Here is a 230,686-nt window from a genome sequence, read left to right on the forward strand (position 1 = left end):
TGAAACTAAGCGCATTGAGCGCGGCATTGCCGTTCGCCGTGATTTTGCTGCCAGAGGCGGACGTCAGCGCATCGCTGAGGTTAAGCGTCAGATCGCCTGCGCTCTGGATTGCACCGTTGTTGGCAAGGTGGGTGGCGTTCAGCAGGATCTGCTGTCCCTGCCAGCTGCCGTTGTTGGTGATGACATCACCGGCAATGTTCAGCGTGCCCTGCGTCAGCAGCTGACCGCCAGCATTGTTGATTAATTCCCGTGTGGGCTGCGACTGTAGCGCCAGCATGCGGAAAACGCGGGTCTGCGCCGGACCGATAGTCAGTGATTGCAGACCAATCAGACTGCCCTGATTAGTCACGCTGGCCGGGGTAATTGCGAGCGTTTCGCCCTGCACGCTGCCACTGTTATTCAACGCACCGCCACTCAGCGTCATCGCCTTATCCGCCAGCAGCGAGCCGCTGTTGTTCAGGTTCTGCGCGCTGACCTGTGCCGCGCCCTGCGACAATATTTCACCGCTGTTGCGCAGCTCACCCGCAACGTCAGCTGACACACCTGTGGTGCCCAGCAGCGAGCCCTGATTCTGCCAGCGGCCTGCGTTGATTTGCGCGTTGTCACCCTGGATTGCGCCCGCCGTGTTGAGGTCGGCAGCGTTCAGCAGCAGGTCACCGCCGGTCAGCGTTTTGCCGCCAGTTGCCTGTGTTAAAGCGCCGCTCGACTGTGCATCCAGCGAGGATGTTCCCTGCCATAGGCCACTGTTGCTGAGGCTGCTGCCGCGTAACACCAGACGATCGGCCAGCACTTTACCGCTGTTTTGCAGGTTACCCGCAGTCAGGCTGGCGTTGCCGCCCGCAGTCAGGCTACCACGGTTATCCAGCAGCCCGTCAGATTGACCTTTGAGTGAGTCAATACCGTAAACGGTGCCACTGTTGCTCAGCGAGCCAAACTGATAGTCAATACTTTGGCCCTGCCACACACCGGCGTTGTCACCGGTTGCACCTTTGAGCGCAACAATACCGTTGCTCAGTAGCTGTCCCGCGCCCAGGTTACTGAACTGCCTGAAATCCGCGCTGAGTCCATTGTCACCCTGGAGCAGGCTTTGATTCTTCAGCACATCACCTGACGCATTCAACTGCTGTGCCGCAATCGAACCGCCATTGTTCAGCTCGCTGGCATGAATATGCGCCTGGCGCTGCGCAAGCAAAACACCCTGCCCGCCGTTGTTCAGTGTGCCGCTCAGGTCTGCATTCAGATTGGTTGCGGTGATGCGGCCGCTGTTGTTCAGGTCACGTCCGTTAATGCTGAAGTCATCAGCCACCTGAAGCAGGCCCGCATTGGTCAACTTTACCGGGGAAAGCGTCAGCGAACCGCCGCTGATAAGCTGACCGCGGGTGGCGTTAGTGATATCCGCGCTGTTCAGTAAGAGCGCGCTGTTGCCCTGCAACAGCCCGGCGTTGGTCAGCAGCGGTGCGGTGATGCTGATGCGGTTGGCCGCCAGCGTACCGCTGTTAGTGATGTCGTGGCTGATGAGGGCAAAATCGTTCTGGCTCAGCAGCGTGCCGCGGTTATCCAGTGCCCCGCTCAGGGTGCCAAGGAACTGCGTGGTCGCCTGGGCGCTGCCGGCGTTCTGCCAGCTTTGCAGCCGCATATCAAGCGTGTCGGCCTGAACGCTGCCCTGATTATCCAGGCTGTCAGCATGAGCAATTAGCGTGCCGGCACTCAGTAACTGGCCGCTGGTTTTATTACTGAGCTTATCGCCCATCACGGTCAGTGCATCACTGCCCTGAATCAGCCCGCTGTTAACTAAGTCTCCCTGAAGGGTGAGCGCCTGCGCCAGCAGCCAGCCGCTGTTATCAACGGAATCTGTTTTAAGCTGTAAGCTGTGCTGACCAAGGATTTTGCCACTGTTATCAAGCGTTGCAGCGTTAATTACGCCATCACTCGCACTCAACGCGTTGCCGCTGTTATGCCAGTTGTCTGCCGTTACCGCCAGTTGCTGTCCCTGCAGTTGGCCACGGTTAGTGAGCGTGTCTGCTGAGACTGTCAGTTTGCCGTCACTCAGTAACGTACCACTGCTGGTTATCGCCTTGCCGCTAGCCTGCAGGGATTGTTTACCCTGCAACGTGCCGCTGTTGTTCAGCGTGCTGGCATCAACATGGGTTGTTGCTGCGGCGATTTGACCGTCATTGGTCAGCGTATCGTTTTGAAGATTGAGGGTGTTATCAGCGAGCAGCAGACCACCCTGCTGATTATTCAGCTGCGCATTTGAGGCAAAAAGGCTGGCAGCGTTGATTTCGCCGCTGTTGGTGAGCGCGTCGCCACTCAGCGTCAGCCCTGCCTTGCTGGTGATGAGCCCGTTGTTACTCAACTGCGGCAGATTGAGTGCAAAGCTGTTGTCCGAACTCAGGGTGCCGCCCGCCAGATTATTCAGGCGGTTGCCGCTGTAGGTCAGCGCTTTGCTGCCCTGAATCAGCCCGCTGTTATCAGTTTGCAAACTGCTGAGTGAGAGCACGGGCGCTGACAATACGCCCTGATTCAGCATGCTGTCGCTGCTGAGGTTTAGATTCTCTGCGCCAGATATGGCCGCGCCCTTACCATTCTGCAGACTGCTTGTAGTGATGCCGGTGGTGTTAGCGGCCAGCATGCCGCGATTATCAAGTTGTTTTGCCGTGATGGTTAAGTTGTTTCCAGCAGTCAACTGGCCGCTGTTGCTGAGCCGATCCTGCGCCTGCAATCTGATATCGTTGCCGGCTTTCGCGACGGCATTGCTGTCCGTAACAACGGTTGCGCCACTGAGCTGAACATCACGTCCTACCGTGATGCTGGTGCCATTAGTGGTGAGATTTCCTTTCGCCGTGATGCTGACTCCGGCGTCGCTGACCAGCGTGCCTTTGTTGAGCGTTGCATCCTGCTTTGCACTGAGCGTGACCTGTCCGGAAGCTTTGTTTTCGCCACCGAGCGTCACTGCTTCAGCATTCGCCGTCAGCGCACCGCTGCTCAGGCTGTTATTCAGCGTCAGTTTGCCGCTGGCATCGAGCTGAATATCACCCTGTTTCGCCACCAGGTTACCGAGGTTAACGCCCACGCCCTTTTCGCTCGACACCAGATGAATACGATTGGCATACATGCCGCCAAGCGCGCCGGTATCGACCGCTACCGACGGTGCCGCGCCCTCACCGGCAATCGGCGTTACCGAACCATCCGCACCGACCCGATTAGCTCCCACCGTCACCGACAGATCTTTCGCGTGGATCCCGGCGTTGATCTCCGTTGCGCGCGCGACAATCGACACGGCATCGGCATTGCTGCCGTCCAGTCCCTGACCTTCGACAATCACCGATCCTTTCGTTACCTCCAGCGCCGCCAGATTGCCATTTGCATCCAGCTGCGGTTTACCGGTGGTCAGCGTGACGTTTGGCGTATTGATAAAGCCGCAGCCGTTACAGGTGATGCCATACGGGTTGGCGACCATCACATTAGCGGCTTTGCCCGCCACTTCGGTGTAGCCCTGCAATTGTGAGCGGTTGGCACCAACGACTTCGTTGATGATTGCCTGTGCTTCGTGACCGGCTTTCAGATTGGGGTTGTTCTGGACCAGGCCGCCAAGCTGCGTCTGGGTAAGCTGGCCGGTGGCGTTATTGAGGATCAGCCCTTCCTTACCGACGTTATACTGCTGGTACTGGTTGTGCGAAATCCCGGCGCCGTTGGGCGTCGCGATATTCACTACCGGCACGCCGTTGCCGGCGGCATCCATTTTCGTACCTGGCGTGACGGGCGTGATTTGTGCCGCCATCGCCGGCAGCATCGGCTGCACCGCCAGCAGATAGCAGATGACATAGCTCAGCGCGCGACGGGCGAGGGAAACGGGTTGACGATCGTCCATAATCTTTGCCTCTTAGAAAACCAGCCCGACGCGGGCGTAAATGCTGACGTGATCCGGCTGCATATGGCCGGGATAGCTAAGCGGAATGCCGACGGTGTACTGGGTATAAAAATTGCGGCCGCGCGTACTAAGGCCTAACGCGCTGCCCCACAAGGTGCCGGTGGATTCGCGGTTCTGCGCGTCACTCTTAAGCCAGCCGCCGTCGATGGCAGCCAGCGCGCTGACGTCGCCCAAAACCGGCAGCGTGAACAGGCTGTAGCTCAGTTCGTTGCGCAGATAGCCACCGGCATCACCGGAGAGATACTGCTCCTTAAAACCGCGCACCGAGCTTTCGCCACCCAGCGTCAGGCGTTCGCTGCCATAGAGTCGATCGGGCGACCACTGACCGTAAACGCTACTCAACAGCCATAGATTGTCAGCCAGCGGGCGCTGGAAGCTGCCACTGATGCTCCACTTGCGGAACTGCGCTTTCGGCAAATCGCCGGTTTTGCCCGCGTCATCTTCGGCATCGAACCACGGCATGCCGCGCGTGAACGTCGGGTTGAGCGTAGCGACGCCGCCAAGGATTTTCTGCGTGTGGTTGAGTCCCAGTTGCGCGCTGGTGATTTTGCGACTGCTACTCTGCAACAAGGTATTGTTGAGATAGTTGTGGCTGGAATAGTGATTCAGGCCGAGCTGGACGCCGGTTTTGATATCGCCGTTGCGAAACAGCACCCATGAACCGTTAAGCCGGTGCGACACGTTGTCGCCGTTGCTCAGCCAGGTGAAGCCGTTGTTGACGAAGCTGCTGTGATAGTTGCTCCAGCTGTAGCTGTAGTCGAGCAGTCCGTAGCCGTAAGGTACGCTGACGCCCGCCTGCAGGCTCTGCGCGTCACGCCACTGGCTGAAAGCGCTACTGCGTGCGCCGCTGATAAACCAGCGGTCGGCCAGTCCCAGCAGATTATTGCCCGTCAGCGAGGCGTTAAGCTGACCAACCCCGGTGCTTTTCTGTCCGCTGTTATCAAAACCCAGCGATGCGCTGAGCGGGAATTCCGGCGTCGCCGTAAGGTTGACCACGGAATAACCGGTTTTAGGCGACGGCTGTATTTCAATCTGTACCGGCGTTGTGCGCACGCGGTTAATCTGCTCCATGCCCTGCTCAATATCGCGCAGATTGAGTATCTTTCCTTCAAGGCCCGGAAACGCCATCTGTAGTGAACGCGGATGCTGGTCGTCGAGACGAATGGCGTCCAGCTTCCCTTCCAGCACCGGTATAATTAATTCGCCCTGCGATAAATCCTGTTCAATTAAAAAAGCCCGACTGGTTATATAGCCTCTTTGCATATACCAGTCAGAAATAGCGTGTACCAGCGAATTAATTTCGGTTAAGTTCAGGCAGCGTTGAATATAAGGTTCGGCCAGTGATTGCTGCTGACTGGCAGACATTAGCGTGGCGTTGCGAATAGCGATATGCTGCACCGGAAAGCAGGGGCCAGCCTGACCAGAATCCGCTGCTGGCGTGCTCTGCGGCACTGTAGCACTCCACAGCGCATCTCGCTGCTGCTGGTCATTTTGCAAACGTTTTTGTTGCTGATTCTGAATATAATCGCGGTCGCCCGGATTTAACGGTGCCGCAAATGCAGAAGTTGTGATCATACCGACGCCCAGCGCCAGTGACATCCATGTTTTTGCCATCATAATAAGACTTAAGCGAAATTAATTGTAAGTTTTGTGTAAGCACTTTTGTGCAGAATATCACCTTAACAATCAGAAAGTTCCTGGCTATTTATAAAAAAATTAATTTCCTGTTTATTCTATTTTATGAATTATGAAGTTTCTTCCTAACAAAAATAGTCAGTTACTCCATCACTTTACCTGATACTGTTCCCCCTCCAGGTCATGCATATTGAATGAAATGATGAGGGAAATGCATATACAGAATGAGGATCTCCACTGCATTGATTAGCAGTCTGCGGGTAAAGTGGTTGCGGCGAACCCTAATCAGAGCATAAGCGCCTGCATTTGATTGTTACATTATAACATACTTTAGGCCCACCAATGGTTGAACTGATCCCCAAATCCATCCTCTTACTTATGGCTGTCAATTTACAGGCAAGTGATTAGTTTTCATTATAATAACGAGGAATACATGTTTACAAAGGGTTGGGTTAAGCAGTTTTATATACCGGTGTTTATTTCGCTCTATATCGGCGTACTTCTTAATATTCCGATTTTCATCCGTCGCTATACGCAACTGCAGTTTGATAATACCCTTTCATTAATGACTGAGGTCATGGCTGCATTTTTTTTGGTCATGCTGTTAACGTTGTTAACCTCATTAACCGGAAAATATCTATCGCGCGTATTAATGACCATGCTGGTGATATTCTCCAGCGCCGCCAGTTATTACATGATTTTCTTTAATATTGATATTGGTTATGGCATTATCGCCGCCGTTTTGGCCACCGATTCATTAGACCTTTCTAAGGAATCAGTTGGTTGGCACTTTATGCTATGGATGGTGATCATTAACATCGTCCCACTATGGCTTATCTGGCGCGGAATGCGCGGCAATCCAGTGACAAATATCAGTAAAAAGCGTTACTGGTCTTATAAAACTATCGCCATTGTTATTGCCGCATTAGGTTGCTGGTTGCCGTTGAATTTAATGGGCAAGGTGCAGGATGAACAGGATAAGAAAAATAATCGCATGATGGCCAGCTATGGTGGCATTGTTGCGGGTACTTATTCGCCGTCTAACTGGCTATCGGGCGTTGGCTTGCTGGCTTATAGTTCGTTCAGCCAGGCTGAAGATAACCGTAATCTTTACGATCCTGCTGAGCACTTTAAATACGTTCCACCGAAAAATGCGGATAACTTGTATATCGTGTTTGTGATTGGTGAAAGTGCCCGCCGCGATCACATGGGTTTATACGGTTACGATCGCGATAACACGCCTTATCTCGATCACGAAAAAAACCTGGTTCACTTGCAGGGCTATTCCTGTGATACCTCAACCAAGCTCTCGCTGCGCTGTATGTTTGTCAGAGAAGGCGGCGCCTCAGAAGCCCCGCAGCGTACGTTGAAAGAGATGAATGTCTTCACAGTGATGAAGAAGCAGGGATTCTCGGAAGATCTCTATTCGATGCAGAGCGAAGCCTGGTTCTATAACAAAGTCATGGCTGACAGTTATTCAATGCGCGAATCTATTCAGGCGGAGAAGCGGAATGTCGGTAAGCCGGTGGATGATATGGCACTGATTAATGAATTGCAGGACTCTATTCAGCGCCATCCGCAGGGTAAACACATTGTGATTCTTCATACCAAAGGCTCACACTATATGTATACCGAGCGCTATCCACGGGCGTTTGCGCGTTATAAGCCGGAGTGTCAGGGCATTGATGATGCCTGCAGCACCGAGGAGATGATTAATTCCTATGATAATAGTCTTTTATATACCGATTATTTTCTTAAGCAGACTTTCGACAGCCTGAAGGATAAAAATGCCATCGTATTTTATGCATCGGATCATGGGGAATCAATTTCCGATAATCTGCATTTCCACGGCACACCACGCGATCATGCACCGATGGCGCAGCGAACGGTGCCGATTATGGTTTGGGCATCAGATACGTTTTTAAGTGACAGTAATAACAAAGCGTCATTTGCCAAACTTCAGCAACTGCAGAATGACAAAACGCCGGTATTCCACGAGAAGTTATTCGACTCGATATTAGGTTGTTCTGGCTTTACCTCACCTGATGGCGGGATTAATTCGCTCAGGAACTGGTGCGCGCATTAAGGCACAATCCAGGCGGCAGTTTTACGTCCATTAATAATGGATGTTTAACTGCTGCTACTTTTATTTGAGTACGATGACCGCATAGCGACAACGTTGTTCTGAGTCATTCCTGAAAATACAGTCAGCAGGATCGCCCAGTTCCAGACAATCGCCAGTCTGCATTTCGAAGATTTTTTCACCTTCTTGAAAACGTAATTCGCCCTCTAAAATCCAGATAAGCTGACGGCGCGACAGATAGGAAATGACCGGCATCGGCACGCTAACACCGGGCGGCAATTCGATGCTGACAAGATCGAGCGGTATCTGCCCCTGCGACACGTGGCGTCGTATGTATCCCGTTTCAGGGTCCTGCCAAACCGGCTGCTCATGCTGTTTCAGTAATGTTCCCGTTTGAACTTCGCTCAACGCGATCAGTTGCGACATGCTCATATCAAACGAACCCGCCAAACGTGCCAGCAACGTTGCTGTAGGACTGCTTTCGCCCCGTTCAATTTTATGGATCATTGCCCGAGATACGCCTGATTGCTCAGCCAATTCAGTCAGCGACCAGCTGCGTTTTTCCCTTTCAGCCTTCACTTTTTTGCCAATGCGCGCGTTTAAATCATCTTCTTTAGTGGATTTTTCGTCTGACATAGTGGATATATAAGATAGTGTACGAAGTGTCTACTTTAGTGGCATAACAGCGAGGTGTCTATGGTGAGCATACGTTCGGCAGTTGAAAAAGATACAGCGGTAATCACTGATATTTATAACGATGCGGTGCTAAACAGCACTGCTATCTGGAATGATCAATCGGTCGATATTGCTAACCGAATCAAATGGTTGTCAGATCGGCAAACGGCGGGATTTCCGGTTCTGGTTGCCGTTGATGAGCAGGATAATGCGCTCGGCTACGCTTCCTATGGTGACTGGCGCCCCTGGGATGGATACCGCTACACGGTTGAACATTCGGTCTATGTCCATAAAGCGTCACAGGGAAAAGGCATTGGTGCGGCATTAATGCAGTCACTTATCACGCATGCGACCGAGCAAGGTAAGCACGTGATGGTGGCGGGCATTGAGTCTGAAAACACACCTTCAATCGCGTTACATCGCAAGTTAGGATTTACCGATGCCGGACAGATTAGCCAGGTAGGAACGAAATTTGGCCGCTGGCTGGATCTAACATTTATGCAACTGCGGCTGGATAGCAGGGACAAACCTTAATTGACGATGACCAGGCTGGAGCAAAGGCCCAAAATGGAGGATATATGACGCCAGAAATCAAAACGGAACGATTAATCCTGAAGCCACTTGAAAGCGGCGATGGGCAGGCGATGCAAATTGCTTTCCCTCGCTGGGAGATCGTGCGTTATCTCAATGCTGCCGTGCCGTGGCCTTATCCTAAAGGTGCCTCGCAAGATTACGTGGATAACGTGGTGTTGCCCGCTGTCAACGAAGGTCGATGCTGGTGCTGGAGCATCAGACGCCAGGATAAACCTGAGGAATTAATTGGGCTGATCGAATTGCGCGATGAAGAAAATGATAACCGCGGATTCTGGCTGGTACCTGAGTGGCAGCAACGCGGATTCATGAGTGAAGCCTGCAACGCCGTGAACGACTTCTGGTTTAGAACGCTGGGCCGCGAAGTATTACGCGTGCCAAAAGCGGCGGTGAATACCGGCTCGGTGATGATCTCACGTAAATCTGGCATGCGTCTGATAAAAACCGGTAAAAAAGAGTATGTCGCGGGTGTTCTCGATTACGAATTATGGGAGTTAACCCGCGAAGAGTGGCTCGCAAGAGAAATAAACTGATGAAACCATGATTTCATATATTCCCAGGTGCGCATTGATGCGCACCCTACCTTGATTTGACGCGGTTTTTCGCAGGGTCGCCATTTATGGCGTAATGCTCGTCAGTTAAGCAGCGCATTGGCTCGGTAACTTGGTCGCCATGAATGGTGACCCTACAGCCGTTACAGCGACATTGATTAATAAATAGGCATTGATGCTCCAGCGTGGGTGTTGAGGCGACATCCCAGTCCGCTGAGCGAGTGAAGGATTCCAGGGCGCGCCGCAGGGATGCGGCGAGAGGCGGCGCTGAGCAGGAGCGAATCGCCGCCGGTCCGTCAGGAAGCGTGAATGAGTGAAGGCACCGCGCAGCGGCGGGCTGGCGCAGGGCCCGGGAGTGCAGAGGGCGCGGCCAGGCGTCCTCTGCTCGGTCGCCGCACGGCATAGCTGAAAGTGCCCCAGCCGATGGCGAACGAAAGTGGCTTGGTGCTTAACTGATCGGCATTACGCCATTTATGGCGACCGATTTATTACACATACCCCATCATCCGCAGCATCGACTGCGCCTGATTCATCGCCTCTGCGCGGTGCGTCACGCCCAATTTTTGGTAAAGATTGCGAATATGCGTTTTGATCGTGGTGGCAGCGACATCCAGCTCGCCAGCAATCTGATCGTTGCTGTATCCCGAATAGATCAGCCCCAAAACCTGCCATTCGCGTTGGGTTAGCGGGCTGGTGCGGATCAGCTCCGGCACATCGGGATGATTAATCAGGCGGCTAACAAAGCCTTCGTCAAAATGGGCAAACTTATGGCGATGATATTTATTAATCTCGCTGAGGATCCGTCTGGCGCGATGATTATCGAGTTCATCCAGGGTGTTGAGCTGAATAAGTTGCCGCAGCTGCTGCGCCATCGCTTCACCTTCAATCACAAAATGGCTGACGAAACCCGTGCTGCGCGCCAGTTTCAGCGCTTCGGTCAGTGCCTGTTGGGCTTCCGCTTTGCGTTGGGTTTGCCAGTAAATCTGATTTAACAGCAGCAGATTGCGGTTGATATCGCTCATCAGGTTGAGCGCACGGGCATTGTCATTCAGTTCATCCAGCACCACTTCGGCCTGGCTCATATTCCCCAGCAGAATTTGCGCACGGGCGACATTGCGCCACTGCCCTTGCAGGAAGTGGTTATTGGCAAACTCAGGCTTCGCGGTCTGACGCATCCAGCTGCTGGCGCTTTGGCTGTCGCCGGTCATCTGCCAAAAAATTACCCGTACCTTATCAGCATTGGCGATCCAGTCGCTGTGCAGCGATCCGTTGTTGAGCAAATTCTCCAGCCGACTTAGGTGGCTGCGGGCATTATCGAGATTGCCGCGCGCCAGCGAGCACTGCACCAGCAAACCGAGGCACTGAATCTGCTGCTGTGGCTGATAGCCTTTTAGCACTTTCATCCCTTCGCGCGCCGCCTGTTCCGCTTCGTCGAGTCGGCCCCACGCCCACAATAGTTGAGCGCGAATACGCAGCAGGAATTCATGCATGGGAAACTGCGTCAGATGCTGCTCTTTGACCAATACAAATGCCCGCTCCTGCATCTCATAAGCGGACTGGAGAAATCCCTGCGCGAAGAGAATTTCACTCTGCTGAATCAGGCTCCACAGCGCGTAATTCCACGCTTCTTCACGACGCGCCATCTGCTCGGTCTGGCGCATCAGCTTCAACGAACTGCTGAGCTCGCCTTTGCAGTGCATCACTTCGCCCAATACCGAAGTGGCCACGATGCAACTGTATTGTCGGCTTTCGGGAAGCGCTGTGAGCGCCAGCAACGCCAGCCGCTCAGCTTCTTCGGCATTACCGTCGTTAATCGAAACCTGCGCCAGCAGCGCATTGAATTCGCCGCGCAGCACATCATCAATCTCTTCGCTACAGGAGTGTTCAAAACGCGTGAGCAAACTGCTCACTTCGGAGAAACGGTGCTGACTTTGCATCAGCCACGCCTGCAACAGCAGCAGCTTCGGATTCTCCAGCAGAATCTCCCACGGTAGCGCTTTGAGAGAGTTTTCCAGCAGCGTGAGTTCGCTCTGATTAAACAGCGTCCAGGCGTATTGCAGCAGTACGTCGCGCAGCATCAACGCATCACCGGCGGCCAGCGCGTGATGGATCGCTTCGCCGGGGAAACCCAGTCGCATCCAGCTTTCAGCCGCCGCACGATGCAGCGCAGGTAATTCCGCCGCCAGTTCCCACTGACAGCGCTGACGCAAAAAACTGCCAAACAGCGGATGATAGCTAAACCACTCGCCCGAGTTATCCATGCGCTGTAAAAACAGCCCCTGACGCTCAATCTCTTCCAGCCGCATTTGCCCCTGTTCTTCACCCGTTACGCAGGCAATCAGCGTGTCATTCATAGAACGCAGCAGCGCACTTTTCAGCAGAAAATTGCGCGTGGCGCTGTCCACGTTGTTCAGCACTTCCTCCACCAGATAATCGGCAAGATGGCTAGCGTTAATACCGGAAAGTCGGCGTGCCGAATCCTGGGCGGAGCTGGCGCCCTGACGCGTCGAGAGCGCAATCAGCTGCAACGCAGTCGCCCAGCCCGCCACGTCGTCACACAGGCGACCGCTCTCTTCGGATGCCAGTGGCGTGGTCAGGCGGCAATCAAAAAACTGCTTGGCTTCATGATGGGTAAACGCCAGCTGCTGGCTGCCTAATTCAATCAGTTGTTCACGCACGCGCAGATTAGCAATGCCAAGTTGCGGCAGATTACGCGACAGTAAAATGAGCGTCACATTTTCGGGTTGGTTGCGTAAGAAGAAACGCATGGCGTCATGAATAACGGGATTAGTGATGTGATGGTAATCATCAATGATGAGCCAGGTCGGTTGCTGCCACGCCGCCAGCTCACTGAATAACTGGGCGAACAACGCATTCAGATTGATATATTGCCGTTTCTGCGCCAACGCTTCGCTGGAGGCGCAACCGCCCTGCGTCGCCTGTTGAAGGGCCGCAATTAAGTAATCAACGAAGCGTTCAGGCTGATTGTCGCCCTCATCCAGTGAATACCAGCCCAGATTGGCTTTTCCCGCCGCCCACTGTGATATCAGCGTGGTTTTGCCATATCCGGCCGGGCTGGTCACCAATACCAAACGGTAATTGCCTGCCGCGCCGAGTTTTTGCATCAGGCGCTCGCGCGCAACCGTGTTCTCAAGGCGTACAGGTCGGCTGAGTTTGGAGGGTATTAACATCAGTGAACGCTTCTCCCTAAACGTGGCGCATCATTATTTTACGCTTCGTAATTAATCGTCACATACGTTCAGATATTCGTTTACCTATTGCAAGCGAACCCATTAAGCAAACTTAACAAAAGCGAGGGTTATCACATTCTTGTCACGCTTTCAGATTTACCTCAGCCTCTCCTCCCCGCTCATCCTCCCCGCTGAATTTGGTGCGGGAGGAGGAGCGTGTAATGGCTGACGCGCAGAATGAAGCACATTCACCTCCGCCGTTACAGGACTGATTATGAAATTTGATCGCACCCGTTTTAAACACGCACTAACTCGACAATGGCAACGGTTTGGTCTGCACGATGCAAAAGAGATGACGCCAGACCAATGGTGGCAGGCGTTAAGCGGCGCACTGGCCGATATGCTGGCGGAGATGCCTGCGCCGGCGTCAGTCACGCCGCAGCGTCACGTTAACTACATCTCGATGGAGTTTCTGATTGGTCGACTGACTGGCAACAATCTGCTCAATCTTGGCTGGTATGACGACGTGAACGCGGCGCTGGCCGAGTGGAATATTACGCTAAGCGACGTGGAAGCGTGTGAAACCGATCCGGCGTTGGGCAATGGCGGCTTGGGTCGACTTGCTGCCTGTTTTCTCGATTCGATGGCGACGGTTGGACAACCCGCCACCGGCTACGGACTCAATTATCAGTACGGTCTGTTTCGCCAGCACTTCGTAGATGGCGCGCAGCAAGAGATGCCGGACAACTGGCAGCGCGACAGCTATCCATGGTTCAATCACAATGCCGCGTTAACCGTGCAGGTGCATCTCGGCGGCAAAGTCATCACGCAAAATGGCGTGCCGCGCTGGGAGCCTGCGGTGCAAATTCTGGGTGAAGCCTGGGATCTGCCGGTGGTGGGTTATCAGAATGGCGTAACCCAACCGCTGCGTCTGTGGCAGGCGAAACATGCGCAGCCGTTTGATCTGCAGCGCTTCAATCGCGGTGATTTCCTGCGTGCCGAGCAGCCGGGCATTGAGGCAGAAAAACTTACCAAAGTGCTCTACCCCAATGACAATCACGACAACGGTAAAAAGCTGCGTCTGATGCAGCAATATTTCCAGTGCGCCTGCTCGCTGGCGGACATTCTTCGCCGTCACCAACGCGCCGGGCGCAGCATAGCATCCTTGCCGGATCACGAGGTCATTCAGCTAAACGATACCCATCCAACGCTGGCGATCCCTGAGCTGATGCGCCTGCTGCTGGATGAACACGCGATGAGCTGGGACGAGGCGTGGCGTATTACCCAGCGCACCTTTGCGTATACCAATCACACCTTAATGCCTGAAGCGCTGGAGTGCTGGGATATACGTATGGTGCGTGCCCTGTTGCCGCGCCATATGCTGATCATCAACCAACTTAATGCCCAGTTGAAGAAGCAGGTTGAGGCACGCTGGCCAGGCGATGAAGCCACTTGGGCGAAACTGGCGCTGATGCACAACAACCAGCTGCGCATGGCCAATCTCTGTGTCACCAGCGGGTTTGCAGTGAACGGTGTCGCGGCGCTGCATTCACAGCTGGTGGTGAAAGATCTCTTCCCGGAATATCACGCGCTGTGGCCAGAAAAATTCCATAATGTCACCAACGGCATCACGCCGCGCCGCTGGATAAACCAGTGCAATCCGGCGCTGGCGACATTGATCACCAAAACCCTCACTCAGCCGTGGCTCACCGATCTCGATCAGCTAAAGGCATTAGAAACCTACGCCGATCACGCCGCATTCCAGGCCCAATACCGCGCCATCAAGCAACAGAACAAGATCGCGCTGACGCAATGGATCGCAGAACGCACCGGCATCAAAGTGAATCCTGAAGCGATGTTTGATGTGCAGATTAAGCGTCTGCACGAGTACAAGCGTCAGCATCTCGCGCTGCTGCACATTATCGCCCTGTGGCAAACGCTGGTGAGCGATCCGCAGGCCAACCTGACGCCGCGCGTGGTGCTGTTTGGTGCCAAAGCCGCGCCGGGTTATGTGCTGGCCAAAAACATCATCTACGCGATTAACAAAGTGGCGGCTATCGTCAACAACGATCCCCGCGTTGGCGATCGCCTCAAAGTGGTGTTTGTGCCTGATTACAACGTTTCGGTTGCGGAGCGGCTGATCCCGGCAGCGGATCTGTCGGAGCAGATTTCTACCGCCGGTAAAGAGGCATCCGGCACCGGCAACATGAAGCTGGCACTCAACGGGGCGTTGACCATCGGCACGCTGGATGGCGCTAATGTGGAGATCGCCGAGCAAGTTGGGCCCGATAATATCTTTATCTTTGGTCATACCGTCGATCAGGTCAGCGCGTTGAAAGCGGAAGGCTACTCGCCTGACGCATGGCGCAAAAAAGATGCGCAGCTGGATCGGGTATTGAAAGCGTTAGAAGACGGCACCTTCAGCGACGGCGACGTCACTGCGTTCGAACCGCTGCTGCACAGCCTGAGCGCCAAAGGCGGCGATCCTTATCTGGTGCTGGCCGATTTTCGCCACTACCTCAATGCGCAGGCGCAGGCAGAAACCTTGTGGGCCGATCAGCCTGGCTGGACGCGCGCCGCCATTCTCAACACCGCACGCTGTGGCATGTTCAGCGCTGACCGCGCCATCCGTGACTACCAGCAACGCATCTGGCAGGCCACGCGATGAACAGCACTCTCACGCCAACCGCAGACATCGCCAGCGAATACATCGACGCCCACGGCCAGCTGCAATCGGTCTCTGCCATTACCCGCCAGCGTTTGCTGGCGGCCATGCATCCGCCAAAAATGAACGCCTCGCCGCTGCCGCCGGTGCACATCGTGCAAGGAGAAGACGCTGAGATTGTGCTGCCTGCGCCCGGTATTGAAGGCGAATGGCAGCTGATTGCGGAACAGGGAGAAACCTGGAAAGGCCATTGTCTTGCCGATCAGCCGATCCGTTTGCTTGCGCTGCCTTTCGGTTATCACCAGCTGACCTTTATCGCGCATCAGCAGGCGTTTCACAGCCGGATTATTGTCGCGCCGGTTCGCTGTTACGAGCCGCTAGCCATCCAGCAAGGGCAATCGCTGTGGGGCGCCTGTATTCAGCTGTATACGTTGCGATCGGCTACTAACTGGGGAATCGGCGATTTCAGTGATTTAAAGCAGATGCTGGTCGCGGTCGCACAGCGTGGCGGTGCCTGCATTGGGTTGAATCCGCTGCATGCACTGTTCCCGGCGACCCCGGAAAGCGCCAGCCCGTACAGCCCGTCATCGCGGCGCTGGCTCAATATGCTGTATATCGACGTCGCCGCCGTTGAGGATTTTACGCTGAGTGAAGATGCGCAGCGCTGGTGGCAGGCGGACAGTACGCTGCAAGCATTACAGGCGGCGCGGAACGCTGAGTGGGTTGATTACTCAGCGGTCACCCGACTTAAACTGGAGGCGCTGCGTCTAGCCTGGCAACACTTCAGGCAGCGCAGTGCGGAGGATCATCAGGTTGCGGCCTTTGAAGCCTTTATGCAGCAAGGCGGTGAAAGTTTGCTGCATCAGGGCGTTTTCGATGCGCTGCACGCCGCGCAGATCGCCGAAGACGATCGGCGCTACGACTGGACAACCTGGTCTGCGGAGTTGCAATCTCCCGACAGCGCGGCGGTGCGGGCATTCCGCATCGAGCACACTGATGAAGTGCGCTTTTATCTGTGGCTGCAATGGCTGGCCGCTCGCCAGTTCGCTGACTGCTGGGCAGTGTGCCGGCAGCATGAAATGCCGATTGGCTTATACCGCGATTTAGCAGTGGGCGTGGCGCAGGGCGGCGCAGAAACCTGGAGCGATCGCGAGCTTTACTGCTTGCAGGCCAGCGTCGGCGCGCCGCCGGATATTCTCGGCCCGCTGGGGCAGAACTGGGGATTGCCGCCGATGGATCCGCAGATTATGCAGGCCCGCGCCTACGAGCCATGGATTGCGCTGCTGCGCGCCAACATGCACGACTGCGGCGCATTGCGGATCGATCACGTGATGGCGCTGCTGCGGCTGTGGTGGATCCCGCAGGGTGAAAGCGCGGCGGAAGGGGCTTATGTCCATTATCCCATTGACGATCTGCTGGCGATTCTGGCGCTGGAGAGTCAGCGTCATCACTGCATGGTGATTGGGGAAGATTTGGGTACGGTGCCAGAGAAGATTATCGGCAAGCTCCAACAAGCCGGCGTTTACTCCTACAAAGTGCTTTATTTTGAGCAGACGTCAAACGTGGCCTTTCGCGCCCCTTCCCGCTGGCCACGTCAGGCGATGGCGGTCGCCACCACCCACGATATGCCAACCCTGCGCGGCTGGTGGCAAAGCGACGATTTACGTCTGGGCAGCGCGCTAGGACTCTATCCTGACAAGCAGATTCTCGCCGGGCTCAATAAGTCACGCCTGGCAGCACGGCGCGCGCTGTTTAAGAGCTTGCAACGCAGCGGCTGTCTAGCCGAACAGGCCGAACCACAGGTGATGGATCGGGCGCTAAATGCCGCGATGCAGCGCTATCTGGCCGACAGCAACAGTGCGCTGCTTGGCCTGCAACCTGAGGAGTGGCTGGATATGGCTTCCCCGGTGAATATTCCCGGTACCACCAGCCAATATCCCAACTGGCGGCGCAAACTCAGCGCCTCGCTGGAGGAGATGTTTGCAGACCCGCAGATCAACGCGTTGCTGGCGGATATCGATCAACGGCGGCGGACGGTGAAATGAATGTTCGCCATGGAAGGCGAACTTCACCCGTAACGGCGCAATTCATTGCGCGATAAATCGCGCCGCTACGAACTGTGCGGTGTTTAGCTTGCAATAAAAAAGGTGCGCCGAAGCGCACCAGATGGGACAAATCAGCAGTGTCGGGGCGCTTTACCCCTTGCCTTTAACACTGCTGATAAACACTTGTCTGGCCGATGTGGAGCCTAAACGCTCTGCTTCATCCAGCAGCTTCAATGCCTTATCGATATTGCCCTTCTCAACCGCTTCGCGGATGTTCTGATTAAAGTAACCTTCGGTATCCGTCATGATCGGCTCACGTTTGGCCTCCGGCGCGGGGGCTGCGCGATAGGTGGTCGCCGCAACCGGCTGCGTATTGCCCACCGTTACCGGTGCAGGACTTGATGATCCAAACAGCGGCCCAACCAGAATTGATGAACCTGAACTGGTTTTCACTTTGAGTTTCAGCGTGCCGTCGCGGCTGTGCTGCGCAATCGGATCGGGAATATCCGGCACCGCATTGCCGGTGCCTCGGGCGTAGGCTTTAGCCGGATCCAGTAATGTGGTGGTTTCGGTCAAATCCTTCTCGGTGGTAAACACCAGCAGATAGATCTTTTGCTGACCCAGCGCAGGCGTCAGTTTCATCACGCCTTCCAGCCGATCCGCCGCCATCACGCCCGGCTGCTGATAGGTGAAAAAGCGTGCCGGAAACCAGGCCGCCGGGCGCATGTTCTCATCCAGCACCAGCACATTAGGCGCGAACACCTGATTTTGTTTCACTTCACTGCTCAGCGTAATGGTGAGTTCACCGATATTGGCTGGCAAGCTGTAGGCCGCCACCGAACCCGTTACGCCCGCAGCGTTCAACCTGGTGTGGCTCTCACTCAGCGTGGTGACCTGGGTGCGCGAGGTATCCACCGGCAGCCAGCTCAGCGTTTGCAGGCTGGCGGCAGGAAATGTGGGCGCGGCAGAGAGATCCTGTGGTACCAGATTGACATCCGCGATCGCCGGTAGACTTTGGCCGGCGAACAACGCGGCGCTCAGACAGAGCGCAAAAACTGTTTTTTTCATTATCATGGTAAAACCTCAAAAGGCTGTCAGGCTGCGGCGCGAACCAGGCAATGGCGCGCCGCGCCGAAAAGAGTTTGTCTCGATCAGGACTGACGCGGGAGCATTACCACCAAATCTCCATCTGCGCCCCGAATGTCACCTCATCATTGTTGCCACGGCTGTTCGTTAAGATGCCGTTGCCGCTGCTGTCGTTAGAGGCAAAGGAGGTCAAATCACCTGCGCTGTCTTTGCTGTAGCCCCACTTCTCATCCCACTTGGCGTAGGTGGCGAACAGACGCAGTGCCGGACGCGACCAAATGCTGTCGCCCGCCTGCCACTGTTGCGCAAGGGTCACTTTGTATTGGCCGTTGCGTTCGTTCACCTGCTGCGATTTCACGTTGTCGTAGCCCACTTCAAGCAGCGTGCTCATGATCGGCGTCCATTTGTACATGGGGCGCACGCCCACGGTGTACCACTCGGTACCTCGGTTGTTATCGAGATCGGTATTTTGGTACATGGCGACATACATCAGATCCCAGCGATCGGCGAGGGTAATTGCGCCGTGATCGAGGACGCGATACATGCTGCCGCTGTTGTTAATGTTGGTGCCCTGCGGCAGCCCTTTGCCCTGAGAAGTCAGTGCGTCGGTGGCGTACTGCAGCACAAATTTGTTGTAGCCTTTCATCATGCTCTGCGTATGTTCGGCGGTGAACATCCAGCCATCTTTAGACGCATCATCTTCCAGGCGATAGCCATCACGCGCATTGGCACGGCCATAATCGACGCCCAGCTCCAGCACGCCGTTCGGGTTCGTTTCCAAACCACCCAGACGCACGTCAAACACGTCGTTTGCGGTGCTGGTCGCGTAATCACGAATCTGATCGCTGGAGAAGGTGTAAGAGCCGCCTGCTTCAGAGGAGCGTGTGGCCGCAAAAGAGAGTTTACCGAAACCGAGATCAACATCTTCCAGACCTGCACCGGGACCGGAAATATCCCAGTAGTAGAAGTCGATCATATGGACGTCATGGCGCTGATAGAAACGCTTACCGGCCCAGATAGTGGATCCCGGCAACGCATCAATCAGGTTTTTACCTTTCACGTTGGCTTCGCGGAACGCGGGAGAAGTGGCTTCCCAGTCATTCTGCTGGGAAACCGAATAGGCGACGTTGGTATCAAAATAGAAGCTTTTATCACCCTCTTTCCATACTTCCTGGCCCAGCTTTAGTTCAGCGTAGGTTTCACATTCGTTGCCCAGACGGTATTTACTTTGAGCACCGGTGGCCTGAAAACATTGCTGTTCCCCACCACTGCCGGTCCAGCCAATGCCGGAACGGGCATAGCCAGTAAAATCGACTGCCATTGACGGGGCAGCGAGTGTACCTGCCGCGATAGCAACCGCGATAGGGAGTTTGCGCAGAGTTAACATTTTCTATCTCCTGAGGTCATTGCTTTTATTGTTTTGCAGGGCTAAACACCGGGCTCCTGATGTAACCTGCGACAGGCGCTGCCATCTTCACGGAAAAGATGGCAACGCTCCGGCGGCAGGCCGATGCCCATCAGGGCGCCCTCTTCTACCAGCACGACGTCCTCCTGGCGGTACACCAGGCTTTGACGAATAGCGGGAATCTGGAGGTGAATTTGCGTTTCGTGTCCCAACTGCTCAACTACCGTCACCTCGCCTTCAAGGGTGACATCGGCGATATCGCTGGAGAGCAGGTGTTCAGGACGAATACCCAGCGACATGTTGCTGCCCACCTGCACACCCGCGCTGTCGACCGGCAGCCACACCAGCTGAGTGTTGGGTAAGCGCACCTGAACCTGATCGATGGCGGTGGCGGTGACTTTCACCGGTAAGAAGTTCATGCGCGGTGAGCCGATAAAACCGGCGACGAAACGATTGGCGGGATAGTGATAAAGCTCGAGCGGCTTGCCGACCTGGGCAACGTGTCCGCCATCCAGCACCACGATCTTATCGGCCAGCGTCATTGCTTCGGTCTGATCGTGGGTGACGTAAATCATGGTGCGCTTCAGGCGCTTATGTAGACGTGAGATCTCAATACGCATCTGCACGCGCAGTGCCGCGTCGAGGTTAGAAAGCGGTTCATCGAGTAAAAACACCCGCGGTTCTGCCACCAGCGTGCGACCAATCGCCACGCGCTGACGCTGACCGCCCGACAGCGCTTTGGGACGGCGATCCAGCAGATGCGCCAGTTGCAATACTTCCGCCACCTGATTGACCCGCTGTTGGATCTCCGCTTTACGCGTGCCCGCCAGCTTCAGGCCGAATGACATGTTCTCAGCCACCGAAAGATGGGGATACAGCGCGTAGGACTGAAACACCATGCCGATACCGCGCTCGGCGGGCGGTACCTCATTCATGCGTTTGTCACCAATAAACAGATCGCCGCTGGTGATGGTTTCCAGACCGGCAATCATGCGCAGCAGCGTCGACTTCCCGCAGCCCGAAGGTCCGACAAACACCACGAACTCTCCTTCTGCGATCTCAAGGCTGATGTTTTTCGACACCTCGGTTTCACCCCAAACCTTAGAGACACTGCGCAACGTAACGCTCGACATGATGCTTTCCTCTCAGCTTGCTAATCCTTGTCCGCAAATCCACGGACAGACCCCGGCGACCACTATGGGCAAGGACGTAAGCGTCAACATCCTCCACCGCAGGGCGTCAGCGTGGGGGAGGAGGCGGGAGGAGGAGAACGTGCAGACGCAGGTGACCCAACGCGGCAGGCAACCATTTTTGTGACGTATCACGCAGAGCAGCACGGCGATTCTGTGCGCCAGTCCGTAATAACCGGGTGGTTTTGCAACACAGATCACAACTGATAGCGCGCAGGCGTAGAGCCGGGGAGGATGAGAAGCGGCGGCAGATACTCACAATGTGGCAGGTAAAACGATTTCCGTTTCCGCTAACAGGATGGAGTTATGACAATGAAAACCGGTGCACGCATTCTTGCCCTTTCCGCCCTGACGGCCGTGCTGTTTTCAGCTTCTGCCGTTGCCAAAATTGAAGAGGGAAAGCTGGTCATCTGGATCAACGGCGATAAGGGCTACAACGGCCTGGCTGAAGTGGGTAAAAAGTTTGAGCAGGAAACCGGCATCAAGGTGACGGTTGAGCATCCGGACAAAATGGAAGAGAAGTATCCGCAGGTCGCCGCCACTGGCGACGGCCCGGATATCATCTTCTGGGCGCACGACCGCTTCGGTGGTTATGCGCAGTCAGGCTTGTTAGCGGAGATTTCGCCGGACGCGCGCTTCCAGGAGAAAATCTTCCCCTTCACCTGGGACGCGGTGCGCTTTAACGGCAAGCTGATCGGTTATCCAATCTCCGTTGAATCCTTATCGCTTATCTACAACAAAGATCTGCTGCCTGAACCGCCAAAAACCTGGGAAGAGATCGCCGCGCTGGATAAGAAAATGCGCGCGCAGGGCAAGAGCGCCATGATGTTTAACCTGCAGGAGCCGTACTTCACCTGGCCGCTGCTGGCGGCGGGCGGCGCTTATGCCTTTAAGCTCACCGATGGCCGCTACGACGTGAAAGATACCGGCGTGGATAACGCTGGCGCCAAAGCGGGCATGACCTTCCTGGTTGACCAGGTAAAGGCCAAAACGCTGAATGCTGATACCGATTACTCCATCGCCGAAGCCGCCTTTAACAAGGGGCAAACCGCCATGACCATCAACGGGCCGTGGGCGTGGAGCAACATCGACAAGAGCAAAATCAATTACGGCGTCACGCTGCTGCCAACGCTGCATGGCAAAAACGCCAAAACCTTCGTCGGCGTGCTGAGTGCCGGCATCAATGCCGCCAGCCCAAACAAAGAGCTGGCCAAAGAGTTCCTGGAGAATTACCTGCTGACCGATGCCGGTCTTGATGCGGTCAACAAAGACAAACCGCTTGGCGCGGTGGCGCTGAAATCATTCCAGCAGACGCTGGAGAAGGATGAACGTATCGCCGCCACCATGACCAACGCGCGCAACGGCGACATCATGCCGAACATTCCGCAGATGGCCGCCTTCTGGTACGCGATGCGCACGGCCACGCTGAATGCGTTGAGTGGACGTCAAAGCGTCGATGCGGCGCTGAAAGATGCGCAGGCACGACTCAACAAGTAATCCTCTCTACCAGAGCCGGCGCAATCCGGCTCGTTACTGGCTGTTAAGGAAAACCGCATCATGTCAGGAAAACCGAAAACAGCACGGTTCAGCGCCGTGCTGAAGGCTCTTTTTCTCGGTATCTGCTGTCTGCTGGTCGGCTATCTGCTCGTGCTGATGTATGCAAAAGGTGAATATCTGTTTGCGTTGGTGACGCTGATTATCAGCGCCGTCGGCATCTGGATTTATGCCCATCGTCGCGCTTATGCCTGGCGCTATGTCTATCCCGGCCTTGCGGGCATGGCGCTGTTCGTCCTGTTTCCCCTCGCCTGTACCGTGGCGATTGCCTTTACCAACTACAGCAGCACCAACCAGCTGACGCTGGAACGCGCGCAACAGGTGTTGCTGAGCCGTCAGTATCAGGATGGATCGGCGCTTAATTTCTCGCTGATCCCGGCGGGCGATCGCTGGCAGCTGGTACTGACCGAAGCCGCCAACGGGCAAACCTTCGTCTCACCGGCGTTCGCCTTTGGCGGCGCGCAACAGCTGAAACTGGCCAGCGCCCCGCCGCCGCCGGGCGAACGCGCCACGCTGCGCATCGTCACCACCCATCGTCAGGCGCTGAACCAGATTCAGGCCGAGCTGCCAGATGGTCGTCAGGTGGTGATGAGTTCACTGCGGCAGTTCTCTGGCACGCGCCCGCTGTATGTGCTGCAACCTAATGGCGATCTAAAAAATCAGCAAAACGGCGTACTGTATCAGGCCAATCGCGAAAGCGGTTTCTATCAGAACGCCAGCGGCGAAGCGCTGAGTCCGGGCTTTACGGTGAATAGCGGCTGGAAGAATTTCATTCGCGTGTTTACTGATGAAGGGATTCAAAAACCGTTTCTGGCGATCTTTGGCTGGACGCTGCTGTTTTCCTTCGTGACGGTGGTGCTCACCGTGGCGGTTGGCATGGTGTTGGCTTGCTTAGTGCAGTGGGAAGCGCTGAAAGGCAAAGCGGTGTATCGCGTGATGCTGATTTTGCCGTATGCCGTGCCTGCGTTTATCTCGATTTTGATCTTCAAAGGCTTATTCAATCAGAGCTTCGGTGAAATCAACGTGATGTTGAAAGCGCTGTTCGGCTTCCAACCCGCGTGGTTTAGCGATCCGACGCTGGCGCGCACCATGCTGGTGATTGTCAATACCTGGCTCGGTTATCCCTACATGATGATCCTCTGCATGGGACTGTTGAAAGCCATTCCGGACGATCTTTATGAAGCCTCGGCGATGGACGGCGCCGGGCCCATGCAGAATTTCTTCCTGATTACCCTGCCGCTGCTGTTAAAGCCGCTGATGCCGCTAATGATCGCCAGTTTCGCCTTTAATTTTAATAACTTTGTGCTGGTGCAGCTGCTTACCAACGGCGGACCGGATCGTATCGGCACCACCACGCCAGCGGGCTACACCGATTTACTGGTGAATTACACCTGGCGTATTGCGTTTGAAGGCGGCGGCGGGCAGGACTTTGGCCTGGCGGCAGCAATCGCCACGCTGATCTTCCTGCTGGTGGGCGCGCTGGCGGTGATCAATCTGAAAGCCGTGCGGATGAAATTCGATTAAGGAGGCGTTATGGCTATGGTGCAACCCAAGTCGCAAAAGCTGCGTCTGTTGATGACGCATCTGCTGCTGCTGATGTTTATTGCGGGAATTCTGTTTCCGCTGCTGATGGTCTTTGCCATCTCACTGCGCGCCGGTAACTTTGCCACCGGCTCGCTGATCCCAGAGCAGATTTCCTGGGAACACTGGCAATTGGCGTTAGGTTTCAGCGTGGAGCACGCCGACGGGCGCGTCACACCGCCGCCGTTCCCGGTGGTGCTGTGGCTGTGGAACTCGGTGAAGATCGCCGCCATCAGCGCCATCGGTATTGTGGCGCTCTCCACCACCTGCGCGTATGCCTTTGCCCGCATGCGGTTTGCCGGACGCGCCACGCTGTTAAAAGGCATGCTGGTTTTCCAGATGTTCCCTGCCGTACTGTCGCTGGTGGCGCTGTATGCACTGTTTGATCGCCTGGGACAATACCTGCCGTTTATCGGCCTCAACACCCACGGCGGCGTGATCTTTGCCTACCTTGGCGGCATTGCCCTGCACGTTTGGACCATTAAAGGCTATTTCGAAACCATCGATGGATCGCTGGAAGAAGCCGCCGCGCTGGATGGCGCCACGCCGTGGCAGGCATTCCGCCTGGTGTTGTTACCGCTGTCGGTACCTATTCTGGCGGTGGTATTTATTCTGGCGTTTATCGCTGCCGTCACCGAAGTGCCGGTTGCGTCGCTGCTGTTGCGCGATGTGAACAGCTACACGCTGGCGGTTGGCATGCAGCAATATCTGAACCCGCAGAACTATTTGTGGGGCGATTTTGCCGCGGCGGCGGTGTTGTCTGCGATTCCAATTACGCTGGTGTTCCTGCTGGCACAACGCTGGCTGGTCAGCGGCCTGACGGCCGGCGGCGTAAAAGGCTAACCCGGTTATTATCCTCCTTCCTCAATGTTCACTGCAGTTGAGGTTTTTGGCGGCCTGAGGGCCGCTTTTTTTATTTGGCGGGGATTATCAAAAGACCTTCTGTCACCATAGACAAAATGAATGCAATCGCGTCAAAAAGGTTATGGTTCCTGAGTAATAAAGGTCGCGACTACATTCTTAAGCAATAGGTATAACTGGCTGAAAATGAAAGTAGCGCTCATGCGACGCTGTGTTTGGAATTGATCGAATGCTTCAATTGGGCTGACATTTTCCAGATTACTAAAGTTGAGACTGGCAAATAATGCGTTAAGTTCATCCTTAGACCTTGAATAAGGCCAGCCGATTTTGAAAACCAAACTCCATGTTGTTAACCCTTCCGTTTTGAATATTGCGTAAGGTTAATTGTTGCAATTTTTATCGACTTAAGGCGGTAATAAGATAGTCATCAGGTTTTAGCCAACAGTAAATATATCGCGGTGCGAGAGTGGATGAATGAAATTATTTAGAACTTTACTGCCCAAGCATAGTTGAATACAGATCGTAATTTTCCTCATCAAAGCACACCAAATTGACGCGCTCGATGTGGGGGTTGTCACGTAAACACTGGTTAATCACACCCAATGCGATCTCAGCCGCCGATGCCTTAGGAAATCTGTATATGCCGGTGCTGATATTGGGAAACGAAACGGTTTGGATGCCATATTCATCGATCAGCTTAAAACAGCTCAGATAGGCATTTTTTAACAGCGTTTCTTCGTCATGTTGCCCGTCATGCCAGTGTGGTCCAACGGTGTGAATCACATATTTTGCCGGCAAATCACCCGCCGTGGTGATCACTGCATCTCCGACTTTACAGCCACCTTGTCGATTCCTGATTTTCTGGCATTCAGCCAAAATCGCTGGCCCGCCTGCCCGATGGATGGCGCCATCAACTCCGCCTCCACCCAGCAACGAGGTATTAGCGGCGTTCACAATAGCGTCTGCCGAAACTTTGGTTATGTCATCTTTGAGCAATACTATTTTGTTCATGTTAGTTCTCCTCCTCAGCGTTAGCAGTGTTAGCCAAAAGCTATGCGATCATCCTCTCATTCCATCCATCCTTACACACAATGTTGCCGTCCACGTACAGCATTTATCAAACCAATTAACAATTAATCTTTTTCCTTCATTGCCCCCGCCCAGAAATCATCAATAATTTGCTCAATATTTTCCGCTGTTTCGCTATTTGACTGACGCACTATTGCATCGATTATTTTTTCTTTATCTAACCTTTGCAGTTCTGACTGTGATTCAACACCACTGATCGCTGCGATATCTGCGCCAAGTAAATACGCTCCCATGCGGATAACATCCCACTCCATTTCCTCACCTCTGACAGGAAGTTCGTAAATACGATCTTCTTCTATCAGGCCATATTCACTAAGGATTTTGTACAGATCCGCTGCGTCTTTACCATTTTCAGCACCGCGATCGCGCCACGCAAACAGCTTGAGCAAAGCAAGGCCGGGTAATGAGCAAAATGGAATAAGCTCTCCATCAGATAGCTCAACCAATACCGATTCGCTGAAGGCTTCTTCAAAACCATCGACAGACATAATTATCGTACGATCGGGTGGCCAGGCAATTTGGTTGCCCTCTGAAATACCACCAAATGGAATAATATCTAGCTCGATACCATTCATAACCATACGGTGGGGATTTCTGTTAATCGATTGTGCTCCGGCGTCGTTGAAAGCCTGTTTCAATGCGTCAAATCTATCCCAGCCCGCCACAAATACGGCAAAATCGACATCGCGTGTTCGACGTCCAATGCTTCTTCCATATACGTTATGAATGAGGATTTCTCGTGCAGTAGCCCCCGCGATGAAATAGGCAATACTTTGCTCAGCGCAGATTTTATTAATACTACGCAGCAGTGCTTCAGTAACTGAAAAGAGTGGCTTCGTTAAGGTTAAGATATTTTTCATTTATGATCCTTGCGACTTCCCTCTTCCTGTCATCACCGCTTTCCAGCAGATCAGCCAGGCATAGCATAGCTCGCGCGCGTGAAGTCAGATGATAACGTCCCCAGAAACCGGCAATAAGCTGGAAATCCCCTTCACGAGAAGGTTTTAGCGCGAGTTCTTTACGACGCTGCAGCAACGAATGTGGGGTGTAAACAATTGCTGAGGTGGGCACCAGATAGCCGTTGCTGAGGTTTGCAGCTGCCAACTCTCCTCCTGCAATTTCATCGTCAATCAAAGCAAGGTATTCTGGTTTCTCCGGCATAGCCAGCTTCAGCTGATCAAGTTTGGGCTTTAACGAGCGAGGATAGTCATCTATCCACATTGCACAGAGTTCATCTACGCCGATGAGCCGCCTGCCATTTTTAGTCTTGCGAAAATAACGTTGACGCTCAAGATATTCGAAGGCTTTGCTTACCATACCCAAAGAGATGCCCGCCATTTCAGCCAGTGCACGGTAGGGTTGGTCGATAACGCTGGGGTCTGACAGCAAGATAAACAGCAGCTTCATGACTCCTACCGGGAATCTTCCGCCTGAGGTCACGGATTTTTTTTCTTGTTTGCCCTCAATCAGCATAAAAAATCCTGGTAACTGAATGCTTGCATTGCCGGCGGTATCGATGAAATTGATGTCATTTTGCATACAGTAAGCAGCAAGTGACTGACTGAGCTGATTGCAGATAAGCAGTACTGGGCGTTCCCGCTGCAAGCTTTCGATATGGGCTTTCACCCGCTTAAGCGTCTCCATACGATGGATATGCTTAACCTCAAGGGTGAAGTTTATACTTTCATCATGCGGCGCAAAGAGTATGGCCGAGCCAGCCGAAGGCAAGACGTGTGGAGCGAGGTCGTACTCCAGACGAAGTCCGGTCGGCAGGCAGCGGATTGCATCAGAAATCAGTTGTTCCATCTTCATTTGTTCACACTTTTGTTTCGTTCATGATTCATGAACAGAATAATTATATGAACAAAGATAACAAACTACAACATTTCCTTAGCCACAAACACCGCGCCATCTGCGTGCGAATCGTCATCATCAATCTCACTCAACGTCATCAACCCAATCGTTTTCTCAATCACCAGTAATACCAGCAGCGCGTAGCTGATAAAGATCACCGAAATCGCATTCACCGTCGGATCAAAAGTCTGATCGATGTAATGAGCTCCCAACTATTCGATTGTCACCGCTGGCATGTTCCCGGTGAACAATGCGCAAAAAGGCAACTCAGTTTTACCCTGAATGGCGACCCCACGGGTTAATTCATCACTAATCCGCCATCGACGTATAACGTTTGCCCGGTAACAAATTCGCTCCAGTCGGAGGCCAGAAACAGTACCGGGCCGGTGACATCTTCCGGGCGCGCAATGCGGTGCAGCGGCGTTTGCGTGGTGAGGAGATCGCGCACCGCTTCACGCGTTGCCTGGCTGGCATCGGTGGGATAAACCAGGCCGGGCGCGACGCAGTTAACACGAATGCCCAGCGGCCCCAGTTCCGTCGCCAGCGTACGGCTAAAACCGGTCAACGCGGCTTTAGCCGTGATGTAATCGTGATACGGCACTGAGGGACGCGCCACCAGATCGCTGGTCAGATTAACGATGCTGCCGCGCACTCGCGTACGCATTAAAGGCAGCGCCGCCTGGCAAACGTTATAAGCGGCTTTAACCGAGCCATCGAACTGCGACTGATATCCTGACCACGCGGTTTCCCAGAAACGCGGACGATTCTCGGTGTCGAAAACGTAAGGCGCAAAGGCATTGTTGATCACCGCATCGAGTCGGCCGGTCGTGTTGACGATTTGCTCCATCATTGCGTAGACCTGCGGCTCAGACGTGACATCTGCGGCAATCGCCAGCGCGTCTCCGCCCAGTGCGCGACACGCCTCAACCACGCTTTTAGCCGCCGCAGCATTACGCAGATAGTTCACCATCACAAACGCGCCTTCTGCGGCGAACGCTTTAGCAATTGCCGCACCAATACCTCGGCTGGCGCCTGTCACTAAAACTGTCTGGTTGGAGAATTTCATGTTTTGCTCCAGTAGAAATAAGATCTTATATCGTCACGCGCAATATACTGCACCGCTACGGTGCGGGGCCACGTTAGTCCGCATAGGGGGCGTAATGTTCGGCGGCCGTTTCTGCGCCCTGCTCAATTTCCGTGATGGTCACCAGATCGAGCAAACTAAAACGCCCGTCGTGATGCCAGCCCGCTTCCGGCGAGGTCATATTGCCAAACCCGGCGATGCGGGTGACGCCCACTTGCCCGAGCAGAGCGGAGATGCGGAACAACGCCTGCGGCGCGGCCGCTACGCCGGCGGTTTGCAGAAAATGCCGCTGCGGCGCCAGCAAATCGATCACCTCATTCAGCGCATCAACTGACACCACTTTTAACGTGCGCCCAAGGGCGCCAGGCAATAACGCTTCCGCGTGATCAACGCTCACCACCGCCCAACTCTCTGTCGCATCGCCATACAGCGTGCGATCGCCACGCAGTGCGCGAATCTCCTCGCCATTACGCCACGCGGCAATACTGTTCGTCTCTTCGCTAGCCAGCGGACGGCGGGGATGTTTATGCGCCAGTGCGGCAAGTTCATGGGCGATATAGCTGGCGAACTCATTTGGCGACACCTTACCGCCGCGTTCAACAAACAGCATCTGCGGCGAGTAGCAACCCGCCTGGTCGTAACGCATCACGTCGTGAGCCACGCGACGCGCCAGTTCAGCGCCCTGCCGTGAATTCAGCGCTGAATTCGCCACTAGCCCAAAGCTGATTTTGTGGCCGTGTGGCAGAAAGCGGGTGGTGACAGGCAAACGCTGTTGGATCGCCGCCAGCGTTGAGTTTCCGCCATAAGCCACCACCGCATCGGGCTGGCGCAGCCACGTTGGCTCGGTTTGCGCATCGCCACCTTTCCACCACACTACTGCGATGCACTCGCCCAGTTTTGGGTCGATTTCCGCCAGCAATTGCGCGAACCAGCTCGCCATCAGTGGCTCATTGCCCGGCAGTTTGCCAATGGTGCCCGCTTTGACCAGCAGACCGCAGATCAAACTCCACAGCGGCAAACCGGGCACATTACCCGCCCAGATGTGCATCAATAGCTGCGGGCCAAATGCCCGCGCGAAACCGCCTTTAGGGCGCGGTTGGAAATCGTCGAGCATTTGAGGATCGGCGAAATCTTCCGCCAGAAAGCGTTTCAGCTGCGGCTGGCGGAAAGTTTTCAGGTAGCCGGTGAGGCCAAGGCGCACCATTTCGGCATCGTAACCGGTGATAATCGGCAGCAGCTTTTCAGCCTTGATACGTAACGGATGCTGGCGATCAAGTAGTCGCACTACCGCTTGATCAACGACGGCAATGATCTGCGCGACGCTTAGCTGGCAGAGGTAGGCGCGGGCGTTGGCGCGGATGCGCGCAGAAAGAGCGTTTATCTGCTCATCATTGAGTTGCGGAACGCAAACCTCAAGATTTTCGCCGTGATGGCTGAAATTCAGCGTGTGCCACTGCACGTCATCAATGGAAAGGCCCGGCAGATGACCGGCAATTTCTTTCACAGCGGAGCCCGCGCGCCGGCGAGAAACGCATCCATGGTCAATGAACAGCCTTTGGCATCAGCACCGGTCGCGCGTCCCAGCAGATGAAATCCGCCAGGCACGATCGCACCGGCATCTTCCGTTAACAGGGCGGAAACCGAGTTGAAATGCGCCAGATCGTGATGCACCAGCACGCCAATCTCGCCCTCCGGCACATCATCACCGGTAAGCGGATTGACCACACGCGTGCGGATCCAGTGCGGTCCTGATTTCACCGGCGGGCAGTGTTCATTCCCCGAGTCGTAGAATTGCGTGCTGATTTCGGTCATACCGTACATGTTGATGCAGTGTTGGCGCGGAATGCCGAATGCGGCGGCGAGCGATGCGTAGAATTCTTCCGCGCCCATTTCGCGTGACTGGCCCTTAAACCCGCCGGTATCCAGAATGCGACTGCCTGCAGGCAGCGAGAAGCGCCGCTGCTGGCGCTGCATTTCATCGAGCAGATGCACGAAGCTGTAGCTTGCACCCAGCAGCGCATACGGCTCGCCGCGAGCTTCGGTCTGCTCCAGCGCGTTGAACAGAAGTTCGGTTTCGAGACCCTGCTCGCCCACCATCACTGCACTGTCTGGCGTACCACATTCCTGTAGCGCCACATCGAGATAGGTAGCCAGCGAGGAGTTCGGCATCACCACCGGGTCCGGGAACAAAATGCCCATGCGGATACGTGCTCTGCCTGCCATAAAGCGGCGGCGGAAGTTGAGCAGCATTGAATGTTTCCACACTTCCAGCGTTGGGTGGTAGCTGCGCCCTTTTACCGTGCCGGTAGTGCCGCTGGTCATAAAAATGGCTGCCATTTCGTCGACGGGTCGGCAGCTGAGGGTCAAATCTTTAAAGGCGGTAATCGGAATGGCGGGAATATTGCGCCAGCTTTTCACCGTCAGGGGCGTGCGGCCACGCTGGATGGCGAAGCGGCGATAAGGTGGGTTATGGGTGAACTGGTAGGCGAAGATTTCAAGGGCCAGCTGGTTGAAATCGTCGTCTGAGGCATCTTCGCGCTGCAGGAATGCCAGCAGAGCCTGGATGATTTGGGTTTCGTTCATGTGCATAGCCACCTTTGCGATTGCGCAGAGACTCCCAGGCATCGCCTGAAGAGCGCGAACTGTCCGCTACAAAGCACAAAGAGGGAATCAGGGCGTACTGTCGCCCTGCGGTTCCGCATCCCTACGCCGGTATTAGCCGGATCAGGTTCGGAGGGTCACTACGTTGCCAGCGCAGACACGCCAGCCGGTAGAATCTCAGCCCCTTAACAGAGCACCCCTTGGAACAAGCCGCAGTCTAGGGTGGCGCCCGAGGATGTGTCAACCCTGTTAAATGTGGTGGCGTTTTACGCAGTCATTCCCACCTGCCCGGCATTAATCGCGCCGTGTCTTATACTTTTCCTATACGTTTTTATGGAGGTGAAGTATGGCTGGCGGTTGGTCGGAAGACGGTGCGGTTCACAAACAAATTGATGCCACGGTTGATGATGCGGTAGCCCGCGCCCGCGAAAATCTCGGTCACGGCGAAAGCGCCGAGTTTTGCGATGAGTGCGGTGAACCGATCCCGGAAGCGCGTCGCGCGGCGTTAGCGGGCGTGCGTTATTGCGTGAACTGTCAAAGCAAGATGGATAAAAAACAGGCGGCGAACAGCGGTTACAATCGTCGCGGAAGTAAGGATAGCCAGTTGCGTTAATACCACGCTTTCTGGCTGTTTCGGAAAAATGTTCTAAGCTATTTAGGTAGTTAAAACTTATTCCACTGAAAGGAACTCATCAAGATGAAAAAAACAGTATTAGCAACCGCATTTCTTGGCACCTTTATGGCAATGACATTGTCAGCGTGTTCTTCTAATCAGGCCATTAAGACTACCGACGGACGCACTATCGTGACGTCTGGCAAGCCGCAAATCGACAGCGACACGGGCCTTGTTTCCTACAAGGATGCGCAAACGGGTAAAACTGAGCAGATCAATCGCGACAAGATTACCAACATGAGCGAACTGGATAATTAATATCCTTATAACTGTCTGGAGAGACTAATGAAAAAATCAATTTTGCTTTCTATTACTGCAGTGATTGCCCTGTCCGCACTAACCGGATGTACGCGTACTTCCTACGCTATCCACACCAATGATGGTCGCACCATCGTAACTGATGGCAAACCACAGGATGCGGAAACCGGCCTGCTGGGTTATGTCGATGCCAATGGCGTGAAGCAGCAAATGAATAAGAGTGACGTGAAAGAGATTTCAGAAATTCCTAAGAAATAATCTGACTGAATCCGCACCGCTGAAAGAGATTGTCCTTCCAGCGGTGCGGATTTAACGCCCTGCTATGTCTGCTTTAGCCAGCGTTGCGCTGCAGTCCATCGATATACCTTTTACTCTCCCTCAGCACCTCAACAATGCGTTCAAGTTCCACTGGCGCGCCACTGCGTACCGGCATGCTGTTAGCCAGCCGATGCATGCGCAGCGGAATTTCTAACGTACAAGGAATATCTCTCTCAGCCAATGCGTTAAGTAACGGTTGATAATCCAGCAAACCCTGACCGATGGGTGGAAAGTAAAACTCTGCGCCCTGCTTAAACACATCTTTAATGTGGCAATGCCGCATCTGCGGCAGCAACTGCATCATTTGCTTTATCGCATCAGCTTCGGGTCGCAGCGACACCATGTTGCCGGCATCGCCATTAAAGGCTACCGCCGCGCTACCCACCTCTTGCAGCAGTTGTTCACCCTTGTCTGCCAGCGCAAAGGCATCATAATTCGTGTCACCGCCATTTTCGATCAGTAAGCAACACCCCGCCTGCTCAAGATGCGGCGCGATCTGCCGTAGATGACTCACCAATACCGCATAATCCTCACGCTTTGCCGTGCAGGCATTGAGCAGCTTGACGCCAATCGCCTGAGCAAAACCAATGCGCGTTTGCAGGAATTCGACCGCTTCTGGTCGTGCGAGGTTAAAGGTGCAACCCAGCGCCAGCGTTTTCAACTGATGCTTGTTCAGCAAGGTAAGAATGCGTTGCGCATTCTCCGGGCTAAACAAGCTGTCATCAAGATCGCCAACATAGCCTTGGTTATAGGCCAACTCAACGTAGTCGTAACCAAGTTCGCGAATGATACCGAAGGCGAGGTCCATATCGTGCCCGTCGAAAATCGCGGTGTTAACACCGAGTTTGAGGGGATGAGGCATAGCACGCTTTCTCCTTATATCGCTGCACCCCGACAACATATTGGGGTGCTGAAGCCATCTTAAGCGGCGCTGGTTGCCATACGCACTAGCAAGCGGAAGGCATTCTCAAACGCCGATGGCGTGGCAAGATTTTGCCCATATAAGTTGTATGCGGTGCCGTGATTGGCGGTCGCGATCGGAATCGGCAGTCCGCCCTGCACGGTGATGCCGCGCTCGAAGCCAAGCATTTTTAACGCGGTGGCGAACTGATCGTGGTACATCGAAACCACAGCATCCAGTTGCTGTGTTTCTACCGCTTTGTAAGTGGTATCGGCCGGGTAAGGGCCATAAACATCAATACCTTGCTCTTTGGCCTTCGCCATCGCCGGTTTAATGATGGTTTGTTCCTCATCACCAAACAGACCATTCTCACCGCCATGTGGATTCAGGGCCTGCACGGCAATTTTCGGCTTAGCAATGCCCGCCTGACGCAGCGTGCGATCCATCAGCGCAATGGTATCGACGACGCCTTCAACACTCAGGTTCTTCACGATATCGCGGAAGGGAATATGCGAGGTGGCGCGTCCTGCCCAGAGGTTATCCACCACATTCACCTCACAGCAGAAACTGTCCCACTTCAGTAATTCAGCGAACCAGTGTAATTCATCGCGGTGCTGCAGCCCGCCCATATGCATCGCTTGCTTATTCAACGGCGCAAAACAGACGCCTTGGGTTATGCCCTGCTGTGTCAGTTCCACCGCGCGCGCCAGCGTTTCCAGGATATACACGCCGCTCTGCTCGCTGGCATTGCCATAGTCAAAAGGCGTACGCGTAGACCAGTCATGATTGAGCAGTAACGGTTTACCCAACGTGAACGTGATGTCTGCGGTATCAGTGATTTCGTCATAATCGAAACGCTGGCCAGCAATGGCCATGCCTTTTTCCAACTCCTGACGGTCGGCAATGATAATGACGTTAGCCAACTCACGTAGCGCTGACTGCGATAGCACTTTCGCCACCAGTTCAGGGCCAATACCTGCTGGATCGCCCAGCACCAGTGCAACAGAAGGTTTTTTCATCAGGATTTCCTCAGTGATAAGCATTATTTGCGGGCTGTACTTCACCGCGTGAAGGGGAATCTTCAGATAACGGAATGTCTGGGCGCATAAAGAAGGTGAGCACGATGCCGACCATTAACAGCACAACCGAGCCATAAAACGGCAGACTCCAGTTGCCCGTTCTATCAATGATGATGCCAAACAGAATCGGTGAAATGATGCCCGCTACTGCGGAACCCGCATTCACCAGGCCGCTGGCCACGCCAACGTACTTGGGCGTGATCTCCATCGGTACCGCCCAGATGGGGCCAATGGTCAGTTCGAGGCAGAAGAAAGCCAAGCCGAGACAGGCGGTGATCACAGTCATGTTGGTTGAGCTGATTACCGGAATGAGCAGCAATCCGGCGGTCAGGAAGCTGAAAATAATTACGTTACGTCGCGCCGCCACTACATTGCCGGTACGTTTCAGAATTTTGTCACTCACGATGCCGCCGACCGTATTTCCCACCACACCGGAGAGAAACACTGCCGAGGTAAAGAGCGCGGATGATTTCAGATCCATGCCACGACCATTCATGAAGAACGTGGGAAGCCAGGTAAAGAACAGCCAGCCTGTCCAGCCGTAGCAGAAATAGACGCCCATGGTTGGCCCGATCCGCTTAATTAACGCTTTCCAGGGCGTGGGCGCTTTGACTTTGTCTGTCATGTAGGCGTCGAGTTTTGGCAGGATCTTGCGCTCCTCCTCGCTCATATCGGCAATGTGATGCGGGTTGTCGCGAAAGCCCGCAATCCAGAAACCGAGCCATACGGCGGTGATCACGCCCAACGCAATGAAGGAAAAACGCCACGAGTGCATTAACACCAGCAACGCGACCAGCGAGGGCGTGACGGCATTACCAAAGCGGGAGAATGAGTGAGTGATACCTTGCACGAAGCCACGTTTCTCGCTGGAGAACCAGAATGTCATGGCGCGTGCTTGTGACGGCAATGCCGCGCCTTCACCTACGCCAAGCAGCATGCGTGACAGGAACAGCGACGCGAATCCCCCGGCAAAACCGGTACAAAGGGTCGCGACCACCCAGATGCTGCCGCAGATAATGATGGTTTTGCGTGCGCCGAAACGGTCAACAAACCAGCCACCGATAATCTGGAACACTAAATAGGTGTAAGCGAAGGCAGAGAAAATGAGCCCGAGATCGGTGTTATTGAGGCCAAGATCCTGCTTAATCAGCCCTGCCGCCGTCGAAAGGTTGACGCGATCGACGTACATCAGAAATGACAGGGCGCAGAAAAGCGCCAGCACTTTCGTACTGTATCGGTTTTTCATGGATGAACCTTTTAGGTTTAGTTCAGAGTTTGTAAACGGCGCTTTGCGCAAATGAACGAGCGCTGTTCATTTGTTTATTTTATCGCTTATTTTTTGCCTGCTCATTGTGAGCGGCATCACAATAAGCCTGCTAAGTAATTTTTAGCGCTCAAGGTGTGATCGTCCTCTCAGCAATGACCTGTGGCAGTGAACATATGCACAATCAACCACTAAGCGGATAACAAAAGCTCATTTGATTCGAATTACGATCTGTTCCTGCAGCGTACATATGCGCAGTGAAAGGAACTGTTGGCGGGCTGTATGAGTTCAGGTATTCATGCTGAGATGAGGGGGTTTGGCGACTGCTGCACGTCAGGTAGCGGCGCGATTTATCGCGCCATAAAGGGCGCGGCTACAATACGTGTCGCTTTTCATCTCTCCGCTTTATTCAGCAACGTAGATAAGATAGATAGCCAGATGCACCATGGCGCAAACGCTAATAACCACCAGCAATGTCAGCACACCTTTGTCAGGATTCATCATGTGTGGTCCCTAAAAAGCGTACGTCACTGCGACGGTTCCGGTTAGCTGGTTATGCCTGAATACGATTGGGCTGTCTGCCGCGTGATCGTCTAGCCACGTATAACCCGCGCTCAGCGCGCCGCCCCAGTGCTGAGTAAACTGATGACTCCACGTCAGGTCAGTTTCTACCCCATAAAATCCGGCTGCAGGAGAGTAAGTCGCATAGCCACTCTTAGCGCTTTGACGCGCATTAACGCCGTACCAGGTTTGCATGTAGCGCGCGTCACCAAACAGCGCGGAAGTCTGCAATGAAAGGCTATCTTCTTGGTTCTGAAGCGGAATCATCGTTAGCGAGGTGCGATAATTGACTCCCTGACTGTCTGTCAGCGGCAGCACGGCTTTTGCTTCAAGAATCAGCCACGGGGAGACCGCCCAACCGGCCGCAATACCGGTATTCAATGTGGCATTGATTGTACCCATGCCCCGTAACGTGTCAGCGCCATCGCGCCAGTCCGAATCCTTGTCCGTCCTGCCCATGCCATATCCCAGCGTATGCTCCAGATACAGGCCGCTGTCGCTCTGCAGATCGTAACCCAGGCCCTTTTGCGCATCGAAGAAAAATGCGCCCTTTCTGGCCTGCAGCATCGGCACCGCTTGCCAGCGTTGCTTATCTGCGCCGCTGTATTGCGGCGTGGTCTGCGCACCCAATCCCAACATCACCCCATCCTGCGATGTGCTGTCATCTGCACGCGTGCTGGCACTGAAACTGGCCACGAGTAAACAGCCACTGTACAGCGCCTTTTTTCTGGTTATCATCGTGTCACCTCAGTTACCCATCTGTTTTTAGCCCCTTGCCCGGGCGTTGCGTCACGGATTGCAGTATCCCGAAGCTTTATCAATAAAGTGCCAGGGAATTATGAAGAAACGGTCAAGGTGAGCCATGAACAACAGACGAGTATTGGTTATTGAGGATGATGCAGACGCAGCAGATGTGCTAGAGGCTTATCTGCTGCGTGAAGGCTATGCGGTGCAGATTGCCCCTAACGGCCTCAGCGGTCTGGAGCATGTTGATAGGTGGAAGCCCGATCTGATTCTGCTCGACATCATGCTGCCTGGCATGAACGGAATCGAAGTGCTGGCAGCCGTGCGACGCCGTGGTGATACGCCGGTGATCATGATTACCGCGATGGCGGACACGCCCGACAGAATTAGCGCTCTGCGTTACGGCGCGGATGATTACGTGGTGAAACCCTATCATCCGGGTGAAGTCGTCGCGCGCGTGCAGGCGGTACTGCGCCGCAGTCGCGCACCCTTCGCTGAGGATGAGGTGCTGCGCTGGCAGGCACTTGAAGTCAACACGGCGGCAATGACCGCACTGGTCGCGCAACCAAATAAGCGGCCAACACGCGTTGAGCTGACGCCGACAGAATTTTCCCTGCTGGTTACCCTAATGCGGGCGCCAGTGCGCGCACTTAGCCGTCAATATCTGATCGAAACCTGTATACCTGAGAGTGAGGCGCTGGAAAGAGTAATCGATACCCACGTCTACAATCTGCGTAAGAAGCTCGAAAGCGCGGGTTTGTCAGAGATATTACTCAACGTGCGTGGCGTGGGTTATAGGTTCAGGCAGCCATGAACAAGTCACCTCCTCAAACGCTGTGGCGCTGGATTTGCGTGCGTATTTTGACACTGGCTATCATCACGGTGATTGCCGTCGCGGGGATTATGTTTCTGCGCTTTGCGCTGCAAAATCTGTGGATCATTCACCATATGCCACCGGAAATGCGCCAGGAATTTCTGACGCTGCGAGCGCATCCGCAAACCAATCTGCCGCGCTTTCATGAAATCGTTGATGAACGCTGGGGCGTACGCTACTCCGATCCTTCGGTCGGCGCCGCTGACTGGCTGATGGTGATCATACTGATTTTTATCATTACGCCGTTTGTTGCTTTCACCGTTTTGCGCTACGCCCGTCCGCTGGCGCTGCAGTTTAGCCACCTGAAGAAAACCGCTGATCGGGTATCCGAAGGGCAGTTTGGCTCCTCCGCCACCATCGTCAACAGTGCCCCGGCGGAGCTGTTGCACTTCGCACACGACTTTAATCGCATGAGCCAGCAGCTGGCGCTGTATGATCGCGAACTCCGCGCCTCACATGTGGCGCTGGCACACGAATTACGATCGCCGCTAACGGCCGCCATTGGGCGGTTACAAGGTCTGCTTGATGGCGTGTTTCAGCCCGAACCGCAGCAGCTGGAAATGATCATGAAGCAGCTGCGCCACATGAGCCGACTTATTGATGAGCTTCACCTGCTGTCGCTGGCCGATGCCGGGCAACTCAATCTGGATTTGCAGGTGATAAATCCCGGTGAACTGGCGCGGGAGCGCGTGGCCTGGATGCGACCGCAAGCCGAGGCAAATGGCATGATCATCAGCGTGGCCGCAGACAGCACGCTCACCTGCCGCGCCGATTCCTTCAGGTTGGGCCAGGTTTTTAGCGTGTTGATTGAAAACGCCCTGCGCTATGGCAAACCTGCGGGCCAGTTGCAGATTACCGCCCGCGCGGTGCCGGGTGGCTGCAGTATTGAGTTCAGGGATGATGTCGCGCCAGAATTGCCCCATATCGGCGGTAATCGACTCCAACTGGCGACCAACAATTAAGTGTTCCAATGCGCGTATCGCCGCACAGCAAATTTCATTACCGCGTCCAATGGTGAAGGTGAGACCGTGGCCGCTGATCGCCACATTATCCGTTTCAATAATGACGTAAGCGGCTGAATAATCTGGGTCTGGATTCATCGCATCTGAACCATCGAGATGTTCGGAGGTCGGAAAACGGATATCTTCTACGCGCAGTGCGGTAAGCCTGGTCATTCTTCGCTGCCCTCGGTGATTTGACGCTGCTCGCCAAGCCCGGCGATGCCTAACCTGATGACCTGCCCCGGACGTAAATAGACCGGCGGTTTCTGCCCCATGCCGACGCCCGGCGGTGTGCCGGTAGAGATGATGTCGCCCGGCTGCAAACTCATAAAACGGCTAAGGTAACTAATGATGTGCGCAACCGAAAAGACCATGGTGCGGGTATTACCGTTTTGATAGCGCTTGCCATCAACCTCCAGCCACAGATCGAGTTGCTGCGGATCGGCGATTTCATCCGCGGTCACCAGCCAGGGGCCAATTGGGCCAAAGGTGTCGCAGCCTTTGCCTTTGTCCCATGTGCCGCCGCGTTCAATCTGGTATTCACGTTCTGAGACGTCGTTAACCACGCAATAGCCCGCGACATGTGACAGCGCATCCTCTTCGGCGATATAGCTGCCGCCTTTGCCGATTACCACGCCCAGTTCCACTTCCCAGTCGGTTTTTACCGAGCCACGAGGAATGCGCACCGCGTCATTTGGCCCGACGATCGCGCTGGTCCATTTGCCAAACACCACCGGCTCTTGCGGAATTTCAGCACCGGTCTCTGCGGCGTGATCGGCATAGTTCAGGCCGATACAGATAAACTTGCCAACACGTCCAACACAGGCACCAATGCGCGGCTGTCCACTGATTTTGGGCAATTCGCTGAGTGGCAGCTGGCGTAGCCTCTCCAACTCGGAGGGCAGCAGTGCATCGCCTGCGATGTCATCGATAAAATGCGACAAATCGCGCAGTTCGCCCTGTTCATCCACCATTGCCGGACGCTCTTTACCCGGCTCGCCCACACGTAATAATTTCATTCTTCCCCTCCTGTTAGTTACTCCAGCCGCCATCGATGATCTGTGCGGTACCGGTGGTATATGCGCTGGCATCGGACGCCAGATAGGCCGCCAGATAAGCGATCTCCTCGGTGGTACCGATACGCCCAATAGGCTGACGCGCAACAAAGGCGCGATAAACTTCCGCTTCGCTGCGACCTTCTGCCTCAGCCTGCGCGGCAATGCGCTGGCGCAGCGAAGGCGAATCGATGGTGCCGGGGCAGATGGCGTTGCAACGGATCCCTTCACCTATGTAATCCGCCGCTACCGAGCGCGTCAGACCAATTACCGCGGCCTTGGTGGCGCTATAGGCAAAGCGATTGACCACGCCTTTTACGCTTGATGCCACAGATGACATGTTGATAATCGATCCCTGCTGCTGTTGCAGCATCGCGGGAAGAAACGCCTGAATCATGCGAAACATTGCCGTGACGTTAAGATCGAGCGCGAACTGCCACTCCTTTTCGCTGCACGCCAGCAGGCTGCCGCTATGCACAACACCTGCACAGTTGAAAAGCACATCAAGCGTGCCCAGCTCCTGCGCCGCCGCGCTAATCGCCTGACGATCGGTAACATCCAGTTGATAAGCGCGGATACCGGGTAAATTTTGTAGCGCTGTAAGGTTTATATCGCTGGCGATAACATCTGCGCCCTGCTGAGCAAAGTAGCGCGCACTGGCCAACCCGATGCCCTGCCCGGCGGCGGTGATTAACACGCGTTTTCCGGATAAATTCATTGCATTTCCTCTGGTCCAAAGATCTAATGGTCAGGCCATTAAAAGTAAGTTTTTACCGCTTGAGTTAGCAAAATAACCCTGGCTACTTTTTCGCTGACGCATTACGTTTTATTGACAATTGCGTAACATTGACAAGTGCCCTGATGATTATTTGTGCATCTGATCACTTAAAATATTTAAACAGGTAGCAGTGCGATGCCGATAAAAAAGATGGAAAACCCCAGGCTTTACAGACAAATAGCTGATCAACTGATCAAGTTGATCGACAACAACGAATTTCCTCCCGGCAGTCGCTTGCCAGCGGAACGTGAATTGGCCGAGCAGCTGCAGGTAAGTCGTGCATCAGTGCGTGAAGCGTTGATCGCACTGGAAGTCATTGGGCTGGTGGATGTTAAAGTCGGCAACGGTGTGATTGTAAAAGCGCGTTCCAGTACGCAGGAGCCGGTAATGGTGCAGGCCGGACGCGATCAGTGGATGGAACCGGACGATGAACTGGGTATCAACCTGGATTTTTCCACCGAGTTGCCGCCATTCTCCTTGCTGCAAGCGCGCCGCCTGATCGAGCCAGAGGCCGCAGCGCTAGCCGCGGTGCATGCCAGTGAACAGGAACTGGCGCTGATCCGCGCGGCGTACCAACAAAACTGCGAGGATAACCGCGCGCAATCGCGTACCCATCCCGGCGACCGCCTGTTCCATATCCGCATTGCCCAGGCGAGCGGCAACCCTGCCTATGGCTTTATCATCGGCCACCTGCTCGGTCATCGCTATGGCAGCATGTTCCGCATGTTACAGGCGCACTATACGCCCAGCGATATGCCGTCGGATTCGGAATCTGAGCACATGGCGATTCTCTCGGCGCTTGAAAAACGTGATGGTAAGGCAGCGAGAAGCGCGATGAAGAAACATATCGACCGGGTAATTGCGACATTTGAGCGGGTGCAGGAGTGAAAATGTTTGAATTGAAAACAGAAGAAACGGGAGAGTTTTAGCGTTGATGTCCGCTTGGTGCCAAAAGCGGACGTTGTAAACGACTGCTATGTTGAATATCTGAAGCCGCCATCGATGAGATCTTATGGTAAATCGAGTGTTGTCATGTGCTTGGTGGGTTGTTTATCAAAAATGACTAAGAGAGTCTCTTTGGTAATAACAATCAGGGTGGCGACTGTGAAGATAACGAAGATTGACCACATACACGTATACGTCGAGAACATTGAACCGGCAGAACGCTGGTACCAAGAGGTTCTTGGCTTTTCCCGCGACGACTCGCTGTACTTCTGGTTTGAGCAGGGAGGGCCGCTAGTTATCAGAAATAACGGCGCATCACTTTCCCTGTTTCTCAGGAAAAATCAGCATCCCGGTCATACGGTGGCTTTCGCGGTAGAAGCGGCTGCGTTTTTCAGTCTTGTGCCTGCTCTCAACGCTAAAAGCATCCCGTTTACCGTATGCGATCACGATGTATCTATGTCCGTGTACTTTAAAGATCTTAGCGATAATAAGATTGAGCTGACCAGCTATGAATATCTTCAGGCAAAGCTGCTATTGGAGAACGTTGTATAGCTTTCTCCCTTAACTGAAGTCGGAGCGCAACAGGGGTGTTATGGTAAGTCAGGTTAAGAAAGGGAGATGTTTATGGTATTGCAGCACATGAGGATAGCCAGACCTGTCAGCGCACTCAGCAAAAGCTGTGAATTGTACTGTAACGGGCTTGGGTTAGAAAAAATCGGCGGTTTTACTGACCACGATGGATTCAGCGGATATATGTTAGGACTGAACGGCTTATCCTGGCACCTTGAGTTTACCCAGTACCATGATCATCCGGTGATACCTTCGCCCTCAAATGAAGATCTTCTGGTTCTGTACATTCCTGAAAAAGATAGCTGGCGAATTACCTGTGAAAATATGGATGCTGCTGGCTTTACCAGGGTTAAATCATTCAATCCTTACTGGGACCGCAATGGCGTTACCTTCGAGGACATAGATGGATACAGGGTTGTTATTCAAAACATGCACTGGGGAGAGTGCTGAGATTATTTTTCGGCCGAGTTGTTATGTTTAATGTGGCAGAACTACCCTGTCGTAATAACTTTGACGTCCGCTTTTTGCTCATAGCGGACCATCCCCTCCAGCGACCACTTAGTGTCAGCAAGAAAGCTGCTAACAACATTTATTTTGAACCAATGGAGAGCAGGCCGCATTTTCTTTGCCCTATTTAAATGTTCCAACATCCAGAATAGATAAATTTCACACCTGTTTTCGATTAACATTACCCTTTATTTCAGTCCCAGTTTGACTGCCAGCCGATGAAGATTACCCGGATCCAATTCCAGTTTTCTAGCCGCCTTAGCCCACACCCGATCGCAGCTTTCATAGGCCTGTTTAATGTAGCCGTACTGAAATTCACGCGTCGCCTCGTTGAGGTTCATCACTGGCGAGATTAGCAACGTTTTGATCGGCTCTGCCTGAACGGTCCCGCTATCCTGCAGTTGAAAATGTTGCGGAAGCAGAATGACTTCGCCGTTGCGTGATTCGGTCTGCGCGATGATTACGGCACGATATATGGCATGTTCCAGCTCGCGCACATTTCCCGGCCAGCTTGCGGCTTGCAGCATAGCGCGGCAGCCAGCACTTAACGCAACGCTCAACAGGCCAAATTTCACCCGACACTTTTCACAGAAATAGCCCGCCAGCAGCACGATATCGTCACGACGTTCATTCAGCGACGGAACGAACAGCGGGAAGACGCTAAGGCGATGATAAAGATCAGCCCTGAATTTACCATCGGTCACCGCCTTGCGCATATCGAGGTTAGTTGCGGCGATAATGCGCACATCAACGGTAAGCGGCTTATCTTCGCCCACCCGCTGCAGGTCGCCGTACTGCAGCACGCGTAGCAGCTTGGCCTGCAGCGAAAGCGGCAACTCTCCAATCTCATCAAGAAACAGCGTCCCTTTATCCGCCAATTCGAATTTGCCCGGCCGATCGTGAATGGCGCCGGTGAACGCCCCTTTGATGTGGCCAAACAGCTCGCTCTCCGCCACGCTTTCCGGTAGGGCTGCACAATTCAGATAAACCAGCGGCCGCGCTGCGCGATGAGAATGTTGGTGAAGGGCCTGAGCAACCAACTCTTTACCGGTGCCGGTTTCGCCCATGATCAACACGCTGAGATCTGAGGGAGCAACCACCCCAATCTGTTGTTTGAGGTGGGTTAACGCCGTCGAATCACCAATGATCTCCACCTCTTCACTCTCTTCACGTCGGTGTGGTGGCGGTGTAAAGGATGAGGCGGGTTTTTCTAAACGTTCCATTAGCAAGGCATTATTCAGCGCACCCGCCGTCAGGCTCGCCAGCACTCGTAACTCTTCATCGCTGTAATCATCAAATTGAGTGGCGTTAATGCCATCTAGCGTTAGGGCGCCGATCAGCGTTTGCCCGACAAAAAGTGGCATACCGACGCAGGCGTGGACGTGTAAATCGCCTTGGTCGGGAATCAATCCATCATAGGGATCGGGTAAATCACTGTCGGCGGGAAAGCGCACCACATCGCCAGCCCGCGCGATGGCCTCAAGCCGTGGATGAGCATCAAGATTGAATCGCCGCCCCATCACATCCGGTGCCAGACCCGCGGTGGCCAGCGGACGAAACTGCTGATTCTCGTAACGTAATAGCGCGGTAGCGTCACAGTTTAGCGCGCCGTGGATGCAGTTAATCATCCGCATAAACCGGTCGCGGCCATGCACTCCATTTTGGATATCAACAGCCAGTGCCGCCAGCGTCTGAACAGAAAGAGTCATATTGTCACCTGCACATGAATTGTCTCAAAGACAAGCAAAGACATTGTATTTAACACAACATAAAATTATCCATTTGATTAAAATCAACGTGTTATGTAATGGCACGGAATATGCCTTATCAGATTAGATAATGTAGCTCAGGAGTATCACCGTGTCAGAACAACTAAACAGTCAGGCGCTTAGCGCACAGCAAATTGCATCGGCCGCTGATGCCCTGCGTTGGGCAGCATTTGGTAGTGGCAGCCGCGGGCTAGTGTTCACGTATCGACAAACGTCCCCGGAACGCCTGCATTTTGAAACCGAATATGCCGGACGAAAAGCATGGGTCGATTTGGATATCCCTTACACCCCTCTTTCACTCATCGTCGCTGGTGCGCTGCTGTTGCAACAGCTGAATACTTATGTCGGATAACACCATGAATCATTTAAATGAAGTCATCAGAACGGTTGATGACACCATTCGCAATAATGTCATTCACGATATGAATGGGCTGCTGTGCGAACTCAGCGACGACCATCAGCTCACTCGCGAAGAGCGCTTCACCCAACAGCAGCGTCTGCGCGTGGCGGTTTTTAAACACAGTAGCGAGAAAGAAGAACTCGCCGAGCAGCGCCGTAACTGGCTCACGCAGGGCGGCATCATCTGTTAACAGGAGGCCCAACATGGCTCATATCATCCCTCAACATTTTGCACACACTCGCTCAACGCCTTTCTGGGATAGAAAGAGTGTGCCGCAAGCGCTCTTGACCCATCACAACACGAAAAAAGGCGTTTATGGCAGGCTTTCAGTTATGCGCGGTGCAGTGAAATATTATGGTTTTGCTGGTGAACACCAGACAGCACACGAAATGGAAATCACCATTATCGCCGGGCAGTTTGGCATCAGCCCACCGCAGTACTGGCACCATATTGAGTTATTAAGTGATGACACTTATTTCAATATTGATTTTTTTGCTGACCCAGACGTTGCTTTAGAGGGCAACGGATTTGAGCGCGAAGTTCATATTCCAGAATCGTCCAGGTAAAAACATTACTGACCCGCTGCGGCGGGTTTTTTTATGCCTGATGCATTGTCATTAATACATCCACATGTCAGTTACACAACATTATTTATTGTATTTTAAACAAATCAAAATCTGTAATTATGTATAAATCAATGAGATAAATTTTGGCACGTCTGATGCAATAACGAGTGTGAAACCACTTTACGCTAACAGGGCATCAAATGAATATTCACGTAAAAAACAACATTTTTTGGGTCGGCAAACGTGACTGGGAAGTTGAGCACTTTCACGGCAAAGAGTACAAGATGCAGCGGGGCACCAGCTATAACAGCTATCTTATTCGCGAAGCCAGGAACGTCCTGATCGATACGGTTGATCTGAAATTCCGTACTGATTTTGTTAAGAATCTGGCAGAAGAAATCGATCTGAAAAAAATCGATGCCATCGTAATTAACCATGCAGAAGAAGACCATTCAGGCGCACTCGCCGAACTGCTGGCGCTGATTCCAAACACGCCGATTTACTGCACCGCTAACGGCGTTGATTCCATCAATGGTCATCACCACCATCCCGAATGGAATTTTAACGTGGTTAAAACCGGTGATTCGCTCGATCTCGGCAACGGCAAAAAACTGATCTTTGTTGAAACCCCGATGTTGCACTGGCCAGACAGCATGATGACTTACATGACAGAGGACGCCGTGCTGTTCAGTAATGATGCCTTCGGCCAGCATTACTGCGATGAACATCTGTTTAACGATGAAGTTGACCAACATGAACTGTTTGATCAATGCCAGCGCTATTTCTCCAATATCCTGACGCCTTTTGCGCGTCTGGTTACCCCAAAAATCAATGAGATACTCGGCTTTAATCTGCCGGTCAGCATGATTGCGACTTCGCATGGCGTGGTGTGGCGCGATAAACCCACCCAGATTGTAGAGCTGTACCTGCAATGGGCTGCGGATTATCAGGAAGATCGCATCACCCTGTTCTACGACGCCATGTCTAATAACACCCGCATGATGGCGGATGCGATCGCCGAAGGTATCCGCGAAACCGATCCGCGCGTTGCCGTGAAGGTTTACAACGTCTCCACCCACGACAAAAACGAAATCATCACCTCCTGCTTCCGTTCCAAGGGCATTTTGGTCGGTTCCTCCACCATGAACAATGTGATGATGCCGAAGGTGGCGGGTATGCTGGAAGAGATTACCGGCCTGAAATTCCGCAATAAACGCGCCTCCGCGTTCGGTTCTTATGGCTGGACCGGCGGAGCGGTGGATCGCGTTGCCACTCGCCTGCAGGATGCCGGTTTTGATATGACGATTGCGCTCAAAACCAAGTGGCGTCCTGACCTCTCCGCGCTGGAAGAGTGCCGCGAGCATGGCCGCAAAATCGCCCGTGAATGGGCGCTCTCGCCGCTGCCGGTAGCCATCGTCGCAGCGAATACCACCGCTGCGGTTATGGCAGCTTCCACATCCATAAACCAGGATGGCGTCGGTGTGGTAGAAGCGGGTGAGGACATCGGACAGAAAATGATTTGTACGGTTTGTCAGTGGGTTTATGACCCGGCCGAGGGCGAACCAAACCAGGATGTCCTACCCGGAACCGCATGGGAAGCCGTGCCAGACGATTTCTTATGCCCTGGATGCGCGCTGGGTAAATCCGTGTTTGATCCTTACGAGGGCTGAGTCCATGTCAGCAGACATTGTGATTGTTGGCTCAGGCTTCGCCGCCCGCCAGCTGGTCAAAAACATCCGGCATCTGGATAAACATGTGCCGATTCGCATCATTGCGGCCGATAGCTGTGATGAATACAACAAGCCCGAACTCAGTCATGTTTTCAGTATGGGTTATCGCGCTGAGGCACTCACTCGACAAACCGCAGCGGAGTGGGCGGAAAACCAGAACATCATGCTGCATCCTTTTACCACGGTTTCGCGCATTGATACGGCAGCAAAGGTTATCAGAACTCCCGCTGGCGATTACGTCTATGGCAAACTGGTGCTTGCTACTGGTGCCGAGGCCATCGTTCCGGCGATAGAGGGCAGTGATCTGATCTTCACGCTGAACAGTCAGCAGGAATACCGCCGCTATGACAACGCGCTGATAGATGCGCATCGAATATTGATGGTCGGCGGGGGTCTCATCGGCACAGAACTCGCGATGGATTTTAACCGTGCAGGTAAAGCAGTAACGGTAATAGACCGCAGTAACGGCCTTCTATCGGCGCTGTTACCGCTGGAAATCAGTGCTCGTCTGCAAAACCGTTTGATGAACAACGGGGTAGAGTTTCTCTTCAGGCATGAACTCACCAAAATCTCACGGCATGATGATTTACTGGAGGCAACGTTCAGTAACGGACAGCGGAGGATTTTTAACGCCGTGGTCTGTGCCATTGGCTTACGCCCTAATCTTACGCTGGCGCAGAGTGCGGGAATCGAAACACGTCGTGGAATTGTGGTTGATGACACTCTCGTCACCTCGGCTACCGATGTCTACGCCCTGGGTGATTGTGCAGAGATTCAGGGAAAACTGATGCCCTATCTGCAGCCCGCTACCCTTGCGGCAATGACACTGGCTAAAAACCTTATCGGTCACGACGCCAAACTGATGCTGCCAGCCATGTTGATTAAGGTTAAAACGCCGGATATGCCGCTTCACCTGGCGGGCGATCCCGCGAACGCAGCTTATCACTGGGATATGGCGTTATCCCCGTCAGGCATTATTGCTCAAGGCCGTGATGAAGACGGGGCATTACGGGCATTTGTTGTCAGCGAAGAGCATATGAAGCTGGCATTCAGTATGTTGAAGGACATCAAACTGTCGGGCACATCTTAACCCAAGCATGTTATTAACAGACGATCGGACGCATTTAGGTTCGCTAATTGAAGCGGCGATGGTCCTTGCATCAACCAGGCCGGTAATCCACCGGCCATTGCTTCCAACTCAATATTAAAGGATGTGGCACAATGAATATGCCTGAAGCCCCAGCAGTAACCAATATTACCTTGCATAACCCCTCCTCTTGCACATGCGGGAGAATTATTTGGTTAACCATGCACTGTGATTCCTTCGCCATGAATATGGGAACATGTGACGTTGATGCACGCATTGATGCAAGTATTGGAATGATTTCTCAGCGTAAAATGTTCCCACCTGAAATGCTCAAGGAGGCCGTTGCGGCGATATTTTGGGAAATGTGGAATGCGTGGAAGCCAGCAGAAGGCATAAAGGTTATGGCTGAATAATAAACAACACCTAAGCCGCATTTTTAATAATTTTCGATCAGTGCCAGTAGTGGACATCGATGAATGTTACCGTGGATTGAACGCCGCGAAATTTCTCTCAGTATTGGCGTTATCAAAAAACAGACTGTGCCTTGCCGTTGTTCAGGCCTTCCGCCGTTATGCCTCTGACAAAACCAGTAATCTGAACAATCGTTGTATAATGCGCGTCCCTTGCTTCACAGCTTTTAGGGGCTGGCGGGTGCATCCTTGCACGTCACGCCTTTTTATCATCCATGGTTCGGTGGGTTCTTGTGCTCAACACGGCCATTCAGAGAATGATGAATTGTCGGTCATTCAATCCCTGGCTTTAGCTGTTGTAAAACTTACTCATCAGCTTCGGTTAAGCCAGCAAATATCCAACAAGAACTCCACTACCAGGGCTGACGACCATGGCTGCCAAAAAAACCACCCGTCGGCCCATCTGATTCCGTTAATGCCATTTTTATGGCCGTAATGGCTCCCTCATCTGGCGTCAGAAAACCCGTATTGCCATTTAAATCGGTCTGCACATGGCCGGGTTCAACGGCATTGACTTTAATACCCATAGGTTCGAGTTCTTTCGCGAATGAAACGGTAACAGCGTTCAGAGCAACCTTTGAAGAGGTGTAACCTAGCAGGTTTACGCTTGAATATATTGAAGTCGGATCGGTAATTAGCGTTAAGGATCCTACGCCGCTGCCCATCATGACAATCCGCGCATTGCTGGACGCTTTAAGCAGAGGTAGGAAAGCCTGTGTTACCCGAATCGGGCCAAATAGATTAACTTCATACACCGCTTTCAGATCCTCAATACTGACCTGGCTTGGGGGGATATTAATATCATTGATGATGCCGGCATTATTAATAAGGACATCAAGTGATGCGACTTTACGCGAGAGTTCATTAACGGCATTGGCCACGCTTGCTTCATTCGAGACATCCAGTTCAAGTAATCTGACGTCAAGACCTTCCTGGATTAAGCGTTCAACGGCTTCTTCACCCCGCCTGCGGTCGCGCGCGCCCATCCAGACGGTCATACCTGCCCTTGCCAGACCTTTGACGATTGCAAAACCAATACCTTTATTGCCTCCGGTAACGAGAGCGTTCTTTTTAGTGTCCACTACGCCTCCTCAGCCTGTGAACGGGCGGCAGAGTTGCCAACATGGAACTGAAGATTACCCATCAAGCGCGGAACAACGTTGCGGGATGTAAAGCGCCACTGGCCGTCATGTTTCTCAAAACTGTCGAAATAGCGCCCAGTACAAATTGGCTGCAATGAAAATCCATCCAACTCCTGATGAACGGTGAAATAGCTGATGCTCGTTGCTGTATCACCGGCCGGCGAGATGTCTATCAGTGCATTTGAAACGTTATGCGACGTCCGGGGCGTTCCGTCTTCATGGCGCTGAACGCCATGGATCAGAAATTGTTCAACCTCTTCGCGGCCCTGTGCAGTATCACTTAAAACGATAAATTCGGAATGCTTGAACAACTCAGCGTTTTCAGCAAATTTCCCATCATCCAGATTGTGGACATAGATAGCCAGCAAACGCTGGATTTGTAATTCATCGATATAATTTTGAATATTTTCAACTTTGTTAAAGTTAGTCATGATTAGAACTCCTCAGGATAGGATTAAATTCCACATTCTTTTAAAAGCGAACGGGTATAATTAACTTTATTTGATAACAGACTCAGAAAGCGTGAAAATGACAACTTCAGCCCAGCAGTGCAGCAAATGTATTGCTCACATTAAATGATGAAGAACGTCACTCGGCAGATGAGATATAATTGTTAGCCTCTTCGCTACATTAAAAATATTAGATCTGCGATGCACCGCCATCAGAAAATATTTCCGCGCCATTGATATAGGCGGCATCCTCACTGGCAAGGAAAGCAACCGCTTTTGCAATTTCGCTTATCTTCCCAATGCGCCCGATTGGGCTGCGGTCTCTTAACGATTGCAAAATTACGTCCACAGGCTGTGGCAGGAAGTCGCGTAAAGACTGCGTATCAACCGGGCCCGGACTGAGAACATTTATGCGAACGCCTGAACCTTTAATATCCAGTATCCAGCTACGTACCATTGCGCGTAATGCGGCCTTGGTACCGCCATAAATACTCATCCCCTCCCCGGGATTAATTGAGGCCGTCGATCCTGTAATAACAATGCTGCTACCGGGTTTCATCAGCGGTAAGGCTTTCTGCACGGTAAATGTAATACCTCTTACGTTGGTGGTGAACTGACGATCAAACTTCTCAGGAGTAATTTGCCCGAGTGGTTCAATTTCTCCCATGCCTGCATTAGCGATTAAAATATCAATACGACCAAATCGGGATTTAATCTGCTCATAAAAGGTATCCAGATCGGGGAGGCTTGAAACATCCAGCTGAACCTGACTCGCATCAGGGCCTAAAGTACTGACTGCCGACTCAAGTTTATTTTTATTTCGGCCAGTAATGATTACGGTTGCACCGCGTGCGGCAAGCTCTTGCGCGATACCCAGACCGATGCCGGATGACGCACCGGTTACAACTGCGATTTTGTTCTGGAATGACTGAGGCATGGTGATGTTTCCTTTCTGGTAGTGATTGATCATGTAGTGATCACTACATAGAAAGAGATTCATTCACAAGCTTTATTTTAATGGATATTTATAAATCCATTAAATTCAATCATATAAATTTAACCTTTGATGCTTTGTCATTTAGCGTTTACTATATAAATAGTATTCAGGAGGTGAGATGACGCAGGTAAACAGGCAGCGACGCCCTGCTTTTAATCGCGAGGCTGGTGTGGCCATCGCACAGGCGCTATTTCATGAACATGGCTATGACGCAGTGAGCATTGCTGACCTGACTCAGGCGTTGAACATTAAGCCACCCAGTTTTTATGCTGCGTATGGCAGTAAGGTGGGTTTATATGAGAGGACACTGGAACGTTACGCACAGGAGAGCGCGCTTCCTCTACATAAACTTTTATCACCCGGGAAATCTGTTGCGGAAGGTGTGGAAGCTTTGCTTACAGCAGCAGCCAGACAATACGGGCGTCATACACATCAGCGTGGTTGTTTGGTTACTGAGGGCATGCGCGCTGATGATAAAGATGCCCGGGAAGTCGCCTGTAAGATAGCTCAGCCAGGAACTACAGCCATTCATAACTGGCTTATGGCTAAGTGTCCTCAATCAGCTGAATGCCTTACAGACTTTATTGTGGTGACACTGAAAGGTTTATCTTCTGCGGCCTATCAGGGCATGTCTCAACGCAGACTAATAGCAACAGCAAAAATGTCTTCTCAGGTTGTTTCTGCACATGCTAAATAGTATTGAGCTTTTGGGTCGCATAAATTAATCCGTTCGTTCAAAAGGCTCTATTATAATTTTAAAATTACATTTCCCCTGATTATTCATCACCTATAGTGGTAAGGGGATAACTTATAAATCGTTATTGAAAAAAGAGCGCCTCTTTTTCTCTCACAGCCGCCTTGAAGACCGTACGTAATGCCCGCTGAGCCAACAACGGACATTACAAATGATTAGGCTATGCTGAATATATTGCGTGCTGACCTGATGTGCAGCAGCAGCATCTATTGATTTAAAAATGACTCTACCGTGTGGGAAAACCGTTCTGGCTGATCCAGCATAATAAAGTGAAAACTGTTATCGATCCGTGTGAAATGGATATCTGGCGCAGAAGCATAGGCCTGACGGTACATCGCATCCACGCTGGCGGCAGGAATCCCGAATAAGGTGTCATACGCGTACACGACCTCAATCGGCGCGTTAATGCGGCCAAGCTCGGGCCGCAGATCGGTAATCATTAATTCATACACGGCATCCGCCACTGTTTTGCGATCAGAATTAATCCCCGCAGTCACCAAAGCTGGCCTCACCGCCACGGTCTTAGCCAGACGGGCTATGGATGCTTTCTGAAACTCTACCATTTGCTCCGGCGACTGCCCCAATAGCCAATCCCGCGTAGCAGTAGCATGTGGGACAGCAGTATCGCGGGTCGCCGCAGGGTCAATCATCAGCGTATAGAACGGCAAAGCATCAACGATCATCAAACGACCGACCAGGTCGGGATGGCGGGCCGCCAGCATTATTGCTATTTCTCCCCCAAGAGAATGGCCTATGACCACCGGTGCGTTGATGTGCTGGGTTTGGATGTAATCAGCGATGGCGTCAACTGCCGGCGCGATGACCTTCCCGTCAGGGTTGGAAATGGCAGGCGTACTTGCAAAGCCCGCAAGTTCTATAAGATGAATGCGGTGGCTCTTATGTAAACCTGATGCTAAATAGGCCCAAACTTCGCGAGACGACGCCAGCCCCGGAATTAATATGGCATCCGGTCCTGCCCCATGCGTCTGTACAGAGATACGCTGCGAGTTTGGATGCTCTGAAGGTATGGACACAGGCTGTGTTGAGGATGCTGATACTAAGACTGACATCAGTAAAAGTGTTCCTCCGATCGCGGCGCGAATATTTGGGGTCGGCATGAGTTTAGCCCTTGTTATTTAATCCCTAATGAATCGGGGCAAGCTGACAGAAAGGTTTTTCATAAAAGATAAAATCATTAAGGGATGGATACAAAGACTTTGGCATGTGCAAGGTACAGTTCCGCGCTGCCAGAATAAACGCTAGTTGGCTTTTCACTCATAGAGGAGCTGCCTTGCAATGTCCGCATCATACCAAAAGCGGATGTTAACAAGGGGATGTCATAATTATCTGTTAATAGCTCATCCTCCTTTGCGTAGTCCTTTAAGTAGCGACTGCGTCGCACCAGAAGCGTTTCCGGATAACGAACACACCAACCCAAATTCCCGGTATATAGACGGTGTCAACGGCACCACGCACAGGCCGCGCAGTTCCTCCGGCAGGGCTGATTCAGGTACAAGGGCGACTCCCATGCCTTCACCGACCAGCTTACAGGCGCTGATCCAATCGCGTACTGTCACGCGTATGTCAGAGAGTTGCAAGCCTGCCTTTTCCATCAGGCTTTTTCCATTAACCACACATCCGCCTGTCGCCAAAATAAAGGGCTGGTCTGCAAGCTCCTCAAGCGTAATGCCATAAGTCCTTGCATGACGAGCCTGAAGATTACTGCCATGCATTACCGCCACCCAGGCATCCTGTCCTAATACAACCTCTGCACGACCGGGTACGGGATTCATTACCACGCCCAGTTCAACGGTGTCTGCTGCCAGCCACTCCTCTACTTCCTCATCCGTACCTTCAAGGATTACCACTTCAATACCTGGATGCAGGCGCTTAAAGTTCCGCAGCAGTCCGGGCAACAATGTGGAAGTCACGGATGGAAAACTGGCCAGCCGAATGCGCCCGCTAGTTAACCCCCGGCTCTCGTCAGCCAGCACGCGGATTGCGTTTAGCTGCGCAAGCATGTTTCTTGCGTGTTCGATAACCGGCTCACCCAGCGCGGTGACACCGATATAGCGTCGCTCACGCGTAAATAACGGGAATCCCAGTGAAGCCTCTAATTGGGCAATAGCCTGGCTGGCACCAGACTGGGTCATTCCTATCTCCACGGCGGCGCGCGAGATATTACAGGTATCCGCCACAGCCACTATTAGTCGCCAATGTAAGAGATTCATCATGATTATCAGTAGCTCAGCTAATAGTAGTTTTTTATATCATTAATTTTACAGGGTGATGCTCGTAAATTACAGTGCGTTCAGGATCGCGCAGGACGTTGCCTGACGGCTTTTCAATTGAAACGGAGAAAAAATGAAACTCTACTACGCCCCGGATACCTGTTCGTTGTCACCACACATTGTGCTGCGCGAACTGGAGCTAGAATTTGAATTAGTCAAAGTAGACAACAGAAGCAAGCTCACCACTGACGGACGCGATTTCCGGACCATTAACCCTAAGGGGTATGTGGCTGCACTTGAACTGGATGATGGGCAGATACTGACTGAAGGTCCGGCCATTGTGCAGTACCTTGCTGATATTAAACCGGAGAAGGGTCTGGCACCGCGAGCAGACACCTGGGCTCGGGTGCGTCTGCAGGAATGGCTGAACTTTATCACCACTGAAATACACGCCGGTTCGGCACCGTTGTTCAACCGCATGCTATCTGAAGACATCAAAGCAATTTTTCGTGAGAAGTTATTCCGTCAGTTCGATTTCCTCCAGAGGACTCTCAGCGAAACAACCTACCTGACGGGTCCTTCCTTTAGTGTTGCTGATGCTTACCTCTTCACTGTGCTGGGTTGGTGTAGATTGTTCTCCATCGAGCTGAATCGCTGGCCGGCGTTATCGGCGTATAGGGACATTATCAATGCGCGTCCTGCTGTGCAGGCCGCATTACTAGCTGAAGCGCAATAAGGTCGTCAGCCACTCAATGTTGGAGTGGCTGCAAACTGGAAATACGGCTTCTCGCTCAAAGCGGACATTATTTAGCGTCGGTATTGTGCCAAAAGCGGACGTTGGCACTTTATTCAATATACTGGCTGAAGCGTAAGAGGTAGCCATCTGGATCCTGTACGAGAAACTCCCTTTGGCAGGCCGTCGTTTCTCCTATGTTATAGTGTTTGTCGCGTAGCTCCCTGTACAACTTGAAGCCATTGGCCCGGACACGAGCAAGCACCGACTCGACATCTTCTACTTCTATCTGAAAATTAATGCCGCGACCCAGCGGTCTGACGAGTTCAGCCGTATTCCATCCTTCCGGATTATATTTCTCAAGCATCAGTTGTGCTTCGCCGAGACTGACGTAGGCAAAATCTGGCTCATTACGCCTTATCATGATGTTGAAACCAAGCACGTCAACATAGAAGTGCAGGGAGACAGTAAAATCCATTACGGTCAGTTCGGGAACCATGCGATTCCAGTAGGGTGCTTTCAGCTCAGTCATTGCTCAACTCCATTTTTTAACTGACGTAGCATATATCAGATGGCTTGAAGAAGGTTCAAGTCCATGAACTCAGCGACACAAATGTCAGATGCATTGTGTTAATGTCAGTTGTTCGCTCAAAGCAGACCTAATTTGCAACAACACTAATCATTCCCAATCAGCCACAGTCGTCAGGCCCAAAGCGCCGCTTCTGTGAGTTCGATGAAAGCTTAACGGCTCTACTTACAGCAAACGTAAGCAGATTACTGAAGATTGTCTTGAAGCCAGCGACGAGTGCCCTCAACATCATACGCCTTTGCTCCGTAACCGCTTGCAAGCAGTGAATCTGGAAGGAATTCATCATATTTTTCCAGGTACTTCTCCGGAACGTCTGCGGCGAGTTCAGCCTCGGTGGGCAGGCCCGAGTTCATCATAAGTTTAAGCGCGTGCCTGACCGATGCCACGCTTGCGTCTTCAGCCTCAATCACACCGGCAAATGAACTGACTTTAAAGCCGAATCGCACGAGCAATGCTGTGATCGTATTGACGACTTTGTCCCCCATCCAGGGGAGCACGCAACAGTGCGGTCCCAAGGTGATAAAGTGAGCATCCTGCAGTTGGTAACGCCGAAAGTAGTTAAGGCCCTCTTTAAAGAGCGATCTTGCGGCGGCATCGGCATAGTCCACCCTCTGGTCACCAATCGCTATGCGGTAATCCCTTTCCCTGTATATCGCAAGCATTTCCTGGCGAACAACATCGTGCACAGACATGCCTCCACCGCTGAACAGCGGTGGCTGGCCACCTTTGGTTGATTCGACGTAAATGACCTTTTTCTCTGCATCAATTTCGGTCACCTTCCAGCGAAGCCCACCAAAGATGATGTGCTGCCCTGGCAAAAGGGGTGAGTCTACCGGAAGTGTGCCAAGAATCCGGCTGCCTGTGACTATGCGAAACTCTTCCGGCGTATTGAATACGGCATAAAACGTATAGTGGTTGGTAAGTTTCTCGCCCTCAGCGCCTACAACGACCTCTCCGCTCGCCAGCTGCGTGAGCAGCCCGCATGCACCCATGTGTTTGAGCAGTATTTTGAAAGCGGATAAATCGATATTCCGGAACGGACCTTTTTGACAGAGCTGTAACCAGAGCTGATCCGCCCGAACCCCACCCCACTGCGCGGTGATAGCGAGGATTTGATGCAGCAGCGTCGAGTAATGTTTCTGAGAAGTATCCGCTGGTTCGAACCATTGCTGCGAGATAGTGAGTCTAATCATTGCCATCGATTGAACCAGCTGCAGCCTCAGGTGGTCTATCATGCCACTTGTTGGTGTGAGTTCGCGTTCTGTAATGAGCATTCGCAGTACCGACGGAGTTCCACGCCGCCCTGAACGGCCCATGCGCTGACGCAGGCTTGAGACAGAGTGAGGAGGGGTAACCTGAATAACTGACTGCACCTTACCGATGTCGATACCCAATTCCAGCGTCATGGTACAAATAGCTGTAGTGGGCAAATCTCCTCGCTGTAATCGTTTTTCCAGCGTCTCGCGAAGTTCTCTGGCGAGAGAGCCGTGGTGGGGAAAGAACTCATTGGGGACGACCTTTTCCTCGCACATGTCGCTAAGCGTGGCAGCAATGCTCTCCGTACGCTTTCGGCTGTTGGCGAAGACCAGATGAGAATCACCACGGCAGAGCCTGAAGATGTCCGCACATACGCGCTCTTCAGCCGGCGCCTTTATCTCTTCGCCCTTGATGTTAACCGGCTCCAGATAGCCTTTAACCTGCACCTGAAGCATGGCCGAACTGCTGTTGTCCGTTATCGTTATGCACTCCAGCTGCCTGTCCGGGCGCAACTGTTCAGGCACTTTCTCCAGTTCGCCAAGTGTGGCGCTCAGCGCGACCCGGGGAACCGGATTATCGTGGCGACCGAGCACATGTTCAATTCTGTTCAGCAGAGACAATAGCTGCATGCCGCGATCTGTGCCAATGAATGCGTGAAACTCGTCAATGACCACATAGGCAACGGATGAAAATGCCTGCTTAAGCCAGCCCGATGAGTTAATGAGCAAAGACTCAAGCGACTCAGGCGTAATGAGAAGGATGCCGGAAGGATTGGCCCGGGCTTTCTGTTTTTTACTCTGAGGAACATCGCCGTGCCAGGGCGTCACCTTCATACCAAGCGCCTCGCCCAGACTTTCCAGACGACGATGCTGGTCGTTGATCAGCGCTTTAAGCGGGCTGATATAGACGATGCCAAACCCGCCGGTAACATCAGCCGTTGCAGAGCAGGCTGGCAGAAAAAACGCCTCTGTTTTACCCGCAGCTGTACCGGCACTGATCAGCACGTCGCGGTCACCTGCCAGGACGGCAGGAATTGAGCTCTCCTGCAGGGGTCTTAAAGCCGTCCAGCCCTGCCGGTAGACCCATTTCTGAACCCGGGGATCGAGGCTGTCATAAGCGCGACTCATAACCTGAAGCTGGCCAGGCCGTCATTATCTTCTTCGTCGTCAGAAACGGCGTCATCCATGTCGCTTGGTCTGTCATCCTCGATAGCAACGCCTGAGATTAACGACTGCCAGTTCATCGAACGGTTTTGCTCCAGAATGGCCAGCATATCCAGAAACCCCTTGATAGTATTGCGGGGGGTCCGGAAGTAAGCATCCCCGATAGTGTTACTGCAGTGGTGAAGAAAACCCGTGAGCGCATCATCCGAAACGAGATATTTATCCGTATCCCCACCAGCGTATACGTCACGGAGATTTTTTAGCAGAATATAGAGCTCTTCAGGCGTCAGGCTTGCGAGATGCAGTGCTGGAGAGGAGTAATCAATGACGCCAGAACGGTGTGCAAAGCGATTTTCAGCCAAGCGGGACTGAAGCGCTTCATAACTGTAAAGGCCCTTGCGCGGGTCAAACAGGAATTCGGGCGTGCCACCGAGGATAAACCCAAGGTTTTCAGCGGAGCCCTGCAGGCAGTCATTCAGGATCCGCAGGATTTGCTCATAATTTGCCGTTCTCGCCTGCGTATTGTTCAGCTTATAGAGATTCACCATCTCATCCAGGCTGACCAGAAGTCCGGCATAGCCCGCCTGGCGTACGAAGAGACTCATCAGCTTAAGCGCATCATAGAATGAGGCGTCTGAAATAATAGTACGGACGTCCAGATCGTTTCGGGCATCTATTTTCGTGGTGTATTCACCCCGCAGCCAGCGAATGGCATTGGATTTCAGCGCCTCATTATCCTGTTCATGCCCGCGCCAGAAAGCCTCGATGACTTTCGCAAAGTCATACCCACCCACCATTTCAGTCAGCGCTTCCAGACGTCTGTGGATCACCGCAGAAACGGCAGAGCTGTCTGCATCCGCCTCTTTTCGCGCCTCCGTAACGAAACGCTCCACGACGCTCAGAAGCGCATTACCATCCGGCTTATTCCGGGTGGACATATTTTTCATCAGCTCAGAGTAAAGATTACGCGCCTGTCCTCCCGATGAATGGATACGTCTGTCCGGGGAGAGGTCGGCGCTGACAGTGACCAGTTTTTTCTCCAGAGCAATAGATCTCACAACGCTCAGAAAGAAGGTTTTTCCCGAACCATATTCGCCGATGATCAGTCTGAAACTCGCGCCACCATCGGCGACTCTCTCAATATCCTGGTGGAGCGCCTTAATTTCATTTATGCGTCCAACCTGAATATGCTGGATGCCGATTCTTGGCGTCACGCCTGATTTCAGTGACTGAATAATGGCATCACGCTCTTTGGTTCTTATACGTGCTTCGGACATTTACACTTCCTCTAATTCTTCGGCAATTTCAAGGTCAACCCAGATATCATCTTCTGCATCGTCCAGTACTGGCGCATCGACCATTGCAAACGACCAGTCATTAATCACTTCAAGCGCTCCGCCCAGCATCAGGCCAAACTGCCCACAGAGATCGGTCGCTTCTTTGCGGGACCACTGTTCTTTTTCTCTCAGCTTTTCGTAAAGCTGACTATGAGCGAGGTCCAGTACTGCCGTCTGTGGCTCTGGAGGGGGTGCGCCCTCGCGCGGCTCTAATTCGTCTTCCGTAAAAATCGTGCTGAGTAGTTTGCGCACGTCATCCGTAGCCGATTCATGTCGGGCCAGCACCCTGGCATCAAGGGTAAACTCCTGTGGAGCAGGAGTTTTATGTGTGAAGACCTGTGCTGAGGGCTGTTCGTTCGTCGAATGCTGATGGATGATGCCGGATAGCGTGGAGGGATCGAGTCCCAGCCCCGAATAAATTTTTTCCAGCTGTTTGATTTCAGCGGCCTCGATGCGTCCATCTGAACAGGCCACGCTCACGATAAACTGGCCGACGGCTGCCTTTTCAGCAGGATTCAGCAACGCCAGCCTGTTTTTCATTCCCGTCATATTAGCCGGCGTGTGAAGCTGCCAGCTCAGATAGGCATGCAGGGAGCGCCTTTCATCTTCGTTAAAGTCCGGATTATGATCGATAGCGTTTTCCAGCACGGTCCGTTCTGACTGCTCTATGTTGTTATCGATCATGGCCACAATCGCCCCCAGCCGCAGCATCATGACGGCTGAAGTGAATGCCGGTGTCGGAGAGATGCGGTGTCCGTCTCCTGCTGCATATAACACCAGCACACCGCCGACTTCAGACTTCACATGGTGATAAAACGGATCAGGTGCCATCCGATATCCCATTTTTGCGGCAAAGGCCTGCATCAGATCGATTTCTTTTTTATTTAACTTTGGCGGGATACCCGCCCCCATATGCTCCCAGAAATCGGCAACCGAGGTTAAACCTGCTTGACCCGCAATGACGCCATCAGCCCAGTTCCTGAATGCACTTAATACTTTGCCTGCGCTTTCGTTGATGATTTCTGCTGGCAGTAACATAATCGCTGCAGTGTCGTTTTCAGAAGTATCTTTCCTGCCCAGATAACGACTGTAAGCATCCAGGTCTTCTGTACACACCTCTGCCAGTGTCACAATTTTCTGAATGGGACCTTTTAAGGAACTTGGATCAGGGAGATCGGCAACCGGAAGACGTACACCGCGCAGGCTTGGGCTGGCGGGCGCGTAATCAAGCCGCAGTCGTGTTTTGTTCGGCTTAACGACCATCCCGTCCCCAAATTTGAGGGTGTATCGCCGCTTGAAAAGCATCGCAAACTCTCTCGCACAACGACGGGCAGGGATACGTATCGCGTATTCCGCATGATGTGTCACCCACGTAAGCGCCAGATCGGCTGACACGGGTATTCCTGCTTCTACCGCTTGTGCAAGTGAGAGCTTAAACATCATGCCGTTACTCAATCCAGCCTCGTTGCCAGAAGCGGTATGGAGTTCAGTCTCCGGCCGCAAGATAGACATGGCTTCCAGCAACTGCGATGAGTAGTGGCGGAAGGAGCGGTTTTCAAAGAATACCGACCTCAGCCGCTCAACCTCAGAAAACAGCGAGCTAAATTCAGCATCGGATATATTTTCATCTCTGCTGTCCACAAGGGCCCTTCTCTCCAACCCATAGAGGTAGATAAACACATATCCTACAGGGCATGATGCATCACATCGGTCACTTGCCAGCCAACTGAGATATGCGCCGCGAGACTCTGGAGTAAGGGAGCAATATTGCGGCCAGTAACCCAGAGAACCGTCTTCGTAATCATAGGAAACATGCTGAGTCTTTAGCGTGGCATCAATCAGTGATGCTTCACTCCCATCATTATAATTTCCACTGAGGCTTTGCCCCGGAGGCTTCATCCGCTGGCCGAAATACAGGAACCCGCCAGCAATGACGAGCCCACCTACAGAGATCTCATTACCCGGCAGTATCCACTGAGCGAGAACGCCGCTTTTCTTGGAACTAGCCTGTCGTGGAGCGGCAGAGATCCGGTACTCCACAGTCCGTCCCGTTGTCAGCGTAAATGTTGCAAGCGCATCGTCGTCACTGTCATCGTTTACCACATTATCTCCACTGTTTTTGTTACCCGTTTTCCTCGTTCTGGGAGACTCTTTTTCGGCTTTATAGGAATTTGAATTGCCTGATTTGTGTTTTTTCTTTTTGAAAAACAATAAATAAATCAGATAAATTGCCGCTATGAATATCCATAATTCCATGAGCAATAACCTTTGTCTTAATTTGGTAATGAGTTATGACGCAAGTAGATTAATATTAAAATAATACTTTTATATCCACAGGGATAACACTAAATCCTTCACCCACCTAAGTCACTAATATTTATTAAAAAATACTTAAATGCATAAGCGAAGCCAGTATGATTTACTGTAACCAAACTAATCTGGGAGCAACCATCGTTGTGAGGGGGCAAAATCTTTCTGGACTCCAGCTCCTGAGATGCAGCAGGATTTTTGTGGGTGTCACGGTGAGGAAATTCGAATTGCTATCTTCCGCCGTCCGTTCTCAGCAGAAATTAGGTTTCATGTGCTTGTTGGCTGTGTGCATGAAAAGACTTTGCCAGGTGAAGACTTCACGAGAGTCTCTTAGCAAAACCTCCGTCTGCTAAAAAACCTATTACGTCCGCTTTTCGCTCATAGCGGACATTAGCGCCATGTCAGTCTGCTCTGTGCCAGAAGCGACGTTAACAATGCATGAAGGTACTCTCAAATATTATGGTAAATGTAGTGACGTCAGGTGCTTTGCTTATTGTTTATCAGAAATGCTTCAGCGAGTATTTCTGATAACAAAGTCCACGAAGCTGCATGATGAAAATAGACCTAATAGATCATATACATGTATATGTTGAAGATATTGAGCAGGCCGAGCGGTGGTATGATGAGGTGCTTGGATTTCCACGGGATCGTACGCTTCACTTTTGGTTTGAACAGAGTGGACCGCTGTTCATAAAGAATAACAGGACAGCACTTTCCCTTTTCCTGAGAAAGTCCCAGTGTCCCGGGCATACGATTGCTTTCGGAGTGGGAGCTCCTGGTTTTATCGAGTTAATACCGGCCCTTCAAAAGAATAATATCCCTTTCACCGTCTCTGACCATGATGTATCGATGTCTGTATACTTTAACGATCTCAGTAATAACAAGATCGAATTCACGTCTTACGATTACATTCAGGCAAAGCAGATAATAGAGAGCTTAACTTAACGTTGCCTCTGTCGATTTCGGAAATTTCAGCGCTGTTTCATCTGGACAATCTGATAGTTAACAAAACGTCCAGGAAAGTGAATATTCGCTCCTCGCTCAAATGGGACCCTGACTAGCAGCTATTTGTTCTGTGCCAGTAGAGGAAAATAAGATGTCACCTCAGGTAATCGTCCGGTATCTTAGTTAGTGTCCGCTCTGTACCCAAAGCGGACATTGCTAAAATCGGGGTGTACTAATCTGCGGGGAGCAGATCGATTACATTCACTGCCAATGAATGATGCAGACATACCTCATGCCATAAGATTAGAAATAACTCAATTCTTTTAGACACTAATTTCGATTCCAAAAATAATTATTATATTATTCAGCATTTTTATTAACTGATTAAAAATAAGCGATTTTTAGCTAACACGATAAGGGACTTTTCTGATGATTGTATCATTTTATAATTGAGGCAGGCCTTTCAAAAAAGTCCTTCTTAAACATTATCAATCTTCTTCCTCGTCCTGAATCGGAACGATGAGGAGATCTGTTGTTAAAACATTGACCAGAGGCCGGGCTGAAGAAAGCAGTTTTCCCCAGAAGTCATGGTGATGGCCACAAACCACCAGATCGATGTGATATTTTTCCACAGCATCGGACAAAATCTGTGGAAGTTCCCCTCTCAAATTTAATCTGTGAGCAACAGGGTAATTAGCTGATTCCGACAGGGTTTTAAGGGCATTTTCGATCTCGAGTAAAGCGCTTTCATCTGTAAGGCCAAGATTGGACTCTAAAATACCTGTGTAGAAAGTATTAGAACTGATATAAGCATGGACTAAAGATAGTTTACTTTTGTAAGGTCGAGCGATATTTACGGCTTTACGGACCAAAATCCTGCTCTGTGGAGAAAGATCGACTGCAACTAAAATATGGTTATAAGTCATGATTGAATTCCTCTTAATGATAAATTTAAAGCTTTATCACCAATAAGTTTGAATACAAAGGGTAATTTCTCTAAGCAACACCCCACTCGCATGCAGTTCAGGCATCGGTCCGTCGCAGTATTTGACATTCAAATTTTTAAACATGTGATCTACTATGCCAAAGAAATAATAGTTATATTATTCATATCCATAGACAACGCTTAAGTAGAGATTTGAATATTAACTCGCTTCGCTTTTCTGACTTGCACTATGGAACTAAAACTTCAACCGACAAGGTTTCTTTATACAATTCGCCATTGCTATGCAATTTTCCTATATGCCCCGCTTCAACCAATACAGCTTCCAGCATCATTTTAGCGGCACTATCGCCATGATTCGTGGTTAATAAGTTAACTTGCTTGTGTATAAACTCATTGCTCAAGTTGCTACGCAGGCACTCCTGTAGCATAAGCGATGCCCACCGCCTTACTTCTGATTGAGTTAACATAATAACCTCCAGATAAGCAACCATGCTAAAATCATACGCCTGTAATTATCTTTAAAATTGATCAAAATCAATTTGTGTGACACGGTGTTAAGTTTATTAAATTCTCAATAGTGACAAATCAAACTTTTAAGATCTCATTACCCGCATACCTTGGGGAGAAATTTAAACGTCATTTAAGTTTGCATAGTCGCTTCGATTTAAATTGCGAAAAAAGACAAGCCAATGATTAGTAGAAAATTAAGCAATCCTGATGACAATATTCCCTATCACTCAACTTATAAATGTCGCTATTAAAGATGCGATATGATTCGGTTATGAAATCATTTATGGCATTCTCCATAAGATAACCATTGCTGCGAGTAAATTCGTGATTCGTCATTTCACTAAATACTATTTTTGACCACCTAATCTTCGTTTGGTTGATTTAGCTATCACCTTCCCCTACGCAGTAAAAATGAAAGCTTCAGCGAGAACGTGATGATTGAGTATTGCGTTAATAGCTTGCACTTTAGATAAGTTCTTTAACACGCCAACCTGAAGCTTTACTTAACGGATAGGCCGAAAGCTTGTCCCTTACCCCTGCCCCGGCGAAGCGGTAGACGCTGACCTGCTTCCGGTATCTTTTACGACTGGGGATACCCTGACCCGATAGGCAATAATCATTGCCGCAGCCAGCATTATGCATCCGGCGATGATGAATACTCCGGTGATACCGCTTAAGCCATAAACCAGTCCCCCTATAGCGGCACCGATGGCAATTGAGGATTGAACGGCGGCTACCACCATTCCTCCTGCACTTTCAGCCTCATCGGGTAGAGCACGCGCTACCCAACTGGACCACGCTACCGGCACGCCGCCAAATGCAAAACCCCACAACATAACCAGCAGAGTAAGTCCTGTGAGTGATACCGGCAGGGTTAACATAGCGAGTGCAGCCACCCCTACTAACGTGGGCATCACGATCAGCGTCAGGCGCAAGCTTCGTTCCATCAGCCATCCTGCCGCTAACGTTCCGAAAAAATTAGCAAGTCCAAATCCCAGCAAAATTAGCGCAAGTGTTTCACTTCCAACATGCGCGAGCGTTTCAAGCGCCGGACGTATGTAGGTAAAAAGCGCATACTGCCCGGTGTGTGCAAGCACGCAACCCAGCATCCCCACGCCAACGCCTGGCCGCTGCAGAAGAGAATAAACCGATGCTGTTTTGCCCCGGACAACCGGCGTCATACCGGGAAGCGTGAACCACTGAAAAATCAATGTGATGGCCCCTACTCCAGCGGCGACAAAAAAGGCGCTACGCCAGCCAAAAAGGCCGCCAATGTAGCTTCCCAGAGGAACAGCCACTACGGTGCCTAACGCGATCCCACTAAAAATAATCGACAGTGCGCGCGGTACTAACTTCTCTGGCACCAGTCGCATCGCCACCGCCGCCGCCATGCTCCAGAATCCACCGAGAGCGATCCCCAGCAAGACGCGCATTGCCAGCAACATCACGATGCCTGTAGATAGCGCCACCAGCACATTTGAAACGATCATCAAGACCGTAAAACTCAATAATAAGGTGCGCCGATTGAGCGCACGCGTTAGGCGTGGGACCATTAACCCGGCAAATAATGCAATTAACGCCGTAATGGTGACGGCCTGACCTGTAAGCGATTCTGACACCTGGAAATCCTGCGCCATCGGCGTGAGTAAACTCGCCGGCAGGTATTCTGCGGTTAGCAAGCCAAATACGCCCATGGTTAACGAAAACACGGCCCGCCAGGCAGGCCTGAATGGTTCATCACGGTTCAAGACTTCCTCGTGCGCATTCACACAGACTTCGTTTGTCATTACCGTTTTTCCTTCTTAATAGCTTTAAAAGCCGAAGTCTATGCAGGCTGGCGTGGATGATCTATGCTCTAAAACCCTCAATTTTTAACCCAAAACCCGAATATGAACACAACGAATCCCTTTGCCCTGTCGTCTGAACTCATCAGTGAACTGCTTGCAGGTCTGCGGCTTCATGGCGTGCAGTATCGGCGGATACAGACTGGCAATACATTCGGTTTGCACTTTGCCAGCCGGCCGGGTCATGCTTATTTACACTATGTTGCCGTAGGAGATGTGCTGCTTAAAACCACAGGTGGCAATTGTCTTACGCTTTCTGCGGGTGAAGCGGTCTTTATTCCACACGGCATAGAGCATCAGCTGTTGTCGGCAACCACCGTTGACGTGATGAATATCGATGATTTAGAGACAGCACCACTGGATGATAATGTGAGTGGACTGGATAGCTGTCCCAGTACTCAGGAGACGCCAAGTGCGGTGATGTTTTTTGGTTGTATGGAAATCAATTTAGGCAGCATGCAACGACTCGCAGGGGCGATGCCCGAAATTATGCTAGCCGATGCACAGGGCACTCACTGGCCTGGACTCATGCATATACTCGATGCGATGAAACGCGAGATATGCTCCGGACGCGTGGGTTATGCCGGTATTCTTGCCAGTCTGGCCGATGTCGTTGCCGCGATGTTTATCAGAGGTTGGGTGGAAAACGGTTGTGATAATAGCCCGGGACTGGCCGCTGCCCTGCGCGATCCGCGTTTGGCCCGCGCCATTCTGGCCATTCATCGCGAACCGGCTCGGGATTGGAGTGTGGCAGATCTCGCCGCTGAATCGCATATCTCCCGATCCGCATTCGCGGAGAGGTTTCAGGCAACAATCGGTATACCTCCCCTGCGCTATGCAACGGAAGTGCGTATGCAACTGGCTATCCGCTGGCTGTCGTCAGAAAAAATCACCATTGACGCTGCCTCACAACGCTTAGGTTACTCCTCGCAAGCTGCCTTCAGTCGGGCATTTAAACGCGTGACAGGCAAGTCTCCCGGTACACTGCGTATGCCAAACTGAGGCAGTTTAGGTCGTAATGCTTGTCAGTTAAGAGATGAAAACCCCAACTACCTGGCGCACACCTTGTAGCGGCGCAATTTATTGCGCGATAAATCGCGCCGCTACGGAATGTACGGTAATTAATTCGGGGCTTAACTGATCGGCATTAGGCAGTTTAGGTCGGGATTTTATTCAGCGAATAGAGTGATATTTAATATTGGGCATCATTATGAAAACAACTCAATTTACATTCGCTGTCTAACACATCGCATGACCTACCCTACTTTTAATTTCTGCACAAAATCACGAATTTATTAAATTGAGCAAATGCATCACGCTTCTGGAGGGATTATTGCGTCGCCAGGCAAAAGCGATATCGGTGAACAGAGTGTTATTCTCTATTTCACAAAACGCGATACCCGGGTTATTCACACAGCATAGGGATGCGGGTACCAGCGCGATTCCGCACCCTGCTCCCACCATGCCGAGAGAAGACGTGATTTGTGGCGCCTGAATAAATCGGGTCGTGGAGAACCCCGCACGCAGACACGTGCTGGCGATCAGCTCATAGAGACTGGGAGCGACGTCACGCGGAAACATAATCAATGTTTCATCCACCAGTTGTGATAGCGCAATGGTGTGCAGATGGCTATATGCATGACCCGCAGGTAACGCAACCATCATTCTTTCAGTAGCGATGACCTTCAGGTTGAAGGCTTTGCTGCTTTCACAGGGTAGGCGAATAAATGCCGCATCCAGCAATCCATCTCGCAAATCCTGCATTAGCAAAGCCATATTCTCTTCCCGCGTGTTGAGCTCCATTGCCGGATAACGCGTTTTAAAACGGTGGATAAGATCAAACACCGGTGCACCGAAAGCGACTGAACTGGCGAACCCCAGCGACATCTGCCCGCTTATACCTCGCGCCATGCCTCGAGCTTTCTCAAGCGCATGGTCAGCCAGCTGCACAATCTCTGTGGCATCATTCAGGAATGCCCTCCCCGCGTCGGTAAGCTCAACACCGCGTGTCAGACGTTTCAGTAAAGGTGTCCCGATCTCGTGTTCCAGCCGCTGAATTTGCTGGCTCAGCGGTGGCTGAGAAATCCCCAGCATCTCCGCGGCACGGGTGAAATGTAGCGTCTCCGCGACGGCTACAAAATAACGCAGATGGCGAAGTTCCATATCAAATACGTCTCAAAGTTAACAGGTTTCGCTATTGGATTCCGTAAGCCAAAAAGCCCACCATGATATTAACACGGCTTAACTATTGGTTTGCGAGGTAGCAAATGTGTAATTTTGTATCTGACTGTTCATGCGGGGAACAGTTGAAAGAGACCGTCTTAAAACTCAATGATGATTCACCAGAAAAGGTTATCTATCAGACCTCCCTCATGAGCGCACTGCTGAGTGGTGTTTATGACGGATCCACCACGGTTTCCGACTTATTAAACAAAGGCGATTTTGGTTTGGGTACCTTCAACCAGCTTGATGGCGAACTCATTGCCTTCGACAGTAAAGTCTATCAACTACGCTCCGATGGCAGCGCCAATCCTGCCAAACCCGAGCAACAAACACCGTTTGCTGTAATGACCTTTTTCAAACCTGAATATCATCACCGCTTCAGCGGAACCGCGACGCGAGAAGAGGTTCACCGGGTTATCGACAGCAAAATCACTTCAGACAATCAGTTCTGCGCCATGCGCATCAGTGGCCGCTTCCAGGCCGTTCAGACACGTACCGTTCCCAGTCAGTGCCGCCCTTATCGCTCAATGCCTGAGGTGCTGGGCGATCAGCCAACCTTTGCATTCAAAGAGACTCAGGGTGAATTGATTGGCTTCCGGACACCGCAGTACATGCAGGGGATCAACGTGGCCGGTTATCACGAGCACTTTATTACTGATGACCGGCAAGGCGGCGGGCACATCCTCAACTATGTGCTCAAGGAGGGAACGCTGACTTTCGGTGCGATTAGCAAGCTGGTCATTGATCTCCCTCGGGATAGCGAATTCCTTCAGGCAGAGCTCAATCCCCAAAATCTTGATGAGGCCATTCGGGCCGTCGAAAGCTAACCGCAGAGGTCACTATGAAAACGTTAAAAACCAACACACTCTGGAACAGCGGCGCGGATTTAGTTGTCGCACAGCTTGAAGCTCAGGGTGTAAATCACGTGTTTGGCATCCCCGGAGCCAAGATTGATAAAGTGTTTGATTCGCTGGTGGATTCACCCATTCAGCTCATCCCTGTCAGGCATGAAGCGAATGCCGCCTTTATGGCCGCGGCGGTAGGCCGACTCACAGGGCATGCAGGTGTTGCACTCGTGACCTCCGGACCCGGCTGTTCAAACCTGGTGACCGGCATGGCAACCGCCACCAGCGAAGGCGACCCGGTGGTGGCAATTGGCGGAGCGGTAAAACGATCGGACAGTGCCAAACAGGTTCACCAAAGTCTGGATACCGTCTCGATGTTTCGCCCGGTCACAAAATATGCTGTTGAGGTCACTTCTCCCTCAGCGCTGACTGAATGTGTCTCAAATGCATTTCGTCATGCTGAAAACGGACGCGGCGGCGGCACATTTATCAGCCTGCCACAGGATATTGTCGATCAGCCTGTGTCCGGCAGCCCTTTGCAAAGCAATGGGCACATAAAGCTGGGCGCCGCTCCCGATGCCCTGATTGAGGCTGTCAGCCAGGAAATCACTCGGGCAAAAAATCCGGTCATCCTGCTGGGACTGATGGCCAGTCAGCCAGAAAACAGTGCCGCAATCCATGAATTACTGTCGAAAAGCCAGATCCCGGTAACCAGTACTTACCAGGCCGCAGGTGCAGTCAGACAGGAAAACTTCTCACGGTTTGCCGGACGAGTTGGATTATTTAATAACCAGGCCGGAGACCGTCTATTACAGCAGGCAGACCTGATCATCACTATCGGTTACAGCCCGGTTGAGTATGAGCCGGCCATGTGGAACAGCGGCAAAGCAATCCTGGTACATATTGATGTGCTGCCGGCTGATACGGATAACCTTTACCTGCCCGACGCAGAACTGGTAGGCGACATTGCACAGACCGTAAGCAAGATTGCCACCCGCATCACCTCGCCGCTTCAGCTCAGTTCCACCGCAGCCTCTGTGCTGGAAGATCGGCAGCAGCAACGGCAATTATTGGCAATACAAGGCGCCAGCTTGAATCAGTTTGCGTTGCATCCACTGCGCATCGTGCGGGCGATGCAGGACATCATTAACGCTGACATCAGCCTTACTGTTGACATGGGAAGCTTTCACATCTGGATAGCGCGTTATCTGTATAGCTTCCGCGCGCGCCAAATCATGATCTCCAATGGCCAACAGACCATGGGTGTCGCCCTGCCCTGGGCTATCGGTGCATGGTTAGTCGATCCCTCGCGCAAAATTGTATCGGTCTCCGGGGACGGCGGATTCTTGCAATCAAGCATGGAACTGGAAACTGCCGTCAGGCTCAAGGCCAATATTCTGCACATCATCTGGGTCGATAACGCCTACAACATGGTCGCCATGCAGGAAGAGAAAAAGTATCAGCGCATTTCAGGTGTCAATTTTGGCCCGGTTGACTTCAAAGCCTATGCCGAAGCGTTCGGCGCTGCCGGCTTCTCAGTAAACAGTGCCGCGGACCTGGAGCCAACGTTGCGCCGCGCCATGGATGTCAGCGGCCCGGCAGTGGTCGCTATCCCGGTCGACTACAGCGATAACCCGCTTCTGATGAGCCAACTACACCTCAGTCAGCTTCTCTAAATAACTATGAAGGATGTCATTATGAAAAACAGCGTCGCATTTGTGACCGGCGCCGGTCAGGGCATTGGCGCAGCCATTGCCTTTCGCCTGGCAAAAGACGGCTTTGCCGTTGCCATCGCGGATTTCAACCTTGAAACAGCGCAGCATGTCGCTGATGAGATTGTCCGCTCGGGGGGAAAAGCTTTGGCGCTGCAGGTTGATGTCACCCAACGCGACAAGGTATTTCACGCTGTTGACGAGGCACGCCATGCGCTGGGCGATTTTAATGTGATCGTGAACAATGCCGGTATTGCGCCATCAACACCTATCAGCGATATCACCGAAGAGCTGGTTGATAAGGTTTATAACGTCAACGTCAAGGGGGTGATTTGGGGCATGCAGGCGGCGATCAGCGCTTTCGCCGCTGAGAACCACGGCGGCAAAATCATTAATGCCTGTTCTCAGGCAGGACATGTAGGCAATCCGGAACTTGCCGTATACAGTTCCAGTAAGTTTGCCGTTCGCGGGCTTACGCAGACAGCGGCAAAGGATCTTGCGCCTAAAGGCATTACGGTTAATGCTTTCTGTCCCGGCATTGTGAAAACGCCCATGTGGGAATCCATCGACAGACAAATTTCGGAAGCGGCAGGTAAACCCGCCGGATTTGCTACGGAGGAGTTTGCCAAGCGGATTACTCTGGGCCGCCTATCTGAGCCGGAAGATGTGGCTGCCTGCGTTGCATTTCTGGCGGGACCCGACTCCGATTATATGACCGGGCAATCGCTATTAATCGATGGCGGTATGGTATTCAACTGATTTCAAAATCCTGCTTACCCGCACAACAATGTGGGTAAGCTATTAGCCATGAGCATTTACCGATAAATCTCATTCCGTTGTATATAAAGCAATTCCGGCAAAATAGGATGTACGCCTTAATAACTTCACATTGTAGGGAAGCATCGTTGCTTTCTTCGCTGATGCAATATGATCTGTATCCGTTCAGGTAAACGTTTTTATTTCTTTTTTAGTCCGGCTCAAAACCCCTATATATCTTACTGAGTCGATCCCTAAACACCACGGGATCGTGCTCCAGACGTATGCGTGCGACTGACTGTATAGAACGCGCTGTAATGGTTTTTCTGTCGCTGATGATATGCAAAATATGGGCTTTCAGCTGGGAAACGATAGCGCTTCGCAGTGCATTTTTGTCGCTGAGCGAGCCTACCGTCAGCTCTGACATGAGGTTCAGGGGACAGCGGATAAGCCAGCCGGCATTTTCCGGATTGATCTCCGGCAGTGCCCGGACGTTAGTTGTAATCACCGGGCAGCCGCAGGCTTGCATTTCCAGAACGGAAAAGCCGTATGTCTCCTGCCAGGTTGGCAGCAGCCCGACGTCAGAGGTCTTAATCAGCGCCAGAACCGCCTCGTTGGTCAGCGATGTATGGTGCCGAAATAGCGGGCATTCACGTAGCGTGCTCTCCACGCCTCCCCGAAAAACGGCGTCGTCCTGGAATGCCTGGTGGGCCACGTTATGCGTCTTGTCTGTATCGCCCACTATATTGACGCGCACGTCGTTCACGCTTATCAGGTTTTCCCTTAACAACTGGCTAAAGGCCAGCACAATTTCTGCCCCTCCTTTGCGATAGAACTCCTTGCCCACGAAGGTAAACGTCAGTGGGCCTCTCTGAACTGCAGCATTTTTTTCCTGTAGTACCGGCTGCGGGGGATGCAGCACGTGCAGTTTTGGCGCGATGAAGGTCTGCTCTCTGGGGAAATGCTCCAGCAGCCGCAGCTGGATCTGCCTTGTGGCTTCGGAGATAGCGATGATGCCTTTACAGCGTGCAGAGCAGACATGCCGGAGTTCCCGTGCCAGCTCGGGATTGTCAAACTTCAGTATTCCCCTGACGGGCAGAACACGGGGCAATTCGGTTTCAAAGGTCGCTACCCACTCGCCCGGCCCCGAAGAGACTTCGTTAAAAAGGTGGATAATGTCCGCTTCAACTGAAGACATCAGGGGCAGCGGCCGGAAAATAAAGAGTTTATTTTTGTGCAGCACGCGCTGCCTTATGAGGTTGATCCAGGTCCAGATGTTTCGGGGTCGATAATCCAGGTAATGATGTGAAGGGTCTGTAATGATATTTCTCTTTTCTGGGTAGCCGTTCCCCCCCACGATAATCTTCATTATTCCCCCTGCTGGCGAGTATGAGAAAAATAAGTCCCATGAATAATTAAAAAAACCGGCAATTGATAATGTTCAGCAAGTACGTGCGCGTTTTATCGGTGGTTATTGTTTGCAGAAAAGACCTAAAGTCGTCATGGCCATCAATACTGTTCAGATCAACTGCGCAGCACCCATTTTGGAACAAGCAACACAGCGGGAGAACAGAACCTGGATTGCTGCGGTCTTTACTGATCAGGTGAATGCAGCACCAGACTCGCGCAAAATAGGCCGTGCGCAGACGCCTCCCGACATGGGTAATTATGCACAGGCACGGAAGTAAAATGCGTGTATCTGCCGGGATTTAATACCTTTCCGGAAAACGTCGGCAGAGAAAGTGCCACTGCTAATTAAAAATTCGGGTTGCCATTCGTAGGTTGGGTAATATGGCAAATCGTTAATCATCGATATTGGCAAACTTTTCTTAGCAATAGCTGGGGGCAACGGTTAACCGCCTGCTAATTTTTTTTGATCCCTGATTGGAGTGCCTGATATCCCACAAGGCCATCATTCACAGCAAGGGATCGAGTACGCGAAAAGCTGATATCGGAGTCGACATGATCGGGTTTGCCGGCGTTCTTGCGGTTACTATAAATGCATCAAGAGAACATGCTGAGTGCTCCCGTCTAAAAAACGAATCTTATCGCCTAATCACATCATCTGGTGAAAAAACACCACTAATGAATGGAATCATTATTCGCAAATGCCTGTCACTAATCTGATTAATAAAAAAGACCTTCACTAATTTTATTCTAACAGCCACACTATTAACCAAATAAATTTAGGGTGATTCATTAACAACACTAACACCATCAACACAGCCATGTATGTGAGAAACGTTAAATGTACTCTAACTCAATATGGATCATGTTAGAAAAGTCAGTCAATATCATTGGACTAATATATATCAATGCACTGATGGCAAAATACATTGGCCCTGAAGATTTTGGTAAAATAAACATTTCAACTTCCCTTTTTATCTTTGTACAAACGCTATCGTGGTTTGGTGGTCAGAATATTATTTTCAAACGCATGAGTGAAAACACAAAGTCTGGCATCGCACTGGCGATGCACACGCAAAACCAACGGCGAGTGTTCTTTTTACTTTCATCAGGTTCAGTTTTACTCTATCTCTATTTTTTCACTGATTCAATTGTGTTTTTATTTGGTGTGGCTAACTGCATTGCTACATACTATATTGTGATGGACTTCTTTTCTATCTACAACAACACTCAGTTAAAATCAAAAATTAATACAATAACTAATGTAATTGGTTTATCTACCGCCCTATTGATTCGATTCTGTATTTCACATTTCAAGCTGCCAGTATATTACTTCACTATCCCCATCATCGTCATCCCTCTCATACCCTATATTATGCGTCTCATCTATTTTCGCTACACTACCCAAATTAAAGAAAATAGTAAGGATGTGAGGATATATAACCGATACATGCTATTCACTGGGGGGGCTTTGATTTTATCAGGTCTATCTGCAGACATATACACTCAGATATCGAGCATTTTTCTGGCAAACATCCTTTCTTACTCAAACTTAGGCGTTTATAGCGTCGCGTTAACCATAGGAGGTGCCTGGTCATTTATTGTGCTGGCATTAATAACAAGCTTCTTCTCAAGAATATACAGTGAAAAAGATCAAATCACCGTTGAGTTACTCCTGCTTAAAATTAATCGACTCGTAATCCTGTTTTCACTTATTGCTTTAGGTGGGTTCTATATTTTTGGCGATTTTTTTATTCATATACTTTATGGTGACAAGTATATGGATTCGGTCAACATCATCCCTATAATTATTATTGGCACTATGTTCTCATCATTAGGGACTATTTGTTATCGCTATATGATAAAAGAGTCTGGATATAGTTACCTGGCTAAAAAAATGGTTTTATGTTGCATCTTAACAATACCGTTATCCTGGTTAATGATTAATGCCTTCGGGATTAACGGTGCCGCTTACTGTTTTTTGACGGTTGAGATTTTATCTTGCACGTTGCTCAATTACTTCTTCAAAAATAAAACGATTATCAAAATGCACCTTAACATTTTCAAACTGAGATAATTTTAATGAAAATGATAAAACACACAGTTAAATCAGCTTTAAAAATCAGTGCTTACATGTACCCTGAGTTTTGTGCTAAAACCCACTACTATATTAAGTTCAAGAAAAAACTGAACTTAACAAACCCTATTAATTTCAATGAAAAAATACAGTGGCTTAAATTCAATGAATTGAGTGGAGACATTTATACTTTGTGCGCTGATAAATATAAAGTCAGGGAGTATATTGCATCTAAAGGGTGTGGTGAAATCCTTAATGAACTTTACGGCGTGTATGATGACCCACAAGACATTGACTACAATGCGTTACCCGAAAAATTTGCACTTAAGTGCAATCATGGCGCTGGCTATAACATAATATGTAATAGCAAATCATCACTGGATATTGAAAAAACCAATAAGCAACTCAATAAATGGTTAAAGCAGGATTTCTCCACAAATTTTGTTGAACCGCAGTATAAGAAAATAGACAGAAAGATTTTATGCGAGAAATACATCGAAAACCAGCACGGCGGTTTTCCTGAAGATTATAAATTCTACTGTTTTAATGGAAAACCTTACGCAGTAATGGTCTGCATGGAACGAGAGAAAGGCACCCCTAAGTTCTATTATTTTGATATGAACTGGAACCCTCTGCCCTTTGAAGACACTGTTGAGTTAATAAAGAGCAATCAGCAGCCAAAAATGCCTCAGGGGTTCATTAAAATGAGAGAGTATGCTGCTAAACTGGCATCTGATTTTAAATTTGTTCGCGCGGATTTCTACCTTCTTAACGGCAATGTTATTTTTGGTGAATTGACATTTACCCCCTCTGCCGGGCTCGATGTTACATTGCAGGAAGCAGATGTTATTTTAGGCAGCCAACTGAAGTTATAGCTTTAAGAGTGTTAAAATTACTGACTTTCGGAGCAGGACATCACGTGACGTAAACCTGCCTGCTCCGCTTCACTTTGAAATATTTCTCTTTTTTCCTCCCTCATTCGCGATCCTAAACCCAGCTGATACAGACAAGAGTTATGAGTGGTCTTTACTTTCAAAGCAAGGCCGGAAGCCCCACAACCTCTCTTAACGCGGTTCGATTTAACGGACCCATTTACCGCCTGACAGCCTGACCTGTTGAAGCGTCTATACTGATATGCAGGAATAAATAATCCTCAGATAACCGATAAGAGAATGGTTACTGATTGTTTTAACTTATCCGACAACGTAGGTTGTTGGCTTAATAAAAGGGAAAGTGATGCCATTTATATTTGTTGAGTTATCTGGTGCTCCAACATGGGTGCCTGCTGTATTGCTCGTCACTCTCTCACTTGTCGTGGGTTTTCTGGCGCGATTCATTCTTCTCAGGTTTATCCGCTACTGGCAAAATCGGGACAGAAAGCTTTTTAAATCACTCGAAAAGCATCTGCGAGGATCCCTGTTTTTGTTCATTCCCTTACTGTTAATCAGTGCGGGGCTTAATTATGTTAACATCCAACCTGGATCCCTTAGCTTCATTACAACAACCGTTAATATATTTATTATCTTATCCTTCTGCTCTGTACTCATTCGATTGACTAACGTAGCGCAGGATATGCTTTTCATACGCTATGACATTAATCTTTCGAATAACCTTCGCGCCCGAAAAATTCGCACTCAGATAATGTATGTAAAGAAGGTCGCTATTGTTGTATTGGTGACATTCTGTGTTTCTCTCATTCTCCTCAGTTTCCCTGGCGTGCGAAAATTTGGTACGACGATCCTCGCTGGTGCCGGGGTTGCCGGCATAATAATTGGCTTTGCCTTGCAGAAGTCGCTAGTTAATTTGTTTGCCGGAATTCAGATAGCCTTTACACAACCGATAAAAATTGATGATGCCGTGGTGGTTGAAAATGAATGGGGCTGGATTGAGGAGATAAATCTGACATATGTTGTGGTACGTATCTGGGATTTGCGCCGCCTGGTTTTGCCCATTACCTATTTTACAGAAAATGCTTTTCAGAACTGGACGCGTAACAACGCCCAAATATTAGGATCTGTTTTTCTTTATCTCGATTATTCAATGCCATTAGATCCGTTGCGAAAGCATTTTGAAAAAGTGCTCAGTGAAACAAAACTCTGGGATCAACAAACTCAGGTGCTACAGGTTACTGATACCAGTGACAAAACCATGACCATTAGATTATTGATGACGGCACAAAACTCCCCCACTGCCTGGGATTTACGCTGTTACGTGCGGGAAAAAATGATTGAATTTATTCAGCAAAATTATCCACAAAGCCTTCCTCATGTCAGGGCGACACTGACTGAGGCAGGTGTGCGAGAGACGAGCAGTTCACCCTCGTAGTTCTCCAGGCGAGAACAGGATTTAATTAAAAAATTGTAGCGACAAATGCATTCAACCTGAGGCTCTGTGGCAAAGGGTGATAATGCGAAATCCAGCATACGATGCGGGGACCGGAGGACGAATGGACCCCGCAACGTAAAACGATCGATTAAACCTGGAAGGCTTCAACCATGCCACGCAATGCATGCGCCTGAGTAGACAGCTGCTGCGATGCTGAGGAGGACTCTTCAACCAACGCAGCATTGTTCTGAGTCACGCCGTCCATCTGGCTTACAGCAATGCTCACCTGAGAAATCCCCTGCATCTGTTCGGACGAAGCCAATGATATCTCGTCCATAGCATCCGCGAGTTCACCAACCATGCCGACAATTTTCATGATGCTTTGTCCGGTTCCTGCCGCTACGTTCACGCCGCTTTCAACTTGCCCTACGGCCTGCTCAATGAGCTGTTTAATATCTCGTGCCGCAGTCGCACTTCGTTGTGCTAACGTTCTGACTTCACCGGCGACCACGGCAAATCCCCGTCCTTCTTCCCCTGCGCGAGCCGCTTCAACAGCGGCATTGAGTGCAAGAATATTAGTCTGGAAAGCAATGCTTTCAATGACTGAGGTTATGTCTCGCACTTTTGTCGCACTGAGTGAAATCTCATTCATGGTATCAGACATTTTCTGCACATCCGCCTCGCCTGCGCGTGCCAGATCTGCGGCACCCCGCGCGACCTGTGCCGTATGCTGCGCACCAGCGGTATTACTTTTCACTGTTACTGTGAGCTGCTCCATACTCACGGCAGTTTCCTGAAGCGCAGCAGCCTGCTGTTCAGTGCGGGATGAGAGCTCAGTGTTGCCTTGCGATATTTCATCAGCGGCTAAAGCTACCGATCCTGCTGAGTCTTTTATTTGCGTTACCAATCCCCGCAGGCTCTCCTGCATACGATCTAACGATGCCAATAGGCTGTGCTTATCATGACGGCGTAAGGTTATTGAGGTTGTCAGGTTCCCGGCGGCGATGGCAGCCGCCAATGCCTGTGCCTGGGCAGGCTCACCGCCTAGCTGACGCATTAATACCCTAACGATGACATAACCCGTGACCACGGAAATAATCACTGAAAGCGCGGAAATAATGAGTAGTACAAACGCTGTATGTGTTGTTGATGCACTGATCTCAGCCATCGTATCCCTGCTGAGGGCCATTTCAATATCCGTCAGCGCGTCCAACGATCCCATTAATGCCTGCTGCGCCGGTCGAGCAGTCTTCAAAAGGTACTCAGTCGCTTCCTGCTGACGGTTGTTAAGTCCCAATTGCCCAGCCGTCATTAACGTCTCCATCGCCGCGCCTTCAGAGGCTATGACCTTTTCCAGAGCCTCCTTGCCGTGAGGTGAGACATGTTGTGACATGCTATCGACCAGCTCGCGACGCTTCTCAATATAATTCTTCTGCTGCGATATCAATCTTTGCCATTCGGGCTGCATGTCAACGGGATCGTTAAGTAACGCCAGGTTGCGCACGGCAATCGCCATATCGCGGGCAATTCCCCGCATATCCTGAACCAGCGTAAAGCGCTTCATCTTGTTATTAACCGTATCTTCCATTCCATCCCGCGCCTGCCATAACGCGTTTAGAGCAATACCTGTACATAATACGAAAAGAAGAATGAGCAGGCTGAAGCCCGCTGCCAGACGTGTAGATATTTTCATTTAGGATTCTCTAAATATTCAAGATACTTCGCAGAAGAAGGGAAATTATAGACAGTGAAATTAAGTCTGCCTGGCGGGATATTTAATACTTACCTCGTGAAAATTTATCACGCACGAAAACAATAAGAACCACTTGAGTAATCTTATATAACTTAAGTTAAATTATGCTATTTTTTGGCTATGGATTTGATTTAAATTTAATTCTGGCTGAATTAAAATTAATATTTATTCAAGAAATAATCATGCAATTTTTTTACTTACTTTAATTTATACGGTTATCTTGCTGCACTTCAGAGCAAGCAAGCGAAGCCGACTCGCCTAATCTTGCAACGGCAAGGTAGCAGGCTCGAAAAACTGATAAGACCCATCACGTCGTGCTTTCGCCTGATACATCGCCAAATCGGCATTTTCGAATAAGGTTTTGGCGGTGGCTTGCCCGAACTGTGCGAGGCTAATGCCGATAGCTGCCCCGATTTGTACTTCCACGTTATTGAGTATAAATGGCGCTTTCAGGCCATCAATGAGGCGCTGGGCGATGGCGGAAGCCGCCTCGCGATTGGAACATTTGGCTGCGACCACGAACTCATCTCCCCCCAGACGCGCGACCGAGTCGCCCGGACGCATGCAACTTTGTAGCCGTTCACTTACCCGTTGCAGCAACACATCCCCCACCGCGTGTCCCATTGAATCATTGACTGCCTTGAACCCATTGAGATCGATGAACAGAACCGTCGTATAGCAAAGGTCTTCGCCCTGCGCGAGCATGCCAAGCACCCTGTCGTTAATCCAGGCTCGATTGGGCAATCCCGTTAAGGTGTCGCGGGTAGCCAACTGCTCGAGCATCATCATCTTCTCTTTGTCACGCGTAATATCGCGCGAAACCAGCACTGCCCCGATGTTTTTGCCGGTAGAGGGATCGCTGACGCCGCAGGCCTTCGTGCCAAGCGTAATGTAGTGACCATGGCGATGTAGCTTGCGCACCTCGACAACGTCCGGCAGTTCAGCACCGTTGAAGATATTGACCAATACTTCCGTAGCGGGTGTACGGTCGTCGGGATGCAGAAAGTCCACCACTCGCTGGCCTACTATTTCAGCTGCTGACCAGCCAATCATTTCGCTGTAAGAAGGCGAGATCGAAACGTACCGGCCATCTGCATCGCAATGGGCGATCAGATCCGTGCTGTTTTCAATTAACAGACGGTATTCTGTCGCCGTACGCAGCGCGTCCTCAAGGGCTTTACGCTGTCCGGTAATATCCAGAACGAAGCCGCTGTACTGCAGACGAGATGCACCTGGCTGGCATGCTGGCAGGCCTGAAACAATCACATGCCGCATCGTCCCATCCAGGCAATTGATCGGCACTTCAATATGAAAGGATGTTTTAAATTCTAATGCTGCGGTCAGTTGCAGCGCGATCTTTGCATCTTCATCAGCCTGCGCGAATCTAAGCCATTCACTGAGGGTTATGCCTTTAAGTACTGGCATTAAGCCAGCAGGGCACTCCTGGCTAGCGATGCAAATGCCTTGTTCGTCCGTGGACCAAACGGCGGAGAGGGTAGGTTTGATCGCGATGTGCATGCTGATGGTTCCGTTATTTGCTGACGATGCTGTATACATTTCAAACTGCTTCCAAAACCCCGCAGGTGCTTCGGAAAGAATCTCTGATAAAGAGAATGGCTGGCACAAACGCCGTCGCTCGCTGCAGCCTGTTAAGCAACATTCTCCAGGGTGCCATTCAGCTACAGAGAGGACCAAAATCATCAATGGCCCATTGCAGTGCTAAGATGGCTGATCTGTGTTTATCGGCTGATTCAGCCACAATCTTTAATCCGCAGGGCATAATTGAAAAGAAGTGATTGATGTGAATGTATCTGTGCTTAACGTTTAGACAAGTCGTCATTCACATATGATGGACTGAAGACTTTTGGATTAATTTTCCCGTATTTTACGCAAAAATTGATGCGCTCAGCGCTATCCTTAATAAAAGCAGATCTCTACATCCATGACGTCTCATCAAACTACTTACCGATTCATGGCAATACCTTAAATAGGCTTGCATAGGCCAGGAATGTTCATTTCTCTTTAAAACTACAGTGAGTGCCAATATCAGGCAGGATAAACGAAGGTAACGCTTAATGAACGAATTCACCCGGCTCAAAACCTTAATATCTATACGGGTTTGCTCACTGCAATTATTACCTCTCCCAGACTGTCAAAGAGAGTTAAATCTGCCGCTGCCATCTAGTAACAAGCCGAAACAGTAACAGCTATAAAACATATTTAAATTTATGCTTATATGACTTTTAGGAATAAACCTTGAGCAATATTTTCCTTTGGGCCTACAGTTGGTGTTGAGGTTGTCATAAACGTTAAATGGAGGATGTATTATGTCTTTTCAACACGACGAGAAAGGCTACGTCATTATTGGCGAAGCGGCATTAAGCATCGCATTAGGTCAACGAGTGGTGAGTGTTCATTCGCTAATTGACGAACTTGACTATATGGCAAATGCTGGCGGCAGCGATGCACGGTTGTCTGATATTTCTGAAGCAAGCAACTGGCTGAAGAGTTTTGATGAGCCCGAGCGTGCTGTGCGACATGTGCCTTACCTGCAGACGCTTGCAGGCCTTAACGACGAGACGAACTGACGCCAAAGGACGTAGTCCGGCTCTGGCCGGAAGACGACGACGAAGATGACCTCAGCGGTCACGTTTAAACGTGTACCGGCCGGAGAATATGTCAGGGACGACACTCTCTACCCTATCAAATACCCTCTTGTCTCTTAAACGCGACTCCTAAACCAAACTGGCTGATTTCGTTTGATTAAACAGCGGATGGCGGTATGTGTATTTTTAGCTTTAGCGGTTTTAAATGACCTTCTGAAATTTACCTCATGTCAGCGCTATTGCAACTTTGTAAGGATGCATGCCCCTTACTTATTTTGGTAATATTTATTCGCTTATTAATGATGTTTGGATAAGAAATCTTGTAATTTTAGCTACCGTTTGGTTTGAAAACGATTTCAAATAAGGCCATAACAAATTGAGACTATTCTTTATAAAAAATGCGACATGTAAATAATGCTTTTTATTTAACTTACTTATCAACAAGTTGGAAGTAACCTTTCACTGTTACAAAGTTCGAAATAAAGGTATAAAATCACTGCCCTTGGATTTAGACAGGAACATGATGAGGTTTGTTACTACACTGTCCACTGTGGTTACCACAAATTTATTGGAGGAAACACAGTGTTATTTCATGATGAAGAACAAGGGCACATCATTATTGGCGAAGCAGTGTTTAACCTTGCCACCAGCCAGAAAGAAATCAACATTGATTCACTGATTACAGAGTTGGGCACCATGGCCGAATACGACGTTAGCGATTACAGACTTGCACAGATTGCTGAGGCAAGGCGCTGGCTAAAAAGCTTCGTCAATACGTCTCCACGAAATCGTGAAGAGTTACGCTGGCTTGCCGGATCCGGTCACGTACAGGCGCCAGGCAGAAATAGCTAAATAACGCCCGGCCTGATTCCATCAGAGGACGCGCCTCAGGGCGCTCCGTAATCAATCGACATCCTCCCTATCTCACTCCTGGCCTTTCATTTCCTACCGATAAATCCCCCTTTTGCGCGCAGACTTTCCCTTTGGAAGACAAGAAATGCCTATCTTTTCACCATTTACTCTACTGTAATTGATTGATAATAAAAGATAAGCATTTTTTCGCTAAAAACGCACCTGTACATAACAGTAATTTCTGTACAAGTTTTGGTATGTTGTCTAACTTTATGCTCAAACAGGTTCGACTCTATTTCAATCTCTTACGAGGTTCGCCTGCGTCCAGAGATGTCTAAATAGCCGGATAAAGCCAGCGGTATCGGGCATTATTCCCGCAAGTGAACGGCCCCAGCTCAGCAAGAAACTCTGGGTAAAATGGTTTTAGACATCCTGCAGGCAGACAAGAATCCTCGCCGTAAGACTATTGGGAGTAAAAAGACAGGTAATAACAGCAATATGTTCTAAATTTAACGCTGGATGGCTTTTCGGTGCTTGAACACAGATTTCTATCCTGAGTGCCCCGGGATGTGGGGCGTATAAAGTACAAGCTTAAGTAAATGTTGCTTCAGGAATATCTGACAAAAGGGGAGAGAAAATGCAACAAACTACACAGTTTACGTCCGGTGAAAAAGACGTCGCTCATCATCTCCACAATGCAGGTGACAAATTTTCTGCGGAAACAGCTATTGTCGACGCCGTAGTGCAACAGTTAGTTAGCCAGGGTATGAGCGTGACTAACAGTGCCATCATTTTGCGCCTCATTACGGAAATCGAGGTCACCTCTGATCCACTGCAACTTGATGTGCTACTCAACGCATTAAAAATCGTGGTCGGTTCTACCCCGGGTGAGGAAGATCGCTGGGCATACTTTTACTGGTAACTCATGAGCAGTGAAATCTCAGAGAACAGAGCGATGCATACATGCAAAATGGATGACTCGTTGAGGCGAGCTGGAGAGAGTTAACCCTGCGACTTCACACGTATTGGGTAATCTCACGCATGTCAGCTGAACGTCTTAGGGATGGCAGAGCATGGTATTCCGCGTATTTACGCTCAGTGCATCTGCTGCGCAAGTAGTCTAATGGCTCGTTCACAAACATCACGCCTCTCCACTCCGGCAGAGTGAACCTTCATCAGCTGCAGTTCAGCAATGAGTTGGTGAAGCTTAAGATGTTGGTCTGGTGTTAGCAGGCGAGTGACGGCTGCCCCAATGATGGCGTGGATGTCTTGCACAGTTGTGTCATCGCTCAAATGAACTCCAGATTTCAGTGGACATATATACAGTATACCATTAAATCTTTCTGACCAACATCCGACTAGACGAACATCTTAACTGGCGGGGATTTCATACCTCTCACCCCGCCGGAAACGTGGTGGTGGGCAAGATGTTTGGCCTTCATCGTCAGGCGTGCGGCCCACAACGATTTCAAGGCAATTGCACAGCACATCGAGTTAAAAGGCGTGCTCGTCGCGAGATCATGGCTTTTTCGGCTGGCAGTGCTTTTACGGCCTCGCCGATGCGAATATCGCAAACGTTTACTTCACCGCTGTTTTTCATGTAACGCTAAATCCACATAACGATGAACGCATTACCGCACGTTCAGCTCCCGTTCAGACAGTGTCATCAGCGGGTGATTCATGCTTTTCCTGAAATTGAGTTGCGCACCTGACATAAAATACAATCTCTGTTACTTATTAGATTTGCCTAAATTCTGTTGCCTAAAAACCTTATGCACTTATAAGACAATCAATAAGCCCCATATTAAAGTTACGCCATGTTATCAAAACTGGAACGCTTTATTAGGGCTAATTTAAAACCGATGAATATTCCTGATATGATTTATCTTACCGTGCAGGTATAGCAGGTAAAAAATTACCTCTGAAAGTGGAAATCCTTAACGCTTTCAGAGGCGATGCAAAGCATCATTCGTTACGTGCGGTGAGGACCGCCAGGTCAATTTATAGAAAATTTAAAAAAATGCACGGAAATTATTTTTTATTCACCCATTCAATACAGTCATTCATTTTACATGTTTATATTAATGAAACCGCTTCGTTTATTAATGACCTTAACGAACGTTAAAATATTTTGCCATGCCATAAACTTTCCCAATATCCGTGCCATCATATCTTTGAAAAAATAACGCCACCGTACGGTCACCCACGCTTTACTCATTAAAATGACGTTCAATATGGCTAACTTCAGCTGTGTCATCACTCTACTGTGATTGATGGATATCTGCAGCATCGCCACGCCCATTAGCAACGCCAGCGATGAAGCCGCCAGTTTGATCTCCCTCTGCGAGACGGAAAAAAGAAAATTTTGAGGATTTGGTAATAGGCGCTGCGTGATAGTCTGCTGCAGTAATGTTCATACGAAAGGAGCGTCAAAAATGGCAGCACAGGAACACCATTATCAGGTCACGGTGCGCTGGACAGGCAACCGCGGCAAAGGCACTGCTTCCTATACCGCTTACGATCGTAACGCTGAGCTGATTGCCGCAGGCAAAGAGACGGTGGCGCTGAGCGCCGACCCGGCGTTTCGCGGGGATGCAACGCGCTGGAACCCGGAGGAGTTGCTGCTGGCTTCGGCCTCAGCCTGCCACAAATTGTGGTATCTGCATCTGTGTTCTGACGCCGGCATTGTCGTAGAAGCGTATGAGGATGCGGCGGAAGGGACAATGATTGAAGGGACGCGTGGCCGGTTTACCCGCATCACGCTGAAACCGCGCATTACACTGCGCGATCCGGCGGATGCGGATCGCGCGCGTGAACTGCATCATCAAGCCCATGAGGCCTGTTTTATCGCTAACTCGCTGAACGTTCCTGTGTACTGCGAACCCGAATTCGGGTAATTCAGGCCGCGCCGGCAAGCGACGGTTGCCAAACGCGCACACCGTTGCGTCCGGCGCGTTTCACCTCATATAGCGCTTCATCAGCGTGGCGCAGCCAGTGACGAATCGACTCCGCATGGGCTGCCGACGCAATACCTATACTCACCGAACAACGATACTCTGCCGATGCCGGTAAGCGCACCTGCGCAATCTTTTCTCGCAAGCGTTGCGCCAGCGCCATCACTGATTCGTCGTTGGCATGATGTACAATCACGCCCAACTCATCGCCGCCAAAACGCGCAGGGATATCCTGTAATCCTACAGAATTGCGCAGCAGCGTGGAGATCTCCGCCAGCAAAAAATCTCCCGCTTCGTGCCCCCACGTATCGTTGACCGATTTGAAATAATCGAGATCCATCAGCAGCAAATAACCCGCGCTATCGCCGCGCCGCGTACTGAGAAATTCACTTTCCAGCCGCCGCTCAAACAGACGGCGATTAGGGATTTCCAGACCGGGATCCATTAGCGCAATGCGTTCCAGCTCGCGGTTACGTTTGCGCAGTTGCCAGGTGAGATTGTACGAGGTAACGCTCAGAACCAGCATGTAGCAGGTTGCTAGCGGCAAACTGAGCCAAACGGTTCGCAGACTGAATGTGAGATTGACGTCCGCACCATCTACCAACCAAACCAATATAAACGCGCAAAGAAACGCCTGCATTGCAGCAATCAATTGTGCAGGTCCGCCTGCGGCATAGCGATCGGATGCCAGCACCGCCATGATGATAAATGAGGGCAGCGGGCTCAACGCCATTAGCGCCACCCATATGCCGCCAAATGCGGCATCGAGCGTCAAGTTGTGCCGCTCGGTGGTCGTGGAATCTTCGGCACGCAGTGCGCGGCGATAGGCCAGCCACGGCCAGAGAAAAGCGTTCAAAAATAACAGGGCGCTAAACGCCAGGCCACGATCCCTCTCCATCATTACCGAGAGAATCGGGAAAAAACATAAAATCGTGCCGAGCTGGCGCATGATAAACATGCGGCGTACGAAGCGTTGAGAGCGCCGCTTCAAATGGCTATCGTCAGGTGAGTAATAGTTCATGCACGAGAGAGGTATCAGGGCGACAAGAATTGCAGTTTAACGGGAAAAAGTAGCAGCGGATCGCTTTATTTTAAGAATATTTACCTTGCGATTATGTGGCCGAACAAAAAGTCCACATTCCGCTTTAATCAAAGACAGTGGAAGACCATCTGGACCGACTTCCACTGTGACTTTTTCTAGCGAGCAGCACCCTGTAAGCGGAATTGTGCCACCAGCCGTTCCAGCATCATCGCCTGCTCTTCCAGCGAATTCGCCGAGTGGGAAGAGGCGCTAACCAGCGTGGCATTCTGTTGCGTGGTGGCATCGAGCTCGCCCACCGCACGGGCAATCTGCTCGATGCCGCGGCTCTGTTCATCTGACGCCGCTGAAATCTCTTCCATGATTTCATTCACGCGCGCGATGCTGCCGAGAATGTGGTCCATAGTTTCACCCGCGCGCGCCACTTGCTGGTGCCCGTTGCTGATGCGTCCGACTGATTCGCTGATGAGCTGCTCAATATCTTTCGCCGCACCGGCACTGCGCTGCGCCAGATTGCGTACTTCGCTGGCCACCACGGCAAAGCCTCGTCCCTGCTCGCCCGCTCGCGCCGCTTCCACCGCCGCGTTTAACGCAAGGATATTGGTCTGGAAAGCGATGCTGTTAATTACCGCGGTGATATCGGCGATCTTCTTCGAGCTTTCGGAAATTTCACCCATGGTGTTCACCACATCACGCACGGCGATGCCGCCTTTATTGGCGTTTTGCGAGGCCTCAGCGGCAATCTGACTTGCCTGACGCGCATTAGCGGCGTTGTTTTTCACCGTTGCGGTCAGCTGCTCCATGCTGGCAGCGGTTTCTACCACCGCCGCCGCTTGTTGTTCGGTGCGCGATGACAGATCAAGGTTACCCTGATTAATAGCGCTCGCCGCCTGCGACACGCTACTCACACTGGTCAGCACATCACCGATCATGCTGCGCAGTCGTTCATTCATGCGCCCCATTGCCGAGGTCAATTTGCCGAGTTCATCATGGCGATCGGTAGCAAACTGTGAACTGAGATCGCCATTGGCAATACGCTCTGCCAGTTCCAGGTTATGAAACACCGGACGTGTAATTTGGCGAATGATGTACCACGCCACCAAAATGCCAAACAGAATCGCCAGTCCACCAATCAGCAGCGACATCGCCGCTGAGCCGTTAGCCAGTTCATCATTGCGCGCTTTGACGATGGTAATAATCTGTTTGATGGCCGCACTGCTCTTATCGCCAGCGACTTTTACCGTATTCTCTGCAGCAACCAGCTGGCCATAAGCATCCGCCGCTTGCAGGCTGAGGCCTTTAAATTTTTCAGTATCCTGCCACAGCGCGGTAAATCCGCCCTGCTGCTCCGGCGGCAACTGCGCCAGCAACGCGTTCATACCCTGATCGGCCTGTTGGAAATGATTCTCCAGTGTTTTACGCAGCGCATCGCTGACGTTAAAACGCAGCGCCCAGGCTTCTTCGCGCACGTTGCTAATGGCGAAAAGCTGCTCATAAATTTGATTGGTGAGTTCAGGATGGGTAACGGGGGTGCGAATCAGTTGGGTGTAGCGCGAGGTCATGTCTTGCTGGCTTAAGGAATCGAGTTGCGCGCGCAGGCTATTGAGTTGCTGCGTGGCTTGCGTCATGGCGCCAATGCTGCTCTGGAAACTGGCGAGGTGCGTGCCGAGTTCATCCATCCGCACTCTGGCGCCATCCGACCATGAAAGCTGGTTCGCTTCGCGGGTGAGCTGCTGCGCATGTGTGACGTAATTCGCCATCACCTGACCGGATTTGTCATCGCCATAAAGATATTTGAGGCGATTAATTTTGGCCTGGAACACTTCGATGTTGATGTCATAAATCAGGTTGGTTTTCTGATAGATATCGTGAATAGCATTGAAGCGCTGCACGCTCAACCCAGTCGCCAGCGCCACTAACAACAGCACTATACCGAATCCTGCCGACAGCTTACGCGTGATGCGCACATTACGTAATCGGGATACCAGCCCCATGTTCCCTGCTCCTGCGTTTGTTGTTTTTGTAAAGTTTCTAAAGCAGTTATCGGAGCGGTGTGGGAAATGTTTATTAAGGATTGTGCGAAAAGTAATTGCAGGATGTGACGCGCCGCTGAAAACAGCAAATAGGTTTTTTAAGGCAAGCCCGCGGCGCTGACGGGTTGATAAACAAACAGGGCCCGATAACCGCATCAAACGCTGTGAATTAACGGCTTTTTAATTGAAGCGTTAATACTTTTTGATTACTTCAATCAAAGAGGTTGTCGATACTGAAGGGGTGCGTTCTAAATAGATGACTTCAGCGAGTGAAGAAAATTTATCAAACTTCCCTTTCCAGTCATCGCCCATCACCAAGGTATCGGCGTTATATTTTTTAATATAGTCAGCCTTCAATTCCAGCGATTCTTCCAGAAAAACCACATCGACATATTTAATTCCCGCGATAATCGACATTCTGTCATTTTCATCATAAACGGGACAGCGCCCTTTTTTGTGAAAGTTCAAGGCATCGGAAGAGACCCCAACGGCTAGCCAGTCACCCAGCTTTTTTGCGCGCTGTAAGATATGTAAATGCCCGACATGGAACACATCAAAGGTTCCAAAAGTGATAATTTTTTTCATGGCTATGATATCGATTATACGTTAAATCCCTATAGAGCAATTTACATGCCATAAAAATTAAGATTTATTTTCAATTGGATAGGAGTAAAACCTGTTTTAAGCGGAAGCAAAACTTCCACTAAAGCGGAAATGACTGATGCGGTTAAATAAGAAATCTCGAATGGATGGATTGCCAAAGTTGAGCATAAAAACCGCGTTTTTGCTGTTGAACCGGCTGGTCGCACCAGAGTTAAAGCAAGGTGCTATTAATTTAACACGTTAAAGTATGTTGTAACTATATGCGCTATTTATCTCTGGCGAGCTGATACAGCCGGTTAAGGGGTAAACCTCCATTATATCAATGCAATGAACATATTTACCCCGGCGATTTCAGGATGAAATCGCCTGCTTACAAGCGCAGGCGATAAGTGTTTTACCAATGGGTTGCTTGCATATCGATAACGAAACGGTACTTCACATCGCCCTTCAACATACGTGCGAAGGCCGTTTCGATCTCTTCACCAGCAATCAGTTCGATATCGGCAGTGATATTGTGCTGGCCACAGAAATCCAGCATTTCCTGGGTTTCCTGAATGCTACCAATCGACGATCCGCTAATGCTCAAGCGACGATTCACCATCGGCGTGACGTTAGGAGAGTGATGCGGTTGCTCAGGTATGCCGACCAGCACCAAGCGACCATTGGTTTTCAGCGTAGCAAGGTAAGGATCGAGATCGTGTGGTGCCGACACGCAGTCCACAATGAAATCCAGTGAAGTTTGCGCGGCAGCCATCTGCTCCGCATCGCGTGATACCACCACGCGCGTGGCGCCTAAGCGCAGCGCATCTTCACCTTTCGCCGGTGAAGTGGTGAACAGCGTCACTTCCGCGCCCATTGCGCTGGCCAGCTTAACAGCCATATGACCTAAGCCGCCCAAACCAACTACGCCAACTTTATCACCGGCCTTCACGTTAAAGTAACGCAGCGGCGACCATACGGTCACGCCCGCACAGAGCAGCGGCGCAACGCCAGCTAAGGGTAAAGTTTGCGGCACGGACACCACGAAGTGCTGATCGACCACTACATTTTGCGCGTATCCGCCCCACGTGCTGTCGCCAGTATATTTATCAATGCCGTTATACGTTGCGACAAAGCCAGATTCACAATACTGCTCTTCTTTCTGTTGGCAGAAATGACATTCACGGCAGGAATCGACCATCACGCCCACGCCGACAATATCGCCAGTGGTGAAATTCGTTACGTCCGCGCCGGTTTCCACTACGCGTCCAACGATTTCATGCCCCGGCACCAGCGGGTAACGACTTACCGCCCATTCGTTGCGTGCCATATGCAGGTCCGAATGGCATACCCCGCAATACAGAATTTCAATTTTGACATCCTGCTGCTGCAGCGGGCGCAGCGCGATTTGGCTGGAAGAGAGCGGTTTGGCCGCGTCGTGTGCGACTAATGCATTGATTTTCATAGTGCCTCCGAAATGAGCTGGCTATGGCTAGCTGAAGGCGGCAGACTATAGTGAACATGGTGCAAAATTGATAGTAGTTACCATTTGGTAACCACAGAGGAGACGCAAGCGATGCCCGCAATAGTTGACGGTAAACTGTTTTTTTATGCGAATTCGCCGCCGCGACGCTTGATGGATCTGTTTTCGGTGAAATGGAGCAGCATGGTTCTGCACGCTCTCTATCACTGGCCCAATCATCGCGCGCGCACCGGCGAGTTACAGCGCAGCCTGCAGGGGATTTCAAAGAAGATGCTGTTTCAGACGCTGAAAGAGCTGGAGCAACGCGGGCTGATTGCCCGCCACGTTTATGATGTGGTGCCGCCGAAAGTTGATTATCGCTTAACACCGCTTGGCATGACGTTTGCGGTGCCGATCGAGCAGATGTATCAGTGGGGACTGGAAAATCAGGCGGCGCTGGATGCGATGGAAGCCCACTATCGCGCCGCTACGGACACGCCATTAGCCGCGACACACAATCCCGATCGTGCTGCTGGCGCGGATTAAACACCACTAAACTTAGACCGGGCTTGCCTTCAACCGCGAAGGTGCTGTATTCCAGCTCCAACACGCCTTCATCAGGCAGCCACAGCTGTTTGATACCTTCGCCATGCTGACTCACTTCCTGCGATTGCCACAGCTGGCGGAAGGTATCGCTCATTTCGCACAGCTCATCCACCAGCGCGCGCACATGCTCGCTAGCACCGGTCCGCGCCACGTCCGCGCGGAAGTTGGCCACCATGCCACGCGTGACTTTATGCCAATCCGGTAGACGCTTTTTCATCTCTTCGTTCCGAAACATCATCAACAGGATATTACGCTGGGCGGGCGGCAGCTCGGCATAATCAACAAACACTTTGGTTGCTGCACGGTTCCACGCCACGACCTGCCATTCAGCTGTTTTGACCAGTGCAGGCGTGTTCTCCATGCTATCAAGTACGCGCTGTAGCGAAGGCGAAACATCCACGCCCGCTTGCCATGTCACGCCCGGCAGCCGATTCTGTGCCAGCAAAAACAGGTGATCGCGCTCGGCGGCACTGAGCTCTAACGCACGAGCTAAACGTTCCAGCACTTCTTCAGAGGGCGCCCCCCTCTGCCCTGCTCCAGCCAGGTATACCACGTGGTGCTGACGCAGGCGCGCACCGCCACTTCTTCCCGGCGCAGGCCCGGCGTCCGGCGGCGCAGCAAGGTGTAGCCGAGTTTCGCCGCGTCCAGGCGCTGGCGGCGTTCGCGCAGATAGTTGCCGAGCACATTGTCATCTTGCTGAGTCATGCCTTTATCCTGTTAGTGCATATACCTGTATAAGCTCACGACTTTTCGCCGTGTCGCAGCCTTTTATGATAGTGCTTCAACTTTGAAAAAGTGGAGCAGGAATATGCGAATTTTTGTGACCGGGGCGAGCGGTTTTATCGGTTCCGCCATTGTGAAAAAACTGCAGGCACGCGGTTATGAGGTGCAAGGTCTGGCGCGCAGCGAGGCTTCCGCAGAAAAACTGCAGCAGCAAGGTGTGCAGGTGATTCGCGGCGATTTGCAAGATCTCGTCGGGCTGCGCAAGGCGGTGGAACAGAGCGATGGCGTGATCCATGCCGGTTATATCCACGATTTCAGCCGTATGGATCATGCCGCCGACGTCGATCAACGCGCCATTCTGGCAATGGGTGACGTATTGGCAGGATCCGATCGACCGCTGATTGTCACCACCGGCACTGCGTTAGTGTCGCCAGGACGTCTCGCCACTGAACAGATTCGTCCGGCACCGGGTGCGCATCCACGTTCAAATTCTAACGTGGCCGCGCTGGCGCTAGCCAAAAGCGGTGTGCGTGTGGCGCTGGTGCGCTTACCGCCGACGGTGCATGGTGCCGGCGATCACGGTTTTATTCCGATGATTATTAATATGGCGAAAGAGAAAGGTGCCGCGGTGTATGTCGGTGATGGGGAGAATCGCTGGCCTGCGGTACATCGTGACGATGCAGCTGAGCTGTTTTGTCTCGCCGCTGAACGGGCTGAGCCTGGGGCGATTTTGCATGCGGTTCAGGAAGAAGGCGTGCCGTTCCGACAGATTGCCGAAACCATCGGCGCCGGATTAGCGTTACCGGTGAAAAGCCTGACGTCAGAAGAAGCCAAAGAGTGGTTAGGCTGGATGGCCTTTTTTGCCTCTACCGATAATCCGTCATCCAGCGCCTGGACGCGTCAGACGTTTAACTGGCAGCCGAGCGGGCCGGGGTTACTGCAGGATATGCGTGAGGCGGGATATTTCAGTTAAGCGCCGCTGAGATGACAGGTGCGCATTTTGCGCACCTGAAAATCTCTCAACCAAACGGGACTTCTCGCGCCAGAATGCGCGCAATCACGTTAAGCGCGCCTTCGTCATTATTGCTTTCGGTTCTGTAACGCGACACGGCGCTAACCGGGGCTGCAGCGTTCGCCATCGAGAAGCTGTAGCAAGCCTGACGCAGCATTTCGATGTCGTTGGCGCTGTCACCTACCGCCACCACTTCGCAATCATCGATGCCCCATTTTTCCTGCAGTAGCGCAATGCCGTGCGCTTTGTGGCAGCCGGGAATAATCAAGTCAACAAAACCAAAGCCACTGGATACCGGATGCATGATGTTTTCAATCGCGCCCAGTTCAGCGTGCAAACGCGCCATCAAGGCATCAACGCCTTCATGCGCCAGATTCAGTGAGAACTTAAAAATGGTGTCATCGATATCGTACAGGTTGTCGCGCTTTTCCAGACGATGATAATGATTCGCCAGCATGGCGATCACTTCGTCGGACATCGACGTGTGTACGTACGCACCGTTGCGGCCGCAGACCACCGTGCTGATGTCTGGCTCTTTAGCGAGAATATCAAGGATTTGATGCACGCGCTCCGGCGCCAGTTCACCGCAGAAGATCTCTTCATTGCTGTCAGAAACCCAGGCGCCGTTTTCCGCGACAAAAGCGATCTCATCTTTGATGTCAGGAAAGTAGCGCAGCAACTGATAATACTGATTGCCGCTGGCGACCACGAAACGAATGCCCTTCTCTTTCAGCAACGCGTACTGACGCGCAAAGCGCTGCGCGTTGTACTGTTTATTGTCATCGAGAAAAGTGCCATCCATATCCACCGCAATCATTTTTACTGCCATTTTGCTCTCCCGTTTGCTCATTCGGCTTTAAAAAGGTTTTGTTAAGCTTACTCGCGGTGTGGATTATTGAGAATGTTAATAATGAGTTTGTTAACCGCTTTCAGAGATTTCCAGTCCGTCTTTTACTGTAAAGCGGCGCCTTTTTCCCTGATCCAGGTACAGAATATGAGCACCGTTTGAGAGAGATAGCGCGGAAGGGATGGCGGTAACGTGATGAAAGGGTTAGGGAGACTGAGCAATCTCCCAATGATACACGCCATCAGTCAAACCAAGGCTGGAACGGATCGGGGAATCCAACCCAGTTATTGGGTCCGAGCGCCATTTCCTCATCCGTTAATAACGCGCTTTCCAGCCTCTCCCGCAGCGCGGTTTCATCCATTTCAATGCCGATAAACACCAGTTCCTGACGCGCGTCGCCGCTACCGTCAACCCAGTTCTCTAAGATGTATTCAAGGTTTTCCGCATCGTCCGGCCAGCGGTCTTTGGGTACGCTGGCCCACCACATGCCGGCCAATCCCTGACGTGAAACGCCGCCCGCCTGCGACCATGAACCGGCATGACGCGGACGACTGGCGAGCCAGAAGTAGCCTTTAGAACGCACCACGCCGCGCATCTCGTTTTCTATGACGTGAGAAAAGCGCATCGGATGGAACGGACGACGCGCGCGGAACACGAAGTTACGAATGCCGTACTCTTCCGTTTCGGGCGTGTGTTCGCCACGTAATTCCTGCAGCCAGCCTGGCGCCTGCGCGGCGGCATCAAAATCAAACAAACCGGTGTTGAGAACCTGATCCAGCCCCACTTTGCCGAATTCAGTGGTGATGACGTTGGCGCGCGGATTGAGCGACGTCAGGATCGCCATCAGTCGCGTTTTTTCCGTCTCGCTAATCAGGTCGGTTTTATTGAGAATCAGCACATCGCAGAACTCGATTTGATCGACCAGCAAATCCACCACCGTACGCTCATCTTCAGCGCCCAGCGATTCTCCACGTGATTGAATGCTTTCATTCGATTCATAGTCACGCAGGAAGTTAAAGCCATCGACCACCGTCACCATGGTGTCGAGCGAGGCGACTGCAGACAAACTTTGCCCGTCTTCATCGGCAAAGGTGAAGGTCTCCGCCACCGGCAGCGGTTCAGAAATGCCGGTTGATTCGATCACTAAGTGATCAAAGCGGCCCTCTTTTGCCAGGCGATTGACCTCCAACAGCAGATCTTCGCGCAGCGTGCAGCAGATGCAGCCGTTGCTCATTTCCACCAGCTTTTCGTCGGTACGTGACAGCTCTGCCCCGCCTTCGCGCACCAACGCGGCATCAATATTCACTTCTGACATATCATTGACGATCACCGCCACGCGGCGTCCTTCGCGGTTATTCAGAATATGGTTGAGCAGCGTGGTCTTGCCCGCGCCGAGAAAGCCAGAGAGCACAGTGACGGGAAGCTTTTTAAAACCATCGTGGGTTGGGGATAACGCGGACATAGTAACTCCTCTGAATGACAAGGTTCACAAGGCGTATAAGCATACGCGCAATGCTGTTTTTAGTTATGTTATAACATAACATCTAACCTTGTCATTGAGGAATGTTGATTGGTCGAGGGGTTACCATGAAACCCTTCACTCACCGCACATTGCGTAGCGGCGCCATTCATCGCGCAATGAATGGCGCCGCTACGATACTTATGTGACCGATTACAGGTTATTCGGGTAACTCAACGCGATCGCCTTATCCGGCAACGTCGTGAAGTTTTTAACGATAGTGCGGAAATCCGCGTTTGGCGTCAGATCGGCAAATTGTTGCGGATAGAGATCTTTCGCCAGAATTTCCATACCGATGATGTTGTACGGATGGTTATAGAAGTGGTGATATACGCCGTACACGCGGCCCTGCTTCACCGGCTCGATTTGTGCCAGGCCGGTGCGCTTCAGCAACGTCTGGAAGGTGGCTTTCACTTCCTGCGGCTGCACACCATAACCAAACGGCAGCACATTGGCATTCGGACGCTTTGAACCGGTCATGATGTACACATCCGGTTTCATCGCGATGATTTTTTCCAGCGCGACAAACCCGGCGTTGCCCGGCAGCAGTTCAGAACCGATATTTTTGCCGCCCACCGCTTCCACCAATCCGCCCCAGCCATTGTGGCTGTGCGTAAAGCAGCAGTTGTCACTGTTCCCGGCAATCGGTTCAATAAACACCGTCGGCTTATTTTTCACTTCCGCCACACCTTGGGTAATACGCGCGAATTTCTGCTGATAGAAATCGGTATAAGCCTTGGCCTGGGTTTCGCGGTTCAGCACTTTACCGATCAGCGTAACGCTCGGCGCGGTGTTCTGCGCGGGATGCAATTCATAATCCACGAACACCACCGGAATATGCAGATTCTGCAACGTATCGAGCACGCCCGATTGCTGTAACGCCGGTTTGGCGCGCAGCTGTGCAATCATCAAATCGGGTTTCTGCGCCAGCACGCTTTCGAGATTAACCTGACCCTGATCGTTAAAGCCCATATCGACAATTTTCGTCGCTTCTGGCCAGCGCCCTTTCAGTACATCCCAGGTTTGGGTGTCCTGTTTTTTCGGCAGATTATTCCACGCCACCACACGCTTAAAGGGATCGTCACGATCCAGCAGCGCCAGCGTCAAAATATCGCGGCCATCCTGCAGAATGATGTGTTGGGGTTCTTTATTAATGGTTTGCGTGTTGCCGTCCATATCGGTGACGGTCAGCGGATAGCTGGAGGCAGCCGCCGCCGTGGAAGCCAATAATCCCAATGCCAAAAGCAAGCGCGTTTTCATTCCATCACTCCGTGTTAAAAAGAATAGTTATTATTATCAATTACCTTAACACAACCTGAAGCGGCGAAAATAAACGCCTCTGGAATCAGTTGTAACGGATTTTTACCTGTAAACGACTGCGGTATTTCAGACAATTTTTGGCCTGACGTATTCAATGCCTGCAACAGCATCTGCGCCTTAATAATGTGGACGCTCAGCATGCCGATTTATTGTTGCCGGGTACGCCGCTGAGGGAGGATGATTTTTGCATCACAGATTAACTGAAAACAGCATTTTGATGAGGTATTAACCCATTCACAACCCCGCAGCGGTGCAATGAATTGCGCGTTTTTCAGCAAACATTCCGCCCAATAAAAAAAAACGGCGCGATAAATCGCGCCGCTACAATTGGCAGAAACATCAGGCGCGCATGGCTGCGCCCTTTGAAACTCAACGCCAGCCCAGCTCCGGTGCCACGTGGGTCAGAATGCTTTCAATCACATGCGCACAATAATCCACGCCTAATTGGTTTGGAATGGTCAGCAGCAGCGTATCGGCTTCAGCAATCCCTTCATCTTGCGCCAGCTGTTTGATCAGCTGATCCGGCTCGGCTGCGTAGCTGCGACCAAAAATAGCGCGGGTTTTCTCATCGAGGAAACCAACGGAATCCTGATCCTGTCCACTGCGACCAAAGTAGGCGCGGTCGGTGTCATTGGTCAGCGCAAAGATGCTGCGGCTCACCGAAACACGCGGCGTACGCTGATGGCCCGCCGCTTCCCATGCCTGACGATAAGCACGAATCTGTTTTGCCTGCTGCACGTGGAATGGTTCGCCGGTTTCATCATCTTTCAGGGTGGAGCTTTGCAGGTTCATGCCCTGCTGCGCTGCCCAGATGGATGTCGCGTTAGAACCAGAACCCCACCAGATGCGCTCACGCAAACCCGCCGAGAACGGCTCAAGACGCAGCAAGCCCGGCGGGTTAGGGAACATCGGCTGTGGATTCGGCTTGGCAAAACCTTCACCGCGTAGCACTTCCAGCAGTTCCTCAGTATGGCGACGGCCCATATCGGCATCGCTCTCACCGTTCTTTGGATCAAAGCCAAAATAGCGATAGCCTTCAATAACCTGCTCCGGCGAGCCGCGGCTAAGACCCAGTTGCAAACGACCATGAGAAATTAAATCCGCCGCACCGGCATCTTCCGCCATATACAGCGGGTTTTCGTAACGCATATCGATCACGCCAGTACCAATTTCGATCTTTTTGGTACGCGCACCCACCGCCGCCAGCAGCGGGAATGGCGAACTCAACTGACGTGCAAAATGGTGCACGCGGAAGTAAGCGCCATCGGCACCTAACTCTTCGGCAGCGACCGCTAAATCAATCGATTGCAGCAGGACGTCCTGCGCCGAACGGGTGGCGGATTGCGATGATGGGGTCCAGTGACCAAAGGATAAGAAGCCAATATTTTTCATGCTGAAATTCTCCTCGTGAGCCGCGCAGGCCCAAACGTTTTCAATACCGCAAGGTTACGCCACAGACGAGGTGACTGATAGCCAATAGATTTCGCGCGCTTCATCAACTTTTTTGCATAAGTAAGAAAAAGAGATTCTTTGTGTTCATCACGGGGATCACGCATCGTCGGAGGCCTAATCACTGTTTACAGGTTCGGCTTCTCCATGAGTAAAGGGACATCCGCCTATCTCAGTACACAACAGCGCGACCAGGTGCATCAATTGGCGCGTAGCTGGCTGTGGCGCAGCGAGTTGCCGACGTGGCTGTTAATGGCGGCGGTCTATGGCGGCTGGTTCGCCAGCATTGTCTACTGGCAAACGCTGGGAGTAACGTTGAGCACGTTACTGCTGATCCTTTTTACGACATGGTATATGTCGTTGCAGCACGAATTGATTCACGGTCACCCGACGCGCTTCCCCCGACTCAACCAGCTGTTCGGCACGCTGCCGTTGGCGGTGTGGTATCCGTATGGTTTGTATCGCGATTCGCATCTGGCGCACCATCGCAATCACACCTTGACCGATCCCGATGACGATCCCGAAACGTACTATATTTCTCCCGAGCGCTGGGCGCAGCTGAAGCGGTGGCAGCAGCAGATCATTCATCTGCGCAATACCTTTCCTGGCCGCTTAGTGCTGGGACCGCTGCTGGATATGGCCGCCACACTCAAAATCCTGGTGAAGGCTTTTACCCAACGCGATAAACCGGCCATGGCGATGTGGATCACCCATCTCACGTTATTAAGCGGGCTGTTTTACTGGATGACACAGCAAGGCTTTTCGCCGCCAGGGTTCGTCCTGACGGTGAGTTATCCGGCGCTGATGCTGACCAAAGTGCGATCCTTCTACGAGCATCGCGCCGAAGAAGAACCGCTGGCACGCTCGGTGAATAACGAAGCCGCCTTGCCGTGGCGCTTGCTGTTCCTCAATCTCAACTATCATTCTGTACATCACGATCTGCCCGGTTTGCCGTGGTACGGATTACGCAAAGTCTATTTGCTGTATCGCGATGGCTACTACCAACGTAATCACGGTTTTCGCGTCGCCGGTTATGGCGAGTGGATAACCCGCTTCTGGCGCAAATCGGTCGAGGTTAATGCCCATCCGGGTAGGCAAAAGGATGCACAGGATGCCCATCATTTCGTTACCGATGTACGACATCAATCATCAGGCTACGATCGGCCTGACCTCAGCGCTAACGACGCTGCTGCAACAACGCGGCGTGCAAGCTGAGGTCACCTGGCCGCAGGATTTACTGCCGCACTGGCGCGATGACCAGCTGCTGCTGAGCCAAACCTGCGGGTATCCGCTGGTGGAACAGCTGGCCGATGTGCAACTGGTCGGCACCTTTCATTCAAGCGCCCAGGGCTGCGACGGCCAACGCTATCGCAGCTGGTTAGTGGCGCGCAGCGAAGATGAAAACCTGACGCTGAGCGATTTTCGCGGACGGCGTGCGGTGTGCAACAGCAACGATTCCCACTCCGGTTTCAACTCGCTGCGCTACGTGATTGCGCCGCTGGCGCAGGCGGAAAAATTCTTCAGCGAAACCCGTTTTAGCGGCAGCCATCGTCAGTCACTGGCGGTGCTGCGGGAGGGCGATGCCGATATCGCGGCGATCGATTGCATCACCTGGGCACTGCTACGCCGCAATTACCCGCACGAGCTGGCGGGGCTAGAGATCATCGGCGAAACGCCGTTGTGCGCCGCGCTGCCGCTGATCACATCGGCCAAAACTGATGCGGCAACCGTCGAGAAACTGCGCAGTGCGCTGAAAGAATTGACCAGCGATCGGCGTTATCAGGATCTGCTTGATGAGAGTTTGATTAGCGGATTCAGCGTCACCGATCGCGCGTTTTATAACGAAGTACGGGAGTGGAAGGATCGCGCCGCGGCGCTGGGCGTAACGGCGTTGTAATCATCAAGGATGCGCAATAAATTGCGCCGCTACAAAATAATGCACCTATCCGTAGCGGCGCCATTCATCGCGCTCTTTTGACCTTTACGCAACCTGCTGACTATTGCGCTGTACCGCGAACTGGTTTTCTGGCTCGGCCAACCCCAGGTTCTCGCGCAGCGTCTCGCCTTCATACGCTTTGCGATAAATACCCCGCGCCTGCAACAGCGGGATCACCTGCGCCACAAAATCGTCAAACGCCGTTGGTGTGCCGCCACGCACGATAAAACCGTCTGTCGCGCCCTGTATGAACCAGTTTGCCAACCCTTCCGCAACCTGCTCCGCCGTACCAAGGAAACTCGGTCGCGGCGTCGCTTCTTCCAGCGCCGCCTGGCGCAGCGTTAAACCGCGTTCGCGCGCGTTGTGTTTAATCTTGTTGGTGGTACTGCGGAAGCTGTTAGCACCCAACTCGCCAATATCTGGGAAGGGTGCATCCAGCGCGTATTGACTGAAATCGTGATGCTCGAAATAGCGGCCAAGATACTCCAGCGCTTTATCGATGGTCACCAGCTCGGCGGTTTGTTGATAACGGCGTTCAGCGTCATCTTCCGTTTCCCCGATAATCACGCTGATGCCCTGGAACACACGAATATCATCGGCATCGCGACCGCGCGCCACCAGCCTGCTGCGTACGTCTTCGCGGAATTCGCGCGCCTGCTCCAGCGTTTCCTGACGTGTATAGATGGCATCGGCGGCTTCGGCGGCAAAGGCTTTGCCCGCTTCCGAGGCGCCCGCCTGGAACACAATCGGGCGACCCTGCGGTGAGCGACCCACGTTAAGCGGTCCCTGCACCGAGAAGTAGTGTCCCTGGTGGTTGAGCGTGTGCAGCTTGTCGGCGGCGAAGAATTCTCCGCTCTGTTTGTCACGCACAAAGGCATCACCTTCCCACGAATCCCACAGCCCTTTCACCACCTGCAAATATTCGCTAGCCACGCGGTAGCGCTCGTCGTGTTCCGGATGCGTGCTGCGTGAAAAGTTTTTCGCCGAACCTTCCAGCGGCGATGTCACCACGTTCCAACCGACGCGACCGCCGCTCAGATGATCGAGACTGGCGAACTGGCGCGCCACGGTAAACGGCTCGCTGTAGGAGGTTGAAAGCGTCGCAACCAGACCGATTTTTTGCGTGACCAGCGACAGCGCCGACAGCAAGGTGATCGGCTCAAAACGGTTGAGGAAGTGCGGAATCGACTGCGGCGTGATGTACAAACCATCGGCGACAAACAGGAAATCGATCTTCGCCTGCTCGGCTTTGCGCGCCAGATCCAGCACGTAATCGATATTAATGCTGGCATCTGCGACTGCATCGGGATGACGCCATGCCGACATGTTGCCGGAAACGCCCTGAATAATCGCGCCCAGCCGTAGCTGGCGTTGTGTCTGACTCATGCTGCTCTCCTTAATAGGCATTCGCGGGCTGCCAGTCAGGAATGACCGGCAGCGCCTGTAACAGTTTTTGCGTCCACGGATGCTGCGGCGCGGCGAACACCTGCTGCAACGCCCCGCTCTCTACCACTTGCCCGTTCTGCATCACCAGCACGCGGTCCGCCAGATGTTGGATCACGCCAAGATCGTGAGAGATAAACAGCAGCGCGGTGGCGTGTTCGGCCTGCATATCAGCCAGCAGATCCAGCACTTGCGCCTGCACGGATACATCGAGCGCGCTGACCGGCTCATCCGCCACCAGCAGCGCCGGATTCGGTGCGAAGGCGCGCGCAATCGCCACGCGCTGACGCTGGCCGCCGGAAAGCTGTTGCGGATAACGCTGCAGGAAGCGGTCGCCGAGCTGCACTTCATCGAGCAACTGGCGCACGCGCTGACGGCGCGCATCACCGTAAATCCCTGCGCTATCGAGGCTTTCGCCAATGATTTTTTCCACCGTGTAACGTGGATCGAAGGAGCTGAACGGGTCCTGCGCGATCAGCTGCAGGCGCGCACGCCGGGCGCGACGTGCTTTCTCGGGCAGGCGATCCCAGCGCTCACCTTCCAGCAGCAGGGTGCCGCTGTCCGGTTCGGTTAAGCCCATCACCACTTTCACCAGCGAGGTTTTACCGGAGCCGGATTCGCCGACCACGCCAAGCGTCTCCCCGGCGTGCAGCGTGAAGTTAATGTCCTTGAGCACCGGACGACCGCCGTAAGCTTTATGCAGGCCGATACCCTCCAGCAGCGGTATGCTGCTGCGTGTCGGCCGCGACGGCAGCGGCGTCGGCTCTGCCGCGCTGAGCCGCAAACCGCGCGTGGCGGGCGTCGGCACCGCACGCAGCAGGCGCTGCGTCCAGGCGTGCTGTGGACGATTGAGCAACGCGCCGCTGTTACCCTGCTCTACTACTTCGCCATCGCGCATCACCAGCACGCGATCCGCCAGCTCCGCTACCACCGCCAAATCGTGGCTGATCAGCAGCAGGCCGTGACCGTCGCGGCGGCGCTGCGCCAGCAGTTGCAGAATCTGCCGCTGCACCGTCATATCCAGCGCGGTGGTCGGTTCATCGGCGATCAATAACGTTGGCGTACCGGCCAGCGCGGTCGCAATTAAGGCACGCTGGCGCTGGCCGCCCGAGAGCTGATGCGGATAGCGTTGGAGCCGACTTTCGGCATCGTGAATACCCGCCGATTTCAGCAGTTCGAGGCTTTTGTCCTGCAGATTGTCGCGATGACCAGCGGCGCGTAAAGCATCACTCAGCTGCTGGCCGATGCGGCGCAGTGGATCGAGCGAAACCAGTGCGTCCTGCAACACATAGCCAATGCGGCGACCGCGCAGCGCGCGCCAGTCGCTGCGGCTGGCATTGCGCATATCACGACCGTCAATGGTGAAGCGGTCAGCGGTTAATATCGCGCCTTCCGGCAGCAGGCCAAGCAGACTGCGCGCGGTCAGGGTTTTGCCGGAGCCGGATTCACCGACCAGCGCCACCGATTCACCCGCCGAGACCTGCAGGTTGAGGTTTTTCACCACCTGCTGCGGCCCGAAACGGATCGAGAGATTCTGGATATCAATAAACGGCTGGCTCATGCGGATCGTCCTTCAAAACGTGCCTGCCAGTAACGGCCCAGCGTATTCACTGCAATCACTGTCAGCGTGATGAACACCCCCGGCCATACGGCGATCCACCACGCGTTGCGCAGGTAGTTGCGTCCTTCCGCCAGCATCAGACCCCATTCGGCGGTCGGCGGCTGTGGCCCCATGCCAAGGAAACTCAGTCCGGCGGTGCCGATAATCGCCGTGCCAAGCCCGAGCGTGGCCAGCGCCGGCACCTGCGCAATGGCGTGCGGCAGAATATGGCGTGTAATCAGCGTGACGCGTGACAAGCCAAAAGTGCGCGCCTGCTCGACGAAGCCGGAGGTCATCACGCTGTAGGTTTGTGCCCGCACCACGCGGGCAAAACGTGGAATGGAAGCAACGCCGAGCGCAATGATCAGGTTGTTGGTGCCGGGCCCGGTAAACGCGATCAGCATCAGCGCCAGCAGCAGATCGGGAAAGGCGGAAATCACATCTACTGCGCGGCTCAGCAGCTCATCAACCACGCCCCGCGCCAGCGCCGCTGCCAATCCCAGCAACGTGCCAAACACCACCGCCAACGCCATCGCCGCCACGCTGATCAGCAGCGAATAGCGGCTACCGTAGATGACGCGCGTCAGCAAATCGCGGCCCAGCTGATCGGTGCCAAGCCAATGCTGCGCTGACGGCGGCAGCTGAGCGTTAACCGGATCGGCCAGTAAGGGATCGCTGTGCGCCAGCCACTGTGGCGCGATGACTGCGACAGCCAACACCATGAGAAACAGTATCGCCGCCCACACCGCCGCGGGCAGCGCAACAGGCAGGCGTTGCAGTGCAGCTATCATGATTTGCTCTCCCCACGCAGACGCGGATCAATCCACAGCGACAGGATGTCAACCAGGGTGCTCATCACCACGTAGATCAGCGCCGAGAGAATCGCCACCGCCAGCACCACCGGCAGATCCTGCGCCAGCACCGCATCGACGGTGAGTTTGCCGAGGCCCGGACGACCAAATACCTGCTCGGTAATCACCGCGCCGCTCAGCAATCCGCCCACCAGCCAGCCGGTCAAGGTCACCGCCGGCAGCGCCGCATGACGTAGCGCGTGACGCAGCCGAATGGTGGTTTCCCCCACGCCCCACGCGCGCAGCGTAAGAGTAAAGGGGGCATCCAGCGCGCGCTCCAGCTCGCGGCGCAGCAGTTGGGCGATCACCGCCCCCTGCGCCAGACCGAGCGCCAGCGCGGGCAGCACCAGCGATGACAGCGAACGATCGCCCGCTACCGGGAACCAGCGCAGCGTGAAGCTGAAAATAAACAGCAGCACGATGCCCATCCAGAAAGACGGCGTGGACGCCAGCAACAGTTCAATCCCGTTAGCCACGCGGCGACCAATGCGACGATGCGCCGTGCCGACGGCAATCACCACCGCAAACAGGATGCTAACCAGCAGCGCCGCCAGCGTCAGTTTGAGGGTTGGCCACAACTGCGTTGCCAGGAGGTGGCTGACTTCGGTGTTCAGCATGTAAGAACGACCAAAATCGCCGTGTAGCACACGCCACATGTAGTGCAGATATTGCCACCACAGCGGTTCGTTCAGGCCCCATTCAGCGCGGATTGCCGCCTCAATCGCCGGGGTGCGCAGCTGCTCACCGATTAGCAGGCTGACAATATCGCCCGGCGCCAGATGCACGCCGAGAAAGGCCAGCGACACCGCCGCCCACAGCACCAATACGCCACCCAGCAGACGGCTGACGATGCGGCGCGTCAGGTCACTGCGCCACACCGATGGCCGACGCGCGCGTGGCGTACGGGTGACAATGCTTTCCAGACACATCTTCGCCTCCTGATTAGTGGTCGCTGAGCCAGATGTCGTACGCGTTCTCCGGCATCTGTTTAAAACTGCGGAAACCGGCACCGTGCACGTAGCTGGCGGTGGCGATCTGGTCTTCAGGTTCATATAACGGAATCGCCAGCGCCTGTTGCGGCAGCGCATATTGCTGCAGCTGGCTGTAGAATTTACGCCGCTGATTGATATCCAGCGTCGCTGCGGCTTGATCGAGCCAGCCGTTGATTTGCGGGCTGTTGACGCGGCTGTAGTTAATCGGCCCGCCAGCTTTCACCGGACGATAGTGGTTTTCGATATCAATGCCGTCGGTTTCGGTGTTGGAGTTGGCAATCGAGCCGAAGTGGCCGGTGTTGCGTACGTCGGTGTAGGTGCCGGAATCGACATAGCGCAGTTTAATCTCTACGCCGAGACGCTGACGCGCCTGCGCCTGAATCGCCTGCAACAGCACATCGCGCTGGTCGCGCACCGTGGCCTGCGCCTGAATCACTTCAATGCTTAAACGCTGGCCCTGTTTGCTGCGGAAGCCATCGCTGTCGCGTGTTTGCCAACCGGCTTCGTCCAATAGCTTATTCGCGGCGTCAGGATCGTTGCCGTACTGGCCTTCGAGATCGTTGTTGTAGAGCGGATCGACCGGCGAGGTGATGCCCCACGCGCGGGTGCGTTCACCGCGATACACCGACTTGAGCAGCGGACCGATATCCAGCCCCTGCAACAGCGCCTGACGCACTTTCACATCCTGCGTGGGGCCATATTCCACGTTGAGGAATAACGAATACGGCGTGCCGGTATTCAGCGCATGCTGATAAGTAAAATCGGGATTGTTTTTGAACTCACCGGCGTCATTGCCGGAGATGCCTTCAATCGCGTCCAGCTGACCGGACAGCAGCGCGCCGGTGCGCACCGAGGATTCGGGCAAGAAACGATAGGTAACACGTTCCAGATAGGCTGGACCCTGATGTTTAGCCGTGGCGGGCGCCCAGTTGTAGTGCGGATTACGTACGAAAGTCACCTGCTGGCCTTTTTCGTAGCTCTCGATAATAAACGGCCCGGTACCGGCAATCTCTTTACCACCCGCTTTGAGCTGCGGTGAGTTCCAGCTGGCCGGCGCCAGAATTTGCAATTTGGCGGCAAAAGACAGGAACGGTGAATAGCCTTGTTTCAACGTGATGGTGACGGTGTAATCGTCTGGCGTCTCCACGCTGGCAATGCGGGCACCCAACGCGCAGATGCTGCTACCGGCGCAATACGTTACATCCTGCACATGGCGGAAATTCTCGGCCACCGCGTTGGCATCCAATTTTTCGCCGTTGGAGAAGGTGACATCGCGGCGCAGGGTAAAGCGATACGCTTTGCCGTCCGGGCTGACGTGAAAGCTCTCCGCCAGCCACGGCACGAAGCTGCCGTCGGTACGCCGCGCCAGCAGCGATTCCCACACGTTGCGCAGCATCACTTCCGCTTTGGATTGGCCATTCAACTGCGGGTTAAACGGCACGGGCTCGGTTTCTACGCCGAAAGTTAAACTGCCGCCGCTGCGCGGTTGCTCCGCAGCGAATAACGCTGTGCTTCCCAGCAGGCAGATCACACCCAGCACGAGAGTAATTGCATTCGCTTTCATAAGATCCTTGATGGTTGCAGGTGCTTTTTTAGTTGTTCAGGCGATTTTGGCGATGGGTTGATCGGCTGGCGGGTTGAATTCCTTTTTCAGAAAGACCAGCGCTTCGCCTAATGGGTTGGTGCGGTGATGGAACGGTTGATAACCACGGCGCAGATAAAGCTCGCTCAGCCACGGATGCTTGATGGCGGTGGCCAAATAGACGCCCGGCGCTTTCAGCGTCTCTTTCAGCAGGGTTTCTTCGGCATAGTTGATGATGTCGCGGCCGTAGCCCTGCCCTTTGTAATCGGGATCGACGGCGAACCAGTGAATGAACGGCAGCGATGACGGCGCGTGTTCATCCTGCTGCCACGGAAAACGTACCGTGACGGTGGCCACCGCGCGTTTCCATTTGCGCAGCACCAGCACGGTTTCCTGCTCGATTACGCGGCGAACCTGCTCAACGTTGCCCTGCGAAATGGTGAAATGCACATCCAACGCCACCAGCGCGGCATAGGCGCGTTGCAGCAGTGCAAAAACCTCTTCGGCGTCTTCGGGTTTAGCGACTTCTATCAGCTGGCTCATATTTACCGTTCCTTTAATCAATCTTGCGGAAAGTATTAAAATCCGGCGGATTAAAGTAAACCGAGAATAACGGCAATCGATTTGTTGAATATGGGAAATACGGAGTGTTGTAGGGTGCGCATTAATGCGCACCGCAAAATAGGTCGCCATGAATGGCGACCCTACGGTGATAATGTGATTGTTGAATAGTCGGTAATCGCGAAATCAGTGTTTACTCACCCACACATCGTAAACGCTCTCTGGCATCTGCTTGTAGCTGCGGAAACCGTAACCGTGCACGTAGCTGGCGGTGGCTAACTGATCTTCGGGTTCGTACAGCGGCACTGCCAGCGCCAGCTGCGGTAATGCCACCTGCTGCAGTTGACTGTAGAAATCGCGGCGCTGCTTCAGATCCAGCGTGCTGGCCGCTTTGTCGAGCAATCCATTGATCTTCTCATCGTTGACGCGGCTGTAGTTAATCGCGCCACCTTGTGTGATCGGACGATAATGGTTTTCGATATCCACGCCATCGGTTGGTGTATTGGAGTTAGCGATGGTGCCGAACTTGCCGCTTTTACGCACATCCGCATAAGTACCGGAATCGACGTAGTTAAGCTTGAGATCCACGCCAAGACGCTGACGCGCTTGTGCCTGAATCGCCTGTAACAATACATCGCGCTGATCACGCACCGTTGCCTGTGCCTGAATGAGCTCAATACGCAGACGCTGGCCATCTTTGGTACGGAAACCCTCGCCGTCACGGCTTTTCCAGCCGGCGTCATCCAGCAGCTTATTGGCGGCATCCGGATTGTTGCCGTATTTGCCTTCCAGCTCTTTGTTGTAGAGCGGATCAATTGGCGAAGTGATGCCCCACGCGCGGGTGCGTTCGCCGCGATACACTGATTTCAGCAGCGGATCGATATCCAGACCTTGCAGTAACGCCTGACGCACGTTGACATCCTGCGTCGGGCCATATTCCACGTTAAGGAACAGCGAATACGGCGTACCGGTATTCAGCGCATGCTGATAGGTGAAGTCGGAATTGTCTTTGAATTCACCAGCATCGTTGCCCGAAATGCCTTCAATCGCATCCACCTGACCGGACAGCAGCGCGCCGGTGCGTACCGACGATTCTGGCAGGAAGCGATAGGTCACGCGATCGAGATACGCCGGTCCCTGATGCCTGGCGGTTGCTGGCGCCCAGTGGTATTTCGGGTTTTTAACGTAGGTCACCTGCTGGCCTTTCTCATAGCTTTCGAGAATAAACGGCCCGGTGCCCGCCAGGTCTTTGCCACCCGATTTCAGCTGCGGTGATTTCCAGCTGGCCGGTGCCAGAATCTGCAAGCCCGCCGCGAAGGACAGGAACGGCGAGTAAATCTCTTTCAAGGTGATCACCACGGTGTGATCGTCTGGCGTTTCAATCTTCTCGATGTGCGAACCCATCAGGCACAAACTGGTGCCGGCGCAATATTGCGCGACCTGAGTTTGACGGAAGTTATCAGCAACCGCATTGGCATCAAACTTCTCGCCGTTGGAGAAGGTGACGTCACGGCGCAGATTGAAGCGGATCACTTTGCCATCCTGGCTGGCTTCATAACTCTGCGCCAGCCACGGCACAAAGCTGCCATCCGGACGACGCGCCAGCAGCGATTCCCAGAAATTACGCAGCGTGATTTCTGCTTTGTCCTGACCGTTAAGTTGCGGATTAAAGGTGGTCGGTTCGTTTTCGACGCCGACCGTCAGACTGCCGCCGCTCACCGGCTGATCGGCGGCCACCACGCTGAACGCGTTTCCCAGTAGGCTGAAGCCTACTGCCAGAGCGATTGAAGTTAATTTCATAGTGTCCTTGGTGAATGCGAGTCTATTTTCTGAATGGCCTTAATAGCGCCCAATGATATTCCCGCTAAATTATTAAAATTCGGACAAATAAAAGTAAAACGACAATAGTGGCAATGGATTTGTAGAATATGGCAATTAATAATTAACAGCGTTGTTTAATCGCGGTAACGGCTAGCGTATCAACCTGCCACAAGCGGAGGAACACCGGTTAAACCGCGCAGTCCATACTCGACCATTGCCATATAAACGGCAAAATAATCCAACGCCATTTGCATGAAGGACGGATGTAAAATAATGGTGTTGTTCACGGTATCAATCGTCAGCAAGCCAGCCGCTTCAGCAGCCTGCAGACAACGTTTTATATGCGAACGGGACACCCCGCATTTGAGCGATGCTTTCAAAAAGTTGTATTCGATCACGCTGCTCTTTTGCTTGATGGTTTCGATGTAAAGATCCATCAGAAGCATATGCCCGGCGTCCCTGAAAATGAATGCTTTACTCTCCGGTACCATATCGAATAAGTGGACGTGATTAAGGGTAATTTCTGCGTATTTTTTGAAATATTCGGTTTTGAACGTTTTCATTTTTAAGCAAGCTGAGACATCAAAATCTTCATACATCATGCCGTAAGGGATCATCATGGTATTAATTAGAGCCCGTGTTTCATCCAATGCTTTGCGGGTAACCTTATACGTTAACTTACGTTTATCCTGCGCATCTTTTTCCACTTCCATACGTCCGCCTACGCGAATAAACAGCAGAAATGAGTCAATGGTGTTATTGCTGATGAGTCCCGTTTTCTTACAGAAGTCCTTTACCTGACACAGTGTTGGCTTATCGGTGGTGAAAAAATACGCCATGATAGCTGAGCCGATAATAAAACGATTGGCTTTAAAAATGACTTTAAAATAGAGCGGCTTAGTCAGATAGAGTCTGAACAACAGGTTGTAATGCTTTTGCATCACTAACGCTATATTTTTATGCGACTTAATCTCTTCTGCTCGCTGAAAAATCAACTGCGTGAGTTGTTGTTTGCTTTTCATATTGCTGTTTTGTGTGCCCGGTTGCTAAATGAAAAAAATATTCGCCATGCTTCTGATGTGTTATTCACGGCCTGATGAGTAACGGTGCAGGATGCTATATGGCAACATGAGTAACAGTGGAAATTTTCTAATATCTGCAAGGGTCTTTTTTGCCCTTCTCAGCATAATCCTATCATCAACAACTTATTTTGTATAAGGCTGAATTTATTTTAACCGGATTAAATAAATACTAACTCACGGAATTAACTTATTTTTTTATAGCTATTTCATTGCGTTAGCTTGCTTTGCATTGGAAAACAATCTCTTTGATCAAAACCTCAAAAAAATTAACCACAAAAATGGACAGTGACTCAACAAAGTCCGTATGAGAACTTTCTTAACGCACGGCTATTCCGGTGATTAAGGCATCCTGGCTTACAGATAAACCGATCAGGAGAGGGAATATTCGCCAGGTTTTTAATGGATTTTATAAGGATTTATCATGGACGATTCACTGCATTTCACCCGACGTCGCGGCTTTTCTTTTGGCGCATTATCAAAAACCCATCTTGCGAAAAAACTCGCTTACCCTCTGATAGCAATGGGTTTTCTCTCATCCGCATCGGCTTGGGCAAATATGAGCGTCTATCCTATGGAAGTTACCCTGAATAACCAGGGTGCGGCACAGGTCCAGACATTATCGCAGAGCGGTGAGGCGCAGTTTATTAAAGTCAGCATCAAGCGAATAGAGCGTCCTGCGACACCGTTTGAAAAAGAAATATTGGTTAACGATAGCGTTTCACAGTCGCTTATCGCCACCCCGGATAAGTTCGCACTGGCTTCAGGTTCACAACGCATCATTCGCCTGATTGCACTACAACCGCCGGAAAAAGAGACCGCCTGGCGTGTTTATTTTGAGGCTGTGGCTGCGCCGGATGAACTGAAAGATAAATCACCTCAGAATAATAACATCAGCAACCAAGTCGGCATCAATTTAGTTTGGGGCGTGCTGGTCCATATTCCGCCGCGCACGGCCTCGTTAGCTCTCAGCTCGACAACGTCGGGGGAAGTAAAAAACACAGGTACGGTACGCGTTGTGATTCGTGAAGTTGCGGTCTGCTCCAGACAACATATCAGCAGCAGCTGTCAGTGGAAAAAAGAACACGCGACGGTCTATCCGGATGAAACACTGCGCTTCAAAGCATGGCGTTCTGCAGAATTAAATGCAGCTCAGGAAATCAGAATAAAACATGTTGATCTTAACACGCGAAATATCAGCGAATACGTTATCGGACATTAGTCAGCATGTTCTAAGGGAATAACAACCTGTTGTTATAAAGCAGTTCACTACCAATAAGACGGTCATTCAAGGCCAGTACAAGGATTTTCACGGAGCTAAAAATGCAAAAATTAATTAAACCACTCGTCATCGCTGCTGCGTTAACGGCTGCATTTAATGCACAGGCTGTGCAGAAAGATATTACAGTGAATGCTAACGTCGATGCGACGGTCGATATGACGCAGGCAGACGGCACCGCATTACCGGGCACCATTAATATGCAATATATTCCGGGCCGTGGTTTGTCTACCTATTCACTGGACACCAAAATCTGGTCGAACTCGCAAACCGCAAATATCAACGTTGCGCTGGTGAGTGCTGCCCAGTTGAACGATACCGTCACCGGTACGGCGGTACCGTTGACGGTCACACTGGGCGCGGATTTAAAACGAATCACCACCACCGCGACAGCATTGACTTACGCCTCTCTGTTCCCGGCGGGAACCACCAATGGTTCGTCAGTACTGCCATTGAAAATCTCCCAGACTACGCCAGGCGTGCTGGCGACCGGCACCTATTCCGGTGTAGTCAGCTTATTAATTACTCAGGCCACCACGCAGAGTTAATTTGTCGGCATTGACTGAACAATTATTTCGGGGGGCCTTTCGCCCCCTTTGTTATTCTTTTTCAGCAGGACGCTGTAATGAAGGTTAATATCCGCGTTGTTTTAATAGCCTCTTTCATTACCCTGATCCCTTCCCTTTCAACCCGTGCTGCCACACAGGTTCCGCCTGGTTTTGAATCGCTGGTCACTGGCCAGACGCTGTGGGTCAACCTTTCTGTATACGGGCAATCGCTCGGCCTTTTTGAAGCGTCGGTTTCACTTGATACCGTCACATTGCTAAAACCGCATGAGGTTGCGCTGGCGGTGATGAAGCATTATCAAAAAGAACCGCAACAGGAAAAACGCCTGGACCAACTGATGCGTGAACCTTTGGCACGCAACGGCAACCGGGCATGCAGCAGCAACGGCGGCGCGGCGGGATGCGACTATCTTGAGACGGATTCTCTTGCACTGATCTATGACGAAAACAATGCCCGGGCGTCACTGTTTCTTGGTCCCGAATTTGTACCGCTTGCCGCAAAGCCTCACTCGCCCTATTACCAACAGACCGCAGAAACGGAAGCGGCATTTATTCATCAGCAGAATATCAATTTCGTCACTAATCGCGGTGATCAGACGTTATCGCTGCAGGGTGCGGGCGCGCTCGGATTCACTGAGAACAGTTATGCCGGCATTGACTGGGACTATCTCGCGCAGAAATACCGTCAGCAAAATCATCAGGAAGTGCGTTTCAATAACGTCTTCCTGCGCCGCGATCTGGGCAAACGCTATTACGTTCAGGCCGGACGCATGGATTCACGGGATATTTTCAGTAACGCCGGCGGCAACATTACCTTAAGCCAGCTGCCGCTCAGCACCATCGAAGGCGCGCGCGTGGGTTCGACTCTCGCCTGGGTGAACCGTGCGCAGGCGGCACAGGGCACGCCGGTAACGGTATTTATTACGCGTCCATCGCGTGTTGATGCCTATCGCGGTCAGCAACTGCTTGGCACGTTTTACCTGAATGCGGGCACGCAAAATCTCGATACCACCGCTTTTCCCAACGGCAGTTACGGCGTGACGCTACGCATCTATGAAGATAACCAGTTGTCACGCACCGAGCAGGTTCCTTTTAGCCGTACAGGCAATGCGACCAGCCAGAATATTGAATGGTTTGTACAAGGTGGCACCATCCCCGACCGCGAGGTTCAGGGCAACGGCACAGCGTCGGAAAAGGGTGCCGACCGCCGCGTGATGCAGGCGGGGGTTAAAGTCCCTGTGACGGAAGATGCCGCGCTAACCGGCGGTGTTGCCCTGACCAACCGCAACCGCTTTATCGAAAGCGCGCTCGACTGGAATCATGGATTCGACAACCTGCTGCTCGACGGCATTCTCACCACCCGCTTCAGCTACCTGAAAGGCAGTGAAGGCTCGCGCGGTAATATCCAGCAAGTCTCCTATAACGACGGATTCTCTCTGAGTTTTTACCGCAGCGCCCTGTATGCGCGGGATTGCTATAGCAACAACGGCGGGCAATACGGTTTCAGCGGTTGCTATCAGAGCAGCAGCCTGATGTTTAGCGTGCCGGTGAACAGCTGGTATCTGAATGCCGGTTATAGCGCCAGCAAGAATGAAGGTCGCAATGTGATCCCGGTCCAGCTGGATGATAACGCGGTCGTGCCGGTATGGGCGCGCCGTAACACCTACAGCAAAACGCAGACCACGACATGGCAGGCTGGCCTTGGCCGCGGCTTCAGCGTCAACGGCATCAATATTAATACCAGCGCCACTCTCTTTACACGCTCCACCAGCAGCGGGATCACGCGCGATAACGGCGGCTTCCTCTCCCTTTCGCTTTCGCGCGTTAGCACGCCGGCCACCCAATCACCTTCAAACTACAGTTCGGTTGGCATGACCTACCAGACCGATCGCAACAACAAAGATCAGGTTGGCTATAACGTGGCGCAAAACTGGTATTTCGATGCGCAGAACCAGCAGGAAATCGGCGTGAACCTCAACGGCAATCAGGAAAATACCCTGAATGCCTCCGTTTACGGCAAAACCGGCGGCGAATATGGCAGCGGCAGTCTGGCATTCAGCTCGGCATCTTCCCGTTCATCCGGTCAGCGTTTAAGCAGCAGCGGGAGTTATAACTCCTCATTGGCGGTGGCGCGTTCCGGCCTGTACTGGGGAAAATGGGGCAACGGCCTGCCCAGCGCGGCTGTTGGTCTGCACGTTGCGAGCAGCGATGAGAGTCGCGATAGCCGGGTGGACGTCTCCGTCGATGGCGCAGGCAGCGCCAGCTTGCACGGTACCGGCCGCACGCTGTTCAGCCTGCCGGCTTATACCCAGAGCACCCTTAGCATCAATGATTCCATTGAATCGACTGATGGGATACGCAGTGAAATCACCCAAGGGGCCGGACGACGCACGCTGTTTATCGCCCCGGGACGCATGCTGGTCAGTGAGGTGAATATTGTCTCACGCTATACCTGGCTCGGCAGGCTGATGATCAATCAACATATTCCGCTGGAAGGTGCCACGCCGCTGAATGTCGCCAACTGGTCCGGTTTAGGTCAGGGCGGATTCAGCGCAGAAACCGATCACCGCATCAAAAATTTGTACATGGTGCGCGGCATGCAGATGTACCGCTGTGAAATGAAGGTGAAAAGCACTCACGACGTGGTGCGTTACGTCGGCGACAGCGACTGTAAACCCATTGAACTGGCCTCCATGCCTCAGGACGTGCAGCAGCGGGCAAAATTGCTGACGGCCACTCGCCGCTCGGATGAGGTGCCACTGGCACGCACCGCGCTTTCTTTGCAGGAACAACAATAGGGACTTTGGATGAAGAGTAGATTTCTCACCGCGCTGGCACTGTTATGGCTGATGGTGGGCACGCAGGCGCAGGCCGCCATGCTTACGCCTTCAGGGCGCAATACCAGCATTGCCGTCACCTTTGACCGCATGTCTGTACCGGCGCAATTGCCGATCTGGACCAATGAAAGTGGGGGTTACGATACTAACGACGCGCCGAAATGGGGGCGAAATACACTGGTTTGCCAGTCGCGCACCAACAATCAGTATGGCGCCTGCCTGACCTTTCCGGTGTGGCTGGAAGCGTCACCATCGCCGTATCCCGTGCCGGTGTTGTTTACCGAAAGCAGCACCAAACAGACGCGCGTATTGAACGTCTATCTCACCAAACGTCGTTCACTGAACAACGCGGTGGTGGCCACCAATTTGGTGCCATTGAATGCCTTTGGCGGCGCCGTCACACCGGCTGGCGATGGTACCGATTATTCGGCATATCTGCCCTCTTCAGAGCTGAGTAAATTTCCGTCGGCGGGCACCTGGAGCGCCACACTGAAAATGTCGCTGATGCAGTGGCCAGTCACTGGCTGCACCGGCAATTCCCAGAATGTCGATGTGGGATGCACTAACGTCACCAAGATGGGTGACTGGATCGCCACGATGACATTTACGGTGACGGACTACGGCAATCAGCAGATCTATTTGCCAGAGTTTGGCAATGCGGCCGCCAACGTTGACCTCGGTTTGAAAACCTTCCCCGGCGCGCGCGCCAGCACCACCGTTAGCGGCAGTCGCTCGCTGGATATGTGCCTGTATGATGGCAATAATTCTGACAGTAACCGGGTGAGCCTGATCTTTCAGGATGAAGGTGCAGCCGCGCCCGCCAGAGCCACGGGATTGTTTTCACTATATCTCAATGGCGCGGACAAAAATCTGGCGCAAAATCGTCTCGATTATGCGATTGAAGTGATCAATCCGCTGACCAAAGCGCGTCAGGTGGTTGAGAACGGTAATGAAATCATCTGGAGTGGCACCAATAGAGGGATATTGCGCCGAGTGGTGTTACCGGGACAGAGCAATTCGGTATTGTGCGTTCCGGCACCCATACAACTCATCACGCCGGCCTTCACCTTATCGTCAAAAACAGCGGGTCGTTATCAGGGGACGTTGAGAATTATCTATACCCCGACTACGCAATGACGTGGTCAGTAAGGACATTTCACGGGGTAATATGTCGTTGGCCGCGCATTATTGCGCGCCCAACGTTATTGGTCCACTGTATCGCTGGCTTAAAAGTTATTGGTAAAACGCTGATACAGATGCAGGCTATTTTTCAGATTAAGTTTTTTGACGATTTTGTTCTGATGGCTGTAGAGCGTTTTTTTGTTTTCACCGGTTATTTTCGCCACACCTTCAATGGATTCGTAAGTGAATAAGCAACACAGGAAATTAAATTCTTTCTTCGTTAAATGATTATTGACGACGGGAGAGGCGAATGACAGACCGTTTTTATGGTGGCAAAGCCTGATGGCTAGCGTACTACTGATGAAGTCCGTCGACGATTTTTTATTGATAAAACAATCAGCATTGATGGCATGACTGCTGTAGTTAATTTTGTTTTTCTCTAAATCAGAAAAGAAAATCAGCGTCGCGTTTCGGGAGATCTTCAATTTTGTTAGATAACGAATATAAGTCAGCGCCGTACGGAAGTTTGCAGGTAAATCAAAAATAATGACGGGTGGAAGGCGGGTTATTTTATCCCGTTCACTGAGTCGAGTTTTCAATTCACCGATATTTTTACAGCAGGTAATAGTTGATTGTTCCAGAAGCGCAGATAAGCCCTGCTGGTGAAAGCAGGACTGATCCAGATAAAATACATCCATGATTAATTTCCGGTAATTATCCCTCATCCTGCGAATACTAGCGGCTTACCGGCAGAAATTAACTGTCCATTTTTGGTGCTAAGTGATTTACGCGCGCGCCGCGATGATACTGTCGGCCACGTTGCGAGGTGCTTCCGCATAATGCGCAAACTCCATGCTGTAGGTTGCGCGGCCTTGCGACATCGATCGCAGCGTGGTGGCATAACCAAACATCTCGGACAACGGCACTTCGGCGCGAATAATGCGCGCACCAAAGCGTTCATCCATGCCCTGCAGCGTCCCGCGCCGCGCCGAAAGATCGCCCATCACGCCACCGGCATACTCTTCCGGCGTCTCCACTTCCACCTGCATCAGCGGTTCAAGAATCACCGGATCGGCCCGTTTCGCGGCGGCTTTAAAGCCCAGGATTGCCGCCATGCGAAACGCCATTTCCGAGGAATCGACATCATGGTATGAACCAAACGTCAGCGTGGCTTTGATGTCCACCACCGGATAACCTGCCAGCACGCCGCTGTTCAGCGCTTCACGAATCCCCTTCTCCACCGAAGGAATAAACTCGCGCGGCACCACGCCGCCTTTGGTCGCATCTTCAAAGGCAAATCCGGCACCCGCCTGCTGCGGCTCCAGCGTCAGCACCACATGTCCGTACTGACCTTTACCGCCCGACTGGCGCACAAACTTGCCTTCGACTTCGCGCACCGTTTTGCGGATGGTTTCGCGATAGGTAACCTGCGGCCGACCGATGTTGGCTTCCACGCCAAACTCGCGCTTCATGCGGTCAACGATAATCTCCAGATGTAGCTCGCCCATGCCGGAAATAATCGTCTGGCCCGATTCCTCATCGGTGTGCAGACGGAACGACGGATCTTCGGCCGCCAGCCGCTGCAACGCCAGGCCCATTTTCTCCTGATCGCTCTTGGTTTTCGGCTCAATCGACAGCGAAATCACCGGATCGGGAAACTCCATGCGCTCTAGCGTGATCACAGCAACAGGATCGCACAGCGTTTCGCCGGTGGTGACCTCTTTTAACCCCACACAGGCGGCGATGTCGCCCGCATGAATCTCTTCGATCTCGATACGGTCATTGGCCTGCATCTGAACAATGCGACCGATGCGCTCTTTACGCCCTTTCACCGCGTTCCACACGCTGTCGCCTTTGCGCAGCACGCCGGAGTAAACGCGCACGAACGTCAGCTGACCCACGTAGGGATCGCTCATCAATTTGAACGCCAGCGCGGAGAAGGGCTCGCTGTCATCCGCATGACGTTCGTCGTGTTCGCCCTGCTCGTTGACGCCGCTCACTGCCGGTACGTCAAGCGGTGAAGGCATCAGTTCAATCACCGCATCGAGCATGCGCTGCACGCCTTTGTTTTTGAACGCGCTGCCGCACAGCATCGGCTGGATTTCACCCAGCAAGGTGCGCTGACGTAATCCGGCAATCACCTCGTCTTCACTGAGATCGCCCTGTTCCAGATAACGATCCATCAGTGCTTCGCTGGCTTCTGCCGCCGCGGCCACCATGTTCTCGCGCCACTCGGCGGCGAGTGCGTGCAACTCAGCAGGAATCGGGGCATAACTGAAACTCATGCCCTGGCTGGCGTCGTCCCAGTAAATAGCGCGCATTTTGTTGAGATCGACCACGCCGCTAAAGTGCTCTTCCGCACCGATAGGAATAACGATCGGTACCGGATTGGCATGCAATCGGTCTTTCATCATCTGCACGACGCGGAAGAAATCCGCACCCTGGCGATCCATTTTATTAACGAAGGCAATGCGCGGCACATGATATTTATTGGCCTGGCGCCACACGGTTTCTGACTGGGGCTGCACGCCGCCGACCGCGTCATACACCATCACTGCGCCATCGAGCACGCGCATAGAACGCTCAACTTCAATGGTGAAATCGACGTGTCCGGGCGTATCGATAATGTTGATACGGTGCGGCGTAAAGCTGCCATCCATGCCCGGCCAGAAGCAGCTCACCGCTGCCGAGGTAATGGTGATACCACGCTCCTGCTCCTGCGCCATCCAGTCGGTGGTTGCCGCGCCATCGTGCACTTCACCTAACTTATGGCTCATTCCGGTGTAAAACAGGATGCGCTCTGTGGTGGTGGTTTTACCGGCATCGATGTGCGCGGAGATGCCGATGTTGCGATAACGTTCGATGGGGAGGGTTCGGGGCATGATGCGTCCTTAGTCATTCGACTAGTCATGCGGCGCGCACCATTGCCCGCCGCTGCGCAACAGCCTAACCCCATTGTACGAGTAAATACGAACAGTTTGAGCCTTTTTTAAACATCGTTAGAATCTTGCAGCCGATTCAGCATTTACGGGCTGGAAAGCCATCGCCGGTCACTTTAAGGTAAGGCTTTCACTCTCAACAGGAAAATTGACCATGCGTATTCTGGTAGTCGGCGCCGGCGCCACCGGCGGCTATTTCGGTGCGCGTCTGGCGCAAGCAGGACGTGATGTGACTTTTCTGGTGCGCGAGCGCCGCTTTCAGCAGCTGCAGCAAACCGGTTTAGTGCTGAAAACACCCGCCCGCAGCGAAGTGATTCAGCCGCAGCTGGCGCAGGCCGGTTCGCTTGAAGGTCATTTCGATCTGATTATTCTGACGGTGAAAAGCTTCGGGCTGGAACAGGCGATGAACGACATCGCGCCCGCTGTCGGCCCAGACACGCTGATCATGCCAATCCTCAACGGCATGCGGCATATCGATACGCTGCGTGCGCGCTTTGGCGACAAGGTGATTGGCGGCTTGTGCAAAATCAACGCGACGCTGGGAGAAAACGGCGAAGTGGTGCAGATGACGCCGCTGCACATCCTTTATTACGGTGCGCTGGATGGCAACAACGATGTGCGTTTGCAGCGCGTGGATGAAACGCTGCGCGCGGCGCAGTTTGATACCGTGTTTGCCGACAACATCATGAGTGAGCTGTGGGAAAAATGGTTGCTGCTCAGTACGCTGGGTGCGGTGTGTTGTATCGCGCGTGGCAATACGCAGCAGGTGCTGACATCCCAAGGCGGCGAAGCGTTACTGCAGACGATTTTTGGCGAAGTGTTGTCGGTGCTGAGTGCGGAAGGTTATCAGCAGCGCCCGGCAGTGACGGCGAAGATTTATGAGACGCTGAACAACCCCAAAGCGGCAATGACCTCATCCATGTACCGTGATTTAACCCAGGGCTTTGAGATTGAGGCCGATCAGGTGATTGGCGATCTGCTGGTGCGCGGCGCGCGCAGTGGCGTCGTGACGCCGTTGCTGAACGCGGTGTATGTCAATTTGCAGGTGTATGTGCAAAATCGATAACAGCGGTCGCCATATATGGCGTAATGCTCGTCAGTTAAGCGCCGTATCAAATCGCCGCACCTTCCGTAGCGGCACGATTTATCGCGCAATGAATTGCGCCGCTACATTGTGTGCACTCGGTAATGAGGATTTTCATCTCTTAAATGACGAGCATTAGCCATTTATGGCGACAAGGACACCATCCTTGTGCAGCCATTGAAACGGTCGTCATTAATGACGACCCTACGCCAAATAAATTGAGCCGCTACGGGAATGCGCGATCATTTGTTACAACCGTGACTGCACGCCCGGCAGCTGCTTCAGACGCTGCCATCCTGCTTCCACTTCTTCCGGGATCTCTACGTGGCCAAGGAAGCCGCTACCGCGCGGCCCGTAGCCGTTTTCGTCATCGCGCAGGCGCTGGATTTCCCCCATCAGCAGCGACAGAAAACGCTCCATCGACCACAATCCCTGCGGCGGCGCGCCGATAATGCGCAGCATGCCGGCATCCATCATTACCTGCGGTACAAACACCGGCCAGCTGATAAACTCCGGCGCATCCGCGCGATCGCGCCATTGATAGCGGAACGTTTCCAGGGTGCGACGCTGCATCAGCGGATCCTGCACCAGCAGCACACGCTGCGGCTGCCAGCTGTGCTCATCCAGTAACTTTTGGCTCAAGGCGGCGTTTTCACCGCAGTTGCGTGAGGCGGTTTCCAGCAATAGCAGTTCATCCGGCAACGCGGCAAATACGCGGGCCACATCGCCTAACAACTCGGCTTCGCTTTTGCCTTTGCTGTCGATTTGGCGATACAGCGGATGCGACGCCAGCATCTCCACCAGTAGCGAAGTTGAGTGGCCTATGCCGCCGCTGATCAATAACGGCAGCTGATACTTTTTCGCTACGGCAATCACGGCTTCCACGTTTGGTAACACGGCATGACCGGCAAGAATCGCTAAATCGATGTCGAGCGTGCCATCTTGTGGCATCTGATCCAGCGCCAGCCAGGCCGCCAGGGTAATGATATCCTGAATCTGATCGTTATTAAGCTGCATCCGGCTCTCCTCTTTTTACCTTTGGCAGTGTAGCGGCTTAAGTACGTGTCGGCAGGGAAAAATTTGCTACACTCGCAGCTTAATCTTCAGGAGAGATTCATGACTGCGCGCTCCGTAACCCTCGACGATGTTGCTCATCTGGCTGGGGTTTCTTATCAAACTGTTTCCCGCGTCCTCAACCATTCCGAACAGGTTTCGCCGCGCACCCGCGCCAAAGTAGAAGCCGCGATGCAGCAGCTCAATTATGTGCCGAATCGCGTGGCGCAGCAGCTGGCAGGTAAAAATACTCGCACGCTGGGCCTCGCCACCAGCGATTTGGCCTTGATGGCGCCGGCACAGATTGCCTCGGCGATTCAGCAACGGGCGGCGGCGCAGGGCTATCATTTGGTGATAGCCATGGCGAATACCGGCAGCGCGCCGCAGGACACCGTGCATGAACTGCTGGCGCAGCGCGTGGATGCGTTGCTGATCAACCTGCCGCTGGATGCCACGCAAGCAGCGCAGATCCAGCAGCAGTGCGATAACAAGCCGGTGCTATTTCTTGATGTGGAGCGCAGCGCTGAGGTCGCGCAATGCCAGTATCAAAGTGAATCTGGCGCACAACAGGCAGTCGATCACCTGGTGGCGCTCGGTCATCAACAGATTGGCGTGTTGAATGGCCCGGCAAGTTCTGCTTCGGCGCGTGCACGTTTTGCTGCGTGGCAGCAGGCGCTGGCGGCGCATCAGCTGACGCCGTTCTGCGTGCTAAGCGGCGACTGGAGCGCGGCATCGGGTTATCAGGCGCTGCTGACGCAGTTGCACGCCCCTCTGCCGCAGGCGCTGCTGGTCGCCAACGATCAGATGGCGCTCGGCGCGATGCGCGCCCTGCATCAGCATGGCGTGAAGATCCCAGCGGAAATGTCGCTGATTGGCTATGACGATACGGCGGAAAGCGCGTGGTATCAGCCGCCCTTAACTACTGTGCGTCAGGATCTGCAGCAGTTGGGCACCGTCAGCGTTGATCGGTTGCTGGCGCAGCTGGAAGGCGGCGATGTGGTAGAGAGGACGCTGAAAACTGAATTGGTATTGCGTGAAACCACCGCGGCGCCGCAGCAGGATGGCGTGGATGTGGCAGAGATTGCCCAGCAGTTGCAGGCGCTGGCGCGCAAGTTGAAGCGCACCTCATAAATAGGTGAGGTGCGCGTCTGGTCGCCATGAATGGCGACCCTACGAAAGCGCGAGTTTTACGGCGTCTTCTGCGTGGATCAACGTAGTATCGAACAGCGGAACGCTGGCATCTTCCGCCTTCACCAGCAAGGTGATTTCGGTGCAGCCGAGAATAATCGCCTCTGCGCCCTGCTCCACCAGCTCGGCAATAATCTTGCGGTAGTGCGCGCGTGATTCATCGCGGATCACGCCAAGACAGAGTTCCTGATAGATGATGTCGTGCACCACTTTGCGTCCGGCTGCATCAGGCACCAACACGTCAATCTCCGACTGATTAAGTCGGCCTTTGTAGAATTCCTGCTCCATGGTGAACGCCGTCGCCAGCAAACCGACTTTTTTCACCCCCGCCTGACGGATGCGCTGTGCCGTGGCATCGGCGATATGCAGCAGCGGAATGCTGACCGCATCGGTGATCTGTTGCGCGACTTTGTGCATGGTGTTGGTACAGAGCACGATAAAATCTGCGCCGCCTTTCTCCAGACTGATCGCCGCTTGCGCCAGGATCTCACCCGCTTTTTGCCACTCGCCTGCGGCCTGCAGCTGTTCGATTTCATGAAAATCGACGCTGTACATCAGGCTACGCGCGGAGTGCAAACCGCCCAGTTGCTGTTTCACTTGCTCATTGATAATGCGGTAATAGAGCGCGGTGGATTCCCAGCTCATGCCGCCAATCAAACCGATCATTTTCATCTGCTTAACTCCGTTTTAAACCTGCTGCTCAGCACTGTAAGCGAAAAAGCCAAAGCGCGCGATAAATCCCGCCGCTACGGAAATATGCCATGTTCCTGTCGCGACGCCATTTATTGCGCAACCTTTTCCGGCCAGCGCGCTGACGGAAACAAGGTTAAGCGGATATTAAACAGGTGGAACATCGGTGCAAATAGTGTGTTTTCCTGCATCGCCGCCGTTTCCAGCCGCAGCAACAACGTATTCAGTTCCGCCAGCAATTCTGGCGGCGGCGAGGTTTGGAGCGACTTCAACCTGCGCTTAAGAAACTGGCTTAACTCATGAAACATCGCCGCGCTTTCAATGTGATGGGCGAGCAGCAGCTCTCGATGGCGCGTGTAGTAGTCATAACAGTTAGCGCCCAGCCAGGCTTCAGCGATCAGATTACCGCCGGAGACCAGTTCCGGCACCGGATCGACGCGTTTACGCGGCAGGATGATGTTGACCTTATCCAGCGTGCGCGAGACAAACTGCTGACGCGCGGTCAGCGTGACACTGTTGAGCCGCACCGTGGCGATAAACTGCAGCAGATCGCGAATACCTTTGCGCACCGCGCGTTTGGCCGTCCACGACGGACGCTTGTTGCGGATCAGCGCCGTGATCACCACCGCGAAAGTAATGCCCACCAGCGTCGAGATAATAGCGTTCACTATAAGCTGTAAATCGGGTTTGAAGTTGTGGCTCATGCCAATCAGGCCGGGAATCTGCGTGGCAACAATCAGGCCAATCAGGTTGGTGGAAGGATTGGCGATCACCAAGCCCAGCGCCAGTAAGCCCGGCGCAAGGCAGATCACCAGCGCTTCGAAGGTTACCGCCTGCGGGATCAGCAAGGTGATATACAGCAGGCTGATCACCACGGAGATCAGTACGCCTTTGAGGAACAGCTTCATCGGCGCAATTGGGCTGTCCATCCCGGCGAAGAAGGAGCAGAGAACCGCGGCCATCATCGGCGCGGTGGCGCCATCCACCCAGCCGCTGCCAATCCAAAATACGCAGGTGACGAAGGTGGCGATAAAGGCGGTAAACGATGACAGCAGCAACAATCCCTTATCGACGTGTTTGTGCGCGCGCGCCATCTTTCCGGCTTTTACCGCAGGCGTCCACTCACTCACGCGCTCGCTAACGCTGTGATACGCATCGACAATCCGCACAAAATTGAGCAAGCGCTCCAATAATCCCAACAGCAGGATACTCTCTTCGCTGTTGAGCCTGCCCTCTTGCCACGCCAGTTTCAGTTGATCCTGTGCCTGGCTGAGTTTTTCGCGCACCGGCAGTTGATCCTCTCCGTTTAACCACAGTAAGCATTGCTGGAAGACATTGGCAATGTAGTCGGGAAAACGGATTTGCTGCTGAGCCAGCAGATTCAGGCGTGATTCGATTGCCGTCAGCGTGGGGATGAAATAAGACAGATGCTGATACTGTACGCTGACTAAGCGCACCAGCCGCCGCGCGGCATCGCCTTCATAGACGCAGTGGGTGATCAGCGTTTCGACGTTAAGCGGGTAGTTGGCCATCTGGATCAGAATATCTTCGCGTTCCACCGACTTCTCCGCTGGCATCGCCGTGACCAGTTCGCTGCACAGCTTGCGCGCGTTCTGGTACCACAGATTGACGCTCTGCTCTAACAGATTACGCATCGAGACCGGCCACAACAGGCGATGCACCAGGCTGCTGCAGACGATGGCGACGGTGATCTCCTCAACGCGGGAAATCACCGTGTAGGTGATGGCCGATGGCGACACCACATCGGGAAAACCCATAATTGCCGCGCTGTAACCCGCCAGCATAAATACATAGCTCTTCGGCGTGCGGTCGTGCAACGAGAGATAAAGACATACCGCCACCCAAAGCGAGATGCATAAGCTGAACAGCAGCGGATCCTGCACTGTGGCGGGATAGATCAGCAGCGTAAACAGGCCACCCAATAGGGTACCGAAGAAACGGAAAACCGATTTCGATACCGTCGATCCCGAATAGAGCTGCGAGGCAACGTACACTGTAGTCAGTGACCAGGCCGGTTTATCCAGATTGAGTTCCAAAGCAATGTAAAAAGCCAGAAAAGCAGCAAGACAGGTTTTGGCAGAAAATAGCACTGCGCTTTTTGAAAACCACTTCATAGAACAGGTAAAACCTTATGCCAGCGGCGGGATTGCTTATCCTGACAGAAGCTTTTAGTAATGGCTTTTTGATTTGTTATACAAATTATTACCGTGCTAATTATGTAGGCATCTATGGAAATCCAGACGCGTTTGCTGATTACAGTGAATGATCCAGATCACATAAATAATAGTTATAAGCGATCGAAATTAGTTATTTATTGGTTATATAAGGGCTTTGCTAAGGTGGCAGAAAAACCACGAGAGAATCATCATGAAAGCAACACTTCCTGTCCTGAGCGCTTTAGCTCTCAGTTTTGGCCTGCTCTCCACACATGCCTTTGCCGCTAACCCAGAAACCGTCACTATCGGCTATCAGAAGGCCAACATCTTTGCCCTGCTGAAATACCGCGGCACTTTGGATGAAACCTTTAAAAAGCAAGGTATCGCTATCCGCTGGGTGGAATTCCCCGCTGGCCCGCAGATGCTGGAAGGCTTAAACGTCGGCAGCATTGATTTGGCGGCTACCGGCGATGCGCCGCCCGCTTTCGCACAGGCCGCGAAAGCCGATTTGATCTATCTCGGTCATTCACCGGCTAACCCTAAAACTGAAGCCATCGTGGTACCGAAAGAGTCGGCGATCAAGCGCGTGGCCGATTTGAAAGGCAAACGCGTCGGCCTGAATAAAGGCTCTGACGTGAATTATCTGCTGGTGAAAGCACTTGAAGATGCGGGACTCAACTATAAGGACGTTACGCCGGTTTACCTGCCACCCGCCGATGCGCGCGCTGCCTTCCAGAAAGGCGCGATTGATGCGTGGGTGATTTGGGATCCGTACCTGGCAGAAGTGGAAGCCAATGCCGACGCACGTGAAATCCGCAATGCAGAAGGATTAGTGCCGCATTACACCTTCTATCTCGCCAGCCGACCGTTTGCCGAAGGTCATCCTGATACCGCGAAGCAGGTGGTGGATGAGCTAAGCAAACTCAGCGATTGGGCGAATAAAAATCCGGATGACGCGGCGGCGATTCTGTCGAAATCGACCGGCCTGGATAAAGCTATCTGGCAAACCACGATCAAACGCCTGCCTTATGGCGCGTCACGCATGTCGCCGCAGGTGTTTGATGAGCAGCAAGCGTTAGCGGATACCTTTACACGTGTAGGTCTGTTGCCGGTAAAAGTAGATGTGCGCAGCGCGACCTGGTCGCTGGATAAGAAGTAAGTCGTCCAATGCATCTCTCGTAGCGGCGCGATTTATCGCGCCGCTACCATGTGTGCGCTCGGTAATTGCGGTTTTTATCTCTTAACTGACAAGCATTACGCCATTTGTTATCTGCCTTCACATTCGCTGGCAATCACCTGCACCTGACCCGCTTCGGCTTCAGCCAGCATTCGCCGCCACAATCTGCATTTCATCACTGTTCACATGGGCAACATATGCTGATTGCAGTGAATGTGTCGCGTGGTGTTGCCAGTAAGCTCATGGTAACTCCTGATGTGAAAGATCGTCGATGTCGTGGCGCGTGGGCTCGTGGCGCACCGCCAGCAGGAAGAAGATCGGAATGATTGCCGCCAGCGAAACCACCCAGAACATGTTGGTGCCGAGCGCGGCCTGCAGCATCGGCAGGATGAACAGCGCTAACGCACTGCCGATGCCGGAAAGTGCACGACTGAAGCCCACGCCGGTGGCGCGGATAGAAGTGGGATAGGAAAGCGCCGGATAGACCATCAGCTGCGCACCCGGACCGAATCCTTCGGCAAACAGCCACAAGCCGAGCATCAGCACCGCGAAGACAATGCCGGCGATGGCTTCAGGATGACCAATCAACGCCAGCGCGATCAGCGCAAAGAATTGCAGTGCAAACCCGGCTATCGCAACGTGCCGCGACGGATATTTCCATGCCAGACGCATGCCGAGCAGGCCGCCGGTAAAGGCGAACAGCGCGTTAAGTCCCAGCGATGCTGAGATGGTTTCGAATACGCCCGCGCCAAGGAACTGTGCCAGAATCGACGGCAGGAAGAACGCAATGGCGGTGTATTCAAACGAGATGCAGATGTTCATCACGCCCGCAACAATGGTGCGTTCGCGCCACGGTTTCTCAAACAGCACGCGGAAACTCACTTTCGGTGCCGCAGCTGCCGGTGGTGCCTGGTGTTCCGCTTCGTGCGCATGAATGCCGTAGGAATCACGCAGAATGCGCACCGCGGATTTCAGATCACCCTGATTCGCCGCCCACAGTGGCGATTCGTTCATAAATTTGCTACGCACCGCGATGATCAGTAGCGCTGGCACCGCACCGAACAGCAACGACGCGCGCCACAGCCAGTCAAGATGTTCTTTCGGCAGCAGGAAGTAGAGCGCGAAAATCAGCAGGAAGCATACCGTTGAAGCGGCGTACCACATTGGGCACCAGGCCGCGAGTCTGGCGGCTTTGTTGCCTTTACCGGCAAATCTGGAGAACTCCGCCAGATACGACATCGCCACCGGCAAATCGATTCCAACGCCAACGCCCATCAAAAAGCGCGCGCCAATCAGCACCCAGACGTTCGGCGCTAAGCCCGCCGCAATCGCCGAAACGACAAAGAACAGCATGTCGGCCATAAACACCGAATAGCGGCCATATTTATCCGTCAGCCAACCGCCCACCAGATTGCCGACAATGGTGCCAACCATAATTGAGGAGGTGACTAACCCGGTGATCAGCGGCGAGAGCTGAAACTCGCGCACCACATCATCGATGCCGTACGAAAGCGTGGTGAGATCGTAGGCGTCGAGGAACACGCCGCCGAGCGCGAGGAACACAATCATGCGCGCGTAGTTGTCATTTTTACTGCGGGTGTTGATTAGCCTGGCCACGTCACTGACCGAACGTACCGGTTCGGAAACCGGCAGGGTGTTTTCTAAAGGAAGTGAACTCATAACGCCTCACGTTGTTGTTTTGTAGTGCAGGTGAGATTGTTATAAGGGGTTTATTGGCTGCGCCAAAACAACAATTCTTGATATTAATCTACTTAAATATCAATAGGATAAATTAATTTTATCCAACACAAAAACCCGGACACGCCTGGCGCATCCGGGTGTGCAATCATCCGTAATTTATTCGGCTGAGACCGGCACCAATACGCCTTTTACCAGCGGGTCATCGGTGGTTTTCAACCACTGCTGTACGCGCGGATCGGAGAAGGCTTTTTTCAGCTTCTCGATATTTTCCTGGTCCAGATAAGGTGTGCCAATCACCAGCTGTGAGGCAAAAGTACGCGGCGCAGGCGGGAAGAGAATGCCTTTCTCGCGCGGCACTTTTCCGGCATCAAATTGCGAGACATAACCAATCGCCGCATCCACCGAGTTAAGCGCACGCGGCATGGTCAGCAGATCGAGTTCTTTAAACACCAGGCCATGCGGATTGCCAACAATGTTCTTCAGTTTGGCCGTGCGCGGCTCAACGTTAGGATCGAGCGTAATTAACCCCTGACGTGCCAGCAACCATAATGCCTGGCCCTGATTGGCGCCATCATCCGGGACTACAACCGTCGCGCCCCGCGGCAAGTCAGCGACCGATGTGTAACGATCGGAGTAGATGCCAAACGCCCACTGGAACAGCGGCAGTGCGGAAGTCAGCGCAAAGCCGTTGGCATCCACGACTTGCTTCAGCCACCACTGATGCTGGTATACCGTTGCGGCATATTGCCCTTCGGCTACCGCGCGGTCGGCTTGCACCGGATCCTGCACACCTACTGCCTCTAGCTTCAGGCCGTAATCAGGCGCGATGTGCTCGCCAACGTATTCAATCAGCTTCTGCTCGCCCGCCATTGCCGGTTCAAAATGCACCTTTAGCGTGGTACCAAAAACTACCGCCTGCGGCTGCTGGCTGCGCCAGAACCAGCCGCCAGCGGCGAGGATAACGACCACTATAATCAGTAGCAGCCACGGCCAGCGGCGTGTTTTACGCAGCTCGAAATCTTGTGTTGTCATAGCGATGTCCCCTGAGGATGGCGTAATGCGGTGACCAAACGGTCGCCGAGAAGTTGAATAGTTTGAATAAGGGCGATCAGCACCACGATGGTGGCGATCATGATGTGATTGTCGAAGCGCTGATAACCGTACACCACCGCCAGATAGCCGATACCGCCAGCGCCGATAGTGCCGGCAATGGCGGAGTACTCAATCATCGAGATCAAATTGAGCGTTACCGCCGCAACTATCGCGGGCAGCGCTTCGCTGAGTTGTGCCGAGCGGATGATTTGCCAGCGCGAACCACCGCATACCAGACCCACCGCGGTGACTTCGCCAGGCAACTCACGCAGCGCGTTGTCCACCAGACGGCCAAAGAACGGAATGCCTGCAGCGATCATCGGCACTACGGCGGCAGGAATGCCGATGGTCGTGCCGGTGAGCCAGAAGGTGAACGGAATGATGGCGGCCATCAATACCAGAAATGGCAGCGAGCGGCCCATGTTGACGATCCAACTCAACACCCGGTTAATACCGCGATGTGGAAACAGACCGCGCGCTGAGGTGTTAAACAACACCACCCCGACGATGCCGCCGAACGTCACCACAAACAGCATCACGATCACCACCATCAACGCGGTTTCGCCCAGAGCGGGCAGCATCAACGCCGGAATTTCTGGCCACGGCGTATCCTGACTAATGACTGATACGCTCATACCGCCTCCCGCAATGGCAACACGCTGCCGGAAACGCTGGCAACTAAGCCCAACTGCTCCAGTTGCGACAGCAAACGCGCCAACGGCACGCGCTCATGCTGAAAGTGAATGCCCACCTGCAGCCGTCCGGCTTGCAGACCGTTAACTTGCTCAACGTGCGCGCCGAGCAGATCAATACGCAAACCAAACTGCTGGCTGAGGCGCGATATCCAGTCGCTGGCGACCGGCACATCCGTGCGATAGCTGAGCTGGAGCAGCAGTTCGGCATCACTCGCCTGCGCCGCCAGTGGGAACAGGCGCTGTCCCAATAGCGAATCCGGCTGTGCCAGCAACGCTTTCACCACGCCATACTGAACGATTTGGCCGTCGCGAATTTCCGCCACTGCATCTGCCGCTTGACGTACCGCATCCATTTCGTGGGTGATCAGCACAATCGCCAGCTTGTAGTCATCTCGCAGCTTTTTCAGCAGGTCGAGCACGGTGACGGTGGCTTCCGGATCGAGCCCTGATGTGGCTTCATCTGCCAGCAACACCGACGGGCGCAACGCCAGCGCACGCGCGATGCCGATACGCTGACGCTGACCACCGGAAAGCTGGCCGGGATAAGCTTTAGCTTTGTGGCTGAGACCGACGCTATCGAGCAATTCACCCACGCGCGCTGCGATATCGCGATCCACCACGCCGAGATAGTGCAGCGGCAAGGCGATGTTCTCCCACGCGGTTTTACGTTGCAGCAGCGCGGAAGACTGGAAAACAGTGCCAATCGAGCGACGCGCCTGACGCAGCGCTTCACCATCCAACCGGGAAAGATCGCTACCGTTGACGCGGATGCTGCCGGCACTCGGTTGTTCCAGCAAACTGATACACTTCGCCAGCGTCGATTTACCCGCGCCGCTTGGCCCAACTACCGCGGTGATGTTGGCCTGCGGCACCTGCAGGATGATGGATTTCAGCACCTCAGTAATGCGGCCGTCGGGCGCGCGATAGTGTTTGCTGAGTTGATCTATTTCGATCATGAGACCTCCTGCAGCGTGGAGGTTTTCACGCGATAGCCCGCGCCCGGGTGCGGCGACTGCAGCTGCGGGCCGGCGGCGAATAACTTCTCGCGCAGCGTGCCCTGCGCATACTCTTTTTTGTAGACGCCGCGTTTTTGCAGTTCCGGGATCAGCAGTTCCACCACATCTTCAAAGGTTTCATGCGTCAATGCATAGGCGAAGTTGAAGCCATCCACATCGGTCTCTTCTACCCAGCTTTGCAGTTCATCGGCGACGGTTTCCGCGCTGCCGACAATGAGCGGACCAAAGCCGCCAATGCCAACCCAATCTGCCAGCGCTTTTACCGTCCACTGACGATCAGGATCGGCGGTGGAAAAGGTTTCGACCGCTGATTGGATGGCGTTGGTGTGGATATATTTCAGCACCTGATCCGGCTGATACTGGCCGAAGTCGATGCCGGTCCAGCCTGATACCAGTGCCAGCGCCCCTTCGTAGCTGACCCAGCCGGTGTACTCTTTCCATTTCGCCTGCGCCGCCAAATCGGTTTCACCGACAATCACGGTTTGCAGATTGAAGATCTTGATGCTGTAAGGATCGCGCCCCGCTTCCGCCGCGCGGCGACGAATATCGGCAACGGTTTTCTTCAGCAGCACTTTCGACGGCGCAGCAACAAACACGCATTCGGCGTGTTCCGCCGCAAACTGCTTGCCACGGCTCGAGGCGCCCGCCTGATACAGCACCGGCGTACGCTGCGGTGACGGTTCGCATAGGTGAATGCCCGGCACGTTGAAGAAGGTGCCCTGATGATTGATCGGATGAATTTTGCGCGGGTCGCTGAAGATGCGGCGTTCGCGATCACGCATTACCGCATCCTGCTCCCAACTGCCTTCCAGCAGCTTGTATACCACTTGCAGATATTCGTCGGCATAGTCGTAGCGGCTATCGTGATCGGTCTGCGCTTTGTGACCGATGTTGCGCGCGCCGCTCTCCAGATACGAGGTGACGATGTTCCAGCCGACGCGGCCTTTGGTCAGGTGATCGAGTGTCGATAAACGGCGCGCAAACGGATAAGGATGTTCAAACGATAATGATGCCGTGAGACCAAATCCAAGGTGTTCGGTGACCAGCGCCATCGGCGTGATTAACGCCAGCGGATCGTTCACTGGCACCTGCGTCGCCTGGCGGATCGCCGCATCGCCGTTGCCGTTCAATACGTCGTAAACGCCGAGCACGTCGGCAATAAACAGGCCGTCAAATTTGCCGCGCTCCAGCAGGCGCGCTAAATCCACCCAATATTCCAGATCTTTGTATTGCCAGGAACGGTCACGCGGATGCGCCCACAGGCCCGGCGACTGGTGTCCGACACAGTTCATATCAAATGCGTTCAAGCGAATTTCACGTTGCGATGGCATAGCAATCTCCATAGCGAGGCCGTGATCGTGTTACGACCTGGCGTTCGTCAGTTAATTTTTAGGATGTTCCGAGATTAAAGCGTTGAGGGGGGACATCGCTCAGCGTGAGCGATTTGCAGTTCTTGTAAAATATTCTTCGCCACATCAGCGGCGTGATCGGCAACTTGCGGCAATCCCATCAGTTCACCGAAGCGCGCACGCGCAGCGGGTCCAACGACAAACAGACGCGGGTTGGGCTGGCCGGTAAGATTGAGCGTGTGTGACTGGCTGTCAACATCCATACCAAAACCCAACGGGTCAGCACGGATCAAACCTTGCTGACTGAGTGACTGCAACAGCGGCTGACTGACAATTAAGGCCTCATGACCGGGACCGGTGGTGACAATCAGATGATCGAGGCGATGAATTTCGCTGGCACCCTCGCGCGTACGCAGCGTGATTTCCAGCTGGTGGCCGAGACTGCTGATATCAACCAGGCGCGCGGCCAGCACCTTCATACTGCCCTGCTGCTGCCGAGCACTCATCACCGCTGACACCTGCGGCGCAATGCGATAGCGATGCACATCCCACCACGAACGCAAGTGACGGACAAAGCGCTGCTGCTCGCGCAGTGGAAGCGATTGCCAGATCGTTTGGCCTTGCACGCGCACCTGATCCAGCACGCGTTGCCACGGTAATCCCTGTTCAGCCGCACCCGCCACTTCAGCACGCATATGCCGCAGCCACAGACGCGCGCTGGGCACGCTCTGTGGGGCTAACGTCCATTCGGGCCACTCACCACTCAAATTATCGCGAGAGAGCTGGCCACGGCGCGAGAAAGCGATTAACGGGCCACAATGCTGTCGTGTACCTAACGAAGCCACTACGTCCGCCATACTCAAGCCGGTACCGATAATCGCAACTGACGCTTCAGGATTGATGGCGTCCAGTACGCCGTGCTGCCATGGATTAGCGATCAATGCCGGGTGGGCCGAGAACGGTTGCAGCGCACGCGGCAACGACGGCGGCGGATGACTGATTGCTAATGCCAGCACATCACCCTGCAGCGCTTCACCGTTGCTGAGTAACAGCTGTTCTCCTTCCCAGGCCACGGCACTGGCCTGGATGTGGCGCAACGTGATATGCGGATACGCCTGCGCCGCCGCCGCAAACTGTTCTGCCAGATAGCGACCAAATAGGCTGCGCTGCGGATAGACTGCGCCGTCATCGCAATGTGCTACTGAATCCAGTGAACATTCCGGCTGTTCGCGGTACCAGCGATCAAACGCGCCCTGCTCTTCACCGCTTAATTGCATGCGCGAAGCCGGCACGTTGATGCGGTGTGCTGGCTCTTGCGTGGAATAGGCAATGCCGCCGCCAAGATTGGCGCGCGGTTCGACCACTGTAATCAGTAGCCCGGTTAACGAGGTGCGTGCGAGATGAATCGCCAGCGCCGTGCCGCTGAAACCACCACCAACAATGATTACCTGCGCCGTTGACATTGCCTTCTCCTGCATTAGCTGGCGCTCGTCTGTTTTGAAGGACGCTTATCGCCACCAATGGTTTCACCAAACGGACCGGTGTTAATCGTACGTTCACGCTGCTGCTGCGCGTTAGCCAGCGGTAGCAGCGGCAACAGCAATTCGGCCACGCGATGCGCTTCTTCCAGATGCGGATAGCCCGACAGAATGAAGTTGGTGACGCCTAATGACTGATATTCGCGAATACGTTCTGCCACCTGTTCAGGACTGCCCACCAATGCAGTACCTGCGCCACCGCGCACCAGACCTACGCCGGCCCACAGATTTGGTGAGATATACAGATTGTCACGCGAACCTTTGTGCAAAGCACTCATCCGCGCCTGGCCGGCGGAGTCCATACGCGCAAAGATTTTCTGCGCCTGCGCAATGGTCTCTTCATCAAGATGGCCAATCAGTTTATCTGCCGCCGCTTTAGCTTCTTCTTCAGTCTCGCGCACAATGACATGCAAACGAATGCCGTACTCCAGTTTACGTCCACGCTGTTCCGCACGTGCGCGCACCACTTCCAGCTTTTCGGCAACCTGCGCTGGCGGCTCGCCCCATGTGAGGTAGGTATCGATTTGTTCCGCTGCAACATCAATCGCCGCCTCTGATGAACCACCAAAATAGAGCGGCGGACCCTTTTCCTGCACCGGCGGGAATAACACTTCCGCGCCTTCTACGTGGATATGTTCACCTTCGTAATCCACTTTTTCACCGCGCATCAGGCGGCTGTAAACATCGAGAAACTCTTTGGTGACTTCGTAACGTTCACTGTGGTTGAGGAAAATGCCATCGCCTTTGTTCTCAATCGGATCGCCGCCGGTCACCACGTTAATCAGTAAACGCCCTTCGGACAGACGATCGAGCGTGGTCGCCATGCGTGCTGCCAGCGTTGGCGGCTGCAGGCCAGGGCGCACCGCCACTAAATAGCGCAGACGTTTTGTGATGGGCGCTAATGCGGAGGCCACCAGCCAGGAATCTTCACAGCTTTTGCCAGTAGGAATTAATACGCCGTAGAAGCCGAGATTGTCGGCAGCAAGCGCCACTTGCTGTAAGTAGGGTAAATCGACCGGGCGCCCGCCTTCGGTGGTGCCAAGGTAGCGTCCATCTCCATGTGTCGGTAAAAACCAGAAGACATTAATTTTATCGTTCGCGGAATCGGCCATTATGCTTTTCCTATATAACTTTATTAAAAAATCATCATTTTGAACTGCTCATTTGGTTATAAAGCTATTAGCAGAAAGCGTGCCAGGTTGTTTAAAGCCGCGAATCGCCGTAATTCAGGCAGTTAGCCCTGCCGTTATGCGTTTAAGCAGTTGCATTTGCGACTTTGTTGCAACAGCAATTGCTGCATATGCAACTGCTTATGCTTTTTACATGGTGTTCATAGTCAGCGAGAGCATTTAGCGTAGCGTTATGATCGTTACAGGACTTAATGCCATGTTAACCACTTACGCTAACCACACTGATTCTCCACGCTTAGTCGATCCTGCTTCACTGGCGTTTCAGTCGCTGCTGGACAAATTCGCGCCTACCGATGCTACCGTTTTGATTGTTGGCGAAACCGGCACTGGGAAAGAAGTGGTGGCGCGCTACTTGCATCATCATAGTCCGCGGCGTCATGGCCCTTTTCTGGCAGTTAACTGCGGCGCGCTGACGGAAAGCCTGGCCGAAGCAGAGCTGTTTGGTCATGAGAAAGGCGCATTTACCGGCGCGACGCAATCTCATCCTGGCTGGTTCGAATCAGCGCAAGGCGGTACGTTGCTGTTGGATGAGATTGGTGAACTCAGCCCTTCACTGCAGGTTAAATTATTACGCGTGTTGCAGGAACGAGAAATCACGCGCGTAGGCTCGCGTAAAGCGATAAAGGTGGATGTGCGGGTTATTGCGGCTACGCATGTCGATTTGGCACAGGCAATCCGTGAACGACGCTTCCGCGAAGATCTTTTTTATCGCCTCAATATTGCGGTAGTTCCTCTGCCGCCGCTGCGTCAGCGTCGTGAAGACATTCCACTGCTGGCGCAACATTTCCTCACACTGTATGCACGACGTTTGGGTCGCCCGGCACGTCACCTGTCGCCTGATGCGCTTGAGGCACTGCACGAATACAGCTGGCCGGGCAATATCCGTGAATTGGAAAACACGCTACATAACGCCGTGTTGCTGAGCCGCGAAGAAACGCTAACGCCTGCACAGCTGCGACTCGCTGGTTACAGTGAACATGGATTTAGTGAGTCAAACGATTCTACGCTCGACAGCTTTCTGCAGCAGCAACTGAAGGGCCAGCCACAACAACTGTTTGATCGCGTCATCAGGAGCCTGATTAGCAATGCGCTATCGATGACAGACCACAATCAAACGCAGGCCGCGACGCTACTCGGCATCAGCCGCCATACCTTGCGCACGCATCTGGCGAATCAGGGAATGATTAAAGGGCGGCGCAAAGCGCCTGTATCTCCGTCGATATCCATTACGCACGCAACGCAGGAGCGCGAACTGCGTATTGGCTATCAGAAATTTGGCAATCTAGGCGTTTTGAAAGCCCGTCAGAGCCTCGAACACGGTTTCGCTCAGCAAGGCATTAGCGTGCTGTGGAGTGAGTTTCCTGCTGGTCCACAACTGCTGTATGCGCTGCAGAATAACGAAATTGATTTCGGAACGACGGGTGAAGTGCCGCCTATTTTCGCACAGGCGAGCGGCAATGCGGTGACGTATATCGCATGGGAACCCCCGGCGCCGAGCAGCGTTGGCATCGTGGTACCCCATGATAGCGAAATCCGCACCATCAGCGATCTGCGCGGTAAGCGTATATCGGTTAATAAAGGCTCGAACGTTCACTGGCTACTGCTGCAGTTGCTGGAAGAAGCGGGCATTGGTCTGGATGAAATCAAAGTAGTGTACGCGCCACCGAAATATCCGCTGACCGCCAGTGATTATCTCTCGGTGGATGCGTGGATGATGTGGGATCCGTTGCTCAGCGCCGCTGAAAGCAATCCTGAACTGCGGGTTTTAGTGAACGGTGAAGGGCGTGTACATAATCATCAGTTCTATCTGTCACGACGTGATTACGTCGAGCAACACAATGACATACTCAAGCAACTGGTGGAAAGTTTGCAGCAAACGGGTTTGTTCATTGATTGCCAGCGACGCGAAGCTTCGATGTTATTGTCTCAGGAGCTTGGAATGGACATCGCGTCAGTAGAAAGAGCGTTGACACGCCGCAGTCATAAGACCCGTGCGATGGCCTTTGAGGTGATTAAAGAGCAACAGATAATTGCCGATCGTTTTTATGCGCTAGGGCTGATCAGTAAACCGGTGCGGGTACGCGATGCCGTTTGGCAATTTTCATCAGCGCTGGCGTTGATTGAGTGAGGTCAGCCGGAAAAGTTATCCACGCTTTCTGTGGATAAATCGCTGAATATCATCTGGCTAATCTCGCTTAGGTTCTATCACTAAAGACTGAAATGACGTACTCAATTGGCGATTTCAGCCTGAAATATTATTTAAAAAACCTTATTTTTCATAATAATAGAGATGAAATTGCCTTGGCGAGCCGATGAAATTTCATTCGGTTTCCACTCGCTAATTTTGCATAAAATTTTTGCTGCCGCCTTAGCGCACACTTGGTTAAATTGGCTTCAGTTAGTTAACCTGCATTGAATAGTTTGAATCGTTTCCTTTAATAACTCGATAAGATACTGGCGATTTCAGCCTGAAATTTCTCCTACGATAATCGATATTTCATACAGTTAGCGATAAAATTCCGCTGGCGAGGAAGGTAAAAGGGCATAAAAAAACCGCCCGGAGGCGGCATAACGATTATTGGTTTAGAAACTTATTGAGCGTCTCGTTAATCACTTTATCCAGTTCTTCCTGCAACTCTTTTGACTGACGATTGAACTCGTAGCTGAACATACGTCCGCGCGTTTTCTTACGTGCGAAGCGATCTTTATCGGCGAAGCTCCATAATGGCGTCGCTACCGTTTTATCTTTGGCCGGTGACTGCATTAGCGTCTGGCTGCCGTTACGCACTAATCGCAGAATGCCATTCTTCACTTCGTCTTCAGCTAACCCGTCGCGTGCGCATACCGTATCAACATCCATACCGATGGTATCGATCAATGCATCAACCGTTTGTCCGGTTTCCTGCAGCTTCTCGTACGCTTGCAGCAACGATTTATAGTCGGGATAGGTCAGTTCAGAATGATTCGGGAACAGTGTGACAAGCTCCAGTGGCACGCTGGCAGCCTGCAATGCACGCGTGACCTTCGCCTGAGATAGCCCTTCGCTTTGCGCGATCTCTTTCTGAGACAGTCCACTCTCTTTGAGCGACAGTAAACGCATACCCACTTCACGCAAGTTATGCTCGCGCGCAGTTTGAATGTCCTGCGCTAACCGACGCGCTTCTTCTGCGGAGATAGCGACGTCAGTGACCAGCACATCCAGCCCGGTTTTGCAGTGTAAAGCCGCCGCGCGACGACGAGAACCATCAAGAATCTCAATGCGATCGTCACGCTTTACGCCAATCGCTGGGAAAAACTGCTGCAATTTGATGGTACGGATGATGTCGCGCAGCGATTCAGGCGTAAGACCAGACTGATCGCGGCCATTGGTTTCCATCTTAACGAAGGTTTTCTCTTCGATTTCCTTCGCGGCAATGTGTTCAAGCGTGAAGAGGGCGCGTTTACCCGTCGCCAGAATGAATGTCTGAGAATGGCCATCGGCACTTTCCTCAGTCTGCAAAGGTGTCTGGCTGAAGGTTCGGCCAATAGTGATTCTTTTTGCGCTCATAGTAACCTCAGTTCAGGCGAATGAATTCAATACGGTCAAATACGGCTTTCGCGAAATCTTCCGCCGCTGAACGCGCATTCTTTAAGGCTTCGGTGCTGCCCACGTAGGTTGATGGATTGGCTGAAATAACCGTGTCAAACGACTCTCCGCAGCGCTCAAAGCCATCCAGACGCGGCAACGCAGCATCCAGCATATCGCCACCAAAAATCTCTTTCGCCAGGCTATGACACAGCTTATGGTCCGCTTTATTCGAAAGTTTAGACATAAAGCCAATGTTGCCCTGCAAACGGCAGGTAGCGCCAGATTCTTCAATGATGCCAATCAGCTCGGGTAAACGCGTCAGATACTTTAACGTGGAGTGGAAATCCACCTGCGCGGGGGGCACCGGCGTCATCAGTAAGTCCGAAGCGGCAATGGCGTTCTTGAGGAAAGCATCCAGATGCGGACCGCTGTCAATGAAGATAAAGTCGTAATCTTTTTTCAGCTTTGCCACCACATTGTCATACAACACGGCGTGGATGTTCTGATCGGGCAAATGAGCGGCACACAGTTCTTCCCAGCGCGATGCAATGAAGGCGTCATCAATTGATGCCGGCAAAACATCAACGCCCGGAATAATCGACGAAACAATAAACTCGTTGAGTAATTCTTCACGGCTAACGTTCTGCAGCATCGCCTGCGCGGCAGTAGCTTCCACTAATCCTACTGAACGTTGATGGTTAAGGAACATGGTGGCTGATGATTGCGGGTCCAGATCGATGACCAGAATCCGCAAATCTTCGAACAGTAGATGCGGATGGGCGCGTAAGGCATGTGCCAGCGAAACGGTAGAAACCGTTTTTGATACGCCACCTTTCAGATTACCAACAAAGATGCTGAAGGCTTCATGGTGGCGATCACGATACTTGGGTACGCCACGATGATGATAGATATCGATGATGTTCTGAATCGACATCGCATACTTGGTTGAGCTGCCCGCAGCACGTTTATCAAACGGATAGCCGTTCTCTTCCATCTCATTTACAGCGTAATCAACGCTCGCTCGCGTCAATTTAGGCAGTTTTGCTAAAGCTGCTTTCGCGTAAACCTGATAAAACGTGTTTTCCCGCAACTCTTCTTTCTGCGCCTGAATCTGATCGGTCAGGCTCATCAGCATTCTTTCTGAACGTTGTGCGACTTTCAGAACTTGCTTGTCATCGTTAGCCATACTTGCTCCACACATGTAGGATTTATGACTTTATACATAAATCCAGCACATGAGGCAAATATATCTCTTCTGCACAGGAAAAATTAGTGATGTGAAAACACCTTGATTAAGAGCGCTTTAGCGAAAACGTTCACTGTATTCAGTGTTCTTATTTTAGCCATAAGGCTTTATCGTTCAAATTTGAACCGCCGCATTCTTGTCCAAAGACGGAAAGATTCACTGTAATCAGTGGTTCGTTTCTCATTCTTGTACTGTTAGATAAAGAAGGAAAGAAGGGCGGTTACAGCTTAAATTACTGAAATGTTCACTGTAGTCAGTTAACTGAATACGACCAATGCAGGCGTTCACTGTAGTCAGTAAAAGATTCACTGTAATGAGCAAATAACGGATAAGCATTCACTGTAATCAGTAGATGCTATGTGAACGAATGGATCAGGCGAGCGAGCAAGGACAATTACCTTGGTAATCAGATGTTCAATGTAATCAGTAAATCCCGATGAACGCTCACGCGTAACTGCTAATGTTCACTGTAATCAGTAAACGCCTTGTTCTCATCATCGGCAAAGATTCACTGTAATCAGTAGAAGGTGATTGCGATTCGATTAAACGTTCACTGCAATCAGTACGTCAAATGGGTTAGAGGGAAGGCATTCACTGTAATCAGTAAAAATTATGACGCAGTGTAGAACGTTCACTGTAATCAGCAAAGCCTGCCAAAATGTTGAGTCTAACGTTCACTGTAATCAGTAAGACCTGATTTACCGACAAACGGATGCCCCTGAAATCGCCATTAACAATCCAGCAAAATCCGCTAAACGTCCTTTAGAACATTCACTGTAATCAGTACACCCTCAGGTTAAATGGCTTAATCGTTTACGGATAAGTAATGGTGATGTTCACTGTAATCAGTAAAAAGCCCACTGTTGCCTGAACGCCCAACGTTCACTGTATTCAGTAAAAAACGACGCGTTGAATTGTTTTTTGTCATGCTGCGAACACAGCAGGGCAGGGGACGACATGGCAGCGTTCACTGTAATCAGTGACAGTGTGATGTGCTCGTCAATCAGCATAAAAGGGTAGATACAGATGCCTCTCGCTTTCGTTCACTGGAGTGAGAAGACAGGCCAAACATTCACTGTAATCAGCGCACTGACCAACCCTGTCACTTTTACTGGCTGTATTAACAGTTAAATTACCGATTACAGTGAATATAGTTAGCAAACAGTTTTTTTATACTTATAAATCATCAACTTGTAGTTAAACATTCACTGTAATCAGTATACAGACCCGTCATCAACATTCACTGTAATCAGCGAACTGAGCGTGAACACAAAGATTCACTGTGATCAGTAGAAAGGCAGTAAAAAGGGAAGTTAAGTGGAGCACTACCGCCCTTGTAAGTACTCACTATCATCTTAAGCAGCTTAATATGGCCTCAGCTTAGTGCATGGCAAGGCACAAGACCTGCCAAGAGCTGAAGGTTTCCGATTACAGTGAACGTTGCTGATTACAGTGAATGATGCGAGGACAGCTGATTGCAGTGAATGTTAGCGGAAGAGCAGGTGTCACTTTTGCTCAAAAAGTGACACCGCTTTACAGGAATTGCTGAATACAGTGAACGGTTGATATCACTCTTCGAACTCAATATCTTCCAGCGAATCGATACTTTCGAGATTGCTGATGCCGTCGAGTTTTGGTGTCCTGCTGTGGATGATGAAGAACACCGAGCGACCACGTTTCACTTCCGAATAGTCGAGATAGCCAATCTCCTTGAGCTGCTCCATCGCACGTCGCACCACGTGGTTTTGCGTGGTGGTTTTCGAGCCAAGGTTTAAACGCATACGCAAACGCGCCAGAGAGATGGGCGCCGGATTGGTCGGCAAACTTTCGAGATAGGTATACAACGCCTGAGCAGATTCTTTACGCTTCAAACGCGAAATGGCTCGCAGCTGCAGTAACACTTTATGGTCAAAGTTATAGAGCTCGAATAACTTCGGATCGGCCTGAATGCGCACAAGATCCTTTTCACGATCGTAATACGCCGATTGCACCAGGTGAGTGTGATACGCCTTGCCATTACCTTCAAAGGACAGCGTATTCGTCGCAATGCGCCGTAAAGAGGCATCTAAACGCTTACGTAACGCGGCGGACGAGTTTGCTGAAGGGATGCCGCACATCTTGACGAAATCAATAAACGGCAGCGTCACGGTGTCGCCCTTTGAGGGATAACGCGAGAAAGATTGGATAATCCCGGCCCAGGTTTTGAAATCATTATCCATATCCAGTCTTGCGCCGGTAATGGTAATCTTTTCATAGCCTTCCGATTTCACCAAAGAAAGGTTCTTCAGTTCTTTCGTTGCATCCGTCGAGGCCATCGCGCCTGACTTACCCCGTGCGGTGGACTTCAATGTAGGAACAAACAGACCCAGGCGCATTAAAGCGACCGGTTGTACGGTGTTATTTTTATTAGGGTGGAGTTGAATAACTTCACCGCTGTTTTTTGTCACCGACAGAAAGGGCTCGAGTAACGCCTTGTTTTCACTCTCTTTATCTGCCATAGCCTGAGATCTTCATTCTGTGGATGAAAAGGGTCGTTTTCTGATTACAGTGAACATTAACACTGTTTATAGTGAACATTCTACTCTCTATAGTGAATAAACTACTGACTCCAGTGAACACTTTACTCATTATAGTGAACGCGATCACCTTCTGAGGCCTTGTGGGGTGCGGCCTGCGACGATCGGGGATCTCTTAGGATCTCTTTTAGATCTCTATATGATCTTTCTTTAAGATCTATTCACTGTATAACTGAATAACTGCAGGATCAGAGCGGCTTAGGCATGCCAAAGCGGTGAAAACAAGTTCATCACCATTACATGCAGATTGATCCCTTAAAATCATCAGTTTTACACGATTAAGATCTTAAGACTTCTCCTGATATGAACAACTTCCTCATTATTATTCATTTTTAAGAAACTGCTGGTCGGCGTAAGGTGAACACCACTGAACATCATTTCACTTACGACGAGGACATCTTTCATGACTGACAACGTTATCTCCCGCAATCCAACGAATGGCGAAATCCTCGCAAGCTATCCATTTCAAAGCTCAGCAGAGCTGGAGAGTGCATTGCAACAAAGCGCCAGTGCATTTGCTGAGTGGCGCTACACCGACATGCCGCAGCGCGTAAAAGTATTGCGTCAGCTGGCTGAGCAAATCCGTCAACGTCAGGATGAGCTGGCTAAAATGGCCACGCTGGAAATGGGCAAACCTATTGCTCAGGCTCGCGCTGAAGTCCTGAAATGCGCCAACCTCTGCGACTGGTATGCCGAGCAAGGCCCGGCGATCCTTGCAGATAAACCCACACTGGTAGAAAACCAGCAAGCCTGGCAGTCGTTCCGTCCGCTGGGTGTGATCCTCGCGGTGATGCCCTGGAACTTCCCCTACTGGCAAGTACTGCGCGGCGCAGTCAGCATGTTGCTGGCAGGCAATACCTATGTACTGAAACATGCACCGAGCGTGATGGGATCCGCCAATCTGATGGCAACACTGTTTGATGCAACCGATCTGCCTAAAGGCGGCTTCACCGTGATCAACGTCGATAACGATGGCGTATCTGCCGCAATTAAAGATCCGCGTATTGCGGCTGTGGCAGTCACTGGCAGCGTACGTGCCGGCGCGGCCATTGCAGCGCAGGCCGGTGCGGTATTAAAGAAAACCGTCCTCGAACTGGGCGGCGCGGATCCTTTCATTGTACTTGCGGATGCAGACCTTGATGCTGCAGTAGCCTCAGCAGTCACAGGACGCTATCAGAACACCGGACAGGTGTGCATGGCAGCCAAGCGCTTCATTATTGAAGAAAGCGTCGCAGAAGCGTTTGAGGCACGTTTCAGCGCTGCGGTTCAGGCATTGAAAATCGGCGATCCTTTAGCGGAAGAAACCTACATCGGACCGATGGCGCGTTACGATCTGCGTGATGAGCTGGATAATCAGGTTCAGCAGACCATCAAGGAAGGCGCGCGGCTGGTATTAGGTGGCCATAAGATCGACGGTCCAGGCAACTATTACGCCCCGACGATTCTCGCCGATGTTACGCCAGCGATGACGGCTTTCCAGCAGGAAATATTTGGCCCGGTTGCGGCGATTACCCTCGCTCGAGATGCTCAGCATGCCCTGGAACTGGCTAATGACAGCGAATTCGGCCTTAGTGCAACCGTGTGGAGCGGCAATGAAGCGCTGGCCAACGAATTGGCGGAAAAACTGGAAACTGGCGCGGTATTCATCAACGGTAATGGCGCGTCGGATCCGCGTGTAGCGATTGGAGGCGTGAAAAAGAGCGGCTATGGCCGTGAACTGTCGAGCTTTGGCGTCCACGAATTCTGCAACATTCAAACGGTATGGAAAAACCGTCGCTGAGTATTATAGGGCGCGTCAGGCGCGCCCTCATTCACTTCTCCTCATCTACCTCCTTACCGTTACTTCCCATCTCAAACCGTTGCACTTCACTTAAAATGTTGTGGACAAGTTCAAAAAATCGGCCAGTGGTATTATATAGGTATTATCTCTGGTGTTAGATTGGCCCCACCTACACCGGGGAGTCCTTTTTAATGAAAACAACAATCCCAAAACTGTCATTCATGATGTTTCTTGAGTGGTTTATCTGGGGCGCATGGTTTGTGCCGCTGTGGGCATTTCTCAGCAAAAACGGCTTTTCGCCGGTTGAGATTGCCTGGTGCTACGCCTGTACATCGATAGCAGCCATTTTGTCGCCGATCCTTGTCGGATCGCTGGCCGATCGCTTCTTCCAGGCGCAAAAAGTGTTGTCGCTGCTCACAATCGTCGGATCGATTCTGATGTTCTTCGCAGCCCAGCAAACGCACTTCAGCGGCTTCTTCCCCCTGTTGTTGCTGTATGCACTGACTTACATGCCTACCATTGCCTTAACCAACAGCATCGCATTTTCACATGTTGCTGATGTAGAACGTGATTATCCACGCATTCGCGTCATGGGCACCCTTGGCTGGATTGCTTCAGGCATCGTCTGTGGTTTCCTGCCGCCGTTGCTAGGCTATGGCGATATCTCCGCGAGCAACGTGCCGTTGTTAATCACGGCAGCAAGCTCGCTGTTGCTGGGAATATTTGCTCTGATGCTGCCCGCAACGGAGCCGAAGAGTAGCGGAAAATTCAGCTTGCGCGTTGCGCTTGGTTTGGATGCGCTGCATCTGTTGAAGGATCGCAGTTTCCTCGTCTTCTTCGTCTGCTCCTTCCTGTTCAGCATGCCGCTGGCGTTTTACTACATCTTTGCCGAAGGCTATCTGACGGAAGTCGGTTTGCCGCATGCCACCGGCTGGATGACGCTCGGCCAGGTATCAGAGATCTTCTTCCTGCTGGCACTGCCGTTCTTCATTAAACGCTTTGGCATCGGCAAAGTACTCCTGCTCGGATTAACCACTGCCGCACTGCGCTATGTGTTTTTCGTGTTCGGCGGCGATCAAAACATGCTGACGTACGGCTTGCTGTTTATGGGCATTTTGCTGCACGGCGTCAGCTACGATTTTTATTTCATCACCGCTTACATCTACGTTGATAAGAAAGCACCTGTGGCGATGCGCAACGCCGCGCAAGGCCTGATTACGCTGGCCTGTCAGGGCATCGGCAGCCTGCTCGGTTATCGCCTTGGTGGCTATCTGATGCAGGAAATGTTCGCCTACGATCAACCACGCAACGGCCAGACTTTTAATTGGGCCGGCATGTGGATGTTCGGCAGCGTGATGATCGTCATGATTACCATCGCCTTTATTGTCCTGTTCCGAGACGGCAAAAAACGCAGCGATGAACTTACCGCTTTTGAAAATTCAGCAACCGCTGACAGCCATAAATAAGGGATTTCACTATGACGATGACAACGCAGGAAAAACGGATTTTAGGCGCGTTTTACGGCCAGGCGCTGGGCGATGCGATGGGCATGCCATCGGAATTGTGGCCGCGTTCGCGCGTGAAGCAGCACTTTGGCTGGATCGATCGCTTCCTGCCCGGTCCGGCTGAAAACAATGCTGCCTGCTACTTTGGCCGGGCAGCCTTTACCGATGACACCTCGATGGCGCTGGCATTAGCCGATGCGATCGTAACTCATGATGGCGAGATCAACGCGGAAACCATTGGCGCGAATATTTTGCAGTGGGCCGAGTCGTTTGATGCTTTTAACAAGAACGTGCTGGGGCCGACCTCAAAAATCGCGCTCAATGCCATGAAAGCAGGCACGCCGGTATCGCAGCTGGAGAATAACGGCATGACCAACGGCGCAGCGATGCGCGTATCACCGCTTGGTTGCCTGCTGCCAGCACGTGATTTATCCGCTTTCATTGATGCAGTAGCGCTGGCGTCGAGCCCAACGCATAAATCGGATGTCGCGATTTCCGGTGCCGCGGTGATTGCGTGGGCAGTTTCACGCGCCATTGATGGCGCAACCTGGACAACCATCCGCGATGAATTGCCCGCGATTGCCCGCGCGGCGCAGGAAAAGCGTGTCACTACCTTTAGCGCGTCCATGGCGGCACGTCTCGAACTGGCTTTAAACGTTGTCGCGCAGGGCAGGGGCGTGGAATCCACTCTGCAGCAGATTTACGATGTGGTGGGCACCGGAACCGCCACCATTGAATCGGTTCCGGCGGCGATTGCGATGGTGGAATTAGCAGAAACGAATCCGAACCGCTGCGCGATCCTTTGCGCTAATCTTGGCGGCGATACCGATACCATCGGCGCGATGGCGGTGGCTATTTGCGGCGCGCTGCACGGAATTGACAGCATCGACGTTGCGTTGAAAGCTGAGTTGGATGCCGCCAATGCACTGGATTTCACCCGCTACAGCGCCGCATTCACGCGTTTCCGCCAGCAGCGCGAGGCCGCTTATGTTGACGCCTGATGATCTGAATCGCCTTGAAAGTCGTATGCCGGTGCTGGTGGTTGGCGCGGCAGTTGTGGATGTGATTGCCGATGCCTACTCGTTGCCGCATCGTGGCAGTGATATTGAACTCCACCAGCAGGGCGTCAATGTGGGCGGCTGTGCGCTGAATGTGGCGATTGCGCTGCACCGGCTTGGCATCCCGTCAATTAATGCGCTGCCGCTCGGCAACGGCACCTGGGCGAGCATTGTGCGGCAGAAGCTAACGGAATATGGCATTCACAGCGTGCTGGAAACGGCAAAAGGTGACAACGGTTGGTGTTTAGCGCTCGTTGAACCCGATGGCGAGCGCACTTTTCTATCGGTGAGTGGTGTGGAAAATCAGTGGGATGCAGCGCTTCTGAACACGCTGCCGCAGCCGGATAATTGTTGGATCTACCTTTCCGGCTATCAACTCACCAGCAAAAGTGGGGACGTGCTGATCGACTGGCTGGAGCAACAAACCTCGGCCTATCAGTTGCTGGTGGATTTCGGCCCGCGTCTGGCGGATATCGGTAATGTGCAGTTCGAACGCATTATGGCGTGCCATCCACTGATTACAGTGAACAGGCAGGAAGCGGAACTGTTGTGGCATGAACGTCTGGCTCAGTCTGAACCCTTTGATGCGCAACAGTTATTGATGCGCTGGCAGCAGCGTTTTGGTGGCGCGATGGTGGTGCGTCTCGATAGCGAAGGCGCGGGTTACGTTAACGCGGAGACACAAGGCTGGATGCCGGCGCTGCCCACTAAAGTGGTGGATACCATCGGAGCGGGCGACAGCCACGCGGGTGGATTACTGGCGGGATTGGCTTCGGGCTGGCCGCTGGCAGAGAGCGTCGCGCTGGGCAACGCCGTGGCGTCTTATGTGGTGTCACAGCGCGGCGGCGATTGCGCGCCGGATCGCGCTACGTTAAACAGCTATTGGCAACAGCGGCTTACTCAGCAATAAACACATACATGTCGCTGCGACAGTAGCTAATGCTGTACTCCAGCGGATTGCCCTGCGCGTCTAACGCCAGTTGCTTGATAACCAGAACGGGTACGTTGTCGGGCAGGGCGATCTGCTGCTGTAGCGCCTCATCAGGCATGCGAGCACTCACTCTGCTTTGCGATTTCACCGGCAGGATGTGCTGCTGGTAGAAATAGTCGTAAAGTGAAATGCCTATCTCATCCACATCAGCGATGTAACGCGCCGGTACCCAGGATTCTTCCACCGACACCGCTAAGTGGTCGACATAGCGAATGCGCTTCAACTGATACACTTCGCTGCCTTTACTCAGCCCCAGCTTCTCGGCGATTCCTGCATCGCAGTGGATTTTGCTTTTATGAATCCACACGGTGTCGGGCTTTTTGCCACGCAATACTGCTTGTTGCGACAAGCCTTTTGGTTCTTTCAGTGAATATTCGAACTGGCTACAAATCTGCGTACCGTAGCCACGAGAACGCAATACTACGCCCTCTTTTTCCAGCGCATCCATGGCTTTACGTACCGTAATGCGCGAAATACTCAGCGACTGGCTGAAATCTCGTTCACTCGGCAGAATCTCTTCATTGACTAATACGCCATCTCGCACCGCATCTTTGATCGCCATAGCGAAACGCTTGTACAGCGGTGTGCGGCTGTCATCGGCAAGGATAGAAGTAAGCCGCGAAAATAGTGCAGTTTGGTCGGTCATAGCGTGCTAGTTCACTCAATTTGATAGGCGGCAGAACCGCTATGATACTGACTTTTCGCCTTATCTTCATTGCAAGAGATAACGGCGTGTAAAGGCTAAAGATCCTGGCTGTGTCGCCGATAAGCACGTTAATAATACCCAGATTAACTATCAAAATAGTGCATCTGAGGGTAATGAACCTCAAAGGAATGAATATGGCCACCAGACAGGTTATAGGAATTGATCTTGGCACCACAAATAGTGCAGTCGCTGTGTGGCGTGAAGGAAAACCGCAATTAATAGCTAACACCGCAGGAAGCCTGCTCACGCCTTCTGTGGTGGGACTTGACGATGAAGGTCACCTGATTATCGGACAAGCTGCACATCATCGGCTCAGTACACACCCGCACCTCACACAAGCCAGTTTTAAGCGCTATATGGGCACAGAAGCGACTTTATCTCTCGGTTCGCACTTATTTCGCGCTGAAGAACTCTCCGCCATATTATTGCGACAGCTAAAGCAGGATGCAGAAAACGCGCTGGGTGAGGAGATTTCTGATGCGGTAATTACCGTTCCTGCTTATTTCAATGATGTGCAGAGACGCGCCGTGAAAACCGCCGGAAAACTGGCTGGACTCAACGTTTTGCGGCTGCTGAATGAACCTACCGCAGCCTCGCTCGCCTTTGGCTTGCTGGAAAACCGCGAACAAAAATACCTGACATTCGATTTAGGCGGCGGCACCTTTGATGTCTCAATCATTGATATGTTTGACGGCGTCGTCGAAGTTCGTGCCAGTAGTGGCGACGTACAGTTAGGAGGCGATGACTTCAGTGAAGCGATATGCCAGTGGATGTTAAACAAGTACCCTGCTTTGAAAGACGCTTTACCCGCAGTGAAACCTGCTTTGCTGGCGCAGGCAGAAAACCTGAAACGCGGCTTGAGTCATCATGTTGAGGACAGCGCAGAGCTTCTCTGGCAGGGCGAAACATGGCGATGGACCTTAGATGAAAAGCAGCTCAGTGAATGTTGCCAAACATTAATTACTCGCCTGCAGCAGCCGGTGATACAGGCTTTGCATGACGCTCGTTTTTCACTTAAAGATCTCGATCATGTCTTACTGGTGGGCGGCGCGACGCGAATGCCGCTGGTGCGTCAGGCCGTTGCTCGCCTGTTTGGCCGCTTCCCTCGTCATGATCTTCATCCCGATGAAGCCGTAGCACTTGGTGCGGGTGTTCAGGCAGGAATGGTGATGAAAGATGCCGCTGTTGAAGACATCATTTTGACAGATGTTATGCCTTTTTCGCTTGGCATGGAGACCGTTAAAGAGAGCTACGGTCAGCTGGAAGAGGGATTTTTTCTGCCGTTGATCGAGCGCAATACATGGCTTCCGGTCAGTCGCAGTAAGACAGTGCAAACCGTCTCTGATAACCAAACACACGTGTTGTTAAAGGTCTATCAAGGCGAAGGTCGTCGGGTTAAAGATAATGTTTACCTGGGAGAAATGCGCATTGACGTGCCATTGCGTAAAGCAGGGGACGTTTCATTAGATGTGCGTTTCACTTATACGCTGGATGGTCTGCTGGAAGTTGAGTGTCAACACGATAAGAGTCTCATACCTTCGCGGCTGGTGATTGAAAAAGTCCCCGGTCAGATGAGTGCGGAACAAATTGAAGCGAGCTTACACAAGCTGGGTGAATTAAAACAACATCCACGCGATCGCCAGGAAAACCAAGCGTTGCTGGTGCGGGGTGGACGTTTGTATCAATTCCTGCTCGGAGAAGAGCGTGCCTGGATTGATAACGTGATTCATGCTTTTGAGCTGGCTTTAAATAGTCAGGATGAGCGGCGTATTGCCGATGTACGGCAAAAAGTGGTTGAGGCACTGGCCCGCTTTGATGAGGTAACACCGCAATGAGTCACTGGCAGATTCTCGATATTGAACCCACACAGGATGAGGCGCTCATTCGCCGCGCTTATTCACGGCTGCTAAAAACGCATCGACCTGACAGCGATCCTGAAGGCTATCAGCGGTTAAGAGAAGCTTTTGAACAGGCTAAAAACTGTGCTGCGGACGCGGCGCTCGAGGCTGAAACGCGGGATGAGGATGAAACGGCTGGCGCTGAATTCAGCAGTGTGGTGAGCGCACTACAAATGGATGAGTGGCTGGCAACGACAGATGTCTCGCAAGCAAATGGGGATTTATCCAATTACGCGTTTACCCTTACGCCGCTCTACACCCGTGAAGAGCTCGCCAGGCTGGCAAAACTGTTGATTGATGAAGAGATGCAAGGCATTAAATCGCTGAGAGGGTTGTACCAGCGCGTCTGCAGCGAGGGCAATTTGCTACAACAGCAGCAGTTTCACAACGATTTGGCAGCCGTGCTCGCTGAACAACCTGAACTCACGGATGGATTGTTGCAGCGGATAAGCGATGAACTCGGGTGGGGATTAGATGATTACAACGTCCATTTACTCTCTGAACACATGCAGCAGGCACTCGGCTGGCAAGTGCGCAACACCGAGCGGGAACAAGCCTGGAAAAAGCTCACTAATGAAAGTGTAAACGGCAGTTTTATGCCGCGGACTGCCGTTACGTTGCTGCTCAGCGATCGAACAGAGATGCCTTTCTGGGCGCGTTTAGTGCCAGGACTTGTGACTCAAATGTCGCAGCGTGTGAATGCCTTATATGCAACATTTCCTGAGCTCCTCGAACGAATTAATCCTGCGATGCTGGAGTTTATGGGTTCTGAGCGGATTACGTTGAGCTGGCGCGGCATTTTTCTGATGGTTTTTTGGCTGGTTATGTTCCATTTCCTGCTGCCCGGAGCGTTAGTCACTTCCGTTACGGGCTGGATGGGAATGGGATTGGTGCTGTTTTATCTCTATTTCAGCGACATGATTATGTGTGGCTTACAGCGGCGACCACGCATGCTTGAAGCATTTTTGACAATGGAATGTCTGTTTTCAGCCTTGTTGCTTTGCCTGTTATGTTTTTCCGGTTTATACATCATCATTAACGACTTACCCGGTAAATGGCCTGGCGGAATGCCTTATGTTTTCCTGCTTATCATCGAATTTATGATCTTTTGGTCAGTATGGCCGCGAAATGTTGTGGGGATAAGGAGGCCTGGAATTGCGATGAGCCAGTTAATCAGCACGCCATGGCGCTTGATGCAAAGATTAGATTACGCGCCCATTTCATGGCCGCTGACTGCGGTATTCAGTGTATTTTTATATAAGCTTCTAATTTTAATCCTAAAAATACCTTCGCAGCTTTCACCTTACTGGTAAAAAAAGAGGCAGAGATTTCTGCCTCGCTGCTTTTCAGCGTTCATCAAACGGCACGCCGCCTTTCGACTTATGGTGTTTTGGCGTTTCAATAATGGAAACCGTCACTGAATTAGCGTCGATCTCAAACGAATCTGCCACCGCGGCAGTGACGGCTCTCAGCAACTTCTTCTTCTGCTCAACCGTGCGACCTTCCGCCGCATACACAATGATTTCTGGCATATCTGCTGCTCCTTAAAAAAATGTTCGTTTGCAGCATACCGCAGCCAAAGCCCTGCGTGCAGCGGCAATCACCCGTCTTTGTCGCCAATCTGTGTTGAAATGTGTATTGTTATGTTATAACGTAATTAACTCTTTTAATATGTAGCGGCTTCAGTCGGAAATCATAATGAAATCAATGAAAAATTTGCTTATCGCTGCGGCGTTAGGCCTGGCTTCTTACGCCTCAATGGCGGCGGAACATCAGGATAAACCGGTGCGGATTGCGGCGCCGTTTGAAATCAAAGGCACCGATCCGGCGCTCTCTGGCGACATTTTGTTGCGCATGGATGTGGTGGAAACGCTGGTGGAGGTCAACGAACGTGCTGAGCCCATTCCTGCGCTGGCGCAAAGCTGGCAAGTTTCCGCTGATGGTCTGAACTGGCAAATTACGCTGCGTGATAACGTGCGTTTCCATGATGGATCGCCGCTGGATGCGGCCGCCGTAGTGAAATCACTGAATACCGCGCGCAGCAAAGCAGGTTTGCTGGATAAAACCCCCATCACCGCTATCAGCGGGGAAGGGCAACGCGTCACGATTTCCTTGCGCGAACCTTTTACGCCGCTGCTGTCGGTACTGGCTGAAAGCCGTTCGCAGATTCTGGCGCTCGCCAGTTGGGATGCGCAGGGCAATATTACCCGCATCATCGGCAGCGGACCGTTTATCTTGACCTCGTTCCAGCCGCCGCAGTCGCTGGCGGTAAAGCGTTTTGACGATTACTGGGGCGAAAAACCGGCGATTAAGGCGGCCAGCTATCTCTCATCCGGGCGCGCCGAAACCCGCGCATTGCTGGCGGAAAGCGGTGACGCGGATTACGTTTTCAACCTTGATGCGGCCAGCCGTCAGCGTTTAGCTCGTAAACCGTCGCTGCAACTGCCTTCCATCCCGGTGCCGCGCACGTTGATGCTGAAAGTGAATCCGGGCGATGCGCTGTTAGCCGAACAGCCGGTGCGTGAAGCGATCAGCCTGGCGATTGACCGTAACGCGCTGGCGATGGCAGTGCTGCGTTACCCTGGCGCGGCCAGCCAGCTATTCCCGCCGAATATGGGTGAATGGCATAACAGCGCACTGCAACCGCTGCAGTACAATCCGCAGCAGGCGACACGGCAACTGCAAGCCGCAGGCTGGAAAATGGGTGCGGATGGCGTGTTAGCGCGTAACGGTCAGCGCTTTAGTGTGACGCTACTGACATTCCCCGATCGTCCCGAACTGCCGCTGATGGCGATGGTGATCCAGCAGCAGCTGCGTAAAGTCGGCATTGAGGTGAAGATCAACTCTACCAACGCCAGCGAAATTCCGGCACAGCATCACAGCAATCGTCTGCAACTGGCGCTATTTTCCCGCAACTTTGCGCTGACACCCGATCCAACTGGCACGTTACTGCAGGATTACGCGGAGAAGGGCGGTGACTGGGGCGCAATGAACTGGCATCCGGCCGGTTTTAGCACGGCGTTGCACACCTTAACGCAATCCACCGATGCGGCTGAACGAGCGCAGGCGCGTAACCTGATTACCGCGTCTTTACAGCAGGATTTACCGGTGATCCCGCTTGCCTGGTATCAGCAATCGGCCGCCATCAACAGCAAGCTGAAAAACGTCACGCTCGATCCCTTTGAACGCCACTTTGGTCTGCGCCACATGGAGTGGGAGCAATGATGATTAAGCTTCTTGGCTGGCGCTTAGCGCAGGCAGTTTTTGTTGTACTGGCGGTGGGTTTACTCACCTGGTTTTTGGTGCAGGCCTTGCCCGGCGATATGGCATGGCGCATTGCCAGCGGCCGCTATGGCTACGATCGTGTAGATGCCAGTGCGGTGGCACGTGTGCAGCAGGAACTAAGCGGCTCGCTGCAGCAAGGCAGCGCGTTGTTGCACTGGCTATACGATCTGCTGCAGTTCAACTTTGGTCGATCGCTGGTCTCCGGCGAGCCGGTGATGGATGAACTGCGCTGGCAGCTGAGCCAAACGCTGGCACTGGCAGGCACATCGTTGCTTCTGACGATATTGCTCACCTTGCCGCTGGGCATTTGGGCCGGATGTCACGCAAATGGCAAGCTCGATCGTGCGTTGTTCTGGCTCAGCGCGCTGCTGAAATCCGTGCCGCATTTTGCCCTTGGCATGTTGCTGATTGTGCTGCTGGCACTGCAGCTTGATTGGCTACCGAGCGCCGGGCACGGCGAACTGCGTCATTTTCTGTTGCCATCCTTGACGCTGGCATTGTCGCTTACCGCGGTAGGTGTGCGCGTAGTGCGTGAAGCCACCTATCAGGTTGTCACATCGGGCTATTACCGCTGGGGCGCGCAGAAAGGTTTAGCACCCGCGACACGCTTACGGCGTCACGGGGTGCGAAATCTGGCATCGCCGGTGTTGACCTGGTTCGGCATGCAGTTTGTCTGGCTGGTGGAAGGCGTGGTGGTGGTAGAAACGCTGTTTGCCTGGCCCGGCATGGGGCACGCGCTGGTACATGCCATCTTCGCCCGTGATGTTCCGGTGATTCAGGCCAGCGCCATGGCGCTCGGACTGCTGTTTGTACTGCTGAATATGCTGGTGGATGCGGGTTGTTATCTGCTTGATCCTCGGGGAGCGCGCGCATGAGCCTGTCAATTTCGCGTCTGCTAGGTCTGCTGATGTTGTGCTTGCTACTTGGATTCGCCTTCCTGTTACCTCTGATTGATCGCGGTGATCCGCTGGAACAGGATCTGCTGCGGATACTGCATGCGCCCAGCAGCGGCAGCCTTCTCGGGTTTGATCATCTTGGTCGCGACATGCTGCCGCGCCTCAGTGCAGCATTGCGTCTCTCGCTCGGCCTCGCGGCGTTGTGCGTGATGAGCGCGATGATGGCAGGCGTAGTGACTGGCGTGCTCAGCGCGGTGTATGGCGGCTGGCTTGATCGACTGATCAGCCTGCTCGGCGATATGTGTCTCGCGCTGCCGGGGTTATTGCTGGTGCTCCTGTTAGCGGCGATTGCACCTGATTCGCCCGGCATGCTGTGGTTGGGGATTTCGCTGGTGCTGTGGGTGGAGTTCTTCCGCGTGACGCGCGCAACGTTGCGTCCGATAGTGCATGCGCCAGGCATGCAAGCCTCAAGGCTATTGGGTTTCTCCGCGTTCTATCGCTTCCGCCGTCACCTGTGGCCTGCGTTAGCGCCGATATTAATGACATTGATACTTTTTTCGTTTAGCAGCGCCATCATGGCCGTATCAGCCCTGGGTTTTATCAGCGTTGGCGTACGTCCGCCCACGCCAGAACTGGGATTGATGATGACCGAACTGCTGCCGTTCGCGTGGGAAGCACCGTGGCTATTACTGCAACCGGTGACTGCGCTGTTTCTGCTGCTGATCAGCCTGAATCTGTTGATGCACAAGGAGAGGAAATGAAAGGATTGCATGCGATCGGTATCACCGTCACAACGTCCAGCGCTACGCTGGTGGAACCGGTGAATCTCACCTTGCTGCCGGGCCAACCGCTGACCTTGCTAGGGGAAACCGGCTCGGGTAAAAGTCTGCTGGCGCAGGCGATGATGGGGATTTTGCCCGACGATTTACAGGCCAGCGGCACGCTGATCATCAACACGCGCCGTTTTACTCTGCCGCAGGATGTCGCGTTGTTGCGCGAATTATGGGGCCGCACGTTAGCATCGCTGCCACAGGAGCCGTGGTTGTCGCTTGATCCCACCATGCCGATAAAGCAGCAGGTAGCAGAAGGCTATCGTTTTGTGCGCGGTCAGGGAAAGGCAGCCAGCGCTATCGCCGCCAGCAACGATTTGCAGCAGCTTGGCTTAGAGGACGCAGCACCGCGTTTTCCATGGCAACTTTCCGGCGGGATGGCGCAGCGCGCCGCTTTTGCCGCGGCACGCGCAGGGGGGGCGGAGATACTGATTGCTGACGAGCCGACCAAAGGACTGGATGTGGCGCGTCGTGATGAGGTTGCGTCTTTGCTGCGTCGTGAAGTGGCCGACGGCGGCACGCTGCTTACCATCACCCACGACATCGCGCTGGCCCGCCAGTTGGGCGGTGAGGTTATCGTGATGCACAAAGGCAAGGTGATCGAGCAGGGTAGGGCAGAACAGGTGCTACATACGCCGCAGCAAGAGTACACGCGTGAGTTACTCGCTGCTGATCCAGCGGCCTGGTCAACGCGGCAACAAACTTTGGTGGGCAGCAAACCAGTGGTAAGTGCTGAAGGTATCCGCTTACAGCGCGGCGCTAAAACGCTCGGCGTGCCGCAAAACATTATCCTGCACGCGGGGGAAGTTGTGGGATTGCACGGCGCCAGCGGCAGCGGAAAAAGTAGCTTTGGCGATGTGCTACTCGGACTGTTAACGCCGCAGCAAGGGCAAGTGACGCGCCATGCGGCGGTAGATGCGCTGAAATATCAAAAGATTTATCAGGACCCATCAGCGCTGTTTCCGCCGACCCGCACGTTAGCGCAAAGCCTGAACGATGTGTTGCGCCGTCATCGCATTGCCTCCGCGCGGCGGGATGCGCTGATGGAGCAGCTGGCGCTGGCACCGGAATTGTTGACACGTCGGCCCGATTCACTCTCGGGGGGCGAGCTGCAGCGCTTCTCGCTGTTACGCGTGATGCTGCTGGATCCGGTATTTTTGTTCGCCGATGAACCTACATCGCGTCTGGATCCGCTGGTGCAGCAGCAAACCATCCAGCTCATCACCTCGCTGGCGTGTGAGCAGCAGTGCGCTGTGTTACTGGTGAGTCACGATCGCGATCTGCTGGAAAAGAGCTCGCATCGGGTGATCGCGATGCAGGCGGTCGCTTAACGTTCTGGTGGCTGGCTATCGCCGTGACCCAGCGATCGTTGCATCACCACGGTGTCTAGCCAGCGGCCATGTTTGAATCCCACCGACTTCATTACACCGGTATGCTCAAAACCGAGCGCCCGGTGTAATCCCAGCGAACCTGCGTTTGCGCTGTCGCCTACAATGGCAATGATTTGGCGAAATCCTGCCGCTTCCGCTAATGCAATGGCTTTTTGCAACAGGGCGCGGCCGATGCCTTTGCCGGTTTGCTGTTGATCGAGGTAAATCGAATCCTCCAGCGTAAAACGATAGGCATAGCGCGGGCGATAGGGCGCAAGATAGCAATAACCCAGCACGTGATCATTCTCCTGCGCCACCAGCCAAAACCCGCCGCGCTGCTGCACATCCTGCACGCGATTTTGCATTTCGCTCGCCGAGGGGGGGTCGGTTTCAAAGGTCGCTGTGCCGTGCAGCACGTGCCAGGCGTAGATTTTCTGAATAGCGGCGGCGTGATGGGGTCGGGCGGGAAGAATGTCCATATGTTCCTGATTTTTAGCGGAGAAGCTCACAGCATGCCACTGCGCCGCACGCTAATCACCGGATTTAACAATAGGAAATTGTGATGGATAATCTACAACCTCTTAGCGTCGCCATCGAAGGCGTAATGCCGATCATTTAAGCCCCGTTTTATTTACCGCACATTCCGTAGCGGCGCGATTTATCGCGCAATAAATTGCGCCGCTACAATATGCGCGCCAGGTAGTTGGGGTTTTCATCTCTTAACTGTCAAGCATTACGCCATTGATGGCGACCTTGAGTAAGCGCGATCAGTTCTGCTCCGACAGCTGCACCGCCATGGTATCCGCCTCTAACGCTTCAAATACATGCGGTTCATCGGCGGGATAGCACATGTAGTCGCCCGGAAGCAGTTCGACCGGCGCATCGCGCGGCCCCACCAGCGCACGGCCACGCGCGATGATCACATGCTCCACCGAGCCCGGCGGATGCGGTTTTGAGTCGCGCGGCGCGCCAGGTTGGCAGGTGACCAAATAAAGATCGCGGCGTCCGCCGGGGGGACAACTAGCCAGCAATGCAGCCTGATAATCCGCCATCTCTGCGGAAACAATCATGCCTTCGCCACGACGGATCACTTGCAAACGTTTTACGTCCGGTTCCATCAATCGCGCAAAAGGGATATTAAGCGCCACGCACAGCGCCCACAACGTTTCAAGGCTGGGATTGCCATTACCGGCTTCGAGTTGTGACAGTGTTGATTTGGCGATCCCGGCGCGACGCGCCACTTCTGTCAGTGAAAGCCCCGCGCGCTGACGTTCGCGCAGTAATCCGACAGCAATAATATCAATTGGCGTGGTCAAACCTACTCCTGTTCTTTATAACGAACGTTTTGTTCGTCTTGTAAAACAATTCTGACGCGTTCATTATAACGTCTTTCCTGTTCGATATGAGATCAAATTGTGATGCGTCTGGGTGCAGTGCCGCTTGATCGCGGCGTAATAAAAGCCATCTTCCTGGTATGTCTGGCCGACGGTATTGTCGGGCTTTCTTACGGTTCGCTGGCGGCGGCCGAAGGGTTTCCGCTGTGGGTGCCCATCGCACTCTCCACGCTGGTTCTGGCGGGCGCATCGGAGTTCCTGTTTATCGGCATCGTGGCGGGTGGCGGCAGTCCGCTGACGGCAGCGGCGGCGGGTCTGCTGGTTAACGCACGTCATCTGCCATTTGGCATTGCGGTCAAAGATTTGGTGGGTAAAGGCAGCCGCAGCTTGCTGGGTTGCCACATTATGAATGATGAAAGCGTGGTGTTTGGTATATCTCAGCCGAAACTGGCGCAGCGACGCGCCGCGTACTGGATTTGCGGTTTAGGTATCTTCACCATCTGGCCGCTGTCGGTCATCGGCGGCGCGGCGATCGGGCGTTTCATTCCCGATGTATCGGCCATTGGTCTGGATGCGGTATTTCCGGCGATTTTGATTGCCCTGATTTTCCCGGCGCTACGCCAGCGTCGCACGCTGATCCCCGCCTCGCTTGGCACCGTGCTGTCTGTGCTGGCGACGCCCTTTGTGCCAGCGGGCATGCCAGTGTTGTTTTCACTGTTGGGATTACTGAGCTGGCGGGAGCGTAAAAATGCAAAATAATCTGATCATTGGCGGCATTGCGCTTCTGGCGGTGGGCACTTATGCGATCCGCTTTGCCGGTTATCGTCTGGGCAGCCGCATGCAGATGTCGGATCGCGCTCGCAATATGCTGTCCGATGCCGCCACCGTTTTGCTGCTGGCGGTGGCCGTAACCACCGCGCTGTTTGAAGGCACGCACTTTGCCGGTGTGGCGCGCATCACCGGCGTGCTGTTTGCAGTGTTTCTCGCCTGGCGTCGCACACCGCTTATCCTCGTGATTATCGGTGCCGCGTTGATGACTGCGCTGTTGCGCTATTTGGGCGTACCCTGATCGCGCCAGGTTTGTGCGCGTAATTCATACACCAAACTGGCGGGTGCGCCCGGAACATCGTAAACCTGGTCGTAACAGCGCAGACCCGCCTTTTCCAGCACCTGCTGTGACGCGAGATGATCGTGACGCACCGCCGCATCAATCACCGTAAGCTGACATTCATCGAAGCCGTAAGCGATCACCGTTCGGGCGAACTCGGTGGCGTACCCTTTTCCCCACGCCTCTTTTGCCAGACGATAGCCAAGATTGTTTACCGGCCTGCCAGCAAACTCGCGCACCGTTAAGCCGCCAAATCCCAAAACCTTATCTGGCTGTTCACGCAGACAGATTGCCCAGTTGCCAAAGGGAAAGGATTGCCAGTGTGCCAGCCAGCGATTTAACACTTCTTGAGCACAGGCTAAATCGGGAAACGGGCCGGCCGGATTAAACATGTTGGTATCCGGATCGCCATAGATGGCAAACAGCCGTTGAACATCGTTGGGCTCAACCGGGCGGAGAAACAAGCGAGAGGAGGTGAGTTGCATGATCGTAACCTTTTGTAGCCGGATTCGGCGTTATCTTCCTGATGAGTTTTGCTACTGTGATACTCCACGGATTACTAGCATAGAGGAAAACGAATGAAACCGCGTTTAGCCCGCTGTGATGAAACGGCCGTACTGTGGCGCATCCGTAATCTTGCCATTCGCCACGGTTGTCAGGCGGTTTATCCGGCTGATGTCATCGCCGCATGGACGCCAGATGCGCTGCCATCCGGCTATTTCGAGGCGGTAAAAAGCAATCCGTTTTATGTGGTAGAGGATCCTGAACATGGCGTGGCCGCAACCGGTTTCCTCGATCTGCATAGCGGCAGCGTTGAAGCGATCTTTACCTTGCCCGCCTGCAACGGCAAAGGTTATGCCAGCGTAATCATGCAGGCGATTATCGATGAAGCGCGTCAGCGTGGTTTTACGCAACTGACGCTCGCCGCCACGCCCAACGCCAGTGGTTTCTATCGTCGCCACGGTTTTCGCGTGGTGCGGGAAGCGCTTTATCCCTCGGCGCTGGCGCAAGCCGATCTTCCTTGCGTAGAAATGGTACGCGAGCTTTAAGGCTAAAATGAAATACAGTACAAACAACAAGGATCGCGTGAATATGGTAATTAACTGCGTAGCGTATCGCCACGGCAAGCGCGAAGAACATGTCGATATCGCCGACATTAGTGAAGTACTAAAAGAAGAGAAATCCTTCGTCTGGATGGGATTGTACCAACCTGAACCGGCCTTTATGCAGACGCTGCAGCAGGAGTTTAGCCTGCACGAACTGGCGATTGAAGATGCGCTGGTGGCACATCAGCGACCGAAGATCGAGCAGTATGGCGATTCGGTATTTATCGTGGTAAAAACCGCCCACATGGATGATTTGCAGCGCATCACCTTCGGTGAAACCCACTTCTTCCTCGGCAAAAACTTCCTGATCACTGTGCGTCACGGTTCTTCGGAAGGCTATGCAGACATCCGCACCAAAGCCGAAAAGAACCAGGCATTACTGTGTGAAGGACCGGGTTATGCGCTCTATTGCATCCTCGATTTTATCGTTGATAACTACAGCAAAATCACCGAATCACTTAACGATCGCATCAGTGGTCTGGAAGAGGGCATGTTCACCACGCGTTTCGACAGCGACGCGCTGCAAAACGTTTATCACTTGCGCCGTGAACTGCTGGCACTGCGCAATGCGGCGCTGCCTGTGACAGAGATCTGCCAGCAGCTGGTGCGCTTCCATGAAGATATTATTCCGAAAAATCTGCGCGCCTATCTGCGTGACGTGCAGGATCACGCGCATCACGTGATGATCGATGCGGAAGATATGCGCGAAATGCTCACTAGCGCGATGCAGGTCAATCTGGCGCTGGTGTCGGTGCAGCAAAGCGAAGTGAATAAGAAGCTCGCCGGCTGGGGGGCGATTCTGATTGTACCGACCATTATTTTCAGCATGTACGGCATGAACTTCCCGGACATGCCAGAATTGCACACGCATTTTGGTTATCCCGCGGTGGTGGGCGTAACGGTCGTCATCTGCTGCGTAATGTGGTGGCGGCTGAAAAAAGCGGGTTGGTTGTAGTATGCAGGACTTCACCTTCATTATTTGAGTTAGGTCATGCCATTCTGGAGCGTCAAAACATGTTTAATATCGGCCTGCTGCTGTTCCCCAACCTCACGCAACTTGATCTCACCGGTCCGTGGGAAGTGTTTGCCCGCCTGCCCAACGTTAACAGCTATCTGATTTGGAAAGATCGCCAGCCGGTGATGTCCGATCGTGGTCTGGCGATTCTACCAACTACGACGTTCCAGGATTGCCCCCCGCTGGATCTTATCTGCATTCCCGGTGGTCCCGGCCAAATTGCGTTGATGGAAGATGACGAAACGTTGGGGTTTGTGTGCCGCATGGCGGAAAGCGCAAAGTGGGTCACATCGGTATGTACTGGTTCACTGGTGTTAGGCGCAGCAGGCTTGTTGCAGGGATATCGCGCGACGTCGCATTGGGGGTCACTTGAACAACTCAGCTTACTCGGGGCTACGCCGGTGGCAGAACGTGTGGTGCGTGACCGCAATCGTATCACTGGGGCGGGCGTAACATCGGGCATCGATTTTGCCTTAAGCGTGGCGGAAGCGCTTATGGGGCGTCAAATAGCGGAAAATATCCAGCTGCAGATGGAGTACGATCCGGCGCCACCGTTCAACTCAGGTTCGCCACGCAGCGCCTCGCCGGAAAGGTTAGCAGAGGCAAAACTCCAAATGCAGGACTTCATTGCTCGCCGACGCGCGGCAACCGAACGTGCCGCGGCGCGGCTCAAACGCAACGGATGAAAACGGGCGATTTCAGCCTGAAATCGCCACGGGTTTGAACCCTTAATGTGCGCTGGCAGTAGGGCGCACGGTGATTTCATTGATATCTACGTCGCCAGGCTGATCGATGGCCCAACTAACTGCTTTGGCAATAGCTTCAGGCTTGAGCGCAATCTGGCGATAGCTCTTCATTGCTTCACGCGCGGTGTTATCGCTGATGGTATCGGCGAGTTCAGATTCAACCACGCCGGGATTGATCACTGTCACCCGCAGTTGCTGCGATTCCTGGCGCAGACCATCGGAAATGGCGCGCACGGCGAACTTGGTGGCGCAGTAAACGGCTGCGGTTGGCGAAACGGTTAGTGCGCCAATCGAGGCGATGTTGATGATGTGACCAAACTGCTGCGTATGCATGGTTGGCAGCACCGCCGCGATGCCGTAGAGCACACCACGAATGTTGACGTCCAGCATCAAATCCCACTCTTCGACTTTCAGTGCGCTCATCGGTGACAGCGGCATCACGCCCGCGTTATTGATCATCACATCAATGCGGCCATATTTTTCCAGCGCAAAGTCTGCCAACTGCTGCACATCAGCGCGCTGCGTGACATCGCTGGCGAGATAATCCACGCTTGCACCGGCTAACCGCAGTTCATTGCACAAAGTCTCCAGACGATCGGTGCGGCGCGCACCGAGTACCAGTTGATGTTCTTGCTGCGCTAAATGGCGCGCAATGCCTTCACCAATACCGCTGCTGGCACCGGTTAAAATAATCACTTTTTTCGCTGTGTTCATGCTGCACTCCTCGTTAAGTTGACGAGGATATTGTTGATAAATCACGCCGTGTGCGACAGACCGGATTATGGCGCATCTTTGCCTAATCCTCTCGCCTACATTGTGCGGGCGTCATTTTCACCGCTATGCTTTGCCTGAATCTCTCTGAGGAAACCCTTTATGTCGCAAACCGTACAACAGCGTACCTGCGCCTTACTCAGTCAGCTGGCACGTCAGGAAGGCTACACGGAATCATTGCTGGAAAGCGTGCGCTTTATGCGTGCCGACCGGCAATGGGCACGAACGCCAGTGCTGTACGAGCCAAGTATTATCATTATTTGTCAGGGATCGAAGCGCGCTTTTCTCGCCGACAAAATGTATCGCTACGATGCGCAGCACTACCTGGTGTTATCGGTGCCGCTGCCATTTTCTGCGGAAACGGAAGCCACGTCAGAAGAGCCGCTGCTGGGCATCGCCATTCGTCTGGATGTGGACATGGTGGCAAGGCTGGTGGCGCAACTGACCAGCTGTGAAACGGCAGTTAACGCTTCACCGGCGGGTATCATTTCTACACCGATTAATCAGACGTTAGCAGAGAGTACGCTACGTTTACTGGAAGCGCTGAGCGATCCGCTTGAAGCCAAAATGCTAGGACCCGCGCGCGTCGAGGAGATTTGCTTTCGCATATTAATCGGTGAGCAGGGTGGCGCGGTGCGTGCCGCGTTGACTTATCAAGGCCATTTCGGCCGTATCGCACGTGCTTTACAGCGTATTCATGCCGACTGGCGTCAGCCGCTGGATGTACCGCATCTGGCGAACGAGGCGGGGATGAGTGTGCCGCGTTTTCATCTGCATTTCAAAACCGTGACGCAGACTTCGCCGATTCAATACCTTAAATCACTGCGTTTACATCAGGCGCGATTAATGATGATCCGCGATAACCTGACCGCCGCGGGTGCAGCCGCGCGTGTCGGCTATGAAAGCGATTCGCAATTTAGTCGTGAGTTTAAACGGATGTTTGGTCGCAGTCCGGCGGAAGAAGCACGGGAAATGAAAAGCGCGTTCGAATTATTACCGCCGGAGCAGTTGTCCGGCCGGTTACAGGCGCATTAGCTCAGCGAATGCCCATTACGGCAACCACCAGCAAAATCCAGAATGCTGCACAACCCGCGAACATCATTTGCCAGACTACACGGCGTTCTGCGGTTAAAAGAGAAGATAGGCGTAAACGTAAAATCGATTGCATAGCGACCTCCAATCAGAATGGTTAAAAATTGGCGTGCTGGGGCAGGAAGGTGCCGTCAGCGAATAAGACTATTCTGACTATTTATCGGCAATATAATCGACAAGACCAGTCTTGTTTGACTGTTGTTCATGAAAGAAAAAACAGGAAAGCCGCGAGCGAAAGGGATTCGCTCGCGGCTATCGGGGAGGATTAACAGGCTTGCTACACGTTGCGCGTCACGCCACCATCAACACGAATATTCTGAGCGGTAATATAGGCTGCGCCCGGTGAGGCGAGGAAAGCGATGGTCGCCGCCACTTCTTCAGACGTGCCGTAACGTTGCAGCGGAACGCTGTCGCGGCGCTCATCGGTTTTCGGCAAGCTGTCGATCCAGCCAGGTAAGACATTGTTGATGCGAATGTTATCAGCCGCGTAGGTATCGGCGAAGATTTTCGTGAAGGATGCCAGCCCGGCGCGGAACACCGCTGAAGTCGGGAACATATCCGTCGGCTCAAACGTCCACGCCGAGGAAATATTGATGATGCTGCCGCCGCCTTGTTGCTGCATGATGGGCGTGACCAGACGCGTGGCGCGCACCACATTCAAAAAGTACGTTTCCATTCCGAGCTGCCACTGCTCATCGGTTAATTCCAGAATCGGTGCGCGCGGACCATGACCTGCGCTGTTCACCAGCACGTCAATGCGGCCCCAGCGTGCCAGCGTTTTATCCACCAGCGTGTTTAAATCCTCCTGTGACTGATTCGAGCCTGTCACCCCTAAACCACCCAGTTTTTCCGCCAGCGTTTCACCTTTGCCGGAGGAGGAGAGGATGGCCACTTTAAAGCCGTCGCTCGCCAGTTTGCTGGCGGCTGCGGCGCCCATCCCGCTACCGCCAGCCACAATAACTGCTACTTTTTCTACTGCCATAATTCACCTTCCAGCTAATGAGTAATCGATTTAGGCCAGTATAAAAGGTAATTTTGGCAACAGAGAGTCAGTCTGTTTGTCATTTGACGATAGGAAAACTACAGGATGAGTCAGGGATTTAACGCGCTACCCCCGCTTAATGCCTTAAAAGTGTTTGAGGCGGTGACGCGACACCTTAATTTTCGTCTGGCGGCGGAAGAGTTAGGCGTGACGCAGGGGGCGGTGGCACAGCAAATTCGCGGTCTGGAGGCCAGCCTTGGGCTAAAACTGTTTGAACGATTGCCGCGCACGCTGGCGCTGACCGGCGCGGGGGCGGGCTATGCAGTTAGCATTCGCCAGGCATTTGAGTTAATTGATGAGGCCACACGCACGCTGCGACCGGAGCCCAATCGTTTAACCCTGAGCGTAACGCCCACCTTTGCCAGTCGCTGGATGCTGCCGCGCTTACCTGGTTTTACTGCTGCGTGGCCAGATATCGATCTGCGCGTATTGGCCTCTGAGCGGCTGGTGCAGTTTCATCATGAAGGTGTCGATTTGGCGGTGCGTTACGGGCGGCCGCCATTTGGTGCCGGACTCGACGCCACCTTGCTGTTCAGCCAAACGGTATTGGCGGTAGTGAGTCCCACGCTACTGGCTGAAATGGGCGATCCAGCTGAAAGCGATCGCTGTCTGCGCTACGCCTTGTTGCACGATGGTCACCATCTGTGGCCGGTATTTCTCGCGTCTATCTTTCCCAATTTATCGCTGCATCATCAGCATCACCTGCGTTTCAATCAAACCGCGCTGGCGCTGGAGGCGGCGATCAGCGGGCAGGGCATCGCGCTGACCAGCCCGCATTTTGTGCAGAACGATCTGGCTAGCGGCCGTTTGGTACCCGCTTTCCGTCAACAAATGACCATGGATGCCGGTTGGTATCTGGTATGGCCGCGCCGTCCACGCGAGCCCGCGCCGGTTTTGGCGGTACGCGACTGGCTTCTGACACAGGTTAACGGCTGATTGGCTAAATTTCGAAATCAGTAAAACTGATGATCCGCGATGGATCATGAATGTTATAACTGCTTAATGATGCAGACGTGGGTTTTTATCCTGTCAAGGCAGTGAATTAGCAAAATATTGCTTAAATTCAGCAAGTAAACAAATGGATGGCGCGTTGCATTCTGCCGATTGCTGTGAATAAATACAGAGTCAATATTAATAAAAATGCCATTAAGGCCAGGCTCGCGCCTGAGAAAGATCATTTCCTATGACCGATCATAAAGATGTTTTAGCCAGGGACATCAGCGCCAGAAGTGAAAGTATGCAGGCGCATCTCATCGCCATTCGCCGTGATATTCACGCGCATCCGGAGCTGGGTTTCGACACCATTCGCACTGCCCACATCGTAGAGCAGGAGTTGCTGCGCCTGGGTCTGACGCCGAAAACCGGCGTCGGCAGAACCGGCGTAATGGTCGATATTGTTGGCGCGCATCCCGGCAAAACCGTGCTATTGCGCGCCGATATGGATGCGTTGCCGATTCACGAACAAACGGGCTTACCGTTCAGCAGCCACTATCCCGGTAAAATGCACGCCTGCGGCCACGATATTCATACCGCGACCATGCTGGGTGTGGCGGCGATTGTGCCGCACTACCGCGCACAACTGCATGGCACTTTGCGGCTAATTTTCCAGCCAGCGGAAGAGACGCCAGACAGCGGTGCCGAAGCGATGATCGCTGATGGTGCGGCCGACGGCGTCGATCTCGCCATCACCCTGCACAATAAGCCGGAACTGGCCGCGGGCGAAATTGGCCTGACGCGCGGTGCCAGCACCGCTTCCAGCGACGAATTTGATGTAGTGGTACACGGCAAATCAACGCACGCTGCCCGTCCGCACATGGGTACCGATCCGATCATTGCCGCAGTGAATCTGGTCAGTCAGCTGCAAACCATTATTTCGCGCGAACTCGATCCAGCCAATTCGGCGGTGCTGACCATCGGCCACATTCATGGCGGCACCACCCACAACATCATCTCTGATAGCTGCCTGATTCAGGGCACGGTGCGCGCCAAATCTCCGGCGGCACGGGCGCATATCGAAGAGGCATTCAAACGTATCTGTGCAGGCGTAGCGCTCTCTCTGAATGTGCGCGTTGAGGTCAATTACCAGCGCGGCGTTCCGCCGTTGATGAACGACGAGGCGCTTATTGATGCGCTGGAACCGATTTTGTCGCATCAATTTGGTAAACCGATCGTCGCTAAACCGAGCGCCAGCTTTGGTGCCGAAGATTTCTCGCTGTTTACCGAGCGCGCGCCAGGTTGCCAGATCCACATTGGATCCGGCGCACCGGGACGCGACGACCATCTGCATAATTCGGATTATCAACCCGACGAGCGCAGTATCCATAGCGGCACGCAGGCATTAGCCCGTTTAGCCATTGATTTACTTTCTTAAAATAACGAACTCTGAGGTCTTATGATGATGCGTAAAGGACTGTTTACCGCTTCTGTGGGCATGCTGCTGCTTGCCTCGTCCGCTCTGGTGCAGGCTAAAGATTTTGGCACGCTGAAATTCGCGACTGAAGCTGCTTATCCGCCGTTTAACCAATCCACGCCCAACGGCAAAATCGTCGGTTATGAGCCAGATATGGTGGCTGAGATCGCCAAACGTGCCGGTTTTAAATATGAAATCGTGGCGCAGAAATGGTCCGGTATGATTCCGGGGTTAGTCGACGGTAAATATGACGCAGTGATCGATGCTGTGACCGTGACGCCTAAGCGTGAAGAAGTGGTGGATTTCTCGCGCCAGTACACCGTGAGTATTTCGGGTTTCGTCACCCTGAAAGGCAGCGCGGTTGATACATTGCCGGGCAATGGCGAAGTGGTGCTGGCGGATGATGAAGCTGCTATGACCAAATCAATTGATGCGCTGAAAGCCAAATTCAAAGGTAAAACCATTGCGGTGCAGGTTGCCACCATTCAGGCTGATTTCCTGAACAAATATCTGGCGGATGTGGCAACGATTCGTACTTATCAGGCCGGTCCGGAAACGTTCGCCGATCTGCTGAATGGTCGCGTTGATGCGGTCATGGCGTCTCGCACTAACCTCAATGCCTATGTGAAAAAGCATGCGGATACCGTGAACAGTACCGGTTACGGTTTCTCCGGTGGCGTGCTGGGCCAGGGTTCGGCTATCGCGATTCAGAAAAACAATCCTGAATTGAAGGCGGCGCTGGATAACGCGTTAAATTCAATGATCAAAGATGGCACGCTGAAGCAGCTGTCTGAAAAATGGTTCGGCGAAAACGTCGCACCTAAAGAGTAATTCCAGGCGCTTATGGCTATTGATTGGCAAATCTTAGGTTTTGGTGATGAAGGCTGGGGCGGCGTGTTGCTTAACGCCGCCACGGTGACCGTCACCGTTTCATTATGTGCATGGTTGCTGGGCGCTATCCTCGGCAGCTTACTGTGCTGGATGCAGATTGGGGGTGGGCGTTGGCAGCAACGCCTCGCCAACGGCTACATCACGCTGTTTCGTGGTGTGCCGGAGCTGCTGGTGATCTACCTGTTCTATTTTGGTGGACGTCAGGTGGTGTCGTTTGTGGGGGAAAGTCTTGGCCTGCAAGGACCGTTTGATGTGAACGGCTTTGTTGCTGGCGCGATCGCCATCGGCCTGATCTCCGGCGCTTATCAAAGTAGTGTGTTCCGCGGTGCGTTCTACGCGATTCCGAAAGGAACGCTTGAAGCCGCCACGGTAACGGGCATGGGACGTTTGATGCTGTTTCGCCGCATGATTGTGCCCCAGGCGCTGAAAACTGCGCTACCGGGCATGGGTAATCAGTGGCAATCGGTGATCAAGGAGTCGGCGCTAGTTTCCGTCACCGGCTTGGTGGAAACCATGAACCAAATCTCCACTGCCTCGAACTCCACACAGATGCCGTTCTTCTTCTACAGCGTTGGTGCGGTGATCTACCTGATCATTACCACCTGTTCCGATTTTGTTTTCCGCTATGTGGAAAAAGTGGCCATGCGCGGGCAACAACGCGCGCGGTTGTAAGGAGCCACGATGGATGTCACTTTCCTGCAGCACACCTTAGCTGCTTTGCTGCGCGGTCTGCCGTTAACGCTTAATCTGGCGCTGCTATCGCTGTTGGGCGGCGGCGTACTGGCGTTACTGCTCAATTTACTGCGGCAGAATCGTCTGGGTAGTTACGTTACGCGTTTCTACGTCTGGGTATTTCGCGGCACGCCGCTGCTGATACAGATCTTTATGATCTATTACGGCCTCGGCAGCTTGCCTGCGGTGCGTGAAAGCGTGCTGTGGCCGTTGCTGCGCGATCCTTACTGGTGCGGCTTGATTGCGCTGGTGCTTAACGATGCGGCTTACACTTCGGAGATCTTGCGCGGCGGCCTCAATGCGGTGAGCGTGCAGTCGCTGGAAGCGGCCAAAGTGAGCGGCATGTCGCGTTTCACCACACTGCGGCGTATTACGTTGCCGCTGGCGGTGCGTCAGGCGCTGCCAGCTTACAGCAATGAAATTATCTCGATGATAAAGTCGACTTCCCTGGTCAGCACCATCAGCCTGATGGAAATGACCGGCATTGCCGACTCGATTGTCTCTGAGACTTTCCGCGCGCTGGAAGTGTTTATCAGCGCAGCGATTATCTATCTGCTACTGACCGTGCTGGTGAGTAAAGCGGTGGCGCTGCTGGAGCGTCGTTTGTCCCCTTATCAGGTTGGAGCACGTCCATGAGTAAACCCACTATCGCCCTGAGCCATCTCAGAAAAAGTTATAGCGGGCACGAAGTACTGCACGACATCAGTTTAACGGCTCAGGATGGCGACGTGATTTCGCTGATTGGCGCCAGCGGTTCAGGCAAGAGCACCTTGCTGCGCTGCATTCCTTTTTTGGAAGTGCCGCAGGGTGGGGAAATAGCGGTGGGTGACGAAGTGGTCACTATCGATAATCCTGATGAAAAGCTGAGCCGTGAACAGCAGCGCCGCATCAAATTGATGCGTATGCAGCTCGGCTTTGTCTTCCAGGGCTTCAACCTTTGGCCACACAAAACCGTGTTGCAGAACATCATCGAAGCGCCGATTCATGTGCAGAAGCGCAGCAGTAAAGAGGCAATTGAAGAGGCTGAAGCGCTGTTACAAAAAGTCGGGCTGTACGAGAAGCGCAACGCCTGGCCATCGCAGCTTTCCGGGGGACAGCAACAGCGCGTGGCGATTGCCCGTGCGCTGGCGCAGCAGCCGAAAGCGATTCTGTTTGATGAACCGACCTCAGCGCTTGATCCCGAGTTGGTGGGCGAAGTGCTGCGCGTGATTCGTAGCCTGGCGGAGGAGGGGCGCACCATGATTATCGTGACGCACGAAATGGGCTTTGCACGCGATGTGTCTAACAAAGCGGTGTTTCTGCATCAGGGCAAAATTGAGGAAGCCGGTTCGCCGCAGCAAGTATTCAGTGATCCTCTCTCTGCGCGCTGTCGCGCATTTGTAAGTAGTCACTTACAGCGTAATAGTTAACCTGCCAGGATAAAATTCCTCCCTAAGGCACCCGCTTATAGTGTGAGCGGGTGCCTTCTCTTTGTCGCTGATATCTCTCCCCCAACTGCCTCTAAAAAAAGTTAGCAACGTTAAATTATTGATTGATGTAAACGTTTCACCTGGATTAGATCTGCCTGGCCTGAAAACTTTATTTTGAGATTTATCCTGGGCCCTGTCTCATCTCCCATCAGTGATTTAATCTAAATCATCAGAAATTTCCTATATAAATCAGATCGAAAAGATCACTTTGCCTGATTGCCTTCCTAAAATATCAGCTATATATTCGCGCGGTAACACACAGGGAAAGTGTGCCTACGCGTGCTTTCCGCGCCATTTTTACAAGGAGTAAACATGAGCAACTCTTATCAGAATGAAATCCCTAAAGCACGTATCAATTTGAAGCTTGACCTGCATACGGGCGGTTCGGCTAAGAAAACTGAGCTTCCCCTTAAACTGCTGGTCACCGGCGATTTCAGCAACGGTGCGGAAGACCGTCCGCTGTCTGAGCGTGAAAAAATCAACGTAAACAAAAACAACTTCAACAGCGTGCTGGCCGATATCGCGCCTGCGGTGTCCTTTGCCGTGCCGAATACGCTGGCCGGCGACGGTAGCGAAGAGAACGTGGCGCTTCATTTCCGCGACATTAAAGACTTCGAGCCGGAGCAAGTTGCCCGTCAAATCCCGCAGCTGCGCGCCATGCTGGCGATGCGCAATCTGCTGCGCGACCTCAAATCTAACCTGCTGGATAACGTCACCTTCCGCAAAGAGCTGGAAGCCATCCTGAAAGATCCGGCACTCAGCGACGAACTGCGCAGCGAGCTGTCTGCGTTAGCCACCGATCAAGCCTGATCATCCCCGTAACGGACTATAGAGAGAGAATGCTGATGTCAGTTCAGAATGAAACCCATTCCAATGGCGCAACCACCGTGCTGGATCGCCCTGCTGCGGGCGGCGTATACGCTTCACTGTTTGAAAAAATCAACCTCAATCCAGTGTCAGAGCTGAGTGACCTCAATGTCTGGCAGGACAATCAGGCGATGTCTGATGCCACCGCCGACGAGCGCGTGACCGCCGCGATGCAGGTGTTCCTGACGCGCCTGAAAATCAGCGGTGCGAAAGTCGAAAAGCTGGATAAAAACCTGTTGGATCATCACATCGCCGAGCTGGACCGCCAGATCAGCCGCCAGCTGGACGCGGTGATGCATCACGATGCGTTCCAGAAGGTGGAATCAGCGTGGCGCGGCCTGAAGTCGCTGGTGGATAAAACCGACTTCCGTCAGAACGTAAAAATTGAAGTGCTGGACGTGTCGAAAGACGATTTGCGTCAGGACTTCGAAGATGCGCCGGAAATCATCCAGAGCGGCCTTTACTTGCAAACTTATGTAGCTGAATACGACACGCCGGGCGGCGAGCCGATTGGCGCGGTAATTTCCGCTTATGAATTCGACGCCTCCGCGCAGGACGTGGCGCTGCTGCGCAATCTGTCAAAAGTGGCGGCCTCGGCGCACATGCCGTTCATCGGATCGGTCGGCCCGCAGTTCTTCCTGAAAGAGTCGATGGAAGAGGTGGCTGCCATCAAAGATATCGGCAACTACTTTGACCGCGCCGAATACATTAAATGGAAGTCGTTCCGCGATACCGACGATTCCCGCTATATCGGCCTGACCATGCCGCGCGTGCTGGGTCGTCTGCCGTACGGTCCGGACACCGTGCCGGTGCGCAGCTTCAACTATATCGAAGAAGTGAAAGGCCCGGACCACGATAAATACCTGTGGACTAACGCCTCGTTCGCCTTCGCCGCCAACATGGTGCAGAGCTTCATTAGCAACGGCTGGTGCGTGCAAATTCGCGGCCCGCAGGCGGGCGGCGCGGTGCAGGATCTGCCGATCCATCTCTACGATCTCGGCACCGGTAACCAGGTGAAAATCCCGTCTGAGGTGATGATCCCGGAAACCCGCGAGTTCGAGTTCGCTAACCTCGGCTTTATCCCGCTTTCCTACTACAAGAACCGCGATTACGCCTGCTTCTTCTCGGCCAACTCGACGCAAAAACCGGCAATCTACGACACCGCCGATGCCACCGCCAACAGCCGCATCAATGCGCGTCTGCCGTACATCTTCCTGCTGTCACGCATCGCGCACTACCTGAAGCTGATCCAGCGCGAAAACATCGGCACCACCAAAGATCGTCGCCTGCTGGAGCTGGAGCTGAACACCTGGGTGCGCACGCTGGTGACCGAGATGACCGATCCGGGTGACGAGCTGCAATCCTCACACCCGCTGCGCGATGCGAAGGTGCTGGTGGAAGATATCGAAGACAACCCGGGCTTCTTCCGCGTCAAGCTGTTCGCTATCCCGCACTTCCAGGTGGAAGGCATGGACGTGAACCTGTCGCTGGTGTCGCAGATGCCAAAAGCTAAAGCGTAAGGCGGCGATAAGGGATGAAAACAGAACAACCACTCTGGGGCCGGGGCACCATGATCTCGCCCCAGCACTTTCAGCAGCAGTTCGCCTGGCAGGCGTGGCACAGCGAGTGCATTGCGCGCATGGGACTTAACCAACCTTGGGGCGTGCTGCAGGCGGAGTTTGAGCCGGACGCGCTGAAGCTTGGCCGACTCAAGCCGCGTCATCTGCATCTGCGCTTTCGCGACGGCACGCTGGTCGATACCCATAACGCCGATCCGCTGCCACCGACGCTGACACTTGAGGCGGAGCAGAAGGAAGTGACGGTTGTTTTGGCGCTGCCGCAACTCTATGCCAACGGCGGCAACTGCCTGCAGGAGAGCGACGTGGCCGAGCGACCGGTGCGCTTCCGCCAGCGCTGGCGCGATATCCGCAACCTGTTCGGGGATGACACCCGTCAGGTTGCGGTATTACAGCCTGAACTAACGCTGCGTTATGCGCATCAGGACAACAGCGACTGGCTGACCTGCCCCGTTGCGCGTCTGCAGCAGGATGCGCAGGGCGGATGGGTGCTGGACGGCCAGTTCCTGCCGCCACTTTTGACGCTGCAATCCAGCCCGTGGCTGGTGACAGCACTTGAACAGCTGGTGACGCAGCTGCGTGCCCGTCTGGTACGCCTGATGGCGATGCGCCGCGAAAGCAACCAGCGCATGGCCGATTTTGCCGTCGCCGATGTATCGCTGTTCTGGCTGCTTAACGCGCTCAACAGCGCCGAACCGGTGCTGGCTGATTTTCTACGCCATCCGCAAAGCCCGCCGGAACGGCTTTATCCGGAGCTGGCAAGGCTGGCGGGCAGTTTGCTGACGTTCTCGCTGGAGCATCAGGTGAAGGCCATCCCGGCTTACCGGCATGACAACCTCAATGAAGTATTTCCGCCGCTGTTCAGCCTGCTCGGCACGCTGCTGGAAGCTAGCCTGCCGTCGCGCATGGTGGCGATAGAGATGAGCCACGATCGCCGGCTGCGTCAGTGGCAGGCGCGTCTCAACGATCCGCGTCTGCGCGAGGAAGCCGACTTCTACCTGTCAGTGCGCTCGCCACTGCCGGTGGCGCAGCTGCAGGAACAGTTCCCGCGCCAGTGCAAAGTGGGCAGCCCCGATGACGTCATCGCGCTGGTCAACAGCTCGCAGTTGGGGATCCCACTGAAGCCGCTCAGCCATGTGCCGGCCGCCATTCCGCTGCGACTGGAAAACCAGTATTTCTCGCTGGATCTGTCGCATCCGGCGGCACGCGCCATGCTCGAGAGCGGCAGCTGCATGTTTTATGTCCCCGGCACGCTGGGTGATCCGGAACTGGAACTCTTCGCGGTACTGAAATCATGAGTACAACATCACAAACCCCGGATATTGATGCGCTGCTGCAAAACACCTGGCTGCAGGTGATCAGCCTGCGTCATGGCCCGACATTTTCCGACGGCGAAGGGCTGACGCTGTGGCAGCGCTGCGTCGCTGATGCGGAGCGGGTGCAGCTGGCGCTGCGTGACGCGGGCGTCAGCCGCGAGAGCTGTCATAACATTCTGCTGGCGCAGTGCGCACTGCTGGATGAGGCGGTGAAAGGGCGCGGCGTGCAGGATGATGCCTGCCTGCAGTGGTATCACATGCCGCTGCAGGGCCATTTTTTACAAACCATGGACGCGGGTGAAACGCTGTGCGATCGCATGCAGCAGGTGCTGGCCCAGCCGGAAGCCGACGAGAGGGTGCTAACCTGCTTTCATCGCGTGATGCTGCTGGGTTTTCTTGGCGGTTATGTGTCTGCTGATACGCCCGCGCGCCAGCAGCTGATGAGCGCGCTGACGAAACGCGTACCTCCTTTCACACGAGCGGCGGATGCGCCGTTGTTATCGCTGGCAAGCGGTGGCTTGCGCGCGGGCTGGCTCAGTAGCTGGCCTGCACGTCTTGGTCTGACCGCGCTGCTGCTGGCTGCGCTGTGGTGGGGACTGAATCACTGGCTCGATCACCTCATCACGACCCTGCTGCCCGGAGTTAAGGGATGAAGCCGCTGCTTCCACGCTTGCTGGTGCTGTGGATCTGGCTGCTTGCGGCGGTGCTGTGCACGCAGTTTCTGAGCTTTGCGCGCAGCAGCGATTTCCTCGTGTTGCTGGCGATACTGCTGCTTGCTGGCACGGTAACGTTCAGGGTGCTGCGCCGCCGCAGGCAAGTGGCGAGTCAGGAATGGACTGATTTACCCGATGCCGCTTATCGGCAGCCGGTAGTGCTGTGCTGCGATGCAGGTGGCCTGTCAGACGAGGAAGCGGTACGCGTGCTGCCGCAGGGCTGTTTTATTCGCGTGAAAGACAGCAGCGAACTGCAACACAGCGTGCGCCAGTTGCTGCTGCAACGCCCTGACTGGGGCCGGCAGATTTCCATTTCTCTGAGTATTAGCCCGCAGCAACATCAGGACAGCACGGTGCTGGAAAATGCGCTGTTCGCGCTGCGCTGGCAACTCGCGCTGCTGCGCCGTGAAACACGCCAGTCGCTGCCGCTACTGCTCAATGTCGGCATTGCCGGCGAGATGACGCAGTGCGCCGAACCGCTCTGGCAGGTTCATCTGGCGGGAAACAGCCCACAAATCTGGCTGGATGACGCCTCGCCGCGCGGCACCAGCGAATGGCTGCAGTCGGGTGGCAGCGTGGCAATGCAGCAGCAGGTCCTGCTCAACTCGCTGGATGCGTGGGCGCGTCAACATGTGTTACGCGTGCTGACGGAGACGCACAGTGATGTCGCCGCCGTGATACCCGCCGCATGTGTATTGCAGCTGCAACCCGCCACGCCTGGCACTGGCCATGACGCTCTGTGGTGCGCCTGGCTGTGGCAGCACACCTCCATCCGCAGCGCCGGTGCCGCAGCGAATACGCCCGTCATCCTTCCCGACTTTATTCTTCCGCTGCTTCCAGCAGGCCGTGGCGTGACGCCCGGAACCCGCGCATTGCGCATCGCGATCACGGCCTTCGCCATTGCCGTTGTGATCGCACTCTGTGCGGTGGCCTGGAATAACCAGTCGATGATCCGTCGCATCGTATTCGACCTCGAACACTACAACCGCATTGCCATGAACGACTACGTGCCGAAGCTTGCTGTTGTGCAGGTACTGCGCGAGGACGCCAGCCAGCTCGACGGCTATGCGCGTCAGGGTGTGCCGCTGCGCCTGGGGCTGGGACTGTATCAGGGTGGTCATCTGCGTCTGCCGGTGCTGCACGCCATCAGTTCATGGATTCCTGAACCTAAGCCTGAACCTAAACCTGTGCCGAAGCCCAAACCTCAGCCAACAGTGGTGCGTCTGGATGCGATGTCGCTGTTCGATTCCGGCAAATCCGATCTGAAAACGGGCTCGACCAAAGTGATGGTGAACGCGCTGGTCAACATCAAAGCGCGCGCGGGCTGGCTGATTGTAATCGCGGGTTATACCGACGATACCGGCCATCCGACGCTCAACCAGCGCCTGTCGCTGAAGCGCGCCGAAGCGGTACGCGACTGGATGCGCGATACCGGTGATGTGGATGAAAGCTGTTTCGCGGTGCAGGGCTTTGGCCAGAGTCGCCCAATGGCGTCCAACGATACCACCGAAGGCCGCGCAGCCAATCGGCGCGTTGAAATCAGTCTGGTTCCGCAGGCCGATGCCTGCCAGGCACCGGACGTAATCCCCCCGTCATCACAGGATGGTGACGGCAATCATGAAGAAAAGGAGTAACAACATGGCAATTCCGGTTTATCTGTGGCTGAAGGACGACGGCGGTGCGGACATCAAGGGATCGGTGGACGTGCAGGATCGTGAGGGCAGCATTGAGGTGGTGGCGCAGCAGCACAACCTCTACATCCCGACCGATAACAACACTGGCAAACTGACCGGCACGCGTATCCACACGCCGTTTCTGTTCACCAAGGAAATCGACTCATCCAGCCCGTACCTTTACAAGGCGGTCACCACCGGTCAGACGCTGAAGTCGGCGGAGTTCAAATGGTACCGCATCAGCGATGCCGGTCAGGAAGTGGAGTACTTCAACACTAAGCTGGAGAACGTGAAGGTGGTGAAGGTCAATCCGGTGATGCATGACGTTAAGGACCCGTCCAAAGAGAAGCACAATCATCTGGAACAGATTGAGCTGCGCTACGAAAAAATCACCTGGACCTACAAAGACGGCAACATTATTCATTCGGACTCATGGAACGAACGCGCCACAGCCTGATTACGCGTCATATTTCGCGTAATCGCCAGCGTTGATCGTAGGGTCGCCATTTATGGCGACCTTGATACGCATTATCCCCAGATGCCTGGTGATTCCATCTTCGACGGGTGAAACCACAAGTCATTTCACATCAGACCTGCTGACCTTATGCGCTTCGGTAAACGGCGACGGGCGGTAGCGTGCCCCTAATCAGGAGAATTTTGCTATGGACAGTCAGTCAGCCGCCTTGCTGCGTCGCCTTAACCCATTCTGCGCGCAGGCGCTTGAAGCCGCCGCGTCGTTGTGCCAGACCCGCGCGCACGCCGAAATTCAGCCGGAACACTGGCTGCTCAAACTACTGGAACAGGGCGAGGGTGACATCATCGTGATCGCGCGACGCTACGAGTGGGATATGGACGCCATCTGGCAGGATTTGCTGGTGTTTCTCGACCGTCAGCCGCGCGCGGTGCGCGGGCGTCCCCAGCTCTCCGCTTCGCTCGAAAGCCTGCTAAAGCAGGCGTGGCTGATGGCGTCAATGCAGGACAACAATTCGCAAATCCGCAGCGTCCATCTGCTAATGGCGCTGGCCGAACAGCCGTCGCTGGTGCGTTGTGAAGGGCTGTGGTCGTTGCTGAGTCTGCGCATGAGCCAGCTGGAACGTCTGCAACTGATGCTGGAAGTGCAATCGGATGAACGCCCGGAGGCGGAGCCGGAGGAAATGCCGGTAAGCACGCTTCAGGATCCAGGCGCGATAAAAGCGCCAACCGCCGAAGCCCTTGCCCGCTTTACCCGCGACGTCACCGCCGACGCGCGCAGCGGCAAAATCGACCCGGTCTTGGGCCGCGACAACGAAATCCGCCAGATGGTGGATATCCTGTCGCGTCGCCGCAAGAACAACCCGATTCTGGTCGGCGAACCGGGCGTGGGTAAAACCGCGCTGGTGGAAGGGCTGGCGCTGCGCATTGCTGAGGGCAACGTGCCGGACAGCCTCAAACCGGTCAGCGTGCATACGCTGGATCTCGGTATGCTGCAGGCGGGCGCGGGCGTGAAGGGCGAGTTCGAACAGCGCCTGAAAAACATCATCACCGAAGTGCAGGCTGCGCCAGAGCCGGTGCTGCTGTTTATCGACGAGGCGCACACCCTTATCGGCGCAGGCAATCAGGCGGGCGGCGCGGACGCGGCCAATCTGCTGAAACCGGCGCTGGCGCGCGGCGAGCTGCGCACCATCGCGGCCACCACCTGGAGCGAGTACAAACAGTATTTCGAGAAAGACGCCGCGCTGGAGCGCCGCTTCCAGATGGTCAAAGTCGACGAGCCGGATGACGATACCGCCTGCCTGATGCTGCGCGGCCTGAAATCGCGCTACGCCGAACACCACGGCGTACACATTACCGACGCGGCGGTACGCGCCGCCGTCACGCTGTCGCGCCGCTACCTCACCGGACGCCAGCTGCCGGACAAGGCGGTTGACCTGCTCGACACCGCCGCCGCACGCGTGCGCATGAGCCAGGACACCACGCCGGAAGCCATTACACGCTTAACAGCGAAGCTCGACGCGCTGAACATTGAACAGCGCGCCATTCTTGATGATGAAGCGCTCGGCGGCACCATCCCGCAGGAGCGCCTGGCCGAAATCGCCGGCCTGATTGCGGTAACCGATGAAGAGCTGGAGGCGCTGGAGCAGCGTTTCGGCATCGTGCAGTCGCTGATGCATGAGCTGCTGGAAGGTCGCAAGGACGCTAGCCAGCGCAGCGCCATCACACAGCTCCAGACCGACCTCGACGCGCTGCAGCCCGGCGAGCCGCTGCTCACCGCCGACGTTGACGCGCGCATTGTGGCGGGCGTGATTGCCGACTGGACCGGCGTACCGCTCTCTTCATTAATGAAGAACGAGCAGGCGGAACTGCTGATGCTGGAAAGCCAGCTCGCCACGCGCGTGGTGGGCCAGGACGCGGCGCTTAGCGCCATCGCCCAGCGCCTGCGCGCCGCCAAAACTGGACTCACCTCGGAAAACGGCCCGCAGGGCGTGTTTCTGCTGGTCGGCACCAGCGGCACCGGCAAAACCGAAACCGCGCTGGCGCTGGCGGATGTGCTGTACGGCGGCGAGAAGTCGTTAATCACCATCAATCTCAGCGAGTATCAGGAAGCGCACACCGTCAGCCAGCTTAAAGGCTCGCCGCCGGGCTACGTCGGCTACGGCCAGGGCGGCATCCTCACCGAAGCGGTGCGCAAGCGTCCGTACAGCGTGGTGCTGCTCGACGAGGTGGAAAAGGCGCACCGCGACGTGATTAACCTGTTCTATCAGGTGTTTGACCGTGGCTTTATGCGCGACGGCGAAGGGCGCGAAATCGACTTCCGCAACACCGTCATTTTGATGACCTCGAATCTCGGCAGCGCTTCGCTGATGCAGTTGCTGGAAGAAACCCCGGACGCCGCCGAATCCGAACTTCAGGCGTGCCTGCGTCCGATCCTGCGTGACCACTTCCAGCCCGCGCTGCTGGCCCGCTTCCAGACGGTGATTTACCGCCCGCTGGTGCGCGAGGCGATGCGCATTATTGTGGAAATGAAGCTGAAGCAGGTCAGCCAGCGGCTGCAACGTCATTACGGCATCCGCACCACCATCGGCGAAGGTCTGTACGAGATGCTCACCGACGCCTGTCTGCTGCCGGACACCGGCGCGCGCAACGTCGACAGCCTGCTTAATCAGCAGATTCTGCCGGTGCTGAGCCAGATGATTTTGCAGCACCGCGCCAGCGGCACCTTGAGCAACAGCCTGACGCTGGGTACCAGTGAAGAAGGCGATGTGACCTTTACGTTCTGAGTGAACGACGGTTTTCTGTACGCGGCAACAAAAGGATTTCACCATGACAGGAACGGCCATTCCCTTCTTCAGCCACAGTCACCACCTGCTGAAGGTCAAAGACGCCTCATTCCCGCTGGACGTGCTCAGCTTCGAAGGAACAGAAGCGCTGAGCGCGCCGTTCAGCTGGCACATCATCTTCACCAGCACCGACAAGCACATCAGCCGCGAGGCGATGTTGCTGAAACCGGCGTCGCTGACGCTGCTGCCATCGCCGCAGAGCCTTAGCGAGCTGCTGCATAAAGCCGGGCCGCTGCGCGTGGTGCAGGGCATGGTCACCGGCTTTGATATGCTCGGCGCGTCTGCCGACGAAGCGCGCTACGCCATCACGCTGCAGCCGCGCCTGGCGCTGCTTTCCCGCACCCGACAGAACGCCATCTGGCAGGACATGTCGGTGCCGCAGATTGCCGAAGCCATCCTGCGCGAGCGCCACGGCATGCGCGGGCAGGACTTTGTATTTAACCTCGGCCGCGACTACCCGAAGCGCGAGCAGGTGATGCAGTTCGACGAAGACGACCTGCGCTTCGTCTCGCGCCTGCTGGCCGAGGTGGGCATCTGGTTCCTCTTCACCACCGACACGCGACTCAACATCGACGTGGTGGAGTTTTACGACGGCCCGCAGGGCTACGTGAACGGGCTGACGCTGCCCGCCGTGCCGCCGTCGGGCCTGCACGACAGCGGCGTGGAGTCGGTGTGGGCGATGGAGAGCCGTTTCCGCGTGGTGGAGAAAACCGTCAGCACCCGCGACTACAACTATCGCGACGCTACTGCCGACATGAACGCGCGGGCCGACGTGACCGGCGGCGACGAGACCACCTACGGCGAAGCCTATCACTGGGCCGACAACTACCTGCAGGCGGGTGAGGCGTACAGCGCGACTCCCGCCACCGAGAGCGGCGCGTTCTACGCCCGGCTGCGCCACGAGCGCTACCTCAACGGTCAGGCGCAGCTGAGCGCCAGGTCCAGCAGCGCGGCGCTGATGCCCGGCGTGGTGGTACGCGCCAGCGGCGGCGACAACGTTGCTGAGGTGTTCCGCAGTGGCGTGGTCATCACCTCGCTGCTTTGCCGCGCGGCGCGCGACAGCAGCATGGAAACCGCTTTTCACGGCATCCCGGCGGAAGGCCGCTACGGCTACCGTCCGGAACCCGCGCCGCGTCCGGTGATGGCCGGCACCTTACCGGCGCGCATCACCAGCACCACCACCAACGACACCTACGGGCACATTGACCGCGACGGACGCTATCGCGTCAGCATGCTGTTTGACCGCGCGGGCTGGGAAAGCGGCTTCGAAAGCCTGTGGGTGCGCCAGTCGCGCCCGTTCGCCGGCGACACCTACGGCCTGCACCTGCCGCTGCTGGCGGGCACCGAGGTGGCGATTGGCTTTGAGCACGGCAACCCGGACCGTCCGTACATCGCCGGCGTGCTGCATGATTCCTCCCGCGCGGACCACGTCACCATCCGCAACTTCAGGCGCAACGTGCTGCGCACGCCGTCGAACAACAAGCTGCGCCTCGACGACACGCGAGGGCAGGAGCACATCAAGCTCAGTACGGAATACGGCGGCAAGAGCCAGCTGAACCTCGGACATCTGGTGGACGGCGAAGGCCAGGTACGCGGCGAGGGCTTCGAGCTGCGCACCGACAGCTGGGGGGCGATACGCGCCAGCAGAGGGCTGTTTATCAGCGCGGACGGACAATCCGGTGCGCGGGGTAAGCAGAAGGACATGCAGCGGGTGCTGTCACGCCTGTCGGCCGCGCTGACTGAAATGCAGTCTCTTGCCGCCAGCGCGCAGCAGGCGCAGGCGCTGGCGGCGGACGTGGCGCGCCAGCAGGCGCTGCTGCAGAAAAAGATAGAAGACATGCAGCAGGAGGTGCTGCTGGGCAGCGCGCCGCAGGGTGTGGCGCTGGTCAGCGGCGGGGATATGCAGCTGTCGGCGCAGGATAACCTGACGCTGACCGCCGGAAGGCAGATGGACCTCGGCGCGCAGAAAGACCTTACCGTGGCGGCAGGCAAACAAATCAGCCTGTACAGCCGTGAAGGTGCAAAATTGTTTAGTTCGCATAACGATATTGATATTCAGGCTCAGGGCGGAAATATCACCACCTGGTCGACGGAGGATACGCATATTTCGAGCGGCAGGAAGCTGGTGGTGACGGCGCAGGATGAGCTGACGCTGATTTGCGGCGGCGGTTATATAAAGCTGAAGGGCGGCCACGTGGAGATTGGCGGACCGGGCAAACTAGTGGTTAAAAACGCGGGCATCAGCAAGGCGGGTGCAGCAGATATGCAGAGCGTGATGAAGTCATTTTCACCAGAAACTTTTGATGAAAAGTTTGTCGTCACAAATGCGTTAACAGGTCATCCGATAGCCAACCTGCCTTACCGCATTACCATGCCAGGAGGTAAGGTGATTGAGGGAGTTACTTCTGCTTCTGGCGAGACTGAACTGGCCCAATCTGAAATTGCTGACGACATGATCCTGACATTTAACCCGGCATCAAAATACTAGTGGAATAGTAAAATGAATAGCGAAAATGATAATAAGATCAGCTTGAGCTTAAAAATAACAATGTTTGCTGTGGTTGTATTTATTGTATTGGCTGTGCTGAGTATTATTTTTTTACCAGTATTACAAACCGTAGGCGCAAGTTTTGGTTTCGGTTTGCCAAGTGGTTCAGGAGGCCGGGCGGTCAGAGATGTTGAGATAGACGTCGAGCCGCAAGTAGTATATCGCATTGATGAACACCGTTTTTTTACTTTTGAAAAATATTTGAATTGCAATAGTGGTGGGTTTGTTTATTACAATGACACAAATAAAAAAATAAAGAAGTTCGCCGGGGTTGAAGGTATGGATAAAAAACCTCAAAATGAAATGTCAATAATAAAACAAAATGATGTTTTATCATATTCTGGTAAGTTTATTTATTCCGCGAGTGATAACGTTATCGCCTATCCTGATAGAGATGTTAACTATAAATATGGAAGTTCAGAATATTATATTAATTACATATCTATAGATAATCACTTTAAAAATGAATTAATTAAGATTTACTCATCCTCTTATAGTCTTGTGGTTGTTTATGATGGTGTGATATACGAAAAAAGCATCGGTGATAAATATCAAAAACATTATATATCAGATGGAAATGATGTTGGAAATAATGGGGGGGTTGTCGATTCACTTGATGGGGTGGTAATTATGGCATCTCAGGATGATCACTTTCATTGCGACGATTCCATCAAACCTAGAAGTGTAAAATACATTAAAAACTGAGATTGAGTCACTTAAATGAACGAAAAAAAAGAACCAGTCCGCACTACCAATTGCCTTTTTGATGATAATGGAAAACCTCATTTTAGAAGCAGTTTATCCCCTCAAAGTGTTAAAGTTAGGGCGGAGTGCAAAATACCTATACATTATCCAGGAATTATCTTTTTTGTACATGGCGTTAATTCTACAGGTGAGTGGTTTTCTTCTGCAGAAGAAAATATTTGCAACGGATTAAATGATCGGCTGGGACTTAATGGTACCCCTTACATGTTAGTGCCAAATAAATACACTTGTGATAATGCTGGAGATTTTGATAAATATAAAAGGGATCGTGAGTTGCTCAATTCCGAAAATGCTAACTCCCCAGTAGTGCGTTTTTATTGGGGCTATCGGGCTAAGGACGGAAATGAGGATATCTATAAGATACCACTTGTTAATCTGAATAATGAAGATTATCACCATTTGAGAAATCAAGGCGCGGATCCAGAAATACTTTGTGGAAAGGGACCCTGGTTTTGGGGAGGTGGTCCATTCCAAAATGGAACAAATAACCTTGTGTCCCTTTGGGGTGAATCAGGGTTTAATGAAAAGTTGCGATATGTAGGTGCTGAAGTGCAAACTTTCGCACCAGATTTTGATCGTTTATTAAAAAATGCACCGCCACGAAAATATTACGCTCACGCTGCAAAGCGACTTTCAGACCTAATTGATTCTATAAGAGAAAAATACCCTAGAGATACCATTAGCATTATTTCACATAGTCAGGGGACTATGATTGCTTTAGCTGCTACAGCACTGGCGCAAAAAGCGCCAGACAGCTTATTTATCCTAAACTCTCCTTATGCCATGAATACAAAAAGTTCAGATTATTTTTCTCTGCCAGATCAAGAAATTTTGTCAGACAGGGCTAGAGAAAAGACTTTGGAAGCTATTATTGAAAAGATAGCAAAAAGAGCGAGTTTTTTACCATTTGATAAATATAATGAATTATTTGTTGGACAATCTGATGATAATCAACCTTGGACACCTGCTATAAATCATAAATCTAAAATACCTTTGAAGACAAAAACCTATGTGCCAGATGGTTTAGAGTCATCAGGTGCTAATTATCCTATAGTCAAACCAAAGCTGCGAGAAGACATTACTACATCAGAACGCTGGATCTCTGAACGAGATAATCATGGTCGCTTTTATATTTATTGTAATCCACATGACAGAGTTATGGGGTCCACACCCTTATTGAGCCTAGGTTGGCAAGGGTTGCCTAACAACGGATTGGATCAAAAACCCCATAAGTTATTAACGAAATATAAAGGACATTTATTTCAGAGAATGATGGCAAGATCCACATCTTGTGGTGCTGAGCCTAATTCTAAAACTCCTTTCTGGCCATTACCTGATAAGAAACCATTCTGGGATGATGGTGGTGATTTATTGACATACAATACTCCAGATTATCAGACCCTTGATATTAATGCGGAGGAGGTCCCCAATCCTATTCCTGCTTCTGATATGATGCAATTTGATATGACGCGACCAAATGGCGGTGAACGTTGGGATAAAAAACCGAAATCCTTTGAGGGAGCTGGATGGGGACAATCATCAATGTTAAAAAGTGGAAACATGACACCTAATGACGATACGTTTAACAACTTTGTCGTGCTATATCCAAAAATTCAAGTGCCTAGTGGAGAGTATCGTCAATCTGGCAGCGAATATCCGAAAGCACAACCTGTGATGCGGTTGGAAACCGACGAGGAAAGACGTATTCGAGTTGGTGCATTTATTTCACAGCCAACAGATCACAGTACATTACCTAATAATCCGAAATTTATGAGGCAGGTAGTAGCCTACGATTTGCCTATAGGTTTCTGTGATGCAACATGGGATAAAGAATTTATGAATAAACTTCGTAACATCGCTGACTGGACAAAAGGTTATGATGTTTATTTTGAAAAGGGAGAATTAAACATTCCACCTATCCCCTCGGAAATATCAAATGAAACCATGTCTGACTTTAAAAAAACAATGGAATGATATAAATAAAAATTAAATGCTAAAGGTTTTCCTTCAACATCGTCATTTTAATATTTACATCTTAATAAATAAAAAAGGGAACTATAATGGGTGGAGTATATGAGTTATTAATTTTTGTGGTTATGGGATGTATAGTGGCTGGCATGTTTATTTCATTATACCTGACTAAATAAATCGAAGGATCGTTCAAAGTATTAAAATTCTTGGCTATATGGTGTGCGATTTCTATGTTTTTACTTCTAATATCATATAGTTGTTGGGTCGGTTGATCTTTTTGCTATTGGTGAAATTAACCTGGCAGTTGCCAATGCTGTATGGAAATTGATAGAGCCGAACACTAAAATTAAAAAAACATTGATTCAATTCTTGTTGATAATATTAACAACCCGTGCATCAATGCTAGCTGGTTTTATGGGGATGGGATGTTTGGATTTATTTATCTGGTAATGTTTTTATACGTAATCTTATCAGATTGTGTTATTACATGGGTGTAAAGGGTTTTAGTTAAAAGAAGTAATTCAAGATGGTGGCGGTGTGGTTTTGTCAATAATTTTTTATTTCTGTATGTTAAATGTCCTCGAATATTATCGTTTTCCGATAATTAGATGACTCTGTGAAGTTGAGTTTCTATTTATCATTCTTAGGTGTAAGTAATTTAAAGTGGCACTTGAGACCATCGCACGGTCAATATTATAAAACTAGTTACTCCACCATTCAGTAAATAAAACATAGGTGATAATCATGGGCAAATTTGCAATCGTCATGGGTGATTCTACGTCTCACCGCGGCAAAGTAACATCTGCATCATCTACTTTCGATATTCAGGGAAAAAATGTCGCCCTGCTGCATGATACGGTGTCCTGCCCATTACATGGCACTAACCGTATTATCGAATGCGATGTTGCATCTTATGAAGAAAATGGTCGCGGTATCGTTATACATGGCTGCAAAACGGAATGTGGCTCGGTGGTTATCACCAGCCTGCCGGATATGGAGATCGGCTAATGGGATGGTCAGTACCGGAAGTGCCTGAGCGGACACCCGCCAGCGCATGTTCCCCGTGGATCTGTTTTTTTATTATTTTCGTTTGCGTGTTAATCAGTATTGCCTGGCTTTTGTTTTCTGGTTCAGTGGAAGAGCGGTCTTCTCTCTCATCCGGAGCCTGGCTCCCGCTGGCCGCGACGATGCTGGTAAGTTCGATGGCAATCCTCACCCTGTATTTGTTAGGGTGGGAAATTCAGGCTCTGCAGGCATTTTACTGGAACAGCTGGCGAATAAATTTACATGCTGCCTGGCAGCAGCATGCCCATCAGCACCTGTGTGTTGTTAATCAGAGCAGTTTGATGGTGAACTCAGATTACGTCCCTCAACTGACAGGTCTGGTCGCTAAAAATGACGTTATTGATAAACCCACCACATTGCTTGCAGGGGAAGCACTCATCCCTGGAATTTCACGTTTTGAGCAGCTTAGCCAGATTCTGCTCAAGCAGGCCGCATCGTCGTTAGTAAGCTGGTATCCCAGTGGTGCAGTCACCGTTGTCATTCAGACATCTGCCGCATCACTGGAGCAGGAAAAGCAGCGTGTTGCGTCACTGTGGAAACAGCATGCACTGCCGTGGACGCCCACCTTTCATGTGTTACCCGCCGAATTTCCTTTCGAATTCTGGAATAACCAGTTGCTGGCATCACACAACCCGCTACTGATTCTGGCAATACATTATCGTCTGGTGAATGAAACCTTGGCTGAATTTGCCAGCGCATTATTACTCGCGCCTCCCTTACTGCTTTCTGCTACTCAGCAAAGAGAAGCCATAAAGGTATTTCGGGCCATGCCGTTGCAGACCAGTGAACTTTCAGCCGAACTAAAAGAGCTGAAAGAGATGAATCAGCAACCATCAGCGTCTGTTGGGCTGGTGTGGTTCAGCGGACTCAGCGCCCCTCAGCGTCAGCAACTGACATCTGCCGTATTTGAGCTGCCGCTGTCCCTGCGCAGTTCAGCGCCGATGGCGGGGCTCATTGATTTTGATGAAGGCTGCGATCGATACGGCCACCTTGCCGGATGGCTGATGTCCGTTGCGGCAATCGAAGCCGTTAATTACGACATGGGTAGCCAGTGGCTGGTGTGGGCCGATGATAAACAGGCCTGGGCGATGGTGGCTGGCAGGAAAATGCCGCTGATGAACACCTTCTCCGAACGGGCGCTGACCGCGCCTTTCCCTGCGGGTGGAATAATGCTGGCGGTCCTGCTTAATACTCTTCTTATCTGGTCTTTAGTTTTTGCCTTCCCTGCCTGGTTATTTTCATGGTGGGGAACGTTCACTTTACTGGCCGTACCTGGCGTGACCTTACCTGGGCTGGCATTAGCGTTACGAAAGGTGGTGGCCAGCGCGCTGCTGCCGGGATTTATCCGTGCTGCTGGTGAGCATGAAAGGAACAAAAAATAATGAAAAACTTCTTTCGTCTGCTGGGGTGCGGGCTCGTTACCGTGTCCGTTTTACTGCTTTTTTTATTCCTGCTCTCCCAGTTAAAAGCCTTACCCGTTGAAGCAACCACCCGTCAGTTCTGGTTTCCGTTGACGGGCTTTATTTTTCTGGCGAGTTTGATATGTACGGTGATTTTCTTCTTATTCAGTCCGCTGAATGCGGGCGTCCCGGTCACCCCATCGCGTGACAAAACAGAAGAAAAGCCTGCCTCTGCCACAGCTTTCACATGCCTGGCGAGCGATATGAGCAACTATCTTCGCTCACGCTACCACCTCTTCTGGCGCAGCAAAGTTCGTCTGCTTCTGGTTGTCGGCGATGACTCCGCGATTAGCCAGCTTGTACCGGGACTGGGCAAAAATGCGTGGATGGAAGGCAACCGCACTGTTTTGATTTACGGTAGCAGCCTTGATGCTCATCTGGACACTGAAAAATACGCCGCGTTGCGCAAGCTGCGCCGCAGCCGCCCATTGGACGGCATTGTTCTGGTACACGGTTCCGATACCGCTATCACACCACAAAAAAGCGATGCAGCGATGCGCTCGCTGGAGAAAATTGCCATCGCGCTGCGCTGGCGTGCGCCGGTGTGGATCTGGCAGCTCGGTCACAGTGACTGGCCGCAGCCAGAGCGTGAAAACAACGCGGTAGGCGCAGTGTTTCCGGCGAAAGTGCTGCCGGAAGATATAGCTCAACAGCTCGAAAGCCTGGTCGCTCCGTTACGTGAACGCGGTCTGACGCAGGTAGCTCATAACATCAGCCACGACTGGCTGCTGCGTCTGTCGCAGCAGCTTGCCAGCGGTGAAAGTCAGGCCTGGCAGCAGCGCTTAGCGCCGTGGCTGGATCCGGCGCGTCGCAGTTTATTGCGTGGCCTGATGTTCAGCCTGCCGGAAGCAAAGCCTGCGCCGGACAGCGTGCATCCTCATGCATTATCCGACAGCGCGCTCTGGCAGAGTATCGCGTCAGACCGCGCCAGAGGCCGTCGCACCGGGCTGCCGTGGGAGCAGACGCTGGCCTGGTCGCTGCTGAGCCTGATGCTGCTTGCTGGCGCGGGCATGCTGGCGTCTGCGCTGTTCAACCGCCATCAGATTGTCAGCGCGGTGGATAAAGCTGAGGTGCTGGTGAATTCAACGAAAGCTGATGATGCGCAGCTGATTGCGCTGCACGGCCTGCGTAACGACCTCGGGCAGCAGCAACACTGGCTGGAGCACGGCGCGCCCTGGTATCAGCGCTTCGGCATTAACCATACGCAGCCGCTGCACGATGCGCTGCTGCCGTGGTACGGCGTTTTAGCACATAAGCTGATCCACGAACCCGCCCGCATCGCGCTGGAGGAGAAATTAACCTATCTGGCAGGTTTGCCTGCCGCCAGCCCGCTACGCGCCACGCTGGCACAGACGGGATATCAGCAGTTAAAGGCCTGGCTGATGATGGCGCGCCCGGAGCGCGCTGAACCGGCATTTTATGCGCAGACCATGGCGACCGTTCAGCCGGAATATCCCGGCATTTCAACGTCGTTGTGGCAGACGCTGGCACCTGATTTATGGGCATTCTATGCCGCGTCGTTGCCGTCGCAGCCGGGCTGGCGCATCAAGCCCGATGCGTCGCTGCTGAGTCAGGTGCGTCAGGTGCTGCTGCTGCAGACCGGGCAGCGCAACGCCGAGATGACGTTGTATCAAAACATCCTTCGCGACGTGCGCCGCAACTACACCGATCTGACGCTGGAAGACATGACGCCGGGCACCGATATGCGCCGGCTGTTCAGCAGCGATGACAACGTTCCCGGCGTGTATACGCGCCAGGCGTGGGAAGGCGGCGTGCGCCAGGAGATTGAGAAAGCGGCCAACACCCGGCGCGATGAAATCGACTGGGTGCTCAGCGATACCCGCAGCGCCGTGCCGCAGGAGATTTCCCCGGAAGCACTGCAGGCCCGGTTAACCCAGCGCTATTTCAGTGACTTTGCCGCCAGCTGGCTCAACTTCCTCAACGGCATCCGGCTCAACCCGGCGCAGAACATTGCCGACGTCACGGACCAGCTGACGCTGATGAGCGACGTGCGGCAGTCGCCGCTGATTGCGCTGATGAACACGCTGGCATGGCAGGGGCAGACCGGGCAGCAGCGCGAGGCGCTGTCCGACACGCTGATCAATTCAGCCAAAGATCTGATCGGCCAGAAAGACAAGCTGGTGATCAGCCAGAAAGCCACCGGCCCCGAAGGTCCGCTGGATGTGACCTTCGGCCCGCTGCTGGCGCTGACCGGCAAAAACAGCGGATCGCAGCTGATGGCCGCCGACAGCAGCCTGACGCTGCAAACCTTTTTAACCCGCATCACCCGCGTACGCCTGCGTCTGCAGCAGGTCGCGGCCGCACCGGATCCGCAGGAGATGCTGCAAACGCTGGCGCAGACGGTTTTCCAGGGCAAAAGCGTCGATCTCACCGACACCCAGCAATATGGCAGCCTGATGGCGGCGAGCCTCGGCGAAGAGTGGAGCGGATTCGGGCAGACGATGTTCGTGCAGCCCCTGACGCAGGCGTGGGAAACCATCCTGCAGCCGTCGGCGGTGAGCCTGAACGCGCAGTGGCAGCGCGCCATCGTGGAAAACTGGCGCAGCGCGTTTGACGGGCGCTATCCGTTTGCCGCCGGGCAAAGCGACGCGTCGCTGCCGATGCTGGCGGAGTTTATCCGCCGCGACGCCGGACGCATCGATAGCTTCCTCAGCAGCCGTCTCGGTGGCGTGTTGCAAAAAGAGGGCAGCAGCTGGGTGCCGGATGCGGCGCACAGCCAGGGATTGACCTTCAATCCTGCCTTCCTCAGGGCGGTTAACCAGTTGCGCGAGCTGTCCGATATTCTGTTTACCGACGGCACGCAGGGCATCAGCTTTGAATTGCAGGGCCGCGCCGCGCCAGACGTGGTGGAAACTCAGCTGATGCTCGACGGCCAGCCGCTGCGTTACTTCAACCAGATGGCGACGTGGCAGGCAATGCGCTGGCCGGGCGACAGCCTGAAACCGGGCACGCTGCTGACCTGGACCGGCGTGAAAAGCAGCGCGCAGATTTACGGCGATTATCCCGGCACCTGGGGCTTTATCCGCTGGCTGGAGCAGGGTAAACGTGAGCGCCTCGATCGCAGCCGCTGGCTGCTGAGCTTCACCACGCCGGATAAACGCACCCTGACGTGGGTGCTGCGCACGCAGATGCGCGACGGTCCACTGGCGCTGCTGCGCCTGCGCGGCTTTACGTTGCCGACGGAAATATTCAGCGTGGATGCGGCGAGTGCCTCAGAAGCGATGGCCGCGCGTGAAACAAGCACGGATGACTTCACCACCAATATGGACGGAGCAGAATAATGACCGCGATGACAGAACTTGTTCGCGCCTGCGGCGTGGATGAGTCCACACTCAGAAGCGAAGCTAAAAAACGCTGCAGCGACTGGGCGCGCTGGTTGGAACCGGTCAGTCAAGTGTTGCCCGCCGGAGACGATCCGGCTTACGACGATCAGTTTATGCAGATCCGTGAAGAGGTGAATAAGCTTTCCGGGTTTGATACCGACGCGATCGCTCGTCTGTCTGAATCACTGCTGACAACCGTGAGCAAGGACATCCGGGTCATCAGCTTTTACGCCTGGGCGCGCCTGCATCAGCATGGTGAGCAGGGGCTGGCTGAAGGACTTGAACTGCTGGCAGCTGCGCTGAATCAGTTTGGTGGAAAGCTTCATCCGCAGCGCAGCCGCAGTCGCCAGGGCGCGCTGGCCTGGCTCGGCAGCGCCAGAATGCTCGACAGCCTGACACTGTGGCCGGAAGCCGATATCGCGCGGGTTTGCCGCATCAGCGGCGCGTTGCTGCTGATTGAAGATGCGCTTAATGAAGACGAGCGCAGCGGACTTCTGCCGCTGTTGCGCGCGCTGGAACTGCGGCTGGCGCAGAACGGCGGAGCCAGCGCGATGGTGCCGCTTAACAGCCCGGCGCATGCGGACGTGGATGATTTAGCTCTTGCCGTACTTGCGCCGGTCAACTCCGGCGAAACGCTCAAGGCGCAGGCAAAAGTGCTGGCAAACTACCTGCGCGAGCAGCCCGGCGGCTGGCTTTCAGCGCACCATCTGATGAAAAGCGTGCGCTGGGATACCATCCTCAATCTTCCTGCGCTGGGGCCCGGCGGCAATACCCGCTTGCTGCCGCCAAAACCCGATCACCGCGCACACCTTAAGCGCCTGTATGTTCAGCAAAGCTGGATGGAACTGCTGGAACTGACTGATTCGCTGTTTGGTCAGGCGATCAATCACGTGTGGTTTGATCTGCAGTGGTACGCCTGCGAAGCGTTGAATCGACAAGATAAGGGCGCGACGCTGGCGAATATCGTGCAGCAGGATTTAAACGGATTGCTGTCGCGGTTGCCGGGGCTTGAAATGCTCTCGTATTCAGACGGCACGCCGTTTGCTGATGAGGTGACGCGCAGCTGGATCGCGCAGAAAGTGATGGGCGATGTGCGCTTAACAGAAAGCGACACGCCGGTTTCCCGCCCGGATAACGACATTTTGTCGCTGGAAAACGAAGCAGTGGAAAAAGCGGAAGCGGAAAACGTCGAAGCCGCGCTTGCCTGGTTGCAAATGCGTCCGGGCACCAGCAATACGAAAGATCAGTGGCTGCTGCGCCTGCTGATGGCGCGCGTGTGCGAGCAGTTTGGTAAGAGCGAAATGGCACTGCATCTGCTGGATGAACTTAACCAGCAGGCAGGTGCACTGACGCTTGCGCAGTGGGAACCAACCTTATTATTCGAAGTGCGAGCCCGACGACTGAAGTTGCTGCGTGCCAGAGCAGCGCGTAGCGAAAGTGAACGCACGCGCATTCAACCGGAAATGGACGCGCTGTTGTCCGGCCTTATCACGCTTGACCCGGTCAGGGCCGCCATCCTCTGCAGCTGACATCCGCCTTTCAACTTTCTGCCGCCTGATTCGTTCCGGCGGCACATCACTTAGTGAATACCATGGACGACTTAACCCTGCGTTATTACGACGCCGAAATGCGCTACTTGCAAGAAGCAGGCGAAGAGTTCGCTCGCGCCCATCCTGAACAGGCAGCGATGCTCAATCTCGATAAAGCCGGCGCGCGCGATCCCTACGTGGAACGACTGTTCGAAGGCTTTGCCTTTATGGTCGGTCGGCTGCGGGAAAAACTCGACGATGACCTGCCAGAGCTGACCGAAGGTCTGGTCAGCCTGCTGTGGCCGCACTATCTGCGCACCATCCCGTCGATGTCGGTGGTGGAGTTCACGCCCGACTGGCGTGAAATGAAGGAGCCGATGCGGCTGGCGCGCGGTTTTGAAGTGATATCGCGTCCGGTGGGTGAAAAAGGTACGCGCTGCCGTTACACCACCACGCGTGACGTGCAGGTGCTGCCGCTGGCGCTGGAGTCGGCAAAACTGTCGACCGATGCCGCCGGGCGCTCGGTCATTCGCCTGCGCTTTAACGGCAGCGCGCTGGCCGACTGGAGCCGCATTGATGTCAGCCATATTCCGCTCTATCTCAATGCAGATGCACCGCTGGCCTGCGCGTTGCACGAAGCTCTCACGCTCAACGTTGCCAGCATCGCGCTACGTCTGCCAGGTGAAATCGACAGTCGCCGCTTTGACGGCCATTTCAGCGCGCAGGGGTTCAGCGATCAAGATCGGCTGTGGCCGGGCGATGAGGGCAGCTTTAGCGGCTATCAACTGCTGCTGGAATACTTCACCTTCCGCGAAAAATTCATGGCGGTAAATCTGCGCGGGCTGGAGCAGGTTGCGCTGCCCGCCTCGCTGCCGTGGTATGAACTTGACGTGGTGCTGGCCCAGCGCTGGGAGCATGATTTCCAGTTCAGCGAGAAACATCTGCGCCTGAATGCCGTGCCGGTCATCAACCTGTTCGCGATGGAATCTGACCCATTAATGATTAACGGCCTGCAGACCGAATATATGCTGCGACCGATGCGCGTGCAGGATGGTCACACCGAAATTTACTCAGTGGATTCGGTGATCTCTTCGAAAAATCAGCCTTACGTACCCTTCAGCAGCTTCCGCCATAAAGGCGGCATGCTGCGTCACGAAGTGCCGGAACATTACTTCCATACGCGCGTGCGAAGTGGACCGTCCGGGCTGCACGAGACCTGGATGATCCTCGGCGGCGAAGCGTTTGATAATCACAGCCTGCCAGAGAATGAAAGTCTGTCGGTGAGCGTCACCGGCACCAACGGTCAGCTGCCGCGCCGTGCGTTGCAAAGCACACTGCTGGATACCGCCGTGAGCAGCACCGACGTGGCGATGCAGGTGCGCAACTTGTGTGCACCAACGCTGCCGTGTTACCCGCCAAACCGCGACCGCTTTCACTGGCGCGTGCTGAGCCACCTCGGCTCAAGCTTTCTGTGGATGATGGATAACGCCGAAGTATTGCGCGGCACGCTGGCGCTGTACGACTGGACGAACAGCGAAATGAATCGCCGTCGGCTGGAAGCGATTCTGCACGTTTGTCATAGAGAGACCGAACGTTTTGAGCAGGGCTATTTGCTGCGCGGCGTGCAGATTGAAATCACCCTCGACAGCAGCGGCTTTGCCGGCAGCGGTGATATCTGCTTGTTTGGCGAAATGCTCAGTCGTTTCTTTGCCCTCTACACCGACATCCATTTGTTTAACCGTCTGATTTTAATCCTGCAGCCAACCGGAGAGCGCCTCGTATGGGAAGAGAAGCACAATCGCCACATCTCCGGCTGACGCCACGGCTGGAGCAGGAGCTGACGCGGCTAAACTTTTACCGCTTTTGTCAGCTGATTGAACATCAGCATAAGGACAAGCCGCCGCTAGGCAGCACCAGCAAGCCGGGAAATGATGCGGTGCGTTTGCTGCCGCATCCCGGCATGGGTTTTCCAGCGGGCGAGCTGAAAGCGGTTGAGTACCCTGAAACCGATGCCGCTGCGCCGCCAGTGGTGCGCACCACTTTTCTCGGATTGTACGGTGTCGATTCACCGCTGCCGGGCAACTATATCGATGACATCACCCAGCGCGATGAAGGGCATGAAGCGCTGCAGGGTTTTCTCGATATGTTTAACCACCGCATCCTGACGCAGTTTTATCGCATCTGGCGCAAATACTCGTATCCGGCGACCTTCGAAGCGGGCGGCAGCGACAAAATCTCCCAGTCACTGCTCGGGCTGGTGGGATTGGGCATTCCGGGCACCGGCAGGCATATCGCCACGCCGGTTTCACGCTTTCTGGCGTTACTCGGCGTTATGCGCCAGCCGGGCAGAACGGAAGAGGGCATTCGCGCGTTGGTGCGTTTGCTGGCGCCCGGCACCTCAGTTTGCGTGCAGCCACATTGCCTGCGTCCGGTGCGAGTCAGCCATCCGCTGGAATGCGAGTTCGTACTGGATGGCAATGCGCCACTCGGCGATGAAGCGATGGATGCCAACAGCCAGCTGCTGATTGAACTGCAAACCGCCTGCCCGGATGAGGCCACGCGCTGGCTGCCGGACGGCCAGCTGTATCAGGATTTTCTGGTGATGCTGCGCGTCTATCTCGGCTGGCGCTATCGCGCGCGCATCCGTCTGTGTCTGGAGACGCAACTGCTGGCCCCGCCGGAACTGGGCGATGCGCCGTTCTGGCTTGGTATGACCGGCGTACTGGGCGCGGACGAAGAGTGCAGCGACATCCCTCAAACCTTTACCACCGAACTGGGCTGCTATGCAGGCATGCGCCCGGTCAAACCCTGCGAGGAGCAGCGACGTGTCAGTTACCACTTTGATTAACATTATGATGTGCAGCGCACTGTTGCTGCTTGGCGGCTGCGGTTTGCAGCAGAAAGTCACTGAGGGATCCGTCGCGGCGTTTGACGCGATTTTCTATAAGCAGATTAAAACGCTGCATCTTGATTTCAGCGCGCGTGAAAGCCTCAACAGCGACAGCCGCGAGCACAATCCGCTGTCGCAGCCGGTGATGGTGCGCGTGTTCCAGCTCAGCGAGCGCAAAGCGTTTGACGGCGCGGTGTATCAGCAACTGACTGGCGACGCGGCAGACGTGCTCAAGTCAGAACTTCTCGCCGATCGTGACGTGGTGCTGACGCCGGGCGGTGACGTGTCGCTGAATATGCCGATGGAAAAAGAGGCAAAATTTGTCGCGGTGGTCGCGCTGTTCCAGCAGCCGGACATGACCAATAACAGCTGGCGGCGGGTGCTGGAGCGCAACGATTTGGATGCGGATAAAGCGCGCGTGCTTGAGTTAAGCAGCAACAGTCTGCGCCTGATTAGCGAGGTAAAACCATGAGTGGCGGCAATCATCAACCTTCGCTGTATGAGCTGCTGAAAGGCAGCTTCGCGGGTGGTCTTGAGCTGGATCGCGTGAAGGAGCAGGATCAGGTGATCCTCTCCGTGCTCGATAACATGCAGCGCATCCTCAATACCCGCGCCGGATCGCTGTCGCATATCCCCGATTACGGACTGCCCGATATGACGCGCATCCTGCAGGGCATGCCTGGCACCGCGCATCAACTGCTCTACACGCTCTCTGCCGTGCTGCTGAAATACGAGCCGCGCCTGAAGCGCATTGATGTGGTGTTACTGGAACAAAATCTGCCCGGCGAGCTGCGCTATGCCATTGATGCCGAGCTCAAACAGATTGGGCTGGTGCGTTTCGGCACCGAATTTATGCCGGAAGGGCGCGTGATGATCCGCCATATGAAACAGCAGCAGTATGTGGATGCCCGCGCATCTCTTTGATTACCTATGGAACTAAGCAATGACGTTATCTCAGCCACGCTCTCTCAAAACGGGCGGCGATCCCCGAGCGTTCACAGAATACGCCGCGCTGCGTCAGGAAATGCAGAAGCTATCGCATCCGGCACGTCCGGATGTCGATTGGCAGCAGGTTTGCACGCTCTGCCTGACCCTGTTTGAAAAGAACGGTGTCGAGTTGCAAAGCGCGGTTTGGTATGCGCTGGCACGCACGCAGATTGCGGGTGCGGCTGGCATGGCGGAAGGATTGAATACGCTGGTAGCACTCATCACGCGTGAGTGGACGATGTTTTGGCCGCAGTCGGAAAAGGCGCGCACTGAACTGCTGGCAAGTTTGAGTCGGAGGCTGCAGCAATTTTTGCGCAGCCAAACGCTTACGCTCGCTGATCATGCGCCCCTCATTCAGGCAGCAAACTTCCTCAGTGAAGCGGGCGATCATCTGCAGCGGTTTGAGCTGCGTCAGCAAAGCCAGCTGGATTCGCTGCGGGATCGGATCAGTAGCACGCTGTCGATGCTGCAGCGAAGTGATACGCCTCAACCCGCTGCGTCGGTTGAAGAAGCGGCGGACGCACCTACTCTCTCTCCTCCCGATACGCTTTCCGGCGGCGGGATGTACGCTCCCACCGCAACACCAGATATACCTAAACCCCAGCGCTCGCGCTGGCCAATGTTTATGGCGGGCGCAACAAGTTCACTGCTGCTCTGCGCCCTGATCGCTGCTGGTGGCTATTTCACGCAGCAGCAGGCCAATCCATTACTGCCGGACGCCACGGCCGTGGCTGCGATCTCTGCGCACTGGAGTAAACCGTTGCACGCCGACCCAATGCCTGCTGAGAAAATGGCAGGTTGGCAGCAGGGCATGGAACAACTGCAACGTCTTTCACAGCGTCTGGATGAACTGGATGAAAAACGCGGCAAATATCTGACGGTGAGTGAGCTAAAAACTGCGGTTTATGGCATGCAAAAAGCCTTTAATAAAACGATTCCTCTGGAGGAACAACTGCGTCAGCTACAAGCACAACGCGCCGCTGGCAAGGAGATTACCCAGGCACAGATTATGCAAACGCAAATGCATCTTCAGCAGCTTGCCGGGCAATATCTGTTGTCGACGTCCTCCCTTCCCAAATCATCACTTAGCGAGCCGCATGCCAGGTAGACTTCTGAAAACGCTGACGGACAAGGAAAAGTCGTTGAATCCCTCTACGGCGCGGGTTACAACGTTTGACTTTAGTCAGGCCTGCTTCATGGCGGATTTTTACTGCTTAACCACGGAAACCTATGCCTCACACTTACCGACCATGGATGAAAAGGTATTGGCTGGTCTGGCTACTGTTAACGCTGCTCAGTGTGATCGCGTTATTTGCCGATCAAATTTTGCAGCAGCGGCGTGTGGGTGAAGCACATTTTAATCAGCAGTTTAACCGCCTTGCCGCCTATCAGACGCAGAATGAAACGCTGTTGCCGCTGCTCAATGGCGATGAGGATCTCGCTGCTTTGCAGGCGAAGTTTCCACAGCTCGTTTTGCTGGAACACACCGTTAATCGCCCATTGACTGCGCCGCGTATCGAAGAAGCCAGCGGTGGGCGTTATTGGCTCTACAATCCCTATCGCCAGATTCGCATGCTGATCGATTTGCATTTTGCCCTGCAAACGTCGGATGTGGCGCTGGCCTTGGCTTTTCATCTTCAGGCGCCGCCTGCAATTAAAGCTGAGAACTATTCGGATACGGCGCGCTGGCAATGGCAGCGGCCATTCATCAATCATTACCAGCCGTTTTTACTCAAAGGCAGCGCCAATCCTGACTGGCGTTCACTGCATGCACTGCCGTTTGTGCTGGCGCTGCTGCTGTGGCTGGTGATGGGCGGACTCGGCTGGTGGCTGCTGCGTCACTGGCGTCACCATGTAGAGATGCGGCTGCGTGCGGACTATTTTCAGCGTACGCGACGTGAAGCGCTGGGCGAGTTCACCGCCGGCATCATTCATGAAATCAATCAACCGCTGACGGCCATCAATACATGGCTGCACAGTAGTCAGCTGCTGCTGAAACAGGGAAAGTACGAGAATTTGCCGCAGGCGCTCAACGCCATGAACTTGCAAACTGAACGTCTGGCGGCGTTGCTACAACGCTTTCGCGACATTGTTAGCGAACGTCCGGTAGCGATGACCGCCATCAGCCCGGAAGTCGTGTGGCGGCGCGTGACGGTGCTGCTGCAACAAGAGCTGGATGACGGTGACGTCAGGCTGCGTCAACAGTTTCATCACGGTCAGGCAAAGGTGTGTAGCGATCCGCAGTGGCTGGAGCAGGTGTTCCATAACCTGCTGCAAAACGCCATTCACATGCAGCAAGGGCGGCCCGATGCATGGGTAAAAATTGCTTCTGAGCTCGCTCCACAGGGCATCAACATCATCATCAGCGATAACGGCCCCGGCTTCTCTGCGGAAGGATTAGCGCAGGCTTGCATGCCGTTTTACAGCTCGCGCGCCAACAGCATGGGATTAGGTATGACGCTGGTTGAGAGCTTGATGTTACGTATGAACGGCCAGCTGCGGCTGGCAAATCGCGCTGAAGGCGGCGCGGAGATTACCTTAATGTTCCAACTGGCGGAGTAACGGAATGGTCGCAAAGGTTTGGTTAGTGGATGATGATTTATCCGTGCGTGAATCGCTCGGTTTTCTGCTTAAGACGCTGGATTATGACGTGGCCGATTTTGCCGATTTGGCTGCATTTGAAGCGGCCACGCATGCGCAGGAACCGCTGCGCGGCTGCTTGCTTTTAGATGTGCGCATGCCGGGCATCAGCGGCTTGAGCTGGCTGGCGGAGCAGGGCGATCGCCATCCGCTGCTGCCAGTCATTATCATGACCGGCCACGGCACTATTGACGCCTGCCGCCGCGCGTTTCGGCAGGGCGCGTTTGAGTTCTATACCAAGCCGCTGGAAATTGAACCGCTGTTGGAAACCCTGCATCTGGCATTCAACGAAAGTGAGCAGCGTGCCGAGCGCTGGCAGTCGCGGCAGGGTTTGCAGGCGCGTTTCGCGCTGCTGTCGGTGCGCGAAAGTGAAGTGATGCAGTTGATGATTGCCGGACAAACCAGCAAAGCGATCGCGCGTGATTTATCGTTATCGCCGCGCACCGTGGAAGCGCATCGCGCGGCGGTGTTTGCCAAGCTTGAACTCAATAATCTCGCGCAGTTGATTCACGCCTGGCAGCAGTTAAACCAGGTATAACTACCAGGCCGAACCCGTAATCGCCCGAATATTTCTTTTTCCAGCCACGCTTTAAAGTGTCACTCACGATTAAACAGGAGTGACACATGAACATCCGCCTTTTTCTGATGGCCGCTGCGGCGGCCTTCGTTTCCTTCGGCAGCCAGGCTGCATTAACCGAATCCAACCTGTCTCTGGCTGACGCACAGAAGCTGGCAAATGCCGCGATTCAGTCGTGCGCGGCGAAAAACTATAACGTCACGGTGACGGTGGTCGATCGTGCTGGCCTGGTGAAAGCGGTGCAGCGCATGGATAACGCCGGTCCGCACACCGTTGAAGCCAGCCAGATGAAAGCTTACACCGCGTTGAGCACTAAAAACCCAAGCGGCAACGTGATGGAAGCTGCACAGAAAAATACCGGTGCGCAGAATATGCGTGATATTCCAGGCTTCCTGCTGCTGGCGGGCGGTGTGCCGGTGAAAAGTGGCGATCAGGTGATGGGTGCCATCGGCATCGGCGGCGCACCGGGCGGCAATCTGGATGAAGCCTGCGCGATGGATGCGTTGAAAGCCATTCAGTAAGTGTTTATTTTGTCGGGTGCGCATTGATGCGCACCTGGTCGTCATGAATGGCAACCCTACAACAAGAGCACCTTTAGCCTTTTACTCTGCGCGACAGCGCAAAACAGAACAGCGGCATCGGTAAGGTGAACAGCAGTAGCAACCACAGCAGCACGTACACCGCATCGATGCCATTGTTTTGCAAATTGTTATACAGCTGAACCGGCATGCCCTGGGGAAAATAGGCAAAAATCATCACGATGCCAAACTCGCCCATGGCACGCGCCCATGCCAGTGCGCTGGCTGTTGCCAGGCCCGGCGCGGCAAGCGGTATCGACAAACGCCAAAATCGCTGCCACGGCGACGCACCCAGTGTGCGGCCTGCTTCCAGAATATCCTTTGGTACACCGGCAAACGCTGAGCGCGCGGTGGTGATGAAGTAGGGCAACGCGCCATACCATTGCGCCAGAATAAACGCGGCCGGATTATTGACTAGCGTCCAGCCAAATTTCCCCAGCAGTTCACCCGGCAAGCTATACGGACCGTAAGCGCTCACCAACAAAATTCCCATCGCCAGCGGTGGCGTCAACAACGGAATCATCACCAGTATTTCGGCAATCAACCGCGCGCGACCGCGTGCCTGTGACAGCCACCACGCCAGCGGCAATCCACTGATAAAAATCAGCAACAGCGCGATCCCACCCAAACCAAGCGACGTAGCGATAGCATTGCCATCGCCCCACGCCAGTTGCAGATGCTGCCAGTTTGTGACGCCAATCAGCGTGAGAAAAGGCACCGCCAGCAACAGCAATGTCGGCAGTGAAAGCCATAGCGCGGTGGCATGACGTGTTTTCATTACGGGTAGATCGCACTGCCTTTCGGCGCGGCATAGCCGTTCTGTTTAAACAGTGCCTGTCCTGGCTGACTCAGCATAAAATCGACAAACGATTTGCCTGCTGCGGCGCCATGCGGTGCATTTTTCAGCACGGCAGCGTAATAAACCAGTGGCTGTGTGTGCAGCACTTTGTCTTTGCCTGCGCTGTCTTTCACGCTGAAACTCACCGTGTCGTACCACTGTTTCGCCATCGCCGGATTGCTGAGATTTATCTCGTCGGGTAGCGCCACATACGGCAGATGCGCGGAGATCACTTCGCTTTCATAACCGGCAGCCGCATCAACCTGGCCGCTTTCGAGACGTGTCAACAGTCCGCCTTCCAAATGGGTTTGCGCCGGGTTTTGATAGCCGCCCATAATTTTATCGGCGATGCCCGGCTGCTGATAATACTTCTCGGCCAGCAGCAGGGTGAAGATGATGTTCTGACCTTTAGGATCGTTGATCGGATCGGTGCGACCAAACTTGATGCCCGGCGTGGCCAGCACCTGCAGCCAGCTGGCATTGCTGCTTTTGGCCTGCGCAAACTGCTGCGCGTATTTGCCTTTCCGGCTGTACGCCACCACCATGCTGGTGCTCGCCACTGGAACCGCTTCATCAATCAATCCGGCATCTTTCAGGATCTGCATCGGTCCCGGCGTGATTGAAACAAACACATCAGCAGTGATTTTCTTGCTTGCCAGCAAACGCGCCATGCCATAAGCGCCCTGTCCCTGGCCTTCATAAGTACCGTTATTTTGTTTGGCAAACGCTGGACCTAAAGATTGATCCATCACTTTGCCCATAGAACCGGCATAAGTGACGCGGATATCGGTCTTGGCTTGTGCATGCAGACTTAAGCCCGCGCCGGCGGTAAGCAGCAGCGCGGTGAGGTGTGTGAATCGCATTCCCTTTCTCGCTATATAATAAGGTAGATAGCGATTATCGGAATTGAAACAGTCGGCGCAAGCAAAAATCTATTGCGAAATCATACCAAACGCCACACCGCGCTGAAGGGGCTAAGCAAGGATGCGTGTGGCCCAGGATTCAATGTCGTCGCCGCTGCCGATATCCAGCTGCACCAAACCGTTGGTGATGAAGGTCGGTGAAACGTGAATGCCATTTTGACGTGAGTATTTGCTGTGCCATTTGATCTCATTTTGCAGTTCGGCACGCAGAAAGGGGACGCGCGCGTTGACGCCGCTATACCGCTCCAGACGATCGAGAATCTGATTTGGCGTGGCGTCCATATTCGGGCCGTGGCTATGATCGGTAAACTCGAACTCCTCACGATGATCGGCCACCGCCTGTAACACCTTTTTGGCAGCCGTTTTTCCTTCCGGCAAGGTAGAGGCCGCAAGGATGTAGCGCACAATCACACCGGAATACATGTGCCACGGTTGCGATTGCAAACGGATTTTCAACGTCATCTTCTCTTCGCCGACCAGCTTTAGCAGCGCATCCAATTTGTTGAATGCGCGCACGGAAAACGGGCAGGTAGGTTCCAGAAACACTTCGAATACTTCCGGGCCGTGGCCCCAAATCAGCGGATCGGCGTGTAATGCGGTGGATTGGCTCATGGTAATTCCCTGTAGCATCAATAAAAGTTGCCTTACTTTGGCAAAGCGCTGCGCGTTCAGCCAGTGCGGGCTTGTGCTTTTTTGTTACAAGGCCATTCATCGGAGGCAAATGGGGTGAAAGAAAAATCGTTATATAGATCCGCGAGCTACAAGAAACTCGGGCTGTAGCGACATTGCACAGAAAATAAGCGGCTATAGTTAAATTTGTTTCAATCTTGTTATTTGCAGCATTTTTGATTCATTTGCCTGGAGCCAAAACGTTAAGTATCGAGGTTCACTGTGTTTGCAAATCTCTCCTGGAAGATTATTCATCAGGTTCTCAATGAAACCATTGCTGAATTAATGGATGAGCAACAAACGCTGGACGTGCCCACGCTGCGTGAGCGGTTGGTGGAGATGGCTGAAAGCGAATCCGATGAGTTAATGGTGCTCTGTTACTGGCAGGCGAGCAGAATATTATTGCGCTTACCGCCCACAGTAACCGCCAGCCAACTGATTGAAGAAGCGCGCGTGGCATATCGCACGCCGCTAAACCACGACCCGCTTTAACCCTTGATGCTTTTCCTCCCCTTATCCGCCGTAAAGTAACTAAGTGGCGGATTTATCGTCAGGAGTGATTAATCTGCTCTGCTAGACTTGCCCTGTTTAAAACGTAGAGACAGAGGACAGTAATGAAAATCAAAAGTTATGCCGCTTTGAATGCGGGTGAAGCGCTGGTGCCTTATGAATATGAGGCCGGTCCACTGGCAGCTGAAGAGGTGCAGGTTGAGGTCGATTACTGTGGAGTTTGCCACTCAGATCTATCAATGATTGATAACGAGTGGGGCGTTTCTTCGTATCCCGTTATTGCTGGACATGAAGTCATTGGTCGCATTAGCGCATTAGGCGATGCGGCGCAAAATAAAGGCTTAAAAGTGGGCCAGCGTGTGGGCATTGGCTGGACGGCGAAGAGCTGTCAGCACTGTAATGCCTGTATCAACGGTGAACACGTTAACTGTGAAAACGGTTCTGTGCCAACCATCATGAACAAAGGCGGTTTCGCCAGCCATCTGCGTGCGGATTGGCAATGGGTGATCCCGCTACCAGAAGCGCTGGATTACACCTCTGCGGGCCCACTGTTGTGCGGCGGCATCACCGTGTTCAAGCCGTTGTTGATGCATCATGTCACCGCGACGAGCCGCGTTGGCGTGATTGGTATCGGCGGTTTGGGCCATATGGCAATTAAATTGCTGCGTGCGATGGGGGCAGAAATTACAGCCTTCAGCTCCAACGCCAGCAAAACCGAATCGATTAAAGCGATGGGCGCCGATCGCGTGGTCAACAGCCGCGACCCGCAGGCGCTGAATGCGCTGGCTGGCCAATTTGATTTGATTATCAGCACGGTGGCGGTGGACCTCGATTGGCAGCCGTACTTCAAGGCATTGGCCCCGCACGGGAAATTCCATACCGTCGGCGCGGTGATGAAACCGTTCGAAGTACCTGCGTTTACCCTGATCACTGGCGATCGTGCCGTGACCGGTTCATCCACGGGTTCGCCAGGCCAGTTGCGTTCGCTGATGAAACTGGCATCGCGTGCGGATATCGCTCCGCAGGTCGAAGAGTTCCCGATGTCTAAAATCAATGAAGCACTGGATCACGTGCGTGCTGGTAAAGCCAATTACCGCGTCGTGTTGAAAGCTGATTTTTGAATGAGGTCGCCATGAATGGCGATACCAGATGACAAGGTGCGCATTTTGCGCACCGTTTTACCGCTCGCCCCTCCCTTCAAAACAGCACCCATCATCTTAATCACCTGATTATTCGGCATAATGTTACGCAGTGCTTTGATAAACTGCTGTCAGCCAATCTAACCTAGAGGACAGCAATGAAAATTTTCAGCTATGCCGCTCTGCAAGCGGGTCAGGCGCTGGTGCCTTACGAATACGATGCCGGTCCACTGGCCGCCGAAGATGTGCAGGTTGCAGTGGATTATTGCGGCGTTTGCCATTCTGATTTGTCGATGATCGATAACGAATGGGGCGGTTCGCGCTATCCGCTGATTGCAGGTCACGAAGTGATTGGCCGCGTGGTGGCGTTGGGTGATGCGGCGCAAAATAAAGGGTTGCAGATAGGCCAGCGCGTGGGCATTGGCTGGACGGCGAAAAGCTGCCAGCACTGCGATGCCTGCATTGAAGGCGATCAGGTAAATTGCGAAAACGGTAAAACATCCACCATCAATAATCACGGCGGTTTTGCCAGTCACTTGCGCGCTAATTGGCAATGGGTGATTCCGCTGCCCGATTCTCTGGATATCGCCACCGCTGGCCCGTTGTTGTGCGGCGGCATTACCGTGTTCAAACCCTTGCTCATGCACAATATTTCCGCCACCAGCCGCGTCGGTGTGATTGGTATTGGTGGTTTGGGGCATATGGCGATCAAGCTGCTGCGGGCGATGGGCGCGCATGTCACCGCATTCAGTTCTTCCGCGGCTAAAACCGATTCGATTAAAGCTATGGGGGCGGATCGCGTGGTGAACAGCCGCGATCCGCAAGCGCTAAGTGGGATGGCAGGGCAATTTGATCTGATCATCAGTACCGTGGCGGTGGATTTAGATTGGAAGCCCTATTATCAGGCGCTGGCACGCAAAGGTGCGTTCCACACCGTCGGCGCGGTGATGAAGCCGTTTGAAGTGCCGGCATTTAGTTTGATTGTCGGCGACCGCGCATTAACCGGTTCATCGACCGGATCGCCGGGCCAACTGCGTGCGCTGCTGAAATTAGCTGCGCGTACTGATATTGCGCCGCAGGTTGAAGAGTTCCCCATGTCGCAGATAAATGACGCGCTGGAACATCTGCGCGCCGGTAAGGCGAATTATCGCGTGGTGTTAAAGGCGGATTTTTAATCGCATATCTGCACGTACTGTAGCGGCGCGATTTATCGCGCAATAAATTGCGCCGCTACAACACAGAGCACCGTTTTACATTATCCCCGATCATCCTTTTCGCCGAGGAAGAAATACCACAGCGGAATTGAGGTGAGCGCGGTAAATACCGTGGTATACAACGCAATCATGAAGCCTTGCGTGATGTACATGGTCAGCGACCAATGGCTGAACGGAATGCCATATTGATCGATGACGCCGCCGATAATCGCATTGCTCATCACGGTGCCGACAATCAGCGCCAGGATGAACAAACCGCGCAGGAAGTAGCGCATCTCTTTACGTTTCACGGCAAATCGCGCACGAATAATGCCAAGCGGTGACTGTTGTGATGCCAGCAGCGCGGCTTCATCAAACGGCGCGCGTTGCTGTTTACGCCAGCGCAAGATGTCCAGCAGCAGGAACGCCAGCAAACTCGCACCCATTACCGGCAGCGCATAACCCAGTACCAGCGCGACCATCAGCCAGGCACCTTTGGCGTAATGCGGCAACGCCATCCAGGTTTCGGTCAGGGTTAGTGCCGGATTCGCTTCCACATCTTTAGGCCGACGAATCCACCACATGCGATAACCGAACACAATCATGCTGCATAAGCCGAGGCCAAAGAACGCCAGCAGCAACTGATTAGGCAAACCAAACAGCACGCCCATATGCGCATCCACGCCCCAGCGCGTCAGCTTCGCCACCAGCGGGAATTGGGCAAAGTAGACGTGATCCACCACGCTAAAATCCTGCGGATTCACCGATACCGCATCCACTTTCGTTGGCCAGCTACGATCGATTTCCGTCACTGCCCACGCGTTATCCACGTTTCTCGGTTGACGTATTTCGAGCTTCGCCGCGCTCAGTCCATCCTGACGCGCGACATTCAGCACGCGATCCCAGTCGGCATCGGCGGCATTATTGCGCACCGGTTTGGCTGCTGCCGCCGGTTTGGTCATGGACGACATCGGCATGCTCATGCCCGACATATCCATATCCGACATGTGATCGGCATGCGGATCGGCAGGCGCAGCAGGCGCATCGCTGTTCAGCGCGGTATTGACCTGTGGCGTCAGCCAGTTCAGTTCGCTACGCATGCGATCAATATTGCCGCCTGCCCACTGCGACCAGGTCAATCCTGTCATCGAGAAGAACACTAAACCGATTACCAGCGTCAGACCGAGCGTAATGTGCCAGTGGCGGCTGAAAGTGAAGCCGCTACGCGGCTGCTTCAGCTTACGTTTCGGACGTGTTCCCAGCCACAGCACCACGCCGCCAAGAGCGGCCACCCACAGCCAGGACGCCGCCAATTCGCTGTAATTGCGACCAAAATCGCCAAGCAGCAGGCTGCTGTGCAGCAAGTCGAGGGTAGTGCGCAGCGGCAACACGCCGCTGGTACCGTACACCGGCATATCGCCCTTAACTTTCAGACTGTAGGGATCGATAAACACCGCGCGCGACAGCGAGGCACCGAGCGTGGCGTCGCTAAATTGCACCCGCGTGGTGTCTGTTGCGCCCGGCGCAGGACGCACCGCATAAATATGTTTTTTTTCGCCCACATAGGCGCGAGCGGCGCTGATTTGCGCGGATAGCGGCTGTGCATCGCCGTGCGGTTCGGCGGTTAGCGCATCGGCATAAATCAGGTTTTCCAGTTGGGGCGTTAACACATAAAGCGTGCCGCTGAGTGCCGCAACGAAGATGAACGGGGCGACAAACAGGCCGATGTAAAAATGTAAGCGACGTAGCAAATTAAGCACCGCGCCGCGCGGTGCTGCAGAGTGAGCAGCAGACAAAGCCGTCTTCCTTCCTAAAAGAAATTGTCTTAGCGCATCGCTCAAGCGGAGCGAACGCTGCAATAAATGTGGTCAGTAGGGAAACGGTGCAGGCGGGGCGCGCGGTCGATGAATGCAACTGAAGCGACGCACAATCGGCGCAACCACATGTGGCAGCGGCGGCGCGCGCGAGATCACCATCATCAGCCAGATGAACGGAATAAACACCCACATCAGCAGTGGGACATGCACCAGCAGATCGCAGTAGCCGCAGGCAAACTCGCCGTCGTCCATCATGTGATGGCTCATGCCGGGCATTGGCATATCCGCCATCACCCTTTCATGATGGTGCATTGAGCTATCCATCATGCTGTGCTGCGGCATCGCCAGCATCTGGCTTTGACGCTCCATTAAAGTTTTCGACACAATCGGCGCGACGAACAGCAGCAGCACCGCCACAATGGCGACGCAGGCAGTTAAACGCTGGCGAAAGTGATGTGTAAACGTCATGGTTGCTAGTGGATGATTCCGTAAATGAGGCGGAAGTGTAACGCGATTGACGTTGATGGGTTAAAAAAATAGAGGCTATTTAAGAAAAAATTCGCACCTTTTGAAAATAGTCACTTAAAGCGGTGCGGCTGTTAACCTTAATGCAACCTTATAAAAACAATAAAGAAACACCATCACCCGGCAGCGGCATGAATGGCGGAATGCCTGTCAGTTAAGCACCGAATCAAATCAGCGCACATTCCGGAGCGGCGCGATTTGTCGCGCAATGAACTGCGCCGCTACGGCTTGTACGGTTAATGAAAGCCCGATCTGCCAGAGAACGTCAAAAAATCGACCTTCCTAGCCGCTCGGTGAGTTTTTCCAGCAGCGCCGTGCCCGCTAAGGAGTTGCCTGAGTGATCCAGCGCGGGCGACCAAACGGCAATACTCATGTCGCCTGGGATCACTGCAACAATGCCGCCGCCGACGCCCGACTTCGCTGGCATGCCCACGCGCCAGGCGAATTCCCCAGCACCATCGTACATGCCGCTGGTCATCATCAGCGCATTGACCTGGCGCGCCTGACGCGGTGAAATCACTGCTGATTCATCATCCTGAGTACGGCCATGATTAGCGAGATAGAGGAAGGTCCGCGCCAACTCTTCGCAGCTCATCGCTAATGAACAATAATGAAAATAGGTTTCCATCACTTTGCTAACGTCATTATGGAAGTTGCCGAAAGATTTCATCAGCCAGGCAATCGCGGCGTTGCGGGCTGAATGCTCGTATTCGGAACGCGCCACTACGCGGTCATAGTTAATGTCATTTTGCTGCGCCAGACGACGCACAATTTCCAGCATGCGCTGGCGCGGTGCTGTCAGGCGGCTTTCCAGCAGGTCGCACATCACCAGCGCACCGGCATTGATAAACGGATTGCGCGGTTTACCGTGTTCGAGCTCCAGCTGCACCAGCGAGTTAAACGCCTGGCCGGACGGTTCTTTGCCAACGCGCTGCCAGATCTCGCCATCTTCATACAAGGTCAGCGCCACGCTGAGCGACAACACTTTCGAAATCGATTGGATGGAGAAGCGCGTCGCGGCATCGCCAGCCTGAAAACAGCGTCCGTCAGGCGTGCAAATGGCGATGCCGAGTTGTTCGGCATCCACGTCGGCCAGCGCCGGAATATAATCCGCCACTTTACCTTGTTGGGTGAGTGGGCGAACTTCGCTAACAATCTCTTCAAGCAATGCATTACTGAGTTCCGACACCTTCACGCTCCATGCAGCCAATGGTGGCCAGGATAATGGAGATTTGCATGCGGTGCGTCAATCCGCGGCGCGAAATTCTGTGAGGCTTTTGGGTGAAGCCTGCGTTACATTTCAAGCTGATTTCATTAAATGTCGAGCCCGCGCGATGATAAGCAACCTGTTTCGCGATTTACCCGCCCAGCAAGGCAGTGCAGAGAGTTTTGAAGCGCTGCTGACGCAGCCCAATCTACATATCGAACGCATCGTTTCAACCGGACAAACCAGTCCACCCGATTTCTGGTACTGTCAGACCCAAGGTGAATGGGTGATCGTTTTACAAGGATCGGCAGGATTGCAGCTGGAAGGGGAAGTGCAGGAGCGTCTCTTGCAGGTCGGCGATTTTTTGGCGATTCCTGCCGGCTGCCGCCATCGCGTCAACTGGACTGACAGCAGCGGCCCAACGGTTTGGCTTGCAGTGCATTACGGCGCGATCCCGGTTAGCGCAATCTGAAGTGAGAACCTCATCACAAGCGAAAGATATATTTCATGTTATAAAATATGGAAAATTAATTTCAAATTGAGAGGATTCTATCATGTCATCGCTCCCGTCCCTTGAAACCCTGCTGCAGCAGGAAGCTGAACACCGTTTACCACAGTTTGATTTCGATTTAGCGTGGCAAATTGGTCAAAGCATCCAGCAGCGCGCGCGTGAAGACAATGCGCCTGTGGCTATCGAAGTCTATGCATTTGGGCAGGTGCTGTTTATGGCTTCGTTGCCAGGATCCGCCCCAGAAAACCTGGAATGGATGCGTCGCAAGCGCAATACCGTGTTGCTGACTGGCCACTCTTCCCTGTATATGGGGCTTTTTAATGAGCAAAAGGGCGAGCGTATGGCAAAGCAGGGCTATACTCGCCAGGAAGATTACACCGATCACGGTGGCTCCTTCCCGCTGCTAACTTCTCAGGGCGCGATCATCGGAGCAGTCACTATCAGCGGTTTACCGTCTGAAGACGATCATGCATTAGCGCTGTGGGGGATTACTCAGCTGCTGCGTTGATCCAGGATACCGATAAAAAGGTCGCCATGAATGGCGACTCTACAGTTAACAAACGCTATTTCATCGCCGGGACTTTCAGCTTATCGCCCACGCCGGTGGTTTTACGCAGATCGGCGACTTGGCTGGCTTTCACTTCAGCAGCCTGATTACCCCACGAATTCCTCACGTAGTTCAGCACATCGGCCATCTCCTGATCGTTGAGTTTCCAGGAAAATGCCGGCATGCCTGCGGACGTTGGGCGGCCTTCGGTATGTGGCGCGCGGGCGCCATCCAACAGCGCGTGGATCATGTTAGTCGGATCGTTCTGCATCGCGCCATTGCCCGCAAAGGCGGGCACCATGCCGGTGATACCCTCACCTGACAGACCGTGGCACGCCGAGCAATCCACTTCATAACGCAGTGCAGCCTGATCGTTACGCGCTTTATCCATCACAAATCCAGCGGCTTGCGGTGTGGAAGAGGCCGGTAAGCTACGCAGATAGGTGGCGATGGATTGCAAATCGCGATCGTTGAAGTACTGCGTGGAGTGTTCAACCGCTTCCGCCATCGGGCCCGCCGCCACGCTTTCACCATTAGAGCCGGTTTTCAGGTAATCAGCGATCTGCGTATCACTCCATTTGCCAATGCCCGCATGCGGGTTTGGCGTAATATCCGGCGCGTACCAGCTACCCAAATTGCCACCTTGTAGATACTGGCTGCCGATCTCGCCGCCCAGCGCGTTGCGCGCGGTGTGACAGACGCTACAGTGTGCCGGACCATCAACGATGTATTTGCCGCGATTCCACTCATCGTTCTGTGCGGTTTGTGGCTTAAACGCATTGTTATCGAAGAACAACAGGTTCCAACCGGCCATCGCCAGACGAATGTTGTACGGGAAGTTCATGCCCGCATTCTCATCGACGGCGTTGTGCACCGGCTTCTGCGCCGAGAAGTAGGCCCAGAGATCGTGCATATCGCCATCGCTCATCTGGGTGTAGGCGGTATAAGGCATCGCTGGATAGAGGAATCCGTGTTCGCCGCGCCCCTGACGCACCGCGTTGAAGAAGTCGCGCTCGGTCATTTTGCCAATCCCGGTTGCACGGTCAGGCGAAATGTTTGAGGTCTCAAGCGCGCCAAACGGCGTATCGATTTTGTAGCCGCCGGAGAAATCGGCATTGTGGCAGGCGGCGCAGTCCGCCAGGCGCATCACATATTCCCCGCGCTTTATGGCATCGGCGTCATTGGAGTGAAAATCAGCCAATTGCACTTTATTGTCGGCCACATTGGAGCGGGCGCTATCCAATACCACCCATAAACGTCCAGACGCCGCGATGCCCGCAATTACCGCCAGCGCGGCGAGCGTATAAGTGATCTTCTTTGCTTTCGCCATGATTACGCCCCCACCAGCGGTGCCGGATTATGGATGTATTTCTGGTGGATTGCCTGCGCAGCGCGCACGGCCAGCGCACCGATGGTGATGGTGGGGTTATAACCGCCGTTGTTCGGGAAGGCGGATGCACCGACCACAAACAGGTTATGCGCGTCCCAGCTTTGCAGATACGGATTGAGCGCAGAGGTACTGGGATCGGCGCCCATCACCGCGCCACCAATGGTGTGCGAGCTGTGCTGCTGGTAAGGATTCCAGCTTTTCTCCGCCTGGTTATCCACCACGATATGCTGGCCGCCCACCTCTTTCATAATGTTGATGGCGCGGTCGGTGACATATTTCGCCATGCGCACATCGTTCTGGTTCCAGTCGAAGGTGGTGCGGATCAATGGCTGACCGTGACGGTCTTTATAGTTGGGATCGAGATCGAGATAGGCTTCGCGCATCGGCATTGAGGTACCCTGACAGAAGATGGTGCCGGCGGTTTGATAATCGCGCTTGTAGCCCGCTTTCCACTCGCTGCCCCAGCGTTTAGTGCCTGGACGCAGGCCGTTCATGTTCTGAATTGGACGACCATTGGTGGAGAAGCCCATAATGCCTGCGCCGCCGATGAAATCGAGATCGCTGTGGTCGAAGTTATCGCCGTTGAAGTCATCAATCTGGACCGCCAATGCGCCGCCACCGATGAACGGATTCATGTATTCGTTATCAAAGAATCCGGTGACGCTGGAGCAGGTTTGATAGTTGTAGTTACGGCCAATGGTGCCGCGACCGGTCAGCGGATTGTATTGCTCACCGATGCCGGAGAGCAGCATCAGGCGCACGTTATCCATCTGATAAGCGGTGATGCAGACGATATCCGCCGGCTGGAAGCCTTCCACGCCATCCTGGGTGATAAATTTTACGCCTTTCACCGTTTTACCGTCGTCATGCTTCACGGCGTGCAGCACTTCGGTTTCGGTCAGCAACGTGAAGTTTGGACGGCGCATCAGCACTGGCAGAATGCACGCTTGCGGCGATGACTTGGAGAAGTTGCCGCAGCCGTGAAAGTCGCAGAAGCCGCAATAAGTACACGGACCCATGCTGACGCCGAGCGGATTCACATACGCCTGCGACAGATTACCGGCAGGCACCGTGAACGGGTGATAACCCATGTTCTCGGTGGTTTTGCGATACTTGCTCATCCAGTGCGTATCTTTTAGCGGCGGGGTAGGATAGTCGCGCGATCGCGGGCCTTCGAAGATATTACCACCTTTTTGCGGCTTACCATTGAGATTGCCCGCGATACCGGACGTGCCGGCAATGCGCTCGAAGCGATCGTAAAATGGTGCCATTTCGTCGTAGGCCACGCCCCAATCCTGCAGCTGCAAACCCTGCATTTTCTTCGCGCCATAGCGTTCACGAGTTTGCTTCGCCACTTCAAAATCCCACGGTGTAAAGCGCCATGACATGCCTGCCCAGTGCGTGCCTGCGCCGCCGACATTCCAGCCAAACTGAAACGCTGACCAATTGCGTACCGGTGCCGCCAGCTGATCGCTGCGGTTGCGGAAGGTGGTGGTTTCCACGCTCATCGGTTGCAGGATTTTGCGGCGTGTGTGGAAGCGCAGCTCATCGGCATCAATGGCGACCGGGAAATCGGTCGAGGTATCGCGCCAGGCACCGCGTTCGATGGCGACCACGTTGAGCCCCGCACGGGTCAACTCTTCCGCCATCACCGAACCGGCCCAACCTAAGCCGACGATCACCACGTCAGCCTTATTTCGTACTAATGACATTGACTCAGCTCCGGCTATTTAATCGTTAGGAATCAGACTGACGGGAATAAGCGCCAGATTTTCATTGCGGCGTTCGATATAAGGGCGATAGTCATAGCGTGCGCCAGGAAAACCGATCATTTTCCAGCCGACCATATTTTTATTTCCGCCATAAATCGGATCCGCTAAATAGCTTTCACGTGCGTTTTGCAGCATTAATTCAAACAGCGCCTGGCTATTCACGTCTTTTCCTAAATCGATCTTGCCGTCTTCCATCGCAGTCAGGAATGCATCGATCTGTTCAGCTGATAAGGTATGCAATGATGCCTGATGCTGTTGCTGCGCCCACATTTCCAGCGCGGCTAAGCCGGTTAAATAACGCGCTTTCGGCGGCGTGAGAAATTGCGGGCTGCCCATTAAGGCGGCTTCATTGTCCGGATGGAGAGGCGCCTGCAAATAGAGCGCCGCGCCGGAGCCATAATCACCGGCTAACTGGTTATCAAGGAACTCAATCGCGCCCGCTTCACTGGCGGACGGGCCAAGGTCATCGGCGGGGATCAGACGATCAAAAATGGCTGCCAGATTCTGGCGATCCAGCGGATTAGTGAGCACCTGATAACCGTCTTGCCACGCGGGTTGCGGCAGATGATCGGTGCTGAGTTTGGTTTCCAGCGGGACATTGTGCAGCTCTTTCGCCCTCAGTTGCGGCGCGACGGCGAGCGAGGCCACAATGCCACTGAGCGAAAAAAGTGCTTCTCTTCGGTTCATACTATTTATCCCTTAAACTTCAACAGATGTATATTGACAGAGCACGACGTTCAGATATTTCAGACGCAATGACAGCGCGCTAAATAGCGCGCAGGCGCTAGCGATGAAACTGCGTTCGTTATTATTTGTTCTCAGAGGTAGGTAAATATGAGGTCACCATAAATGGCGACCCGAAAAAATATGCTGTAGGGTCGCCATTTATGGTGACCGTATTCGCGGGAAACCCGGTTATCGGGCTCCCTTTATGTTAATGAATGTATTTATTCATATCTTCATAGCAGTGACGAGAAATACCCCACAGGTCGTCTTCCCAGTTTTTCGGGCTTAATAATTCCGGTGACCAAACGCCGTCGTAACCTGTAGCTTTAACCGCCGCCACCCAGGCGGCAATATCCACTTCGCCTTCGCCTGGTGCATAGTCGCGCTGTACCCACTCATCCCAGGCTTCGCCTGGTTTGGCCGCGCGGCCGTCGCAGAAATGAACGCCGTAAATCAGTTCTTTATTCATGCGCGCCACTTCGGCAGGCGTGGTGCCGCCGCCGGCATGCAGGTGCCAGAAATCCACCACGACACCGAGATTGTCTTTGCCGCTCTGTTTAATCAAATCAAGCGCGTGTTGCAGCGAATTGAACGCGGTGAAGGCGACAACTTCAATCTGGAATTTGATGCCGTGCGGTGCGCCGATATCAGCAATGGCGGAAATATTCTCAATCAGGATGGTATCTCGCTCGGCGGCGGAAAGATGGTCGAGTTCGGTCAGCGCCATGATTTGCACCACCGGACAACGCAGCTCAACTGCGGCCTGGCAGATTTTTTCCGCTTCGCGCATCAATTCGGCTCGCGCTTCCGGCTCATGGCGGCCAATGCGTTTCAGCGCATTGATACAGGTAATATCGACGCTGTATTTCGCCATCAGATCGCGGTAGGTGCTGTAGCTGCCACCGTTATCCAGATAGCGATACAGATGTTCTGGCAGGATTTCTAGCCCGCTAAAGCCTGTCTCATGGGCGATGCGTAACTGAGTGACGGCATTGCTGTACCAAACAGACACGCCATGCAACGACAACTTCATCTCTCCTCCTTGTTACCTCACGGCTTCAGGTGAGAGCGTCGAATACGCAATTCTCCCTGAGACCAAACGCCACCCGGAGTGGCACGTTCATCAATCAGCCGATTTAGGGCTTCAGTGACGATCAAATCAATACGCTGGCTAAAGGTGGTGAGCTGCCAGCTGGGCAAGCTGGCTTCGTCGATGTCATCGAAACCTACTACCGCCATAAATTTGTTGCCTGCACCTTCGCGCAGTGCCGCCAGCGCGCCGAGCGCCAGCACATCGTTTTCGCAAAACAGCGCTTCAACCCGCTGATCGGGCGCTTGTGCGTTAAGATACTCAGTCAACACCGCGTAGCTGCGTTCGCGGGCGTATTCACCGGCGGTGAGCAACACTTCCAACACTAAGCCCGCTTCGCTCAGCGCAAGTTGCAAACCGTCTAAACGCAGCGTGTGATGGCTGCTGGTGGCTGGACCCATCATGTAACCAATGCGCGTATATCCTTGCGCAAGCAGCAGTTCACCCAGCTGTTTGCCCGCCTGTAACCCGTCGATATTTACCACTTCAATACCGGGTTCGTCGTTGTTACGACACACCTGTACCAGCGGAATGTGGTGCATTTCACGCGCGACGGCGATCAACTCCTCACTCAGCAGCGTACCGAGAAATAGCATGCCATCGACCTGCAATTGATCGGCTAGCGACAGCACTGCGTGATAGTTTTCACCGCTACCAATATTCAGCAGCAGCGCCATGTAGCCGCGCTGCTGCAGCTGGCGAGTGACGGTGTCGAGCATCAGCATCGAGTGCGGATTTTTTAGCTCGTCGATCACTACGCCGATAATCTGTGTCTTCTTCTGCGATAGGCTGCGTGCCAGCAGGTTAGGGCGGTAACCCAATTCAGTGGCAATCGCTATTACGCGTTCGCGCGCTTTTTCGGAAATTGACGCGCCAGGTGTGAAGGCGCGCGATACCGTCCATTTCGAAACGCCAGCCAGTCTTGCCACATCGCTGGCGGTGGCTTTGTGAGATTTTGCGGTTGGTTTACTCATAGCACCTGCATAGGGGGAAAAGCGGAGACCCCCAGCATTGAACGTGAAACCCAACGGAAAATAAACACCTAAGCGCCCGCAATTGGCGTAAAGCGCGACAAATAACCCTGCTTTTATGATGTTGCGATTATGTTTGATCTTTGCACCCGATTGCAACGTTTTTTGCAATCGGGTGCATTTCATTAACTTATTGCGATCGATTTCGCTGATTTGCACGTTGCTACATTGACTACAAAGTCGTCCACGCTCACATTTCGCTCACCGCAACGCAGCCTAAAGCCATTTTAGCTATCACAAGTAAGCCATTTTGCACTCAGGTGCAAAATAAAGAAAAGTTGCTATGCTCATCGGTGAAAAGAGTATCCCACGCCCACTGCGCTGAGCCATGATCGGTGGCGGTCGTCTCAGCCAGGCTGGTTATAAACACCGTTACGGTGCGCTGCGTGATGCCTCCGCGTATCTGATGGTGGCCAGCGCCTTTGGTATTAACGCCGAGCGTGGCCGCGATTTCGGTATCAACTTAAGACTTAACGCGGAGCGCTGTAACGCCACTTATCAGCAGCTGCTGGCCGAAGAGGCGAAGCGTGAGGATAGCGTTGAAGTCATGTCCATCGTCACGCTAAACGGCACCCATTCTGAGCTCACCAAAGCGGCATTTAACGCCGGAATTCACGTGATTTGTGAAAAGCCGCTGTTCTTCACCATTGCCGAAGCGCTGGAAATCGAGACGCTTGCGGCGGCAAAGGGGCCGATCGTTGGCGTGACCTACGGTTTCTCCGGCCATCCGCTGCTGATGCAAATGCGTGCGATGATCGCCAATGGCGAAATTGGTGATGTGCGCATGGTGGAGCGGCAATACACGCCCGGCTTCAGCGCCAATGATAGCGCCGTTAAATGCAGCGAAGCGCAAAATGGCGCGTCGATCAAAAAATCGGCGGTCCGTCGTTTGTACCAGGCGACATATCCACGCATACCTTCTACATCTCCCAGCTGGAGTGGAGCGACTAAAACCCCGGCAAGTTGAAGTACGAAGTGCAGGATCACCCGAATCAGATCATGCATCACGGCATGCCGTACCAGTAAGAAAGTGCGCTGATGGATGAACGTTTGGGCGCGCTGCACACCGTAGGTCGGGCGAAATCCTGGGTCACAGCTATCTGAAATTTGTCATTGCCATTCACGCCACCCAACAGGGCGACCCAAAAATGCCCGAAAACCTGATTTATCCCGATATTAACGCCGGGATTGAAGGTGTGCGTTGGATCGAAAACTGCGTGCATTTTGCGGACAACGGCGCGAGCTGGGTTAACTACGAATAATGATTGCCATGAAACTTTCGTTTTGTACCGATAGCCTCGGTCATTTGCCGTTTGAACAGATGCTGGATAAATTGCTGGAACTGAGTGTTTACGGCGTGGAGATGGCGACCGCGGCTGGTCACCGGCACCGCATCTGCGTAGCGAAGAATTGCTCCGCAGCGTCAACAGTTGTTGCAAGCGCTGGGGAGTCGAGGCATGTCGATTGCGGCGCTTAAGCAAACCCTTAGTCAATAATGTCAAATCCACGGCGGGTAACCGCTCGTGGTGTTCTGTACATTGTACCGCGGCTACCTGATAATTCGGGGTTCCTACCCACAATGAAGAGGCACGCCATGCTGGAGAATCACCCGCAGCGCGATGAAATCAGGCTGGAGAATGTGCTGGCGGCGTTGGGCAACCCAATTCGCATGACGGTGATCAGCATTCTGGCGGACGGCGGCGAACATACCTGCGGATCGCTGCTGAAAGGCGTATCCAAATCCACCTTGACCCATCACTGGCGCGTGCTGCGCGAGGGTGGCATCATCTGGCAAAAACCGTCCGGCCGAGAAAACCTACTGTCACTCCGACGCGCCGATCTCGATGCGCGTTTTCCGGGTTTGCTCGATTCGCTGTTAAGCGCCACTCAACAAGATGTCTTGACCCGCATGACGTTGGATGATTTCCAGGTTAAATAACCCGCGCACGACCCGCCAGCGTAGCTACCACCATCTGCAAACCCGCAATCACTAAGAGCAGCATCAGCGGCCACTGCCAGTTACCGCTGACATCATGCAGCAGGCCAAAACAGAGCGGGCCAAGTGCGGCTAATCCATAGCCAACACACTGCGCCATGCCCGACAACTTCGCTGCCTGCTGATGATCCTGGCTGCGCAGATTAAACAGCGACAGGCAAATCACCATTGATGCGCCAGCGCCCAATCCCGCCAGAATCAGCCACAGCAGCGCGTAGTTCGGCGCCATTAGCAGACCCGCGACGGCCACAAAGATTGACAGCGAGGCGATAAAACCAATCACGCGCTGATCGCGCATCTTTCTTAGCGCGCTCATGCAGGCCAGATTCGAAACGATGGCGACAATCTGATAGACAAATAGCATGCCGCCCGCCTCTAACTGACTCATTCCGCTGTCTTGCGCGAAAGGCGTGAACCAGCCAATCAAGGTGTAGAACACCAGCGACTGACAGGCCATGAACAGCGAAACCTGCCAGCCTAAGGCGGCGCGCCACGGCGAACGCGTGACTGTGCTGGTGGCGGTATGTTTTACCTGAGAGGCGGGTTTTTTCAGATACGGCAGCCAGGCGAAAAGCGCAACAATCGCTGGCACCAGCCACACCGCTAACGAGAGGCGCCAGCCCGCGCTGCTCAACTCCGCCAGCGGCACTACCACACCCGACGCAATACTGGCGGTGATCGCCATGGTCATCGCATACAAGCCAACATAGCGCGCAGTGTGTTCGGTAAAGTCACGCTTAATCAGCGGTGGCAGAAGCACGTTGGCGGCCGCAATACCCGAGCTCAGGATGATCGTGCCGGCCCACAACGCATTCTCACTGCCGCTGATACGCAGCAACGATCCCAGCGTAATCAGCAGCAATGCGCCCCACAAACTCCGCTCCAGACCAAAGCGGTTGCCGAACCACGCTGCGGGCGGCGCAAGCGTGGCAAACATCAGTAACGGTAAGAAGTTAATCACGCCCGCGGCGCTGGTGCTCAGGCCAAACGTCTGACGGATGTTTTCCAGCACCGGGCCGACCGCGGTAATAGGCGTGCGTAAGTTGGCCGCCGTCAGCAGCAACAAGAACAGGAAAAAACCAGAACGACGCAGGGCAGGATTCGCAGAAAAAGCGGTATGGGTCATATTTTCGCACCATAGCAATGAGGCAGACCGAGTCTGCTTATGGTGCGTTGGTTGACGTTAACGCTTACGCAGCGGTGATTGACCGCTGAAAGGAGGGCAATACTAACCAGTGAGCAGGAAGATGTAAAGTCAGCGGATTACTGCGTGCGGACTTATTCATTTTGTAGCTTGCGCCATCGGTCATCCGCGTCCACCTTTAGTGTTTCCCTTTTCCACAAATGGACGAACAATGCTCTGGTTATGGAATGCGCTTATCTTGCTGGCAACCGTGGTGGTGATGGAAATCGTCGCGGCGCTCTCGCATAAATACATCATGCACGGTTGGGGGTGGGGCTGGCATTTGTCGCACCATGAACCGCACAGCGGCAAGTTTGAGCTTAACGATCTTTATGCGGTGGTGTTTGCCGTGCTGGCCATTGTGCTGATCTATGTCGGCGTACAGGGCTTGTGGCCGCTGCAGTGGATTGGCGCTGGGATGACCACCTACGGCGCGCTCTATTTCATGGTACACGATGGACTGGTGCATCAGCGCTGGCCATTCCGCTACATTCCGCGCAAAGGCTATCTCAAACGCCTGTACATGGCGCACCGCATGCATCATGCGGTGCGGGGGCGTGAAGGCTGCGTCTCATTTGGTTTTCTCTACGCGCCGTCGCTTAATAAGCTGCAAGCTACGCTGCGCCAGCGTCACGGGCGAAAAATCAACGCGGACGCTGCCACAGACCAGCCGGACGCAGCTCAGGACGAGCCACCCGTGAAGTGATCGCCAGACCGGCGCCTTTCACCAGCAGCGCCAGTTTCTCGCCTTTACTGGTTCGTTGGCGCGTATCCCATGCGTGCGCGCCAGCGTGCTGCACCTTCACCCCAATTTCGCGGTAAACGCCGCGTGCCGTGGCGATCGCCCATGCTGAACGCAGCGGCAAACCGGGTAAACCGGATCGCGCCGAGTGATAATAGGGTTCCGCTTCCGCCACTAAACGCGCGGCCAACGCGGCCAGCGCTGCACGATGTTCCGGTGCCGTGAGCATATCGGCACGTAATCCCGCCTGATCCAGCCAGGATTGCGGCAGATAGCAGCGCCCATTCTCGGCATCTTCTACAATGTCGCGTGCAATATTGGTGAGCTGAAAGGCCAGTCCCAAATCGCAGGCGTGATCGAGTACCGCTTCATCACGCACGCCCATCACGCGCGCCATCATCAAACCCACCACGCCGGCGACGTGATAGCAGTAACGCAGCGTGTCATCAAAGCTGGCATAGTGTTCGTCGCGCGCATCCATGGCGAAACCTTCCAGATGATCAAAGGCCAGCTGTTGCGGAAGCTGGTGGATGAGCGCCACTTCCTGAAACGCCTTAAACGCCGGTTCATCCATATGCGCGCCACTGTAGGCGCGCCGGGTTTCAATCTGCAGATGCTGCATGCGTGCCTGAGCATCTTCAACAGCATGCTGCGTGCCGCCTTCGCCCAGCGTTTGCCCATCAATCACATCGTCGCAGTGACGACACCAGGCATACAGCATCAGCGTGCTGCGCCGCGTCGGCGCATCAAATAACTTTGCTGCGGTGGCAAAACTTTTCGAGCCTACCGCCATAGTTTGCGTTACTTGCTCAAGTAAGGGCGGTCGATTCATTCGGCGCGATCCTCCAGCATTAGCTGAGCGGTGGCTTTGGCCGAACCGATCACGCCGGGCACGCCTGCGCCCGGATGGGTGCCCGCACCCACCAGATAGAGATTGCTGATGTCGGCATCTCGGTTATGTGGTCGGAACCAGGCGCTTTGCATCAAAATGGGCTCCAGCGAAAATGCCGAACCGTGATGGGCATGCAGCGTGTCGCGAAAATCAAACGGCGTAAACATTCTGTGTGTGACTAATTGCTGACGTAATCCCGGCATGTAGTGCTGCTCCAGATAAGCAAAAATGCGATCGCGCAAGCGCGGTCCTTCCTGTTGCCAGTCGATGTCAGCGGTGCCGAGATGCGGCACCGGTGCTAACACATAAAAGCTGCCGCAGCCGGGCGGTGCCAGCGACGGATCGCTGCTGCAGGGCGCGTGCAGATACAGCGAGAAATCCTCTGCCAGCTGGCTGCTGTTAAAAATCTCATCAATCAACTCGCGATAACGCGGACCAAAACACACGGTGTGATGCGCCAGCTGTTCATGCGGCTGGTTCAGGCCAAAGTAGAGGACAAACAGCGAGTTGCTCATGCGCTTACGCTTGAGCGATGTCGCACGTTTAGCCGCCAAAGGATGTTCACGCAGCAGTTTGTCGTAGGTATGCACCACATCGGCGTTCGAGGCCACCGCAGCAGCATCGAAGCGTCGTCCGTCCGTCAGCTGGACGCCGCTGATGCGATTGCCGCTGGTTTCCAACTGGCTCACTTCCGCATTCAGCAGCAACTCGCCACCAAGATCCTCAAACAGCCGCGCCATGCCATTCACCAGCGCACCGGTGCCGCCGCGTGGAAACCACACGCCCCATTCACGCTCCAGCGCATGAATTAAGGTATAGATCGATGAGGTTGCAAAAGGATTACCGCCCACCAGCAATGAGTGGAAGGAAAACGCCTGACGCAGGTGATCGTCCTGAATAAATTTCGCCACCATGCTGTAGACGCTGCGCCAGGCCTGCAATCGACCCAATTGCGGCGCCACGCGCAGCATGTCGCGCACCTGCAAAAACGGCACCGTACCCAGTTTCAGGTAACCCTCTTTGAACACCTCGCGCGAATAGGCAAGAAACCGGCGATAGCCTTCCACATCTTGCGGATTGAATGTGGCGATCTGCTGCTCCAGCAGTGGCTGATTGTTGTCGTAATCGAGCTGTTTGCCATCTTCCCAGCACAGGCGATAGAAAGGCGTCACCGGCATCAGCTCGACGTAATTGCTGAGCGATTTTCCCGCCAGCGTAAACAACTCTTCGATGGCACTGGGATCGGTGATCACCGTTGGCCCGGCATCAAAGGTAAAACCTTCATCCTCAAAGACATAGGCGCGTCCGCCAGGTTTATCGCGCTGCTCGAGTAAGGTGGTTGGCATGCCTGCTGCTTGCAGACGAATCGCCAGCGCCAGGCCGCCAAAGCCTGCGCCAATCACATAAGTGCGTTTCATTTTTTCTTCCCTGGTTCGACAGTATTCATCAGCGCGCGCAGCGCTTCACCTAATGGCACTGGCGGTTTGCCGCACAGAATCCGTGCTTTATCGCTCAGGCGCAGTTGCCCGGCGTAAAAGCGGCTTATTAACCCGGCATTGAGCCGGTAAAAACGTTGCATCACGCGCCAGCGCTGCTGTGGCTTTCCGGCCAAAAACAGCATGCGGTTTAACAGTCGGAAAAAGCGCTGCTCGCGCCACTGCTGACGAGCGAAGTGTTCAATGTGTTGACTGAGTGTGCTGGCATCGGTGGGCAACCGGGTTGCCACGAGTTCTGCCAGTGCGACGGCGGATGGCAAGGAGTAACCGGTGGTGGCATGAAACAGCCCAGCGCGCAGGCCACTGCACGGTTGACCGCGCAGCTGTTGCCAGAACGGGTCAATATTGCCGTCTAAGGTAATCGGTAAGATACCGTGCTCTTCACGCAATAGCGTGCTCAGCGTCCAGCCTTGTTGTTGGGCATAGTCCGCAATGTGCTGGCGCGTGGTGTTCTCCGCCAACGTGGGGTGATTCACATAATGCGTGTCTTCAATCAGTAATCGATCGGCGCTGAGTGGCAGCGTATAGACAAACCGATAGCCCGCTTGCTGATCGACGGTGGCATCCATCAGGATCGGCTGCTGTAGGCCGTGTGGCTGCGCCAGCTGCCACTCTTGTCCAAGAAACACCTGATAACCCAGCTGCAGATGCGGCGTAGCCTGCAAACCGCGGCCATCGATTACCACCTGCGCATCAAGTTGACGTCCATCTGCCAGCGTCACCTGCGTGGGCTTTACCTGTTCTACGGCGGCGTCGGTCCACAGATCGTCACCCATCGCAGCGTATAGATGTTGGGCAAAATCGCCTGACGCGATTGAACAATAATCCCCATACAAATTGCGACGCAGGGTGGGAAAACGCACCTGATAACCGGGCCAGCGCGCGGTTATCAGCGGTTGCAGCCAGCGCAACTGTTCGGTGCTGAGATCGCTGTGATGAAATGACCAGGTATGATTGCCCGCCGGATGTGCGTGGCTCTCGAGCAACAGGCATTTCAGCTGCGGCTGCAGTTGACGCAGACGCAGCGCGATCAAACCATTCGCCAGTCCGGCGCCGACCAAAATTACATCATATGGCGCTGGCATCAGGTGGCCTCCGCCAGCACAACTTGCTGCTGACACAACGCCTGTTCGACGATGTCGGCGGCACGCTGGCAACCGCCTGCGCGCTGTAACTGCGCCTGAATGGCTGACATCCTTACCTCGTAGCGATCGTCGTTCAACAGCTGGTGTAAATGCTGCGCGAGTTGATGAACACGGCTGAAGCGCGACGCGCGCCGTCCGACGCCGTGCCACTCAATGCGTGCCGCCACGCCAGGCTGATCAAACGCAATGGGCAGCGCCAGCATCGGCGTGCCGCATTCCAGTGCTTCCAGCGCGCTGTTCAGTCCCGCATGGGTGATAAACAGCTGAGCGTGGTGCAAAGCGGCGCGTTGATCGACGAAATCCGTCACCCACGCAGCGCCAGCGAGTTCAAGTTGATGTGCTTGTTCAGCGTTCAATCCACCGCAATGCGCGACCACCAGCAACAGCTGCTGCTTGCGGCATGCCTGCGCCAGATGCAGAAACAGGCGGAAACGATGCCCCTGCAGCGTACCCAGCGAGGCATAAACCACCGGCTGGCGCAGCGACGGCCAGGGCGCATTAAGCGGTACGGGCGAAACCGGGGCGCGCAGTGGCCCAACGGCGTGATAGCAGGGGGGTAGCTGCTGACGCGGAAAATCAAAGGCCGGCACCATCTGGCTTATTTGTGCCAGCGGCGACAGGCATTGATGCAATCCGCGGCGCGCCGTCAAATTAAACGCCCGCGCGTGTTTGAGGATGACCTCGCCGTGACGACGCATAATGCGATCATAGATATCGCTGCTGGCCTGAAAACGCTTCAGCGCTTTCTCATCCTGCGCGAAACGGAAAGGCATAACAGCCAGCGGAATACCGGCTTCGCGATTGACCGGCAAGGCGCAGGCCACGGAGACAAACGGCAGGCGCAGCGCTTCAGCGACTAAACCGCCAGCCGCTTCCATCTCATCGGCGATCACGCCATCAATATCCAATGATTTGAGTACCGCAGGCAGTTCGCGGCACAGCATATCGGTGCAAGCCGCAAGGTCGTTAATCACCCGAAACAGTGACAGGCCGCCTGGTGAGGCCAGTCGGTGCAGCACCGGCGCCAGCGAGCCGGCGGGATGCGTCTGCTGGCCCACGGCAACAAATTGGATGCGTTCATCGGTGAGCAGGGTCCGAGCGTCGGCCTGCTGAATGAAGGTGATGCGGTGTCCGCGCGCCAGCAACGTTTGTGCTAACGCCTGCAACGCCTGAAAATGGCTGTAAAGCGGCGGCGCAATCACCGCGAAGTGGCCCACCGGCTGAACCGCGCTCAGTTGAACATCGCTAGCTGTTGATTAAACAGCGCGTGCATATATTGGCGAGTAGCGATACCGCGATGGCAGGCGCAGGCAAGATGCGCATCGGCGCTGAGTAGGTGGTCGCGCAGACGACGTTCAGCATTGTCAGCACCGAGCATCTGTACCAACGTGGATTTGCCCTGATCCTGATCGACATCTTTACCGGTGTGTTTACAGCCGTCGGTGAGATCATCGAGCAATTGAAAAGCCTGGCCTAAATCCTGAGCGAAAAAGCTGAGACGTTGCCGCACCTGCGGTGAAGCGTTAGCGGCAATCGCTGCCATTTGCAACGTGGCGCGAAACAGCACGCTGGTTTTGAGTTCGTTGGTCAGCGCAATCGCTTCCGGGCTGCGGCTCTGCGCACCGTCGTGCAGATCCTGAAATTGTCCTTGCACCAAACCTTGCAGGCCAACGGCGGCGGAGAGTTCGGCAATCGCTTCAGATTTATGCATGGCAGGCAAATCGGGTGCAATGGCAATCACTTCAAATGCACGACTGAGCAGCGCGACGGCGGCGAGGATCGCCACATTTTCACCAAACTCGCGGTGTACGGTAGGGCGACCACGGCGCATCTGTGCGTTATCCATGGAGGGAATGTCATCCAGAATCAGCGATGCCGCGTGTACCATTTCGACCGCACAGGCAAGATCGAGGATACCATTTTGTGTTAGCTCGCAACCCATATCGCGCGCCGCCAACATCAGTAATAAAGGACGGATGCGTTTACCCTGCGCCAGCGTACCGGCCCGCATTGCGGCACGCACGCGATCGCTTTGCTGTCCAGCAGGCAATAAATGTTCAAGGTGTGCCTGTAAAGTTTGCTGTAGCTGAAGGAGTTCGCTGGCCTGATGCGCTGTGTCGACACGGGTGGTCATAATGGCTATCCATGGTTGGTGAAATTTTTATGCTTTTTGATTAACCGTAGACTGCGTAAGGTGAGTTCGCCAGCGAGTGCCTTATGTTTCATGGTAAACCCCGAAGTGTATAAGATTCGCCTAATGCTGTGGTGCTAAGATGGATGTTGAAATGTTGTTTATTAAAAGTATTTTTTGTTTAGCTTAGTTCGACTCTCATTCGGTGACTGCACTTCATAACTACAATGATCTACTTGAAAACGCATTAAAAACTCAATTATGGGTAGCTTGAGCCTTCCGGCTTCGAAGGAAATTGAGGACGCTTTACGCGGCGGCTCGCAACTTAGCTATCTACCAAGTTGGAAACGTAAAGAGTATTCATTCAGGATGTGCGCTACGACAGGGGGAAAGATCCTGTCTAATAACGTACAGGGTGCCACGTTGAATCGCCACGGGAACGGGGTCACTCTCACTTGTCATGATATATCGAGAAAATTTGGCCATTGAATTACAGAACTTCACCCGCCTGATTGGCTGGTGAAGTAGGAGAATTTTAAGGCTAAGCAATTTTTCAAAACTGATTTATAAGTCTGGCACTCAACGGTGATTTTTATTCAGCACCATCGTGCTCATTCAGCATAACAATGTTCAGCAGCAGGAAACGTTTTGGTTTTAACCGCAGCAACATAGCTTTGAATAGCATGCTGAATGCTGTCATGGCCCGTCATAAAGTTGCGGACAAATTTAGGCGCGCGCCCTGTGATACTCAGTCCCAGCATGTCGTGTAAAACCAGCACCTGGCCATCAGTATCTACCCCAGCCCCAATACCGATTACCGGGATGGCAACCGCTGCACTGAGTGCTTTGCCTACGGAAGAAGGGACCGCTTCAACCAAAATCATTGCTGCACCGGCGGCTTCAAGCTTAACGGCTGCATCGATAAGCCCTTTGGCCTGTTCTGGTCCACGACCCTGAACTTTAAACCCGCCAAACACATTGACCGATTGCGGCGTTAAACCAATATGTGCGCAGACAGGAATGCCATTGCGGGTTAACTGACGCACCGATTCACACAACCATTCGCCACCTTCCAGTTTCACCATTTGCGCTCCCGCCTGCATCAGACGGCCTGAACTTTGCAAAGCCTGATCTGGGGTGGCGTAGGTCATAAAGGAAAGGTCGGCGATGATAAAGCTGCCGGTGTTACCGCGTTTTACGCTGGCAGTGTGATAAACCATGTCCTCAATGGTGACAGGAAGGGTACTGTCGTGGCCCTGCAGAATCATACCGAGCGTATCGCCGATAAGCAGCATATCGACGCCAGCCTGGCTGGACTCGTGGGCAAAAGTCGCATCGTAGCAGGTCAACATGGCAATTTTTTCGCCGTTTTTCTTCATCTTCTGCAGATGGGTCAGGGTGATCTCTGGCATCTCAATGTCTCATCTAAATGATTCTGTCAGTAATAGCGCTGCGATGATGATCATCAGAGCGCCGGAAATTTGGCTGACGAGGCGTGCAGCCCTTGGCCGGGTTTGTAACACGGCTTTCGATCCGAAGCCCACTATCAGGTAAACCACAGCACAGCTTACGACATGCACCATACCCAATGCGGCCATTTGTAAGGAGAGCGGCCATGTGCCATGCGGATCGGTGAATTGTGGCAACAATGCCAAAAACAGCAGAAATACCTTTGGATTAAGACCACTTATGCAAAGCCCTTTTACAGCCCAACGCAACGCATTACCTTCGACCTGTCTTTCATCTGCAGTGGGAACGGCAGGATGACGCAGCATGCCTATTCCCAGCCAGATCAAATAGCAGGCGCCAGCTACGGTTAATCCTTTCATGAGCGTGGGCAGGTCTGCGACCACGGCTCCTACACCTGCGGCAACAATTAACGTTGCAATCAAGTGACCAGAGAGCAATCCGCAGACTGCGGGAATAACCCGGCCCCCGCGAATGCCTGCGGAGATGGCATAGGCCCAGTCTGCTCCAGGAGTAATGACAAATAGCACTGAAACGGCCCAAAACGCAGCAAAAAAACTCAGCGCCATCGTTACACCCCACTCGATGTATTAGTCATGCTGAGCACAGCGTCTTCGGGATGACTTAAAAAAATGATATTGCACACGATCTTCTACCTGATTAACGAAATAAACAGAATCTATCTTCAGATGCTGGGCGGCGTCGCACAGCATTAGCAGGTAGAAAGAATATCCTCAGCTGGTTAAAATGTGCTTTCAATATTAATGCGTAATGTCGCTGATAAGGGAATAATCTTGCCCATGGACCGAATCGACCGCAATATTCTTGCTGAGCTACAAGCTGATGGCCGTTTATCCGTAACTGAGCTTGCGGAGCGGGTAGGATTAAGCCTGTCACCTTGCCATCGCAGGGTAAAAGCGCTGGAGCAGAGTGGCGTCATTCAGGGGTATCGTGCTCAGCTTGAGCCTGCCTTCCTGGGTTATAACTTCTCGGCGATTGTATTCGTGACGTTGCGTGATGGCGACCGTAAGGCCGTCAGTGCGTTTGAAGAGGCGGTGAAAGAACTTCCCCAAATTACGCTGGCACAACGCTTATTTGGCGATCCTGATTATCTTCTGCATATCACAACGCGTGATTTGCCCGCTTTTCAGCAGTTATATGATGAGAAACTTTCCGCTATGCCCGGCGTACAGAGGCTAACGTCGACCCTGGTGATGAAAACCGTCATTCAGGATCGGCCGTTGCCGCTGTAGGCCGGCTGCTAACTCGTTGTTTTGAGCATGACAATGCTATTTATTTGTAACCGGATGCAGCTTTAGCGGATCCATTCGTCTGCTCAAAATCACCTCCGAGGAAGGCAGGTCAGTAATGACCATGTCCATGTCGGTCAGTGAGAACATCTTGTACAGCGCGTTGCTGCCGTAAGTGTTGTTATCTGCCAGCATGATACATTTTCGCGCTGCGTTGATGATTGCACCATAGTAAGCCGCTCTGTACTCATCATGATGAAAAATGCCTTTATCACTCCATGATTCCGGTGCGATAAACGCCTTTTCAAAATTGAGACTCTGTAAGGTTTCAAGCGCAACGCGTTGATGAAAAGTATTATCATGACGGCTGAGTTTGCCACCAATAAAAAACAGGGCGGCGCTAGAGTGAGTCATAACATGCTGCGCAATGGCAAAGTCATTAGTGACTATGGTCATCTCATCGCTATAAGGAAAATACGTGGCCAACTCAAACGTCAATTTTCCGCCATCAAGATAAACCACTTTGCTATCACCTAAATAACGTAGCGCAGCACGGACCAGAGAATGAGCCCCGGGGCGCTCAACGGGCATACGTAGCGGGGTTTCACGTGATTTCACACCACCGCGCGTAGACATGATGACGCCACGCGCGCTGAGCTGTTCAATATCCCGCCGTATAGTCATCACCGTGACATCCAGCATATCTGCCAGCTCCCGCAGGCTGACAAAATGTTTGATGGATACCACCTCGAGTATCCGTTGATGACGCTCAGCGGGGATCATATCGCTCCTCATCAGACAGGAATAATGCCAAGAACGACAGCGGCCAACAGAGCACAGACACTCATGATCCAGATTTTCACCATGGAGTGACGGATATGCTCACCGACCTGAAGATTAAGCAGTCCTAACCCCAGATGCGTTGCCGGAATAACCGGACTGAGCAGCAAACCTATTTGTTCGGTAATGAGCATGGCGATGGTGACGTGCAGCGGGGAAACGTCAAAACTTTGCCCAAGGCCTACCGCGAGAGGAAGGAGTGCAAAATAGAACGCATCGGAGCCAATCAAAATAACGATCGGTACGCTGAAAGCAGCCAGAATGATATAAAGATAAGGTCCTAAACTGGAAGGAAGTACCGCAGCGAGTTCATTTACTAATACTTTAATAATGCCAGTATTTTGCAATATGCCCACAAATACGCCAATCGTTAAGAAGATCACGATTACCGGGAAGATGGTTAACGCGTAATCTTTAATTTTCTGTTGTGCTTTTTTGGCATCCGGATAATTGATCATGACTGCCAGCGAGAATGCGATCATAAACAGGAAGTTACCCGCGACTAATCCAGAAACCAGAATCACAATGGTTGCAATCACCAGCACAAAGTTGGCGCGCAGCAGCCATGGATTATGGTCACCTTTGCTGGTAAGCATCTCCTCACGCATCACCAGGAAGGCCTCTTTACTAATGCCAGAACCACTTTTATTTTCTACTCTGGCCATGTACCAGCAGAGAATAACGCCGAGAACAAACAGCACGACCTGCAAAGGAATGAGTTTGTAATAGACGTCAAGAATATCAAGATGGGTCACCGCAATGGCTCGGTTGAGTGAGCCTCCCCATGGGGTAATACCCGTTACGCCGACTCCAACGGTAACCAGCATCAGCAACGTTTTACGGCTGATGTTCATCTTTTCATACAGAGGTAACAATGCCGGAACGGTTACCAGCAGGGTTGCGTACGCATTACCATCGAGGCTACAGACTGAGGCTATGACCAATGTCGCAAGTAGAACAGAAAAGGTCGATTGTGTGACGAAACGCAGGATGAAACGCACAATTACGTCAAACACACCGGCTTCTTTCATCAGGGTAAAAAACATGGCGCTAAATGCGACTAGCGTAGCAGTGCCAACTACCGATTTAAGTCCTGAAGCGACATATTCGCCCAGTTCTTTAAAGCCAAATCCACAGACTAAAGCCGCAACCGTAGGTAAGATAATAAACAGCACACTGGGAGGAAACTTATTTTTCAATAAGCACCATGTCAGAATAACAAACATGACAATCCCGGTGATAAGCATCAAAGACATGACTTATCCTTTTAATTTTCAGAGTAGAAGATGTAAAAAAACGCTGCGCAGATAAATCTGCACAGCTTT

At 53.4% G+C, this 230,686-nt stretch carries 196 protein-coding genes, 6 pseudogenes and 1 riboswitch (1 of these 203 only partly in view); of the genes and pseudogenes, 102 read left to right on the forward strand and 100 right to left on the reverse strand.

What is annotated here, in order from left to right; all coding sequences use genetic code 11:
• Both ACRQ84_RS21630 and ACRQ84_RS21635 read right to left on the reverse strand, forming a co-directional pair.
• Positions 1-3,871: the beginning of a hemagglutinin repeat-containing protein gene (locus ACRQ84_RS21630; protein WP_483818054.1), read on the reverse strand. Its footprint begins 7,406 nt before the window's first position; the window shows 3,871 of its 11,277 coding nt (coding positions 1-3,871); the start codon lies at positions 3,869-3,871; the stop codon falls past the left edge of the window.
• A gap of 12 nt (positions 3,872-3,883) precedes the next feature.
• Positions 3,884-5,548 carry a ShlB/FhaC/HecB family hemolysin secretion/activation protein gene (locus ACRQ84_RS21635; protein ID WP_483818055.1) on the reverse strand — a complete coding sequence of 555 codons (1,665 nt, stop codon included), beginning with the start codon at positions 5,546-5,548 and terminating at the stop codon, positions 3,884-3,886.
• 451 nt (positions 5,549-5,999) lie between these two features.
• On the opposite strand from ACRQ84_RS21635, the gene eptB reads away from it, so the two are divergent.
• On the forward strand, positions 6,000-7,652 hold the full coding sequence (gene eptB, locus ACRQ84_RS21640) for a kdo(2)-lipid A phosphoethanolamine 7''-transferase (RefSeq protein ID WP_483818056.1): 1,653 nt from the start codon (positions 6,000-6,002) through the stop codon (positions 7,650-7,652).
• Positions 7,653-7,712: 60 nt separating this feature from the next.
• Here the strand turns inward: eptB and ACRQ84_RS21645 are convergent, their stop codons facing one another.
• Positions 7,713-8,285, reverse strand: a complete 573-nt coding sequence (locus ACRQ84_RS21645) for a helix-turn-helix domain-containing protein (RefSeq protein ID WP_483818057.1) — start codon at positions 8,283-8,285, stop codon at positions 7,713-7,715.
• A gap of 63 nt (positions 8,286-8,348) precedes the next feature.
• Between ACRQ84_RS21645 and ACRQ84_RS21650 the strand changes: the two genes are divergently transcribed.
• Positions 8,349-8,858: a GNAT family N-acetyltransferase gene (locus tag ACRQ84_RS21650; RefSeq protein ID WP_483818524.1), complete on the forward strand. Its 510-nt coding sequence runs from the start codon at positions 8,349-8,351 to the stop codon at positions 8,856-8,858.
• Positions 8,859-8,902: 44 nt separating this feature from the next.
• The gene (locus tag ACRQ84_RS21655; RefSeq protein ID WP_483818058.1) at positions 8,903-9,448 is read left to right on the forward strand and encodes a GNAT family N-acetyltransferase; all 546 of its coding nucleotides are present in this window, start codon (positions 8,903-8,905) and stop codon (positions 9,446-9,448) included.
• A gap of 506 nt (positions 9,449-9,954) precedes the next feature.
• Here ACRQ84_RS21655 and malT read toward each other — a convergent pair.
• On the reverse strand, positions 9,955-12,657 hold the full coding sequence (gene malT, locus ACRQ84_RS21660) for an HTH-type transcriptional regulator MalT (RefSeq protein WP_483818059.1): 2,703 nt from the start codon (positions 12,655-12,657) through the stop codon (positions 9,955-9,957).
• A 274-nt stretch (positions 12,658-12,931) separates the two neighbouring features.
• Here malT and malP point away from each other — a divergent pair, with 274 nt between their 5' ends.
• Positions 12,932-15,325, forward strand: a complete 2,394-nt coding sequence (malP, locus tag ACRQ84_RS21665; RefSeq protein ID WP_483818060.1) for a maltodextrin phosphorylase — start codon at positions 12,932-12,934, stop codon at positions 15,323-15,325.
• Positions 15,322-17,367, forward strand: coding sequence for a 4-alpha-glucanotransferase (gene malQ / locus ACRQ84_RS21670; RefSeq protein WP_483818061.1), 2,046 nt, complete (start codon positions 15,322-15,324; stop codon positions 17,365-17,367). Before malP ends, malQ begins: the two co-directional genes overlap by 4 nt.
• A gap of 150 nt (positions 17,368-17,517) precedes the next feature.
• On the opposite strand, the gene malM is transcribed toward malQ, so the two are convergent.
• The 3 genes from malM to malK all read right to left on the reverse strand — a co-directional run bounded on the left by malM (position 17,518) and on the right by malK (position 20,991).
• Positions 17,518-18,441, reverse strand: coding sequence for a maltose operon protein MalM (malM, locus tag ACRQ84_RS21675; protein ID WP_483818062.1), 924 nt, complete (start codon positions 18,439-18,441; stop codon positions 17,518-17,520).
• A 97-nt stretch (positions 18,442-18,538) separates the two neighbouring features.
• Positions 18,539-19,840, reverse strand: a complete 1,302-nt coding sequence (locus ACRQ84_RS21680) for a maltoporin (protein WP_064740244.1) — start codon at positions 19,838-19,840, stop codon at positions 18,539-18,541.
• 41 nt (positions 19,841-19,881) lie between these two features.
• The gene (gene malK, locus ACRQ84_RS21685; protein ID WP_064740245.1) at positions 19,882-20,991 is read right to left on the reverse strand and encodes a maltose/maltodextrin ABC transporter ATP-binding protein MalK; all 1,110 of its coding nucleotides are present in this window, start codon (positions 20,989-20,991) and stop codon (positions 19,882-19,884) included.
• Between the two features lie 363 nt (positions 20,992-21,354).
• Here malK and malE point away from each other — a divergent pair, with 363 nt between their 5' ends.
• Genes malE through malG form a run of 3 tightly spaced genes read left to right on the forward strand, consistent with a single transcriptional unit; the run spans position 21,355 to position 25,026 of the window.
• Positions 21,355-22,545, forward strand: a complete 1,191-nt coding sequence (gene malE / locus ACRQ84_RS21690; protein WP_064740246.1) for a maltose/maltodextrin ABC transporter substrate-binding protein MalE — start codon at positions 21,355-21,357, stop codon at positions 22,543-22,545.
• A 60-nt stretch (positions 22,546-22,605) separates the two neighbouring features.
• Positions 22,606-24,126, forward strand: a complete 1,521-nt coding sequence (gene malF / locus ACRQ84_RS21695) for a maltose ABC transporter permease MalF (protein ID WP_483818063.1) — start codon at positions 22,606-22,608, stop codon at positions 24,124-24,126.
• Positions 24,127-24,135: 9 nt separating this feature from the next.
• The gene (malG, locus tag ACRQ84_RS21700; RefSeq protein ID WP_483818064.1) at positions 24,136-25,026 is read left to right on the forward strand and encodes a maltose ABC transporter permease MalG; all 891 of its coding nucleotides are present in this window, start codon (positions 24,136-24,138) and stop codon (positions 25,024-25,026) included.
• A gap of 510 nt (positions 25,027-25,536) precedes the next feature.
• Here malG and ACRQ84_RS21705 read toward each other — a convergent pair.
• From ACRQ84_RS21705 to ACRQ84_RS21735, 7 genes and pseudogenes are all read right to left on the reverse strand, one after another.
• Complete coding sequence (locus tag ACRQ84_RS21705; protein ID WP_483818065.1) at positions 25,537-26,055, reverse strand: O-acetyl-ADP-ribose deacetylase; 519 nt, start codon at positions 26,053-26,055, stop codon at positions 25,537-25,539.
• A 122-nt stretch (positions 26,056-26,177) separates the two neighbouring features.
• Positions 26,178-26,993, reverse strand: coding sequence for a nucleotidyl transferase AbiEii/AbiGii toxin family protein (locus ACRQ84_RS21710; RefSeq protein WP_483818066.1), 816 nt, complete (start codon positions 26,991-26,993; stop codon positions 26,178-26,180).
• Positions 26,947-27,945, reverse strand: coding sequence for a type IV toxin-antitoxin system AbiEi family antitoxin (locus ACRQ84_RS21715; protein ID WP_483818067.1), 999 nt, complete (start codon positions 27,943-27,945; stop codon positions 26,947-26,949). The genes ACRQ84_RS21710 and ACRQ84_RS21715 overlap by 47 nt, the downstream gene beginning before the upstream one ends.
• Before the next feature lie 140 nt (positions 27,946-28,085).
• Positions 28,086-28,190: pseudogene (locus ACRQ84_RS21720) on the reverse strand (ABC transporter permease); the annotation flags it as partial.
• 95 nt (positions 28,191-28,285) lie between these two features.
• Complete coding sequence (locus ACRQ84_RS21725; RefSeq protein ID WP_483818068.1) at positions 28,286-29,053, reverse strand: SDR family oxidoreductase; 768 nt, start codon at positions 29,051-29,053, stop codon at positions 28,286-28,288.
• A 73-nt stretch (positions 29,054-29,126) separates the two neighbouring features.
• A complete protein-coding gene (locus tag ACRQ84_RS21730; protein WP_483818069.1) occupies positions 29,127-30,575 on the reverse strand; it encodes an acyl-CoA reductase in 1,449 nt (482 codons plus the stop codon).
• Complete coding sequence (locus ACRQ84_RS21735; protein ID WP_483818070.1) at positions 30,572-31,654, reverse strand: LuxE/PaaK family acyltransferase; 1,083 nt, start codon at positions 31,652-31,654, stop codon at positions 30,572-30,574. Before ACRQ84_RS21735 ends, ACRQ84_RS21730 begins: the two co-directional genes overlap by 4 nt.
• Positions 31,655-31,755: 101 nt before the next feature.
• Positions 31,756-31,883: riboswitch (TPP riboswitch) on the reverse strand.
• Positions 31,884-32,018: 135 nt separating this feature from the next.
• On the opposite strand from ACRQ84_RS21735, the gene ACRQ84_RS21740 reads away from it, so the two are divergent.
• The 3 genes from ACRQ84_RS21740 to ACRQ84_RS21750 all read left to right on the forward strand — a co-directional run bounded on the left by ACRQ84_RS21740 (position 32,019) and on the right by ACRQ84_RS21750 (position 32,861).
• The gene (locus ACRQ84_RS21740) at positions 32,019-32,285 is read left to right on the forward strand and encodes a DksA/TraR family C4-type zinc finger protein (RefSeq protein ID WP_064740255.1); all 267 of its coding nucleotides are present in this window, start codon (positions 32,019-32,021) and stop codon (positions 32,283-32,285) included.
• Positions 32,286-32,369: 84 nt separating this feature from the next.
• Positions 32,370-32,603 carry a YgdI/YgdR family lipoprotein gene (locus ACRQ84_RS21745; RefSeq protein ID WP_064740256.1) on the forward strand — a complete coding sequence of 78 codons (234 nt, stop codon included), beginning with the start codon at positions 32,370-32,372 and terminating at the stop codon, positions 32,601-32,603.
• 27 nt (positions 32,604-32,630) lie between these two features.
• On the forward strand, positions 32,631-32,861 hold the full coding sequence (locus tag ACRQ84_RS21750) for a YgdI/YgdR family lipoprotein (protein WP_064740257.1): 231 nt from the start codon (positions 32,631-32,633) through the stop codon (positions 32,859-32,861).
• Positions 32,862-32,934: 73 nt separating this feature from the next.
• Here the strand turns inward: ACRQ84_RS21750 and ACRQ84_RS21755 are convergent, their stop codons facing one another.
• The 4 genes from ACRQ84_RS21755 to ACRQ84_RS21770 form a co-directional block, all read right to left on the reverse strand.
• Positions 32,935-33,783 (reverse strand): sugar phosphate isomerase/epimerase family protein, encoded by an 849-nt coding sequence (locus ACRQ84_RS21755; RefSeq protein ID WP_483818071.1) that lies wholly within the window; start codon positions 33,781-33,783, stop codon positions 32,935-32,937.
• Positions 33,784-33,842: 59 nt separating this feature from the next.
• Positions 33,843-34,841: a 4-hydroxythreonine-4-phosphate dehydrogenase PdxA gene (locus ACRQ84_RS21760; protein ID WP_483818072.1), complete on the reverse strand. Its 999-nt coding sequence runs from the start codon at positions 34,839-34,841 to the stop codon at positions 33,843-33,845.
• 10 nt (positions 34,842-34,851) lie between these two features.
• A complete protein-coding gene (locus tag ACRQ84_RS21765) occupies positions 34,852-36,147 on the reverse strand; it encodes an MFS transporter (protein ID WP_483818073.1) in 1,296 nt (431 codons plus the stop codon).
• A gap of 531 nt (positions 36,148-36,678) precedes the next feature.
• The gene (locus ACRQ84_RS21770) at positions 36,679-37,464 is read right to left on the reverse strand and encodes a MipA/OmpV family protein (protein WP_483818074.1); all 786 of its coding nucleotides are present in this window, start codon (positions 37,462-37,464) and stop codon (positions 36,679-36,681) included.
• A 124-nt stretch (positions 37,465-37,588) separates the two neighbouring features.
• On the opposite strand from ACRQ84_RS21770, the gene ACRQ84_RS21775 reads away from it, so the two are divergent.
• A complete protein-coding gene (locus ACRQ84_RS21775) occupies positions 37,589-38,284 on the forward strand; it encodes a response regulator transcription factor (protein ID WP_483818075.1) in 696 nt (231 codons plus the stop codon).
• On the forward strand, positions 38,281-39,306 hold the full coding sequence (locus tag ACRQ84_RS21780) for a sensor histidine kinase (protein WP_483818076.1): 1,026 nt from the start codon (positions 38,281-38,283) through the stop codon (positions 39,304-39,306). Before ACRQ84_RS21775 ends, ACRQ84_RS21780 begins: the two co-directional genes overlap by 4 nt.
• Here the strand turns inward: ACRQ84_RS21780 and ACRQ84_RS21785 are convergent.
• From ACRQ84_RS21785 to ACRQ84_RS21795, 3 genes and pseudogenes are all read right to left on the reverse strand, one after another.
• Positions 39,247-39,519, reverse strand: a pseudogene (locus ACRQ84_RS21785) (fuconate dehydratase); the annotation flags it as partial. The gene ACRQ84_RS21780 and the pseudogene ACRQ84_RS21785 overlap by 60 nt on opposite strands.
• The gene (locus ACRQ84_RS21790) at positions 39,516-40,364 is read right to left on the reverse strand and encodes a fumarylacetoacetate hydrolase family protein (protein WP_064741447.1); all 849 of its coding nucleotides are present in this window, start codon (positions 40,362-40,364) and stop codon (positions 39,516-39,518) included. The gene ACRQ84_RS21790 and the pseudogene ACRQ84_RS21785, both read right to left, overlap by 4 nt.
• A gap of 13 nt (positions 40,365-40,377) precedes the next feature.
• Entirely contained in the window at positions 40,378-41,118 is a 741-nt protein-coding gene (locus ACRQ84_RS21795; protein ID WP_064741446.1) for an SDR family oxidoreductase, read from the reverse strand.
• A 195-nt stretch (positions 41,119-41,313) separates the two neighbouring features.
• Here ACRQ84_RS21795 and ACRQ84_RS21800 point away from each other — a divergent pair, with 195 nt between their 5' ends.
• The 3 genes from ACRQ84_RS21800 to ACRQ84_RS21810 all read left to right on the forward strand — a co-directional run bounded on the left by ACRQ84_RS21800 (position 41,314) and on the right by ACRQ84_RS21810 (position 43,143).
• Positions 41,314-42,066: a FadR/GntR family transcriptional regulator gene (locus ACRQ84_RS21800; protein WP_483818077.1), complete on the forward strand. Its 753-nt coding sequence runs from the start codon at positions 41,314-41,316 to the stop codon at positions 42,064-42,066.
• Positions 42,067-42,282: 216 nt separating this feature from the next.
• Positions 42,283-42,675, forward strand: a complete 393-nt coding sequence (locus ACRQ84_RS21805; RefSeq protein WP_483818078.1) for a VOC family protein — start codon at positions 42,283-42,285, stop codon at positions 42,673-42,675.
• A gap of 72 nt (positions 42,676-42,747) precedes the next feature.
• A complete protein-coding gene (locus ACRQ84_RS21810) occupies positions 42,748-43,143 on the forward strand; it encodes a VOC family protein (protein ID WP_483818079.1) in 396 nt (131 codons plus the stop codon).
• A gap of 245 nt (positions 43,144-43,388) precedes the next feature.
• Here ACRQ84_RS21810 and norR read toward each other — a convergent pair whose 3' ends face one another.
• Positions 43,389-44,909, reverse strand: a complete 1,521-nt coding sequence (gene norR, locus ACRQ84_RS21815) for a nitric oxide reductase transcriptional regulator NorR (protein WP_483818080.1) — start codon at positions 44,907-44,909, stop codon at positions 43,389-43,391.
• Positions 44,910-45,060: 151 nt separating this feature from the next.
• On the opposite strand from norR, the gene ACRQ84_RS21820 reads away from it, so the two are divergent.
• The 6 genes from ACRQ84_RS21820 (at position 45,061) to ACRQ84_RS21845 (ending at position 49,165) form a co-directional block, all read left to right on the forward strand.
• Positions 45,061-45,321, forward strand: coding sequence for a hypothetical protein (locus ACRQ84_RS21820; RefSeq protein ID WP_483818081.1), 261 nt, complete (start codon positions 45,061-45,063; stop codon positions 45,319-45,321).
• Positions 45,322-45,325: 4 nt separating this feature from the next.
• Positions 45,326-45,559, forward strand: a complete 234-nt coding sequence (locus tag ACRQ84_RS21825) for a DUF2526 family protein (RefSeq protein WP_483818082.1) — start codon at positions 45,326-45,328, stop codon at positions 45,557-45,559.
• Positions 45,560-45,572: 13 nt separating this feature from the next.
• The gene (locus ACRQ84_RS21830; RefSeq protein WP_483818083.1) at positions 45,573-45,935 is read left to right on the forward strand and encodes a TehB family protein; all 363 of its coding nucleotides are present in this window, start codon (positions 45,573-45,575) and stop codon (positions 45,933-45,935) included.
• A gap of 200 nt (positions 45,936-46,135) precedes the next feature.
• Entirely contained in the window at positions 46,136-47,605 is a 1,470-nt protein-coding gene (gene norV, locus ACRQ84_RS21835; protein ID WP_483818084.1) for an anaerobic nitric oxide reductase flavorubredoxin, read from the forward strand.
• A 4-nt stretch (positions 47,606-47,609) separates the two neighbouring features.
• The gene (gene norW, locus ACRQ84_RS21840) at positions 47,610-48,755 is read left to right on the forward strand and encodes an NADH:flavorubredoxin reductase NorW (protein ID WP_483818085.1); all 1,146 of its coding nucleotides are present in this window, start codon (positions 47,610-47,612) and stop codon (positions 48,753-48,755) included.
• Between the two features lie 131 nt (positions 48,756-48,886).
• On the forward strand, positions 48,887-49,165 hold the full coding sequence (locus tag ACRQ84_RS21845; RefSeq protein ID WP_483818086.1) for a hypothetical protein: 279 nt from the start codon (positions 48,887-48,889) through the stop codon (positions 49,163-49,165).
• A 410-nt stretch (positions 49,166-49,575) separates the two neighbouring features.
• Here ACRQ84_RS21845 and ACRQ84_RS21850 read toward each other — a convergent pair whose 3' ends face one another.
• The 3 genes from ACRQ84_RS21850 to ACRQ84_RS21860 all read right to left on the reverse strand — a co-directional run bounded on the left by ACRQ84_RS21850 (position 49,576) and on the right by ACRQ84_RS21860 (position 51,750).
• A complete protein-coding gene (locus tag ACRQ84_RS21850; RefSeq protein WP_483818087.1) occupies positions 49,576-50,304 on the reverse strand; it encodes an SDR family oxidoreductase in 729 nt (242 codons plus the stop codon).
• Positions 50,304-50,795 (reverse strand): nuclear transport factor 2 family protein, encoded by a 492-nt coding sequence (locus tag ACRQ84_RS21855; RefSeq protein ID WP_483818088.1) that lies wholly within the window; start codon positions 50,793-50,795, stop codon positions 50,304-50,306. The genes ACRQ84_RS21850 and ACRQ84_RS21855 overlap by 1 nt, the downstream gene beginning before the upstream one ends.
• 208 nt (positions 50,796-51,003) lie before the next feature.
• Positions 51,004-51,750, reverse strand: coding sequence for an SDR family NAD(P)-dependent oxidoreductase (locus tag ACRQ84_RS21860; protein ID WP_007885093.1), 747 nt, complete (start codon positions 51,748-51,750; stop codon positions 51,004-51,006).
• A gap of 178 nt (positions 51,751-51,928) precedes the next feature.
• On the opposite strand from ACRQ84_RS21860, the gene ACRQ84_RS21865 reads away from it, so the two are divergent.
• Positions 51,929-52,507, forward strand: a complete 579-nt coding sequence (locus ACRQ84_RS21865; protein ID WP_483818089.1) for a TetR/AcrR family transcriptional regulator — start codon at positions 51,929-51,931, stop codon at positions 52,505-52,507.
• A 263-nt stretch (positions 52,508-52,770) separates the two neighbouring features.
• Here the strand turns inward: ACRQ84_RS21865 and ACRQ84_RS21870 are convergent, their stop codons facing one another.
• Together ACRQ84_RS21870 and ACRQ84_RS21875 are read right to left on the reverse strand one after the other, a co-directional pair.
• Positions 52,771-53,682, reverse strand: coding sequence for an alpha/beta fold hydrolase (locus ACRQ84_RS21870; protein WP_483818090.1), 912 nt, complete (start codon positions 53,680-53,682; stop codon positions 52,771-52,773).
• Positions 53,683-53,922: 240 nt separating this feature from the next.
• Positions 53,923-54,798, reverse strand: coding sequence for a LysR family transcriptional regulator (locus ACRQ84_RS21875; RefSeq protein ID WP_483818091.1), 876 nt, complete (start codon positions 54,796-54,798; stop codon positions 53,923-53,925).
• Positions 54,799-54,928: 130 nt separating this feature from the next.
• Here ACRQ84_RS21875 and gstA point away from each other — a divergent pair, with 130 nt between their 5' ends.
• Positions 54,929-55,531 (forward strand): glutathione transferase GstA, encoded by a 603-nt coding sequence (gene gstA, locus ACRQ84_RS21880; RefSeq protein WP_483818092.1) that lies wholly within the window; start codon positions 54,929-54,931, stop codon positions 55,529-55,531.
• Between the two features lie 109 nt (positions 55,532-55,640).
• Here the strand turns inward: gstA and ACRQ84_RS21885 are convergent, their stop codons facing one another.
• The 4 genes from ACRQ84_RS21885 to ACRQ84_RS21900 all read right to left on the reverse strand — a co-directional run bounded on the left by ACRQ84_RS21885 (position 55,641) and on the right by ACRQ84_RS21900 (position 62,130).
• A complete protein-coding gene (locus ACRQ84_RS21885) occupies positions 55,641-56,060 on the reverse strand; it encodes a bleomycin resistance protein (protein ID WP_483818093.1) in 420 nt (139 codons plus the stop codon).
• A 242-nt stretch (positions 56,061-56,302) separates the two neighbouring features.
• On the reverse strand, positions 56,303-58,501 hold the full coding sequence (locus ACRQ84_RS21890; protein WP_483818094.1) for a DEAD/DEAH box helicase: 2,199 nt from the start codon (positions 58,499-58,501) through the stop codon (positions 56,303-56,305).
• A complete protein-coding gene (locus ACRQ84_RS21895) occupies positions 58,498-59,814 on the reverse strand; it encodes an ATP-binding protein (protein WP_483818095.1) in 1,317 nt (438 codons plus the stop codon). The genes ACRQ84_RS21890 and ACRQ84_RS21895 overlap by 4 nt, the downstream gene beginning before the upstream one ends.
• Positions 59,815-62,130 (reverse strand): tellurite resistance TerB family protein, encoded by a 2,316-nt coding sequence (locus ACRQ84_RS21900; protein WP_483818096.1) that lies wholly within the window; start codon positions 62,128-62,130, stop codon positions 59,815-59,817.
• A gap of 606 nt (positions 62,131-62,736) precedes the next feature.
• On the opposite strand from ACRQ84_RS21900, the gene ACRQ84_RS21905 reads away from it, so the two are divergent.
• Positions 62,737-63,129, forward strand: a complete 393-nt coding sequence (locus tag ACRQ84_RS21905) for a VOC family protein (RefSeq protein ID WP_483818525.1) — start codon at positions 62,737-62,739, stop codon at positions 63,127-63,129.
• Between the two features lie 488 nt (positions 63,130-63,617).
• Here ACRQ84_RS21905 and ACRQ84_RS21910 read toward each other — a convergent pair whose 3' ends face one another.
• The 3 genes from ACRQ84_RS21910 to ACRQ84_RS21920 form a co-directional block, all read right to left on the reverse strand.
• Entirely contained in the window at positions 63,618-64,055 is a 438-nt protein-coding gene (locus tag ACRQ84_RS21910) for a universal stress protein (RefSeq protein WP_483818097.1), read from the reverse strand.
• A 247-nt stretch (positions 64,056-64,302) separates the two neighbouring features.
• The gene (locus ACRQ84_RS21915; protein ID WP_483818098.1) at positions 64,303-64,542 is read right to left on the reverse strand and encodes a hypothetical protein; all 240 of its coding nucleotides are present in this window, start codon (positions 64,540-64,542) and stop codon (positions 64,303-64,305) included.
• Between the two features lie 573 nt (positions 64,543-65,115).
• Positions 65,116-66,372 carry an MFS transporter gene (locus tag ACRQ84_RS21920; RefSeq protein ID WP_483818099.1) on the reverse strand — a complete coding sequence of 419 codons (1,257 nt, stop codon included), beginning with the start codon at positions 66,370-66,372 and terminating at the stop codon, positions 65,116-65,118.
• A 102-nt stretch (positions 66,373-66,474) separates the two neighbouring features.
• Here ACRQ84_RS21920 and ACRQ84_RS21925 point away from each other — a divergent pair, with 102 nt between their 5' ends.
• A complete protein-coding gene (locus tag ACRQ84_RS21925; protein WP_483818100.1) occupies positions 66,475-67,431 on the forward strand; it encodes an AraC family transcriptional regulator in 957 nt (318 codons plus the stop codon).
• A gap of 282 nt (positions 67,432-67,713) precedes the next feature.
• On the opposite strand, the gene ACRQ84_RS21930 is transcribed toward ACRQ84_RS21925, so the two are convergent.
• Positions 67,714-68,592 (reverse strand): LysR family transcriptional regulator, encoded by an 879-nt coding sequence (locus tag ACRQ84_RS21930; protein WP_483818101.1) that lies wholly within the window; start codon positions 68,590-68,592, stop codon positions 67,714-67,716.
• Positions 68,593-68,696: 104 nt separating this feature from the next.
• Between ACRQ84_RS21930 and budA the strand changes: the two genes are divergently transcribed.
• Genes budA through ACRQ84_RS21945 form a run of 3 tightly spaced genes read left to right on the forward strand, consistent with a single transcriptional unit; the run spans position 68,697 to position 71,968 of the window.
• On the forward strand, positions 68,697-69,479 hold the full coding sequence (budA, locus tag ACRQ84_RS21935; RefSeq protein WP_483818102.1) for an acetolactate decarboxylase: 783 nt from the start codon (positions 68,697-68,699) through the stop codon (positions 69,477-69,479).
• Positions 69,480-69,493: 14 nt separating this feature from the next.
• A complete protein-coding gene (gene alsS, locus ACRQ84_RS21940) occupies positions 69,494-71,173 on the forward strand; it encodes an acetolactate synthase AlsS (protein ID WP_483818103.1) in 1,680 nt (559 codons plus the stop codon).
• Positions 71,174-71,194: 21 nt separating this feature from the next.
• Positions 71,195-71,968, forward strand: coding sequence for a (S)-acetoin forming diacetyl reductase (locus ACRQ84_RS21945; protein WP_483818104.1), 774 nt, complete (start codon positions 71,195-71,197; stop codon positions 71,966-71,968).
• Positions 71,969-72,176: 208 nt separating this feature from the next.
• Here the strand turns inward: ACRQ84_RS21945 and ACRQ84_RS21950 are convergent, their stop codons facing one another.
• Both ACRQ84_RS21950 and ACRQ84_RS21955 read right to left on the reverse strand, forming a co-directional pair.
• A complete protein-coding gene (locus tag ACRQ84_RS21950; protein WP_483818105.1) occupies positions 72,177-73,334 on the reverse strand; it encodes a glycosyltransferase family 4 protein in 1,158 nt (385 codons plus the stop codon).
• A 399-nt stretch (positions 73,335-73,733) separates the two neighbouring features.
• Positions 73,734-73,963 (reverse strand): annotated as a pseudogene (locus ACRQ84_RS21955) (anti-virulence regulator CigR family protein); the annotation flags it as partial.
• Between the two features lie 250 nt (positions 73,964-74,213).
• Here ACRQ84_RS21955 and ACRQ84_RS21960 point away from each other — a divergent pair.
• The 3 genes from ACRQ84_RS21960 to ACRQ84_RS21970 all read left to right on the forward strand — a co-directional run bounded on the left by ACRQ84_RS21960 (position 74,214) and on the right by ACRQ84_RS21970 (position 77,774).
• Positions 74,214-75,449 (forward strand): oligosaccharide flippase family protein, encoded by a 1,236-nt coding sequence (locus ACRQ84_RS21960; protein ID WP_483818106.1) that lies wholly within the window; start codon positions 74,214-74,216, stop codon positions 75,447-75,449.
• 5 nt (positions 75,450-75,454) lie between these two features.
• A complete protein-coding gene (locus ACRQ84_RS21965) occupies positions 75,455-76,324 on the forward strand; it encodes an ATP-grasp fold amidoligase family protein (protein WP_483818107.1) in 870 nt (289 codons plus the stop codon).
• Positions 76,325-76,685: 361 nt separating this feature from the next.
• Positions 76,686-77,774 carry a mechanosensitive ion channel family protein gene (locus tag ACRQ84_RS21970; protein ID WP_064741434.1) on the forward strand — a complete coding sequence of 363 codons (1,089 nt, stop codon included), beginning with the start codon at positions 76,686-76,688 and terminating at the stop codon, positions 77,772-77,774.
• Positions 77,775-77,922: 148 nt separating this feature from the next.
• On the opposite strand, the gene ACRQ84_RS21975 is transcribed toward ACRQ84_RS21970, so the two are convergent.
• Positions 77,923-79,467, reverse strand: coding sequence for a methyl-accepting chemotaxis protein (locus ACRQ84_RS21975; protein ID WP_483818108.1), 1,545 nt, complete (start codon positions 79,465-79,467; stop codon positions 77,923-77,925).
• A 318-nt stretch (positions 79,468-79,785) separates the two neighbouring features.
• The gene (locus ACRQ84_RS21980) at positions 79,786-81,045 is read right to left on the reverse strand and encodes a diguanylate cyclase domain-containing protein (RefSeq protein WP_483818526.1); all 1,260 of its coding nucleotides are present in this window, start codon (positions 81,043-81,045) and stop codon (positions 79,786-79,788) included.
• An 809-nt stretch (positions 81,046-81,854) separates the two neighbouring features.
• Between ACRQ84_RS21980 and ACRQ84_RS21985 the strand changes: the two genes are divergently transcribed.
• From ACRQ84_RS21985 to ACRQ84_RS22000, 4 genes are all read left to right on the forward strand, one after another.
• A complete protein-coding gene (locus ACRQ84_RS21985; protein ID WP_483818109.1) occupies positions 81,855-82,115 on the forward strand; it encodes a hypothetical protein in 261 nt (86 codons plus the stop codon).
• 600 nt (positions 82,116-82,715) lie between these two features.
• Entirely contained in the window at positions 82,716-82,985 is a 270-nt protein-coding gene (locus tag ACRQ84_RS21990) for a hypothetical protein (RefSeq protein ID WP_483818110.1), read from the forward strand.
• A 637-nt stretch (positions 82,986-83,622) separates the two neighbouring features.
• On the forward strand, positions 83,623-83,907 hold the full coding sequence (locus ACRQ84_RS21995; protein ID WP_483818111.1) for a biofilm development regulator YmgB/AriR family protein: 285 nt from the start codon (positions 83,623-83,625) through the stop codon (positions 83,905-83,907).
• Positions 83,908-85,420: 1,513 nt separating this feature from the next.
• Positions 85,421-85,882, forward strand: a complete 462-nt coding sequence (locus tag ACRQ84_RS22000; RefSeq protein ID WP_483818112.1) for an OsmC family protein — start codon at positions 85,421-85,423, stop codon at positions 85,880-85,882.
• Between the two features lies 1 nt (position 85,883).
• On the opposite strand, the gene ACRQ84_RS22005 is transcribed toward ACRQ84_RS22000, so the two are convergent.
• The 4 genes from ACRQ84_RS22005 to ACRQ84_RS22020 all read right to left on the reverse strand — a co-directional run bounded on the left by ACRQ84_RS22005 (position 85,884) and on the right by ACRQ84_RS22020 (position 91,058).
• A complete protein-coding gene (locus tag ACRQ84_RS22005) occupies positions 85,884-86,960 on the reverse strand; it encodes a diguanylate cyclase (RefSeq protein WP_483818113.1) in 1,077 nt (358 codons plus the stop codon).
• A gap of 176 nt (positions 86,961-87,136) precedes the next feature.
• A complete protein-coding gene (locus ACRQ84_RS22010; RefSeq protein ID WP_483818114.1) occupies positions 87,137-88,972 on the reverse strand; it encodes a methyl-accepting chemotaxis protein in 1,836 nt (611 codons plus the stop codon).
• A 231-nt stretch (positions 88,973-89,203) separates the two neighbouring features.
• The gene (locus ACRQ84_RS22015; RefSeq protein WP_483818115.1) at positions 89,204-89,596 is read right to left on the reverse strand and encodes an FAD synthase family protein; all 393 of its coding nucleotides are present in this window, start codon (positions 89,594-89,596) and stop codon (positions 89,204-89,206) included.
• A gap of 412 nt (positions 89,597-90,008) precedes the next feature.
• Entirely contained in the window at positions 90,009-91,058 is a 1,050-nt protein-coding gene (locus tag ACRQ84_RS22020; RefSeq protein WP_483818116.1) for an NAD(P)-dependent alcohol dehydrogenase, read from the reverse strand.
• Between the two features lie 111 nt (positions 91,059-91,169).
• Here ACRQ84_RS22020 and ACRQ84_RS22025 point away from each other — a divergent pair, with 111 nt between their 5' ends.
• A complete protein-coding gene (locus ACRQ84_RS22025) occupies positions 91,170-91,601 on the forward strand; it encodes a winged helix-turn-helix transcriptional regulator (protein WP_483818117.1) in 432 nt (143 codons plus the stop codon).
• On the opposite strand, the pseudogene ACRQ84_RS22030 reads toward ACRQ84_RS22025, so the two are convergent.
• Positions 91,543-92,366 (reverse strand): annotated as a pseudogene (locus ACRQ84_RS22030) (helix-turn-helix transcriptional regulator). The gene ACRQ84_RS22025 and the pseudogene ACRQ84_RS22030 overlap by 59 nt on opposite strands.
• Before the next feature lie 103 nt (positions 92,367-92,469).
• Here ACRQ84_RS22030 and ACRQ84_RS22035 point away from each other — a divergent pair.
• Positions 92,470-93,357 (forward strand): SDR family oxidoreductase, encoded by an 888-nt coding sequence (locus ACRQ84_RS22035; protein ID WP_483818118.1) that lies wholly within the window; start codon positions 92,470-92,472, stop codon positions 93,355-93,357.
• A 46-nt stretch (positions 93,358-93,403) separates the two neighbouring features.
• Here ACRQ84_RS22035 and ACRQ84_RS22040 read toward each other — a convergent pair whose 3' ends face one another.
• The 4 genes from ACRQ84_RS22040 to ACRQ84_RS22055 all read right to left on the reverse strand — a co-directional run bounded on the left by ACRQ84_RS22040 (position 93,404) and on the right by ACRQ84_RS22055 (position 98,474).
• The gene (locus ACRQ84_RS22040; protein WP_064741418.1) at positions 93,404-94,225 is read right to left on the reverse strand and encodes a Cof-type HAD-IIB family hydrolase; all 822 of its coding nucleotides are present in this window, start codon (positions 94,223-94,225) and stop codon (positions 93,404-93,406) included.
• A 259-nt stretch (positions 94,226-94,484) separates the two neighbouring features.
• Entirely contained in the window at positions 94,485-95,705 is a 1,221-nt protein-coding gene (gene zigA, locus ACRQ84_RS22045; RefSeq protein WP_483818119.1) for a zinc metallochaperone GTPase ZigA, read from the reverse strand.
• A gap of 210 nt (positions 95,706-95,915) precedes the next feature.
• Positions 95,916-97,022, reverse strand: a complete 1,107-nt coding sequence (locus ACRQ84_RS22050) for an ABC transporter substrate-binding protein (protein WP_483818120.1) — start codon at positions 97,020-97,022, stop codon at positions 95,916-95,918.
• A 429-nt stretch (positions 97,023-97,451) separates the two neighbouring features.
• Positions 97,452-98,474 (reverse strand): LLM class flavin-dependent oxidoreductase, encoded by a 1,023-nt coding sequence (locus ACRQ84_RS22055; RefSeq protein WP_483818121.1) that lies wholly within the window; start codon positions 98,472-98,474, stop codon positions 97,452-97,454.
• Between the two features lie 204 nt (positions 98,475-98,678).
• Between ACRQ84_RS22055 and ACRQ84_RS22060 the strand changes: the two genes are divergently transcribed.
• Both ACRQ84_RS22060 and ACRQ84_RS22065 read left to right on the forward strand, forming a co-directional pair.
• Complete coding sequence (locus tag ACRQ84_RS22060; protein WP_483818122.1) at positions 98,679-99,746, forward strand: fatty acid desaturase; 1,068 nt, start codon at positions 98,679-98,681, stop codon at positions 99,744-99,746.
• Positions 99,643-100,428 carry a phosphate/phosphite/phosphonate ABC transporter substrate-binding protein gene (locus ACRQ84_RS22065; RefSeq protein ID WP_483818123.1) on the forward strand — a complete coding sequence of 262 codons (786 nt, stop codon included), beginning with the start codon at positions 99,643-99,645 and terminating at the stop codon, positions 100,426-100,428. The genes ACRQ84_RS22060 and ACRQ84_RS22065 overlap by 104 nt, the downstream gene beginning before the upstream one ends.
• 84 nt (positions 100,429-100,512) lie before the next feature.
• Here the strand turns inward: ACRQ84_RS22065 and ACRQ84_RS22070 are convergent, their stop codons facing one another.
• The 8 genes from ACRQ84_RS22070 to ACRQ84_RS22105 form a co-directional block, all read right to left on the reverse strand.
• Positions 100,513-101,853 (reverse strand): LLM class flavin-dependent oxidoreductase, encoded by a 1,341-nt coding sequence (locus ACRQ84_RS22070; protein ID WP_483818124.1) that lies wholly within the window; start codon positions 101,851-101,853, stop codon positions 100,513-100,515.
• Positions 101,854-101,863: 10 nt separating this feature from the next.
• Positions 101,864-103,471, reverse strand: coding sequence for a dipeptide ABC transporter ATP-binding protein (locus ACRQ84_RS22075; protein WP_483818125.1), 1,608 nt, complete (start codon positions 103,469-103,471; stop codon positions 101,864-101,866).
• Positions 103,468-104,301, reverse strand: a complete 834-nt coding sequence (locus ACRQ84_RS22080; RefSeq protein ID WP_483818126.1) for an ABC transporter permease — start codon at positions 104,299-104,301, stop codon at positions 103,468-103,470. Before ACRQ84_RS22080 ends, ACRQ84_RS22075 begins: the two co-directional genes overlap by 4 nt.
• Entirely contained in the window at positions 104,298-105,290 is a 993-nt protein-coding gene (locus ACRQ84_RS22085; protein WP_483818127.1) for an ABC transporter permease, read from the reverse strand. The genes ACRQ84_RS22080 and ACRQ84_RS22085 overlap by 4 nt, the downstream gene beginning before the upstream one ends.
• A gap of 13 nt (positions 105,291-105,303) precedes the next feature.
• The gene (locus ACRQ84_RS22090; protein WP_483818128.1) at positions 105,304-106,917 is read right to left on the reverse strand and encodes an ABC transporter substrate-binding protein; all 1,614 of its coding nucleotides are present in this window, start codon (positions 106,915-106,917) and stop codon (positions 105,304-105,306) included.
• Between the two features lie 36 nt (positions 106,918-106,953).
• Positions 106,954-107,478: a GNAT family N-acetyltransferase gene (locus ACRQ84_RS22095; RefSeq protein ID WP_064741407.1), complete on the reverse strand. Its 525-nt coding sequence runs from the start codon at positions 107,476-107,478 to the stop codon at positions 106,954-106,956.
• Positions 107,479-107,682: 204 nt separating this feature from the next.
• A complete protein-coding gene (locus ACRQ84_RS22100; protein ID WP_483818129.1) occupies positions 107,683-109,296 on the reverse strand; it encodes an ABC transporter substrate-binding protein in 1,614 nt (537 codons plus the stop codon).
• Positions 109,297-109,475: 179 nt separating this feature from the next.
• Positions 109,476-110,339, reverse strand: coding sequence for a hypothetical protein (locus ACRQ84_RS22105; RefSeq protein WP_483818130.1), 864 nt, complete (start codon positions 110,337-110,339; stop codon positions 109,476-109,478).
• A 481-nt stretch (positions 110,340-110,820) separates the two neighbouring features.
• Between ACRQ84_RS22105 and ACRQ84_RS22110 the strand changes: the two genes are divergently transcribed.
• The 4 genes from ACRQ84_RS22110 to ACRQ84_RS22125 all read left to right on the forward strand — a co-directional run bounded on the left by ACRQ84_RS22110 (position 110,821) and on the right by ACRQ84_RS22125 (position 116,215).
• The gene (locus ACRQ84_RS22110) at positions 110,821-111,618 is read left to right on the forward strand and encodes a fimbrial protein (protein ID WP_483818131.1); all 798 of its coding nucleotides are present in this window, start codon (positions 110,821-110,823) and stop codon (positions 111,616-111,618) included.
• Positions 111,619-111,719: 101 nt separating this feature from the next.
• Positions 111,720-112,223 (forward strand): CS1 type fimbrial major subunit, encoded by a 504-nt coding sequence (locus tag ACRQ84_RS22115; RefSeq protein WP_064741403.1) that lies wholly within the window; start codon positions 111,720-111,722, stop codon positions 112,221-112,223.
• Between the two features lie 77 nt (positions 112,224-112,300).
• Positions 112,301-115,039, forward strand: a complete 2,739-nt coding sequence (locus ACRQ84_RS22120; RefSeq protein WP_483818132.1) for a TcfC E-set like domain-containing protein — start codon at positions 112,301-112,303, stop codon at positions 115,037-115,039.
• Between the two features lie 9 nt (positions 115,040-115,048).
• Positions 115,049-116,215 (forward strand): CblD like pilus biogenesis initiator family protein, encoded by a 1,167-nt coding sequence (locus ACRQ84_RS22125; RefSeq protein ID WP_483818133.1) that lies wholly within the window; start codon positions 115,049-115,051, stop codon positions 116,213-116,215.
• 89 nt (positions 116,216-116,304) lie between these two features.
• Here the strand turns inward: ACRQ84_RS22125 and ACRQ84_RS22130 are convergent, their stop codons facing one another.
• Positions 116,305-116,898, reverse strand: a complete 594-nt coding sequence (locus ACRQ84_RS22130) for a LuxR family transcriptional regulator (protein ID WP_483818134.1) — start codon at positions 116,896-116,898, stop codon at positions 116,305-116,307.
• Positions 116,899-116,985: 87 nt separating this feature from the next.
• Complete coding sequence (gene fusA, locus ACRQ84_RS22135; protein WP_483818135.1) at positions 116,986-119,082, reverse strand: elongation factor G; 2,097 nt, start codon at positions 119,080-119,082, stop codon at positions 116,986-116,988.
• Between the two features lie 211 nt (positions 119,083-119,293).
• Here fusA and ACRQ84_RS22140 point away from each other — a divergent pair, with 211 nt between their 5' ends.
• Positions 119,294-120,205, forward strand: coding sequence for a ketopantoate reductase family protein (locus ACRQ84_RS22140; RefSeq protein WP_483818136.1), 912 nt, complete (start codon positions 119,294-119,296; stop codon positions 120,203-120,205).
• A 267-nt stretch (positions 120,206-120,472) separates the two neighbouring features.
• Here ACRQ84_RS22140 and ACRQ84_RS22145 read toward each other — a convergent pair whose 3' ends face one another.
• On the reverse strand, positions 120,473-121,240 hold the full coding sequence (locus tag ACRQ84_RS22145; protein ID WP_483818137.1) for a YdcF family protein: 768 nt from the start codon (positions 121,238-121,240) through the stop codon (positions 120,473-120,475).
• 99 nt (positions 121,241-121,339) lie between these two features.
• Here ACRQ84_RS22145 and ACRQ84_RS22150 point away from each other — a divergent pair, with 99 nt between their 5' ends.
• Positions 121,340-122,407: a LacI family DNA-binding transcriptional regulator gene (locus tag ACRQ84_RS22150; protein WP_483818138.1), complete on the forward strand. Its 1,068-nt coding sequence runs from the start codon at positions 121,340-121,342 to the stop codon at positions 122,405-122,407.
• Positions 122,408-122,446: 39 nt separating this feature from the next.
• Here the strand turns inward: ACRQ84_RS22150 and ACRQ84_RS22155 are convergent, their stop codons facing one another.
• Both ACRQ84_RS22155 and ACRQ84_RS22160 read right to left on the reverse strand, forming a co-directional pair.
• The gene (locus ACRQ84_RS22155) at positions 122,447-123,136 is read right to left on the reverse strand and encodes an aspartate/glutamate racemase family protein (protein ID WP_064741395.1); all 690 of its coding nucleotides are present in this window, start codon (positions 123,134-123,136) and stop codon (positions 122,447-122,449) included.
• Positions 123,137-123,246: 110 nt separating this feature from the next.
• Entirely contained in the window at positions 123,247-125,289 is a 2,043-nt protein-coding gene (locus ACRQ84_RS22160) for an FUSC family protein (protein ID WP_483818139.1), read from the reverse strand.
• Between the two features lie 253 nt (positions 125,290-125,542).
• Between ACRQ84_RS22160 and ACRQ84_RS22165 the strand changes: the two genes are divergently transcribed.
• Positions 125,543-126,490, forward strand: coding sequence for a sulfonate ABC transporter substrate-binding protein (locus ACRQ84_RS22165; protein WP_483818140.1), 948 nt, complete (start codon positions 125,543-125,545; stop codon positions 126,488-126,490).
• A gap of 258 nt (positions 126,491-126,748) precedes the next feature.
• Here ACRQ84_RS22165 and ACRQ84_RS22170 read toward each other — a convergent pair whose 3' ends face one another.
• The 7 genes from ACRQ84_RS22170 to ssuD all read right to left on the reverse strand — a co-directional run bounded on the left by ACRQ84_RS22170 (position 126,749) and on the right by ssuD (position 135,011).
• Complete coding sequence (locus ACRQ84_RS22170) at positions 126,749-128,188, reverse strand: MFS transporter (RefSeq protein ID WP_483818141.1); 1,440 nt, start codon at positions 128,186-128,188, stop codon at positions 126,749-126,751.
• A 177-nt stretch (positions 128,189-128,365) separates the two neighbouring features.
• Positions 128,366-129,241: a MetQ/NlpA family ABC transporter substrate-binding protein gene (locus ACRQ84_RS22175; RefSeq protein ID WP_483818142.1), complete on the reverse strand. Its 876-nt coding sequence runs from the start codon at positions 129,239-129,241 to the stop codon at positions 128,366-128,368.
• On the reverse strand, positions 129,238-129,936 hold the full coding sequence (locus ACRQ84_RS22180; RefSeq protein WP_064741390.1) for a methionine ABC transporter permease: 699 nt from the start codon (positions 129,934-129,936) through the stop codon (positions 129,238-129,240). Before ACRQ84_RS22180 ends, ACRQ84_RS22175 begins: the two co-directional genes overlap by 4 nt.
• Positions 129,933-130,952 carry a methionine ABC transporter ATP-binding protein gene (locus ACRQ84_RS22185; RefSeq protein ID WP_483818143.1) on the reverse strand — a complete coding sequence of 340 codons (1,020 nt, stop codon included), beginning with the start codon at positions 130,950-130,952 and terminating at the stop codon, positions 129,933-129,935. The genes ACRQ84_RS22180 and ACRQ84_RS22185 overlap by 4 nt, the downstream gene beginning before the upstream one ends.
• On the reverse strand, positions 130,949-132,343 hold the full coding sequence (locus ACRQ84_RS22190; RefSeq protein WP_483818144.1) for an LLM class flavin-dependent oxidoreductase: 1,395 nt from the start codon (positions 132,341-132,343) through the stop codon (positions 130,949-130,951). Before ACRQ84_RS22190 ends, ACRQ84_RS22185 begins: the two co-directional genes overlap by 4 nt.
• 74 nt (positions 132,344-132,417) lie before the next feature.
• The gene (locus ACRQ84_RS22195) at positions 132,418-133,824 is read right to left on the reverse strand and encodes an FAD/NAD(P)-binding protein (RefSeq protein WP_483818145.1); all 1,407 of its coding nucleotides are present in this window, start codon (positions 133,822-133,824) and stop codon (positions 132,418-132,420) included.
• A gap of 14 nt (positions 133,825-133,838) precedes the next feature.
• Positions 133,839-135,011 carry an FMNH2-dependent alkanesulfonate monooxygenase gene (gene ssuD / locus ACRQ84_RS22200; protein WP_483818146.1) on the reverse strand — a complete coding sequence of 391 codons (1,173 nt, stop codon included), beginning with the start codon at positions 135,009-135,011 and terminating at the stop codon, positions 133,839-133,841.
• A gap of 274 nt (positions 135,012-135,285) precedes the next feature.
• Between ssuD and ACRQ84_RS22205 the strand changes: the two genes are divergently transcribed.
• Positions 135,286-137,217 (forward strand): sigma-54-dependent Fis family transcriptional regulator, encoded by a 1,932-nt coding sequence (locus ACRQ84_RS22205; RefSeq protein WP_483818147.1) that lies wholly within the window; start codon positions 135,286-135,288, stop codon positions 137,215-137,217.
• A gap of 447 nt (positions 137,218-137,664) precedes the next feature.
• On the opposite strand, the gene ACRQ84_RS22210 is transcribed toward ACRQ84_RS22205, so the two are convergent.
• From ACRQ84_RS22210 to ACRQ84_RS22220, 3 genes are all read right to left on the reverse strand, one after another.
• Entirely contained in the window at positions 137,665-138,636 is a 972-nt protein-coding gene (locus ACRQ84_RS22210; RefSeq protein WP_483818148.1) for a ParB family protein, read from the reverse strand.
• 7 nt (positions 138,637-138,643) lie between these two features.
• Positions 138,644-139,843, reverse strand: a complete 1,200-nt coding sequence (locus tag ACRQ84_RS22215) for an AAA family ATPase (protein ID WP_064741383.1) — start codon at positions 139,841-139,843, stop codon at positions 138,644-138,646.
• 1,628 nt (positions 139,844-141,471) lie between these two features.
• Positions 141,472-142,401 (reverse strand): RepB family plasmid replication initiator protein, encoded by a 930-nt coding sequence (locus ACRQ84_RS22220; protein ID WP_007886110.1) that lies wholly within the window; start codon positions 142,399-142,401, stop codon positions 141,472-141,474.
• 481 nt (positions 142,402-142,882) lie between these two features.
• Between ACRQ84_RS22220 and ACRQ84_RS22225 the strand changes: the two genes are divergently transcribed.
• The 4 genes from ACRQ84_RS22225 to ACRQ84_RS22240 all read left to right on the forward strand — a co-directional run bounded on the left by ACRQ84_RS22225 (position 142,883) and on the right by ACRQ84_RS22240 (position 147,732).
• Positions 142,883-144,259 carry an aldehyde dehydrogenase family protein gene (locus ACRQ84_RS22225; protein ID WP_483818149.1) on the forward strand — a complete coding sequence of 459 codons (1,377 nt, stop codon included), beginning with the start codon at positions 142,883-142,885 and terminating at the stop codon, positions 144,257-144,259.
• Between the two features lie 191 nt (positions 144,260-144,450).
• Positions 144,451-145,725, forward strand: a complete 1,275-nt coding sequence (locus tag ACRQ84_RS22230; protein WP_064741381.1) for a nucleoside permease — start codon at positions 144,451-144,453, stop codon at positions 145,723-145,725.
• A gap of 17 nt (positions 145,726-145,742) precedes the next feature.
• A complete protein-coding gene (locus ACRQ84_RS22235) occupies positions 145,743-146,765 on the forward strand; it encodes an ADP-ribosylglycohydrolase family protein (RefSeq protein WP_483818527.1) in 1,023 nt (340 codons plus the stop codon).
• The gene (locus ACRQ84_RS22240) at positions 146,752-147,732 is read left to right on the forward strand and encodes a PfkB family carbohydrate kinase (RefSeq protein ID WP_483818150.1); all 981 of its coding nucleotides are present in this window, start codon (positions 146,752-146,754) and stop codon (positions 147,730-147,732) included. Before ACRQ84_RS22235 ends, ACRQ84_RS22240 begins: the two co-directional genes overlap by 14 nt.
• Here the strand turns inward: ACRQ84_RS22240 and ACRQ84_RS22245 are convergent.
• Positions 147,719-148,459, reverse strand: a complete 741-nt coding sequence (locus ACRQ84_RS22245; protein WP_483818151.1) for a GntR family transcriptional regulator — start codon at positions 148,457-148,459, stop codon at positions 147,719-147,721. The two genes, ACRQ84_RS22240 and ACRQ84_RS22245, sit on opposite strands and share 14 nt — an antisense overlap.
• A 188-nt stretch (positions 148,460-148,647) precedes the next feature.
• Here ACRQ84_RS22245 and ACRQ84_RS22250 point away from each other — a divergent pair, with 188 nt between their 5' ends.
• Positions 148,648-150,354 (forward strand): Hsp70 family protein, encoded by a 1,707-nt coding sequence (locus ACRQ84_RS22250; protein WP_483818152.1) that lies wholly within the window; start codon positions 148,648-148,650, stop codon positions 150,352-150,354.
• The gene (locus ACRQ84_RS22255) at positions 150,351-151,730 is read left to right on the forward strand and encodes a J domain-containing protein (protein ID WP_483818153.1); all 1,380 of its coding nucleotides are present in this window, start codon (positions 150,351-150,353) and stop codon (positions 151,728-151,730) included. Before ACRQ84_RS22250 ends, ACRQ84_RS22255 begins: the two co-directional genes overlap by 4 nt.
• A gap of 33 nt (positions 151,731-151,763) precedes the next feature.
• Here the strand turns inward: ACRQ84_RS22255 and ACRQ84_RS22260 are convergent, their stop codons facing one another.
• Complete coding sequence (locus ACRQ84_RS22260; protein WP_064741376.1) at positions 151,764-151,949, reverse strand: tautomerase family protein; 186 nt, start codon at positions 151,947-151,949, stop codon at positions 151,764-151,766.
• Between the two features lie 166 nt (positions 151,950-152,115).
• On the opposite strand from ACRQ84_RS22260, the gene ACRQ84_RS22265 reads away from it, so the two are divergent.
• Genes ACRQ84_RS22265 through ACRQ84_RS22280 form a run of 4 tightly spaced genes read left to right on the forward strand, consistent with a single transcriptional unit; the run spans position 152,116 to position 156,759 of the window.
• Complete coding sequence (locus ACRQ84_RS22265) at positions 152,116-153,642, forward strand: ABC transporter substrate-binding protein (RefSeq protein ID WP_483818154.1); 1,527 nt, start codon at positions 152,116-152,118, stop codon at positions 153,640-153,642.
• Positions 153,642-154,577, forward strand: coding sequence for an ABC transporter permease (locus tag ACRQ84_RS22270; RefSeq protein WP_483818528.1), 936 nt, complete (start codon positions 153,642-153,644; stop codon positions 154,575-154,577). Before ACRQ84_RS22265 ends, ACRQ84_RS22270 begins: the two co-directional genes overlap by 1 nt.
• Positions 154,574-155,359, forward strand: coding sequence for an ABC transporter permease (locus ACRQ84_RS22275; protein WP_483818155.1), 786 nt, complete (start codon positions 154,574-154,576; stop codon positions 155,357-155,359). The genes ACRQ84_RS22270 and ACRQ84_RS22275 overlap by 4 nt, the downstream gene beginning before the upstream one ends.
• The gene (locus tag ACRQ84_RS22280) at positions 155,356-156,759 is read left to right on the forward strand and encodes an ABC transporter ATP-binding protein (protein WP_483818156.1); all 1,404 of its coding nucleotides are present in this window, start codon (positions 155,356-155,358) and stop codon (positions 156,757-156,759) included. Before ACRQ84_RS22275 ends, ACRQ84_RS22280 begins: the two co-directional genes overlap by 4 nt.
• Here the strand turns inward: ACRQ84_RS22280 and ACRQ84_RS22285 are convergent.
• Complete coding sequence (locus tag ACRQ84_RS22285; protein WP_483818157.1) at positions 156,756-157,277, reverse strand: GNAT family N-acetyltransferase; 522 nt, start codon at positions 157,275-157,277, stop codon at positions 156,756-156,758. The two genes, ACRQ84_RS22280 and ACRQ84_RS22285, sit on opposite strands and share 4 nt — an antisense overlap.
• A 288-nt stretch (positions 157,278-157,565) precedes the next feature.
• Positions 157,566-158,114, reverse strand: coding sequence for a helix-turn-helix domain-containing protein (locus ACRQ84_RS22290; RefSeq protein ID WP_064741371.1), 549 nt, complete (start codon positions 158,112-158,114; stop codon positions 157,566-157,568).
• A 102-nt stretch (positions 158,115-158,216) separates the two neighbouring features.
• On the opposite strand from ACRQ84_RS22290, the gene ACRQ84_RS22295 reads away from it, so the two are divergent.
• Both ACRQ84_RS22295 and ACRQ84_RS22300 read left to right on the forward strand, forming a co-directional pair.
• Positions 158,217-158,891 (forward strand): AzlC family ABC transporter permease, encoded by a 675-nt coding sequence (locus tag ACRQ84_RS22295; protein ID WP_483818529.1) that lies wholly within the window; start codon positions 158,217-158,219, stop codon positions 158,889-158,891.
• Complete coding sequence (locus ACRQ84_RS22300; protein WP_064741369.1) at positions 158,881-159,201, forward strand: AzlD domain-containing protein; 321 nt, start codon at positions 158,881-158,883, stop codon at positions 159,199-159,201. The genes ACRQ84_RS22295 and ACRQ84_RS22300 overlap by 11 nt, the downstream gene beginning before the upstream one ends.
• Here ACRQ84_RS22300 and ACRQ84_RS22305 read toward each other — a convergent pair.
• Positions 159,183-159,725 carry a GNAT family N-acetyltransferase gene (locus tag ACRQ84_RS22305; RefSeq protein WP_483818158.1) on the reverse strand — a complete coding sequence of 181 codons (543 nt, stop codon included), beginning with the start codon at positions 159,723-159,725 and terminating at the stop codon, positions 159,183-159,185. The two genes, ACRQ84_RS22300 and ACRQ84_RS22305, sit on opposite strands and share 19 nt — an antisense overlap.
• A 93-nt stretch (positions 159,726-159,818) precedes the next feature.
• Between ACRQ84_RS22305 and ACRQ84_RS22310 the strand changes: the two genes are divergently transcribed.
• From ACRQ84_RS22310 to ACRQ84_RS22320, 3 genes are read left to right on the forward strand one after another with little or no spacing between them, the layout of a single operon-like run.
• Complete coding sequence (locus tag ACRQ84_RS22310) at positions 159,819-160,289, forward strand: GNAT family N-acetyltransferase (RefSeq protein ID WP_483818159.1); 471 nt, start codon at positions 159,819-159,821, stop codon at positions 160,287-160,289.
• 43 nt (positions 160,290-160,332) lie between these two features.
• The gene (gene corA, locus ACRQ84_RS22315; RefSeq protein WP_064741366.1) at positions 160,333-161,301 is read left to right on the forward strand and encodes a magnesium/cobalt transporter CorA; all 969 of its coding nucleotides are present in this window, start codon (positions 160,333-160,335) and stop codon (positions 161,299-161,301) included.
• A gap of 59 nt (positions 161,302-161,360) precedes the next feature.
• Positions 161,361-162,047, forward strand: coding sequence for a DJ-1/PfpI family protein (locus ACRQ84_RS22320; protein ID WP_483818160.1), 687 nt, complete (start codon positions 161,361-161,363; stop codon positions 162,045-162,047).
• A 42-nt stretch (positions 162,048-162,089) separates the two neighbouring features.
• Here ACRQ84_RS22320 and ACRQ84_RS22325 read toward each other — a convergent pair whose 3' ends face one another.
• Positions 162,090-162,821, reverse strand: a complete 732-nt coding sequence (locus ACRQ84_RS22325) for an SDR family oxidoreductase (RefSeq protein WP_483818161.1) — start codon at positions 162,819-162,821, stop codon at positions 162,090-162,092.
• 159 nt (positions 162,822-162,980) lie between these two features.
• On the opposite strand from ACRQ84_RS22325, the gene ACRQ84_RS22330 reads away from it, so the two are divergent.
• Positions 162,981-163,913 (forward strand): AraC family transcriptional regulator, encoded by a 933-nt coding sequence (locus ACRQ84_RS22330; RefSeq protein ID WP_483818162.1) that lies wholly within the window; start codon positions 162,981-162,983, stop codon positions 163,911-163,913.
• 1 nt (position 163,914) lies between these two features.
• Here ACRQ84_RS22330 and ACRQ84_RS22335 read toward each other — a convergent pair whose 3' ends face one another.
• The gene (locus ACRQ84_RS22335; protein ID WP_483818163.1) at positions 163,915-164,046 is read right to left on the reverse strand and encodes a hypothetical protein; all 132 of its coding nucleotides are present in this window, start codon (positions 164,044-164,046) and stop codon (positions 163,915-163,917) included.
• 201 nt (positions 164,047-164,247) lie between these two features.
• The gene (locus tag ACRQ84_RS22340) at positions 164,248-164,952 is read right to left on the reverse strand and encodes an SDR family oxidoreductase (protein ID WP_483818164.1); all 705 of its coding nucleotides are present in this window, start codon (positions 164,950-164,952) and stop codon (positions 164,248-164,250) included.
• Between the two features lie 105 nt (positions 164,953-165,057).
• On the opposite strand from ACRQ84_RS22340, the gene ACRQ84_RS22345 reads away from it, so the two are divergent.
• The 28 genes from ACRQ84_RS22345 to ACRQ84_RS22480 all read left to right on the forward strand — a co-directional run bounded on the left by ACRQ84_RS22345 (position 165,058) and on the right by ACRQ84_RS22480 (position 200,274).
• Positions 165,058-165,948 carry a LysR substrate-binding domain-containing protein gene (locus ACRQ84_RS22345; protein WP_483818165.1) on the forward strand — a complete coding sequence of 297 codons (891 nt, stop codon included), beginning with the start codon at positions 165,058-165,060 and terminating at the stop codon, positions 165,946-165,948.
• 247 nt (positions 165,949-166,195) lie between these two features.
• Positions 166,196-167,383: a M20 metallopeptidase family protein gene (locus tag ACRQ84_RS22350; RefSeq protein ID WP_483818166.1), complete on the forward strand. Its 1,188-nt coding sequence runs from the start codon at positions 166,196-166,198 to the stop codon at positions 167,381-167,383.
• Between the two features lie 21 nt (positions 167,384-167,404).
• Entirely contained in the window at positions 167,405-168,253 is an 849-nt protein-coding gene (locus tag ACRQ84_RS22355; RefSeq protein WP_196762390.1) for a transporter substrate-binding domain-containing protein, read from the forward strand.
• Positions 168,254-168,265: 12 nt separating this feature from the next.
• A complete protein-coding gene (locus tag ACRQ84_RS22360; RefSeq protein ID WP_008109228.1) occupies positions 168,266-168,985 on the forward strand; it encodes an ABC transporter permease in 720 nt (239 codons plus the stop codon).
• Positions 168,986-168,994: 9 nt separating this feature from the next.
• Positions 168,995-169,681: an ABC transporter permease gene (locus ACRQ84_RS22365; RefSeq protein ID WP_483818167.1), complete on the forward strand. Its 687-nt coding sequence runs from the start codon at positions 168,995-168,997 to the stop codon at positions 169,679-169,681.
• Entirely contained in the window at positions 169,678-170,454 is a 777-nt protein-coding gene (locus ACRQ84_RS22370) for an ABC transporter ATP-binding protein (RefSeq protein ID WP_064741357.1), read from the forward strand. The genes ACRQ84_RS22365 and ACRQ84_RS22370 overlap by 4 nt, the downstream gene beginning before the upstream one ends.
• Positions 170,455-170,826: 372 nt before the next feature.
• On the forward strand, positions 170,827-171,324 hold the full coding sequence (tssB, locus tag ACRQ84_RS22375; RefSeq protein ID WP_064741356.1) for a type VI secretion system contractile sheath small subunit: 498 nt from the start codon (positions 170,827-170,829) through the stop codon (positions 171,322-171,324).
• A 29-nt stretch (positions 171,325-171,353) separates the two neighbouring features.
• Positions 171,354-172,901, forward strand: a complete 1,548-nt coding sequence (gene tssC / locus ACRQ84_RS22380) for a type VI secretion system contractile sheath large subunit (RefSeq protein ID WP_483818168.1) — start codon at positions 171,354-171,356, stop codon at positions 172,899-172,901.
• Positions 172,902-172,915: 14 nt separating this feature from the next.
• Positions 172,916-174,256 carry a type VI secretion system baseplate subunit TssK gene (gene tssK, locus ACRQ84_RS22385; protein ID WP_483818169.1) on the forward strand — a complete coding sequence of 447 codons (1,341 nt, stop codon included), beginning with the start codon at positions 172,916-172,918 and terminating at the stop codon, positions 174,254-174,256.
• Positions 174,253-174,927, forward strand: a complete 675-nt coding sequence (gene tssL / locus ACRQ84_RS22390) for a type VI secretion system protein TssL, short form (RefSeq protein WP_483818170.1) — start codon at positions 174,253-174,255, stop codon at positions 174,925-174,927. The genes tssK and tssL overlap by 4 nt, the downstream gene beginning before the upstream one ends.
• Complete coding sequence (locus tag ACRQ84_RS22395; RefSeq protein WP_483818171.1) at positions 174,924-176,621, forward strand: OmpA family protein; 1,698 nt, start codon at positions 174,924-174,926, stop codon at positions 176,619-176,621. The genes tssL and ACRQ84_RS22395 overlap by 4 nt, the downstream gene beginning before the upstream one ends.
• A gap of 4 nt (positions 176,622-176,625) precedes the next feature.
• Positions 176,626-177,117 (forward strand): type VI secretion system effector Hcp, encoded by a 492-nt coding sequence (gene hcp, locus ACRQ84_RS22400; protein ID WP_064741351.1) that lies wholly within the window; start codon positions 176,626-176,628, stop codon positions 177,115-177,117.
• 205 nt (positions 177,118-177,322) lie between these two features.
• Positions 177,323-179,917 carry a type VI secretion system ATPase TssH gene (gene tssH / locus ACRQ84_RS22405; protein ID WP_483818172.1) on the forward strand — a complete coding sequence of 865 codons (2,595 nt, stop codon included), beginning with the start codon at positions 177,323-177,325 and terminating at the stop codon, positions 179,915-179,917.
• Between the two features lie 43 nt (positions 179,918-179,960).
• On the forward strand, positions 179,961-182,465 hold the full coding sequence (locus ACRQ84_RS22410; protein WP_483818173.1) for a type VI secretion system Vgr family protein: 2,505 nt from the start codon (positions 179,961-179,963) through the stop codon (positions 182,463-182,465).
• A gap of 12 nt (positions 182,466-182,477) precedes the next feature.
• Complete coding sequence (locus ACRQ84_RS22415) at positions 182,478-183,230, forward strand: T6SS immunity protein Tli3 family protein (RefSeq protein ID WP_483818174.1); 753 nt, start codon at positions 182,478-182,480, stop codon at positions 183,228-183,230.
• Positions 183,231-183,245: 15 nt separating this feature from the next.
• Positions 183,246-185,264, forward strand: a complete 2,019-nt coding sequence (locus ACRQ84_RS22420; RefSeq protein ID WP_483818175.1) for a T6SS effector phospholipase Tle3 domain-containing protein — start codon at positions 183,246-183,248, stop codon at positions 185,262-185,264.
• Between the two features lie 741 nt (positions 185,265-186,005).
• The gene (locus tag ACRQ84_RS22425) at positions 186,006-186,269 is read left to right on the forward strand and encodes a PAAR domain-containing protein (protein ID WP_483818176.1); all 264 of its coding nucleotides are present in this window, start codon (positions 186,006-186,008) and stop codon (positions 186,267-186,269) included.
• A complete protein-coding gene (locus ACRQ84_RS22430; protein WP_483818177.1) occupies positions 186,269-187,708 on the forward strand; it encodes a hypothetical protein in 1,440 nt (479 codons plus the stop codon). Before ACRQ84_RS22425 ends, ACRQ84_RS22430 begins: the two co-directional genes overlap by 1 nt.
• Positions 187,708-191,088 (forward strand): ImcF-related family protein, encoded by a 3,381-nt coding sequence (locus tag ACRQ84_RS22435; RefSeq protein WP_483818178.1) that lies wholly within the window; start codon positions 187,708-187,710, stop codon positions 191,086-191,088. The genes ACRQ84_RS22430 and ACRQ84_RS22435 overlap by 1 nt, the downstream gene beginning before the upstream one ends.
• Positions 191,088-192,659 carry a type VI secretion system protein TssA gene (gene tssA, locus ACRQ84_RS22440; RefSeq protein WP_483818179.1) on the forward strand — a complete coding sequence of 524 codons (1,572 nt, stop codon included), beginning with the start codon at positions 191,088-191,090 and terminating at the stop codon, positions 192,657-192,659. The genes ACRQ84_RS22435 and tssA overlap by 1 nt, the downstream gene beginning before the upstream one ends.
• Before the next feature lie 62 nt (positions 192,660-192,721).
• Positions 192,722-194,476: a type VI secretion system baseplate subunit TssF gene (tssF, locus tag ACRQ84_RS22445; RefSeq protein ID WP_483818180.1), complete on the forward strand. Its 1,755-nt coding sequence runs from the start codon at positions 192,722-192,724 to the stop codon at positions 194,474-194,476.
• On the forward strand, positions 194,440-195,507 hold the full coding sequence (tssG, locus tag ACRQ84_RS22450; protein ID WP_483818181.1) for a type VI secretion system baseplate subunit TssG: 1,068 nt from the start codon (positions 194,440-194,442) through the stop codon (positions 195,505-195,507). The genes tssF and tssG overlap by 37 nt, the downstream gene beginning before the upstream one ends.
• Positions 195,485-196,021, forward strand: a complete 537-nt coding sequence (tssJ, locus tag ACRQ84_RS22455; RefSeq protein WP_483818182.1) for a type VI secretion system lipoprotein TssJ — start codon at positions 195,485-195,487, stop codon at positions 196,019-196,021. Before tssG ends, tssJ begins: the two co-directional genes overlap by 23 nt.
• Entirely contained in the window at positions 196,018-196,473 is a 456-nt protein-coding gene (gene tssE / locus ACRQ84_RS22460; protein WP_064739761.1) for a type VI secretion system baseplate subunit TssE, read from the forward strand. Before tssJ ends, tssE begins: the two co-directional genes overlap by 4 nt.
• A gap of 19 nt (positions 196,474-196,492) precedes the next feature.
• Positions 196,493-197,644, forward strand: a complete 1,152-nt coding sequence (locus ACRQ84_RS22465) for a VasL domain-containing protein (RefSeq protein ID WP_483818183.1) — start codon at positions 196,493-196,495, stop codon at positions 197,642-197,644.
• A gap of 146 nt (positions 197,645-197,790) precedes the next feature.
• Positions 197,791-199,098, forward strand: coding sequence for a sensor histidine kinase (locus ACRQ84_RS22470; RefSeq protein WP_483818184.1), 1,308 nt, complete (start codon positions 197,791-197,793; stop codon positions 199,096-199,098).
• A 4-nt stretch (positions 199,099-199,102) separates the two neighbouring features.
• A complete protein-coding gene (locus ACRQ84_RS22475) occupies positions 199,103-199,714 on the forward strand; it encodes a response regulator transcription factor (protein ID WP_483818185.1) in 612 nt (203 codons plus the stop codon).
• 86 nt (positions 199,715-199,800) lie between these two features.
• Positions 199,801-200,274 (forward strand): GlcG/HbpS family heme-binding protein, encoded by a 474-nt coding sequence (locus ACRQ84_RS22480; RefSeq protein ID WP_483818186.1) that lies wholly within the window; start codon positions 199,801-199,803, stop codon positions 200,272-200,274.
• A gap of 73 nt (positions 200,275-200,347) precedes the next feature.
• Here the strand turns inward: ACRQ84_RS22480 and ACRQ84_RS22485 are convergent, their stop codons facing one another.
• The 3 genes from ACRQ84_RS22485 to ACRQ84_RS22495 form a co-directional block, all read right to left on the reverse strand.
• Complete coding sequence (locus ACRQ84_RS22485) at positions 200,348-201,109, reverse strand: molybdate ABC transporter permease subunit (RefSeq protein ID WP_483818187.1); 762 nt, start codon at positions 201,107-201,109, stop codon at positions 200,348-200,350.
• Positions 201,109-202,032 carry an extracellular solute-binding protein gene (locus tag ACRQ84_RS22490; protein ID WP_483818188.1) on the reverse strand — a complete coding sequence of 308 codons (924 nt, stop codon included), beginning with the start codon at positions 202,030-202,032 and terminating at the stop codon, positions 201,109-201,111. The genes ACRQ84_RS22485 and ACRQ84_RS22490 overlap by 1 nt, the downstream gene beginning before the upstream one ends.
• Positions 202,033-202,143: 111 nt before the next feature.
• Entirely contained in the window at positions 202,144-202,704 is a 561-nt protein-coding gene (locus ACRQ84_RS22495) for a thioredoxin (protein ID WP_483818189.1), read from the reverse strand.
• Between the two features lie 279 nt (positions 202,705-202,983).
• Here ACRQ84_RS22495 and ACRQ84_RS22500 point away from each other — a divergent pair, with 279 nt between their 5' ends.
• The 3 genes from ACRQ84_RS22500 to ahr (ACRQ84_RS22510) all read left to right on the forward strand — a co-directional run bounded on the left by ACRQ84_RS22500 (position 202,984) and on the right by ahr (ACRQ84_RS22510) (position 205,585).
• Positions 202,984-203,253 carry a hypothetical protein gene (locus ACRQ84_RS22500; RefSeq protein WP_064739769.1) on the forward strand — a complete coding sequence of 90 codons (270 nt, stop codon included), beginning with the start codon at positions 202,984-202,986 and terminating at the stop codon, positions 203,251-203,253.
• Positions 203,254-203,375: 122 nt separating this feature from the next.
• Positions 203,376-204,392: an NADPH-dependent aldehyde reductase Ahr gene (gene ahr, locus ACRQ84_RS22505; RefSeq protein WP_483818190.1), complete on the forward strand. Its 1,017-nt coding sequence runs from the start codon at positions 203,376-203,378 to the stop codon at positions 204,390-204,392.
• Positions 204,393-204,568: 176 nt separating this feature from the next.
• Positions 204,569-205,585 (forward strand): NADPH-dependent aldehyde reductase Ahr, encoded by a 1,017-nt coding sequence (gene ahr / locus ACRQ84_RS22510; RefSeq protein ID WP_483818191.1) that lies wholly within the window; start codon positions 204,569-204,571, stop codon positions 205,583-205,585.
• Between the two features lie 80 nt (positions 205,586-205,665).
• On the opposite strand, the gene ACRQ84_RS22515 is transcribed toward ahr (ACRQ84_RS22510), so the two are convergent.
• From ACRQ84_RS22515 to glsB, 3 genes are all read right to left on the reverse strand, one after another.
• Positions 205,666-207,399 (reverse strand): DUF2534 family protein, encoded by a 1,734-nt coding sequence (locus ACRQ84_RS22515; RefSeq protein ID WP_483818192.1) that lies wholly within the window; start codon positions 207,397-207,399, stop codon positions 205,666-205,668.
• A gap of 72 nt (positions 207,400-207,471) precedes the next feature.
• Positions 207,472-207,888, reverse strand: a complete 417-nt coding sequence (locus ACRQ84_RS22520; RefSeq protein WP_064739773.1) for a DUF2946 domain-containing protein — start codon at positions 207,886-207,888, stop codon at positions 207,472-207,474.
• A gap of 322 nt (positions 207,889-208,210) precedes the next feature.
• Entirely contained in the window at positions 208,211-209,134 is a 924-nt protein-coding gene (gene glsB / locus ACRQ84_RS22525; RefSeq protein ID WP_483818193.1) for a glutaminase B, read from the reverse strand.
• A gap of 145 nt (positions 209,135-209,279) precedes the next feature.
• Between glsB and ACRQ84_RS22530 the strand changes: the two genes are divergently transcribed.
• Together ACRQ84_RS22530 and ACRQ84_RS22535 are read left to right on the forward strand one after the other, a co-directional pair.
• Positions 209,280-209,624 carry a cupin domain-containing protein gene (locus ACRQ84_RS22530; protein WP_483818194.1) on the forward strand — a complete coding sequence of 115 codons (345 nt, stop codon included), beginning with the start codon at positions 209,280-209,282 and terminating at the stop codon, positions 209,622-209,624.
• A gap of 82 nt (positions 209,625-209,706) precedes the next feature.
• Positions 209,707-210,171, forward strand: coding sequence for a heme-degrading domain-containing protein (locus tag ACRQ84_RS22535; protein ID WP_064739776.1), 465 nt, complete (start codon positions 209,707-209,709; stop codon positions 210,169-210,171).
• A gap of 55 nt (positions 210,172-210,226) precedes the next feature.
• On the opposite strand, the gene ACRQ84_RS22540 is transcribed toward ACRQ84_RS22535, so the two are convergent.
• The 5 genes from ACRQ84_RS22540 to ACRQ84_RS22560 form a co-directional block, all read right to left on the reverse strand.
• On the reverse strand, positions 210,227-211,540 hold the full coding sequence (locus ACRQ84_RS22540) for a c-type cytochrome (protein WP_483818195.1): 1,314 nt from the start codon (positions 211,538-211,540) through the stop codon (positions 210,227-210,229).
• A 2-nt stretch (positions 211,541-211,542) separates the two neighbouring features.
• Positions 211,543-213,312: a GMC family oxidoreductase gene (locus ACRQ84_RS22545; RefSeq protein WP_483818196.1), complete on the reverse strand. Its 1,770-nt coding sequence runs from the start codon at positions 213,310-213,312 to the stop codon at positions 211,543-211,545.
• Positions 213,313-213,330: 18 nt separating this feature from the next.
• On the reverse strand, positions 213,331-214,059 hold the full coding sequence (locus tag ACRQ84_RS22550; protein ID WP_483818197.1) for a gluconate 2-dehydrogenase subunit 3 family protein: 729 nt from the start codon (positions 214,057-214,059) through the stop codon (positions 213,331-213,333).
• A gap of 247 nt (positions 214,060-214,306) precedes the next feature.
• Entirely contained in the window at positions 214,307-215,131 is an 825-nt protein-coding gene (locus ACRQ84_RS22555; protein ID WP_483818198.1) for a sugar phosphate isomerase/epimerase family protein, read from the reverse strand.
• Between the two features lie 17 nt (positions 215,132-215,148).
• The gene (locus ACRQ84_RS22560) at positions 215,149-216,162 is read right to left on the reverse strand and encodes a LacI family DNA-binding transcriptional regulator (RefSeq protein ID WP_483818199.1); all 1,014 of its coding nucleotides are present in this window, start codon (positions 216,160-216,162) and stop codon (positions 215,149-215,151) included.
• A 385-nt stretch (positions 216,163-216,547) separates the two neighbouring features.
• Here ACRQ84_RS22560 and ACRQ84_RS22565 point away from each other — a divergent pair.
• From ACRQ84_RS22565 to ACRQ84_RS22575, 3 genes and pseudogenes are all read left to right on the forward strand, one after another.
• Positions 216,548-217,481 (forward strand): annotated as a pseudogene (locus ACRQ84_RS22565) (Gfo/Idh/MocA family oxidoreductase).
• 8 nt (positions 217,482-217,489) lie between these two features.
• Positions 217,490-217,694 (forward strand): annotated as a pseudogene (locus ACRQ84_RS22570) (sugar phosphate isomerase/epimerase); the annotation flags it as partial.
• A gap of 119 nt (positions 217,695-217,813) precedes the next feature.
• Positions 217,814-218,158, forward strand: a complete 345-nt coding sequence (locus ACRQ84_RS22575) for an ArsR/SmtB family transcription factor (protein ID WP_483818200.1) — start codon at positions 217,814-217,816, stop codon at positions 218,156-218,158.
• Here the strand turns inward: ACRQ84_RS22575 and ACRQ84_RS22580 are convergent.
• On the reverse strand, positions 218,151-219,341 hold the full coding sequence (locus tag ACRQ84_RS22580; RefSeq protein ID WP_483818201.1) for a CynX/NimT family MFS transporter: 1,191 nt from the start codon (positions 219,339-219,341) through the stop codon (positions 218,151-218,153). The two genes, ACRQ84_RS22575 and ACRQ84_RS22580, sit on opposite strands and share 8 nt — an antisense overlap.
• Before the next feature lie 229 nt (positions 219,342-219,570).
• On the opposite strand from ACRQ84_RS22580, the gene ACRQ84_RS22585 reads away from it, so the two are divergent.
• The gene (locus ACRQ84_RS22585; RefSeq protein WP_483818202.1) at positions 219,571-220,104 is read left to right on the forward strand and encodes a sterol desaturase family protein; all 534 of its coding nucleotides are present in this window, start codon (positions 219,571-219,573) and stop codon (positions 220,102-220,104) included.
• On the opposite strand, the gene crtB is transcribed toward ACRQ84_RS22585, so the two are convergent.
• From crtB to ACRQ84_RS22620, 7 genes are all read right to left on the reverse strand, one after another.
• Positions 220,043-220,972 (reverse strand): 15-cis-phytoene synthase CrtB, encoded by a 930-nt coding sequence (crtB, locus tag ACRQ84_RS22590; RefSeq protein ID WP_483818203.1) that lies wholly within the window; start codon positions 220,970-220,972, stop codon positions 220,043-220,045. The two genes, ACRQ84_RS22585 and crtB, sit on opposite strands and share 62 nt — an antisense overlap.
• Positions 220,969-222,450 carry a phytoene desaturase gene (locus ACRQ84_RS22595; RefSeq protein WP_483818204.1) on the reverse strand — a complete coding sequence of 494 codons (1,482 nt, stop codon included), beginning with the start codon at positions 222,448-222,450 and terminating at the stop codon, positions 220,969-220,971. The genes crtB and ACRQ84_RS22595 overlap by 4 nt, the downstream gene beginning before the upstream one ends.
• On the reverse strand, positions 222,447-223,613 hold the full coding sequence (crtY, locus tag ACRQ84_RS22600; RefSeq protein WP_483818205.1) for a lycopene beta-cyclase CrtY: 1,167 nt from the start codon (positions 223,611-223,613) through the stop codon (positions 222,447-222,449). Before crtY ends, ACRQ84_RS22595 begins: the two co-directional genes overlap by 4 nt.
• Positions 223,613-224,890, reverse strand: a complete 1,278-nt coding sequence (locus ACRQ84_RS22605; protein WP_483818206.1) for a glycosyltransferase — start codon at positions 224,888-224,890, stop codon at positions 223,613-223,615. Before ACRQ84_RS22605 ends, crtY begins: the two co-directional genes overlap by 1 nt.
• 14 nt (positions 224,891-224,904) lie before the next feature.
• Complete coding sequence (locus ACRQ84_RS22610) at positions 224,905-225,807, reverse strand: polyprenyl synthetase family protein (RefSeq protein WP_483818207.1); 903 nt, start codon at positions 225,805-225,807, stop codon at positions 224,905-224,907.
• 608 nt (positions 225,808-226,415) lie between these two features.
• Positions 226,416-227,216, reverse strand: coding sequence for a 3-methyl-2-oxobutanoate hydroxymethyltransferase (panB, locus tag ACRQ84_RS22615; RefSeq protein WP_483818208.1), 801 nt, complete (start codon positions 227,214-227,216; stop codon positions 226,416-226,418).
• A gap of 9 nt (positions 227,217-227,225) precedes the next feature.
• A complete protein-coding gene (locus tag ACRQ84_RS22620; RefSeq protein WP_483818209.1) occupies positions 227,226-227,840 on the reverse strand; it encodes a LysE family translocator in 615 nt (204 codons plus the stop codon).
• Positions 227,841-228,071: 231 nt separating this feature from the next.
• Here ACRQ84_RS22620 and ACRQ84_RS22625 point away from each other — a divergent pair, with 231 nt between their 5' ends.
• Complete coding sequence (locus ACRQ84_RS22625; protein ID WP_483818210.1) at positions 228,072-228,524, forward strand: Lrp/AsnC family transcriptional regulator; 453 nt, start codon at positions 228,072-228,074, stop codon at positions 228,522-228,524.
• A 36-nt stretch (positions 228,525-228,560) separates the two neighbouring features.
• Here the strand turns inward: ACRQ84_RS22625 and ACRQ84_RS22630 are convergent, their stop codons facing one another.
• The gene (locus ACRQ84_RS22630) at positions 228,561-229,304 is read right to left on the reverse strand and encodes a DeoR/GlpR family DNA-binding transcription regulator (RefSeq protein ID WP_483818211.1); all 744 of its coding nucleotides are present in this window, start codon (positions 229,302-229,304) and stop codon (positions 228,561-228,563) included.
• A gap of 11 nt (positions 229,305-229,315) precedes the next feature.
• The gene (locus ACRQ84_RS22635) at positions 229,316-230,617 is read right to left on the reverse strand and encodes an SLC13 family permease (protein WP_007886552.1); all 1,302 of its coding nucleotides are present in this window, start codon (positions 230,615-230,617) and stop codon (positions 229,316-229,318) included.
• Between the last annotated feature and the right edge of the window lie 69 nt (positions 230,618-230,686).

It is taken from the genome of Pantoea sp. E2023-21, from assembly GCF_051302795.1.
GTDB classification, from domain to species: domain Bacteria; phylum Pseudomonadota; class Gammaproteobacteria; order Enterobacterales; family Enterobacteriaceae; genus Pantoea; species Pantoea ludwigii_A.

Excerpts from the sequence above, each read along its gene's own strand:
- ACRQ84_RS21635 (WP_483818055.1), bottom strand. The coding sequence starts at position 5,548 with ATGATGGCAAAAACATGGATGTCACTGGCGCTGGGCGTCGGTATGATC.
- eptB (WP_483818056.1), top strand. The coding sequence starts at position 6,000 with ATGTTTACAAAGGGTTGGGTTAAGCAGTTTTATATACCGGTGTTTATT.
- ACRQ84_RS21645 (WP_483818057.1), bottom strand. The coding sequence starts at position 8,285 with ATGTCAGACGAAAAATCCACTAAAGAAGATGATTTAAACGCGCGCATT.
- ACRQ84_RS21655 (WP_483818058.1), top strand. The coding sequence starts at position 8,903 with ATGACGCCAGAAATCAAAACGGAACGATTAATCCTGAAGCCACTTGAA.
- malT (WP_483818059.1), bottom strand. The coding sequence starts at position 12,657 with ATGTTAATACCCTCCAAACTCAGCCGACCTGTACGCCTTGAGAACACG.
- malP (WP_483818060.1), top strand. The coding sequence starts at position 12,932 with ATGAAATTTGATCGCACCCGTTTTAAACACGCACTAACTCGACAATGG.
- malQ (WP_483818061.1), top strand. The coding sequence starts at position 15,322 with ATGAACAGCACTCTCACGCCAACCGCAGACATCGCCAGCGAATACATC.
- malM (WP_483818062.1), bottom strand. The coding sequence starts at position 18,441 with ATGATAATGAAAAAAACAGTTTTTGCGCTCTGTCTGAGCGCCGCGTTG.
- ACRQ84_RS21680 (WP_064740244.1), bottom strand. The coding sequence starts at position 19,840 with ATGTTAACTCTGCGCAAACTCCCTATCGCGGTTGCTATCGCGGCAGGT.
- malK (WP_064740245.1), bottom strand. The coding sequence starts at position 20,991 with ATGTCGAGCGTTACGTTGCGCAGTGTCTCTAAGGTTTGGGGTGAAACC.
- malE (WP_064740246.1), top strand. The coding sequence starts at position 21,355 with ATGACAATGAAAACCGGTGCACGCATTCTTGCCCTTTCCGCCCTGACG.
- malF (WP_483818063.1), top strand. The coding sequence starts at position 22,606 with ATGTCAGGAAAACCGAAAACAGCACGGTTCAGCGCCGTGCTGAAGGCT.
- malG (WP_483818064.1), top strand. The coding sequence starts at position 24,136 with ATGGCTATGGTGCAACCCAAGTCGCAAAAGCTGCGTCTGTTGATGACG.
- ACRQ84_RS21705 (WP_483818065.1), bottom strand. The coding sequence starts at position 26,055 with ATGAACAAAATAGTATTGCTCAAAGATGACATAACCAAAGTTTCGGCA.
- ACRQ84_RS21710 (WP_483818066.1), bottom strand. The coding sequence starts at position 26,993 with ATGAAAAATATCTTAACCTTAACGAAGCCACTCTTTTCAGTTACTGAA.
- ACRQ84_RS21715 (WP_483818067.1), bottom strand. The coding sequence starts at position 27,945 with ATGAAGATGGAACAACTGATTTCTGATGCAATCCGCTGCCTGCCGACC.
- ACRQ84_RS21725 (WP_483818068.1), bottom strand. The coding sequence starts at position 29,053 with ATGAAATTCTCCAACCAGACAGTTTTAGTGACAGGCGCCAGCCGAGGT.
- ACRQ84_RS21735 (WP_483818070.1), bottom strand. The coding sequence starts at position 31,654 with ATGAACGAAACCCAAATCATCCAGGCTCTGCTGGCATTCCTGCAGCGC.
- ACRQ84_RS21740 (WP_064740255.1), top strand. The coding sequence starts at position 32,019 with ATGGCTGGCGGTTGGTCGGAAGACGGTGCGGTTCACAAACAAATTGAT.
- ACRQ84_RS21745 (WP_064740256.1), top strand. The coding sequence starts at position 32,370 with ATGAAAAAAACAGTATTAGCAACCGCATTTCTTGGCACCTTTATGGCA.
- ACRQ84_RS21750 (WP_064740257.1), top strand. The coding sequence starts at position 32,631 with ATGAAAAAATCAATTTTGCTTTCTATTACTGCAGTGATTGCCCTGTCC.
- ACRQ84_RS21755 (WP_483818071.1), bottom strand. The coding sequence starts at position 33,783 with ATGCCTCATCCCCTCAAACTCGGTGTTAACACCGCGATTTTCGACGGG.
- ACRQ84_RS21760 (WP_483818072.1), bottom strand. The coding sequence starts at position 34,841 with ATGAAAAAACCTTCTGTTGCACTGGTGCTGGGCGATCCAGCAGGTATT.
- ACRQ84_RS21765 (WP_483818073.1), bottom strand. The coding sequence starts at position 36,147 with ATGAAAAACCGATACAGTACGAAAGTGCTGGCGCTTTTCTGCGCCCTG.
- ACRQ84_RS21770 (WP_483818074.1), bottom strand. The coding sequence starts at position 37,464 with ATGATAACCAGAAAAAAGGCGCTGTACAGTGGCTGTTTACTCGTGGCC.
- ACRQ84_RS21775 (WP_483818075.1), top strand. The coding sequence starts at position 37,589 with ATGAACAACAGACGAGTATTGGTTATTGAGGATGATGCAGACGCAGCA.
- ACRQ84_RS21780 (WP_483818076.1), top strand. The coding sequence starts at position 38,281 with ATGAACAAGTCACCTCCTCAAACGCTGTGGCGCTGGATTTGCGTGCGT.
- ACRQ84_RS21790 (WP_064741447.1), bottom strand. The coding sequence starts at position 40,364 with ATGAAATTATTACGTGTGGGCGAGCCGGGTAAAGAGCGTCCGGCAATG.
- ACRQ84_RS21795 (WP_064741446.1), bottom strand. The coding sequence starts at position 41,118 with ATGAATTTATCCGGAAAACGCGTGTTAATCACCGCCGCCGGGCAGGGC.
- ACRQ84_RS21800 (WP_483818077.1), top strand. The coding sequence starts at position 41,314 with ATGCCGATAAAAAAGATGGAAAACCCCAGGCTTTACAGACAAATAGCT.
- ACRQ84_RS21810 (WP_483818079.1), top strand. The coding sequence starts at position 42,748 with ATGGTATTGCAGCACATGAGGATAGCCAGACCTGTCAGCGCACTCAGC.
- norR (WP_483818080.1), bottom strand. The coding sequence starts at position 44,909 with ATGACTCTTTCTGTTCAGACGCTGGCGGCACTGGCTGTTGATATCCAA.
- ACRQ84_RS21825 (WP_483818082.1), top strand. The coding sequence starts at position 45,326 with ATGAATCATTTAAATGAAGTCATCAGAACGGTTGATGACACCATTCGC.
- ACRQ84_RS21830 (WP_483818083.1), top strand. The coding sequence starts at position 45,573 with ATGGCTCATATCATCCCTCAACATTTTGCACACACTCGCTCAACGCCT.
- norV (WP_483818084.1), top strand. The coding sequence starts at position 46,136 with ATGAATATTCACGTAAAAAACAACATTTTTTGGGTCGGCAAACGTGAC.
- norW (WP_483818085.1), top strand. The coding sequence starts at position 47,610 with ATGTCAGCAGACATTGTGATTGTTGGCTCAGGCTTCGCCGCCCGCCAG.
- ACRQ84_RS21845 (WP_483818086.1), top strand. The coding sequence starts at position 48,887 with ATGAATATGCCTGAAGCCCCAGCAGTAACCAATATTACCTTGCATAAC.
- ACRQ84_RS21855 (WP_483818088.1), bottom strand. The coding sequence starts at position 50,795 with ATGACTAACTTTAACAAAGTTGAAAATATTCAAAATTATATCGATGAA.
- ACRQ84_RS21860 (WP_007885093.1), bottom strand. The coding sequence starts at position 51,750 with ATGCCTCAGTCATTCCAGAACAAAATCGCAGTTGTAACCGGTGCGTCA.
- ACRQ84_RS21865 (WP_483818089.1), top strand. The coding sequence starts at position 51,929 with ATGACGCAGGTAAACAGGCAGCGACGCCCTGCTTTTAATCGCGAGGCT.
- ACRQ84_RS21870 (WP_483818090.1), bottom strand. The coding sequence starts at position 53,682 with ATGCCGACCCCAAATATTCGCGCCGCGATCGGAGGAACACTTTTACTG.
- ACRQ84_RS21875 (WP_483818091.1), bottom strand. The coding sequence starts at position 54,798 with ATGATGAATCTCTTACATTGGCGACTAATAGTGGCTGTGGCGGATACC.
- gstA (WP_483818092.1), top strand. The coding sequence starts at position 54,929 with ATGAAACTCTACTACGCCCCGGATACCTGTTCGTTGTCACCACACATT.
- ACRQ84_RS21885 (WP_483818093.1), bottom strand. The coding sequence starts at position 56,060 with ATGACTGAGCTGAAAGCACCCTACTGGAATCGCATGGTTCCCGAACTG.
- ACRQ84_RS21890 (WP_483818094.1), bottom strand. The coding sequence starts at position 58,501 with ATGAGTCGCGCTTATGACAGCCTCGATCCCCGGGTTCAGAAATGGGTC.
- ACRQ84_RS21895 (WP_483818095.1), bottom strand. The coding sequence starts at position 59,814 with ATGTCCGAAGCACGTATAAGAACCAAAGAGCGTGATGCCATTATTCAG.
- ACRQ84_RS21900 (WP_483818096.1), bottom strand. The coding sequence starts at position 62,130 with ATGGAATTATGGATATTCATAGCGGCAATTTATCTGATTTATTTATTG.
- ACRQ84_RS21905 (WP_483818525.1), top strand. The coding sequence starts at position 62,737 with ATGAAAATAGACCTAATAGATCATATACATGTATATGTTGAAGATATT.
- ACRQ84_RS21910 (WP_483818097.1), bottom strand. The coding sequence starts at position 64,055 with ATGACTTATAACCATATTTTAGTTGCAGTCGATCTTTCTCCACAGAGC.
- ACRQ84_RS21915 (WP_483818098.1), bottom strand. The coding sequence starts at position 64,542 with ATGTTAACTCAATCAGAAGTAAGGCGGTGGGCATCGCTTATGCTACAG.
- ACRQ84_RS21920 (WP_483818099.1), bottom strand. The coding sequence starts at position 66,372 with ATGACAAACGAAGTCTGTGTGAATGCGCACGAGGAAGTCTTGAACCGT.
- ACRQ84_RS21925 (WP_483818100.1), top strand. The coding sequence starts at position 66,475 with ATGAACACAACGAATCCCTTTGCCCTGTCGTCTGAACTCATCAGTGAA.
- ACRQ84_RS21930 (WP_483818101.1), bottom strand. The coding sequence starts at position 68,592 with ATGGAACTTCGCCATCTGCGTTATTTTGTAGCCGTCGCGGAGACGCTA.
- budA (WP_483818102.1), top strand. The coding sequence starts at position 68,697 with ATGTGTAATTTTGTATCTGACTGTTCATGCGGGGAACAGTTGAAAGAG.
- alsS (WP_483818103.1), top strand. The coding sequence starts at position 69,494 with ATGAAAACGTTAAAAACCAACACACTCTGGAACAGCGGCGCGGATTTA.
- ACRQ84_RS21945 (WP_483818104.1), top strand. The coding sequence starts at position 71,195 with ATGAAAAACAGCGTCGCATTTGTGACCGGCGCCGGTCAGGGCATTGGC.
- ACRQ84_RS21950 (WP_483818105.1), bottom strand. The coding sequence starts at position 73,334 with ATGAAGATTATCGTGGGGGGGAACGGCTACCCAGAAAAGAGAAATATC.
- ACRQ84_RS21960 (WP_483818106.1), top strand. The coding sequence starts at position 74,214 with ATGTACTCTAACTCAATATGGATCATGTTAGAAAAGTCAGTCAATATC.
- ACRQ84_RS21965 (WP_483818107.1), top strand. The coding sequence starts at position 75,455 with ATGAAAATGATAAAACACACAGTTAAATCAGCTTTAAAAATCAGTGCT.
- ACRQ84_RS21970 (WP_064741434.1), top strand. The coding sequence starts at position 76,686 with ATGCCATTTATATTTGTTGAGTTATCTGGTGCTCCAACATGGGTGCCT.
- ACRQ84_RS21975 (WP_483818108.1), bottom strand. The coding sequence starts at position 79,467 with ATGAAAATATCTACACGTCTGGCAGCGGGCTTCAGCCTGCTCATTCTT.
- ACRQ84_RS21980 (WP_483818526.1), bottom strand. The coding sequence starts at position 81,045 with ATGCACATCGCGATCAAACCTACCCTCTCCGCCGTTTGGTCCACGGAC.
- ACRQ84_RS21985 (WP_483818109.1), top strand. The coding sequence starts at position 81,855 with ATGTCTTTTCAACACGACGAGAAAGGCTACGTCATTATTGGCGAAGCG.
- ACRQ84_RS21995 (WP_483818111.1), top strand. The coding sequence starts at position 83,623 with ATGCAACAAACTACACAGTTTACGTCCGGTGAAAAAGACGTCGCTCAT.
- ACRQ84_RS22000 (WP_483818112.1), top strand. The coding sequence starts at position 85,421 with ATGGCAGCACAGGAACACCATTATCAGGTCACGGTGCGCTGGACAGGC.
- ACRQ84_RS22005 (WP_483818113.1), bottom strand. The coding sequence starts at position 86,960 with ATGAACTATTACTCACCTGACGATAGCCATTTGAAGCGGCGCTCTCAA.
- ACRQ84_RS22010 (WP_483818114.1), bottom strand. The coding sequence starts at position 88,972 with ATGGGGCTGGTATCCCGATTACGTAATGTGCGCATCACGCGTAAGCTG.
- ACRQ84_RS22015 (WP_483818115.1), bottom strand. The coding sequence starts at position 89,596 with ATGAAAAAAATTATCACTTTTGGAACCTTTGATGTGTTCCATGTCGGG.
- ACRQ84_RS22020 (WP_483818116.1), bottom strand. The coding sequence starts at position 91,058 with ATGAAAATCAATGCATTAGTCGCACACGACGCGGCCAAACCGCTCTCT.
- ACRQ84_RS22025 (WP_483818117.1), top strand. The coding sequence starts at position 91,170 with ATGCCCGCAATAGTTGACGGTAAACTGTTTTTTTATGCGAATTCGCCG.
- ACRQ84_RS22035 (WP_483818118.1), top strand. The coding sequence starts at position 92,470 with ATGCGAATTTTTGTGACCGGGGCGAGCGGTTTTATCGGTTCCGCCATT.
- ACRQ84_RS22040 (WP_064741418.1), bottom strand. The coding sequence starts at position 94,225 with ATGGCAGTAAAAATGATTGCGGTGGATATGGATGGCACTTTTCTCGAT.
- zigA (WP_483818119.1), bottom strand. The coding sequence starts at position 95,705 with ATGTCCGCGTTATCCCCAACCCACGATGGTTTTAAAAAGCTTCCCGTC.
- ACRQ84_RS22050 (WP_483818120.1), bottom strand. The coding sequence starts at position 97,022 with ATGAAAACGCGCTTGCTTTTGGCATTGGGATTATTGGCTTCCACGGCG.
- ACRQ84_RS22055 (WP_483818121.1), bottom strand. The coding sequence starts at position 98,474 with ATGAAAAATATTGGCTTCTTATCCTTTGGTCACTGGACCCCATCATCG.
- ACRQ84_RS22060 (WP_483818122.1), top strand. The coding sequence starts at position 98,679 with ATGAGTAAAGGGACATCCGCCTATCTCAGTACACAACAGCGCGACCAG.
- ACRQ84_RS22065 (WP_483818123.1), top strand. The coding sequence starts at position 99,643 with ATGCCCATCATTTCGTTACCGATGTACGACATCAATCATCAGGCTACG.
- ACRQ84_RS22070 (WP_483818124.1), bottom strand. The coding sequence starts at position 101,853 with ATGAGTCAGACACAACGCCAGCTACGGCTGGGCGCGATTATTCAGGGC.
- ACRQ84_RS22075 (WP_483818125.1), bottom strand. The coding sequence starts at position 103,471 with ATGAGCCAGCCGTTTATTGATATCCAGAATCTCTCGATCCGTTTCGGG.
- ACRQ84_RS22080 (WP_483818126.1), bottom strand. The coding sequence starts at position 104,301 with ATGATAGCTGCACTGCAACGCCTGCCTGTTGCGCTGCCCGCGGCGGTG.
- ACRQ84_RS22085 (WP_483818127.1), bottom strand. The coding sequence starts at position 105,290 with ATGTGTCTGGAAAGCATTGTCACCCGTACGCCACGCGCGCGTCGGCCA.
- ACRQ84_RS22090 (WP_483818128.1), bottom strand. The coding sequence starts at position 106,917 with ATGAAAGCGAATGCAATTACTCTCGTGCTGGGTGTGATCTGCCTGCTG.
- ACRQ84_RS22095 (WP_064741407.1), bottom strand. The coding sequence starts at position 107,478 with ATGAGCCAGCTGATAGAAGTCGCTAAACCCGAAGACGCCGAAGAGGTT.
- ACRQ84_RS22100 (WP_483818129.1), bottom strand. The coding sequence starts at position 109,296 with ATGAAATTAACTTCAATCGCTCTGGCAGTAGGCTTCAGCCTACTGGGA.
- ACRQ84_RS22105 (WP_483818130.1), bottom strand. The coding sequence starts at position 110,339 with ATGAAAAGCAAACAACAACTCACGCAGTTGATTTTTCAGCGAGCAGAA.
- ACRQ84_RS22110 (WP_483818131.1), top strand. The coding sequence starts at position 110,821 with ATGGACGATTCACTGCATTTCACCCGACGTCGCGGCTTTTCTTTTGGC.
- ACRQ84_RS22115 (WP_064741403.1), top strand. The coding sequence starts at position 111,720 with ATGCAAAAATTAATTAAACCACTCGTCATCGCTGCTGCGTTAACGGCT.
- ACRQ84_RS22120 (WP_483818132.1), top strand. The coding sequence starts at position 112,301 with ATGAAGGTTAATATCCGCGTTGTTTTAATAGCCTCTTTCATTACCCTG.
- ACRQ84_RS22125 (WP_483818133.1), top strand. The coding sequence starts at position 115,049 with ATGAAGAGTAGATTTCTCACCGCGCTGGCACTGTTATGGCTGATGGTG.
- ACRQ84_RS22130 (WP_483818134.1), bottom strand. The coding sequence starts at position 116,898 with ATGGATGTATTTTATCTGGATCAGTCCTGCTTTCACCAGCAGGGCTTA.
- fusA (WP_483818135.1), bottom strand. The coding sequence starts at position 119,082 with ATGCCCCGAACCCTCCCCATCGAACGTTATCGCAACATCGGCATCTCC.
- ACRQ84_RS22140 (WP_483818136.1), top strand. The coding sequence starts at position 119,294 with ATGCGTATTCTGGTAGTCGGCGCCGGCGCCACCGGCGGCTATTTCGGT.
- ACRQ84_RS22145 (WP_483818137.1), bottom strand. The coding sequence starts at position 121,240 with ATGCAGCTTAATAACGATCAGATTCAGGATATCATTACCCTGGCGGCC.
- ACRQ84_RS22150 (WP_483818138.1), top strand. The coding sequence starts at position 121,340 with ATGACTGCGCGCTCCGTAACCCTCGACGATGTTGCTCATCTGGCTGGG.
- ACRQ84_RS22155 (WP_064741395.1), bottom strand. The coding sequence starts at position 123,136 with ATGAAAATGATCGGTTTGATTGGCGGCATGAGCTGGGAATCCACCGCG.
- ACRQ84_RS22160 (WP_483818139.1), bottom strand. The coding sequence starts at position 125,289 with ATGAAGTGGTTTTCAAAAAGCGCAGTGCTATTTTCTGCCAAAACCTGT.
- ACRQ84_RS22165 (WP_483818140.1), top strand. The coding sequence starts at position 125,543 with ATGAAAGCAACACTTCCTGTCCTGAGCGCTTTAGCTCTCAGTTTTGGC.
- ACRQ84_RS22170 (WP_483818141.1), bottom strand. The coding sequence starts at position 128,188 with ATGAGTTCACTTCCTTTAGAAAACACCCTGCCGGTTTCCGAACCGGTA.
- ACRQ84_RS22175 (WP_483818142.1), bottom strand. The coding sequence starts at position 129,241 with ATGACAACACAAGATTTCGAGCTGCGTAAAACACGCCGCTGGCCGTGG.
- ACRQ84_RS22180 (WP_064741390.1), bottom strand. The coding sequence starts at position 129,936 with ATGAGCGTATCAGTCATTAGTCAGGATACGCCGTGGCCAGAAATTCCG.
- ACRQ84_RS22185 (WP_483818143.1), bottom strand. The coding sequence starts at position 130,952 with ATGATCGAAATAGATCAACTCAGCAAACACTATCGCGCGCCCGACGGC.
- ACRQ84_RS22190 (WP_483818144.1), bottom strand. The coding sequence starts at position 132,343 with ATGCCATCGCAACGTGAAATTCGCTTGAACGCATTTGATATGAACTGT.
- ACRQ84_RS22195 (WP_483818145.1), bottom strand. The coding sequence starts at position 133,824 with ATGTCAACGGCGCAGGTAATCATTGTTGGTGGTGGTTTCAGCGGCACG.
- ssuD (WP_483818146.1), bottom strand. The coding sequence starts at position 135,011 with ATGGCCGATTCCGCGAACGATAAAATTAATGTCTTCTGGTTTTTACCG.
- ACRQ84_RS22205 (WP_483818147.1), top strand. The coding sequence starts at position 135,286 with ATGTTAACCACTTACGCTAACCACACTGATTCTCCACGCTTAGTCGAT.
- ACRQ84_RS22210 (WP_483818148.1), bottom strand. The coding sequence starts at position 138,636 with ATGAGCGCAAAAAGAATCACTATTGGCCGAACCTTCAGCCAGACACCT.
- ACRQ84_RS22215 (WP_064741383.1), bottom strand. The coding sequence starts at position 139,843 with ATGGCTAACGATGACAAGCAAGTTCTGAAAGTCGCACAACGTTCAGAA.
- ACRQ84_RS22220 (WP_007886110.1), bottom strand. The coding sequence starts at position 142,401 with ATGGCAGATAAAGAGAGTGAAAACAAGGCGTTACTCGAGCCCTTTCTG.
- ACRQ84_RS22225 (WP_483818149.1), top strand. The coding sequence starts at position 142,883 with ATGACTGACAACGTTATCTCCCGCAATCCAACGAATGGCGAAATCCTC.
- ACRQ84_RS22230 (WP_064741381.1), top strand. The coding sequence starts at position 144,451 with ATGAAAACAACAATCCCAAAACTGTCATTCATGATGTTTCTTGAGTGG.
- ACRQ84_RS22235 (WP_483818527.1), top strand. The coding sequence starts at position 145,743 with ATGACAACGCAGGAAAAACGGATTTTAGGCGCGTTTTACGGCCAGGCG.
- ACRQ84_RS22240 (WP_483818150.1), top strand. The coding sequence starts at position 146,752 with ATGTTGACGCCTGATGATCTGAATCGCCTTGAAAGTCGTATGCCGGTG.
- ACRQ84_RS22245 (WP_483818151.1), bottom strand. The coding sequence starts at position 148,459 with ATGACCGACCAAACTGCACTATTTTCGCGGCTTACTTCTATCCTTGCC.
- ACRQ84_RS22250 (WP_483818152.1), top strand. The coding sequence starts at position 148,648 with ATGAATATGGCCACCAGACAGGTTATAGGAATTGATCTTGGCACCACA.
- ACRQ84_RS22255 (WP_483818153.1), top strand. The coding sequence starts at position 150,351 with ATGAGTCACTGGCAGATTCTCGATATTGAACCCACACAGGATGAGGCG.
- ACRQ84_RS22260 (WP_064741376.1), bottom strand. The coding sequence starts at position 151,949 with ATGCCAGAAATCATTGTGTATGCGGCGGAAGGTCGCACGGTTGAGCAG.
- ACRQ84_RS22265 (WP_483818154.1), top strand. The coding sequence starts at position 152,116 with ATGAAATCAATGAAAAATTTGCTTATCGCTGCGGCGTTAGGCCTGGCT.
- ACRQ84_RS22270 (WP_483818528.1), top strand. The coding sequence starts at position 153,642 with ATGATTAAGCTTCTTGGCTGGCGCTTAGCGCAGGCAGTTTTTGTTGTA.
- ACRQ84_RS22275 (WP_483818155.1), top strand. The coding sequence starts at position 154,574 with ATGAGCCTGTCAATTTCGCGTCTGCTAGGTCTGCTGATGTTGTGCTTG.
- ACRQ84_RS22280 (WP_483818156.1), top strand. The coding sequence starts at position 155,356 with ATGAAAGGATTGCATGCGATCGGTATCACCGTCACAACGTCCAGCGCT.
- ACRQ84_RS22285 (WP_483818157.1), bottom strand. The coding sequence starts at position 157,277 with ATGGACATTCTTCCCGCCCGACCCCATCACGCCGCCGCTATTCAGAAA.
- ACRQ84_RS22295 (WP_483818529.1), top strand. The coding sequence starts at position 158,217 with ATGCGTCTGGGTGCAGTGCCGCTTGATCGCGGCGTAATAAAAGCCATC.
- ACRQ84_RS22300 (WP_064741369.1), top strand. The coding sequence starts at position 158,881 with ATGCAAAATAATCTGATCATTGGCGGCATTGCGCTTCTGGCGGTGGGC.
- ACRQ84_RS22305 (WP_483818158.1), bottom strand. The coding sequence starts at position 159,725 with ATGCAACTCACCTCCTCTCGCTTGTTTCTCCGCCCGGTTGAGCCCAAC.
- ACRQ84_RS22310 (WP_483818159.1), top strand. The coding sequence starts at position 159,819 with ATGAAACCGCGTTTAGCCCGCTGTGATGAAACGGCCGTACTGTGGCGC.
- corA (WP_064741366.1), top strand. The coding sequence starts at position 160,333 with ATGGTAATTAACTGCGTAGCGTATCGCCACGGCAAGCGCGAAGAACAT.
- ACRQ84_RS22320 (WP_483818160.1), top strand. The coding sequence starts at position 161,361 with ATGTTTAATATCGGCCTGCTGCTGTTCCCCAACCTCACGCAACTTGAT.
- ACRQ84_RS22325 (WP_483818161.1), bottom strand. The coding sequence starts at position 162,821 with ATGAACACAGCGAAAAAAGTGATTATTTTAACCGGTGCCAGCAGCGGT.
- ACRQ84_RS22330 (WP_483818162.1), top strand. The coding sequence starts at position 162,981 with ATGTCGCAAACCGTACAACAGCGTACCTGCGCCTTACTCAGTCAGCTG.
- ACRQ84_RS22335 (WP_483818163.1), bottom strand. The coding sequence starts at position 164,046 with ATGCAATCGATTTTACGTTTACGCCTATCTTCTCTTTTAACCGCAGAA.
- ACRQ84_RS22340 (WP_483818164.1), bottom strand. The coding sequence starts at position 164,952 with ATGGCAGTAGAAAAAGTAGCAGTTATTGTGGCTGGCGGTAGCGGGATG.
- ACRQ84_RS22345 (WP_483818165.1), top strand. The coding sequence starts at position 165,058 with ATGAGTCAGGGATTTAACGCGCTACCCCCGCTTAATGCCTTAAAAGTG.
- ACRQ84_RS22350 (WP_483818166.1), top strand. The coding sequence starts at position 166,196 with ATGACCGATCATAAAGATGTTTTAGCCAGGGACATCAGCGCCAGAAGT.
- ACRQ84_RS22355 (WP_196762390.1), top strand. The coding sequence starts at position 167,405 with ATGATGATGCGTAAAGGACTGTTTACCGCTTCTGTGGGCATGCTGCTG.
- ACRQ84_RS22360 (WP_008109228.1), top strand. The coding sequence starts at position 168,266 with ATGGCTATTGATTGGCAAATCTTAGGTTTTGGTGATGAAGGCTGGGGC.
- ACRQ84_RS22365 (WP_483818167.1), top strand. The coding sequence starts at position 168,995 with ATGGATGTCACTTTCCTGCAGCACACCTTAGCTGCTTTGCTGCGCGGT.
- ACRQ84_RS22370 (WP_064741357.1), top strand. The coding sequence starts at position 169,678 with ATGAGTAAACCCACTATCGCCCTGAGCCATCTCAGAAAAAGTTATAGC.
- tssB (WP_064741356.1), top strand. The coding sequence starts at position 170,827 with ATGAGCAACTCTTATCAGAATGAAATCCCTAAAGCACGTATCAATTTG.
- tssC (WP_483818168.1), top strand. The coding sequence starts at position 171,354 with ATGCTGATGTCAGTTCAGAATGAAACCCATTCCAATGGCGCAACCACC.
- tssK (WP_483818169.1), top strand. The coding sequence starts at position 172,916 with ATGAAAACAGAACAACCACTCTGGGGCCGGGGCACCATGATCTCGCCC.
- tssL (WP_483818170.1), top strand. The coding sequence starts at position 174,253 with ATGAGTACAACATCACAAACCCCGGATATTGATGCGCTGCTGCAAAAC.
- ACRQ84_RS22395 (WP_483818171.1), top strand. The coding sequence starts at position 174,924 with ATGAAGCCGCTGCTTCCACGCTTGCTGGTGCTGTGGATCTGGCTGCTT.
- hcp (WP_064741351.1), top strand. The coding sequence starts at position 176,626 with ATGGCAATTCCGGTTTATCTGTGGCTGAAGGACGACGGCGGTGCGGAC.
- tssH (WP_483818172.1), top strand. The coding sequence starts at position 177,323 with ATGGACAGTCAGTCAGCCGCCTTGCTGCGTCGCCTTAACCCATTCTGC.
- ACRQ84_RS22410 (WP_483818173.1), top strand. The coding sequence starts at position 179,961 with ATGACAGGAACGGCCATTCCCTTCTTCAGCCACAGTCACCACCTGCTG.
- ACRQ84_RS22415 (WP_483818174.1), top strand. The coding sequence starts at position 182,478 with ATGAATAGCGAAAATGATAATAAGATCAGCTTGAGCTTAAAAATAACA.
- ACRQ84_RS22420 (WP_483818175.1), top strand. The coding sequence starts at position 183,246 with ATGAACGAAAAAAAAGAACCAGTCCGCACTACCAATTGCCTTTTTGAT.
- ACRQ84_RS22425 (WP_483818176.1), top strand. The coding sequence starts at position 186,006 with ATGGGCAAATTTGCAATCGTCATGGGTGATTCTACGTCTCACCGCGGC.
- ACRQ84_RS22430 (WP_483818177.1), top strand. The coding sequence starts at position 186,269 with ATGGGATGGTCAGTACCGGAAGTGCCTGAGCGGACACCCGCCAGCGCA.
- ACRQ84_RS22435 (WP_483818178.1), top strand. The coding sequence starts at position 187,708 with ATGAAAAACTTCTTTCGTCTGCTGGGGTGCGGGCTCGTTACCGTGTCC.
- tssA (WP_483818179.1), top strand. The coding sequence starts at position 191,088 with ATGACCGCGATGACAGAACTTGTTCGCGCCTGCGGCGTGGATGAGTCC.
- tssF (WP_483818180.1), top strand. The coding sequence starts at position 192,722 with ATGGACGACTTAACCCTGCGTTATTACGACGCCGAAATGCGCTACTTG.
- tssG (WP_483818181.1), top strand. The coding sequence starts at position 194,440 with ATGGGAAGAGAAGCACAATCGCCACATCTCCGGCTGACGCCACGGCTG.
- tssE (WP_064739761.1), top strand. The coding sequence starts at position 196,018 with ATGAGTGGCGGCAATCATCAACCTTCGCTGTATGAGCTGCTGAAAGGC.
- ACRQ84_RS22465 (WP_483818183.1), top strand. The coding sequence starts at position 196,493 with ATGACGTTATCTCAGCCACGCTCTCTCAAAACGGGCGGCGATCCCCGA.
- ACRQ84_RS22470 (WP_483818184.1), top strand. The coding sequence starts at position 197,791 with ATGAAAAGGTATTGGCTGGTCTGGCTACTGTTAACGCTGCTCAGTGTG.
- ACRQ84_RS22475 (WP_483818185.1), top strand. The coding sequence starts at position 199,103 with ATGGTCGCAAAGGTTTGGTTAGTGGATGATGATTTATCCGTGCGTGAA.
- ACRQ84_RS22480 (WP_483818186.1), top strand. The coding sequence starts at position 199,801 with ATGAACATCCGCCTTTTTCTGATGGCCGCTGCGGCGGCCTTCGTTTCC.
- ACRQ84_RS22485 (WP_483818187.1), bottom strand. The coding sequence starts at position 201,109 with ATGAAAACACGTCATGCCACCGCGCTATGGCTTTCACTGCCGACATTG.
- ACRQ84_RS22490 (WP_483818188.1), bottom strand. The coding sequence starts at position 202,032 with ATGCGATTCACACACCTCACCGCGCTGCTGCTTACCGCCGGCGCGGGC.
- ACRQ84_RS22495 (WP_483818189.1), bottom strand. The coding sequence starts at position 202,704 with ATGAGCCAATCCACCGCATTACACGCCGATCCGCTGATTTGGGGCCAC.
- ahr (WP_483818190.1), top strand. The coding sequence starts at position 203,376 with ATGAAAATCAAAAGTTATGCCGCTTTGAATGCGGGTGAAGCGCTGGTG.
- ahr (WP_483818191.1), top strand. The coding sequence starts at position 204,569 with ATGAAAATTTTCAGCTATGCCGCTCTGCAAGCGGGTCAGGCGCTGGTG.
- ACRQ84_RS22520 (WP_064739773.1), bottom strand. The coding sequence starts at position 207,888 with ATGACGTTTACACATCACTTTCGCCAGCGTTTAACTGCCTGCGTCGCC.
- ACRQ84_RS22530 (WP_483818194.1), top strand. The coding sequence starts at position 209,280 with ATGATAAGCAACCTGTTTCGCGATTTACCCGCCCAGCAAGGCAGTGCA.
- ACRQ84_RS22535 (WP_064739776.1), top strand. The coding sequence starts at position 209,707 with ATGTCATCGCTCCCGTCCCTTGAAACCCTGCTGCAGCAGGAAGCTGAA.
- ACRQ84_RS22540 (WP_483818195.1), bottom strand. The coding sequence starts at position 211,540 with ATGGCGAAAGCAAAGAAGATCACTTATACGCTCGCCGCGCTGGCGGTA.
- ACRQ84_RS22545 (WP_483818196.1), bottom strand. The coding sequence starts at position 213,312 with ATGTCATTAGTACGAAATAAGGCTGACGTGGTGATCGTCGGCTTAGGT.
- ACRQ84_RS22550 (WP_483818197.1), bottom strand. The coding sequence starts at position 214,059 with ATGAACCGAAGAGAAGCACTTTTTTCGCTCAGTGGCATTGTGGCCTCG.
- ACRQ84_RS22555 (WP_483818198.1), bottom strand. The coding sequence starts at position 215,131 with ATGAAGTTGTCGTTGCATGGCGTGTCTGTTTGGTACAGCAATGCCGTC.
- ACRQ84_RS22560 (WP_483818199.1), bottom strand. The coding sequence starts at position 216,162 with ATGAGTAAACCAACCGCAAAATCTCACAAAGCCACCGCCAGCGATGTG.
- ACRQ84_RS22575 (WP_483818200.1), top strand. The coding sequence starts at position 217,814 with ATGCTGGAGAATCACCCGCAGCGCGATGAAATCAGGCTGGAGAATGTG.
- ACRQ84_RS22580 (WP_483818201.1), bottom strand. The coding sequence starts at position 219,341 with ATGACCCATACCGCTTTTTCTGCGAATCCTGCCCTGCGTCGTTCTGGT.
- ACRQ84_RS22585 (WP_483818202.1), top strand. The coding sequence starts at position 219,571 with ATGCTCTGGTTATGGAATGCGCTTATCTTGCTGGCAACCGTGGTGGTG.
- crtB (WP_483818203.1), bottom strand. The coding sequence starts at position 220,972 with ATGAATCGACCGCCCTTACTTGAGCAAGTAACGCAAACTATGGCGGTA.
- ACRQ84_RS22595 (WP_483818204.1), bottom strand. The coding sequence starts at position 222,450 with ATGAAACGCACTTATGTGATTGGCGCAGGCTTTGGCGGCCTGGCGCTG.
- crtY (WP_483818205.1), bottom strand. The coding sequence starts at position 223,613 with ATGCCAGCGCCATATGATGTAATTTTGGTCGGCGCCGGACTGGCGAAT.
- ACRQ84_RS22610 (WP_483818207.1), bottom strand. The coding sequence starts at position 225,807 with ATGACCACCCGTGTCGACACAGCGCATCAGGCCAGCGAACTCCTTCAG.
- panB (WP_483818208.1), bottom strand. The coding sequence starts at position 227,216 with ATGCCAGAGATCACCCTGACCCATCTGCAGAAGATGAAGAAAAACGGC.
- ACRQ84_RS22620 (WP_483818209.1), bottom strand. The coding sequence starts at position 227,840 with ATGGCGCTGAGTTTTTTTGCTGCGTTTTGGGCCGTTTCAGTGCTATTT.
- ACRQ84_RS22625 (WP_483818210.1), top strand. The coding sequence starts at position 228,072 with ATGGACCGAATCGACCGCAATATTCTTGCTGAGCTACAAGCTGATGGC.
- ACRQ84_RS22630 (WP_483818211.1), bottom strand. The coding sequence starts at position 229,304 with ATGATCCCCGCTGAGCGTCATCAACGGATACTCGAGGTGGTATCCATC.
- ACRQ84_RS22635 (WP_007886552.1), bottom strand. The coding sequence starts at position 230,617 with ATGTCTTTGATGCTTATCACCGGGATTGTCATGTTTGTTATTCTGACA.